The 230,686-nt window shown below is 69.8% G+C and carries 174 protein-coding genes and 4 pseudogenes (2 of these 178 cut by a window edge); 68 read left to right on the plus strand and 110 right to left on the minus strand.

What is annotated here, in order from left to right; all coding sequences use genetic code 11:
• The 5 genes in view from MJQ72_RS33385 to MJQ72_RS33405 are tightly spaced (at most 40 nt apart) and all read right to left on the minus strand, a layout consistent with a single transcriptional unit that may run on beyond the window.
• Window positions 1–482: the 5' end (the start) of a DUF58 domain-containing protein gene (locus MJQ72_RS33385; RefSeq protein WP_240595000.1), read on the minus strand. It extends 664 nt beyond the left edge of the window; the window shows 482 of its 1,146 coding nt (coding positions 1–482); it begins with the start codon at window positions 480–482; the stop codon falls past the left edge of the window.
• Between the two features lie 20 nt (window positions 483–502).
• The gene (locus tag MJQ72_RS33390) at window positions 503–1,456 is read right to left on the minus strand and encodes a MoxR family ATPase (RefSeq protein WP_240595001.1); all 954 of its coding nucleotides are present in this window, start codon (window positions 1,454–1,456) and stop codon (window positions 503–505) included.
• Window positions 1,457–1,478: 22 nt separating this feature from the next.
• Complete coding sequence (locus tag MJQ72_RS33395; protein WP_240595003.1) at window positions 1,479–3,575, minus strand: fibronectin type III domain-containing protein; 2,097 nt, start codon at window positions 3,573–3,575, stop codon at window positions 1,479–1,481.
• Window positions 3,576–3,615: 40 nt separating this feature from the next.
• A complete protein-coding gene (locus MJQ72_RS33400) occupies window positions 3,616–4,902 on the minus strand; it encodes a sensor histidine kinase KdpD (RefSeq protein ID WP_240595005.1) in 1,287 nt (428 codons plus the stop codon).
• Complete coding sequence (locus MJQ72_RS33405; RefSeq protein WP_396426894.1) at window positions 4,899–5,570, minus strand: response regulator transcription factor; 672 nt, start codon at window positions 5,568–5,570, stop codon at window positions 4,899–4,901. Before MJQ72_RS33405 ends, MJQ72_RS33400 begins: the two co-directional genes overlap by 4 nt.
• A gap of 119 nt (window positions 5,571–5,689) precedes the next feature.
• Here MJQ72_RS33405 and MJQ72_RS33410 point away from each other — a divergent pair, with 119 nt between their 5' ends.
• Window positions 5,690–6,346, plus strand: a complete 657-nt coding sequence (locus MJQ72_RS33410; protein ID WP_240595009.1) for a response regulator transcription factor — start codon at window positions 5,690–5,692, stop codon at window positions 6,344–6,346.
• A 151-nt stretch (window positions 6,347–6,497) separates the two neighbouring features.
• On the opposite strand, the gene MJQ72_RS33415 is transcribed toward MJQ72_RS33410, so the two are convergent.
• Complete coding sequence (locus MJQ72_RS33415; RefSeq protein WP_240595011.1) at window positions 6,498–7,265, minus strand: AfsR/SARP family transcriptional regulator; 768 nt, start codon at window positions 7,263–7,265, stop codon at window positions 6,498–6,500.
• Between the two features lie 363 nt (window positions 7,266–7,628).
• Window positions 7,629–8,444 carry a hypothetical protein gene (locus tag MJQ72_RS33420; RefSeq protein ID WP_240595013.1) on the minus strand — a complete coding sequence of 272 codons (816 nt, stop codon included), beginning with the start codon at window positions 8,442–8,444 and terminating at the stop codon, window positions 7,629–7,631.
• A gap of 206 nt (window positions 8,445–8,650) precedes the next feature.
• On the opposite strand from MJQ72_RS33420, the gene MJQ72_RS33425 reads away from it, so the two are divergent.
• Together MJQ72_RS33425 and MJQ72_RS33430 are read left to right on the plus strand one after the other, a co-directional pair.
• Window positions 8,651–9,544, plus strand: a complete 894-nt coding sequence (locus MJQ72_RS33425) for a Scr1 family TA system antitoxin-like transcriptional regulator (RefSeq protein WP_240595015.1) — start codon at window positions 8,651–8,653, stop codon at window positions 9,542–9,544.
• 80 nt (window positions 9,545–9,624) lie between these two features.
• Window positions 9,625–9,747: a DUF397 domain-containing protein gene (locus MJQ72_RS33430; protein WP_240601483.1), complete on the plus strand. Its 123-nt coding sequence runs from the start codon at window positions 9,625–9,627 to the stop codon at window positions 9,745–9,747.
• A 420-nt stretch (window positions 9,748–10,167) separates the two neighbouring features.
• Here the strand turns inward: MJQ72_RS33430 and MJQ72_RS33435 are convergent, their stop codons facing one another.
• Window positions 10,168–10,374: a DUF418 domain-containing protein gene (locus MJQ72_RS33435; RefSeq protein WP_240601610.1), complete on the minus strand. Its 207-nt coding sequence runs from the start codon at window positions 10,372–10,374 to the stop codon at window positions 10,168–10,170.
• Window positions 10,375–10,377: 3 nt separating this feature from the next.
• On the opposite strand from MJQ72_RS33435, the pseudogene MJQ72_RS45240 reads away from it, so the two are divergent.
• The 3 genes and pseudogenes from MJQ72_RS45240 to MJQ72_RS33445 form a co-directional block, all read left to right on the plus strand.
• A pseudogene (locus tag MJQ72_RS45240) lies at window positions 10,378–10,530 on the plus strand (ATP-binding protein); the annotation flags it as partial.
• Entirely contained in the window at window positions 10,527–10,946 is a 420-nt protein-coding gene (locus MJQ72_RS33440) for a hypothetical protein (protein ID WP_240595016.1), read from the plus strand. The pseudogene MJQ72_RS45240 and the gene MJQ72_RS33440, both read left to right, overlap by 4 nt.
• 98 nt (window positions 10,947–11,044) lie before the next feature.
• Window positions 11,045–12,550: a DHA2 family efflux MFS transporter permease subunit gene (locus MJQ72_RS33445; protein WP_240595018.1), complete on the plus strand. Its 1,506-nt coding sequence runs from the start codon at window positions 11,045–11,047 to the stop codon at window positions 12,548–12,550.
• On the opposite strand, the gene MJQ72_RS33450 is transcribed toward MJQ72_RS33445, so the two are convergent.
• A complete protein-coding gene (locus MJQ72_RS33450) occupies window positions 12,534–13,244 on the minus strand; it encodes a TetR/AcrR family transcriptional regulator (RefSeq protein ID WP_240595020.1) in 711 nt (236 codons plus the stop codon). The two genes, MJQ72_RS33445 and MJQ72_RS33450, sit on opposite strands and share 17 nt — an antisense overlap.
• Before the next feature lie 124 nt (window positions 13,245–13,368).
• On the opposite strand from MJQ72_RS33450, the gene MJQ72_RS33455 reads away from it, so the two are divergent.
• From MJQ72_RS33455 to MJQ72_RS33475, 5 genes are read left to right on the plus strand one after another with little or no spacing between them, the layout of a single operon-like run.
• Window positions 13,369–14,616 carry an MFS transporter gene (locus tag MJQ72_RS33455; protein ID WP_240595022.1) on the plus strand — a complete coding sequence of 416 codons (1,248 nt, stop codon included), beginning with the start codon at window positions 13,369–13,371 and terminating at the stop codon, window positions 14,614–14,616.
• A 57-nt stretch (window positions 14,617–14,673) separates the two neighbouring features.
• Window positions 14,674–16,476 (plus strand): ABC transporter ATP-binding protein, encoded by a 1,803-nt coding sequence (locus tag MJQ72_RS33460; RefSeq protein WP_240595024.1) that lies wholly within the window; start codon window positions 14,674–14,676, stop codon window positions 16,474–16,476.
• A gap of 7 nt (window positions 16,477–16,483) precedes the next feature.
• The gene (locus MJQ72_RS33465) at window positions 16,484–18,226 is read left to right on the plus strand and encodes an ABC transporter ATP-binding protein (protein WP_240595026.1); all 1,743 of its coding nucleotides are present in this window, start codon (window positions 16,484–16,486) and stop codon (window positions 18,224–18,226) included.
• Between the two features lie 42 nt (window positions 18,227–18,268).
• A complete protein-coding gene (locus MJQ72_RS33470; RefSeq protein ID WP_240595028.1) occupies window positions 18,269–19,309 on the plus strand; it encodes an acetylserotonin O-methyltransferase in 1,041 nt (346 codons plus the stop codon).
• 45 nt (window positions 19,310–19,354) lie between these two features.
• The gene (locus tag MJQ72_RS33475; protein ID WP_240595030.1) at window positions 19,355–21,988 is read left to right on the plus strand and encodes a LuxR C-terminal-related transcriptional regulator; all 2,634 of its coding nucleotides are present in this window, start codon (window positions 19,355–19,357) and stop codon (window positions 21,986–21,988) included.
• On the opposite strand, the gene MJQ72_RS33480 is transcribed toward MJQ72_RS33475, so the two are convergent.
• From MJQ72_RS33480 to MJQ72_RS33515, 8 genes are all read right to left on the minus strand, one after another.
• A complete protein-coding gene (locus tag MJQ72_RS33480) occupies window positions 21,913–23,286 on the minus strand; it encodes a 3-deoxy-7-phosphoheptulonate synthase class II (RefSeq protein WP_240595032.1) in 1,374 nt (457 codons plus the stop codon). The genes MJQ72_RS33475 and MJQ72_RS33480 overlap by 76 nt on opposite strands.
• Complete coding sequence (locus tag MJQ72_RS33485) at window positions 23,283–25,157, minus strand: anthranilate synthase family protein (RefSeq protein ID WP_240595034.1); 1,875 nt, start codon at window positions 25,155–25,157, stop codon at window positions 23,283–23,285. Before MJQ72_RS33485 ends, MJQ72_RS33480 begins: the two co-directional genes overlap by 4 nt.
• Window positions 25,154–25,810 (minus strand): isochorismatase family protein, encoded by a 657-nt coding sequence (locus tag MJQ72_RS33490; RefSeq protein ID WP_315860775.1) that lies wholly within the window; start codon window positions 25,808–25,810, stop codon window positions 25,154–25,156. Before MJQ72_RS33490 ends, MJQ72_RS33485 begins: the two co-directional genes overlap by 4 nt.
• Window positions 25,811–25,909: 99 nt before the next feature.
• Window positions 25,910–26,707 (minus strand): 2,3-dihydro-2,3-dihydroxybenzoate dehydrogenase, encoded by a 798-nt coding sequence (locus tag MJQ72_RS33495; RefSeq protein ID WP_240595035.1) that lies wholly within the window; start codon window positions 26,705–26,707, stop codon window positions 25,910–25,912.
• Window positions 26,704–28,185 carry an amidohydrolase family protein gene (locus MJQ72_RS33500; RefSeq protein WP_240595036.1) on the minus strand — a complete coding sequence of 494 codons (1,482 nt, stop codon included), beginning with the start codon at window positions 28,183–28,185 and terminating at the stop codon, window positions 26,704–26,706. The genes MJQ72_RS33495 and MJQ72_RS33500 overlap by 4 nt, the downstream gene beginning before the upstream one ends.
• Window positions 28,182–28,418 (minus strand): phosphopantetheine-binding protein, encoded by a 237-nt coding sequence (locus tag MJQ72_RS33505; protein ID WP_240595037.1) that lies wholly within the window; start codon window positions 28,416–28,418, stop codon window positions 28,182–28,184. Before MJQ72_RS33505 ends, MJQ72_RS33500 begins: the two co-directional genes overlap by 4 nt.
• Window positions 28,415–30,034: a (2,3-dihydroxybenzoyl)adenylate synthase gene (locus MJQ72_RS33510; protein ID WP_240601485.1), complete on the minus strand. Its 1,620-nt coding sequence runs from the start codon at window positions 30,032–30,034 to the stop codon at window positions 28,415–28,417. The genes MJQ72_RS33505 and MJQ72_RS33510 overlap by 4 nt, the downstream gene beginning before the upstream one ends.
• On the minus strand, window positions 30,034–31,071 hold the full coding sequence (locus MJQ72_RS33515; RefSeq protein ID WP_240595038.1) for a ketoacyl-ACP synthase III family protein: 1,038 nt from the start codon (window positions 31,069–31,071) through the stop codon (window positions 30,034–30,036). Before MJQ72_RS33515 ends, MJQ72_RS33510 begins: the two co-directional genes overlap by 1 nt.
• A gap of 318 nt (window positions 31,072–31,389) precedes the next feature.
• Here MJQ72_RS33515 and MJQ72_RS33520 point away from each other — a divergent pair, with 318 nt between their 5' ends.
• From MJQ72_RS33520 to MJQ72_RS33550, 6 genes are all read left to right on the plus strand, one after another.
• A complete protein-coding gene (locus MJQ72_RS33520; protein ID WP_240595039.1) occupies window positions 31,390–34,590 on the plus strand; it encodes a type I polyketide synthase in 3,201 nt (1,066 codons plus the stop codon).
• 359 nt (window positions 34,591–34,949) lie between these two features.
• On the plus strand, window positions 34,950–36,395 hold the full coding sequence (locus MJQ72_RS33525; protein ID WP_240601486.1) for a beta-ketoacyl reductase: 1,446 nt from the start codon (window positions 34,950–34,952) through the stop codon (window positions 36,393–36,395).
• Window positions 36,392–37,972 (plus strand): (2,3-dihydroxybenzoyl)adenylate synthase, encoded by a 1,581-nt coding sequence (locus MJQ72_RS33530; protein ID WP_240595040.1) that lies wholly within the window; start codon window positions 36,392–36,394, stop codon window positions 37,970–37,972. The genes MJQ72_RS33525 and MJQ72_RS33530 overlap by 4 nt, the downstream gene beginning before the upstream one ends.
• 101 nt (window positions 37,973–38,073) lie before the next feature.
• Complete coding sequence (locus MJQ72_RS44945) at window positions 38,074–38,889, plus strand: isochorismatase family protein (RefSeq protein ID WP_315860776.1); 816 nt, start codon at window positions 38,074–38,076, stop codon at window positions 38,887–38,889.
• Entirely contained in the window at window positions 38,886–43,223 is a 4,338-nt protein-coding gene (locus MJQ72_RS33545; protein ID WP_240595041.1) for an amino acid adenylation domain-containing protein, read from the plus strand. Before MJQ72_RS44945 ends, MJQ72_RS33545 begins: the two co-directional genes overlap by 4 nt.
• Window positions 43,220–43,957, plus strand: coding sequence for a thioesterase II family protein (locus tag MJQ72_RS33550; protein WP_240595042.1), 738 nt, complete (start codon window positions 43,220–43,222; stop codon window positions 43,955–43,957). Before MJQ72_RS33545 ends, MJQ72_RS33550 begins: the two co-directional genes overlap by 4 nt.
• Window positions 43,958–44,033: 76 nt before the next feature.
• On the opposite strand, the gene MJQ72_RS33555 is transcribed toward MJQ72_RS33550, so the two are convergent.
• The gene (locus tag MJQ72_RS33555; protein WP_240595044.1) at window positions 44,034–45,107 is read right to left on the minus strand and encodes a family 43 glycosylhydrolase; all 1,074 of its coding nucleotides are present in this window, start codon (window positions 45,105–45,107) and stop codon (window positions 44,034–44,036) included.
• 252 nt (window positions 45,108–45,359) lie between these two features.
• Here MJQ72_RS33555 and MJQ72_RS33560 point away from each other — a divergent pair, with 252 nt between their 5' ends.
• Complete coding sequence (locus tag MJQ72_RS33560; RefSeq protein ID WP_240595045.1) at window positions 45,360–48,098, plus strand: LuxR family transcriptional regulator; 2,739 nt, start codon at window positions 45,360–45,362, stop codon at window positions 48,096–48,098.
• 61 nt (window positions 48,099–48,159) lie between these two features.
• Window positions 48,160–48,528, plus strand: coding sequence for a YciI family protein (locus MJQ72_RS33565; RefSeq protein ID WP_240593693.1), 369 nt, complete (start codon window positions 48,160–48,162; stop codon window positions 48,526–48,528).
• A gap of 4 nt (window positions 48,529–48,532) precedes the next feature.
• Here MJQ72_RS33565 and MJQ72_RS33570 read toward each other — a convergent pair whose 3' ends face one another.
• The 6 genes from MJQ72_RS33570 to MJQ72_RS33595 all read right to left on the minus strand — a co-directional run bounded on the left by MJQ72_RS33570 (window position 48,533) and on the right by MJQ72_RS33595 (window position 56,037).
• Window positions 48,533–49,378 carry a protein kinase domain-containing protein gene (locus MJQ72_RS33570; RefSeq protein WP_240595047.1) on the minus strand — a complete coding sequence of 282 codons (846 nt, stop codon included), beginning with the start codon at window positions 49,376–49,378 and terminating at the stop codon, window positions 48,533–48,535.
• A gap of 400 nt (window positions 49,379–49,778) precedes the next feature.
• Window positions 49,779–51,860, minus strand: coding sequence for a transglutaminase domain-containing protein (locus tag MJQ72_RS33575; RefSeq protein WP_240595049.1), 2,082 nt, complete (start codon window positions 51,858–51,860; stop codon window positions 49,779–49,781).
• Window positions 51,857–52,984: a DUF58 domain-containing protein gene (locus MJQ72_RS33580; RefSeq protein ID WP_240595051.1), complete on the minus strand. Its 1,128-nt coding sequence runs from the start codon at window positions 52,982–52,984 to the stop codon at window positions 51,857–51,859. Before MJQ72_RS33580 ends, MJQ72_RS33575 begins: the two co-directional genes overlap by 4 nt.
• Entirely contained in the window at window positions 52,984–53,946 is a 963-nt protein-coding gene (locus MJQ72_RS33585; protein WP_240595053.1) for a MoxR family ATPase, read from the minus strand. The genes MJQ72_RS33580 and MJQ72_RS33585 overlap by 1 nt, the downstream gene beginning before the upstream one ends.
• Before the next feature lie 4 nt (window positions 53,947–53,950).
• A complete protein-coding gene (locus MJQ72_RS33590) occupies window positions 53,951–55,483 on the minus strand; it encodes a fibronectin type III domain-containing protein (RefSeq protein ID WP_240595055.1) in 1,533 nt (510 codons plus the stop codon).
• Window positions 55,435–56,037, minus strand: coding sequence for a hypothetical protein (locus tag MJQ72_RS33595; RefSeq protein WP_240595057.1), 603 nt, complete (start codon window positions 56,035–56,037; stop codon window positions 55,435–55,437). Before MJQ72_RS33595 ends, MJQ72_RS33590 begins: the two co-directional genes overlap by 49 nt.
• 135 nt (window positions 56,038–56,172) lie before the next feature.
• Here MJQ72_RS33595 and MJQ72_RS33600 point away from each other — a divergent pair, with 135 nt between their 5' ends.
• Window positions 56,173–57,927, plus strand: coding sequence for a serine/threonine-protein kinase (locus tag MJQ72_RS33600; protein WP_240595059.1), 1,755 nt, complete (start codon window positions 56,173–56,175; stop codon window positions 57,925–57,927).
• Window positions 57,924–58,703, plus strand: coding sequence for an FHA domain-containing protein (locus MJQ72_RS33605; protein WP_240595061.1), 780 nt, complete (start codon window positions 57,924–57,926; stop codon window positions 58,701–58,703). The genes MJQ72_RS33600 and MJQ72_RS33605 overlap by 4 nt, the downstream gene beginning before the upstream one ends.
• A gap of 190 nt (window positions 58,704–58,893) precedes the next feature.
• On the opposite strand, the gene MJQ72_RS33610 is transcribed toward MJQ72_RS33605, so the two are convergent.
• Window positions 58,894–60,318, minus strand: coding sequence for an MFS transporter (locus MJQ72_RS33610; protein ID WP_240595063.1), 1,425 nt, complete (start codon window positions 60,316–60,318; stop codon window positions 58,894–58,896).
• Window positions 60,319–60,564: 246 nt separating this feature from the next.
• Between MJQ72_RS33610 and MJQ72_RS33615 the strand changes: the two genes are divergently transcribed.
• Window positions 60,565–61,122, plus strand: a complete 558-nt coding sequence (locus tag MJQ72_RS33615; protein ID WP_240595065.1) for a carboxymuconolactone decarboxylase family protein — start codon at window positions 60,565–60,567, stop codon at window positions 61,120–61,122.
• Window positions 61,112–61,621 carry a DUF4396 domain-containing protein gene (locus MJQ72_RS33620; protein ID WP_240595067.1) on the plus strand — a complete coding sequence of 170 codons (510 nt, stop codon included), beginning with the start codon at window positions 61,112–61,114 and terminating at the stop codon, window positions 61,619–61,621. Before MJQ72_RS33615 ends, MJQ72_RS33620 begins: the two co-directional genes overlap by 11 nt.
• 943 nt (window positions 61,622–62,564) lie before the next feature.
• On the opposite strand, the gene MJQ72_RS33625 is transcribed toward MJQ72_RS33620, so the two are convergent.
• The 4 genes from MJQ72_RS33625 to MJQ72_RS33640 are packed head-to-tail and all read right to left on the minus strand — an operon-like array spanning window position 62,565 to window position 66,372.
• Window positions 62,565–64,820 (minus strand): cation-translocating P-type ATPase, encoded by a 2,256-nt coding sequence (locus tag MJQ72_RS33625; protein ID WP_240595069.1) that lies wholly within the window; start codon window positions 64,818–64,820, stop codon window positions 62,565–62,567.
• 26 nt (window positions 64,821–64,846) lie between these two features.
• The gene (locus MJQ72_RS33630) at window positions 64,847–65,815 is read right to left on the minus strand and encodes a DUF748 domain-containing protein (protein WP_240595071.1); all 969 of its coding nucleotides are present in this window, start codon (window positions 65,813–65,815) and stop codon (window positions 64,847–64,849) included.
• Between the two features lie 47 nt (window positions 65,816–65,862).
• Window positions 65,863–66,069 carry a heavy-metal-associated domain-containing protein gene (locus MJQ72_RS33635; RefSeq protein WP_240595073.1) on the minus strand — a complete coding sequence of 69 codons (207 nt, stop codon included), beginning with the start codon at window positions 66,067–66,069 and terminating at the stop codon, window positions 65,863–65,865.
• A gap of 21 nt (window positions 66,070–66,090) precedes the next feature.
• The gene (locus MJQ72_RS33640) at window positions 66,091–66,372 is read right to left on the minus strand and encodes a metal-sensitive transcriptional regulator (RefSeq protein WP_016331925.1); all 282 of its coding nucleotides are present in this window, start codon (window positions 66,370–66,372) and stop codon (window positions 66,091–66,093) included.
• Window positions 66,373–66,518: 146 nt separating this feature from the next.
• Between MJQ72_RS33640 and MJQ72_RS33645 the strand changes: the two genes are divergently transcribed.
• Entirely contained in the window at window positions 66,519–66,800 is a 282-nt protein-coding gene (locus MJQ72_RS33645; RefSeq protein ID WP_016331924.1) for a metal-sensitive transcriptional regulator, read from the plus strand.
• Window positions 66,801–66,851: 51 nt separating this feature from the next.
• Here the strand turns inward: MJQ72_RS33645 and MJQ72_RS33650 are convergent, their stop codons facing one another.
• From MJQ72_RS33650 to MJQ72_RS33660, 3 genes are all read right to left on the minus strand, one after another.
• The gene (locus MJQ72_RS33650) at window positions 66,852–67,073 is read right to left on the minus strand and encodes a CDGSH iron-sulfur domain-containing protein (protein WP_240595075.1); all 222 of its coding nucleotides are present in this window, start codon (window positions 67,071–67,073) and stop codon (window positions 66,852–66,854) included.
• Window positions 67,074–67,078: 5 nt separating this feature from the next.
• Window positions 67,079–67,285 (minus strand): heavy-metal-associated domain-containing protein, encoded by a 207-nt coding sequence (locus MJQ72_RS33655; protein WP_240595077.1) that lies wholly within the window; start codon window positions 67,283–67,285, stop codon window positions 67,079–67,081.
• Between the two features lie 153 nt (window positions 67,286–67,438).
• Entirely contained in the window at window positions 67,439–68,206 is a 768-nt protein-coding gene (locus MJQ72_RS33660) for a trans-aconitate 2-methyltransferase (protein ID WP_240595079.1), read from the minus strand.
• Window positions 68,207–68,337: 131 nt separating this feature from the next.
• Here MJQ72_RS33660 and MJQ72_RS33665 point away from each other — a divergent pair, with 131 nt between their 5' ends.
• On the plus strand, window positions 68,338–68,778 hold the full coding sequence (locus MJQ72_RS33665; protein ID WP_240595080.1) for a hypothetical protein: 441 nt from the start codon (window positions 68,338–68,340) through the stop codon (window positions 68,776–68,778).
• 98 nt (window positions 68,779–68,876) lie between these two features.
• Window positions 68,877–71,864, plus strand: coding sequence for a BTAD domain-containing putative transcriptional regulator (locus MJQ72_RS33670; protein ID WP_240595081.1), 2,988 nt, complete (start codon window positions 68,877–68,879; stop codon window positions 71,862–71,864).
• Here MJQ72_RS33670 and MJQ72_RS33675 read toward each other — a convergent pair.
• The gene (locus tag MJQ72_RS33675) at window positions 71,859–72,482 is read right to left on the minus strand and encodes a response regulator transcription factor (RefSeq protein WP_240595082.1); all 624 of its coding nucleotides are present in this window, start codon (window positions 72,480–72,482) and stop codon (window positions 71,859–71,861) included. The two genes, MJQ72_RS33670 and MJQ72_RS33675, sit on opposite strands and share 6 nt — an antisense overlap.
• 37 nt (window positions 72,483–72,519) lie before the next feature.
• On the opposite strand from MJQ72_RS33675, the gene MJQ72_RS33680 reads away from it, so the two are divergent.
• On the plus strand, window positions 72,520–73,599 hold the full coding sequence (locus tag MJQ72_RS33680) for a sensor histidine kinase (protein WP_240595083.1): 1,080 nt from the start codon (window positions 72,520–72,522) through the stop codon (window positions 73,597–73,599).
• Here MJQ72_RS33680 and MJQ72_RS33685 read toward each other — a convergent pair.
• From MJQ72_RS33685 to MJQ72_RS33710, 6 genes are all read right to left on the minus strand, one after another.
• The gene (locus MJQ72_RS33685) at window positions 73,562–74,308 is read right to left on the minus strand and encodes a polysaccharide deacetylase family protein (protein ID WP_240595084.1); all 747 of its coding nucleotides are present in this window, start codon (window positions 74,306–74,308) and stop codon (window positions 73,562–73,564) included. The genes MJQ72_RS33680 and MJQ72_RS33685 overlap by 38 nt on opposite strands.
• A gap of 66 nt (window positions 74,309–74,374) precedes the next feature.
• Window positions 74,375–75,076 carry a hypothetical protein gene (locus MJQ72_RS33690; RefSeq protein WP_240595085.1) on the minus strand — a complete coding sequence of 234 codons (702 nt, stop codon included), beginning with the start codon at window positions 75,074–75,076 and terminating at the stop codon, window positions 74,375–74,377.
• A 43-nt stretch (window positions 75,077–75,119) separates the two neighbouring features.
• Window positions 75,120–75,407, minus strand: a complete 288-nt coding sequence (locus MJQ72_RS33695) for a hypothetical protein (protein ID WP_240595086.1) — start codon at window positions 75,405–75,407, stop codon at window positions 75,120–75,122.
• On the minus strand, window positions 75,404–76,759 hold the full coding sequence (locus tag MJQ72_RS33700) for a WXG100 family type VII secretion target (RefSeq protein WP_240595088.1): 1,356 nt from the start codon (window positions 76,757–76,759) through the stop codon (window positions 75,404–75,406). The genes MJQ72_RS33695 and MJQ72_RS33700 overlap by 4 nt, the downstream gene beginning before the upstream one ends.
• The gene (locus tag MJQ72_RS33705; RefSeq protein WP_396426895.1) at window positions 76,759–77,127 is read right to left on the minus strand and encodes a type VII secretion target; all 369 of its coding nucleotides are present in this window, start codon (window positions 77,125–77,127) and stop codon (window positions 76,759–76,761) included. Before MJQ72_RS33705 ends, MJQ72_RS33700 begins: the two co-directional genes overlap by 1 nt.
• Window positions 77,128–78,097: 970 nt before the next feature.
• Window positions 78,098–79,072 (minus strand): DUF5925 domain-containing protein, encoded by a 975-nt coding sequence (locus MJQ72_RS33710; protein ID WP_240595092.1) that lies wholly within the window; start codon window positions 79,070–79,072, stop codon window positions 78,098–78,100.
• A 223-nt stretch (window positions 79,073–79,295) separates the two neighbouring features.
• Between MJQ72_RS33710 and MJQ72_RS33715 the strand changes: the two genes are divergently transcribed.
• The 4 genes from MJQ72_RS33715 (at window position 79,296) to MJQ72_RS33730 (ending at window position 84,214) form a co-directional block, all read left to right on the plus strand.
• Window positions 79,296–80,471, plus strand: a complete 1,176-nt coding sequence (locus MJQ72_RS33715) for a 26S protease regulatory subunit (RefSeq protein ID WP_240595094.1) — start codon at window positions 79,296–79,298, stop codon at window positions 80,469–80,471.
• On the plus strand, window positions 80,468–82,189 hold the full coding sequence (locus MJQ72_RS33720) for a tetratricopeptide repeat protein (protein WP_240595095.1): 1,722 nt from the start codon (window positions 80,468–80,470) through the stop codon (window positions 82,187–82,189). The genes MJQ72_RS33715 and MJQ72_RS33720 overlap by 4 nt, the downstream gene beginning before the upstream one ends.
• Before the next feature lie 45 nt (window positions 82,190–82,234).
• Window positions 82,235–82,840 (plus strand): hypothetical protein, encoded by a 606-nt coding sequence (locus MJQ72_RS33725; RefSeq protein WP_240595097.1) that lies wholly within the window; start codon window positions 82,235–82,237, stop codon window positions 82,838–82,840.
• 105 nt (window positions 82,841–82,945) lie between these two features.
• On the plus strand, window positions 82,946–84,214 hold the full coding sequence (locus tag MJQ72_RS33730; RefSeq protein WP_240595098.1) for a hypothetical protein: 1,269 nt from the start codon (window positions 82,946–82,948) through the stop codon (window positions 84,212–84,214).
• A 42-nt stretch (window positions 84,215–84,256) separates the two neighbouring features.
• Here MJQ72_RS33730 and MJQ72_RS33735 read toward each other — a convergent pair whose 3' ends face one another.
• Both MJQ72_RS33735 and wecB read right to left on the minus strand, forming a co-directional pair.
• On the minus strand, window positions 84,257–85,984 hold the full coding sequence (locus tag MJQ72_RS33735) for a DUF2334 domain-containing protein (protein WP_240595100.1): 1,728 nt from the start codon (window positions 85,982–85,984) through the stop codon (window positions 84,257–84,259).
• Window positions 85,981–87,192: a non-hydrolyzing UDP-N-acetylglucosamine 2-epimerase gene (wecB, locus tag MJQ72_RS33740; RefSeq protein ID WP_240595102.1), complete on the minus strand. Its 1,212-nt coding sequence runs from the start codon at window positions 87,190–87,192 to the stop codon at window positions 85,981–85,983. The genes MJQ72_RS33735 and wecB overlap by 4 nt, the downstream gene beginning before the upstream one ends.
• A gap of 422 nt (window positions 87,193–87,614) precedes the next feature.
• Between wecB and MJQ72_RS33745 the strand changes: the two genes are divergently transcribed.
• Together MJQ72_RS33745 and MJQ72_RS33750 are read left to right on the plus strand one after the other, a co-directional pair.
• Window positions 87,615–89,129, plus strand: coding sequence for a glycosyltransferase family 2 protein (locus MJQ72_RS33745; protein WP_240595104.1), 1,515 nt, complete (start codon window positions 87,615–87,617; stop codon window positions 89,127–89,129).
• Complete coding sequence (locus MJQ72_RS33750) at window positions 89,129–89,797, plus strand: hypothetical protein (RefSeq protein ID WP_240595106.1); 669 nt, start codon at window positions 89,129–89,131, stop codon at window positions 89,795–89,797. The genes MJQ72_RS33745 and MJQ72_RS33750 overlap by 1 nt, the downstream gene beginning before the upstream one ends.
• Here the strand turns inward: MJQ72_RS33750 and MJQ72_RS33755 are convergent.
• The 3 genes from MJQ72_RS33755 to MJQ72_RS33765 are packed head-to-tail and all read right to left on the minus strand — an operon-like array spanning window position 89,784 to window position 91,764.
• Complete coding sequence (locus tag MJQ72_RS33755; protein ID WP_240595108.1) at window positions 89,784–90,860, minus strand: MAB_1171c family putative transporter; 1,077 nt, start codon at window positions 90,858–90,860, stop codon at window positions 89,784–89,786. The two genes, MJQ72_RS33750 and MJQ72_RS33755, sit on opposite strands and share 14 nt — an antisense overlap.
• Complete coding sequence (locus tag MJQ72_RS33760) at window positions 90,857–91,339, minus strand: ImmA/IrrE family metallo-endopeptidase (protein ID WP_240595110.1); 483 nt, start codon at window positions 91,337–91,339, stop codon at window positions 90,857–90,859. Before MJQ72_RS33760 ends, MJQ72_RS33755 begins: the two co-directional genes overlap by 4 nt.
• A gap of 2 nt (window positions 91,340–91,341) precedes the next feature.
• Entirely contained in the window at window positions 91,342–91,764 is a 423-nt protein-coding gene (locus MJQ72_RS33765) for a helix-turn-helix domain-containing protein (protein WP_240595112.1), read from the minus strand.
• A 155-nt stretch (window positions 91,765–91,919) separates the two neighbouring features.
• On the opposite strand from MJQ72_RS33765, the gene MJQ72_RS33770 reads away from it, so the two are divergent.
• The 4 genes from MJQ72_RS33770 to MJQ72_RS33785 all read left to right on the plus strand — a co-directional run bounded on the left by MJQ72_RS33770 (window position 91,920) and on the right by MJQ72_RS33785 (window position 93,695).
• Window positions 91,920–92,186: a hypothetical protein gene (locus tag MJQ72_RS33770; RefSeq protein ID WP_240595114.1), complete on the plus strand. Its 267-nt coding sequence runs from the start codon at window positions 91,920–91,922 to the stop codon at window positions 92,184–92,186.
• Window positions 92,187–92,197: 11 nt separating this feature from the next.
• Entirely contained in the window at window positions 92,198–92,479 is a 282-nt protein-coding gene (locus MJQ72_RS33775; protein WP_240595116.1) for a hypothetical protein, read from the plus strand.
• Window positions 92,480–92,560: 81 nt separating this feature from the next.
• Window positions 92,561–93,001 carry a hypothetical protein gene (locus tag MJQ72_RS33780; RefSeq protein WP_240595117.1) on the plus strand — a complete coding sequence of 147 codons (441 nt, stop codon included), beginning with the start codon at window positions 92,561–92,563 and terminating at the stop codon, window positions 92,999–93,001.
• A gap of 142 nt (window positions 93,002–93,143) precedes the next feature.
• Window positions 93,144–93,695 carry a M23 family metallopeptidase gene (locus MJQ72_RS33785; RefSeq protein WP_240595118.1) on the plus strand — a complete coding sequence of 184 codons (552 nt, stop codon included), beginning with the start codon at window positions 93,144–93,146 and terminating at the stop codon, window positions 93,693–93,695.
• 49 nt (window positions 93,696–93,744) lie between these two features.
• On the opposite strand, the gene MJQ72_RS33790 is transcribed toward MJQ72_RS33785, so the two are convergent.
• Window positions 93,745–94,161: a hypothetical protein gene (locus MJQ72_RS33790; RefSeq protein ID WP_240595119.1), complete on the minus strand. Its 417-nt coding sequence runs from the start codon at window positions 94,159–94,161 to the stop codon at window positions 93,745–93,747.
• Between the two features lie 172 nt (window positions 94,162–94,333).
• On the opposite strand from MJQ72_RS33790, the gene MJQ72_RS33795 reads away from it, so the two are divergent.
• The 3 genes from MJQ72_RS33795 to MJQ72_RS33805 all read left to right on the plus strand — a co-directional run bounded on the left by MJQ72_RS33795 (window position 94,334) and on the right by MJQ72_RS33805 (window position 97,162).
• Window positions 94,334–95,074, plus strand: coding sequence for a hypothetical protein (locus tag MJQ72_RS33795; RefSeq protein WP_240595121.1), 741 nt, complete (start codon window positions 94,334–94,336; stop codon window positions 95,072–95,074).
• Window positions 95,075–95,268: 194 nt separating this feature from the next.
• Window positions 95,269–96,096 carry a hypothetical protein gene (locus MJQ72_RS33800; RefSeq protein WP_240595122.1) on the plus strand — a complete coding sequence of 276 codons (828 nt, stop codon included), beginning with the start codon at window positions 95,269–95,271 and terminating at the stop codon, window positions 96,094–96,096.
• A gap of 82 nt (window positions 96,097–96,178) precedes the next feature.
• Window positions 96,179–97,162, plus strand: a complete 984-nt coding sequence (locus tag MJQ72_RS33805) for a glycosyltransferase (protein WP_240595124.1) — start codon at window positions 96,179–96,181, stop codon at window positions 97,160–97,162.
• 51 nt (window positions 97,163–97,213) lie between these two features.
• Here MJQ72_RS33805 and MJQ72_RS33810 read toward each other — a convergent pair whose 3' ends face one another.
• From MJQ72_RS33810 to MJQ72_RS33820, 3 genes are all read right to left on the minus strand, one after another.
• Window positions 97,214–97,624, minus strand: coding sequence for a hypothetical protein (locus MJQ72_RS33810; protein WP_240595126.1), 411 nt, complete (start codon window positions 97,622–97,624; stop codon window positions 97,214–97,216).
• 78 nt (window positions 97,625–97,702) lie between these two features.
• Window positions 97,703–98,914 (minus strand): peptidoglycan-binding protein, encoded by a 1,212-nt coding sequence (locus MJQ72_RS33815; RefSeq protein ID WP_240595128.1) that lies wholly within the window; start codon window positions 98,912–98,914, stop codon window positions 97,703–97,705.
• Between the two features lie 34 nt (window positions 98,915–98,948).
• Window positions 98,949–99,263: a hypothetical protein gene (locus tag MJQ72_RS33820; RefSeq protein ID WP_240595130.1), complete on the minus strand. Its 315-nt coding sequence runs from the start codon at window positions 99,261–99,263 to the stop codon at window positions 98,949–98,951.
• A 304-nt stretch (window positions 99,264–99,567) separates the two neighbouring features.
• Between MJQ72_RS33820 and MJQ72_RS33825 the strand changes: the two genes are divergently transcribed.
• Window positions 99,568–100,449, plus strand: coding sequence for an ADP-ribosylglycohydrolase family protein (locus MJQ72_RS33825; RefSeq protein WP_240595132.1), 882 nt, complete (start codon window positions 99,568–99,570; stop codon window positions 100,447–100,449).
• On the opposite strand, the gene MJQ72_RS33830 is transcribed toward MJQ72_RS33825, so the two are convergent.
• Window positions 100,446–101,093: a DNA-binding response regulator gene (locus tag MJQ72_RS33830; protein WP_240595134.1), complete on the minus strand. Its 648-nt coding sequence runs from the start codon at window positions 101,091–101,093 to the stop codon at window positions 100,446–100,448. The two genes, MJQ72_RS33825 and MJQ72_RS33830, sit on opposite strands and share 4 nt — an antisense overlap.
• Before the next feature lie 88 nt (window positions 101,094–101,181).
• On the opposite strand from MJQ72_RS33830, the gene MJQ72_RS33835 reads away from it, so the two are divergent.
• Entirely contained in the window at window positions 101,182–102,069 is an 888-nt protein-coding gene (locus MJQ72_RS33835; RefSeq protein ID WP_240595136.1) for an oxidoreductase, read from the plus strand.
• 400 nt (window positions 102,070–102,469) lie between these two features.
• On the opposite strand, the gene MJQ72_RS33840 is transcribed toward MJQ72_RS33835, so the two are convergent.
• Complete coding sequence (locus MJQ72_RS33840) at window positions 102,470–103,036, minus strand: hypothetical protein (protein WP_240595138.1); 567 nt, start codon at window positions 103,034–103,036, stop codon at window positions 102,470–102,472.
• Window positions 103,037–103,064: 28 nt separating this feature from the next.
• Between MJQ72_RS33840 and MJQ72_RS33845 the strand changes: the two genes are divergently transcribed.
• On the plus strand, window positions 103,065–103,466 hold the full coding sequence (locus tag MJQ72_RS33845; protein WP_240595140.1) for a helix-turn-helix domain-containing protein: 402 nt from the start codon (window positions 103,065–103,067) through the stop codon (window positions 103,464–103,466).
• A gap of 76 nt (window positions 103,467–103,542) precedes the next feature.
• On the opposite strand, the gene MJQ72_RS33850 is transcribed toward MJQ72_RS33845, so the two are convergent.
• The 15 genes from MJQ72_RS33850 to MJQ72_RS33920 form a co-directional block, all read right to left on the minus strand.
• Window positions 103,543–104,625 (minus strand): 3-deoxy-7-phosphoheptulonate synthase, encoded by a 1,083-nt coding sequence (locus MJQ72_RS33850; protein ID WP_240595142.1) that lies wholly within the window; start codon window positions 104,623–104,625, stop codon window positions 103,543–103,545.
• A 171-nt stretch (window positions 104,626–104,796) separates the two neighbouring features.
• Entirely contained in the window at window positions 104,797–105,588 is a 792-nt protein-coding gene (gene dpgD / locus MJQ72_RS33855) for an enoyl-CoA-hydratase DpgD (protein WP_240595144.1), read from the minus strand.
• Window positions 105,585–106,802 carry a (3,5-dihydroxyphenyl)acetyl-CoA 1,2-dioxygenase DpgC gene (gene dpgC / locus MJQ72_RS33860; RefSeq protein ID WP_240595146.1) on the minus strand — a complete coding sequence of 406 codons (1,218 nt, stop codon included), beginning with the start codon at window positions 106,800–106,802 and terminating at the stop codon, window positions 105,585–105,587. Before dpgC ends, dpgD begins: the two co-directional genes overlap by 4 nt.
• On the minus strand, window positions 106,799–107,410 hold the full coding sequence (gene dpgB / locus MJQ72_RS33865; protein ID WP_315860918.1) for an enoyl-CoA-hydratase DpgB: 612 nt from the start codon (window positions 107,408–107,410) through the stop codon (window positions 106,799–106,801). Before dpgB ends, dpgC begins: the two co-directional genes overlap by 4 nt.
• Window positions 107,411–107,453: 43 nt before the next feature.
• Entirely contained in the window at window positions 107,454–108,554 is a 1,101-nt protein-coding gene (gene dpgA, locus MJQ72_RS33870) for a 3,5-dihydroxyphenylacetyl-CoA synthase DpgA (RefSeq protein WP_240595150.1), read from the minus strand.
• A gap of 158 nt (window positions 108,555–108,712) precedes the next feature.
• Window positions 108,713–109,330, minus strand: coding sequence for a dTDP-4-dehydrorhamnose 3,5-epimerase family protein (locus MJQ72_RS33875; protein WP_240595152.1), 618 nt, complete (start codon window positions 109,328–109,330; stop codon window positions 108,713–108,715).
• A 23-nt stretch (window positions 109,331–109,353) separates the two neighbouring features.
• The gene (locus MJQ72_RS33880; protein ID WP_240595154.1) at window positions 109,354–110,463 is read right to left on the minus strand and encodes a DegT/DnrJ/EryC1/StrS aminotransferase family protein; all 1,110 of its coding nucleotides are present in this window, start codon (window positions 110,461–110,463) and stop codon (window positions 109,354–109,356) included.
• Window positions 110,460–111,437, minus strand: a complete 978-nt coding sequence (locus MJQ72_RS33885; protein WP_240595156.1) for an NAD(P)-dependent oxidoreductase — start codon at window positions 111,435–111,437, stop codon at window positions 110,460–110,462. Before MJQ72_RS33885 ends, MJQ72_RS33880 begins: the two co-directional genes overlap by 4 nt.
• Before the next feature lies 1 nt (window position 111,438).
• Window positions 111,439–112,851: an NDP-hexose 2,3-dehydratase family protein gene (locus MJQ72_RS33890; protein WP_396427018.1), complete on the minus strand. Its 1,413-nt coding sequence runs from the start codon at window positions 112,849–112,851 to the stop codon at window positions 111,439–111,441.
• A gap of 606 nt (window positions 112,852–113,457) precedes the next feature.
• Complete coding sequence (locus MJQ72_RS33895; protein WP_240595159.1) at window positions 113,458–114,807, minus strand: cation:proton antiporter; 1,350 nt, start codon at window positions 114,805–114,807, stop codon at window positions 113,458–113,460.
• A gap of 82 nt (window positions 114,808–114,889) precedes the next feature.
• Entirely contained in the window at window positions 114,890–115,966 is a 1,077-nt protein-coding gene (locus tag MJQ72_RS33900) for an alpha-hydroxy acid oxidase (RefSeq protein WP_240595160.1), read from the minus strand.
• Entirely contained in the window at window positions 115,963–117,015 is a 1,053-nt protein-coding gene (hppD, locus tag MJQ72_RS33905; protein WP_240595161.1) for a 4-hydroxyphenylpyruvate dioxygenase, read from the minus strand. The genes MJQ72_RS33900 and hppD overlap by 4 nt, the downstream gene beginning before the upstream one ends.
• Window positions 117,016–117,122: 107 nt before the next feature.
• The gene (locus MJQ72_RS33910) at window positions 117,123–118,313 is read right to left on the minus strand and encodes a cytochrome P450 (protein ID WP_240595162.1); all 1,191 of its coding nucleotides are present in this window, start codon (window positions 118,311–118,313) and stop codon (window positions 117,123–117,125) included.
• Between the two features lie 14 nt (window positions 118,314–118,327).
• Window positions 118,328–120,061 (minus strand): amino acid adenylation domain-containing protein, encoded by a 1,734-nt coding sequence (locus tag MJQ72_RS33915; RefSeq protein ID WP_240595164.1) that lies wholly within the window; start codon window positions 120,059–120,061, stop codon window positions 118,328–118,330.
• On the minus strand, window positions 120,058–120,888 hold the full coding sequence (locus MJQ72_RS33920; RefSeq protein ID WP_240595165.1) for an alpha/beta fold hydrolase: 831 nt from the start codon (window positions 120,886–120,888) through the stop codon (window positions 120,058–120,060). The genes MJQ72_RS33915 and MJQ72_RS33920 overlap by 4 nt, the downstream gene beginning before the upstream one ends.
• A 176-nt stretch (window positions 120,889–121,064) precedes the next feature.
• On the opposite strand from MJQ72_RS33920, the gene MJQ72_RS33925 reads away from it, so the two are divergent.
• A complete protein-coding gene (locus tag MJQ72_RS33925; RefSeq protein ID WP_240595166.1) occupies window positions 121,065–122,351 on the plus strand; it encodes a PLP-dependent aminotransferase family protein in 1,287 nt (428 codons plus the stop codon).
• A 413-nt stretch (window positions 122,352–122,764) separates the two neighbouring features.
• On the opposite strand, the gene MJQ72_RS33930 is transcribed toward MJQ72_RS33925, so the two are convergent.
• The 22 genes and pseudogenes from MJQ72_RS33930 to MJQ72_RS34040 all read right to left on the minus strand — a co-directional run bounded on the left by MJQ72_RS33930 (window position 122,765) and on the right by MJQ72_RS34040 (window position 172,967).
• A complete protein-coding gene (locus tag MJQ72_RS33930) occupies window positions 122,765–124,645 on the minus strand; it encodes a glycosyltransferase family 39 protein (RefSeq protein WP_240595167.1) in 1,881 nt (626 codons plus the stop codon).
• Between the two features lie 70 nt (window positions 124,646–124,715).
• Window positions 124,716–125,528 carry a PIG-L deacetylase family protein gene (locus tag MJQ72_RS33935; RefSeq protein ID WP_240595168.1) on the minus strand — a complete coding sequence of 271 codons (813 nt, stop codon included), beginning with the start codon at window positions 125,526–125,528 and terminating at the stop codon, window positions 124,716–124,718.
• A gap of 62 nt (window positions 125,529–125,590) precedes the next feature.
• Window positions 125,591–126,816, minus strand: a pseudogene (locus tag MJQ72_RS33940) (glycosyltransferase).
• Window positions 126,817–126,935: 119 nt separating this feature from the next.
• Window positions 126,936–127,865 (minus strand): putative sugar O-methyltransferase, encoded by a 930-nt coding sequence (locus MJQ72_RS33945; RefSeq protein WP_240595169.1) that lies wholly within the window; start codon window positions 127,863–127,865, stop codon window positions 126,936–126,938.
• A 58-nt stretch (window positions 127,866–127,923) separates the two neighbouring features.
• Entirely contained in the window at window positions 127,924–129,150 is a 1,227-nt protein-coding gene (locus tag MJQ72_RS33950; RefSeq protein ID WP_240595170.1) for a glycosyltransferase, read from the minus strand.
• A gap of 33 nt (window positions 129,151–129,183) precedes the next feature.
• Window positions 129,184–130,371, minus strand: a complete 1,188-nt coding sequence (locus tag MJQ72_RS33955) for a glycosyltransferase (RefSeq protein WP_240595171.1) — start codon at window positions 130,369–130,371, stop codon at window positions 129,184–129,186.
• Between the two features lie 62 nt (window positions 130,372–130,433).
• The gene (locus MJQ72_RS33960) at window positions 130,434–131,909 is read right to left on the minus strand and encodes a tryptophan 7-halogenase (RefSeq protein WP_240595172.1); all 1,476 of its coding nucleotides are present in this window, start codon (window positions 131,907–131,909) and stop codon (window positions 130,434–130,436) included.
• 62 nt (window positions 131,910–131,971) lie between these two features.
• A complete protein-coding gene (locus MJQ72_RS33965; protein ID WP_240595173.1) occupies window positions 131,972–133,192 on the minus strand; it encodes a cytochrome P450 in 1,221 nt (406 codons plus the stop codon).
• A 131-nt stretch (window positions 133,193–133,323) separates the two neighbouring features.
• On the minus strand, window positions 133,324–134,520 hold the full coding sequence (locus MJQ72_RS33970) for a cytochrome P450 (RefSeq protein WP_240595174.1): 1,197 nt from the start codon (window positions 134,518–134,520) through the stop codon (window positions 133,324–133,326).
• Between the two features lie 171 nt (window positions 134,521–134,691).
• Window positions 134,692–135,894 (minus strand): cytochrome P450, encoded by a 1,203-nt coding sequence (locus MJQ72_RS33975; protein WP_396427019.1) that lies wholly within the window; start codon window positions 135,892–135,894, stop codon window positions 134,692–134,694.
• Window positions 135,895–135,993: 99 nt separating this feature from the next.
• Entirely contained in the window at window positions 135,994–136,203 is a 210-nt protein-coding gene (locus MJQ72_RS33980) for an MbtH family protein (RefSeq protein ID WP_063271444.1), read from the minus strand.
• Window positions 136,200–141,794, minus strand: coding sequence for a non-ribosomal peptide synthetase (locus tag MJQ72_RS33985; protein ID WP_240595175.1), 5,595 nt, complete (start codon window positions 141,792–141,794; stop codon window positions 136,200–136,202). The genes MJQ72_RS33980 and MJQ72_RS33985 overlap by 4 nt, the downstream gene beginning before the upstream one ends.
• Before the next feature lie 161 nt (window positions 141,795–141,955).
• A pseudogene (locus MJQ72_RS33990) lies at window positions 141,956–154,149 on the minus strand (amino acid adenylation domain-containing protein).
• Between the two features lie 403 nt (window positions 154,150–154,552).
• Window positions 154,553–157,720, minus strand: coding sequence for an amino acid adenylation domain-containing protein (locus tag MJQ72_RS34000; protein ID WP_240595178.1), 3,168 nt, complete (start codon window positions 157,718–157,720; stop codon window positions 154,553–154,555).
• A complete protein-coding gene (locus MJQ72_RS34005; protein WP_240595179.1) occupies window positions 157,717–163,983 on the minus strand; it encodes a non-ribosomal peptide synthetase in 6,267 nt (2,088 codons plus the stop codon). Before MJQ72_RS34005 ends, MJQ72_RS34000 begins: the two co-directional genes overlap by 4 nt.
• The gene (locus tag MJQ72_RS34010; RefSeq protein ID WP_240595180.1) at window positions 163,980–165,887 is read right to left on the minus strand and encodes an ABC transporter ATP-binding protein; all 1,908 of its coding nucleotides are present in this window, start codon (window positions 165,885–165,887) and stop codon (window positions 163,980–163,982) included. The genes MJQ72_RS34005 and MJQ72_RS34010 overlap by 4 nt, the downstream gene beginning before the upstream one ends.
• Before the next feature lie 168 nt (window positions 165,888–166,055).
• A complete protein-coding gene (locus MJQ72_RS34015) occupies window positions 166,056–167,123 on the minus strand; it encodes a prephenate dehydrogenase (RefSeq protein WP_240595181.1) in 1,068 nt (355 codons plus the stop codon).
• Window positions 167,124–167,198: 75 nt separating this feature from the next.
• A complete protein-coding gene (locus tag MJQ72_RS34020) occupies window positions 167,199–167,996 on the minus strand; it encodes a helix-turn-helix domain-containing protein (RefSeq protein ID WP_240595182.1) in 798 nt (265 codons plus the stop codon).
• A 1,445-nt stretch (window positions 167,997–169,441) separates the two neighbouring features.
• Complete coding sequence (gene vanX, locus MJQ72_RS34025; protein WP_240595183.1) at window positions 169,442–170,050, minus strand: D-Ala-D-Ala dipeptidase VanX; 609 nt, start codon at window positions 170,048–170,050, stop codon at window positions 169,442–169,444.
• Entirely contained in the window at window positions 170,047–171,087 is a 1,041-nt protein-coding gene (gene vanA-Ao2, locus MJQ72_RS34030) for a D-alanine--(R)-lactate ligase VanA-Ao2 (RefSeq protein WP_396426896.1), read from the minus strand. Before vanA-Ao2 ends, vanX begins: the two co-directional genes overlap by 4 nt.
• A 1-nt stretch (window position 171,088) precedes the next feature.
• Window positions 171,089–172,120 (minus strand): VanH-AOV family D-lactate dehydrogenase, encoded by a 1,032-nt coding sequence (gene vanH, locus MJQ72_RS34035; protein ID WP_315860777.1) that lies wholly within the window; start codon window positions 172,118–172,120, stop codon window positions 171,089–171,091.
• Between the two features lie 121 nt (window positions 172,121–172,241).
• A complete protein-coding gene (locus tag MJQ72_RS34040) occupies window positions 172,242–172,967 on the minus strand; it encodes an alpha/beta fold hydrolase (protein WP_240595185.1) in 726 nt (241 codons plus the stop codon).
• A 68-nt stretch (window positions 172,968–173,035) separates the two neighbouring features.
• Between MJQ72_RS34040 and MJQ72_RS34045 the strand changes: the two genes are divergently transcribed.
• Window positions 173,036–173,629: a TetR/AcrR family transcriptional regulator gene (locus MJQ72_RS34045; RefSeq protein ID WP_240595186.1), complete on the plus strand. Its 594-nt coding sequence runs from the start codon at window positions 173,036–173,038 to the stop codon at window positions 173,627–173,629.
• 48 nt (window positions 173,630–173,677) lie between these two features.
• On the opposite strand, the gene MJQ72_RS34050 is transcribed toward MJQ72_RS34045, so the two are convergent.
• Entirely contained in the window at window positions 173,678–175,030 is a 1,353-nt protein-coding gene (locus tag MJQ72_RS34050) for a hypothetical protein (protein ID WP_240595187.1), read from the minus strand.
• A 157-nt stretch (window positions 175,031–175,187) separates the two neighbouring features.
• Between MJQ72_RS34050 and MJQ72_RS34055 the strand changes: the two genes are divergently transcribed.
• From MJQ72_RS34055 to MJQ72_RS34065, 3 genes are all read left to right on the plus strand, one after another.
• Entirely contained in the window at window positions 175,188–176,117 is a 930-nt protein-coding gene (locus tag MJQ72_RS34055; protein ID WP_240595188.1) for an AraC family transcriptional regulator, read from the plus strand.
• A 160-nt stretch (window positions 176,118–176,277) separates the two neighbouring features.
• Window positions 176,278–178,458 (plus strand): RICIN domain-containing protein, encoded by a 2,181-nt coding sequence (locus tag MJQ72_RS34060; protein ID WP_240595189.1) that lies wholly within the window; start codon window positions 176,278–176,280, stop codon window positions 178,456–178,458.
• Window positions 178,459–178,609: 151 nt separating this feature from the next.
• Window positions 178,610–179,275 (plus strand): VCBS repeat-containing protein, encoded by a 666-nt coding sequence (locus MJQ72_RS34065; RefSeq protein ID WP_240595190.1) that lies wholly within the window; start codon window positions 178,610–178,612, stop codon window positions 179,273–179,275.
• A 188-nt stretch (window positions 179,276–179,463) separates the two neighbouring features.
• Here the strand turns inward: MJQ72_RS34065 and MJQ72_RS34070 are convergent, their stop codons facing one another.
• The 4 genes and pseudogenes from MJQ72_RS34070 to MJQ72_RS34085 all read right to left on the minus strand — a co-directional run bounded on the left by MJQ72_RS34070 (window position 179,464) and on the right by MJQ72_RS34085 (window position 182,378).
• Window positions 179,464–179,760, minus strand: coding sequence for a DUF1540 domain-containing protein (locus tag MJQ72_RS34070; protein WP_219145567.1), 297 nt, complete (start codon window positions 179,758–179,760; stop codon window positions 179,464–179,466).
• Window positions 179,761–179,845: 85 nt separating this feature from the next.
• The gene (locus MJQ72_RS34075; RefSeq protein WP_240595191.1) at window positions 179,846–180,802 is read right to left on the minus strand and encodes an alpha/beta hydrolase; all 957 of its coding nucleotides are present in this window, start codon (window positions 180,800–180,802) and stop codon (window positions 179,846–179,848) included.
• Between the two features lie 46 nt (window positions 180,803–180,848).
• Window positions 180,849–181,744: pseudogene (locus tag MJQ72_RS34080) on the minus strand (PDR/VanB family oxidoreductase).
• A gap of 4 nt (window positions 181,745–181,748) precedes the next feature.
• Window positions 181,749–182,378 carry an MSMEG_1061 family FMN-dependent PPOX-type flavoprotein gene (locus tag MJQ72_RS34085; protein ID WP_240595192.1) on the minus strand — a complete coding sequence of 210 codons (630 nt, stop codon included), beginning with the start codon at window positions 182,376–182,378 and terminating at the stop codon, window positions 181,749–181,751.
• Window positions 182,379–182,445: 67 nt separating this feature from the next.
• On the opposite strand from MJQ72_RS34085, the gene MJQ72_RS34090 reads away from it, so the two are divergent.
• Both MJQ72_RS34090 and MJQ72_RS34095 read left to right on the plus strand, forming a co-directional pair.
• Window positions 182,446–183,069, plus strand: a complete 624-nt coding sequence (locus tag MJQ72_RS34090; protein WP_240595193.1) for a TetR/AcrR family transcriptional regulator — start codon at window positions 182,446–182,448, stop codon at window positions 183,067–183,069.
• A gap of 27 nt (window positions 183,070–183,096) precedes the next feature.
• On the plus strand, window positions 183,097–183,339 hold the full coding sequence (locus tag MJQ72_RS34095) for a hypothetical protein (RefSeq protein ID WP_240595194.1): 243 nt from the start codon (window positions 183,097–183,099) through the stop codon (window positions 183,337–183,339).
• A gap of 1 nt (window position 183,340) precedes the next feature.
• Here MJQ72_RS34095 and MJQ72_RS34100 read toward each other — a convergent pair whose 3' ends face one another.
• Entirely contained in the window at window positions 183,341–184,156 is an 816-nt protein-coding gene (locus tag MJQ72_RS34100) for an oxidoreductase (RefSeq protein ID WP_240595195.1), read from the minus strand.
• 121 nt (window positions 184,157–184,277) lie between these two features.
• Between MJQ72_RS34100 and MJQ72_RS34105 the strand changes: the two genes are divergently transcribed.
• The gene (locus tag MJQ72_RS34105) at window positions 184,278–184,952 is read left to right on the plus strand and encodes a helix-turn-helix domain-containing protein (protein WP_240595196.1); all 675 of its coding nucleotides are present in this window, start codon (window positions 184,278–184,280) and stop codon (window positions 184,950–184,952) included.
• Between the two features lie 48 nt (window positions 184,953–185,000).
• Here MJQ72_RS34105 and MJQ72_RS34110 read toward each other — a convergent pair whose 3' ends face one another.
• Window positions 185,001–185,819 carry a peptidoglycan-binding protein gene (locus MJQ72_RS34110; RefSeq protein ID WP_240595197.1) on the minus strand — a complete coding sequence of 273 codons (819 nt, stop codon included), beginning with the start codon at window positions 185,817–185,819 and terminating at the stop codon, window positions 185,001–185,003.
• Between the two features lie 231 nt (window positions 185,820–186,050).
• Here MJQ72_RS34110 and MJQ72_RS34115 point away from each other — a divergent pair, with 231 nt between their 5' ends.
• From MJQ72_RS34115 to MJQ72_RS34125, 3 genes are all read left to right on the plus strand, one after another.
• Entirely contained in the window at window positions 186,051–186,836 is a 786-nt protein-coding gene (locus tag MJQ72_RS34115; protein WP_240595198.1) for an NBR1-Ig-like domain-containing protein, read from the plus strand.
• Window positions 186,837–186,962: 126 nt separating this feature from the next.
• On the plus strand, window positions 186,963–187,514 hold the full coding sequence (locus MJQ72_RS34120; protein WP_240601489.1) for a YbhB/YbcL family Raf kinase inhibitor-like protein: 552 nt from the start codon (window positions 186,963–186,965) through the stop codon (window positions 187,512–187,514).
• A 32-nt stretch (window positions 187,515–187,546) separates the two neighbouring features.
• Entirely contained in the window at window positions 187,547–190,672 is a 3,126-nt protein-coding gene (locus MJQ72_RS34125; RefSeq protein ID WP_240595199.1) for a BTAD domain-containing putative transcriptional regulator, read from the plus strand.
• On the opposite strand, the gene MJQ72_RS34130 is transcribed toward MJQ72_RS34125, so the two are convergent.
• Together MJQ72_RS34130 and MJQ72_RS34135 are read right to left on the minus strand one after the other, a co-directional pair.
• On the minus strand, window positions 190,656–191,399 hold the full coding sequence (locus MJQ72_RS34130) for an ABC transporter permease (protein WP_240595200.1): 744 nt from the start codon (window positions 191,397–191,399) through the stop codon (window positions 190,656–190,658). The genes MJQ72_RS34125 and MJQ72_RS34130 overlap by 17 nt on opposite strands.
• Entirely contained in the window at window positions 191,396–192,328 is a 933-nt protein-coding gene (locus MJQ72_RS34135; RefSeq protein ID WP_240595201.1) for an ATP-binding cassette domain-containing protein, read from the minus strand. The genes MJQ72_RS34130 and MJQ72_RS34135 overlap by 4 nt, the downstream gene beginning before the upstream one ends.
• A 133-nt stretch (window positions 192,329–192,461) precedes the next feature.
• On the opposite strand from MJQ72_RS34135, the gene MJQ72_RS34140 reads away from it, so the two are divergent.
• On the plus strand, window positions 192,462–193,679 hold the full coding sequence (locus tag MJQ72_RS34140) for a cytochrome P450 (protein ID WP_240595202.1): 1,218 nt from the start codon (window positions 192,462–192,464) through the stop codon (window positions 193,677–193,679).
• 133 nt (window positions 193,680–193,812) lie between these two features.
• Window positions 193,813–200,109 carry a type I polyketide synthase gene (locus tag MJQ72_RS34145; protein ID WP_240595203.1) on the plus strand — a complete coding sequence of 2,099 codons (6,297 nt, stop codon included), beginning with the start codon at window positions 193,813–193,815 and terminating at the stop codon, window positions 200,107–200,109.
• Here MJQ72_RS34145 and MJQ72_RS34150 read toward each other — a convergent pair.
• Window positions 200,078–200,983, minus strand: a complete 906-nt coding sequence (locus MJQ72_RS34150; protein ID WP_240595204.1) for an EamA family transporter — start codon at window positions 200,981–200,983, stop codon at window positions 200,078–200,080. The two genes, MJQ72_RS34145 and MJQ72_RS34150, sit on opposite strands and share 32 nt — an antisense overlap.
• 93 nt (window positions 200,984–201,076) lie before the next feature.
• On the opposite strand from MJQ72_RS34150, the gene MJQ72_RS34155 reads away from it, so the two are divergent.
• On the plus strand, window positions 201,077–201,583 hold the full coding sequence (locus tag MJQ72_RS34155; RefSeq protein WP_240595205.1) for a MarR family winged helix-turn-helix transcriptional regulator: 507 nt from the start codon (window positions 201,077–201,079) through the stop codon (window positions 201,581–201,583).
• Here MJQ72_RS34155 and MJQ72_RS34160 read toward each other — a convergent pair.
• The 4 genes from MJQ72_RS34160 to MJQ72_RS34175 form a co-directional block, all read right to left on the minus strand.
• Window positions 201,572–201,946: a GntR family transcriptional regulator gene (locus MJQ72_RS34160; RefSeq protein ID WP_240595206.1), complete on the minus strand. Its 375-nt coding sequence runs from the start codon at window positions 201,944–201,946 to the stop codon at window positions 201,572–201,574. The two genes, MJQ72_RS34155 and MJQ72_RS34160, sit on opposite strands and share 12 nt — an antisense overlap.
• Window positions 201,946–202,653: a hypothetical protein gene (locus MJQ72_RS34165; RefSeq protein ID WP_240595207.1), complete on the minus strand. Its 708-nt coding sequence runs from the start codon at window positions 202,651–202,653 to the stop codon at window positions 201,946–201,948. Before MJQ72_RS34165 ends, MJQ72_RS34160 begins: the two co-directional genes overlap by 1 nt.
• Window positions 202,654–202,761: 108 nt before the next feature.
• Complete coding sequence (locus MJQ72_RS34170; RefSeq protein WP_240595208.1) at window positions 202,762–205,293, minus strand: phosphocholine-specific phospholipase C; 2,532 nt, start codon at window positions 205,291–205,293, stop codon at window positions 202,762–202,764.
• 286 nt (window positions 205,294–205,579) lie between these two features.
• Window positions 205,580–205,993, minus strand: a complete 414-nt coding sequence (locus MJQ72_RS34175) for a hypothetical protein (protein WP_240595209.1) — start codon at window positions 205,991–205,993, stop codon at window positions 205,580–205,582.
• A 185-nt stretch (window positions 205,994–206,178) separates the two neighbouring features.
• Here MJQ72_RS34175 and MJQ72_RS34180 point away from each other — a divergent pair, with 185 nt between their 5' ends.
• From MJQ72_RS34180 to MJQ72_RS34190, 3 genes are all read left to right on the plus strand, one after another.
• Window positions 206,179–206,892 (plus strand): Crp/Fnr family transcriptional regulator, encoded by a 714-nt coding sequence (locus MJQ72_RS34180; RefSeq protein WP_240595210.1) that lies wholly within the window; start codon window positions 206,179–206,181, stop codon window positions 206,890–206,892.
• 77 nt (window positions 206,893–206,969) lie between these two features.
• Entirely contained in the window at window positions 206,970–207,167 is a 198-nt protein-coding gene (locus MJQ72_RS34185) for a hypothetical protein (RefSeq protein WP_240595211.1), read from the plus strand.
• Window positions 207,167–208,984, plus strand: coding sequence for an HEXXH motif domain-containing protein (locus MJQ72_RS34190; RefSeq protein WP_240595212.1), 1,818 nt, complete (start codon window positions 207,167–207,169; stop codon window positions 208,982–208,984). Before MJQ72_RS34185 ends, MJQ72_RS34190 begins: the two co-directional genes overlap by 1 nt.
• A gap of 1 nt (window position 208,985) precedes the next feature.
• Here MJQ72_RS34190 and fxsT read toward each other — a convergent pair whose 3' ends face one another.
• The 4 genes from fxsT to MJQ72_RS34210 form a co-directional block, all read right to left on the minus strand.
• Window positions 208,986–213,371: an FxSxx-COOH system tetratricopeptide repeat protein gene (fxsT, locus tag MJQ72_RS34195; RefSeq protein ID WP_240595213.1), complete on the minus strand. Its 4,386-nt coding sequence runs from the start codon at window positions 213,369–213,371 to the stop codon at window positions 208,986–208,988.
• Window position 213,372: 1 nt separating this feature from the next.
• Window positions 213,373–214,455, minus strand: coding sequence for a MoxR family ATPase (locus MJQ72_RS34200; protein ID WP_240595214.1), 1,083 nt, complete (start codon window positions 214,453–214,455; stop codon window positions 213,373–213,375).
• A 13-nt stretch (window positions 214,456–214,468) separates the two neighbouring features.
• Window positions 214,469–216,262, minus strand: a complete 1,794-nt coding sequence (locus tag MJQ72_RS34205) for a hypothetical protein (protein WP_240595215.1) — start codon at window positions 216,260–216,262, stop codon at window positions 214,469–214,471.
• A gap of 120 nt (window positions 216,263–216,382) precedes the next feature.
• Window positions 216,383–217,417 carry a CdaR family transcriptional regulator gene (locus tag MJQ72_RS34210; RefSeq protein ID WP_240595216.1) on the minus strand — a complete coding sequence of 345 codons (1,035 nt, stop codon included), beginning with the start codon at window positions 217,415–217,417 and terminating at the stop codon, window positions 216,383–216,385.
• 96 nt (window positions 217,418–217,513) lie between these two features.
• On the opposite strand from MJQ72_RS34210, the gene MJQ72_RS34215 reads away from it, so the two are divergent.
• The 4 genes from MJQ72_RS34215 to MJQ72_RS34230 are packed head-to-tail and all read left to right on the plus strand — an operon-like array spanning window position 217,514 to window position 223,080.
• Window positions 217,514–218,416, plus strand: a complete 903-nt coding sequence (locus MJQ72_RS34215; RefSeq protein ID WP_240595217.1) for an alpha/beta hydrolase — start codon at window positions 217,514–217,516, stop codon at window positions 218,414–218,416.
• Entirely contained in the window at window positions 218,413–220,155 is a 1,743-nt protein-coding gene (locus MJQ72_RS34220) for an ABC transporter ATP-binding protein (RefSeq protein WP_240595218.1), read from the plus strand. Before MJQ72_RS34215 ends, MJQ72_RS34220 begins: the two co-directional genes overlap by 4 nt.
• Window positions 220,152–221,852, plus strand: a complete 1,701-nt coding sequence (locus tag MJQ72_RS34225) for an ABC transporter ATP-binding protein (protein ID WP_240595219.1) — start codon at window positions 220,152–220,154, stop codon at window positions 221,850–221,852. Before MJQ72_RS34220 ends, MJQ72_RS34225 begins: the two co-directional genes overlap by 4 nt.
• Before the next feature lie 31 nt (window positions 221,853–221,883).
• Complete coding sequence (locus MJQ72_RS34230; protein WP_240595220.1) at window positions 221,884–223,080, plus strand: GNAT family N-acetyltransferase; 1,197 nt, start codon at window positions 221,884–221,886, stop codon at window positions 223,078–223,080.
• Here MJQ72_RS34230 and MJQ72_RS34235 read toward each other — a convergent pair whose 3' ends face one another.
• Window positions 223,081–223,629 carry a dihydrofolate reductase family protein gene (locus tag MJQ72_RS34235; RefSeq protein ID WP_240595221.1) on the minus strand — a complete coding sequence of 183 codons (549 nt, stop codon included), beginning with the start codon at window positions 223,627–223,629 and terminating at the stop codon, window positions 223,081–223,083.
• 86 nt (window positions 223,630–223,715) lie between these two features.
• Here MJQ72_RS34235 and MJQ72_RS34240 point away from each other — a divergent pair, with 86 nt between their 5' ends.
• Window positions 223,716–224,303: a TetR/AcrR family transcriptional regulator gene (locus MJQ72_RS34240; protein WP_240595222.1), complete on the plus strand. Its 588-nt coding sequence runs from the start codon at window positions 223,716–223,718 to the stop codon at window positions 224,301–224,303.
• Between the two features lie 39 nt (window positions 224,304–224,342).
• Here the strand turns inward: MJQ72_RS34240 and MJQ72_RS34245 are convergent, their stop codons facing one another.
• From MJQ72_RS34245 to MJQ72_RS34260, 4 genes are all read right to left on the minus strand, one after another.
• Window positions 224,343–225,317, minus strand: a complete 975-nt coding sequence (locus MJQ72_RS34245) for a sporulation protein (RefSeq protein WP_240595223.1) — start codon at window positions 225,315–225,317, stop codon at window positions 224,343–224,345.
• A gap of 121 nt (window positions 225,318–225,438) precedes the next feature.
• Complete coding sequence (locus MJQ72_RS34250; protein WP_240595224.1) at window positions 225,439–226,782, minus strand: erythromycin esterase family protein; 1,344 nt, start codon at window positions 226,780–226,782, stop codon at window positions 225,439–225,441.
• A gap of 193 nt (window positions 226,783–226,975) precedes the next feature.
• Complete coding sequence (locus MJQ72_RS34255; RefSeq protein ID WP_240595225.1) at window positions 226,976–227,818, minus strand: carbohydrate-binding protein; 843 nt, start codon at window positions 227,816–227,818, stop codon at window positions 226,976–226,978.
• 78 nt (window positions 227,819–227,896) lie between these two features.
• Window positions 227,897–228,802, minus strand: a complete 906-nt coding sequence (locus tag MJQ72_RS34260) for an AraC family transcriptional regulator (protein ID WP_240595226.1) — start codon at window positions 228,800–228,802, stop codon at window positions 227,897–227,899.
• Between the two features lie 136 nt (window positions 228,803–228,938).
• Here MJQ72_RS34260 and MJQ72_RS34265 point away from each other — a divergent pair, with 136 nt between their 5' ends.
• From MJQ72_RS34265 to MJQ72_RS34275, 3 genes are all read left to right on the plus strand, one after another.
• Window positions 228,939–230,117 (plus strand): glycosyltransferase 87 family protein, encoded by a 1,179-nt coding sequence (locus MJQ72_RS34265; RefSeq protein WP_240595227.1) that lies wholly within the window; start codon window positions 228,939–228,941, stop codon window positions 230,115–230,117.
• A 74-nt stretch (window positions 230,118–230,191) separates the two neighbouring features.
• The gene (locus MJQ72_RS34270; RefSeq protein WP_240595228.1) at window positions 230,192–230,584 is read left to right on the plus strand and encodes a GntR family transcriptional regulator; all 393 of its coding nucleotides are present in this window, start codon (window positions 230,192–230,194) and stop codon (window positions 230,582–230,584) included.
• A protein-coding gene (locus tag MJQ72_RS34275) for an ABC transporter ATP-binding protein (protein WP_240595229.1) crosses the window boundary here: on the plus strand, window positions 230,581–230,686 show its start. Its footprint extends 782 nt past the window's final position; 106 of the gene's 888 nt are visible here — the first part of the coding sequence; the start codon lies at window positions 230,581–230,583; the stop codon falls past the right edge of the window. Before MJQ72_RS34270 ends, MJQ72_RS34275 begins: the two co-directional genes overlap by 4 nt.

Here is a 230,686-nt window from a genome sequence, read left to right on the forward strand (position 1 = left end):
TGCAGTTTCGGGTAGACCCACAGCGTCGCGGTGTCACCGGCCGGAAGCGGCCGGCGGACCAGGCCGAGCGGATCGGCACGTTCCAGGATCAACGGCCCGACCGTGAACCGCCCGCGCCGCCTCGTCGGCAGTTCGTAGTGGTACGTCGCCTCACCGCCCGGTGGCAGCGGGCGGACCGTGACGGCCAGTTCGGCGCCGTGTTCCCCGTGCTCCCGCGCCGTGAACCCGGCCTGCCGCCGTGTTCCCGGGTTCCCGACCAGCAGCCGGGCCATCGCCGGATGTCCGCGTTCGACGCGGTCCGGGAAAACGTCGCGCCGCACCGCGACCCGTGGGCGCCGGATCGCCAGCGCCACCCCGGCGAGCAACGCGCCCACCGCGGTTCCCGCGAGCACACGCAGCAGGGGGTATCCGGCCACTTCGCCCGCGCCGTACAGCAGCACGGCGGCGACCAGCAGTCCGGTACCGCGTCCGGTGAGCCGCATCCTCATCCGCCCGCTTCGGCTCAGACCGCGTTGATCGCGGGCGCGGGCGTCGCCGCCAGCGCCTCGTCGACGACGTCGGCCGCGGACCGCTGGTTGAGCTCCGCGTCGGCGGTGAGCACCAGACGATGGGCCAGCACCGGTTTCGCGATGGCCTTGATGTCGTCCGGGGTCACGTAATTACGGCCGTCGGTGGCCGCGATCCCTTGCGCCGCACGGACCAGGGCGATGCTCCCGCGCGGGCTCGCGCCGTAGCGGACCGCCGCGTGTTCCCGGGTCGCCGCGGCGAGCCGCACCGCGTACGAACAGATCGCGGGATCCAGGTAGGCGTCCCGCACCTGGTCGATGGCACGGCGCAGGGTCTCCAGATCCACGACCGGGCTCAGCTCGTCCGGGCTGACCCGCGCGCAGTCGCTCATGAGCACCCGGACCTCGGAGTCGTGATCGGGGTAGCCGACGGAGATCCGCATCATGAACCGGTCGAGCTGCGCTTCGGGCAGGCGATAGGTGCCCTCCATCTCGATCGGGTTCTGCGTGGCGACCACGAGGAACGGATGCGGCACCTCGTGCGGCACCGAATCCACCGTCGCGCGCCGCTCCGACATCACCTCGAGCAACGCGGACTGGGTCTTGGGCGTACCGCGGTTGATCTCGTCCGCGAGGACGATGTTGGCGAAGATCCCGCCGGGGTGGAACTCGAACTTCTCGTTGTTCTGGTGGTAGACCATCACCCCGGTCACGTCACCGGGCAGCAGGTCCGGGGTGAACTGGATCCGGTTCCAGCTCCCGCCGATACTGCGGGCGAGACACCGGGCCAGCGTCGTCTTCCCCAGGCCCGGGACGTCTTCGATCAGCAGATGGCCTTCGGACAGCAAAGCCGCGATCGCGAGCCGGACGACGTCCGGTTTGCCGCGCAGCACGCGCTGCACGTTCTCGGCGACCGCCTGGTAGACCCCGGTCGCGGCCGGCTGGTTCATCGTGCCCCCTGTTTCGTGCCCGTCATTTCCAGGTGATCGTCTTCGATATCTCGCTGTAGACCTTCGGTTGCAGCGTGACGGTGACCTCGTCCCCCTTGGCACCGGGATAGCGGAGGAGATCCGTGCCGGTGTTGTGCTGGCCGGTGAGCTTGATCGTGAGCTCCTTGCGAAAGCCGCCGGGCCCGGTGACGACGACGGGGAGCGTGGCGTTCCAGTTCGCGCTCTCGGTGATCGTCCTGGCCACCAGCCGCACCATCCCGTTCCGCTGCGTCACCTCGATGTCCGGCCGCCCCTTCGGCGTCGTCGGATCGTCCCCCGCCGGGCCGTTGCCCGCGGCGCTCGTCGCCTCGACGTAGAACCGGAGTTCAGTGCCCACCAACAGGAAATCGGCCACGTACTGCCGTGCCGACGCCGGGACGGTCGCCTCGCCGCAATCCGGCGGATCATGCGGCTGGTTGATGCCTTCGCTGTCCGGGCACCAGTAGATCCGGTAGCCGGTGATCGGCGAGCCGTTCGCCGTCGCGGGCGTCCAGGTGATGAGCGCGCCGCCGTTGCCCTGCGGTTGCGCGGCGACGTTCCCGGGGGCGCTCGGCGGCTTCGGCACCGCCGGGGTCACCGGAGCGGAACTGGCACCGGGCCCCGTTCCCGCGCGGTTGATCGCGGCGACGGTGAAGACATACGAGGCACCGTTGGCCAGCCCGGTGATCGAGGCCGTCCGCGCGCCGCCGCCGACCGTCCTCTCGCCGCCGGACCAGGTCACCCGGTAGCCGGTCACGGCGGCGCCGTTCGCGGCCGCGGCGTTCCACCGCACGGTCGCGGAGGCGTTGCCCGGCGTGGCCGTCACCGACCGCGGCGCGCCCGGCGGGCTCGCCGCGACGGGCGGTGGCTTCGTCGTCTGCGGCGCGACGGGCCGGTCCGGCTTCCCGGACGGCGCGGGCGGCGGCTGGGGCGGTGTGACGGGTCCCCGCGTGTCCGGAGGGTTCTGGGGCGGCGGAGCCACCGGTTTCGGGTCCTTGGCGGGATCGGGAGCGCCGGTCACCGGGACCTCGTTCACCGCGCCGTCGTGCTCCACCACCAGCACATGGGCACCGTCCACCCCGTCGACGTAGACCTTGGAGTCCTGGCCGCGCACCGGGGGCCTGCCGCCCTCGCCGGGGATCGGTTTCCTGTCCCGCTCCCGGCCGTCGCGGTCGAAGGTGCGCAGTGTCTTGCTGGTGCGGTCGACCACCGCGACGGCGGTCCGCGAGGCGGCGACGCCCGCGTAATCACCCGGCGGAAGGCCGACGGTCACCGGGGCGGTCTTGGCCTGCGGCCCGGCGTCCACCAGATGCAGCCGCGCGCCCTGCGGGTCGAGGATCGCCACCTTGCCCTCGACGTCGTTCGACGCCGCGACCGCGGTCTCCGGGACCTCGACGCCGAGCTTCACCAGATCGCCGAGGCCGGTGACGGCGACCGTCCGCGCGGTGTCGTCGGTGGTGTCCACGAACATCGCGGCGTCGCCGACGACGGTGAGGGAACCCTTGTGCCCCTGGGGAATCACGAACGGGCAGGACAGCCGCTCCGAACCGGGAGCCAGTTCGCACAACAGCCCGGTGTCGAGCCGGTGCAGCCAAAGCCGCCCGTCCGGGGTCGCGACCGGAGTCCCCAGCGGCCCTCCGGCCTTGACGGTGACCGCGCGGTCGCCGAAGCGGCTCACAGTCCCGGCCTCGCGGTAGACGGCGTACGGCCCGCCCCGGACTTCGAGGGTCACCGGACGTTCGGCGGCAGGCGCGGGGTGGCTGCCTTCGACCGACAGCGTCGATTTGCCGAACTCGATGTTCTTCGAAGGGCCGACGACGTATCCCTGCGTCGGACCCTGCACGACCTGGCTGTCCTTGTCGGCGCCGGGGACGCTCACTTCGGCGTCCGCCCGCTTGCCCGACCCGTCGATGTGGAACGCCTTGCCGAGCGCCGAGTTGTAGATCCAGTGGCCGGTCTGGACCAGATCCAGGCCGGGCAGCGGTTTCGCGGCACCCCCCACGGCGATGCCGACCACCGCGACACAGCCCGCGACGATCAACGCGATCGGAGCCCTTGCCCGCCAGCGCGCCCCGGCGGTCCCCTTACCTGCACGGATCACATCCGGCAGCGTAACGCGTTCGTTCGGCGTCATGGCGTGCTCACCGGTCCCCCATGGGCAGGGCGAGCTCGAAGATCGCCCCGCCCTCGTCGCGGTTGTAGATACGCAGCGTGCCGCCATGGATGTCGGCGACCCACTTGACGACGGCGAGGCCGATCCCGGTCGATCCGCCGCCGCTGACGAAGCGTTCGAACAGTTCCGCCGCCCCGTCCGGATCGACGCCGGGACCGCGGTCGGCGATGATCACCCTGCCGTCGAGCACGGTGACCTGGATGTCGGCCTCTTCGCCGGGCGCGCGGCCGTGGTTCAGCGCGTTCCCGATCAGGTTCGCGATCGCGCGCCGCAGCAATGTCGCGTCGCCCTCGACGCGGGTCGGCACGGACGTGACCGAGATCCGGGCGCCGCCGGCGGGCATGTCCTCGACGAGGATCTCGACCAGTTGATCGAGCATCAACGGCTCCATGGCCGGCTTCTCGACCCCGGCGGTGACCCGGGCACGGCTCGGCCAGAGGTCGATGATGTCGCCCATCATCGAGGCGAGCCGGATGGTCCTCGGCAACATCTCGGCCTGCGCCGCCGGGTTCCGCGACGCCGTCTCGGCCAGCGCACGCAAACCGGCCACCGGCGTCTTCAGATCGTGCACGACTCCGTCGAGGAGCTGGGAAACCCCGTCCAGCAACGACTTCTGCTGTTCCAACGCCGCGGTCGCCGGGCGCATGGCGCGGCCCGCGATGAAATACCCGGCGGCGCCGAGCCCGAGCACCAGGAGCACGCAGCCGCCGATCACCAGCAGCGTCCACTCGTCGTGCCGCTCGCCGACGGCCTCGGCGTCGGCCACCACGACGACGGCGCCGACGATCTGCTGCGAGGTGTCCTTGATCGGATCGGCGGCGACGTAGACGGACCGCCCGGCGGCCGTCCTCTCGTAGCCGGTCTTCGAGCGGTTCGTGCCGGTGGCCTCGGCCGCGAGCCGGTTCAGCAGCCCGTCGTCGACGGGGACGCACTCGCGTTCACCCCGGTAGGGCTCGAAGTGCGGCGCGGTACCGGGCAGGACGGCGAACTGCGGGCACTGCTGGTTCACGGTGTCGGTGCCGATGTAGGCGGTGACGATCGCCCCGCCGTCCGCCGCGATGAGCCTGGCCAGCGTCGCGGAGACCTGGCGGACGTCGCTGTCGAGCCGCTGCCTGCCCTGATCGGCGTCCGCCTCGATCAGCAGCCACGCCAGCACCACCAGGCCGAGCGCGTTCATCGCGGTGAACAACAGCGTCAGCAGACCGCGGAGCCGCCGCAGCCGCCCGGTCGAGGTCTCGGTGTCGGTGTCCGTCACGAGAGCCGGAACCCGACTCCGCGGACCGTCTCCACCGGATCGGGCTCGCCCAGTTTGCGGCGCAGCCGTTTGACGACGGCGTCGACGACGTTGGCCACGGGTTCGTTTTCGAGATCCCAGCAGTGCTCGACGAGATCCGCCCGGGACACCGTCATCCCGGGGCGGGTCGCGAGGTATTCGAGGATCGCGAACTCGCGGTTGCTCAGGGAGAGCAGCACACCGCCCCGGCGGACCTCGCAGCGCGCGAAATCGACTTCGAGGTCGGCGTGGCGCAACACCGGCGGCCTGGCACCCCGGCGACGGCACAGGTTCGTCACGCGCGCCAGCAGCTCCGCCATCACGAAGGGTTTGACCAGGTAGTCGTCCCCGCCGTGTTCGAATCCCTCGATCCGGGCGCTGCTCGAATCCAGCGCGGTCAGGAACAGCACCGGCACGGCCCAGCCCCGCCGCCTGCGCTCGTCGACGAAGCCGATGGCGTCGCCGTCGGGCAGCATCCGGTCGAAGACCGCGCAGTCGTGCACCCCACCGGTCGCTTCGAGTGCTTCGGCCGCGGCCGCCAGCGAACCGGCGGCGTCCACGGTGAACGAGGCGGCGCGCAACTCGGCGGACACGGCCATCCGGATGTCTTCGTCGTCCTCGACGACCAGCACCCTCGCGTTCATCGGCATCGGATCCTCGCACCAAAGAGGGAGGTCATGGGGTCACCGTGGGAGATTAGCGTCCTGGGCACAGCGGAACGGGCGATCACCCGGATACGGCCGTCCGGCGGCTCGGCTACCTTGGCCGGGTGCGGATCCTGGTCATCGAAGACGACGAAGCCCTCCGGTCGTCCGTGCACTCGTCCCTGCGTTCCGCCGGGTTCGCCGTGGACGCCGTCGGCGATCTCCGCCCCGCGGACGAAGCCCTGTTCGTCAACGCCTACGACTGTGTGGTGTTCGACCGGATGCTCCCCAGCGGGGACGCGCTGGACTACGTCGAACGGAAACGCGGCACCGGCTGGACCACCCCGGTGCTGTTCCTGACCGCGCTGGGCGATCCCGATCAACGCGTCGCCGGCTTGCGGCGCGGCGGCGACGACTACCTCGAAAAGCCCTTCGCCATCGCGGAAATGGTGGCGCGAGTGCGCAGCCTCTGCCGCCGAGGCCGGGTCCCGCTGCCGTCGGTGCTGCGGGCCGCGGACCTCGAACTGGACACCGGCAGGCACGAGGTCCGGCGCGGCGGCGTCCTGCTGAGCCTGACCCGCACGGAATTCGCCGTGCTGCGATGCCTGCTGGAGAACGCCGGCAGGCCGGTTTCCCGTGATCAGCTCATCAGGGCGGGCTGGGACGAGGTGGCCGATCCGACGTCCAACGTTCTCGACGTCCTGCTGACGAATCTCCGGCGGAAGCTGCTGAAACCGCCGCTGATCACCACGGTGCCGAGAGCCGGCTACCGCATCGGCTGACCTCGCCGTCCGGACGTCATCGCCGCGCAACTCGCCACCTGTCTCCCGCGTCTGGGGCCGATACCACCCGCCACCGGCGGTGAACCGTGCCGATGATGGCGGACACCGGTTCATCGCCGGTTCATTCGAAGCACCTCACCGTCCGGTGCGGTCAGGCGGCCGCACGAAACCCGGTTTCGCGGCCCAGCAACACGGTCCGGTGGGCATCGGTGAGGGCGGCTCCCGGTTCGACGCCGAGTTCCCGCACGATGATCGCGCGGGCCCGGCGGAACGTGGCGAGCGCTTCGCTGCGCTGACCGGTTTCGTTCAGCACCAGGACCAGCCGTGCCCAAGCGTGCTCCCGCAAGGGATCTTCGGCGATCAAACCGTGCAGGAGGGAGATCGCGTCGAGGTGCCTGCCGAGCGCGTGGCTTGCTTCGGCCAGGTCTTCGCGTATCTGTACGTGAAGGCGTTCCAGCCGGGCGACTTCGGCGAGGGCGTCCAGGGATCGCAGGCCCTCGAACGGCGTGCCGCGCCACAGATCCAGCGCGTCGGTGAGCAGCTTGGCCGCCCGCTCGTAGTCGCCGTCGCCGAGGGCGTCGCGGCCCTCCGCGGAGTTGCGGCCGACATGGTGGATGTCGGTCTCGTTGTGGTCGACGACGATCCGATACGCGCCGGGCCTGCTCTCTATGCGGGCGCGGTCCGCCGCGGGCGCCAGTGCGCGGCGCAGTCCGCAGATGTAGGACTTCAGGTTGCCCCTGGCCGACGCCGGAGCGGTCCGGCCATACCAGGCCGCGTCGATCAGCCGGTCCACGTCGACCCACTTGCCGCGTTCGAGCACCAGCGCGGTCAGCACGGTGGCCGGCTTGCCCGGCTTGATCGCGAGTCGTGGGTGGCCGGGTGCGTTGACCTCGATCGGTCCGAGGAGCTGGAAGAGCATCGGATGTCCCCCCGTGGCGTGCTTGTACGGTCTGGGGACAGCGTGCCCGACACGGTATTAGGATTTCGTGACAGTCGCCGGGGGCCTTCGAGCGAGGGCGCTCACCGGGTCGAGGTGGAAGAAGCCCCAGCGCGCGGTGAACCCCTCCTGCAAGGCCTGCCGGAAACTCCGGTGAAGCGTCGGCAGGCTCTTTCCAGGTTTCCGCATGGCCTTCCCGCGGAGCCACCGAGAGTTTCTCGTCCGGCAAGCCGGTCTTCTTTTTAGATCGACCGGATGCCGGATCACGATCGTTCGGGTGACAGCTTCCCGCGTCACTTGCGATCCGCGCCGGCCGCACCTTGTATGGGCGCGGATCAACCGGGCTTATCTCCTCGGGCCCCGTCGTATCGTTCGAGAACAGGACCCATGACGTGGATTTCGCAAGCCCGCGCTCGGGTGGTGAGACTTGATGGAGGCACTACCGAGCAGGACCCACCCTCGCGTTTCCGTCTCCTTGCTCTTGACCTCCAGCGGGGAATATGAGGCCGCATTGCTGAATTCGCTGTGCCGGATGACTTCGGTGAAGAACCACTCGGATCCGATGATGGCCAGGATCGCGGAGCTGTCGGCGAGCGCCACCTTGAGCGATGGTGCGTCGAGAAGCCTGAACGCGTGAATTATCGAGTAGCCCGTGACTCCGTATTCGTCGTAGTTGATCTCTCCGGCGTGCAAGGCGAGCCGAAGGCGCATTTGCTCTTCGCACGGATGAGCCGAATTGTGCCTGGCCAGCTCCAGCGCGAGGGCGGAGGGCAGGCGGTCGACGAACAGGGCCTTCGGGGTCTCGGCGCGGGCGAGGATCAAGATCCCGTCACCGCGGTCTTCGCGATGACAGGAGAGCCATGGGATTCCGACACCTTCGAAGGCCGCCTGCATCGCCCGGTAGAGCCCGCGGCGTATGCGCACCCGGTTCGTGTCGCTGCGGTGGTGTTGCCCGAATCCTTCGATGTCGACCGCGACGATCGTGCAGTGGGTCGCGGCCCGTCCGACCGCCTCGCGGGCCGCGGGGTCGCCGATGTCGAGACTCAGCGTCGCCGGCGACCGCGGGGCGTCCTCCGGCATGGCGGCTTCGGCTTCCGGGGGCGACCCGGACGACAGCGCAGAGGAATGGGCACCGAACCCGTAGTGACTTGGAGTTGACATCTGCTTCCTCCCCGTTGGCGTGCAGCATCGTGGCGGCACCGCCAGGAAGCCAGGCGTCGAGAGGGGCGCCTTTCGCGACCGCGACATGCGACTTGACTGACGGCTTGCCAGGTCGCTTCGAACGATAAGGTGGGGTTACACTGCCTGGCTACACTGCCCGGAGTATCGTGTGGTTACCGTAACCATGCACGTGAATCGTCCCCTGCGTGGTGGCGACCGACCCGAAGGGGGAAGAAGTGCCGGCACCGCCGTCTCCGGTGGTCGCAGCATGGGAGCTCGCTCTTCGGCTCCGCGAGCGCCGCGACCAGCTGAACGTCGACGTCAAGACCATCACCGACGCGCTGGGCTTCTCGCGCAACTACTGGTCCGCCGTCGAAAACGAACGCAAGATCCTCTCCGAAGAGAACCTGATCAGACTGCTGACGCTTCTCGAGTTCGACGACGGCGAACGGCAGGAGCTGCTCGATCTGCGCCAAGTGGCCAAGGAACGCGGCTGGTGGACCAAGTACTCCAGCTTCCTCGGCAGCGAGATTCAACGCATGTTCGGCCTCGAGCTCGGCGCCCACGGCGTCCGCGAGTACGAGAGCCTGATCATTCCCGGACTGCTGCAGACCGCGGACTACGCGAGGGCGATCATGACCCCGGCGGTCGTCGTTCGCCAGGTGGAGGTCGACCAACGGGTCGAGGTCCGCCTGCACAGGCAGCAGCGGCTCGTGAGCGAGAATCCACTTCACGTCACGGCGATCATCAGCGAAGCCGCCCTTCGGCAGCAGATCGGCGGTCCGGCCACCTTGCGAGGCCAGCTCGACCACCTGGCGGACATGATCGAAGGACATCCCGAAAGGATCAGGGTTCGCATCATCCCCTTCACCGCGAGAGCATGCGGACTCTTCGGCGCGTCCACCGTGCACATGATCGATTTCGAGAACCCGAGATTGCCCACCGTCGCTTGGCAAGAGACGGTCACCACCTACGACATCATCGACGATCCGACGCAAGTCCGCGATTTGACACTGACCTACAGTGACACATTCGGGCAAGCTTTAGACGAGCGGCAATCATTAGAGATGATCCGCCATTACGCCAGGGACCTAGATTGAACGGCGCCACATTCTCCTCGACAACGAAGTCATCGGGAGACTGGTTCAAAAGCAGCTATTCGAACGCGACCGGCAGCTGCGTGGAAGTAAAGCTTTCGAGTCATTCTGTATCGCTGCGCGACAGCAAAGATCGCTCGGCGAACCCGCCGGCGATCACCTTCAGCCCGGCGAGCTGGAACGCCTTCTTGAACTCGCTCAAATGAACTTCACGGCACAACCGCTGCCGATTCGCGGCAGCCGGGACGCTCTGCGCGACATGGCGAGATGATTCAAGCCGCCGTCAGCGCGTTGAACGACTGAGGCCGACGTGGACGCGGGCGGGCAGGTGGACGCGGGCGGACGGGCAGGCGGGCGCGTGCGGACGGACGGGCAGGTGGGCTGAAGGGGCCCTTCGTCGCGTCCGACGCGGTGAAGGACGCTTTCGCCCCCCCCGGCAGCCGTGGCGTCTCTTGCGGGTCAGTCTCCGCGCTACGCGTTCTCTTCAGCCGATGCCGGGTACTGACGTCGCGAAAGCCACTTTCGGGACATCTGGTGTCCCGAGAGTGGCTTTCGCGACATGCCTCCTCTGCCTTACCCGCTCGGGATGTCCGAGGCTGCCCGCGTGACGCTCGCGCGTGAACGGGTCACGGCAGTTTCGGAGCGGGGACGACGGTGGTGATCACCTTGTGCACCAGCCATTCCAGCGGGCCGCGCCGGATCCAGCGCCGCCAGAGCACCGACGCCACGAGCGTCATCACCACTATCGCGCGGAAGTACATGAACGAGTAGGTCTGCGGCTGGCCGATCGCCGACTTGTAGATGAAATGCCCCGCGTACCACGTCATCGTCATGCCACCGGGCGCGCCCGTACCCCTGGCAGCGGGCTCGGCTTGGCGATCGCCAGGGAGAACGCCCGCGCGCACGGCGGCGACCTCGGCGCGGACAACATGCCGGGCGGCGGCGCCCGCTTCGTCCTCGAACTGCCCCGGAATCCGGAGGACAGGTGAAACTCCTTCGAGCATTGGCCGTCTGCTTGCTGCTCGCGGGCTGCGGCGTGCGCCCGGACGGGCCGCTGTACTTCGTCGACGCGCAGCAGCGATTGCGGCCCGACGAACGCAAGAGCGGCAGACTGGGTTCGATCGCCGACGCGCTCGCGCTGCTGTTCAGCGGAGCCGCTCCCGGCCAGGGCCTGCACACCGAGATCGCGCCGTCCGCGCTCCCCCGGGTCACCGTGACGACCGAACTCGAACTCGTCCAGCTCACGCTTCCGTTGGCCCGCCGAGAGGTCTCGCCGCTCGGGATCGACCAGATCGTCTGCACCGCGCTCGGCGTCCATGTGCAGGGCGGCGGTGCGCGCACGGCCAAGGTACGGCTCGGGTTCACCATCGGGGACCACCGGCCGCGGCGGTCGGACACGAGTTGAACACCTCGACGCAGCAAGGTTAGCCTAACCTGGTAGACACTGTCTAACACAGGTGGCTAGTGTCGCCATGACGCGCTTCGCGAGCGAGGGGAACATTCATGTCGAGAACGACCAGCGACGAGGAAACGCCGAGTGCGATCCGGCCGTGGCCCGCGTTGTGGACCCTGGTCCTCGGTTTCTTCATGGTCTTGATGGTCACCACCATCGTCCAGGTCGCGACCCCGAACATCATGGCGAGCCTGAACGCCGACCTGAACGCGGTGATCTGGGTGACCAGCGCCTATCTCATCGCGTTCGCGGTCCCGCTGCTGGTCACCGGACGGCTGGGCGACCGGTTCGGACCGAAGAACGTCTACCTCGCGGGGTTGATCGTCTTCACCGCCGCGTCCGCCTGGTGCGGGGCCTCCTCGACGATCGAGACGCTGATCGTCGCGCGGGTGTTCCAAGGGATCGGCGGCGCGCTCATCACCCCGCAGACGATGGCGGTGATCACCCACGTCTTCCCGCCACAGCGCCGCGGCGCGGCCATGGGCATCTGGGGCGCGGCCGGCGGCGTCGCCAGCCTGGTCGGCCCGATCCTCGGCGGACTGATCGTCGACACACTGGGCTGGCAGTGGACCTTTTTCATCAACGTCCCGCTCGGGGCGATCGCCCTTCTCCTGACCCTTCGCCTGGTGCCGAAACTGCCCACGCACCGGCACCGGTTCGACGTCCTCGGCGTCCTGCTCAGCGCCACCGGCGTACTGCTGCTCGTCTTCGGTATCCAGCAGGGCGAGCGGTATCGGTGGGGCACGATCACCGGCCCGATCACCGTATGGACCCTGATCATCGCCGGCGCGCTCCTCATCGGGATCTTCATCGCCTGGCAGGCGGTCAACAAATCCGAGCCGCTCGTGCCGCTCGCGTTGTTCCGTGACCGCAACTTCTCACTGGCGAACCTCGTCATCGCGGCGATGGGCCTGGCGGTGACGGCACTCTCCCTGCCGCTGGTCTACTACTTCCAGCTCGCCCGCGGGCTGACGCCCACCCAATCGGCCTTGATGCTCGCGCCCATGGGTGTCCTGCTGGGCGTACTCGCTCCCCTGATCGGCAAGATCGGCCATCGCGTCGCTCCACGCCTGCTCGTGCCCGTCAGCTTCGCCGCCTTGGCCGCGTCCCTGCTGTGGTACGTCGGCATCCTGTCCGCCGACGTCGGTCTGGGCTGGCTGCTGCTCCCGAGCGCGTTGCTCGGCGCCGCGAACGCGGGGATCTGGGGGCCGGTGACGACAGCCGCGACCCGGAATCTCCCGCCACACCGGGCCGGGGCGGGGGCGGGCGTCTACAACACCACTCGTCAGCTCGGTGCCGTGCTCGGGAGCGCTTGCATCGCGACGGTCATGGAGAACCGGCTCAGCGCGAACCTGCCCATGTCCGCCGGAGCCTCGAACCTCAAGGTGCTTCCGGAGCCCCTGCACGCGGGGTTCACCACGGCGATGGCGCAGTCACTCCTGCTCCCCGCGATCGCCTCGGTGCTGGCGGGCGTGCTGGCTTGTTTCTTCCTGACTCCGAAGCATTCCCAAAGCACGACGGACGCCGTCAGCACGAAGGTCAGCGCGCGCCGATGAGTTCCCTCAAGTGGGCCTCGGCGCCGGCGATGCACCGTTCGATCGTCAGGGTGTAGAAGTCCTCCTCCTGACGTTCGATCGCCGCCCGGTCGCTTTGCCGTTCGCTCGCGATCAGCGCGGCAGTGGCGAGGCCGGGCCGGTCGCGATCGTCGCGATAGGAAGCGAGGAACTGATTGTTCCTGGCACGGGCGTCCGGGAAATCGTCGCGTTCGTCTTCGACCGACACCAGCATGAAAGCCGTGTTCGCCAGGTACCGATAGGTGTCCAGGGCGTGATGCGCGAAGCCCGCGCGCAGCAGCGCCCCGACCCCGGCGTCCAAACTCGACGCCACGGTCGAGACCACCGGCCCGAGCACGACGATGCGCCGGGCGGTGCCGCGATGACGACGGAGGATCGGCCTGGCGTCGTGCAGACTGCGCCGGAACCAGTCCTGCCACGGTGTTTCCGTCGACGGCACCGGGATTTGGGCGACGACGTGTTCGAGCACTCCGTGCATGACGGCTTCACGATCGCCGACGTGGTAGTCGATCACGCGCGGCCAGACCTCGAGCGCCGCGGCGAGCTGCCGGATCGTCCAGCCGTCAAGACCATGTGCACGCGTGAGCTTCACGGCCGCTTCGATGATGTGTTCCGGCTTGATCGGAGGCAGCTGCGCGGCCTGACGGGACACCTTTCGCGTAGCTCGCGTGCTCATCCATCCATCGTAAACCAGCTATTTCCCGATCTCGGTCTTGACGCCCGCCGTGATTATTAGGGTACACTTACTTATTAGACGTGGTCTAATATCTATTAGACGCAGTCTAACAACTGGGGGCTCCGTGAACGCAGGCCGCAAGTATTGGCTGCTGGGCGGGCTGTACATCAGCCAGTACCTGGGGGTCGCTTTCTTCAACGTCGCCCTCACAGCGATCCTTCGCGACCGCGGAGTGGGCCTCGCGAAGATCGCGACGGTGCAGTCGATCGGCCTGGTGTGGATCCTGAAGTTCCTGTGGGCGCCCGCGATCGACCACTTCGGCGGACGGCGGCACGGCCACTACCGCTCCTGGCTGCTGGTGCTGCAACCGTTGATGACCGTCGCGCTGCTGGTCGCGTTGCCGCTCGACGCAGTGAACGATCTGGGCATCCTCATGCTGGTCGTCGCGGCGGTCGGCCTGCTTTCGGCGACACAGGACATCGCCACCGACGCCTTGGCCGTGAAGGTGCTCTCGCCGGGCGAACGCGGAGTCGGCAACGGCGTTCAGATCGCGGGCGGCTACCTCGGCAACATCATCGGCGGCGGACTGGTCCTGATCGTCTACGACCACTTCGGCTGGCAGTGGGCGATCTGCACCCTCGCCGCGGCGACGGCCACCCCGTTCTCGCAGATCCTCCGATTCCGGGAGCCCCCGGCGGCGCATGCCCCCGTGGAACGCGCGGTGCGCTTCGCCGCGATCGTGAGCTTGTTCAGGCAACCGGGAATGGCGGTCTGGGGATTCGTCGTGCTTCCGTTGGCCTGGGCCGGAATCGGCGGCGTCTACGCCTTGATGGCCCCGATGCTGGTGGACGCCGGATGGGGGCTGAGCGACGTCGCCGTCGCGGTCAGCGTCGTCGGTGGCGCGTCCGGGATCGCCGGGGCGTTCCTCGCCGGCGGGACCATCAGGAGGTTCGGCCGCAGGCGCACCTTGCTGACGCTGCTGATCGTGCAGATCCCGGTCATCCTGACGTTGTTGCCGGTGGCACTGGGGGTCTCGCTCGCCTGGGTCGCGGTGATCACGATCGTGCTGCTGCAGCTCATCTACGCGGCGACGCTGACCCTCATCTACGCGGTCGCGATGGACTACAGCCGGCATTGGTCGCCAGGTACCGACTTCACGGTGATGTCCTGCTTCGCGTCCCTGATCGGCCTGCTCGCCGGCGCGGGTTTCCTGGCCGCGGCGGGATCGTTCGGCTACCCGCTGATGATCGGTGCCGGTGCCGTGCTGGCCGCGACGGGGGCGGGCGCTGTCGCACTGTGGTTCACCGAACGCACCCCCCACACACGAATCGGCACGACGGAACCCGCCTTGGCGACGAAGGAGATCCGATGACATCGACGAACACGGAAACGAGGCCGTTCTTCGGTCTGTCCATGGGGAGGGAATCGAGTGAGCACGGCGACGGCTGCGGCTGAAGTACCCGGGGATTCCCCGGCCGCCGGCACCGGTCCGGATCCGGGCCGGTCACTGCTGGGGCTTCTGGCGCCGGTGAAACGGCGGCTCCTCACCGCGGTGGCGGTCGGCGGTCTGGCCGCCGCCTGCGGGGTGGCCGGATTCGTCCTGATCGCGCTGGCCCTGCGCGAACTGCTGGCGACGGATCCCTTGCCTGCCAAGGTGTTCGGCCTGATCGGCGCCGCGCTGGCCGCGATCCTCGGCAGGCTCGCGTTCCGGTCGCTGGCCGTGCGCGTAGCGCATGAAGCGTCCTTCGACCTGGAAGTCCACCTGCGGACCGCGCTGACCGGACATCTCGGCAAGGTGCCCCTCGGCGAGGTCTCCCGGCTCGGATCCGGCGCGATAAAGAAGGTCGTCCAGGACGACGTACGCGCGCTGCACGTCGCGGTCGCCGACATCACCCCGCAGCTCGGGTTCTGCCTGGTGCAGCCGATAGCGGCACTGGGCGCGCTGGCGTTCGTCGACTGGCGGCTGCTGCTCGCGGTGCTGGCAATCGGGCCGGTCGTGTGGATCGGGATGCGGCTGGCCGGCCGGGACCAGGCCGAGCTGCGGCGCGAGTTCTACCGGGCCAACGAGGAGATCAACAAGGCCGTCGTCGAATTCGTCCAGGGCATGCCGGTGGTGCGGGCGTTCGACGACGGCTCCACGTCGTTCCGGCGGTTCGCCGACCGGGTCGACGAATTCACCGCGACGATCGGCGCGTGGCAGGCCTCCGGCAAGTCCGCCGCCGTGCTCACCCGGGTCGCGATGACGCCGGTGCCCACGCTGGTGCTGATCCTGCTCGTCGGCGTCCCGCTCACCCTCGCGGACGCGATGGACCCACCGACCCTGCTGGTGGGCCTGCTGATCGGCACACTGCCGATCGAGTCGGTCACCCCGATCATGTACCTGGCCCACTTCGTCAACGAGTCCAAAGCCGGTGCGGCCCGGATCGAGGAACTGCTCGCGATACCGCCGATGCCCGAACCCGAGCATCCGCTGCCCCCACGGGACGGCTCGGTCTCGCTCCGCGGCGTCACGTTCTGGTACGGCGACGACAGAGGCAGGCCCGCACTGGACGATGTGGACATCCACATACCGGCGGGAACGGTGTGCGCGCTGGTCGGTCCGTCCGGCTCCGGCAAGTCCACCATCGCCCGGCTGATCCCCCGGTTCTTCGACGTCCAGCGTGGATCGGTGGAGGTCGGCGGCGTGGACGTACGCCGGATCGGCACCGGATCCTTGCTCCGCCACGTCGCTTTGGTCTTCCAGGAACCCTTCCTGCTCGACGACACCATCGCGGCGAACATCCGGCTCGCCCGGCCGGACGCCGCCGACGAGGACGTCGTCAGGGCGGCGCGAGCGGCGCAGGCCCACGACTTCATCGTCGGCGAATTGCCGGAGGGATACGAGACGAAGGTCGGCGAGCGCGGCACGTTGCTGTCCGGTGGGCAGCGGCAGCGGATCACCATCGCCCGCGCGATGCTCTCCGACGCGCCGGTGGTGGTGCTGGACGAAGCCACCGCGTACGCGGACCCGGAGAACGAAGCGGCGATCCAGGCCGGGATCGCCCGGCTGACCCGCGACCGCACGGTGATCGTGATCGCGCACCGGCTTTCCAGCGTCACCGACGCCGACCAGATCGTCGTGATCCACCGTGGCCGGGTGGTCGAGCGCGGCACCCACGCCGAGCTCGTCGGCCGGGACGGCACCTACCACCACCTGTGGAACCACCACGAGCGGGCCCGCCGATGGGGCTGAGCAGCCGATGAAACGTATCTGGCAGTTGATGATGCTGGCCGCGGGCCGGTACCGGGCGCAGTACGTCTCGTCCGTCCGTATCTCCCTTCTCGCCTCACTGGTCCAGGCCGGCGCGTACGCGAGCCTGATCCCGTTGCTCGCGGCTCTCGCGGCACAACCGGTCCGGCACGGGGAAGCCTGGCTCTGGCTCGGGGTCTTCGTCGTCTGCTACCTGATCGAGGCCGTCCTGCGGTCCCGCGAACTCGGTTTCCAGCACGGGCAGTGGGCCGAGGTCCTCGCCGACGTGCGGCTACGGCTCGGGCGGAAGCTGCGGACGATGCGCCAGCGCGATCTGGAGGAACGCGCCTCCGGAGACCTGACCAGCCTGGTCGGCGGGACCGTCGTCAACGCGACGAGCGGGATCTCCACCGCCGGGCTCCTCTTCCTCCAGTTCGTCACCGTCCCGGTGGTCCTGCTGGTGGTCATCCTGCTGGTGGACTGGCGGCTGGGCGTCGTACTGGCGATTTCGACGCCGTTCGCGATCGGATTCGTACGCCGGATCCAGAGTCGCGGCGGAACGGGCATGCGCCGGTTGGAGGCCGCCGACGCCGACGCGTCCGCCAGAGTGGTCGAGTACGTGCAGGGCTTGCCCGTCCTGAAGGCGGCCGGACAGGTCGGGGCCGCCTCCGATCGGTTGCGCCGCGCGCTCACCACCCAGGGCACGGTGATGAGCCAGGCACAGAAGGGACTGATGTGGCCCGGGCTTCTCGCCTCCAGCGCCGTCCAGATCGGCATCGTGGCGATGGTGGCGCTCGGCGCCGGACTGGCCCTGGACGCGGACCTGTCCGTCCCGGTGTTGCTCGCCGTCGTCGCGGGCGCGGTCCGGTTCGCCGAACCGCTGGCGACGGCATCACAGATGACGGTGGTCTTCGAGATGACGGACGCCGCGCTGGCACGAGTCGGCGAAGTACTCGAAGCCGAGCCGCTGCCGGTGGCCGAACCCGCCGCGAAGATCTCCGCGTTCGACATCTCCTTCGACGACGTGAGCTTCGGATACGGCACCAAGCCCGTGGTGCGCGAGCTGACCTTCTCGGTGCCGGAGCGGAGTCTCACCGCCTTGGTGGGGCCGTCCGGGTCCGGGAAGACCACCATCACCCGGCTGCTGACCCGCTACGCCGATCCGGACGGCGGCCGTATCCGGATCGGTGGCAGCGACCTGCGGCAGGTCGAGCCCGCCGAGATCTTCCGGCATGTCTCGGTGGTCTTCCAGGATGTCTACCTGTTCGACGACACCATCCGTGAGAACATCGCGATGGCCCGGCCGAACGCCACCGACGCCGAGATCGAAGCGGCGGCGAGGGCGGCCAACGTGGTCGATTTCATCGACCGCCTGCCACGCGGTTACGACACGCGGGTCGGTGAGATCGGCGGTGCCCTCTCGGGCGGCGAACGTCAGCGGATCTCCATCGCCAGAGCCATTCTGAAAGACGCGCCCATCGTCCTGCTGGACGAACCGACCGCCGCGCTGGACACCGAAAGCGAGGTCGCCGTCCAAGAGGCGATCGACGCCTTGGTCACGGACAAGACCGTCATCGTCATCGCCCACCGGCTGACCACCGTCGTGGGAGCCGACCAGATCCTCGTTCTCGACGAAGGCCGGATCACCGAACGAGGTACGCACACGGAACTGCTCACCGCGGGCGGCCGGTACGCCGGTATGTGGAACGCCCAGACCGACGCACGCCATTGGCGTTTGGCGCCGCACTCCTGACCCTTGCGATTTCCTGAAATCCAAGTCACCGAGGAGAAAACTGTGAATCCCATCCCCACGGACGACGACAAGACCTTCGTCTTCGACCTGCTCTACGGCTTCTACCGCTCTCAGGCCCTCCAGACCTTCGCGACGCTCGGCGTGGCCGACGAACTCGCCGCGCGTCCGCGCACCGCCCACGACCTGGCCGCCGACCTGGACTGCGACGGCCCGACGCTGTACCGATTCCTCCGGCTGTGCACCGCGCTGCGGCTGGTCGACTCGATCGGCGACGGCACCTTCGCCCTGACCGGGGCGGGCGCACTGCTGCGGTCCGGTACCGACCCGACCATGCGCACTGTGGTCCGGTTCTGGGCAGGCGACGAGCAGTGGCGCGCCTGGGGTGCGCTCGAAGACGCGATCCGCAGCGGCGAACCGACGCTGGAGGACGCACTGGGAGCACCGATCTTCCCGTGGCTGGCCGAGCATCCCGAGCGTGGACGGGTGTTCAGCGAGGCGATGGCCGAGCGGGCCCGGATGGACCATCCCGGCATAGTGGAAGCCTGCGATCTGTCGGGTATGCGCACGATCGTCGACCTCGGCGGCGGCAACGGGACGTTGCTGACCGCTTTCCTGAAGGCGAACCCGGGGCTCAGCGGCGAATTGGTGGACACCCCGGCGAACGTCGCGCTGGCGGAGACCGTGCTGTCGGAAGCGGGTCTCTCCGATCGGGCTCGCCTGATCGCGGGTGACTTCTTCGATTCGGTGCCGCGAGACAGGGACGCGTACGTACTGAAGAGCGTCATCCACGATTGGAACGACGAGCAATCCGAACGGGCGCTCAAGGTGTGCCGGGACGCGATGCGGGCGGATTCGGTGCTGTACATCGTCGATCCGGTGATCCCGGACGAACCGGAAGGCTGGATCGCCTCGCCACGAGCCGTGCTGAGCGACCTGAACATGCTGGTCGTCACCGGCGGGACCGAGCGCACCGCCGGGGAGTTCGAAGCACTGCTGCGCGCATCCGGGTTCACTCTGGACAGCATCCGCGAATGCCCTCGCGCACCCGGATTCAGCGTCGTCACCGCATGTCCCGCTGGTTGATTCGAGGAACCACTTTGCTCTGACCGCGATTCTGTGGGGGAGAAAATGACGGATCTCATCGCGAGCACTTTTTCTTCGTTTTCCGAGGAAGGTCACGCGGATCTCTGGCCGACGGCGGCACGCACCGACGAGCTGACCGCCATCGGCACCGCGTTGAAGAACAACCGGAGCATCGTGCTGGTCGGCGCGCCCGGTGTCGGCAAGAGCAGGCTGCTGCGAGCGGCACTGGCGGGTCAGGTCGCCGGCGGCACCGTGGCGGTGGCGACCGCCGCGATGGTGCCCGACGGCGTTCCCGGGACGTCGTTGAACGCGTGGCTGGATTCCCACGACGCCGACCGGGTCGTGGTGGGCGTCGACGACGCCCACCTGCTGACCGGCGCGCTGGCCGAGCGAGTCCATTACCTGGCCGCGTATTGCGGGGTGGCGGTGATCGCCACCGTGCTGGCCGATTCGACGGCACCGGCCGGGATCAGCTCACTGTGGAAGGACCGGGTCGCCGACCGGATCGAGGTGACCCGGTTCTCCGAAGCTGGCGTCGGCGAGGTGCTCCGGACCCGCCTCGGCAGGCACGTCGACCCCGGCACGGTTTCCCGGCTCCACTATCTCACCGGCGGAAACGCCCGGTTGCTGAGCGAGGTGGTCGACCACGACCTGGAACAGGGCGGGCTGAGCATCGCCGACGACGGCGCCTGGCGCTGGTCCGGTCTGGTCGGCGACAACGACCGGCTGGTGGACCTGGTCTGGCTGCAGCTGGGTCCCCTCGATCCCGTCGAGACGGAATTGGTGAACATGCTGGCGCTGGCGGGTTCGCTCGAGGCGGACCTGCCGATCGTCGCCGACTTGTCCGCGGCGGCGGAATCCCTCAACCATCGGGGAATCGTCGTGACGGAGATGATCGGCGACGTGCTGCACCTGAGGCTGGCGTACCGGGTTTACGACACGGTGCTGGCCGGAGCGATGCCCGAGCTGACCGCTCGGCGGCTCCGGTTACGGCTGGCCGAGGCGATCGAAGACTGGCACGGGCACCGCCATCGTGACGGCCGCGCCGAACTACTGCGGATCAGGGTCACCGGTGACCTCGCGTCGGACCGGATCCTGGCGGCGGCGCGGCTCAGCGGCGCACGCTCGGATGTCCTTTCGTCAGAACGCTTCGCGCGGTTGGCCCTGCAGAGATCCGCGGACGGCACGGCCATGGTCGAAGCGACGCTGCTGCTGAGCCGGGCGCTGGGCGAGCAGGGCAGGTTCGCCGAGGTGGAAAGGATGCTGTCGGCGGTCTGGGCCATCCCGGTGACACCCGAGCTGCGGGCCGAGCTGATCACCGAGCGGACGACCAATCTGGCCACCCGGCTGGACCGCGTCGAGGACGCGAGATCCTTCGTGGACGACGAGCTGACCGAACGCCCCGCGGCTTCGGGCGCCCGGCTCCACGTCCTGCGGGCATGGATCGGCATCCTCGCCGACGAACTGCCCGCGGTGGCCGCGGAGGGTTCGGCGTTGCTGGCCCGCGAGTCGCCGGGGTCCGCGCTCACTCAAGCGCTCGCCCCGGCCGTCGCCTACGCGTGCGACTTCACCGGCGACACCCGCAAGGCGGTGGCCCTGCTGGATTCCTGTCGTCCGGCAGTGGAGAACTGGGCGGAACCACACCGGTACGCGTTCGACGTCGCGTACACCCAGGTGACCCAGCTGTCCGGCGGCGGGGAGGGCGCGGAGAGCCTCGGCCGGCTCCGTGCCCGGCCGTCGAACGACGAGGTCGGCCGGATCGCCGTCTGGGGAATCGTCCTGCGCGGCCATGTCCACCGCCTCCGCGGCCGGATGTCGGAGGCGATCGCCGAATTCCACACCGCCCGCACCTTCGCCCGGACGAGAGACTGGTACTCCGGCCGATCCTGGGTGCTGGCCCAGCTGGCCGGAACACTGGCCGAAAGCGGACAGCTGCCCGAAGCGTCGGCCACGATCGCCGAAGCACGCTCGCTGTACGAGCGGCACCCGTTGTCCGGCATCGAGCGTGACGGGGTGGATCTGGAAAGCGTGGTGGTACTGGCGCACAGCGGGAAGCAGGCACAGGCGATCATCACCGCCCGGGAAGTGGCGAAACGCAGCCAAGACGCCGGACGGCTGGCACAAGCCATCCTCGCGGTGCACCTGATCGCCAGGCTCGGCGAGGCGGAGTCCGTCGTGGACCAGGCGATTTCACTCGACGCCGCGGTGACGACGCCGTTTTCCCACGCCCGGGCCGAACACGTACGGGCACTCGCCTCCCGTAGCGAGGACGGGCTCGTTCGAGTGGCGGAAGAATTTCTGGAACTGGGCCTGCTTCCGCTCGCCGCGGAGGCTTTCGCGCAGGCGAGCTCCCTGTGCCGCGACACCGGTCATGCTCGCAAGGCACGGGCGGCCGGTGCGCGGTTCCGGGAGATACTGGCCTCATATGGCGGCACGGTGCCACCGTGGAGCGGCTGCAACCGGTTCCGCGGCGGCGATCCGACGTTGACCTACCGCGAGCGCGAAGTCGCCCAACTGGTGGCGGCGGGACTGACCAACCGGGACGTGGCGAGCCGGTTGGTGGTTTCGGTGCGTACCGTGGAGAACCATCTGCAGCGCGCCTATCACAAGCTGGGCATCGCGACCAGATCCGAACTGGCCCGCTCGATGGAACTCCCGCTTTCCAGCCCGGCCAGCTGAAATGCGAGATCGAGCGCTTGGTCGCGGCTCAGCCGAGGGTCGCAGACGGACTGGTAGCGGGACGGGACCTCGGCCGGAGAGACACCCGCGCCCACGCATTCGGTCACGTCGTCGCCGGTCAGCTCGACGTGGATTCCCCCGGGATGGGTCCCGAAAGCCCGGTGCACTTCGAAGAATCCCTTCACCTCCCGCACGATGTCGCCGAGCCTGCGGATCTTGTGCCCGGAGGGAGCGCGGAGGGTGTTGCCATGCATGGGATCGCAGACCCAGCCGACGGTTCTCCCGTCGGCACGGACGGATTCCACCAGCGCGGGAAGGACATCCCTGATCCGGTCCGCGCCCATTCTGGTGATCAGGGTGAGGCGGCCCGGGATGCCGTCCGGATCGAGCCGGTCGATCAAGGCCGACAGCTCGTCCGGGGTCATCCCCGGGCCGACCTTCACCGCGATCGGGTTGGCGAGCGTGCGAAAGAACTCCACGTGCGCGCCGTCCACGGCGCGGGTACGCTCGCCGATCCAAAGCAGGTGGCCGGACGTCGCGTACGAACGGCCGCTCACCGCGTCGACCCGCGTCAGCGCGGACTCGTAGTCCAGCAGCAGTCCCTCGTGCGAAACGAAAACCGGCCCGGGCTCCACGTCCGGCAGGTCGAGTGTCGCGGACAGGAAAGCGATGGCACGCCCGATGGCGTCGGACACCGGCCGGTGGTGCGCTCGTGTCGAAACGAACCGTTCGTTGGCGGCCTGGAGCTGACGGAGGCTGGTGTAGCGGCCGCTGTTGAGCTCCCGGACGACGTTCAAGCCGGTCGCGCTCGCGTGATAGGCCTGGAGCATCCGATGCGGATCCGGCGTCCGCGCGGCCGCGTCGAATTCCGAACCGTTGACGGCGTCGCCGCGATACACCGGAAGTTCCAGTCCGCCACGGGTCTCGGTCGGCGCGGACCGGGGTTTCGCGTACTGCCCGGCCATCCTGGCCAGCAGGACGACCGGCGAGGACAACGCGTAACCGAGCACCACGGCCATCTGCCGCATCGTCGCGACGGTGTTCTGCGCGGAATTGGCGGAGGTGGCGTAGAAGGACTCGGCGCAGTCGCCTGCCTGCAGCAGGAAGGCGTCGCCGTTCGCCACGGCGGCCAGCCGCCGGGTGAGCCGATCGCATTCGGCGGGGAACACCAGGGGCAGGGCCAGTTGCAACCGGGCCGTCACGGCCGCCAGTTCACCGCGATCCGGCCAGGCGGGCTGCTGCGCCGCGGGCAGCGTTCGCCACAGCTGCGGATCGGTGAGGTCGAAGGCGAAACTCATGACACCGTGTCCAGCTCGCGCAGGGCGACGGCGACCATCCGCTCGACGATGCCCTGCCCGTCGCGGGTCATCACCGAGGCCGGATGGAACTGCACCGAGGCGAACCCGTTACCGCGCAGGGCATGGACCTCACCTGTCCCGGCGTCATGACAGATCTCCACCTGCCTGCCACGGGCCGTCATCGGTTCGCCGCGCGTGTGCGCGGTGAAGGTGTTGTAGAAGAACACCGACTCGTCCCGGCCGAACAGGTCGATCCGGCGCCGGACGCCCTGGTTCGGATCGGGCCGTCGGATCAAGGGCAGCCCCAGCGCCGAACTGAGCACCTGGTGGCTCAGGCAGATGGACAGGAAGGGCTGGTCACCGGCCAGCAGGTCCTCGGTGACCCGGCGAAGGTGGACGATCTTCGGATCGGCCGTCGCACGGGGGTCACCGGGGCCGGGCCCGACCACCACCAGGTCGTAGCCGGACAGATCGTACGGCTGGTCGAACCGGCGGACCGTGACCTCGAATCCCAGCGCCCGCAGCAGTTGCCCGCCCATCGCGGTGAAGGCGTCCTCCGCGTCGATGATCAGCAGCCGGTGGCCCTCGTACGCGGCGGTTTCGTCCCGGTCGCCCAGCCAGAAGCCGGAAAGCGGATCGTTCCGCGACGCGAGTGCGCGCTTCACCTCGGGACTCGATGCAGGTCCGGGCTCGGGTATCGGTCGCGGCCGGCGCTCGCCGCTACGGAGGGCGGCCAGCAGCGCGTCCACCTTCGCCGCGGTCTCCGCGGTCTCCGCCCCGGGATCGGAATCCCGGACCAGGGTGGAACCGACCCCGATGCTCAGCCTGCCGTCCCGGTCGATGTCCGCGGTCCGGATGAGGATGGCGGAATCCATCCGTCTGTGGCCGTCGAGGTCGGTGCCCACCAGCACGGCCGCGCCGGCGTAGTAACCGCGCCCTGCCGGCTCGAACCGGGTGATCACCCGGCAGGCGCTCTCCAACGGGCTTCCGGTCACCGTCGGCGCGAACAGCGTGCCGGCGAGGACGTCGCGGAAGTCGTGGCTCGTGTTCCCGGCGATGAAGTACTCGGTGTGGGCGAGCCTGGCCATTTCCTTGAGCCGGGGACCGTGCACCCGGATATCCGTGCAGATCCGGCTCATCATCTTCAATTCCTCGTCGACCACCATGTACAGCTCGTTGGTCTCCTTGCCGTCGGCGAGGAAGTCCAGCACCCCGTCGAGGGTCGGCCCGCCGGGCGGGTACCGGTACGTTCCGCTGATCGGGTTCATCACCGCGGTTCCGCCGTCGAGGCTGACATGCCGCTCCGGGCTGGCCCCGACGAAGGTGCGATCGCCGGTGTGGATCAGGAAGGTCCAGTACGCGCCGGATTCGACGGCGAGCAGCCGCCCGTAGAAGGCGAGAGCGGTATACGGTGACCAATCCGGGATTTCGGTGTGGAAGGCCCGTTTGATCACGAAGTTCGATCCGGTGCCCTGGCCGATCTCGTGCGCCACCACTCGCCGCACGATGTCCTCGTAGGTGTCGTCGTCCGGGTCGAATCTGCCGCCGTCGACGGCGATCGGAGTCCGGCCCGCCGCCCGCACGACCTCGCCTGCCGGGATCTCCGACTGCTCGGTGACGCTGATCGCCAGTATCGGCGTGCCGTCGTCGTGATGGTCGTAGCCCCGCTCCCCGATCAGCCGGAAAGGCAGGATCGCCAGCAGCGAATGGGTGTCCGGGCCGCGCTCGGCCAAGGGCAGGTCGGCGGTGCCGCCCGGTTCCGTGATCGTTCCGGTGAGCAATTCGAGCCTGCCTCGTAGCCCCGTCTCCGGTCGGTGCAGCAACGCGAACGGACGCCCGGTCCGCAGGAGTTCGTCCAGCGTGGCCGTCATCGCGCTGCTGCCGTGGCCGCCGCGAGGGTGCTGAGGATCGTCCTGGTCGACTCGACCACCGCGCACCGCTTCGCCGCGTAGTCCAGCGTCATCCGGTGGTGTTCCAGGGAGAAGTCGGCGATGGCGTCGCCGGCCAGAAAGGTCTGGACGTCGTTCGCGAAAGCGTCGTTGGCCGTCATGAGGATGCCGACGTGGCCGTACACGCCGCAGACGAGGAGTTGGTCTCGGCCGCTGCGTTCCAGCGTCCGCAACAGGTCGGTGCGGACGAAGGCGCTCGCCTTCCATTTGGTGAAGACGGTGTCGCCCTGGCCGGGGGCGAGCCGGCCGGGAACGCGCCGGTCCTCCGGGGAGGACCGCATGCCGGGTCCCCAGAAATCGGCGAGCAGGCCGCGCTGCCGCGGTGTCATGGAGCCGGGTTGCAAGGTGTAGTAGGCCGGCACACCCGTTCGGGCGCACCGATTCCTCAGCGCCTCGACGTTCCGGAGCAGGTCCGTCAGCAGTGGTTCGCCGAACGGCCGGAGGAAGTAGTGCTGCAGGTCATGGATGAGGAGAGCGGCGCGGCTCGGATCGAGGGTCCACCGCGCGGTGTTCTCGGGCAACTCGTGCTCCGCGGGCATCGGATACGACGCCGTCGGCAAACGAGAGACGGCCACGGCTGAATTTCCCCTTCTCTCGGTGTCTGTTGTCGGTTCGGGACCGGGCCGGTCCCGGCCGCCGGTCTGGCTGGTGTGCGGAGTGGCCGGCATGTTTCCTCACACGCCGAGCGTGGCACCGCCGTCGACGGTGAGCGTCTGCATGGTGATGTGTCCCGCGCCGTCCGAGAGCAGGAAGAGCACGGCCTCCGAGACATCGCCCGGGCTGGCGATCTTGCCGAGCGGGATGCCGACCCGGAACGACTCCGGCGCGCCCACGACGGAGGTCCGCTCGGCGACGGTCTCCGCCTCGGGCACGCCTTCGTACAACTCCGTCAGCATCCGCGTTCCCGTCGAGCCCGGCGCGACGGTGTTGCAGCGGATGCCGTACCCGGCCAGTTCCAAGCCGAGGCAGGCCGTGAAAGCCGTCGCCGCGGCCTTGGAAGCCGCGTAGGCGGACATACCGAACCTCGCCGTGCTCGCGGCATTCGACGCCACCGTGACCACCGCGCCACGGCGGCGCGGGATCATCCGCCGGGTGACCGCGCGGCTGACGTGGAAAACGCCACCGGCGTTCACCCCGAGCGTGGTGGTCCAATCGTTGTCGCTCAGCTCGTCGACGGTGCCCACCCGCAGGACGCCCGCGGCGTTGACGAGGTACTCGATCGGCCCGAGGTCCGCCTCGACCTTCTCCACCGCCGCCTCGACTTCCCCGGCGGAGGTCACGTCCACCGGAATCGGCAGCGCCGGGAGACCGGTGGCGCCGAGTTCGTCGGCGAGCTCACGCAACGGGGTGACCTGACGATCCAGCAGGGCGACCGGGATGTCGCGGGCGGCGATACCACGCGCGATCTGGGCGCCGATCCCACCCGCGGCCCCGGTGATCAGCGCGACCTTCCTGTTTTCGATGCCGTTCATCGAGCGACCCCCGTCAGTATCCGGTCCACTTTGCTTCGCGGGACACGCAGGCAACGCGTGCTGAACGAAGAAAGCGCTTCGAGATAGGACTTTTCCAATTCCGCCTCGTCCACCCGGACGCCGCGGCCTCCTTCGACGAGCAGCTGCCCGCCGACCACCACAGTGTCCACATCGGACGAACAGCCGAGCGCGAGAAACGCCTCCAACGGCCGTGTGTTCAGCAGGTAGCGCCAGTCGTCGGTGCGGACGAGCACCAGGTCGGCCCGCTTGCCGGGAGCCAGGCTGCCGATGTCCTCCCAGCCAAGGCCCGCCGCCCCGATCCTCGTCGCCATCGCCAGTGCGTCGGACGGCAGAACCTCGGTCTGGTCCCCGTACATTTCGTTGAAGGACTGCCAGACCGCGCGCATCGCCTCGACCATTCCCGGCCCGGCCAAGGCCATTCCGTCGGTGGACAAGGAAACCCCGAGGCCGGCCCGGCGCAGCTCCGGGACGACGCGCGTTTCGGTGATCGTCGTTTCCCCGGTCATGCCGTACTTCGCCGGCGAGAAGCTGATGTGCGCGCCTGCCTCGATCAGCAGCGAGCGTTCTTCGTCGTCCACGAAAGCGGTGTGCACCGCCGTGAGCCGTTCGGTGACCAGGCCGAGATCGGCGAGCCGTCGCACCCCCGTGTCCCCGTAGTAGGCGCGGAGCAGCTCGGGTTCGTTGCGTAGCGCGCCGACGTGGGTGGCGAACGGCAGTTCGTGGTCGTCGACCAGCCGCGCGATACCCGCGCCGAGTTCGTCCGTCATGTTCGTGACGTACACGACGCTGGGACGGCACCGGATCAACCCGCTGTCGTCGCCCGCGCATTCCCGTATCAGCGCCTCCACCCCGGCCAGCACGGCGTCGGTGTCCTTGGTCCGGCGGAACCCGGTCTCGCCGGGAGCGCAGATCGCGTCGCACGCCCAAGTACCGACGACACAACGGATCCCGAGCGAGCGCGCGGCGGCGACCAGCGAAGTCGGCCGGTTGAGCGAGCCCACGTCCCCGAGAGTGGTCACACCACTACGTAACTGCGTCCACATCGAGTAACGGGCGATCGCCTCCGCTTCGTCCGGGCGCATACCGTCGATCAGCCGATCGAACGAGTCGAAAGCGCGCGAAATCCGATGCATCGACCCGCCGCCGCCCATGAAGTCGACGACGTCCTCACGGTCCGAGGGCGGGCGTGTCGCTCCCCCCATCATCATCCGCATCCCGAACATCTCGTGCCAATGCCCGTTGACCAGCCCCGGCAGCACCATGTGGCCGGACGCGTCGACGGTCCGCAGCTGTTCGCGAACGCCCGGATTCAGCCCGGCGACCGCCCGGCCGACCTCCTCGACCGTTCCGATCGCCGTGATCCGGCCGTCCACGGCCAGCACCGCGCCGTTCGGGATGACCCTGTCCTCCTCGTCCGCCGGATAGACGCACCCGTTCGTGACCAGGAGCGAGTTCACCGCTCCGCCCTCGTCTCGATCTCCTCGAAATGGGCGGCCCACGCCCCGAGCGTCGGCGCGGCGACCAGCGTCTCGAAGGACACCGCCAGTCCGTCTCGCCGCCATCTCGTGACCAGCCGCATGATCTCCAGTGAGCTGATCCCGAGCTGGACCAGGTTGGCGTCGGGCGTGATCGCCTCGGCGGGTACGGCCGAGTGCTCCGCGATCGCGGCACGAAGTTCCTCGTCGGTCATGTTCCCTCCATCGCCATGGCGATCAGCGCCTTCTTGTCGACCTTCCCCAACGGCGTCAGCGGGAATCCGGCCGCGAATTCGATTCGTTCCGGGATCTTGTATTCGGCGACGCCGAGGTCGCGCACGGCGCTCCTCAGCTCGTCCGCCGACACGGACGGATCACCCGGTGCGCCCGCCGCCACGACGTAGGCGCAAACGCGTTCGGAAAGGAATTCGTCCGGGATTCCGACCACCGCCGCCGCGGCGACCGCGGGATGGGCGAGCAGGTAGTCCTCGACCTCGGTCGCGGAGATCTTGTCGCCACCCCTGATGATCATTTCCTTGATCCTGCCCTCGATCACCAGGTCACCGTCCTCGGTGATCCGGGCGCGGTCCCCGGTCCGATAGAAGCCGTCCGGGGTGAAGGCCTTCGCGTTGTGCTCGGGGGCCCGGTAATAGCCACGCAAGGTGTACGGGCCGCGGGCCAGCAACTCGCCGACCTCACCCTCCGCGCACGGCTCCCCAGCCGGCCCGACGACACGCATTTCGTCGTACGGGGAGATCGGTCTTCCCTGGGTGGTCAGCACGCTTTCCGCCGGGTCATCGGACCGGGTGAAGGTCAGCAGTCCCTCGGCCATGCCGAAGACCTGCTGCAACTGGCAGCCCAGCGTGGGCCCGATCCGCTCGGTGAACTCCCGTGTCATGCGGGCTCCGCCGACCTGCAGGAGCCGCAGGCTCGACAGATCCCGCTCGGTCCATTCGGCCAGTTCGAGCCAGATCCGCGTGATCGACGGCACCTGCGCGGTGAAGGTCACCTTTTCGCGTTCGATCAGCTCGAAGCAGCCTTCCGGGTCGGGGTTGTCCGCGAGGACGACCGTGCCGCCCGTGTGGAAGGTGCCCAGTACGCCAGGGCATCCCCAGGCGAAGTTGAACTCGATCGGCAGCGCCGCCAGATAGACGTCGTCGCCGGTCAGACGGCCGACCTCGGCGGCCTGTCTCGACTGGTACAGGTAGTCGTCGTGGGTACGCGGGATCAGCTTGGGCAGCGCCGTCGTGCCACCGGAAAGCAGGAAGAAGGCGACGTCGGCCGGATCCTGTTCCCGAAGGCCGATCGGCGTGCTTTCCAGCTCGGCCAGGGGGATGCAGTCCGCCGGGACGTTTCCCGAAAGCACGAACAGCTTTTCCAGCGCGGGGAGTTCGTCACGGAGTTCGCGTGCCTGCTCGACGTGGTCGAAGCCGCGGTGAACACCGGGCAGGACGTACGCCGACGCTTCGGTGATCTCACCCAGGTGCCTGATCTCGGTGGCGCGGTGGGCCGGCAGCGAGAACACCGGTATCGCGCCCAGCCGGGACAACGCGAAGGTGATCGCGGCGAACTCCGGCACATTGGGCAACTGGACGACGACGCGCTGCCCGGGTTCGATGCCGTGCCCGGCGAAACCGGCGGCGAGCCGGTCCGCCCAGCGGTCCAGTTCGGCATACGTGATCCGTCGCGGTCCGTGTACGAGCGCCGTCCGGCGGCCGAACTCGGCGGCCAGCCGTCGCAGCATCGCGCCGAGGGTTTCTCCGCGCCAGACCCCGGCTCTGCGGTACGTACGCGCGGTGTCCCCGGGCCAGGGCGTGCATCCGGACAACATCACCGGCCGTCCTCGGCGGCCTGGAGGATTTCCACCACCGCGGCACCCGCCGCCATTCCGGTGCTGGCGCCGATGAGCAGGACCCGATCACCCGGCACGACCTGGCCGGTCGTCCAGAGATGTTCCAAACCGAGGAACAGATCGGCGGCACCGGTATGGCCGATCGTCCGGGTGTAGTCCCAGACACCGCGGTCGTCGCCGACGCCGAGCGGATCGAGGAACATCGCGTCCAGCGCGCTCCGCCCGAAGCCGACGTGGCAGACCCGGGTGACCTGGTCGAGGGTCAGTCCCGCCTCCTTGAGCGTCCGCTCGGTGATCTCCGCGACCCGATCGCCGAAGTGGCGGATCGGCGACGACTGACCGGCCGCCCACTGTTCGCGGACCTTCTGTTCCCGCTCGGTGAAATTCAGGCTCCGGCCGACGGTCACCCCTGGCGGGAACAGCCTTTCGCCCGCCCGGTGCAGTATTTCCATCTGCGGGTCCGACAACGAGCCGATCGCCAGCAGCTTCGCGAAACCCGGCCGCCGGGACACCACCACCGCCGAACCCGCGTCGGCCAGCAGGAAGAGTGTCGAACCGCGCCAGCGGTCCACGAGCGGGGTCGAGTAGTTGTCGCCGGTGGTGATCAACGCCGCGTCGTGGGTGGGATCGGCGATCAGCCGGTTCGCGGCCGCCTCGACACCGGCGATCATGCCGAGGCAACCCAGCTTGATCTCCATCGCGGGGATCGGCCGGTCGAGGGTGTTCAGCAGGATGTAGTGGGCCGCCGACCAGCCGTCCGGGCCCTGGTGGTGGGTGTAGCAGTGCAGCAGCACACCGAAATCGTCCGGGCCGATCCCGGACCGGCGGACCGCCGCGCGAGCGGCGTCGATGGCCATGTCCGGCCCGGGTTTCGCCGGGCTTACCGCCACGGAGAGCATGCCGGACGACCTGCGCTCCGCTCGTCCGTACCAACCTTCCCCGACGGCGTGCTCGGTGGATACGAGGTCGGGAAGATCGCTGCCGATTCCAGCGAGATAGAGGGTTTCGGTACGCATCAGCGACGAGTCCTCTCTGTCGTTTCGTCGCCACGGGTGGCTCCCGTCAGCTCATCACCTCGGCAGGCCGGCTTTCATGAGTGATCTCTACTCAATCGAAGCCGCCACCCCCGGGAGCGAGCCGCGCCGGTTGACCCGTTCGCCCCAGCGACACGGGACCATTCGGACCTTTCGGTCAATGGAGTAGTGACTACTCAAGCGTCGCCCTCCTTCGCATGTTTGCTTAATCAGCGTGATTTCCCTGGAGGTGCGATGTCATCGCGTCCTGAGCTGAGCGGTTTTTCCCCGGAAAACGACCATGACGGTGTTCACGGACCGGTGGACTCGATTCGAAACGGAATTCCCGGCGACAAGGTCGCGATCGTGGGCATCGGCTGCCGGTTCGCCGGCGGTATCGACTCACCCGGCCGTTTCTGGGAATTCCTGATGGCGGGCGAAAGCGCGGTCGGGCCGGTCCCGCCGGACCGGTGGGCCGCCTATGCCCGGCGGTCGAGGGAACACGCGGCGGTACTGTCGCGTGCCACGGCGAACGGCGCCTTCATGGCCGACATCAGCGGATTCGACAACGGCTTCTTCGGTATTTCGGCGACCGAGGCGCGTCAACTGGATCCGCAGCAACGCGTCGCGCTCGAAGTGGCGTGGGAGGCGTTGGAAGACGCCGGGATCCCGCCGCACACGCTGGCGGGCACCGACGCCGCGGTCTTCATGGGCGTCGGCTCGGACGACTACGGACGGCGGCTGCTGGAGGATCTGCCCGGAATCGAGGCGTGGACCGGTATCGGCGCCTCGCTCTGCGCCGTCGCCAACCGGATCTCGTACACCCTCGATCTGCGGGGGCCCAGCCTCGCCGTCGACACGGCGTGTTCCTCGTCGCTGGTCGCACTGCACCAGGCGGTCTCCTGCCTGCTGGCCGGTGAAGCGCCGGTGGCGCTGGCGGGCGGGGTCATGCTGATGGCAGGCCCCGGCCTGACCATGGTCCTGGACGCGGCCGGCGCCATTTCCCCCGATGGGACTTCGAAGGCCTTCGATGACGCCGCCGACGGCTACGGCCGTGGCGAAGGTTGCGGAATGGTCGTCCTCAAAAGGCTTTCCGACGCCGTGCACGATGGTGACCGGATCATCGCGGTCATTCGTGGGAGCGCGGTGCACCAGGACGGCCGCACGGACGGGATCATGGCGCCGAGCCGCGCGGCCCAGGAACACCTGCTGCGCCGGGCGTACGCGTCGGCGGGCGTCGACCCCCGCGACGTCGACTACGTCGAAGCCCACGGGACGGGGACGAGGGTGGGCGACCCGGTCGAGGCAGGCGCGTTGGCGTCGGTCGTCGGCGACCGGGACTCCCCTTGTCTCGTCGGGTCGGTGAAAACCAACATCGGGCACACCGAAGCCGCGGCCGGGGTGGCCGGAGTGATCAAAACCGCGCTGGCGATCCGGCATGGGATGATCCCGCCGACGCGCACGACCTCCGTACCGCGTGCGGAGATCTCGTGGGACGGGCTTCGGCTCGTCACCGAGCCCGTGGCCTGGCCGGAAACCGGCAGGCCCCGGTTGGCCGGGGTGGCCAGCTACGGCTATGGCGGGACGATCGCGCACGTCGTGCTCGAGCAGGGGCCGCCCAGCGTCGCTTCGGGTCGGCCCACGGTGGACGGCGGACCGGAATCGCGACTCTTCCCGGTATCCGCCGCGAGCCCCGCGGGGCTCGCGGCACAGGCCGCCCGGCTGGCGGACGCGATCGACGGTGGTCCGGTCGAACTGGCCGATGTCGGGCACACGCTGGCCCATCGGCGCACCCATCTGCCGGTGCGGGCGGTGGTGGCCGCGGGCAGCGGACAGGAGCTGTCGGACGGGTTGCGGAACATCGCCGTCGGTGGCGAGGCGGCCCGGCCCGTCGACCCGGTGTGGGTCTTTTCCGGCCACGGCGCGCAATGGTCCGGCATGGGCCGGGACCTGTTGATCGAGGAACCGGTCTTCGCCGAAGTGATCGACCGGCTCGGCCCGATCTACCTCGCCGAGCTCGGCTACACCCCGCGTGACGTGCTCTCCAGCGGCGAACTCGGTTCTGTCGAACGGATCCAGTCGACCATCTTCGCCATGCAGGTCGGCCTTGCCGCCGTGTGGCGGCGCTACGGCGTCCGTCCCGGCGCGATCATCGGTCATTCCGTCGGCGAGATCGCGGCCGCGGTGGTGGCCGGTGTGCTCACCGAGGCCGAAGGCGCCCGGCTCGTCTGCCGCCGATCGGCCCTGCTGACCAGGGTCGCCGGCCGAGGCGCGATGGTGCTGGTGGATCTTTCCTTCGCTGAGGTGGAGGCCGAGCTGGCGGGCCGGACGGACATCACCGCGGCGATCTCCGCCGCGCCGTCGTCCACTGTGGTCTCCGGGGACACACCGGCGATCGAGAAGGCGGCCGCCCGCTGGGAAGAGCTCGGCCGATCGGTGCGCCGGATCGACTCCGACGTCGCCTTCCACAGCGAGCAGATGGACGCCCTGTGCGCCGATCTGATCACGGCGGCGGCCGGCCTCGCGCCGGTCGCCGCCTCGGTGCCGCTTTACGTCACCGCTCTCGGCGACCCTCGATGCGCACCGCGGCAGGATGCCGCGTACTGGGCGGCGAACCTGCGTAATCCCGTTCGTTTCGCGGAAGCCGTCCGGGCCGCGGCCGAAGACGGTCACCGGGTCTTCCTGGAGATCTCGTCACATCCGGTCGTGAGCCATTCGATCACCGAGACCCTGCTGGCGGAGAACCTGCCCGGCGGGCAGGCGATCCCCACCCTGCGGCGGGGGAAACCCGAGCGCGACACCCTGCTCACCGGTGTCGCACGATTGCATTGCCTCGGTGTCCCGGTGGACTGGCGGGTCTTGCAGCCCGCCGGGAAACCGGTCCGGTTGCCGAACACGGTTTGGCAGCACACCAGGCATTGGGTCGACGGCGGGCCCGGCGAAACGCCGCCACCCGGCGACACCTTGCTCGGGCACGGCGTGACGGTGTCCGGGTCCGGCCTTCGAGTGTGGTCGACCACGCTGGACCTCAGGACCCGCCCGTACCCGCGGCGGCATCCGGTGCTGGACACCGAAATCGTTCCTGCCGCCGTTCTGCTGAGCACGCTCTTCGAAGCCGGGGCGTGTCACCTGGCCGAAATCCGCCTGCGGCAACCTGTCGTCGTCCCGCCGGCCGGGGAGCCCGCTCGGGAGGTACAGGTCGTACGCGACCAGACCCGGCTGCGGATCGTGTCCCGCGCGCTCGGTGGCGGTGAAGGAGATTGGACCACGCACACGCTCGCTTCGGCCGTTTCCGGAGACCTCCTCCCCGTCCTCCGGGCGAGGAACCCGGCTCACTGGAGCCGCTCGATCCTTCGTTCGTCGTCGATCGGCTGGCCGAACTCGGCGTGGCCGACATGGGTTATCCGTGGCGGATCGATTCCTTGGCGCGGTCGGCCGTCGAGCTCGTGGCCGAAGTGTCCGCGGATCTGGATCGCAGCTGGGCGGCGATGCTCGACGCCGCGTTGTCGACCGCTTCGGTGATCTTCCCCGGCGAACCGGTCCTGCGGATGCCCGCGGCCGTCGACCGCGCGGGGATCCGTGGTGAACCACCGGTCGCCGCCGTGGTCAGGGTCCGGATCGACCCATCCAGACCGGCCACGGTGGACGTCGTGGTTCAGGGCGCCGGCGCCGAAGCCCGCCTGGACGGGCTCCGCTACGGCGAGTTCGACAGCGATCTCTTCACGGTCGGCCGGCACTCCGTCGGTGGTTGGACGTACGAGATCGTCCGGCGCCCGGTGGAGACGGCCGACCTCACCGGGCAGGCCGGGCAGTCCGTCGCCGTCGTCGGTGACCGGAGCCTGGCGCGTCTCATCACGTCGGCGATGCCCGGTACCCACGTGATGGTGAGCGAGGACGACCGGTTGCCGAGTGTGGATCACCTCGTCTACGCCCCCGTTCCCGGCCGACCGGCGGCGTCCCGCCTGCTTTCCCTCCTGCGGGCGGTTCCGGGCGGTACGACGCTGTGGTGCGTCACCCGTGGCCTGTCCGCATTGGAAACCGCGTCACTGAGGGGAATCAGCCGCGTGGCGGCGAGCGAACAGCCCGAATCATGGGGTGGTCTCGTCGATCTCGTCGACGACGACGCGGCATCGCTGGCCCGGTGGCTGGGCTCGGGCTCGCGGGAGCCGGTCGTCTCGGTCGAAGACGGTGTGGTGTCGGCACAACGGCTGGTCCCGCTCGCCACCGAACCCGGTGTCTTCCGGTGCCGTCCGGACGGCACGTACCTGATCACCGGCGGCCTCGGCGCCCTCGGTCTCCAGGTGGCCGAGCATCTCGCCCAACGTGGAGCACGCCGGATCATCCTGCTGGGCCGCAAGGATCTCGGGCCGCGTGAGCGATGGGACGGCGACGAGCGGGCGGAAGCAGTGCGGGCGTTGGAGGCCGCTGGTGTCACGGTCGTCGTGGTCGCGGCCGACATCGCGGACGCGACGGCGGTCACCGCCGCGTTGGACGGCCTGGACCTGCCGCCGATCCGGGGTGTCGTGCACGCCGCCGGCACGGTCGACAGCACGCTGCTGCACGACCTGGACGACGAGACTCTGCGGGCGGTGATGCGGCCCAAGCTCTCGGGCGCGCTCGTACTCGACGAGCTGTTCCCGCCGGGAAGCCTGGACTTCCTGGTGTTCTTCTCGTCGATCGGCCAGTGGCTGGGACTTCCCGGCCAAGGCGCGTACGCCGCCGCGAACGCCGCACTCGACGCGCTGGCGCATCGCCGCCGCGACGCGGGTGGCACCGAGACGGTCAGCATCGCTTGGACGAGCTGGCGCGGTCTCGGCATGTCGACTTCGGCGGCGGCGACCGATCTCGAACTCGCCGCTCGCGGCACCGGTGACATCGACGCCTCGCGCGCGTTCAGGCTCCTCGACCAGATCCTCGCCGCACCGGATTCGGTTCCGCCGGTCGTCGGAGTGGTACGGATTCTGCACGGGCACCAGGGGCACCGGCCCGCCGTCCTCGCCGACCTGCCCCAGGACGAACCCGGTGACATCGAAGAGAAGCCGGAGTGGGATTCGCTCTCCGGGCCGGAGTTGACCGGCTTCCTCCAGAGCGCGGTACAGGATCGGGTGGCCGCGGTACTGGGCGGCGCGCCCGGCGGGGTCGCGCTCACCCGCCCGTTGGCCGAAGCCGGCGTCGATTCGTTGCTCGCCACCGTTCTCCGGCTGGAGCTGGAGAAGGTCGTCCGGGTGGCGCTGCCCGCCACCCTGTTGTGGAACCACCCGACGATCGCCGACATCACGCGGTACCTCGCCGGCCTCGTGTCCTCGGGACTTGGACGGCAGGGATGAGCGCGGACTGGGTGCCCTGGCCCGAGGAGTTCGCGGCACGGTACCGGGCGGCGGGCTACTGGACCGGTGAGACCTTCGGCGAGCTGCTGAGCGCCCGGGCGGCCGCGTTCGCGGACCGGATCGCGATCGTCGACGGCGATCGCCGGTGGACGTACGCGGACCTGGACAGGCACGCGCATGCCGCCGCGCAAGGGTTTCTCGCGCGCGGTGTCGCGCCGGGCGACCGCGTGATCGTTCAGCTGCCGAACATCGCGGAATACTTCTCCGTCCTTTTCGGACTGTTCCGGATCGGTGCGCTGCCGGTGTCCGCGTTGCCGTCCCATCGGTTCAGCGAGATCTCGGCGTTCTGCCGGATCACGGGCGCCACCGCGTATGTCATGAAACCGGAACACGGCGGTTTCGACTACCGGATCCTTGCCGACGACGTCCGGGCGGCCAGCCCGACCTTGCGGCACGTCATCCCGCTGGGCGAGGTCGAACAGCCGGGCGAGACTCCTCTGCCGCACGTCCGGGCGGAGGGCCTCGCGCTCATCCAGATGACCGGCGGGAGCACCGACGTGCCCAAGCTGATTCCCCGAACCCACGACGACTTCCTCTACAGTGTCCGGGCGAGTGCGGAGATCTGCGGGCTGACCACGGAGTCGGTGTATCTCGCGGTATTGCCGATAGCGCACAACTTTCCCCTTTCCTCCCCCGGCGCGCTGGGGGCCTTGCACGCGGGCGGTCGGGTCGTGCTGGCCCCAGCCCCGAGCACCGAGATGGCTTTTCCCTTGATTTCGCGGGAAAGGGTCACGATCACCGGTGTGGTGCCACCGGTGGCGCTGCAGTGGATGGATTCCCCCGCCCGGCACCGGCACGATCTGTCCTCTTTGGAGGTTCTGCAGGTCGGTGGGGCGAAGTTCATGTCCGAAGCCGCGCGCCGGGTGCGGCCGGAGCTGGGCTGCCGGCTGCAGCAGGTCTTCGGTATGTCGGAAGGACTGGTCAACTACACCCGCCTGGACGACGACGACCACACGGTGCTCACCACCCAGGGGCGGCCGATCTCCCCGGACGACGAGATCCGCGTCGTGGATCCCGACGGCCGTCCCGTCGCACCTGGGGAGCCGGGTGAGTTGCTGGTCCGCGGCCCGTACACGATTCGCGGCTACTACCGCGCCGAGGAACACAATGCCGTGGCGTTCACCGAGGACGGCTTTTACCGCACCGGCGATCTGGTGCGGCGATCTCCGTCAGGGCACCTGGTCGTGGCGGGCCGGATCAAGGAGCAGATCAACCGTGGCGGGGAGAAGATCGCCGCCGAGGAGGTCGAGAACCATCTGCTGGCCCATCCCGCCGTCCGCGACGTGGCCGTGGTCGCCGCCCGCGACGAGTACCTGGGGGAACGGTCGTGCGCGTTCGTGATCGCGTCCGGCACCCCGGTGACCGAGCAGGATCTGCGCGCGTTCCTGCGTTCCCGCGGCCTGGCCGCCTACAAGATTCCCGACCGCGTCGAAATGCTCGACGCGTTTCCCCGCACCAGTGCCGGAAAGGTGAGCCGTCGCGACCTGCGCGCGCTCGCGGACACGTTGCGGCGCTGACCGAGGCGGACATGACAAGAAGGGACACCCGACAGGTGGGACTGCCACATATCGCTCCCTACGAGATTTCACATCTCCGTCCGGCGCCGGACGGCGATCGCGTGAGCTGGCGCGCCGATCCGGCACGAAGTGTTCTGCTGATCCTCGACATGCAACGGTATTTCACCGACGCCTTCACGTCGGCGGCGTCCTTGCTGACCGAAGTCACCGACAACATCGACGCGCTCCGCCGTCAGGCCCACGAATCGGGGATACCCGTCGTGTACACCGCACATCCCGGCGATCAGCGGCCCGCGGAACGAGGACTGCTCGCCGACTTCTGGGGACCGGGCCTTCGCGACAGTCCCGAGGACACCGCGATCATCTCCGCCCTCGCGCCGCGTCCGGAGGACATCGTTCTCCCCAAGCACCGCTACAGCGCCTTCCACCACACGGAACTCGCGAATCTGCTGGACGAAGCGGGCCGCGACCAGATCATCGTCACCGGCCTGCACGCCCACTTGGGCTGCCTGATGACGGTCCAGGACGCCTTCAGCCGGGACATCCAGGCGTTCCTCGCGGGCGACGCCGTGGCGGATTTCTCCTCGGGTCACCACGTGATGGCCGTGGAATACGTGGCGGCCCGCTGCGGGGCCGTCGTCACCACCGCCGAACTCGCCAAGGACCTCACCGGCGGTCCGGCCGGCCTCGACGCGTTCCGCGCGCGGATCGCCGAGATCGCGGCCGTCCCCGTCGCCGAACTCCGCGACGACACCAGGATCGACGACCTGGGGCTGGATTCGATCAGGGTCATGACCTTGGTCGACCGCTGGAACGACGAGGGAATCGAGATCACCTTCGCGGATCTGGCCGAGGCACCCACCCTCGCCGACTGGTGGCCGCTCCTCGTCACCGGCACGAAGGGATCGGTCCGATGACGACGGACACCCGCGCCCCCGAGACCTTCGCGCTCACTCCCATGCAGCACGCGTACTGGATCGGGCGCAGGGACGACCAGCCGCTGGGCGGGGTGGCGTGTCACGCCTACTACGAGTTCGACGGCACCGGCCTGGACATCGCCCGGCTCGACGACACTTTCCGCACGCTCGTCGCCCGGCACGAAATGCTCCGGGTCGAAATCACGGAGGACGGCAGGCAGCGTATTCGGCCGTCGTCATCCTGGCCGGGTGTCACAGTGCACGATCTGCGGGACGCTTCGCCCGGCGCCATCGACCGCCGGCTCGAAGCCCTGCGTTCCGCGCTCTCCCACCGCCGGCTCGACGTGGCGCGAGGCGAGGTCTTCGGTTGTGAAGTCGCGCTGCTGCCGGATGGCGCTCATCGGATGTTCTTCGACATCGACGTCATGGTGGCCGACCTGCACAGCGTCCGCACGCTGATGACGGAACTGGCGACCGTCTACACCGACCCCGCCGCGCCGCTGCCGGAACTGAACGCGAGCTTCCCCGCTTATCTGGAGGACCGGAACCGGGCGCTCCCCCGCCGTCGCGAAGCCGCTGTCCGGTACTGGAAAGACCGGCTGGACACGCTCCCGCCGGGACCGTCGCTACCGCTCGTGGTCGACCCGGACGCCGTGCGGCGGCCCCAGTTCCGGCATGACGCCTACGAGCTGTCCGAGGCCCAGACGGACACCTTCCGCGCCCGGTGCCGTCAGGCCGGTCTCACCCCGTCGGTCGTACTGGCGACGGCGTACGCGCTCGTGCTGGGGCGGTGGAGCGAGCGGAAACACTTTTCTCTCAGCCTGCCCACTTTCGCCAGGGTCGGTGACGCGGAGCGGATGATCGGCGAGTTCGGCGCGCTGACCCTGCTGGAGGTCGACACCAGCGAGCCGTCGACCTTCCTCGAGTCGGCGAAGCGGATCCGCCGCCGGCTCAATCAGGATCTCTCGCACACCGCGTACACCGGCATCGAAGTGCTCCGCGACCTCGCCCGGACGCGCCCGGGTGAGCGCGTGGGCGCGCCCGTCGTGTTCGGGGCGAACATGACCGAGGAACTCGTGCCGCCGCTGTTCGCCGAACGGTTCGGCGCTCCGGGCTGGGCGGTGTCGCAAACCCCGCAGGTCTGGCTCGACTACCAGGCCTTCCAGCTCGACGGCCGGTTCGTGCTGGCGTGGGACTCGGTCGGCGCGCTGTTCCCCGACGGGCTCATCGACGACATGTTCGCCGCGCACACCGAGCTGCTCCAGTGGCTGACCGGCCCCGGTACCGACTGGGACACCACGCCACCGGTCTCGATTCCACCGCGGCAACGCTCGACCCGGGAGCGGGTCAACGCCACCGGCCCCGGTCTTCCGCCCCGGCTGCTGCACGAGCCGTTCTTCTCACGCGCCGAGGCGGACCCTTCGCGGATCGCCCTGCGATGGGGTGACGACAGCAGCATGACCTACGGCGAGCTGGCCGGACGTGCCCACGCGGTCGCCGCGTCGATCATCGAGGCGGGGACCACCACTCCCGGCGAGCTCGTCGGGATCGTCATGGAGCGCGGCTGGGCGCAGATCGCCGCCGTGTACGGAGTCCTGCTCGCCGGACGTGCCTACGTACCGATAGACACCCATCAACCGGCGGCCCGGCGGGAAACCATTCTCGCCAACGCCGGCGTACGGATCGTGCTCACCGACCCGGCCTCGGCCGGTCTTCTGGACTCTCCGCCGGGTGTCCGGGTGCTCGAAGTCGGCGAGACGATCACGAGCGGCATCCGGTCTCCGCTGGCACCGGCCGCGGATCCCGCGAGCACGGCCTACGTCATCTACACCTCCGGATCGACCGGGCAACCGAAGGGTGTGGTGGTCAGCCACCGGGCGGCGGCCAACACGGTGGACGACATCACGCGGCGGTTCGCGGTCGGCGAGGACGACCGCGGTCTCGCACTGGCCAACCTGGGTTTCGACCTGTCGGTCTACGACATCTTCGGTCTGCTCGGTGCCGGCGGCTGCCTGGTGCTGACCGGCGCCGGACGGCAGGCCGACCCCGCTTCCTGGGCGGAGCTGTGTTCCCGCCATGGCGTGACGTTCTGGAACTCCGTTCCCGCCCAGCTCCAGATGCTCGACAACTTCCTCGCCGCGGACCCGGTGCACCAGCCCACCTCGTTGCGGATCGCGCTGCTGTCCGGCGACTGGATCCCGGTGTCGCTGCCGGACTCCTTCAAGTCCAAAGTAGACGGTGTGCGGCTGGTCAGTCTCGGCGGCGCGACCGAAGCGGGCATCTGGTCCATCTACCACGAGATCGACGAGACACCCGACGGCCGGCCCAGCATTCCCTACGGAAAGCCGCTGTCCGGGCAGACCTTCCACGTCTTGGACGGGCTGATGGCCGACCAGCCCGACTTCGTACCGGGAGAGCTGTACATCGGCGGGGTGAGCCTCGCCGACGGATACCTCGCCGACGAGGAGAAGACCGCGGCGCATTTCGTCCGGCACCCTCGCACCGGACGCCGCCTCTACCGCACCGGTGACTACGGGCGCTACCACCCGGACGGCACGATCGAGTTCCTCGGACGGCGCGACTCGCAGGTCAAGATCCGCGGGCACCGAGTCGAGCTGAGCGAGATCGAGACGGCCCTGCACCGGCACCCGGACGTCGCGCAGGCGGCTGTCCTGGCGACGGGTTCCGGGCCGGGGCATCGCACGCTGGTGGCGTTCGCCGAGCCGAAACGCAAGAGCCCGGAGGCCCCCGACACCGAGCCCGCCCGTGTCATCTCCGCGGTGAGCGACACCGCCGTGGCGCGGCCGGTCGCGCCGGACCTCGCCGCGTTCCGGGGTTTCCAGGAGCGACTCGACCGGGTCAGCCTGCTGTCGATGGCATCCGCCCTGCGCGAGACCGGCCTGTTCGCCGGCCCAGGACAGAAGCATTCGCTGTCCGAGGTCCTGACCACCGCTCGGGTGGCGCCCCGGTTCCACCGCCTGGCGCGCCGCTGGCTCCACGCGCTCTGCGACCAGGGACATCTGCACCGCGACGGCGATGCGTACCACGGTCTGGTCCCGGTCACCGGCACGGAACTGGCGGACGCCTGGGACCGGCTGGAGAAGACGCGGGACGATCGGTACTTCCCCCGGGTGCGGCTGGATTACCTGCGCGGCTGCGCGGCGCATCTTCCCGCGTTGCTCCGTGGCGAGACCGAACCGATCGGACTGTTCTTCCCCGAGGGGAGCACCGACGTCGCCTACGCCACCTTCGCCGGGAATCCGCCGTCGGACCACGTCAACGCGGTCGCCGCCGGGTTCACCCGCTGGCTCGTGGCGGGGAGCCAGACGCGGTCCCCGGCGCGGGTCATCGAACTCGGCGCGGGCGTGGGCGCCACCACCAAGATGCTCGCGCCGCGACTGTCCGAGTCCGACGCCGAATACCTGTTCACCGATGTCTCGCACTTCTTCCTCGCCGAGGCGGAAAGGAAGTTCGGCGACCTGCCCGGGATGTCCTTCGGGCTGTTCGACATCAACTCGACGCCGCGGGAGCAATCGTTCCCCGGCAACGATTTCGATGTCGTCCTCGCGGCGAACGTGTTGCACAACGCGGACGACCTCGGCCGGACCCTCGACGGCATCAGCGAACTGCTGGCTCCGGGCGGCTGGCTGGTCTTCCTCGACGGGACGGAGGCGGGCGAGTTCCCCGCGATGATGATCTCCATGGAGTTCCTCGTGACCGGGCAGCCCGGCGACGACTTCGCCGACTTCAGATCCGGCCACGACCAGCTGTTCCCCACGGTGGACCAGTGGTGCTCGGCGCTGCGCGAGGCCGGCGCGGCCGAAGTCCTGGTGGCACCGTCGGACGACGACCCGTTCGCGGAGTTCGGGCAACGGGTGTTCGCCGCGCGATTCAAGACCGATCGGCATCGCCTCGACACCGGCGACCTGCGCGGCCATCTCGCGGAGCGGGTTCCGGCCCATATGATTCCCGCCGAGATCGAGATCGTCGACGAGTTGCCGACGACGGGCAATGGCAAGGTCGACCGGCGCCGGCTCGCAACCTGGGCCGAAGGCGGCGGACTTCCTCGGCAGGAGCGAATCCGCCCGCCCGGCGACGATCTCGAGGGTGAGCTCGTCGAGATCTGGTCCGAGACCCTCGGCGGTCGCCCGGTCGGGACCGACCAGGACTTCTTCGCGCTGGGAGGAGACTCACTGCTGGTGGCCAAGCTGGTCGCCACGATCCGCGACCGGGTCGCTCCGGCCGGGACACTGTCCTTCGAAGACATCCTGGCCACCGTGCTCGCGACACCGACGGTCGTCGCGATGGCGGAGTTCCTCAGGAAGACGACGTGAGCACCCGTCTGCTGGCGCGTCTGTCCACGCCGCCGCGGCCGACCCTCCACCTCGTGTGCTTCCCTGCCGCGGGCAGTACTTCGGCCTTCTTCGGGCCTTGGGTCGCTCACCTGCCGCCCACCTGCGCGATGTTCGTCGCGGCGAACCCCGGCACCCTCCCGGGCAACAGCTACGACGGAGACCTGATGGGGCTGGCCGGCGCGGTGGCCGACGCCGTGGCGTCGCTGCCGAACCGGCCGGTGGTGTTGTTCGGCCACAGCATGGGCGCGACCGTCGCCTTCGAGGTGGCGAGGCGTATCGAGAAACGAGGAAAGCCCAGCGTTTCAGCGGTCTACGCGTCAGGGTCACGTCCGCCTTCCCTACGCGGCGAAGGCGGCGTGCACCGGTTCACCGACGCCGAGATGTGGACGGAACTGAGCCGCCTCAACGGGATCGCCACCGAGGAGCGGGAGGACGGCGTGGTGCGGGAGCGTGCCGAGTCGATCCGGGCCGACTTCCGGACCATCGAGACCTACCGGGCCGAACACGAGTCGGCGATCCAGGCACCGATAACCGCGCTCATCGGGAACTCCGACTCCGAGGTGACCGCGCCGGAGGCCGAACGGTGGCGCGAGCACACCAGGAGCACCTTCGCGCTGCGCGTCTTCAACGGTGGCCATTTCTACCTGCGCGGCAAGGAATCGGCTCTCCTCGACCTGATGCTCTCCGCGAGCGGCGACGGGTTCATGCCGTGACACCACGGCCCGGCATGGGTGAACGGCGCGTTCACGGTGGTGAACGCGCCGTTCACGGCGAACCGGGTGTGGCGCCTCAGCTGAGGTAGAAGCCGCCGTCGTTGCGGAGGACCGTCGCCACGATCGGGAACCGGCGGCTGCCGTTCCACCAGTGGTAGACCGCGTGGTACTGGCCGTTGGCCGCCTGGAAGAAGTCCATCCCGCCCGGGCCGGGGTGGTTGCCGGGCAGGCCGCGGTAGGGGTTGAGGCCGCCGGTGCCGGTGTACCCGAAGTACGGCCGCTCCGCCCCGTTCTGCCGCGGGGTGCAGCGCGTCGACGGGATCGGGCCGGTGCCGCACCTGGCGATGCCGGTCGCGTACCGGGCGCTGTCCCAGTTGTTACCCGAGTAGGCCAGGTACCAGTAGCCGTCGGCGGACTTGAACATCGACGGGTTCTCGATCACGTGCGTGCCACCGCTCATCCGGATGGTCTCCCAGCCGATGTCGGTGCTCTTCAACGCGTCCCGGCGGGTGTCCCAGTCCGCCATGCCGTTGGACTGGGTGCGCACGATCGAGATGCCGGTCTCGGGGTACGAGGTGATCGCGTCGTCCCGGTAGGCGACGTACATGGAGCTGCCCGAGACGAACGGGTTCGCGTCGATGGCCCAGCGGCCGTTGCCCGGGCACGCCCATTCGACGGGGTTGGTGAACGGGCCTCGCGCACTGCCCGAGACGGCGCGGCCGAGGCATTTCTGGCCGCTTCCCCGCTTGGACGCGGTGTAGTACATGAAGTAGGTGTCGCCGAAGCGGACGACGCCGGGTGCCCAGACGTTGCCCTCCGCCCAGCTACCCGGCCCGTTGGGCAGCGCGTCGGCCGAGGCGCAGGTGCCCACCCCGACGGTGTCGCCGGAGCCGTGCACGAGCACCGGCACGAACAGTTTGCCGGTCGCGCCGCACCGGGCGCCGACACCGTCGCCGACCGTGGTGCCGTACGTGACGTATCTGCCGTCCTTCGCCAGGACGGTGTCCGGGTCGGCGAGCGGGAACGTCGACTCGGCGGCCGCGGCCGAGACGTCGTCGGCCGCGGCCGTCGTTCCGGCCGCCACGACGGCGGTCGTGGCGGTCGTCGCGAGCACGCCGGCCACGAGTAATCTGGTCATCCACTTGCGCATGCTGAATCCCTTACTGGGCAAGGAGAGTAGGGTCGTTCACGAGGAGCACCCGGCCACCCACGGTCGACTCCCCCGGTTAGTTGTGGACGGACAAGCACGCCAGTCGGAAAACTAGGTGACCCCGGTCGCCGAGGCGACCGAAAGCGCGGAAACTGCCGGTCGATACGCCCGTACGGCCCATCCGGCGGCGCCGTTCGATCTACCGCGGCCGAACGGCCTGATCCCGGACCCGCCGCCCTCTAGGGTGACCGCATGTCGCTGGTGGGAAGGGACGTCGAGCTGGCGCGGGTTCGCCGCCTGCTGACGGACGCGCGAGACGCGCGAAGCGGTGTGCTGGCGTTGCGAGGCGCGGCGGGCATCGGGAAATCGGTCCTTGTCGACCACGCGGTGTCGATCGCCGAGGCCGAGGGCATGCGGGTGGTCCGCGGGGCGGGGGTCGAGTCCGATTCCGAGCTGGCGTACGGCGGCCTGCACCAGCTCCTGTTCCCGTATCTGGCCCGGTTGGACGCCCTGCCCGCTCCCCAGGCCATGGCGCTGCGGTGCGCTTTCGGCCTGGCCGAAGGAGACGAGGCCAACCGGTTCCTGATCTCCGCCGGCACCCTGTCATTGCTCTCCGATCTGGCCGAGGACGCCCCGCTGCTGTGCGTGGTCGACGACCTGCAATGGCTCGACCAGGGTTCGGTGGAAGCACTGTTGTTCGCGGCCCGCCGCTTCGTGGCCGACCCGATCGCGATGCTGTTCGCGGTGCGCGAGATGTCGGCACCGTTCGAGATCGCCGGCGTCGAGGTCGTGGAGCTGTCCGGCCTCGCGGCGCCCGATGCCGCCCGGCTGCTGGACGACCACGCGCCGGACCTCGTCGAACCGGTGCGGGACCGGGTACTCGCGGAATCCGGCGGCAATCCGCTGGCGATCATCGAGCTCGGGTCGTCGCGGCTCGCGGCCCGCGACGCCGACGAGCCCGACCCGGCCGAGCAGGTCGGCCCGCTGCCGGTGGCGCGCCGTGTGCAGGAGGCGTTCCGCCGCCAGATCGTCGAGCTTCCCGAACCCACGCAACGCGCGCTTCTGGCGGCGGCGGCCGACACGGCGGCGCCGCTCGCGACGATCCTGCACGTGATCGAAGCCCTCGGTGGCGCCCCCGGCGACCTCGCGCCCGCCGAACGCGACCGGCTCCTCCGGATCGACAGCCGGATCACGTTCCGCCATCCGCTGGTCCGGGCGGCCGCCTACCAGGACGCGCCGCTGCACCGGCGGATCGAGGTGCATCGCGCGTACGCCGACGCGCCCGACGCCGACGTGGACCGGCGGGCGTGGCACCTCGCCGCCGCCACCACCGCCCCTGACGAGACCGTGGCCGCCGAGCTCGAACGCGCGGCGGAGCGGGCCTGGCATCGCGGCGGCGCGATGGCGGTGTCCGCCGCCTACGACCGCGCCGGACGGCTCAGCGCCGACCGCGAACTGAAGGCCCGGCGTATCGCGCTGGCCAGCCAGGCCGCGTTCGACGCCGGCAAAGCCGACCGCGCCGCCCGGCTGGCGGCCGAAGCGCTCTCGCTCACCACCGAGCCCGGCATCCGGGCCGACGCCATCTACACGCGTGGCGCCGTGGAGTACGAACGCACGTCCCCGCGAGCCGACGCGGAGCTGGCGATCGGGGCCGCGGAGCTGGTGCGCGACACCGATCCGGAGCGCGCCGCGCTCAACTTCTTCGAGGCCGTGCACGCCGCCCGGCACGGAGCGGCGCACGACCTGCTGCGGCAAGTGGCCGGCCTGATGCGCGGGTTCACCCCGCCGGAGCACTGGGCACCGGTCGTCACCGCCCTTTTCGGCTGGGCTGAGCTCTTCGACGGACGCCCGGAGGCGGCCGTCGGCCCGATGCGCGAGCTCTACACCACCGCGAGCGGCGGTGGGAACGACCTGATGCATCGCGTCACGGCCGGGTTCGGCGGGCTCATGATCGCGGACGACGACGACGTCGTCGCCGGGACGGAGGACATGCTGGCCCAGGTGCGGGCCACCGGGGCGCTCGGCTGGGTCCCGTACACGCTGAACGTGCTCGCCGTGGCGCGGCTGTTCCGCGGCGAGTTCGCGGACGCTCGCGCGTGTGTCGCGGAAGGCGCGTCCGTGGCCGCCGAACTCGGGAACACGACCGAGCGCCTGGCGCACCGGTCGGTGGAGGTGTGGCTGCACGCCGTCTCGGGTGACGAGAAGAGCTGCCGGCTTCTCGCCGCGGAGGTGCTCCCGCCGGCCAGGGCCCGGCACCGGGTCAACGCCGAGATCGCGGACTGGGGTCTCGGCATGCTCGACCTTTCCGCCCGGCGGTTCGGGGAAGCGCTCGACCGGCTCGAAAAGGTGTGCCGGGGACCCGCGAGCCGCGACCTCCTGGTCCGGGCGGTACCGGATCTGGTGGAGGCCGCCGTACGCGGCGGCGAGCCGGATCGCGCCCACGGACCACTGGCGGCGTTCCGGCATTGGGCCGAGCACGTCGACCGCCCGGTCGCCACCGGGCTCCTCCTGCGCTGCCGGGCTTTGCTGGCCGATGACGCCGACGCGCTGTACATCGAGGCGCTGCGGATCCAGGAGCGGCACGGCGGTCCTTACGAGCGTGCCCGTACCCAGCTGGTCTACGGCGAGTGGCTGCGCCGCCAGCGCCGCCGCACCGAGGCCCGCGCCCATCTCGCGGCGGCGGTGTCCGCGTTCGAGGGGCTCGGCGCGGAGCTCTGGGCCGAGCGTGCGCGCGGCGAGCTGGCCGCTTTCGGCGAGCGGGGCGACGAACCCCGGCGCAGTGGCCCGCTCACCCTGTTGACCCCGCAGGAGCTGCAGGTCGTCCGGCTGGCCGCCACCGGTCAGACGAACAAGGAGATCGCCGCGCAGCTGTTCCTCAGCCCGCGGACCGTCGGCCACCACCTGTACAAGGCGTATCCGAAACTCGGCGTGACCGGTCGCGCCGGGCTGGCCGTCCTCGTCCGGTCGCCGGATACCGGTCACGATGACTGATTCGCCGGCCGGGGTCTCCCGCATAGCTTTTCGGTACAGCACCGACAACGAGGAGCCGACCATGACGAAGTACTTCCTGAGCCTCCCGCACGACTCCGCCGAGGAGCCGACGATGGAGAACATGGACCCCGCCGAACTGCAGGAGATCATGGCCGCGGTCGGCGCGTTCAACACCGCCTTGGAAGAGGCGGACGCGTTCGTGACCGCCGGCGGCCTGCAGCCGCCGTCGACCGCGACCACGGTGGACTACTCCGGTGACACCCCCGTGCTCACCCCTGGCCCCTTCGCCGAGGCCAAGGAGTACCTGGGCGGCTTCTGGATCATCGAGGCCGAAAACGACGACGTCGCGATCGAATGGACCAAGCAGGCCTCGCGCGCGTTGCGGAGCAGGGTCGAGGTCCGCGCCCTCCAGGAGGAACCCGGCGCCTGAGGGGTCAGGGGCCGCACACGGCTCCCCGGATCGGCTTGGGCGGGCTCGTGTGGACGACCCGGCCGTCGGTCGCCTGCACCTCGAAGCAGTAGCGGCGCACGGGATCGACCGGAATGGTGATCGCGTGCGCCCGCCCGGCCAGCACGGTCCGGTTGGGTTCGTTCTCGGGGGCGACGATCACCGCGTAGTCGACGACGTCCGAACCGCTCGTCCAAGCCAGCATGACCTGGTTCCCCCGGTCGGCCGGTTCGGCGAGCTCCAGTTCGAGGTCCGCCACCGGCTCCGGCTCCGGTGTGGCGGCGGGTGGCGTGGTGACGACGTCCGGCCGCCGGTCACCGAGCAGTACCGCGGCCACCGCACCGAGGACGGCCACTGTCGCCGCCGCGCCGAACACGACGCCACGGCCCACCCGGGCCCGGCGAAGCGGCTCCGGCGGGGCGGCCTCTTCGCGTGCGCTCGACGGCGGCGGGACGGCCGGTTCGGCGGGACGGGGGTACATCTCGGCGAGCCGGTCGGCGACCCACGCGGCGTCCGGCGGGCGGTGCGCCGGATCCGGGGCGAGCAGCCTGCTCACCATCGCCGACAGGATGACCGGCACCCCGGGCCGGTCGATCGGCGGCACCGGGGTGCGCAGCAGCCTCAGCAGCCGCTCGCCCATCGGTTCCCCGAGCCTGCCGGGCTGCGGGTGATCGCCGGTCAGCGCCAGGTACAGCACCACTCCCAGGCCGTACAGATCGGTCCGCTCGTCGAACGTCTCGGTGCGCAGGGTCTCCGGCGCCAGGTATTCGAGCGACCGCGTCGGATCCCGCGGGAACGCCTGCCGCAGGGCGACCCCGAAATCGGCGAGCACGGGTTGGCCGTTCGCGCGGAACAGCACGTTCGCGGGTGGACACCGCCGTGCACGACACCGGCGGCGTGCGCGGCGGCGAGACAGGTCGCGACGGTGTGGCCGAGTACGACGGCGTCGTCCGTGGAAAGGCTGCCCACCTGGCCCAGCAGCGCGGCGAGGGACCGCGTGCACCGTTCCATCCGGAGCGCGTGCCGCCCGTCGGGCAGCTGGTCGACGCCGTCGACCGGCAACGCGGAAGCCACCGCCCGCAACCGCTCGCGATCGCGGTCCACCGCCGCCAAGGTCGCTCGGTCGAGCCGAGCCGGGAAGACCTTCATCGCGACCGGGACGCCCGCGTAGGTCGCGGGATAGACGGTCGCGACCGGCCCGATGCCGAGGGGGACGCCAAAGCTGTTCCCGGTCATTCGGTCACGAGTCCCGGTTCCCGCAGGCTGCCCAGATCGAACGCGGCCCGGAGCCGGGTCCGGAACGAGGCCTCCGTGAATCCCTTCCGGATCGCCCGGACCGCCGACCACGCCTGCGCGGCCGTCCGGTCGTCGGCGCCGTACGGGGACCACAGCGTGAGGTCCACCAGACGAGCGAGCCACTCCAGGCCTTCCGCGACGGAGCTGTCCACTGTGGACGGCAGACGGCCGGCGAGTTCGCGTGCCGTGGCACCGCGCGACACGACGATGTCGTGCGCGCGCAGGACGTCCCGTGCCTCCAGCCAGGCCGCGACGACCGCCGCCGGACCGGTGCGGCGGCGCCGTCGCGCGGTCCGGACGGCTCGACGGCCCGGTATCGCCACGACGACGAGGACGAACGCCGAGACGACACCGATGCCGAGCCAGCCGAGCAAAGTGCCGGCCCACGGCGTATCGGGCTCGGACGGCCCGGTGACGGGATCCCTGTCCGCGGGCACTTCCGGATCCCGCAGGTGCTGCGACGGCGGGAGGGCGTCGCGCGCCTGGGCGGTGACCCGCGCCAGCGCACCGGCCGCCGCGGCGGTGCCGCGGGACGCGCCGCCGGTGGGATCGAGCGGAACCCAGCCGACCCCCGCGACGGCCACCTCCGGCCAGGCGAAGGAGTCTCCATTGTGGACTGTCACCGGGCCGGGACCGCCAGGCGGGGCGCGGAACCCCACCGCGACACGGGCGGGGATACCGGTCAGCCTCGCCAGCGCAACATAGGCCGTGGCGAACTGCTCGCTGGTCCCCGCGCGGGTGGTGAACAGGAAACCGCTCAGCTGCGCCCAGCCGCTCCCGGTCGGCAGAACCGGGCCGGTCGCCTGCCGGTAGTGCTCGGCGAGATACCGCTCCAGCACCAGCGCGGCCCGGAACGACGGACGCAGCCCACCGGTGGCGGTCCGCGCCAGTTCGGCGACGCCGGGCGGCACCTGCCCGACCCCGCCCGACACCGCCGACGCGTCGATTCCCGCGTCCAGCAACGCCTCCGGCGCCACCGCCGGTTCGCGCCAGCCGAGCTCGTACTCCACCGGTCCCCGCCGTCCCGGCAGCAGGAGGGTGCCGGTCGCGGGGTCGACCAGTGGGTCGGCCCCGGCGACCGTGGCCAGGAGGGGCTGGCTGGGCAGCCAGGGGCCGCCACCGTCCGGGACCGTGATCCGCGCGTGCCGGGTGGCCGTCCCGAGCGTCGCGCCGAGCCGCAGATAGTCACCGTTCGCCCGCCAGCTGACCCCGTCGAACTCGGTGAGGACGGCGATCCGCCAGCGGTCGGCCCCGGCCGTCCCGGTGTAGCGGAACACCGCTTCGCCCGGGCGGGTCAGCCGGTCGGCGACCTCGTCGAGCGGGTTGTCCACCCGCAGCGGCGGCACCGGGGCGGCGGCGTGTTCGAGCGCCAGCGACGGCCGGACCCCCTGATCGAGGGCGGTGACCCCGGCCGAGACCGCCACCGCGAGCACCACGGCGGGCAGCAGGAGGACGAGCCTGCTCTCCCGCCGCCGGGTCACGGCGAGCAGCGTGCCGGCGACGACCACGTAGGCCAGCCCGGCGGCGGTGGCTACCGGTCCGGACAGCGCCACATAGGCCTGGCTCAGCCCGGCGACGGCCAGCCCTGGCAGCAGCGCCACCGCGGGCAGGCGCGAAAGTTCGACGGCGAGCACCGCGGCGAACAGCACCGCGAGCGGGACGAACAGGAACAGCTCCGCGTCCGCCCGCGCGGGCCAGGTCGACTGGAGCGTCAGCTGCCAGGACCGGGTGACACCGTCGAGCAGCCCCCGCAGCATCGCCGAGTCCGGGAGACCCGGCCCGAATTCCAGCTCTCCCAGCGCGAGCAGGCCCAGGACGAGCATCAGGACCGGCCGCCACGGACGCAGCGCGGCCACCCGCAGGCAGACCTCGACGACGGCGAAGCAGACCAGAAGGACCGTGACGAGCGGGAGCAGCAGCGAGCCCATGCCGAACACCGGCGCGAAGAGCAGGCCGGGAAGTCCCGTGGCGAGCAGCAGCAGGGCGGCCACCAGCCGTTGTGTCCATTGTGGATTCATAAGCCGAGCGCGTTCCATCGTCGGGCCGCGTCGGCGGCGTCGGAGACCGAAAGCACCACCGCACCGGGGATACCTTCGAACGTCTCGGCGTCGCCGAGCACGAAGACGATCAACGGCGAGTACCGGTCACGCAAAGCCGCCACCGCGGCCCGATCGGCCGGAGTGCCGCCGGCGGTCACCACGGCCAGCCCGCCGACCCCGGCGCGGCTCAGCACCTCCGGGACCAATGCCGGGCCGGACGACGGTTCGAGCACGCACAAGGCGTCCAGCAGCGGCCGCACCGCCCGTGGCCCTCCCCCGGTGTCCACGTCCAGACCGCCGGAGGAGACCAGCCGCGTCGGCCGGTCCGCGCGCGCCGCCGAACCGGCCAGCGACGCGGCCGCGTCGACCGCGTCTTCCAGCCGGGGGCCGCGCAACCGGGAGTCCAGCAGCACGGTGAACCTGGGCTGGTGGGGATCGACGTAGTCGCGCACCATCAGGCTGCCGGTCCTCGCCGTCGCCTTCCAGTGCAGATGCCTGATTTCGTCGCCGTGCACGTATTCCCGGACTTCACGCAGGTCTTCGGAACCGCGCAGCCGGTCGTCGGCGACCGCCCCCTCGTGGTGGTGCCGCGGCCGCCCGCCGCCCGGCGGGGACATCACGTGCGTCCGCGGATGGACCCACAACGTCGCGGTCTCGCCCGTGGTCAGCCGCCGGTACCCGAGCCCGAACGGGTCCGCCCGTTCGAGGACGAGCGGGCCGACCTGGTGCCGTCCACGCCGCTCGGTGGGCAATTCGTAGTTGTGCGCGGTTTCCGCGTTGGGGCCCAGCGCGCGGATGGCGACCGTCCGCGTCGCGGCGCCGACCCGGTCGCCCGCGGTGAAGGCGCCGTGCCGCCGCCTGGCCGGGTTGCGCACCCGAAGCGTGGCGGCCGCGGGCCTGCCGCGCTCCACCCGGTCCGGGTAGACCTGGCGGGACACCACGACGCGGGGACGCCGTCCGGTCGCGACGATCGCCGCGATCAGCGCGCCCGCCCCGGCGCCCGCGATCGCGAGGAAGAACGGATAGCCGGCCCAGTGGCCGAGGACGAACAGCCCCACGGTCGCGGCGAGCACGACGGCACCGCGTCTGGTCAGCCGGATCATCAGGCCCGCGGCCCCACGCTCACCGGGGCGGGCGTCGCGTCGAGTACCTCGTCCACCACATCGCCGGGGTCACGGCCGTTCAGCTCGGCGTCGGCGGTGAGGATCAGCCGGTGCGCGAGCACGGCCTGCGCGATCTCCTTGACGTCGTCCACGGTGACGAACGTCCGGCCGTCGGTCGCGGCATAGGCCTGCCCGGCGCGGATCAGCGCGATACTGCCCCGCGGGCTCGCCCCGTACCGCAGGGCGACGTGCTCACGTGTCGCGGCCGCGAGCCTGGCGGCGTACTCGCAGAGCGCGGGTTCGACGTGGACCGCCCGGACCTGCCCGATCGCCCGGCGCACCGTCTCGATGTCCACCACCGGGGCCAGTTCGTCCGGGCCGACGCCCGCGCAGTCGCCCATGATCACCTTGACCTCCGAGGCGAGGTCCGGGTAGCCGACCTCCAGCCGCATCAGGAACCGGTCCAGCTGCGCTTCGGGCAGCCGGTAGGTCCCGGCCATCTCGATCGGGTTCTGGGTCGCGACGACCAGGAACGGCCGTGGCACCTCGTGCCGGACGGCGTCGACGGTGACGGTCCGCTCGGCCATCACCTCGAGCAGGGCCGACTGCGTTTTCGGGGTGCCGCGGTTGATCTCGTCCGCGACCACGATGTTCGCGAACACCCCGCCGGGATGGAACTCGAAGCGTTCTTCCCGCTGGTGGTAGACGGGGACGCCGGTGATGTCGCCGGGCAGCAGGTCGGGGGTGAACTGGATGCGGTTCCACGATCCGCCGACGCTCCTGGCCAGGCAGCGGGCCAGTGTCGTCTTGCCGACACCGGGAACGTCCTCCACGAGCAGGTGCCCTTCGGCGAACAACGCGGTGACCGCGTGCCGGACGAGCTTTTCCTTGCCGCGCAACACACTGCGGACGTTCTCCGCGATGAGCTTGTAGACCGCGCCGGGCGGGCGAAGGGGAGTCATCGAGCTAGGTCCACCTGATCCTGTTGGAGGTGATCCGGCCGTCCGGGGTCTGGACACTGACCCAGACGGTCTGGCCGGGCACGTCGTAGTTGAGTTCGTTGTAGGTCGCCGAACCGTCGGCGCCGGTCGTGGTCGATTCGGTCCGCACGTTGGTGTTGCTCGACGAGCTGAGCCGGATCGCGTACCGCGTGTTCGGCGCGAAACCCTTCATCGTCACGTTGACCTCGGCACAGTCCGGCTCGTGGCAGTTCTCGCTGGAGGTGTCCCGGCCGCGGCTGATGGTGATCGTCGGCGCGGGGACGGTGATCGTCCGGCTGGCCGTCTGCCCCTCGCGCGTCTGCCCGTCGGGCGTCCTGGTCACCGCGCGAACGGTGAAGGTGTAGGAATTCCCGGCGGTCAGCCCGGGATAGCTCGCGGAAGTGCCCGTGACCGTCTGCTGCGCGAAACCGGTTCCGGTGACGACATAGTGCGCCAGTTCCCCGCCACCGAGATCCGGCCGTGTCCAGGAGAGCGCCGCGGTGCCGTCGCGGTTGCTCACGGTCAACGCCGGTGCGGCCGCGGCCGCCGCCGGAGTCGCCGACGCCGAAGCGCCCGGTCCGGTGCCCGCCTTGTTGATCGCGACGACGGTGAACGTGTAGCGCGTCCCGTTCGCCAGCCCGGTGATCCTGACGCGGCGGGTGCCGCCGTCCACCGTCCGGGAACCACCCGCCCAGCTGATCCGGTACGACGTCACTTCGGCCCGGTTGGCGGGAGCGGCCGACCACGCGACCGTGACCGCGCCCGCCTCACCGGTCGCCGATACCCCGGGCGGCGCGCCCGGTGGGCTGGCCGGGACGGCGGGCGGGGTGACCGGAGGCGGCGGCGGGTTCGGCTTCGAGGGCCCGGGCCGGTCGGTGCCGGTGTCCTGGCCGGGACGCCCGTCCTCGCCACGCCGCTCGGCGGGCGGGGCCACGGGCCCCTGTCCCGGCGCGGGCTGTGCCGGGACCGGTTGGTCCTTCTTCTCCGCGGGCGGGACCACGGGAACGTCGGTGACCTTGCCGTCCTTGGCAACGACGAGGACGTGGGCGCCCTGGCCGCCGTCGACGTAGATATGCGAATCCTCGCCGCGGACGACCCGGGCCGTGCCGCCGTCGGGCGGGAGCGGCTTGTCGTCCGTCTGCCTGCCGTCGGCGTCGTAGGTGAACAACCGGCCCGAGGTGCGGTTGACCACGACGACCACCGAGCCCGCCGCGACCGGCGCGTCGTACTGACCGGGCGGGAGGGGCACCGTGATCGGCCGCCGCGGCGCGGGAGCGGGATCGACCAGATGCAGCAGGCTCCGCGCGGGGTCGAGCACGGCCACGCGACCGGCCACGTCGTTGGCCGCCGTCCGGAGGTCGGCGCCCGCGCCGAGGCCCATAGGCACCGGCACGCCGAGACCGGCCGATTCGACGGCGCGCACGACGCCGTCGGAGGTGTCGACGAAATGCAGCTCGTCCCCCACCAGCGTCAGCGCGCCGAAATGCCCTGCGGGCAGCGCGACCGGGCAGGACGACACGGTGTCTGCGCCGCGGTCCAGCCGGCAGAGCAGGCCGGACGCGATACGCGGCAGCCACAGCGTCCCGTCCGCGGTGGCGACCGGGTCGCCGACCGGCCCCCGGCGGAGATCGGCGCGGGCGGATCGCCGAGCCGGATGATCCGGCCCGCCTGCCGGTACACCAGGTACGGGCCGCCCGCGGTCTCCACGGCGACCGGGACCTCGCCCGAGGGCGGCACCCCCGGCGGCCCGGCGGTCAGGTCCGATTTGCCGAACGGGGTGATCCGGGTGCCGCCGACAACGTAGCCGCTGGTGTCCCCCTGCACGACCTGGCTTCCCGGATCACCCGGCACCGCGACCTGCGCGTCGATCCCCGCCGTGCCGCCGTCGATGTGGAAAGCCGCCTGCAGCAGGGAGTTGTAGACCCAGTGGCCGCCGGGGATCTCTTGTATCCCCGGCGGCGGTTTCGCCGCGCCGGTGACCGCGGTCGTCAAGACCGCCACCGAAACCACGACGATCGTCACGACCGGCAGCCGGGCCCGCCAAGCCGTGCTCCCCCGAGTGCCCTTTTTCACGGCACGGACCGTAGCCGAGTGATTCGGGAGGGTTCCCGAGATGAAACCCCATCGCCTACTGGGACGGGGACCGGCCACGCTACGCTCGGTGCCCGTACGGGTACTTCTCCGGCTGACGACCACGGATGGTCCGACATGACGTTCTCGCGCCGAGACCGTGAACCGGCGGGCCGCCGCATCGCGGATCGCTACCGGCTGGCCGAGCGCGTCGGCGCCGGCGGTGAAGGCGTGGTCTGGCGGGCGATCGACGAGCGGACCGGGCGCACGGTCGCGGCCAAACAAGCGAAGATGAGCGCCACCGGAGCCGGCCGCAAGCTGCGCCGCGAGGCACGCTTGGCCGCTTCGGTCGACCATCCGCACGTGGTCACCTGCCACGAAGTCGTCAGCGATGACGACGAACTGTGGCTGATCCAGGAGTACGTCCCTTCGCGGACCCTCGCCGCCGTCCTGAGCGAACGCGCACTGCCCGAAGCGAAGGTCGCGGAAATCGGGGTCCAGCTGGCGTCGGCGCTCGCCGCCGTCCACGAGCGGAAGATCCTCCATCGCGACCTCAAACCGGGCAACGTCCTGATCGGCGAGGACGGGCGGGTGAAACTGACCGATTTCGGCATCTCCCGGTCCGTCGCGGCGGACGAGACCTTGACCGACGCGGCGCTGTACGCGGGCACTCCCGGCTATCTCGCTCCCGAGGTCGCGCGGGGTGACCCGCCCACCGAAGCCTCGGACGTGTTCTCCCTCGGCGCGACGCTCTACGCCGCTCTCGAGGGTTCGCCGATGTTCGCCGGGGAGACCCCGCTCGCGCGGGTCCGTCGTGCCGCGGACGGCGACATCCCGCTGCCCCGTGCCGCGGACGCACTGGCGGAGCCGCTCGCGCGGATGCTGGACCCGGACCCGGCACTCCGCCCGTCGGCCGCCGAAGCGGGCGCGGCCCTGGCGGTGGCCTCGGGCGGCACGGCCGAGGCGTCCCCCGCGAGACGCCGTGTGGTCCATCGGTTCCGGCGCCCGATCGGCGCGGCGGCGGGTATCGCGGCCATCGCGGTCGGCACGCTCTCGGCGAGCACGCCAACGGCTCCGGCGACGCCCGCGCCCTTCGACGCCCGCGCCCTGGATCCCTGCCGCTTGACCGACACGGCCGCGCTCCGCTCGTACGGACGCACCGAGCTCGAACCCGATTACGGCAACTTCAACCGGTGCGACGTGCTCCTCCACCGCGGCGACGGGAATTTCACCGACGTCAAGGTGGAGCTGAAGAACCACCCCGGGAGCCCGCCGGACGGCGAGCTGAAACGCGTCGGGGCCTTCGACGTCGTCGGCGGCCATCTCCAGGACGACAAATGCGCCCGGCTGATCCTCGTTCCCGAGGGATACCTCGTGTCGGTCACCGCGAGCGACGATCCCGGCGCCCCGGTGGACCTGTGCGCGGTCGCCGACATCGCCACCGATTCGGCGACGAAGGCGTTGTCCCGCGACGGAACCCCGCTCCGGAAGGGGAAATTCCCCGCACGCTCGCTCGCCGAAGTGGACGCGTGCGCCCTGCTCGATCCCAAGGCACCCGAGGTGCCCGGCCCGCCGCAGCCGTTCTTCGGCCGGTGGAGCTGCAACTTCGAGGGTCCCGCGGGCCGGGTACGGGTGATCTTCGACCGGGGACATCCCCTCGACGACGAGGACGGCGCGCACAGCACCGTGGCGGGCCGGGAGATCCGGACGGCCGCCGACGACTACGGGCCGGGAACGTGCCGCTCGACGATCGCCTATCGCCCGTACACCGACATCGACAACATCCCGATGCTGGAATCCGTCCTGATCGTGGTGAACGGCGACCCGCCATCGGAACGGCTCTGCGGCCCGGCCAAGACCTTGGCGGGCGAAGTGGCGAGGAGGTTGCCATGACCACGTTCGACCGCTGCCATCCCAGCCTCGCCCACGGTGTCCCGCCCGCCGAGCCGGGGACGATCTTCGCCTCGACCGTGTCCGGCCGGTCGTCGATGCCCCCGAAAGACGGACGGCAGCTCCTGTTCGGCCGCAACCGGGACGACGTGCACGTCCCCCTCGGCGAGGACGACCGGCAGATCAGCCGCCATCAGGGCACACTCGTCCACGAAGGCGGCGCCTGGTGCGTGCGCAACGAAGGCAAGCTTCCGCTCCGGCTCCCCGGTTCCCGGCTCGTCTTCGGCGGCGACGAACCGGCACCGCTTTCCGACGGCTACACCGCGCTTTTCATCCGCGGCTCCAGCGGACGTGAACACCTGCTGGAGATCTTCGTCGCGGGAACCGATTCTCCCGCCCCGGTGTCCCTCGGCACGGAGGTCACGGAGCCGCCGCGCGTCTGGCGGCTGAACACGGCCGAGCGCACCGTCCTGGTCGCGCTGGCGCAACGATTCCTCCGCCGGGAGGCCTACCCGCAACCCCTGAGCTGGCGCCGGGTCGCCGACCAACTGGCCAAAGTGGACCCGGACGAGAACTGGGCGCCCAAAAAGGCCGAGCACATCGTGACCGGGGTCCGCCAGCGGCTCATCGATGCCGGAGTGCCCGGCCTCACCAAAGAGGAGGTCGGCGAGCCCGTGGGCAACGCGCTGAACGTCCACCTGATCGGCGAGCTGCTACAGTCCGCGACCCTGGTGCCGCCGGATCTCGCCTTGCTGGAACCGCGCGATCGGCGGCCGTGACGGCGATTTCGTCCGTCCATTTCGGACTGTCGAGCGCTAACGGCGGCGCAGTGGAGGTCTCCTTCCCCGCCGCTGGGCAACTACTCGCGCTCCCCGCCTCCGCTGACGTTGACCCCTCGCTTCGAACCCGGAACGCCGTGTGGAGGGCGGACCTGGACCGGTCTCGCCCTCCACACGGGGATACAGCCGGTCATCGCCGGACCGCCGGTTCACCTCCGCTGACGTCACTGGGGGTGCGCAGTGCCGCCATGGCCAGGAAGCCGCCCGCGACGGCGATCCCGGCGGCGCCGAGGAACGCGGCCGAGTAGCCGCCGGTCAGCGCGACCGGGTCACCGACCCGGCCCGCACCGGCCGACACGGCGACCGCGGTCATCGCGGCCAGGCCGAGGGCCGACCCGATCTGGTACGAGGTGTTCACGATCCCCGACGCGAGTCCGCCTTCCTCCGGTTTCGCGCTGGAGATCGCCGTTCCCAGCGACGGGATGAACGCCAGCGCCTGGCCAAGGGCCGCGACCAGCGACGCGGGCAGGACGTCGACGACGAAGTTCCCCGTCGGGCTGACGAACGACAGCCACACCAGGCCCGCGGCGAGCGCCCACAGTCCGCCGATGATCATCTTCTTCGGCCCGAACCGGCCGATCAACCGGGGCGCGACCGCGACCATGAGCACCACGATCAGCACCGTCATCGGCAGCAGCGCCGCACCGCTGGCGAACGCCCCGTAGCCCAGCACCTGCTGCAGGTACAGGTTGAGGAAGTACCACATCGGGATCCACGCCGCGCCGAGCAGGAACTGCGCCAGGTTCGCGCCGCCGAGGTTCGGCGTCCGGAAGATCCCCAGCCGCACCAAGGGAACCTCGCGCTTCCGCTGGATGGCCACGAACACCGCGAGCAGGGCGATGCCGCCGATCAGCGCACCCCAGGTGCCTGCCGAGTCCCAGCCCGCTTCCGGCGCCCGCACGACACCGAACACCGTCAGGCCGAGGCCCGCGGTCGCCGCGACCGCACCGGCCAGATCGACCGAGCCACGCCGGGCCGGGGCGGACGGCATCAGCTTGCCGGTCGCCACGATCGCGATCAGCGAGATCGGGACGTAGAGCCAGAAGATCCACGGCCACGACAGCCATTCGGTGATCACGCCGCCGAGGAACACCCCGGCCGTGCCACCGGCGGGAGCGGCCGCGCCGTACAGCGCGAGCGCCTTGGTCAGCTCACGGGGCCGTGAGCCGAACAGCATCATCAGCAGGGTCAGCGCGGACGGCGCGATCAACGCCGCGCCCGCACCCTGCAAGACCCGGCCGAGCAGTTCGACCCATGCGGTGCCCGCGACCGCGGCGACCACGGAACCGCCGAGGGTGACGACCCAGCCGGCGGTGAACATCCTCCGCGCGCCGAACAGGTCCGAGAGGCGTCCGCCGAGCAGGAGCAGCCCGGCCAGCGCGATGACGTAGGCGTTGAACACCCACGACAGGTCACCCGGGGAGAACCCGAGGTCCTGCTGCATCGCCGGTAGGGCGACGCCGATGATCGAAGTGTCCATGATGACCATGAACTGGGCCAACGCGATGAGTCCCAGCGCCCACCACCGTCGTGGGTCCGGGGTTGTCTCCGCCATGACGACCGTCCTTTCAGGATTCCATTACCCATAGGGGGTATTGCGGAGTTGAAGTTAGGCCCATCGGCACCGTCGCACAAGTACCCCTATGGGGTATTAGTGTAGTGATCGCCACAGTCGCCACCTCGACGGCAAATCCGTTGCCCGGCAAAGATTCGTCGCGCAGAACACCGAGGAGTCACCAGCACTGGACAGGTACCCCATACAGGTATAAGGTTCCTGCGACCGACAGGACGAGGAGGAGCCATGCAGCGTCTTCAGTCGCTTGATCCGGCCGACGCGCCGGCGAAGTCCGCCGAGCTGCTCGGCGACATCGTCCAACGGCGCGGCTCGGCAGGCCCGATGGTCTCCGCGATGGCCAACTCCCCCGCGCTCCTTCAGGGCTACCTCGACTTCTCGCGGGCCATGAAGCGGGTCAAGCTCCCCCGGGCACTCAGCGAAAAGATCTCACTCGCCCTGCAGGAGTGGATCGGTTGCGCGCTGTGCCTGCAGGCGCACACACAGGCCGCACGGGCCGCCGGGCTCAGCGACAACGACATCGCGCTGGCCCGGCAGGGCACCTCCACCGATCGGCGCGAGGCCGCGCTGATCGCGTATGCCGTGCGGGTCCTCGCCGAACCGGCCTCGATCGGCGACGAGGACGTCGCCGAATTGCGGCGACACGGCTGGAGCGACCAGCTCATCGCCGACACGGTGGGGCTGGTGTCGCTCAACCTGCTCACCGGTTCGTTCAATCTCGTCGCAGGACTCGAACCCGCACCTGCCGAGCAGTCCACAAAGGAGAAACACGACCATGTCGGTTGAGCACGACCACTCGCACCACGAACACCAGCACCACGGCGGCCACGAACAGCACCGACCGGGCAAGGTCTCCTGGGGTATGGCGGCGTCCGCCACCCTGCACTGCCTCACCGGCTGCGCCATCGGCGAAGTGCTCGGCATGGTGATCGGCACCGCGCTGGGCTGGGGCAACCTCGCCACCATCGTGCTCGCCGTCGCGCTGGCGTTCGTCTTCGGCTACGCGCTGACGATGCGCGGCGTCCTGCGCGCGGGTGTCGGCTTCAAGCAGGCCCTCAAGGTCGCCCTCGCCGCCGACACCGTCTCGATCATCGTCATGGAGATCATTGACAACGGGGTGATGCTCGTCGTCCCGGGCGCGATGGAGGCAGGCCTCGGCAGCTTCCTGTTCTGGGGCGCGCTCGCCTTCGCGCTCTTCGTCGCTTTCCTGCTCACCACGCCGGTCAACAAGTGGCTCATCGGCCGCGGCGCCGGACACGCGGTCGTGCACGCCTACCACCACTGAAAGATCCGCGACGAACAAGGGCCGCCCCTGGTGCTTCCGCACCAGGGGCGGCTCTTCTCGTTCGTCCACACAAGGGAACTGGCGCGGTACGGGCAAAGACGTGACTCGCGTGACTGGAGGCCGTACTCGCGTGTTCCGCCGCTGATCACGCGAGTTCCGTTCGAGTCGAGGTGTCTTGGTACCTGCTGGACGCGACATGGTCGCAGGTCCGTGAGGGCCTCCTTGCCTACCCTCAAGGTAGGGAAGGAGGCCCTCACGGACAACGCGATAGCCAACCGCGACCCTGACAACACCCCCTGTCCCAGCGGCGACGCGTGAAGGACCCCTTCCCTCGGCTCAGCCGAGGAAACTCGACCTTCCCAAGTCCGTGAAGGCTCCCTTCACTGCGTCTAACGCGGTGAAGGGAGCCTTCACGTACTTCCGGGGAAGGCGGCTGGCGTGGTGGGCACGTCTCGTGAGCGGCGTTTCGGGCTAGAGCCAAGGGTGGCTTAGGTACCTACCGCCGGTGCGCCGGCGGCGGGTTCGCGTGACTGACCGGACGACACACGTGGCTGGACGGACGACACACGTGGCTGGACGGACGACACACGTGATCAGACGGACGACTCGCGGCGGAACCCGGCCGCGGTCGTGTCGTCCGCCGGATCACGCGTGTCCTCCGGTCGGTCACGTGACATCGCCGGTCGAGTCTCGTGAGTGGTAAGGACGGCGAGAGCCCGAAACGCCACTCACGACCCACCCGACCTGCGCCCGGGACCGCCCGCCATGTCGCGAAAGCCACTTTCGGGACATCAGACGTCGCGAAAGTGGCTTTCGCGACGCGCGCGCCGCGGCCACCGGGATGCATCGCGGGCCCCCGCCGCGCGCGTCCGGGGCAGGCACGAGCGAAAAGGCACTCGCGCGGCACCGGAAGTGCCGCGCGAGCGCCTCGTTCGAGCGATGATCAGCTCGCCGTGCCGCGGAATCCCTTGAGCCGCAGGCTGTTCGTGACCACGAAGACCGAGCTGAACGCCATCGCGGCGCCGGCGATCATCGGGTTGAGCAGCCCCGCCGCGGCCAGTGGCAGCGCCGCGACGTTGTAGGCGAAGGCCCAGAACAGGTTGCCCTTGATGGTGCGCAGCGTCCGCCGCGAGAGCCGGATCGCGTCCACCGCCGCCCGCAGATCACCGCGGACGAGGGTGAGATCCGACGCCTCGATGGCGACGTCCGTGCCGGTGCCCATGGCCAGGCCGAGGTCGGCCTGTGCCAGCGCGGCCGCGTCGTTGACGCCGTCGCCCACCATGGCGACCACCTTGCCCTCGCCCTGCAGCCGCTTGACCACGTCGACCTTGTCCTTGGGCAGGACCTCGGCGATCACCTCGGTGATCCCGACCTCCGCGGCCACCGCGCGGGCCACGGCCTCGTTGTCCCCGGTGAGCAGGACCGGGGTCAGGCCGAGCGCCCGCAGCCGCGTGATGGCTTCGGCGGACGTCGGCTTCACCGTGTCGGCGACGACGAGTACGGCACGGGCCTTCCCGTCCCAGCCGACCACGATCGCCGTCCGGCCGTCCTTCTCTTCGGACGCCTTGGCCTCGGCGAGGTTCGCCGTCAGGTGGTGCGCCCACTCCTCCAGCAGCGCGCTACGCCCGGCCAGCACCGCCTTGCCGTCGACGATCCCTTGCACGCCAAGGCCTTCGACGTTGGTGAACTCCTCGACGGCGGGCAGCTCGCCCACCCGCTCCCGTGCCGCGCGGGCGATGGCCTGCGCGATCGGGTGCTCCGACGCGTTCTCCAGCGCACCGGCCAAGCGCAGCGTCGTCTCCTCGTCGGCGCCTTCGGCGACGTGGACCGCCACCAGCGACATCTGCCCGGTGGTCACGGTGCCGGTCTTGTCGAGGACCACCGTGTCGACCGACCGGGTGGACTCCAGCACTTCCGGCCCCTTGATCAGGATCCCGAGCTGCGCGCCCCGTCCGGTACCCACGAGCAGCGCGGTCGGCGTCGCCAGCCCCAGTGCGCACGGGCAGGCGATGATCAGCACGGCCACCGCGGCGGTGAACGCCGCCGCCACCGAACCACCGGCCCCGAGCCAGAACATCAGCGTGCCGACGGCGAGCGCGATCACGATCGGCACGAACACACCCGAAACCCGGTCGGCCAGCCGCTGGACCTGCGCCTTGCCGGTCTGCGCGTCCTCCACCAGCTTCGCCATCTGCGCGAGCTGCGTGTCCGCGCCGACCCGCGTCGCACGGACGACGAGCCGTCCGCCCGCGTTGACCGTCGCGCCGACCACGGAGTCGCCGGGGCCGACCTCGACGGGGACGCTCTCGCCGGTCAGCATGCTGGCGTCGACGGCGGAACTGCCTTCGGTGATCACGCCGTCGGTGGCGATCTTCTCCCCCGGCCGGACCACGAACCGGTCCCCGACGATGAGCCGGTCGACCGGGATCCGCTCTTCCTTGCCGTCACGGAGTACGGCGACGTCCTTCGCGCCCAGCTCCAGCAACGCCCGCAGCGCGGCACCCGCCCGGCGCTTGGACCGCGCCTCGAAGTACCGCCCAGCGAGGATGAACGTCGTCACCCCGGCGGCGACCTCGAGGTAGATGTTGCCGTCCCCGGCCATCCGCTCCACGGTCAGCTCGAAGGCGTGCGTCATGCCCGGCGTTCCCGCGCTGCCGAACAGCAGCGCGTACAGCGACCACAGGAACGCGGCGAGCGTGCCCATCGAGATCAGGGTGTCCATGGTGGCCGCGCCGTGGCGCAGATTCGCCCACGCCGCCTTGTGGAACGGCCACGCCGCCCACACCAGCACCGGCGCGGCCAGCGTCAGCGAGATCCACTGCCAGTAGGTGAACTGGAACGCCGGCACCATCGCCAGCAGGATCACCGGCACCGACAGCACCGTGGAACCGATCAGCCGCTGCCGCAACGGCGCGATCGGATCGGCCTCCTCGGCGGGCCCGTCCGGCCGCTCCTGCTTCGGCGGAGCGGGCAGGGCGGCCGCGTAACCGGCCGCCTCCACCTGCTCGATCAGCCGCTGGGGTTCGATGTCCCCGCTGTAGGTGACCTTCGCCTTCTCCGTGGCGTAATTGACCGTGGCGGTGACGCCGTCCAGCTTGTTCAGCTTCTTCTCGATGCGCATCGCGCACGACGCGCAGGTCATCCCGGTGATCGCGAGTTCGACCTCGGCCGTGGTGGCCTGGTCCAGATCGGAAGTCATCGTGGTCGCTCCTTTCGTGCTCGCGGTCAGCCGTGTCCGCCGTGGCCGTCGTCGGCCGCCGGGGGTGGGGTGGGGTCCTGGGACGCCGAAGGGGCCGGGGCGGGGGTGCCCGCGGTGGCGACGGTGAACTCGGCGGTGCGGACCTTGCCCTGGTGCTGGAAGTCGAGGAACAGCCGGTACGTCCCCGCCGAGGGGACTTCGGCGAAGAAGGTCACCGCCGGACCGGGCTTCGTGCGACCGTCCCCGGGCTCGCCGTCCGGGTGGACGTGCAGGTACGCGAGGTCGCCGCCGCGCAGCGCCACCAGATGCCCGTAGGCGCCCAGGTACGGCTGCAGATCGGTCACGTCGCGGCCGTCCTTGGTCACCGTCAAGGTCACCTGCGACGACTTGCCCGGCGTCAGCTCACCGTCCAGGCGGACTTGGTAGCCGTCGACGTTCGCGACGCGCGAAGGCCGGTGCTCGACGGGTTTGAAATCCCCCGCCGCGGCGACGTCGACACCGAGTGTCGAGGCCGAGCCGCCCGTCGGCTTGAAGTCCGCGAAGACGCGGTAGCTGCCCGCTTCGGGCAGGGCCAGCGGGACACTCCACACGCCGTCGGGCGCGAGTTCGGGGTGCACGTGCTGGAAACCGGCCGTGTCTCGCCGGACGACGATCAGGTGCATCCGCTTCTCGTGTTCGACGTCGTACGCGGTGACCGGCGCGCCGTCCGGGCCGAGGATCTTGAAGGAGAAGGGCTGGTTCGTCCCCGGCGTGAGCGTCGTGGTGGTGGGCGTGAGGGTGTAGCCGCCCCTGGACGACGCGAGCCCGCCGGGCTCGTCGGTCGGCGCCGCCTCCGCGACGGTGCCGCTGTGAGCGTCCCCATGCCCGGCGTCCTCGCCGCCGGGAAGGCCGGCGGCGCCGGCGAAAGGACCGACAGCGGTGCCTGCGGCCCAGGCGCCACCGGCGACCAGGGCAAGCGCCACACCGTAGGCGGAGAGCTTCGCAACTGTGTTCATCGTGAAGTCCTTAGTGCGGGCCATGACCCGCGATCGGGGACCGCGGCTCAGGCGGTCAGCTCGTATCCGGCTTCTTCGACGGCGGCGCGCACCTCGGCGACCGCGGGTTCCCGGGATCCGGTCACGGTCACCGCTCCGGTGGGCAGATCCACGCGGACGCCGGTGACGCCGTCGATCTTGCCGACCTCTTCGGTGACGGAGCGGACGCAGTGGTCGCAGGTCATGCCGGTGACGGTGTAGGTGGTCTCGCTCATCGTGGTTCTCCTTGCGGGATATCAGGAACGGACGAGGCGGGCGATGACGTCGCTCGCCTCCTTGATCTTTTCGTCGGCTTCGTCGCCGCCCTTGGCGATGGCGTCGGACACGCAGTGCCGGAGGTGTTCGTCCATCAACCCCAGCGACACCGACTGCAACGCCTTGGTGGCCGCGGACACCTGCGTGAGGATGTCGATGCAGTACTTGTCCTCTTCGACCATTCGCTGCAGGCCGCGGATCTGTCCTTCGATCCGCCGCAGCCGGGTCAGGTATTCGTCCTTGCCTTGCGTGTATCCGTGCATCTCGACCTCCACCGAGGACTCTACATACCCTAGGGGGGTAGGGCAACCGGCATACCCCAGTGGCGTATGTCACCGCCCGCCTTCGACGCGCCACCCCGGACGGGGCATGATGGGGACGTCCGCGAATCCCGACTCGAGGAGCGAGCGTGGCCGATCACGGCGACGACAAGGAGCGCCAGCTCAAACGCCTACGACGCGTCGAGGGGCAGATCCGTGGCCTGCAGAAGATGGTCGAAGAGGACAAGTACTGCATCGACGTCCTCACCCAGGTCTCGGCGGCGACCCGGGCCCTGCAATCGTTCTCCCTCGAACTCCTCGAGCGGCACATGGCGGGCTGCGTCGTCGAAGCCGCCGCGAAAGGCGGCCCCGAGGCGGACAGGAAGATCCGGGAAGCCTCCGAAGCGATCGCGCGCCTGGTGCGTTCCTGAACCTCCTGACACACGAAGCGGGCGGATGACCTTCAGTCACCCGCCCGCTTCTCATTCTTCCCTGGTCGCCGTGAACCCGGTCCGGACATGGGCGCCGTCGCAGAACGGCTTTTTCGCCGACTTCCCGCACCGGCACAGCACTTGCGTGCGCCCGATCGGCTCGTACTCTTCGCCGTCGTGGCCGACGAGCCAGACCGGCCCTTTCACCTGATACGGCCCGTTGTCCACGACCTTGATGACGACGGCCGGTTCAATTCCGTTGTCCTCGGCCATCACCTTCAGCCGACCACCTCGTAGCCGGCCTCCTCGACCGCGGATCGCACCAGCCGCGCGTCGACCGGCCCCTCGCTCACGACGGTCACTTCGCCGGTCGCGATATCCGCGTCGACGTCGCTGACCCCGGCGACGCCGTTCACCGCCGCCGTCACCTTGTTCAGGCAACCCGAGCACGTCATGCCCTTCACCGTGTACACGGTGGTGTCCATCGGCTTTCACCCTTCGGTTCGATATTACATTACCCCCGTAGGGTATAGCACAGGATGCGGGCGCACCAAAGTCCGTGAAGGCCTCCTTGAGGGACTCTGGATCCCTCAAGGAGGCCTTCACGGACAGCTGATACGGGGTAGGGGTTTAGCGGCTCACAGGTCGGACTTCAGGACCTCGTCGGCGTCCTTGACGAGCACCATCACGTCCTGATGGCGATCCCACGCGGCCTCGTCGTATCCGGCGAGGCGCAGGCCGGGCGTCTCCAGCGCGCGCTGCACCGCCCAGCCGGGCGAGCTGAGCGAGATGCCGTAGCCGTCGTTGCCCGCGTAGTCGTTGTAGCCGAAACCGCACGCCTTGTACGCGGCGAGCATGCGGTCGGTCGCACGGGTGTCCAGCCCGTAGTCCTTGCCCGCCTCGGCGCGTATCGCCATCCGGCGGCCGTGCGTGGTGACCACGGCGACGCCACCGGGAGCCAGCGCGCGCGAGAAGTAGCGCAGCAGCGGACCCCAGTTCGGGGCATCGAGATGGGTCAGCACCGAACCGCACCACAGCAGGTCCACCCCGGTCACCTGCTCGATGTCGTCGACGTCCGGGGCACCGGGCACCGCCCGAGCGCCGAACGCCTCGGCGCAACCGGCCAGCGCCGCCGGGTCCATGTCGCACGCGATCAGCTCCGCCGCCGGGAAAGCGGCCCGCAGCGAACGCATCACCCGGCCGTAACCACACCCGAAGTCCAAGACCCGCTTCGGTTCCGGACGCCCCGTGACCCGCAACGCGGCGAGCACCGCGCGCAACGCGTCCCTGGACACGCTCAGGTAGTGCGCGGTGTTGTTGCCCGCGAACATGCTGTCGCCCTCGGCGATCGTCGTGCTGACTCTCGCCATGATGCCCGCGACGGTCTCGTCCAGCGTCTCGCTCATTCGTCCCCCTGGGTGGTCGTCCCGCACGGCAACCGTAGCGGTCCCCGAACAGGGTTCGAATGACCCCTGCGCACGGTGCCGGGCGCGATCTACCGTCGGGCAAAGCGATACCCGGATCCGAAGGGAACACCATGGCCCGTTTTTCGCGCCTTCTCACGCCGGTCGCGGCGACCGCGCTGATTCTTTTGTCGCAGGTGTTCGCCACGAACGCCAGTGCCGCGGCGTCCGGTGCCGGCAGTATCGACGTCGGACCGGTCAGCATGGCCACCTCGATGGAATGCTGGGGAGAACGCAAGTCCGTGGGTGACGCGTGGGTCACTCTCGACGGAGACCGCGTCACGGTACGAGACCACTGCGCCGACGGGAATCCGGTCATGGCCCGCGTGCAGATGACGGTCGACGGAACCGCACGGTATTGGATGTGTTACAACAATTCGGGCGGTGGTACCACGAAGGTGTGCGACCACGATTGGCCTGAAGGATTCGTCGGATTCAAAACGGTGATCTTCTTTGCCTGGGACGGTATCCGCGAATACAAAATGGGGACCTTGCGGCACTGGCGGGACGGATAGTCCTCTCGCCCCGACTTCCCGCACGCACCGGCTCGGTCGAGCCGGTGCGTGCCCGTACGCCACACTGGTGGCGGTGAGCGGGCGCTGGGGAGGATGCGGTGGAGTTTCGGGTACTGGGTCCGCTGCGGGTCCGGCGCGACGGGCGGGACGAGGCGCCCGCGGGACGGTTGCAGGGCATCCTGCTCGGTGTGCTGCTCGCGCGAGCGAACCAGCCGGTGCCGGTGGACGTGCTGACCGGCGCGTTGTGGGGTGACCACCGAGACCCGCGGCACGGCCAGCGGCTGCAGCTCCACGTTCACCGGCTCCGGAGTGTGCTCGCCGAGCCGGATCGGCTGTCGTTCGGTGAAGCGGGCTACCGGCTGCGGGTGCTGCCGGGAGAGCTGGACTCGGAGCGGTTCGCGTCGCTGTTCGACGAAGCGCGAGAAGTCGCCAGTGAGAACCCACAGCGTGCGGTCGACGTCCTGCGCGGTGCGTTGGGCCTGTGGCACGGCGACCCGTTCCGTGACGTGGACGTCCCGCTGCTCGCGGACTGGGCGCAGCGGCTCACCGAGCTCAGGTCGGTCGCGCTGGAGACGCTCTACGAGGCCGAACTCGCCTGCGGGCTGAACGCGGCGATCATCGGCGAACTGACGGATCTGGTGCGCCGGTACCCGGTTCGCGAGCGGCTGCACGGCCTGCTCATGACCGCCCTGTACCGCGCCGGGCAGCAGGCCGAAGCGTTGCGGGCGTATCGCACGGCACGGGACACGCTCGTCGAAGAACTCGGCGTGGACCCCGGCCCCGAGTTGCGTGAGCTGCATCAGCGCATGCTCGCGGGAGAGTCACTGGCGCCGGACGAGAAGACCCCGCCCACGAGTGTGCCCGCCCAGCTGCCGGTGGACGTGCGCGGATTCGTGGGCAGGGACACCGAGCTCGCGGAACTCGACGGCCTCCTCGCCACCGGGGAGGCCGCGGTGGTCTCGGCCGTCGCCGGAACCGCCGGAGTGGGCAAGACGGCGCTGGCCGTGCGCTGGGCACACCGGGTGCGGGACCGGTTCCCCGACGGCCAGCTGTACGTCGATCTGCGTGGCTACGGCCCCGACCAGCCGGTCTCGCCGGAAGACGCGCTGGCGGGCTTCCTGCGCGCGCTGGACTTGGACGGCGCGGCGATCCCGCAGGACCTCGCCGAGCGCGCCGCGCGGTTTCGCACCCTCGTCGCCCGTCGCCGGATGCTGATCGTGCTGGACAACGCCCGCACGGTCGAGCAGGTGCGTCCCCTGCTGCCCGGGAGCTCTTCGTGTTTCGTGGTGGCGACCAGCCGGGACGCGCTGGCCGGTCTCGTCGCCCGCGAGGGCGCCCACCGGCTCGATCTCGATCGGCTGCCGGACGAGGACGCCCGCGTTCTGCTCCGCGAACTGCTCGCCGACCGGGTGGACGCCGAGCCAGAGGCGGCCGCCGCCTTGGTGGAACGGTGCGCCCGGCTGCCCTTGGCGTTACGGATCGCCGCCGAGCTGATCCGGTCGCGGCCCGCTCGCGGCCTCGGCGAATTCGTCGACGAGCTTTCCCGCCAGCAGGACGCTCTCGATCTGCTGGACGTCGACGGTGATCCGCAGACCGCCGTGCGCGCCGTGTTCTCGTGGTCGTACCGGAAGCTGGACGCGGTGGCGGCCCGGCTGTTCCGCCTCCTCGGCCTGCATCCCGGGCACGACACGGACGACCACGCGGCGGCGGCGCTGGCCGGCACCGGGCCGCGGGAGACGCGCCGCGCGCTGGACGTGCTGCGCAGGGCCCATCTCGTCGATCAGTCTTCCGACGGCCGCTACCGTTCCCACGATCTGCTGCGGGCGTACGCCGCCGAACTCGCCGAAACCACCGACAGCGCCGACGAACGCGAGGCCGCGCTGAGCAGGCTGCTCGACCACTACCTGTCCACGGCTTCGGCCGCGATGGACGTCATCGCGCGAGACGACTACGCCCCGAGGCCGAAGGCGCCGGTCTCCCACGGGGAAGCACCGCTGTTCTCGACCTACGACCACGCGTGGCGCTGGCTCGACGCCGAGCGGGCCAACCTGCTGGAGGTCTGCGGGCACGGCGGGCCGGCGTCCGTGATCCACCTGTCGGAGACCGTGTGGCGTTACCTCGACACCGGCGGGTACTACGACGACGCGGTCGTCCTGCACACTCGCACGGTCGACGCCGCTCGTGCCCTGAAAGACGAACGCGCGGAAGCGAGGGCGCGACGCATTCTCGGTGCCACGATGTCACGCAGGGGCCAGGACCGCGAAGCGATCGACCATCTCGAATGGGCGATGGCCGCGTTCCACCGCACCGGGGATCGGGGGTTCCAGGCGGCGACGCTGAGCTTTCTCGGCTGTGTGTACGGGAAGAAGGGCGAGCTGGAAGTGGCCCGGCACCGGTTCGAGCAGGCACTCGCGCTGACCGATCCGGACGAAAGCTGGTATCTGCACTGCGCGGTCAGGATCAACCATTCCCAGAACCTGCTGAGCCTCGGCCTTCCCGAAGAGGCCAGGCGGCATCTCGACGTGGCTTTCGCCCTGTGCCAGGAAAATCACGACGAACACATCGAATGCAACGCGGTCAACCTCCTGGCCAAGATGTACCTCCACATCGGACAGGACGACGCAGCCTTCGACCACGCCCAGCGCGGCATGGCTCTCGCCAGGGCATCGGGTTTCCGCACCCAGGAAGCGGATTGCCTGAGGGTTATGGGGGTGGTGTACCGGCGACGGGGCGACGGCGAGCGGGCCTTGCGCCACCACGAGGAAGCGGCGGCACTCGCCCGTGCCATCGGTGACACGGAAGTGATCTGCGAGACGCTCAACGCGTTGGGCACCACCCACGCCTCAGCGGGACGCCACACCGAGGCCCTCCGCTGGTACGGCGACGCGCTGGCCGTCGCCACCGAGGCAGGCCACCGCGAGCAGGTGGCGCACGCCCACGCCGGAATCGGTGACCTCCACGCCGAACGAGGCGAGCACGACGAGGCACGCCGGCACTGGCTCCAGGTACTCGACTTCTACCGCGACCTCGACGTCCCCCAGGCCGCCGAAATCAGGGCGAAGCTCGAAAACCTGGGCGGCTCATGAATCCCGCGAGCCGAGCAGGGCCCGCGCGCGCAACGCGGCCTGGGTCCGGCTGGTGACGCCGAGTTTGGCCAGCACATTGCCGACGTGCACCTTGACCGTGCGTTCGGCCAGCCCGAGCCGTCCCGCGATGTCGCGGTTGGACAGTCCGGAACCGAGCAGTGACAGCACTTCGCGCTCGCGCGGGGTCAGGCCCGGGTCACCGGTACCGCACAGCGTGGCCGCCGCGGACGGGCTGATCACGGTCATCCCGTCGTGCGCGCCGCGGACGGCGGCGGCCAGCTCGGCCCCCGTGGCGTCCTTCAGCACGAAGCCGGCGGCACCGGCGGCCAGCGCCTGCCGGATCTCGTGCCGCCTCCCGATGGTGGTCAGCATCAGCACGGGCGGCGGGGCGGGCATCCGCTCGCGCAGGCGGCGCAGGGTCTCCAGGCCGTCCATGTCCGGCAGGTAGAGGTCGAGCAGGACCACGTCGACCGGTTCCCGCGCGGTGCGGAGGAAGTCGAGCAGCTCCGGCCCGCCGGCGCAGTGCGCGGCGACGGTCAAACCCGGCTGCGCGGCCAGCACCATCGCCAGCCCTTCGCGGACCAGGGCGTGGTCGTCGACCACGACGACACGAACCATGGGATCACCTCGATGGCGCACACTCTACTGTCGGGACGTGCTCAATCATCTCCGCGCGCGTTCGGACCTCGGGATGATCCTGCTGGTCGCACTGCTGTTCTGGGCGAGCGGGCTTGGCACGGGGAGCTGGCAGGCGGTGGCCGTCGCCGCCGCGCAGCTGCTGCCGCTGGCCGCGCGGCGGCGGGCACCCGGCGTCGTGCTCACGGTCGTCGCCGCGGCGACCGTGGCGCAGCTGCTGCTGGGGCCCGCTCGCAACGTGGCCTACGTACCGGTCCTGCTCGCGCTCTACACCGTGGCCGCCCTGCCGAACCGTGCCGGGCACCGGGTGGTCGCCCTCGGCGCGGCGGCCGCCGTGGCGCTGGTGATGGGCGAGTTCAAGGGCCTGGTGGACGGCACTTCGCTGGCGCTGGTGGCCTTCGGCGTGGCGTGGACGATGGGCATGGAACGGCGACGGCACGTGGCCGACCGCGCCCGGCTCGTCGAGCAGCAAGCCCGCCACAACGCGGAAACCGCGGCCGCGGAACGCCGGGAGCGCACGGCCCGGCGGCTGCACGACACGCTCGCCCACACCACGACGGTGATGCTCGTGCAGGCCGAGGCGTTGCGCGCGACCGCCGATCTCGGCGAACCGGCCCGCGAACGCGTGGACACGATCCTCACCGCCGGCCGGGACGCGCTCACCGAGGTCCGGCGGACGCTCCGCGACCTCGCCGAGGACGAGCATCCGCCGCCCGCGCCCACCGACCTGCCCGAGCTCCTCGCCCGGCTGCGCGCCGCCGGGCTCGTGCTGGACGAACCCACCGGCGTACCGGACGGGGTGGCCGGGGCGCTGGCCGAGCGGGTGATCGCCGAGGCGGCCACGAACGCGTTGCGGCACGCCGGCCCCGGCACCCGGGTGCGGATCACCGTGCGGAACCACGACGACGACGTGCGGGTCGAGGTCCGCAGCGAACTGCCCGCCACCACGAGACCGGGTGGCGGCAGCGGCTTCGGGCTGGCCAGTGTGGCCGGTGAACTGGCCGAACACGGCGGGCGGCTGGAATTCGGCCCGCGCGGGCGGCACTGGGTGGTCCGTGCGGTCATCCCGGCTGCCGGGCCAGCAGCCCGGACACCGTGACGAACCGATAACCGAGCCCACGCAACCGTTCGACCAGCGGGACCACCGCTCGCCTGGTCGTGGTCCGGCTCTGGTACATCCCGTGCAACAGGACGATCGAGCCGGGCCGCACGTGCTCGGCGGTGTACTCGGCGATGCCGGAGGCGCTGGCGGCCACCTCGGGGTAGGAGTCCGGTTCGACGTCCCACATGATCGTCCGCCGCCGATGCTCGGCGAGATAGCGCGGCAGGGCCAGCAGTTTCTTGCCGTTGGGCGGGCGGAAGGTGATCTCGCCGCGGTAGCCGGTCCGGCGGATCAGCGCGTCGGTCCGCTCGATCTCGGTGGCCACCGTTTCGGCGGACACGAAGACCATCCGCTCGTGGGAGTAGGAGTGGTTGCCGAGCTCGTGACCGGCGGCGGCGATCCGCGCGCCGAGATCCGGGTGCCGTTCCAGCTCCCGCCCGGTCAGGTAGAAGGTGGCGGGCACCCCGGCCGCGCGCAGGCCGTCGAGGAGTTCCGCGGTACCCGCCGGGTCGGGCCCGTCGTCGAAGGTGAGGGCCACGACCTTGTCCGGCACGTCGACCCGATGGGTCAGGCCGCCGTAGAACTGGAAGGTCCGGGCGTTGACCAGCCGATCGAGGCCGAAGGCCGAGGCCGCCAGCACGACGGCGGCGATCAGGCCGAGCACCACGACCTTGCGGGCACGCGGTGAAGCGGGGAGGACGCGCATACGGGCACCCTGACCGATCGCCCGCCGAGGCGGAAGCGGCGGAGGTCCTAGTACCTTCGCTCCCGGTCAGCCCTTGGGCACCGCCTTGCCGACGACGACGGCGGCCAGCTCGGTCAGCCTGCTCTTGACCTGGACGCCCTCGGTCTTGTTGAGGTAGTCGAGGTGGTAGACGACGTTGCGGTAGCGCACCGCGACCTTCGCCTGGTTGCCGGTCTTCCCCGTGGCGACCAGCAGGGCTTCTTCGGCGCCCTGCACACCCACCTCGCCTCCGTTCGGCACTCGGCGTTTCAGATGCTCCTTCGCGGCGTCCACTCCCGACTTTTCGCGGGTGGCGCGGAAGACGTAGCTGGTGACGATCACGAACGCCGCACCGACCTTGTCCTTGAGGTAGTGGTCGTTGTTGTTCCAGCTGCACTGGCCCTGCTCGGACGTATCCGTCGAGGTGTTGCCCGACAACGGTTTGAAGTCCATCCGGCCGGGGATGTACGGCGCCACCTCCGCCTCGGTGAGGACCGCGCATCCGCCCGGCGCCTTCTCCAGGTCCTGGGAGGCGTCCACCCGCGGAGACGCCTTGCCGGAATCGCTCAATCCGAAGTACAGCAAGACCCCGCCGCCACCGACGACGACCACCAGCACGATGACCAGCACCGCGATCAGCGGACCGGTCTTCCGCTTGCGCGGCAAGGGTTGCGGCGGTCCCCACGCGGCCTGCTGGTGGTGGTACTGCTGCGGGTACGGCTGATGCCCAGGCGGGCCGGGCTGAGTCATCGAACTCCTCGAGTCTGTCTGAAAAGGACGGTCGCCGGATCGGCTACCGGTGCCGGCGAGGGCCGGGATCGTCGTCCCAGTCCGGCTCGAAGTCGAACTCCCGGGGCCGTCGTGAACTCGGTGGCGCGAAGGCGGCACGGCGGTCCTCCGCCCTGCGCCGGATCGCGGCGACGCGCTTGTGCCAGCGTTGCGTCAGTGCGGCGGACTTCTCCGCGCCCGCTTTCTCCGCCGCGTAACACCGCTCGGCCCTGGCCGCGATCCGGTGCCGGTTGCCCTCGATCCGGTCCGCGATCCGCGCGCGCATCCGCTCGACGCGCTCCTCCTCGATCATCGCGGCATCACCTCCCGCCGCCCGCCGGAACCGGCCCGCGCGCCCTGTTCGAGCATCTCCCGCATCACGCCGAGGATCTCCTCGAACCCTTCGTCGGTGGCGTCGCAGACGTCCCAGAACGCCTCGACCTTCGTCGCCACCACCGGCACCAGGTTGCCGTCGCACCACTCGGCCGCCGACTGCCGGACTTCGGCCTTGACGTCGTCGCTGATGTTCAGGCACTCCTGGTCGGCCGGTATGCCGAACTGCGAGGCCACGTAAAGGATGTCCTCGTCGCTCGCCCCGCCCTTGGCGACCGTGACCAGCCGGTCGACGATATCCGGCCCGATCCCGTTGACATCCGACGAGAACAGGCCGTTCACGGTCTGCGCCTTGGCCACGCACATCTGCTCCAGCGCGCCGCGGACCTCGATCAGCACCTTGCCGGCGTCGGCCAGCTCCTTCATCAGGGCCCTGGCCTGGCCCACCGCGTCGTCGTAGCGCGACGACGCGGTGTCCGCGGCCTCCCCCTCCCACTCGGCGAACAGGTCGCCCTGGGCCGTGATGAGCTCGTCGACGTGGCGCTGGAGACGGCCGACCGCCTGTGCGTACCGGTCGGCCTGGAGACCGAGGCTCTTGAACACCACCTCACGCTGCTCGTTGTACCGGGCCTTGAAGATCCACTTGTCGGCGAACGGGTTCCCGGTCAAGGACGTGCCGCCGTCGCCCGAACCACGGGCGCCCGCCCGGGATCCACCACCGCTTCGGTATCGGCAGTACTTCCCCCAGAACAGTTTGAAGAAGTCCAGCCCGATCTCGCCGGAGTCGAAGATCTCCGCCGAACTCGCGGCGCCGGTACTGCCGGTGGCCTTCAAGTTGTCCGCGTAGGACTGGAGCTGCTGGGCGTTCTCCCGTTGTTCGTCCAGATCGTCCGCGTACCGGCGCTCGTTCTCCGCCTGGTCGATCGCGGCCTGCATATCCGCACTGGGGTTGCCGGACCCGGGCAGCCCGCCGGGGTTCTCGCCGGTCGCGATGGTCGCGGCGTCGTTGACCGCCTGGCTCACCGCGCCGTTGTTGATGGCGTTCGCGGCGTAGTTGTCCACGTACTCCTGGGCGTCGTACTCCTCGATGTACTCCTTCACCTCGTCCGGCACGGCGTCCGGGTCGTACCCGGTCCGTTCCTGGGTGATGACGTCACCCCAGATGTACCCCGTCGCGTAGTCGTAGCTCCACGCGGCGATGAGCTCCCGTTTCGTCTCGTCGGAGACTTCGGGGTCGTCGAGGATCGCCCTGATCTCCTCGTCGGTCGGGCTGACCTGACCGTTCTCCCCCGCCGGCCGGTACCTCGCCTTGGCTTCGTCCCACCAGGCCATCAGTCGCCCACCTCGCGCAGGGCGTCGAGCCGCGACGCGAAGTCCGACTCGGTGTCCCCGTAGACACCGGCGGCCTCCCGCAGCAGTCGGGAGATCTCGTCGATGTCACCGACCAGCTTGACGGCGAGACTCGCCAGCTCCCCGTTCGCGGCGAGGTATGCGGCGCCGTGGCCCTGATAGCGGTCGCCGCCGAAGTCCAGCTGGGCCACGTCGGTGTGCGCCACCTGCTCGCTCACCGACCGCAGCCCGGTGCCGATGGTCCCGAGCTCGTCACTCACCTCCAGCAACTTCGCTGGATCGACTTCGTACCCCACGCGATCCCCCTCTCGTCCCTGCCCCACGAAAGAGGTTAGGAACGCGGCTTTCACGCGGCTTTCATCCGCGTGAAAGCGCCAGGGTCGTCAGCGTCTGCGGGTGGGAGGAGTGTGACGCGGGGCCGTCGGGCGCTTCGCGGTCGTCGTGGAACGGCGGGTCGTGGTCCGCGTCGTCTCCGGCGTGACCCGGGTCGTGGTGGTGGTCGCCGGGGTTTCCGGCGACGTCGTCGACGTCCTCGTCCCCCGAGGCCGGTCGTCGGAACCGTCGCCGGCGTCGTCAGCGTCGTCGGCGGGGGCACCACCTGGCCGCTCCCCGACCCGCCCCCGCCGCACGCGCCGAGCAGCGCGACCGCGCCCATGACCAGGCCACACCACCACACCCGCATGGCGCGGACCCTAACAGCAGGCGACCCGCGGATCCGGCGAACGACCAATCCCGGCCCTGGGCTGACCGCCAGGATCTCGGCAAAGTTCCTGACGACTGAATGTCCAATTGATGTACATATGTACGGTTCTGCGCAGGGGTCGTGAGTGGCAAAGGGCGTCAGGGCGGATCTGTATTTATTCACCTACTCCTGAGCAGGGCGAATGTCGAGAGTCGTACGAGTCTCGGGGGTGATGGTCGTGCCAGGTGCCGACGATGTAGGAATCGGGACGTTGAGCGTCCCGATTCCTACATCGTCGAGGGGGCGCTCGGGCCTAGGAGCTTGATCAACGGAAGATCGGGGACGTTGACTGTCCCGAATCCTCCGTTGATCAAGGTCATGCCGAGTGGGGAAGATTCCGGACACTGAACGTCCCCAATCCTCCCCACTCGCCGATATCGGCTCCGCGACGGCAGCATGACGGCGTCAAGCCGAGTGGGTAAGCAAATACAGGTTCACCAGAACGACCCAAAACACTCACGACCCGCTCTTGGTTGAGCCCGCTCACCACGATCCGGCTCTGTGGCGCGGACCAGTGGCTATGCGACTTTGCCGAGGCACGGCGCTGACCCAATGAAGGCGGCCTTCACTCCCCTGGGCTAGACCGCGGCTCGCAGGCGATACAGCTCGGCCAGGGTGGCGCCCTCGGCATCGATCTCCGCGCCCAGCCATCTGGCCGCCTCGTCCCGCGGCAGCGGGCCGACCTCGATCTCCGCGAGGCACCGGCCCGGCCGGACCACGGCCGGATGCAGCCGGGCGACGTTCTCGTTGGTGGTCAGGCACACCAGGATGTCCAGGCCCTGGCCGAGCAGGCCGTCGGTCAGATTGAGCAGCCGGGACAGGGCCTGGCCGGAGTCGCGTTTGGCGTCCGCGCCGACGAGTTCGTCGCAGTCTTCGAGGATCAGCAGCCGCCATTTCCGCTTGTCCGCCCGCTCCTCGCCGAGCACCACCGAGGTCAGATAGCCCGGATCGGCGAACAGGACCTCGGGGTCGAGGACGTTGTCGACCTGGCACCAGTCCCGCCATTCGTGCGCGAGCGCGCGCACGGCGGTCGTCTTGCCGGTGCCCGCGGGGCCGTGGAGGAGGATCAGCCTGCCGGTGACGTCCTGCGGGCTTGTCGCCATGAGCGAGTCGAGCGCGGTCACCGCCGACCGCGGATAGTTGCCGCGGATCGCCTGCCACCGCGGCAAGTCCATCGTCCTCGGCGCACGTATCCCGGCGCCGCCGCACCCCTGCACGTGCCAGAATCCGACCGGTACGGCCGATTCCCCCGGCACCCCCGCCCGCGCGGTTCCGGTCGCGGCCGCGAGCACCTCGTCCGCCAGGTCGCCGGAAGTGGCGCACACGCACACGGTCGCGGCGCCGGCGCGGCGGCGCATCGCGACGAGTGTCCACCCGGGACCGTGCGCGAGATGGGAGCGCCGCCCGTCCAGTTCGTACGTCAGATCCGCGGTGACTCCCGGGGGCAGCAGCGTCGCGTCCGGTGAGACCTCGGTGATTTCGGCGGCCCGTGAATGCGGTTTCGCCCCGGTGATGAACTGTTCCATGGCCAGCGCGTTCAGCACGCCTTCCATCGGTACGTTGCCACCGAAGAACATCGCACGATCAAGAGACTGGGGTAACTCCGTTGTCCTCGCTGTCACCACATCAAGATCCATCCCGCGCGGTCGGCGCACATCAGGGACCGTCCCCCAGATCACCCCTGACAGGGATCTTCGCCGGACCGCCTGTCCGCCGCGGGCGCCGGGATGATTGTCTCTGGTCTGACACTGGACCGTTCGTGGAAGGAGGAGCGCGGTGAACGGTGACGGCTTCATCGAGGTGATCGCGCGCGAGGTGGAGGCCGACCCCGGCAATCTGGCGCTGCGCGAAGACTTCATCACGCTGCTGCTGGAGCAGGACCCGGACCGCGCCGCCACCGAACTGACGGTGTTCGAGGCCCACGGCGGTGATCCGGCGCGGATCCGCTTGCTGCGCGCCCGGCTGATGGCGGCGCGGTTGCGGACCTCGACCCCACCGCCCGCCGAGATCGTGGCGGCCCCGTCCGATGAGGACCACCACGACAAGAGCGCCACCGCTTCGGCGTCGCTGTGGGACACCGAGCGCCCGGCCGTGACGCTGGCCGACGTCGCGGGGCTCGCCGAGGTCAAGCAGCACCTGAACACCGCGTTCCTGGCCCCGCTGCGCAATCCGGAGCTGGCGGCGGCGTTCGGGCAGAAACCGGGCGGATCGCTGCTGATGTACGGCCCGCCCGGATGCGGCAAGACGTTCATCGCCAGGGCGATCGCCGGCGATCTCGGCGCTTCCTTCATCCACGTGACCCTCGCGGACCTGCTCAGCAAGTGGATCGGTGAAAGCGAGAAGGCGATCCAGAGCGTGTTCCGCCACGCACGCGCGGCGGCACCGTGCGTGATCTTCTTCGACGAGTTCGACGCGCTCGGCGGACGGCGCACCTCGGGCGGCGGCGGGTCGCAAGCGATGCGGATGCTCGTCACCCAGCTGCTGGAGGAGCTCGACGGCGTGGCCGGCGCGAACGAGGGGGTCTACTTCCTGGCCGCGACGAACCGGCCGTGGGACATCGACGCCGCGCTGCGCCGTCCGGGACGGATCGACAAGACGGTGCTGGTGCTGCCACCGGACGCGGTCGCCAGGGCGGCGATCGTCCAAGGCGCGCTGGACGGCAAGCCCGCCGACGAGGTCGATGTCGTCGCCGTCGCGGCGGCGACCGAAGGGTTCTCCGGCGCCGATCTCAGCCACCTGACCACCACCGTGCTGCAGCAGGCGATGGTCGAATCGATGAGCAAGGGCGAGCTGGTGCCGGTCACCACCGGCGCGCTGCTGGCCGCCGTCGGCGGTATCACGCCGTCCACGACATCCTGGTTCGACCAAGTGGCGCCGGTCCTGGAATACGGCGTCGATGACGGCACCTTCGACCAGCTCCGGGCGTACCGGGTCAAGCGAGGCATGCGATGAGCGACACCGTCGAGCGGGATCTCGACCTGGCCTGGGAACTCCTCGATGCGCAGCCGACGCATCCCCGGGTCGCCGAGCTGGCGGCTCGGGTGCTCGCGGCCCAGCCGGAGCGGAGCAGCGCGTCGATGGTGCTCGCCTATCACCGTGAGTCCCTCGGCGACACGGACGAGGCGCGGCGCCTCTATCTCCGGGTAGCCGGTCGCCGCGACAGCCAGTTCATCTGGGCGGCCCGGGCGCTCCGGCATCTGGAATCGGCGGACCACAACCATGACGAGGCGTTGCGCTGGGCACGCACCGTGCTGGGCCAGAACCACGATGACTGGGACGACTGGATGAAGCTGGGCTCCGTCCAGGCACTCTCCGGGGCGCACGAGGAAGGATGGCGGCAGCTCGACGAAGCGGTGGCACTGTGCGCGCGGACGGCACCGGACGCCCTTCCCAAGGCGCTGGCGAAACGCGCGGAGTACCTGCTGGAAAGCCTCGCACCACCCGAACGGTTCGCTCCCGCCGCCGAGGAGGCCATCCGGGTCAACGCGGCGGACTCCTGGGTCGCCATGCTGCTGGGCTACGCCTACCTGGCGCAGTACCGGTTCGACGACGCCGAACAGCTCGGTCTCCGGCTGCTGCGTGAGGACCCGACCGACGACCTGCTGCAGAGCCTGGTGGAAACCGCTCGGACGATGCTGCGGATCGTCGAAAAGGCGCGCGGCGACGACATCAGCCTGGCGGACATTCAAGGCACTGGCGTGCTCGAGATGGCGTGGCAGCAGATCCGTGACCAGAAGCTCGGCGTCGACCTGGCCTCCGCGCTGGCGGCGCTGGACGCGGTGATGCCCGACGAGCTGCGCGCCACCCTGCGGCCGGGGGCCACGTCCGGCGATCTGGCCGCGGGCGACGACAAGGTCGGCTCCATGGTCGCGAGGGATCTGCTCACCTGGCACGACGGCCAGCCGCCCGGCTCCGGCGCCGCCTGGGGCTGGACCGAGTCGTTCCGCCTGCTGTCGGCGGCCGAGATCCTCGCCATGGACGCCGAGATCGAAGCCGACCGGGCTGCGCACCCCGGCTGGCCCGAGAACGAACTCTGGGAACAGGTGATGACCGACGACGCCGGGACCTACCTGGTCGCCGTCGCGTTCGGGGCGCTGGTGAAACGCCGGCCAGGACAGCCCGACGAGCCCGTCGCCGGCTCGATGGCCGACTGGATCTGGGACCGGGTGGCGGCCTTCGGCGGCCGGGACCCGCGACCGGCACCCCTGAAGGCCGAGGAGCCCGCGGCCGATCCGCTTCCCGCCCCCGGGACGCCGCTGACCGGTGTCATCGTGACGATGTCCGCCGCGCTGGGCGCGCCCGAGGATTCCGCGGCGTTCGCGGAACTGCGCGAACTCTTCCCGGGCTCGACCGTCCGGCGGAGTGAGCTGGTCCCCGACGAACCGAGCGTCGACGGCGTCTACATCGAGGCACTGGACGGCCTGGTGACGAGGGTCGGTGTCGATGTCGCGGTCTGCCCGCACGCGGACCGGCTGATCTCCGGGCTCGACCTCGGCGGGCATCGCGGGTCCGTCGATGCCTACGTGCGGGCGCACGGTGCCGTTCCGCAGAACAGCTGGGTGAACCGCGCCAACGGCGAAGCCACGGTCGTCTACGACTTCGCCGGGCATCGGCTCGGCTTGCGATGGGCGGACGGGAGTATCGCCCGGATCTTCGTGACCGAGGCCTGAGCGTTGACCGGCGCCGCGCGTGCCGAACTAGGTTAGATTCCCTGGATGGACAGATCCTGGGGGATTCTCGCCGCTACCGCACTGGTGCTCGCGGTCTCGGCCTGCGGCGGAGCGGGTGAAAGTCCCGCCCCGCCGCAGCCGCCGCCGTCGTCCTCGTCGAGCAAGCCGCCACCGAGCAAACCGGCCACCAGCAGCACGCCACCCACCTTCACCCCCTCGGTCTCCCCCGCGAAGGTGACCGCCGCCTGCCCGTTCCTCGGGGCGGACGAGCTCGCGGAGATCACCGGCGGCGCGAAGGCCGTCGCTCAGGAACAGCCACCGGGAAAAGCCGAAACCGCACCCGAGTACACCTGCGCCTACCTGCCCATCGGCCAATCACCCGACCTGGCGCCGAAGCTCTACTACTTCGCGTTCGCCAAAGCCGATCCCCGCAAACCGGTGACCACCATGGCCACGAACTGCCCCGGCCCGAGCACACCGGTTCCCGGCGCCGGAGACGCCGCGATGCACTGCGATCTGGACGACTACTGGACCACGCTCGCCGTCGCCAAACGCGTCCACGGCGAGACACGGATGCTGAATCTCCACGTCCCCCATTACCGGGACTACCTCCTCGCCAAGATGGCGAAACTGCTGGGCGATCGGCTGTAGCCGGTTCCGGTGAGCCCTCGAACGCGGTGCACCTTCCATGATCACGGCCAGGCAGAATGGCCGTCGATCCAGGAAGTGTCAGCCGTCAGGGGAGGAACGGGGACCATGAACGGACGCTATCCACCGCCGCAGGGTGGCTACGGGCCGCCGAATCACCATCCACATCAGGCGTTCGTGCCGCCACCCGGCCCGGGTTTCCCGATACCTGTTCCGCCGAAGAAACGGCGCCGTGGCCTGAAAATCACGCTCGCGCTCGTCTTGGTCGGGGTGCTCGGCTTCGTCGGCACGGCGGTCGTTCGCGGGTGGATGTCGCCGCCCGCGCGAGAAGGGGATTCGGGGGATATCGGCTCGGGCTCGGTGACCGACCCCATCAGGTACGCGGTCAACGTTCCCGCCCGTGAGGCCAGGCAGTACCCGGAGGATCTGCCCGGCGTGGCGCCCGATACGGAATTGTCCGATCAGCAGCTCGGTGCGGTGGATCCCCGGACGCTGCTGTGGGTCACGCTGAAACGGCAGGCGCGGCAACCGGTCACCGACTCGGTCAACCGCTGGTATCAATCGATCGACGAGTACGAGAAGTCCTATCCGGCGGCACACTCCGTGATCCGCTCGGCCATCGACTGGCGCACCAGGGAGTTCACCCGGGACGACGCCAAGATCGACGCGGACGACAAGGTCGACACCTACTTGATCTTCCGGTGCGTCGGTTCGCCCTCCGGACCCGCACGCGAAGGCACGTACCACCAAGCCCGGTCCGGAGACCGCGAGGCCACGTGGAAGGTGGTGGAGAACCCTCCGGCGAGCAACTGCCCGGACCGGATGAAACCCGGCAAACTGGTCGCCAACAACCGTGTCACCGACGGCCTGGCGCCCTACGGGCTCTCACCGCAGGAGACCGACAAGTTCCTTTCCTACCTCGACCAGGTGCCGGACCTCATCCAGGTCGCCCGCCCCGAAGCCGTCACCGGTAAGGACGGCAGGAAATACGTCCAGCTCGACGTGACCCTGGTGCCCCAGCCCGACGGTATGGACGACAGGAAGGGCACCGCCTTCCTCAACGCCGCGTTCGCCCAAACGGGAAAGAGCCCGTTCGATCATCCCTACAGCATCAACATCGGCGTCTACCAAGGCTTCAAGAAAAGGTATTTCCTCGACCCGGTCACCTTGCTTCCGGCCTACGGGGTGAGCCTTTCCACGCCTCGGCTGGACCTCGGCGGAGCACCGGTCACGACCGGACCGCAGCCCGAGATCGCCTACAGCCTCGACCAGTACACCTGGCCCGAGACGATCGATCCCGACGCCAAACGCACCGAGGGCGGCCCGCCCGTCGTGCCGCACCACGAGTGGCCTTTCGACCGGATCACCCTGCACTGATCCTGTCGTGTCCGCGGCGGCCCGCGGACACGACAGGGGTGGTCAGCCGCGGGCGACCTCGCTGGCCGTCGTGAACTCGTATCCCTGCGCCCGCAACCCGAGCACCACCGTGTTCAGGTGCTCCAGCGGCAGGAACGGGTGGAAGAAGAAACTGGCCACGTTGTCGCGGACCACTTTGGACTTCGCGCCGTCGGCGAGCAGGTCGGCGGGCAGCCGGGCCGGATGCTGGTTGAACGGCTCCGGCGCGACGTGGTCCAGGTTCTCGGGGATGACCACCGCGCCATAGACATCCCTTACCGGATAAGGGAAGTACTGGCCGTATTTGTTCTGATAGGACACCGTGGAGGTGGAGCCACAGGCACCGCGCGGGCAGTATCCCGCGAAATAGCTGCCCTGGTCGTAGCGCGCCGCGAAGTGGGAACTGACCTCCTTGTAGTCCACCGCAGAACCACCGTAATGCGGGAACTCGAACACTTCCGGCTCGGGCAGCCCGACCCGGCGGAACTCGCCGAGCCCGGTGGCGATCCGCCCGCGGAACCATTCCGCGGAATCGCCGGGGACCGGGCCGGTCTCCACGACGTGGTTGTTCTTGTCGACGATCGCCGTGTAGAACTCGTAATCCGCGGAGCTGGCCCCGCCGTAGGGGTTCGCCATCTCCTCGAACTGGTGGCTGTAGCCGTGCATGATCATCGTCCCGCCGCGGCGGATCGCGTGGTGCAGCGCGTCGACCAGGGCCGGGCTGTCCACGAGCCGCGCGAACGTCGGCCTGCCGCCGTTGGCCACCCCGTGCGGATCCGCGTAGTACGGATAGACCGCGAGCGAGAACGGGATCCCTTGCCCGCCGAGGAGATCGGCGATCCGGCGGATCTGGCCCGGGTCGGTACGCGGGCCGATGTCCTCGATCCGCACGAGCGCGCGGTGCCGTTCCGCGGTCTTCGGCGCGAGCGTGCCGAGCAGGATGTCGGCGGCGGCCAGGTACCGGTCTCCCTCGTCGACGTAGGAGAACGGTGCCTCCGCGAGGTAGGTGAAGTTCCCCGAGCGCACCGCCCAAGGCGTGTGCTCACCGCCGGTGCCGCTGTCCGCGAGCACTTCGTTGACCGCCGGGTTTTCCCGCCGTACCAACGGAACCGAGCCGATCTCGGGATTGCGTCCGAGCGGCACGTTCTTGTAGCGGACCTCGGTGGGCGAGGTCGGCGTCCGCCCCGACGGCGCCCAGCCCCAGCGCGCGGTGACACCCAGGTCGTGCTCCACCAGACGGTCGACGTTCTCCCCCAGCCAGACGACCGGCACCTTCGCGGCCAGCACGTCCGCGAGCAGTGCGGCGGGCAGCACGGCGTCGGTGATCGAACCGACGTAGACCAGCGCCTGGTATCCGCCGATCTCGCCCGCCCGGTAGTCGGCCGCGGCACGCATCGTCCAGCCGCCCGCCCGCGAGACCAGGTTCGCGGTCTGCATCGCGAACGCTTCGGCCAGCCCGGCTTCGTCCGCGTCGGCGGGCGGGTTCGGCGCGTCCCGCTCACCCGCGTCGTAGACCACCAGCGTCCGGTGGGCGCGGTTCCCACCGGGGCCGGGGCTGCCGACTTCGCTGCCCATCGCCAGCCGGTCGCCGAGCGAAACCGGGGCCGCCGCGGGCGAAGCGAGGATCGCGCTCGCCGGGCGCGTGTACACCACCAGCAACACCAGGCCGGTCGCGACGACGACGGCCAGCGCCGCGAACCGCAGCCCGGCCGGCGTGCGGCGGCGCCGGTCTTCCTTCCGCTTCCGGGTCATACCAGCACACCCCCGGACACCGCGGCGAACTCGTCCACCGGCTCGGTGCTCAGCCCGAGCAGCCTGGCGAGCGCGCGCTCGGTACGCGACGCGGCCCTTCCGTCGCCGAAGGGATTGCCCTCGCCCATCATGGCCGCCCTCGCCCGCGGGTCGGCGAGGAGTTCCGACGCCGTCCTCACGATCAGCTCGCGATCCGTGCCGACCAGCCGCGCACACCCCGCGTGGACCGCCTCCATCCGTTCGGTGACCTCGCGCAGCACCAGCACGGGCACGCCGAACGTGGGCGCCTCCTCCTGGATCCCGCCGGAATCGGACAGCACCAGGGTGGCCGCCGCGAGCACCCCGGCCAGTTCCTCGTAACGCAGCGGCTCGGTGACCACCACCCGAGGCAGGCCGCCCAGCTCCTCGTCGACCAGCTCGCGTACGGCCGGGTTCGGATGCGCGGGCAGGACCACGGACACGTCGGGATGGCGGGCGACCAGTTCGGTGACCGCGCGCAGCACCTGGCGCAGGGGTTCGCCCCAGGACTCGCGGCGGTGCGCGGTGACCAGTACCAGCCGTGCGCCGCGGGCGGCCGCCTCCACCGCGGCGGCGACCCGCTCGTCCTGGAAGTCCACCGCGCCGTGGTCGGCGATCGTGCGGATCGCGTCCACGGAAGTGTTGCCGGTGACCAAGATCTGCTCGGCGGGGACCTGCTCACGAAGCAGGTTTCCCGCCGCGTCCGAAGTCGGCGGCAGATGCAACGAGGCGGCCTGGGTGACCAGCCGCCGGTTCAGCTCTTCCGGGAAGGGCGCGGCCAGATCGAACGAGCGCAGGCCCGCCTCCAGGTGCACCACCGGGATCCGCCGCCAGAACGCGGCGAGCGTACCCGCCAGTGTGGTCGTGGTGTCGCCCTGGACCACCACCGCCGCGGGCGGTTCACGCTCGGCCAGCGCGTCCAGACCGGTCAGCATCTGGCCGAGCAGTTCGGGCTGGCCGCCGTCGCGCCGGCGCAGCGGCAACGTGGCGTCCGCGCGGAGGCCGAAGGTCTCCAGCGCCTGGCCGACCATCGTCGGATGCTGCCCGGTGGCGACCAGGTACGGCTCCATCCGCCCGGCGGCGGCGATCGCTCCGGCGACCGGCGCCAGTTTGATCGCCTCCGGCCGGGTACCCATCACGAGCCACACCCGCGGCCGCGTCACTTCGGTTTCCGGTTGATTCCAAACCATGACTCCCCCAAGGTTCGAATATTCTTTTCGCGATTCCGCGCATTCCCTTGATCATTTGCGCGGGGCGCTGTGACCGATGCGACGCAGAGTGGTTCTGCCCGGTTCCCGCCGAATTTCCTCACCCGATCGAGGGAACCGCGGCACGGCTCTTCACGTCGTAGTCGACGATGCGGGATCGGCCGGGGGGCCCGACGCATCGCGCACAATCCTTTACACACAAGGGGTTTGAGCACGCTTCTTTGGGGGAGAAATGTCTGTGATCCGAATCGGACCGGCCGTCGGCGCCACCGCGACCCTGGGGGTCACCGCAGGAGCCGGCGCCTGGCCGCTCTTGTCACTCGCCGCGTTCATCCTGTTGCTTTTCGCGATTCGTTCGATTCTCGTGCGCATCGCGTCCGCGCCGGAAAGGGGGAATTAGCGAAATGGAAACCAGCCTGTCCGTCATCGCCACCATCATGGTCGGCGTGCTGATCTGGTGGCCGTTGCAGAACCTCGTCCTCGCGGTGTTCGCCTGGCGGTCCCCGCAACGGCCGCGCAGTGTGCGCCGGACGCCGGATCCGGTGCCGTTCTGGATCGTCATCCCGGCGCTGAACGAGGAACGCGTCATCGCGAACACGGTGCGCAATGCGCTGGCCACCGGAACCCGGTACACACCGGTCCGCGTCGTGGTCGTGGACGACGCTTCCGACGACGCGACACCACACATCCTCGCCGGTATCAGGGATCCGCGGCTGCACGTGCTGCGCCGCGAACTGCCCATGGCCCGGCAGGGCAAGGGCGAAGGCCTCAACACGGCGTACCGCTACATCCTCGACATCGCCCGCCGGGAAGGCTCGGTCGAGCAGACGATCGTCGGGATCGTGGACGGCGACGGCCGCTGCAGTGAGGGAATGCTCGACGAGATCGCCGAACTCATGGCGGAGAAGAACGTGGGCGCCGTGCAGTGCCGGGTGCGCATCCACAACCGGCACAAGACGTTGGCCCTGCTTCAGGATCTGGAATTCGGCGCCATCGCGGACTCCGCGCAGTCGCTGCGCGATCTGGTCGGCAGTGTCGGGTTGGGCGGCAACGGCCAGTTCACCCGGCTGTCCGTCCTCGCCCGGTTCCACCCCGGCCCGTGGTCGGCCTGTCTCGTCGAAGACCTGGAACTCGGTCTGCGCCTGCATCTGGCCGGGATCCGGGTGCGCTACACGAAATCCGCGTGGGTCACCCAGCAGGGACTCACCGACGTGAAACGGTTGCTGCGTCAGCGAACCCGGTGGGCGCAGGGCAATCTGCAATGCTTCCGGCATCTGCGCAGGCTGACCACGTCGCGGTTCGTCAGCGGCCTCGGCCTCACCGACTTCCTGATCTACTTGCTCTCACCCTGGCTGACCGTGCCCATGTCGCTGCTGCTGGTCGACCTGGTCGCGGCGTCCGCGGTGGCGCTGGCCACGGGGAGCACGCTCGGCGGGCTGGTGGCCACAGTGGACACTCTGCCGACGTCGGCCGCGATGCTGGTCGGGCTCGCCATGCTGCCGAGTCTGCTCTGGGGCTTGGTCTACTGGGTCCGGCTCCGCGACGAGAACATCCTGCGCTGCCTGTTCGCCGGGGTGCTCTACCCGTGGTTCCTGGCGCTGGGCATCATCGCGACGTGGCGCGCGCTGTTCCGGCTGCTGTCCGGCCGCAACGGCTGGGCCAAGACCGAACGGCTGGCCGAAGACGGCCAGGCCGCGCCACCGCCGCTGCCGCCGATGCCGGTCCCGATGGCGGCGCCCGCCCCGGTCTCGCAGCCCGTGCGGCTCCCGGTGCCGCGGCCCACCGCCCCGCCGGTGACCGTCGATCCCAGTGTCACCCAGCCGATTCCCGCGGCCGCGCTGGCCGCCGCCGAGCCGACCCGGCCGGTCCCGCATCCGCTGGCCGAAACCGAACCGACCCAACGACTGGAGCGGGTGTGATGGCAGGCCAGCACCGGCGCCGCCCGAAACGGAACAAGCTCGTTCTCGTCCTGGCGGCCGCCGGGCTGGCCCTCGCCGCGGCCTCCATCGACCGCGACGGCAGCGGGAAGGAGTCGTCCACCGGGTGGTACGTGACCGTGTACTACACCGCTGTCGAGTCGCATCACCACGACGACCCGGTACCGGTGTCCGGCTGCCTGGTGCTCGACTGCGAACGCGGCGACGACCCGCTGGGCAGCTATCCCCAGGATTTCGTGCAGGCCGTCGAGGACGAAGGCACCGGCCGGATCGTCAGCGGCCGCCACGCCGGCCGCTATCTGAACTGGTCGCACGACACCGGTTTCTGGCTGGACGACGCACCCCGCGACAGCCACGGCCGCCCGCTGGAACCCTTCGTCTCCGCCGCCGCGGATCCGGCCGTCCTGGCCGCCGGCCGCGAACTGCGGATCACCGGTTGCGGCACCGCGGAGGACGGCACGGCGATCGACCCGGCCGTCTGCGACCGGCTGCGTTCCGCGTCCTGGCGGATCATGGACGAATTCACCCCCGGGCTCGGCGGAGACCGGCACATCGACGTCTACCTCGGCGAGGAAACGGGACCCGACTTCACTTCCGACCCGCTGTACTCGTCGCTGCACAACGCCACGCTGGAGCTCAAAAGGCCTTGACCTCCGCCAGCGCACGCTCGCGTACCTCCCGCACGACACGCGAGCGGGTGAACGCGGCCGACACCGCGCCCAGCCAGGCGCTTTCGTCCCGCACGCTGGGATGCGGCCCCGCCGGGTGGTTCGGCCAGCTCCGGCCCGCCTCCCGCATCACCAGCGCCGCCGCGAGTTCGGCGGCGGCGCGCGTGGGTGCGTCGACCGGGGTGCGCAGCCAGTCCCCGAGCTGGGGCGGGACGTGTGCCCGCACCGCGAGCAGGCCGTCACGGATCTCGATCATCCTGCGGTACAAGGTGAATTCGAGGTCGTGCCGTACGGGCAGCGCGATCTGCGGATGGGCGGCGACGAGTTCCTTCCACAACGGGGTCACCGCCCGGATCCTCCGCCACGCGCGCGCCAGCCGGAGCGCGCCGTCCCAGGTGGTGAACAGTCCGCCGAGGACCCACAGCACCATCGCGCAGAGCCCGACCAGGCGTGCGCGGGGCATGAAGTCGAGGTCCGCGAGGTCGGTGATCTCCAGCCACAGCGAGGGAAGCCCGGAGAACAGCGCCCAGCCGACGGTGACGGCGGCGGCGCAGACCAGGATCCGCAGCCCGGTCCGGAACGCCCCGCGTGGACGGCCCGCGGCGCTGCGGACGAGCGTGCGGATGAACATCACCAGGCACGTGACCGCGTACGTCGTGATGATCAGCTGATAGGCCACGATGCTCCAGCGCCACTGGAACCCCGGCGTGCCCACCTCGAGCCGATGCGGCGCGAAGTCCAGGTAGCACAGCACCATCAGGGCCCAGCACACCACGATCGGCCAGAACGGCGCCGGCTTCTCCGGGGACCGGGTGCTGCGGACCAGCTGCACCAGCGCGCGCATCGCGAGCAGCTGCAGCCCGTTGGTGACCAGCCGCGGGAGCAGTGCGTCGCCGAGCAGCCGGACCGTGTCGTCGGCCGAGACGGCGAGCCCCGCCGCCATGCTGAGGAAGAACGTGGCCAGATGCCTCGGCCCGGTGCGGACCGTCATCAGCCGGGTGAGGCCGATCAGTGCCAGCAGCCCGGCGGACAGGTAACTGATCATGACCCGAGGGCTTGGCGCAGCCGATCGGTTCCGGGCCCGGAGCGCACGGCGCGGCGCATGAGCAGCGAAGCGACGAGTTCGGCCTCCTTCTCCTGTTCCTGCGCGTACGTCGTGCGGCCGAGGACCCGGCGGACCAGGTCGGCCGAAAGGCTGGGCGCGACCATCGCGGCGATCGCCTCCGGCCGCACCTCGCCTTCGACGTGCCCGCACAGCAGGTGACCGAGTTCGTGCAGGAGGATATGCCGCTGGTGCAACGGGGACGTGTCCCGCGTGTAGAACACGTAGTCCGCCCGATCGGTCGCCGCGAGCACCCCGCACGGCGCCCCCGGCCGTGCCGCGAGCGGCACCAGTTCGATCGGCCGCCCCCGCATCGCCGCGACCTCGCGGAACAACGTGGTGACGTCGAACGGCTCCGGCAGCCGCACGGCGCCCGCGATGCGCTCACATCTGCGCCAGAGCGCGCTCTTCCTGCCCAGCATGGCTACTCCCCCTGGTCACGCTGGGACTCGCGCCGCTTGATCGCCTCGACGATGTCGGTCACGGTGCCGAGCCCCTCCTCGGACAGCGTCACCGCACGCAACGCCAGGTTGCGCACCGCGCTGTTGCGCAACGCTCCCAGCAATTCGACCTCCTCGGCAAGGGCACTCCCCTGTTCGTCGTCGAAGAAGTACGCGGGCGGCACCTGGAAGAACGCCGCGAGCGCTTCGAGATGCCGTTTGGTCGGGTTGTCCCGGCGGCCGGTCCGCAGCTGCCAGAGGTAGGCGGCGGAGAACGACTCGCCGGTGCTCTCCCGGCAGGCCCGCGCCACCTCCTCGTGGCTGTGCTGCCCGCCGTCCGCCCGCCGGACCACCTGGAAGAGGCGGTCGATCCGGTCGGTGAGCGTGGTCGCCCGTGGTTCGGTCATCTTCACCTCCGTTAGCTGAAATGAATGCCTCGTGGAATCTCATTCATCTGGGTTGACAGCCGGACAGCCGTCGCCCTACGGTTCCCACGTTAGCTGAGATGAATGACTGAGGGGAGTCAGTCGATTCTGGCTGACGACCAGAAGGGGGAGTTCCCATGAAGAAGTTGCTGGCCGCGGCGGTACTGGCAGCCGCCGCGGTGACCGTGTCTGCACAGCCGGCGCTCGCCGTGGAGATCGGACAGTTCCACGCCACCGGCATCGGCATGTATCCGACGGACGCCGTCGGCTCGGGGGAAAAGGTCGCCCGGCTGTACGCCCGCAACACGGGCTGGCTGGACTCGCAGTGTTACGTCCACAGCTACGACGTCCGGTCGCACTTCAGCTACTACAGCGCCACCGTCTGGCTCTACTGCCAGCGCTGAAAGGGGAGAACATGAACAGGACGATCGCCCGCGCCACGGGGGCCGCCGTGGTCCTCGCGGGACTCATGACACTCGCGCCGTCGGTGGCGAGCGCCGAAGAGACCCGGGCGTTCCTCGGGACCACCGTGGAGAAGACGTCGGCCTCGGCCAAGCGGACGGCGTTGCAGCAGGCCTACGACCACGCTTCCGCTTACGGCTACACGCCGGATCAGTGCGTGATCATCCACCTGTACTCGGTGAAGATCAGCTTCGTGATGTACCGGGGTGAAGCCGGGATCCACTGCACGAAGTAGGGCGGCGGTCCGTGAAGGCCTCCTTGAGGGACCCAGAGTCCCTCAAGGAGGCCTTCACGGACTTCAGGCTAGGTTGACCGGGTGAGTCTCCTCGACGACGTGGCCGAACGCGACGGCTGGCGATGCTGGGTGTGCGACGAACCGGTCGACCCGGACATGTCGGTGAACGACCCGCGGGGGCCGAGCGTCGACAGCCGGACCGCGGACCGGAAGGCCAAGATCCCCGAGCGGCTCGCGCACCGCGGGTGCAACACCCGCAAGGGCGCGGTCAAGGTGGTCATCGCCTGGCCGGACCGCCTGCACGTGGTCGAACCCGCGCCGCTGATCACCGTCGCCGGACGACTGGAGCGCAAGGGAGGCCGCGAAATGGTCGCCCGGTGCCCGACGAAGCAGGACGCACAGGAGGCCGCCGACTGGCTGGTGGACCGCTTTTCCCGGCTGGTGCCGGGAGTGCCGGTGACCGCCGCCGTCGAGCCGGGTGGCGGCCAGTTCCTCGTCATCCTGGCCGCCGTCCGCCGCTGACGCGATCGAAACCGCTGAAATAACCCCATTCCCGCCTTCGCGCAAGCCCTGAACACACCATTGTCCGAGCCGTGGCCTGCCTGTTCACTCAGGGACGCCCGGCCGACGGCAGGGCGTTGATCGCACGGAAGCGAGGGACACCATGAGCGGAAAAACGTTACGGCGCAAGCTGATCACGATGGCGGCCGCCGTACTGACGGCGGCGGGCCTCTCCATCACCGGTGCCGGCACGGCCTCGGCCGCCGACTACTACTACGAACTGCCGTACCCCGCGGGCGAGGCCTACACCGTCTCCCAAGGACCGAAGGGGACCTTCTCCCACACCGGCCCCTACAACGAGTACGCGTGGGATTTCGCGCTCCCGGCCAACTACGAGGTGTCCGCCGCACAGGGCGGCCAGATCCTCGTCTCGGGCTGGTCGCCGTACGCGTCGAACGGCATCGAGGTGATCATCCGGCACTCCAACGGCACCTGCACGCAATACATCCACCTGAACAGGGCCATCTACAACGCGGGCACCTGGGTCCCGCAGGGCCGGATCGTCGGCTGGTCGGGCAAGACCGGGGCGGCCACCGACTATCACCTGCACTACCAGGTGATCAACTGCTCCACCCGCGTGAGCCTCCGTTCCACCCTCCAGGGCTGGACCCCGCCGACCGGTTCTCGCCCGGTCAGCGTCAACACCAGGGCCTGAGCCCGCGTAATCCGGCAGGGCACCCGTGGCGCCGCGGGTGTTCCCCCTGTCAGCCCGCCGATTTCGTGATGGTGACGCGCGCCGAGCCGGTCTGTTCGTCCTGCACCAGGATCTTCACCCCGTTGCCCTCATAGCGGGCGATGGCGAGGTTCGCGTTGTGGGTATCGGCGTAACCGAGCCCTGGCAACGTCTCCGCGTAGAAACCCTTCGCGCTCTCGGTGTCCACGCCGTCGATCCGGAACGACACGACCGTGTCGCTCGCGCGCGGGGCGGGCGCCGTACCGCCCGGCGGCAGCGGGAACTCCGTCAACGGCCAGCCCGCGGGCATCGGGTACGCCGCGCCCGTGGCCGGCGCTTGGCTCGATACCGGAGCGGGCGGCTGCGGATCACCGCCACACCCCGCGATGGCCAAGCACGCGAACAGCACGGCCCCCGCCGTCCTCGAAATCCCACGCATTTTCGTCATGGCGGAAAACTACCTCTCACGGTCACCGGGCAAGCGATCCGACACCGTCGGCACAGAACTTGAGACCAAGGCGACAACTTCACCCGAAAGTGGGTACGGCCCCGCATTTCATCGGTATTTCATCCGCACTCATTAGCGTTCGGCGCGGCAATACGACAGTGGGGAGAAACCGATGAAAAGAACCGGAGCGCGTTTGCTCGCGACCGCCGTCCTGTCCGTCGTCACCCTGGCCGGCGCGATCGCCGGAGCGGGAGCGGCACAGGCGGCACCCGCCCGCCCGGACGGCCCGTGCGGACCCGTCATGTTCGTCGTCCCGGGATATCAGGACGGCGGCGCACAGAAACTTCTGGACCGGAACCTCGCGCCGGGCGGCGCCGACCCGGTGCGCATCCCGTATCCGAACAGCGCGGGCGACGTCAATCTGTACGCCGACGTCGATGCCGGCGTCGCCAACCTGCGCACCGCGCTCTACAACCTCTACGTCACCTACGGCTGCGACCTCGAAACGAAGGTGTACATCGTCGGGTTCAGCCTCGGCGCACTCGTCGCGGGCACGGTGCTGGAGACCGAGCCGCCCGGGCGGAACATCCAGGGCGTGCTGTTCGCCGACGGGCGGCGGCAGCCCGTCGAGTCGAACTGGCCGGGTGACCCCGGCGGGCTGATCGGGCATCTGCCCGTTCCCGGCCCCGGTGGCGCCGGTTTCCGGCCGGTGGATTCCTTCCGGTACCCGACGTTGAGCCTGTGCAACGGCCCCAACGCCGCGGGCGGCGCGGATCTGATCTGCTTCGGCGGCACCAATCTGGACAGCTACTTCAGCTCGCACCCGTACTACAGCTTCGAAGTGGGCACCGAGCTGAACATCCACGGCGAAGGCCCGTACCCGAACAACCTGCGCAACCGCGTCATCCCGTAACCCGCTCCGCGCCCCTCCCCGGCGAGCCAAGCCGGGGAGGGTTGCGTGGCCCGCCGCGGTCGTGCCCGTGCGGACACGGCGATTCGGACCTTCGGGCACCTCTGCGCCGCGACCGCATTTCGGAGCAACCCCATTCCGCTTTCGGCGTCTTCCGGGACAAAGCTTCGAACAAGGGACGCGAGAGGGGCGCTGAAATGAATTTCACCGCGAAGAAGACCATCAAGACCGCCATTGTGGGCGGCGCACTGGCCGCCACCGCACTGCTTTCCGCGTGCGGCGGGAACAATGTCGCGGGAAATGGTTCCCCGGTGAAGAACGCCGCCGTCGAACAGGCGCAGACGGGCGGCGGCCAGGGGGCGGCCGCCGGAGAGGCTTCCGGCGGCGACGTCGACTGCAGTAAGCACGGCGGCCAGGTCGGCGCCCCCGGGCGGCCGAAGATGGACCTGATCGCGGTGGCCGCCACGGACGGCACCACGCCGGGCTGCACCGAGGCGTACAACGTGATCACCGAGTACTACGAGAAACTGCCGCAGGCCGAAGGTCCCGGCGAGCGGGTGCTCGACGTCCAGGGCAGGTGGACCTGCGCCCGGCTGACGGAATCCGGCTACGAAGTGACCTGCGGCGTGCCGAACAGCTCCCTGCAGCTGGAGACCAGGCCCGCGAGTTCGGGGAAGGCGCCCGTCGAGCAGAACCGCGAGTTCCCGAACTCCACCCAGCGGGTGCAGTTCACCGGGTACGACGCCGACCTGCGGATGGCCCGCTTCCAGCTGATCACCGGCCAGGCAGGCCCGGCCGACGGCAAGACCTACCGCCTTCCGCTGCGGAAGGGCGGTGAGGTGTTCAGCGCGGCCACCCTGTGCCCCGGTGAGTCGGTCACCATCGACGACGAGGGCTACGGCAGCCTGCCGTGCGGCCAGGACCAGCTGATCCAGCAGCTGCGGGACGGCAACCCCGTGCTCGCGCTGATCACCGTGGACGGCGCCGACCGGATCACCACGGTCAAGGAGATCTACCGCCCCTGACCAGCGGGAAAGCGGGCGGCCGGAGCACCCGGCCGCCCGCTTTTTCAGATGTTCGGAACATCTGATGCTAACATCTCGAAGTATGCGGGTCCTCTTCTCCAGTCTTGCGTCGGTCGGCCACACCTATCCGCTGATCCCGCTCGCGATCGCCGCCAGGGACGCCGGGCACGAGGTGTGGTTCGCCGCCGGCGAGAACGTCCATCCGCCGCTGCTCCGGCACGGTCTCCGGCCGTTTCGGCCGGCGGACGCGTTCTACGAGATCTACGCCGAAGACCTCGAACCGGAACTGGCGCGGCTACGACCCGGCCTCGTCGTACACGAATGGGGACAACCGGGGGTGGCCGTCGCCACGGAACGCGCCGGGATCCCGGGACTCTGGCACGGTTTCGGCCGCATGTTCCCCGACGGGATCGGGCTTCGGGCGCCGACGCGACCGGACCGGCCGCATCTCGACATCTGCCCGCCGTCCTTGCAGGACAAGCACTTCCTCGCGACGGCCGAACGCGTCGAACTGCGCCCGGTGCCCTTTTCCGAACCAGCGGCGCGGCTCGAAAAGACCGCGAGACCGTTGATCTACCTGACCCTCGGCACCGCGTTCGGCACACCGGAAGTCCTCGCCACGGCCATCCGGGGGTTGGCCCCGCTCGGCGCGCACGTGGTCGTCGCCTCGGGGCGGATCCGCCCGGAGGAACTCGGCGCCGTCCCGGACAACGTCACGGTGCGGGCCTGGATAGCGCAAACGGATCTGATGCCATACGTCGACGCGGTGGTGCACCATGGCGGCAGCGGCACGACGCTCGGCGCGCTCGCCGCCGGTGTCCCGCAGCTGCTCCTGCCCCAGGGAGCCGACCACTTCGCCAACGCCGAAGCGCTGTGCACCGCGGGGGCCGCGCTGAGCCTTCAGCCCGGTGAGCTGAGCGCCGAAGCCGTCACCGAGCACACGCGGACCCTGCTGGCCCGGGCCGCGCATCGCGACGCGGCCAGGGCGATCGCCGAGGAGATCTCGCGGATGCCCTCACCCGACGAGGTCGCCCGCACCCTGCCGGAATGGGCTCGGGCCTCGTGAGTGGCAAGGACGGTTCTAACCGTCCTTGCCACTCACGAGGCCCGAAGCCGATCAGAACCCGAACAGCGCCTGCGGGATCTCGTAGTCGTCCGGCCAGGTCAGCCACGCGACGTCGGTCGGGCCGATGGCGCAGTTCGCCACCCGCCAGGACCGCGGGTCGTCGTCGACGCTCGTTTCGCTCTTCTTCTTGAGCAGGGCGACGTAGACGTCGGACATGACGCCGTCGGCCCGGCGGTTCTCGTAGATGGTGCCGGCGTAGTACGGACGGCCTGCTTCGGCGGGACGCATCGTGCCCTGCAGGAACACCCAGGGACCGAGCCGGTCGAGCTGTTCCACGGCCACCCGGACCTGATCGCCGAACTCCTCGTCGAGCCGGGCGGTGGCGGCCTGGAGCACCGCTTCCCGGACCGGGTCGCCGGGGGTCAGCGCCACCGGAAAGGGTCGTGCGGACGGGCTGTACATCAAGCTACCTCCCACTGGCGGGCGGCGACGCGAGCGATCGCGTCCGCCGGCCCGGTGCTGCTACGGCGTTCTGTCGGATCAGGTCGGCGGGGTGAGGATCTTCACGAGGCCGCCACCGCCGCCCATGCTGATCTTCTGCGAACCGTCCGGGTTGACGTTGTTCGAGCCGATGAACTGCCCATCGCCCGCGTACAACACGACGTGCCCGCCGTTGTTCGAGATCACCACGTCGCCGGGTTTCGCTTCGGAGAGCGGCACCGACCGCCAGCCGTCCGCTTCGAGGTTGGCCGTCAGGCCCGCGACCGAGGCACTGGCCTGCCCCTTGTCGATCAGGCCCGCCGCCTCGAGACAGCCGGAAACGAAGTTCGCGCAGTTGACGTTGTTGGGCACCCACGACTGCATGGCGGGCAGCTCACCGCTGCCCTTGAGGTCGCCGGCGTTGCGGCCAAGGAACTGCTCCGCGATCTTCGCCGGGTTGTCGCCGCGGGCGTCGATCGGCTTGGCGGGCCTGCCGTCGCCCGGCACCCCGGCCGGACCACCGCCGCCACCGCCGCCGCCTCCCCCACCGCCGCCGTCTCCCCCGCCGTAGCTCGGGGTGCTGCCGATGTTGGAGTTGACCGGCTTGGCGTCGACGCTCGACGCCGTGGTCTGGCCGTCGTCGGCGGGGATCAGTTCGAGGAAACCGCCTTCGATCTCCAGGCCGAGCGGCTTGAGGAGATCGTCGATCTGCTTCTCGGCGTCGTCCAGCGCCTTCTCGATCTCGTCCTTCTTGCCGTTCGAGTCTTTCTCGTTGAGCGTCCGGAGCCGCTCGATGTCCGACGCGGCCGCGGCGATCTCGTTGTCGTCTTCGGAGCTGTTCTTCCGGCGGCGGGCCGCGTCGATCAGCTTCCGGTTGTCCGCGTCCTTGTCGTTGGCTTCCTGGGCGAGCTGTGCGACCTTCTTCTTGACCTCGTCCATGATCTCGGACACCCGCTGGAGGATGTTCTTGGCCGCTTCGGCCTTGTCGCTGACCTTGTAGCTGGCCTTGCCGAGCTTTTCGAGGTGGTCGGCGACGGCGTCGGCGTCCTTGCCCTCCCAGTGGCGCAGGACGTCGTCACGGAAGGCCTTGAGGTCGTCTCCGAGGTCGTTGGCCCGGGTGGCGGCTCCGCCGACCTTCCTGGCCTGGTCGTTGACCGCGCCCGAGTTGAGCTTCTGCGTCTGCTGGGCGTGCTTGTCGATGGCGTCCAGCGACTTCGGGCGGTCGTGCGACGGGTCGTCGAGCGTGCTCGGATTCCGCTCCGCGGTGGTCATCGGTAAATCCCCCTGGTTCCCGTCTTCAGTCCGATCAGTCCCGCTCGCGAGCGTTGCCGCGGAGGGTGTCGACACCCGCGGCCTCGTCGTTGCGCATCCGCTGCGCGGCGTTGGCCAGCGCGTTCGACGCGGCGTCGACGAGCTTCGCGGCGGCCGCCAGTTCGGCGTTCACCCCGCGGTGGAAACCCTTGATGGTGGTCCCCGTGCCGGCCGCGTTCTTCAGGTCGCCGAACGCGGCTCCGGGGTCGCCGTCACCCAGGTCCTTGCCCGTGCCGTTGTAGCCGTCCTTGAGCCCGCCGACCTTCTTGGCCAGCGCGGCGATCTGCTCTGGGTCGAATCGGCGAGTCATGAATGATCCTTCCAGTCCCGGCGCCTGCGCCCGTGCTTTGCCTGACCCACATTGCCTACCGCGCACCCTATGAGTTCCCACCCACGTGTGCGCACCGTTTCCCGAAACGCGATGACGCCGTTCGTGTACACCGACGCATCCGGCCGCGCGTCGGTTCCCGGAAGATTCGACCGGCATCCTCGGCGGGGAGATCTTACCCTCTCGGCACCCGCCGCCAGCAGCGGAAGCTCACCCGGTCGGGAGGCGGGCGAGAGCCCGGAAAACGCCTTTCCCGGGCTCGGGCCCTTTGCCAGGATGGGCCGCGATGACCATCGACCGGCGCGCTCGCGCCTTGAACTCCCTGTCCGGTTTGGCCCTCGGCGACGCGCTGGGTTCCCAGTTCTTCGTCCCTGACAATCGCGACCACTGGGCACGGCGGCAACCGCCGCCCGGACCGTGGCACTGGACCGACGACGCCGAGATGGCGTGTTCCGTTTTCGCCGTCCTGGACCGGGCCGGCCACGTCGACCAAGACCTGCTCGCCGCGAGCTTCGCGGCGCGTCACGACTTCGACCGCGGCTACGGCCCGTCCATGAACCGCCTGCTGCGGCTCGTCCGCGAGGGCGGCTCGTGGCGTGAGCTGGTCGCGGACCTGTTCGACGGGCAGGGGTCCTGGGGCAACGGCGCGGCGATGCGCGTCGCGCCACTCGGCGCCTGGTTCGGCGGCGATCCCGGCGAGGCCGCGCGCCAGGCCGCGCTTTCGGCCGAGGTGACCCACACCCATCCGGACGGGGTGGCCGGCGCGATCGCGGTCGCGGTCGCCGCTTCGCTGGCCGCCACCCCGGACCCGCCCTCACCGAGGGACTTCCTCACCCAGGTGCTGCGGCGGGTGCCGCCGGGCCGCGTGCACGACGGTGTCCGTGCCGCCGTCGGCCTGGCTGACGAGCCCTCGGCCACGACCGCCGCCCACGAGCTGGGCAACGGCAGCCACACCGGCGCCCACGACACGGTGCCGTTCACCCTGTGGGCCGCGGCCAGGAACCTCGACGACTACGAGAAGGCCTTCTGGACCACGGCGGGTGCGGGTGGCGACGTCGACACCACCTGCGCCATCGTCGGCGGCATCGTCGCGACCAGGGTCGGTGCCGACGGCCTGCCGCCGTCCTGGCTGGACGCCCGCGAACCGCTCCCGGAGTGGGCGATCTAGACCAAACCCAGCTCGCGTGCCCGGACACCGGCCTGGAAGCGGGACTCGGCGCCGAGGGCGGCCATCAGCTCGGCCACCCGGCGCCGGTAGGTCCGCACGCCGAGGCCGAGGGTCCTGGCCGCGGCCTCGTCCTTGACGCCGCTGCCGAGCAGGTCCAGCACCGCGGGCGCGAGCCGCCGGATCTCGGACACCCGCGCGTCGAAGACGGCGAGCTCGGTCGCCGATCGCCAGGCCGCCTCGAACAGCGACATCACGCCCTGCACGGTTTCGGGCTGGGTGATGACGCTGTAGCCGCGCTGCCCGGCGATCAGGTCACCGGCGAGGATGACGAGCCTGCCGTCCAGCACGATCGTCTCGTTGACGTCCTCGGTGGAAATGCGGACCTGGGCTCCGTGCCGGTCGCGGACCCTCGCGAGCTCCTGCGCGGTTCCCGGGTCGAGCAGCAGCCCGGCCCGGTAGATCTTGCGGATCCGGACCTGGCCCGCCCGGCGCTCGGCGAGCTCACCCGCTCCGTGGGCGGCGACCCAGGTCGCGAGGTCGTTGGCGGCGCACGCCATGTCGGTCACGGTCGAGAACAGGTGCCCGACCCGGCGGAACAGCTCCTCCTCGCCGCGCACGACCGTGACCGCATCACTCGTCCGCATGACACCGATACTGCCTCAACCGCGCGACCAGGTGGCAGGTTGTTGCCATTTTCTGACCACGGACGGCCTCGTCACGACGCTGGTGGTCATGACGAACCTTCACGACACCTGGCGGCTCGGCGACCTCACCGTCCACCGGATCGGCCTCGGCGCGATGCGGTTGACCGGGATGCCGTGGGACGAGAGGCCCAAGAGCCGCGAAAGCGCGATCGCCGTCCTGCGCCGCGCGATCGAACTCGGCGTCGACCACATCGACACCGCTTCGTTCTACTTCACCCCCACGCGCTCGGCGAACGAGCTGATCGCCACCGCGCTCCAGCCCTACCCCGAAGGCCTCGTGATCACCACGAAGGTCGGCGCGGGCCGCGACCGCGACGGCGAGTTCTCCTTCGCGCGCCCGGATCAGCTGCGCGGCCAGGTCGAGGAGAACATCCGGCAACTCGGCCTCGACCACCTCGACGTCGTCAATCTGCGCTGGGGCGCCGCGATGGGCAAGGAGCCCGGCTCGGTGGCGGAACATTTCGGCGCGCTGGCGGAGCTGCGCGAGGCCGGCTTGATCCGCCATCTGGGTATCTCCAACGTCGTGGCGGACCAGCTGACCGAGGCACTGTCGATCGCTCCGGTGGTCTGCGTGCAGAACCGCTACGGCCTGGCCGACCGGGAGGACGACGCCCTGGTCGACCTGTGCGGCGAGCACGGCATCGCGTTCGTGCCGTTCTTCGCCGTCACCACTTCGCTCCCCGGCGCCCCCACACCCGACGCCGTTCCGGGGCAGGCCGAGGTCGCGAAGGTCGCCGCGGCGCACGACGCGTCCCCGGCGCAGATCCGGCTCGCCTGGACCCTGCACCGCGGCGCGCACGTGCTCGCCATCCCCGGGACCGGCGATCCCGGGCATCTGGAGGAGAACGTCGCGGCGGGCGGCCTGCGGCTGAGCGAGGAGGAGCTGGGGCTCCTGGACGGCGTGGGCCGAGGGTGAGTGGTCCGGTCCCCGCGGTCGTGAGTGGTGTCCAGAGGGACGCCTCGCCGTGTCGTCCAACCAATCACGCGAGTCGTCCATCGGCACACATGTGTCGTCCAACCAGTCACGCGAACGGCCGATCCCGCACGAGGGGTCTCGTGAGTGGCGTTCCGGGATAAAGCCGCCCGTGTCCTATGTACCCACCGATCCGAAGTCCGTGAAGGCCTCCTTGAGGGACCCAGAGTCCCTCAAGGAGGCCTTCACGGACTGAGCCACAGGGCGCGGCGTGCGCGAAGGCGTAACTCGCGTGATCAAGCACGTGACTCGCGTGATCGGAGGCCGCACTCGGGGTGTTCCGCCGCGGATCACGCGAGTTCCGGCTTCGATCACGTGAGTGCGGCCCCGCCGCACCGAAGCCTCACCAGCGGACTCGGCGATCCACGGCGACCCAGTTCGTTTCCCAGGTCGTCCCGCCGTCGGCGGAGAACGCCTGCTCGAAACGCGCTTCGTCCTGGCCTTGCCGGAAGACGAGGAAACGCACCTTGATCGGGCGGTCGCCGAGCCGGTCGTCACCGTGGAACTCGCCGACCCCGTCGCGGAACCCGCCATGAACCGACGGGGTGAGCAGACCGTCGCGCAGGTTGACGAAGGTCAGGCTCCACCGTTGCGCCTGCGGTTCGTACAGCCGCAGGTTGAGCGCGTCGATCCGCCCGTCCGGACCGGAGACCTCGAATTCGAGGGCGTTCGCCCGCCGGTCCATGAGCGGGCGCACGGTGCTGGTGCCCGCGAACTGGAGCCACCGGTCCGCGGAGTCCGAAAGCGGCTCGGCGAGCACCCGCACCGTGGACCGCCAGGTGCCGATCTCCCAGTCGAAGGCGCGCTGGGGATCGGTGCCCGAGGTCGACGCGTCGCCCGACGCCGCCGTCGCGACCAGCATCAGGGCCGAAAGGCCCACTGTCAGGATTCGTTGGTATGGCACGGTCATGGTCCGACTATCCGAGCGGAGGACGACCATGGACAAGAAGGCACCTCTGGGTAACCTTCCCCGTCCCAACCCGCTGCCCGGCTGCCCGATGGCCGCGGCGTTCGCCGCGATCGGCGGGAAATGGAAACTGACGCTGCTGTACTGGCTCGCCCACGGCGAGTCCCATTTCGCCGGCCTCCGCCGCCGGGGCGCCCCCATCACGCCCAAGGTGCTGGCCGAACAGCTCCGTGAACTCGAAGCCGACGGACTCGTCGAACGCGTCGTGACCGGGCCGGTCCCGGCACGCGTCATCTACCGGCTCACTCCGTACGGGGCCACGGTCCTGCCGGTGGTCGAGGGAGTCCGGGTGTGGGGCGAGGCGCATCTCGAACGCACCCGCGGCGATGCCGCGCCGAACGCGGCGATGGGCTGTGCCGACGCGATCGGATAGCGCACTCGCGTGATCAGACGGCGCACTCGCGTGATTGAACGGCGATCTCGCGTGCTTGAAGGCGTAACTCGCGTGATCAGACGGCGCGCACTCCGGAGCGGCGGGCGGCGGTGGCCGTGGCGAGGGTCTGGAGGACCTCCTGGGTGGCGGCGATGTCGATGCAGGCGTCCGTGATGGACTGGCCGTAGGTGAGCGGCCGGTCCGGGTGGAGGTCCTGGCGACCGGCCTGGAGGTTGGATTCGAGCATGACGCCGACGATGCCGCGCTGGCCGTTCTTGATCTGTTCGGCGATCTGGCCGGCGACGACGGCCTGCCGGAGGTGGTCCTTGCGGCTGTTGTCGTGGCTCGCGTCGATCACGACGCGGCGGGGCAGGCCCGCGTTCTGCAGCGTGGTGAGCGCCGCGCGGACGGACGCCGGGTTGTGGTTCGGCGCGCTGTTCCCGCCGCGCAGCACGAGATGGCAGTCCGGGTTTCCGACGGTGTGCAGGATCGCGGGCAGGCCGCTGGGGTCGACGCCGGGGACGACGTGACGGGCTTCGGCGGCACGGATCGCGTCGACCGCGACGCCGACGTCGCCGTCGCGGCGGTTCTTGAAACCGACCGGCATCGACAGGCCGCTGGCCAGCATGCGGTGGTTCTGGCTTTCCACGGTGCGCGCGCCGATCGCACCCCACGAGACGGTGTCGGCGAGGTACGCCGGGATGGTGGTGTCCAGCCATTCGCAAGCCGCGGGCAGACCGCCCTCGGCGAGTTCGAGGAGCAGGTCCCTGGCGATGCGCAGCCCGCGGTTGACGTCACCGGTGCCGTCGAGGTGCGGATCGTTGATGAGCCCCTTCCAGCCGCCGACCGTGCGGGGCTTTTCGAAGTACACGCGCATGACGATCAGGAGATCGTCGACGAAGCGGCCGGCGAGGGCGGCGAGCCGGTCGGCGTATTCGAGTGCCGCGGCGGGGTCGTGGATGGAACAGGGCCCGGCGATCACGAGCAGCCGGTCGTCCGTGCCGTCGAGGACGCGGAGGACGTTTTCCCTGCCGTGGCGCACCGTGTCGGCCGCGGTCGCGCCGAGCGGCAGTTCGTGGTGCAGCAGGGCGGGCGTGACCAGCGGGACCATCCGGTCGATGCGCTGGTTGTCGAGTTCGACCGTGGCGATGGTTGTCATCACAGATATCCAGGGTTTCTGCCGGCACCGGGTGCGGGAAAGCCGGGGTTTCCCGGCCCGGACGGCGGTCTCGGGTGAACTAGGAAGCAAGCCCGGCATTTACTCGAGCGAGAATTCTCCTACCCCGAATCTTCCACCGTCCGGCACGCGGAACAATGGTCCAACCCGGATTCAGCGCCCCGTCCAGATCGGATCCCGTTTCTCGGCGAACGCACGGGCGCCTTCGCTCGCGTCCGCGCTCGCCCGCCGCCGTTCTTCCCACGGATACGAGGTTTTGAACGCCTCTTCGAGCGGAAGGTCGAGCGATCGCAACGCGGCCTCTTTGATCGCCCGCACCGAAAGCGGGGCGGCACGCACCAGATCGTCCGTCCATTCGGCGACGCACCGGTCCAATTCGGCGAACGGGACGACGTCGTTGACCAGGCCGTGGCGCAACGCCGTCGCCGCGTCCATTCTGCGCCCGGTCAGCAAATGACCCATCGCCACTTTCTGCGGAAGCTGACGCGGCAACCGGAAGACACCGCCCGCGCCGGCGATCAGCCCGAGGCGGACCTCCGGCAGGCCGAAGACCGCTTCTTCGGAAGCGACGACGATGTCGCACGCGAGCACGAGTTCGAAGCCGCCGCCCAGCGCGTAGCCGTGCACGCGCGCGACCACCGGTTTGGACAGCGTGAACCGGTCGGTCAGCCGGGGATGACCCGGCTGGCCGCTGCTGCCGAACGTCGACGCCTCGACGCCCTCGTCGGTCAGCCGCGCGCGTTCCTTGAGGTCCTGACCGACGGAGAACGCGCGCTCTCCCGCGCCGGTCAGAACCACCGCCCTGACGTCGTCGTCGGCTTCGACGTCGTCCCAGATCCCGGCGAGTTCCGTGTGCATCCGCCGGTCCATCGCGTTCAGCACTTCGGGCCGGTCCATCGTCACGTAGGCGACGTGGTCCTTCTTCTCGTACCGGACACCGTTCATCGTGACCCCACCGCGAAGCCGTCCACCTTGCCGATCACGTCCGCGCCGTAGATGCGCAAAGCCTGCTGCAGCGCGAATTCGGCGATATACCGGCGGAATTCCTCCGGTGGTTCCTCGGAAAGGTTCAGCATGCGCCGGTTGGCCGCGACGGCTTCCCCGCCGAGCCGGGCCAGCGCACCCTCGATGGCCGCGTCCATCTCGTCCGGCCGCACGACCTCGTCGACGATCGCCCGGGCGTCCGGCTCGTCCGCCCGGAGCTTGCGGCCGCCGAGGATCACCTGCCGGGCCACGCGCGGCCCGGCGATCCGGGAAAGCCGGAAGTTGGCCACCCCGGGGATGATCCCTTCCTTGGCCGCGGGCAGGCTGAGATACGCGTCGGACGCCGCCAGCACGTGGTCGAAGACCAGCAGCAGCTGCGTCCCACCGCCGATGGCGAACGAATCGACGGCCGCCGTCCACGGTTTGCCGGTGAACCGGGAATGCCAGGAATCGTCCGTCAGCAGGCCGCGGAAGATCTTCTGGAGGTACCCCGTTTCCCGCCGCAGCAGGAAATCCACCAGCGGGATGTCGCCGGCGCTGAGCTTCTTGAGATTGATCCCCGCGCAGAACACCCGGCGCCCCCGATAGCGGGGATGGCTCATCACCCCGCCCCGCAGGAGCCCCACCCGCACGGACGGGTCGAGCAGCACCAGATCGACCGCGGTCTCCATGTCGTCGACCTGCTGGGCGTCCTCGGCGTTCAGGCAGTCGTCCCGGCACAGGGTCAGGTGCGCGACGCCGTCCCGGCGCTCCAGCCGGACGGCTTCCATCCGCACGAGGCCGGTTTCGAGGAACTCCGGCAGCAACCGCTTCGCCCTCGCGGTGGGCCGGAGCATGGCGTCGAGCAGATGCGGTCCGGCCTTCGGTGCGCGCAGGATCCCGCGCAGGAAGATGCCCTGGTCGATCTCGCGCCCGACCTTGTCCGCCTGCGGCCGCGAACGCTCGGCCGCCATCTGTTCCTCCGACGGCACCAGACCGGGAAAGGCGAGCGCGGCGGCGCGGACGAGTTCGTCGAGACGCAGGTACCGCGTCCGGCCATCGGTGAGTTCGGCGTAGATCTCTTCCGCGTGCGCCTCGACGAAGTCCGCGCGCGCCTTCCGGACGTCGTCGTCGACCCGGTGGGCCTCCCCCGCCAGGGCCCGGAGGTCGAGCCCTGGCGCGCTGTCGGTCGTCACGGCTTGGCTTCCCGGCGCAGGGCCCGGTCCGCCGCGGCCAGGTGGGAACCGAGCGCCTCCTCGAAGGTGGTCGAGCCCGCTTCGAAGATCAGCTGCCGCCGGATCGCCGTCTCGGCGCCGTCCGTCACCCCGGCCAGCTCGGCCAGCGTCTTCGCCGGGTCGGCGGACACCTCGTCGATCAGGTCGAGGGCGAGCGCCCGGTCCGTGTCGAGCGGGGTCCCGAGCAGCACGGCCCGCCGGATACCCGCCGCGCCCGCCTGGTGGGTGAGCCGGTACACGGTCATCCCCGGCCAGGTGCCACCACCCGCCGACGCCAAGCGCAGCGTGGTCCCCGGTTCGGCGATCCGGATGTCGGCGGCGAGGAGCAGATCGAAGGCCATCCCGGCGCATTCACCCGACGCCACGGCGGCCGTGAGCCTGCCGAGCCGCTCGAACCGCCGCACGACGCGCTCCCATTTGGACACCAGGCCCACCGCCAGCCCCTTCGCCCAGCCGTCGGGCGGGGCTCCCGTGAGGTGGAGGGTGACCGGTCCCGGCCCGCGGTGGTCTTCGGCACGATCGCAGAGCGCGTCGATCTCCTCGACGGCCGCGATGGACAGGGGCGGGATCCGTCGAAACGCAGCACCAGGTCACCTTCGATTTCGTCACGCGTCACCATTGGACAAGCGCCATTTCGATCGTGGAGCCAGGCCCCATGGTCATGAGCACGCCGTACTCCCCCGGGCGGGCGACGTCTTCGTCGGCGAGCCGCTCGTAGGAGAAGAGGAAGGAGCCACTGGAAAGGTTCCCGTAGTCGCGGAGCACACCGGTGGTGTGGCGCACGTCGTACCGGCTCAGGCCGAGGTTGACGACGACGGCGTCGATCACCTTCTTCCCGCCGGAATGCACCAGCCAGTGGCCGATGTCGCTGCGGCGCAGGCCCGTCCCGGACAGGAGCCGGTCGATGACGATCTCGGCGTGCGCGCCGACCACGTAGGGGATCTGCGGGTCGAGGAAGAAACTGAACCGGTCCTGGTCACGGTCCCAGTCGTAGCGCATCGCGTCGGCCGCGTCGGTGATGATGTAGCTGGCGAATTTCAGGACGCGCGGGCCCGCCACGCGTCCGTCACCGGAAACCACCGCGAGCGCCGCGGATCCGTCGCCGAAAAGACTGTTGACCACCGCGGTCCGCATCGTGCCGTCCAGCGCGTAGGCGGCGGAACACGCCTCGCTGCACAGGACGACGCCGAGTTCGCCGGGATGCGCCGCGGACCAGCCCGCGACCACGTTGAGCGCGTTGAGACCGGCGTTGCAGCCCATGCCGACGATGTCCGAACGGCTGCAATGCGGATCGATGCCCATTTCCCGGATGACGAGCGCGCTCAGGCCGGGCGTCAGGAACCCGGTCGAGGTGACACAGCACAGGTGACGCAGATCCGAAAGCGTCGCCCCCGCCGACTTCAGGCAGGCTTCCAAGGCCCGGCAGCCCATGTCGACGGCGATCTTCTTGTGCTTGTCGAGGAGGTCGCCCTGCGGCTCGGCCGCGCGGGTGCCACCGGGACCCTCCGGCGGCAGGGTGAGGAAACGCCGGTCGATGGCGCTGTTCAGGAAGACCGAGCGGATCTTCGGATCCTCGATGTCGAGGATTTCGAGCAGCTCGGACTGCGAGTAGGACGACTCGGAGACCGCGGTGCCTACGCCGGCGAACCGGGTGATCTCGGTCAATCCATTGTGGACGGAAAGGTCCGCGGTGGTTTCGGCCAGGGCAGTCATCGATACATCCATCCCCAAGTACGCAACTTGCTTCGCAGGAGCTGCTTGAACCGCGCAGCGGACATCGCTTTCACCTTTCTCGGATCTCGTGTCGTGGTCCGCGAAGGACTCCTTGCGGGACCAGAGGTTCCGCAAGGAGTCCTTCACGGACGGGGAATTCAGGCCGAAAGCGGCACTCCGGTCAGCCGCCGCTCGATCTCGCGGCTGGTGGCGTAGTCCGGCAGCAGGCCCTGCCGCCGCGCCTCCGCGAGGGTGATGGCCACCTGGTCCCGGTCGGACAGGATCGGGTCGCCTGCGGTGCCGATCGGCAGGCCCAACGCGGGGTCCAGTGCCGAAAGGGCGAGTTCGTTCTCCGGCACGTAACCCCCGGAGAGCATGTAGGACATGACGGTGTCGTCCTCCAGCGCGACGAAGGCGTGGCCGACCCCGACGGGGAAGTACATCGTCCGATGGGTCTCCTGGTCCATCAGGACCGAGTCCCACTTCCCGAACGTGGGCGAGCCGACGCGGATGTCGACCACGATGTCCAAGGCCTTGCCGCGGGCACAGTAGACGTACTTCGCGATCCCCGGCGGGGTCACGGTGTAGTGGACACCGCGCACCACGCCGCGTTTGGACACGCTGTGGTTCGTCTGCGCCACGGGGAAAAGCCGGCCGCCGTGGGCCTCGGTGAACGCTTCCTCCTGGAACGGCGAGAGGAACACTCCCCTGTCGTCCGGGAAGACGCGAGGAGTGAATTCGAGCGCGCCCTCGACGGCGAGTTTACGTGCTTGCACAGCTGCTCCTGCGGTAGGCGTGATCAGAGGTTGGACAGCACTTCGCGGACCGCGTGGATGACCTTGTCCTGCAGATCCGGGGACAGCGCCGGGTACATCGGCAGGGAGAAGATCTCGCCCGCCAGCTTCTCGGTGACCGGCAGCGACCCGGTCTCGTAGCCGAGGTGGGCGAACCCGGTCATGGTGTGCACGGGCCACGGGTAGCTGATGTTCAGGTGGATGTCGTACGCCTTGAGCCGCTCGAGGATTTCGTCGCGCCGAGGGTGGCGCACCACGTACACGTAGTACACGTGCTCGTTGCCGTCGACGGTCCGCGGAAGCTTCAGCTCCGTGTCGCCGAGGCCTTCGACGTACCGTTCGGCGACGGCACGGCGGCCTGCCGTGTACGCGTCGAGCCTGGTGAGCTTCCGCCGCAGGATCTCGGCCTGGACCTCGTCTAGGCGGCTGTTGTGGGCGGGCGTCTCGATCGTGTAGTAGCGCTCTTCCATCCCGTAGTACCGCAGCCGCCGCAGCCGCCGCTCCACGTCTTCGCGGGAGGTGATGGTCGCGCCGCCGTCGCCGTACGCGCCGAGCACCTTGGTGGGATAGAAGGAGAACGCGGCCGCGTCGCCGGTCGACCCGGCGATCGTGCCGTTCTGCCGGGCGCCGTGCGCCTGCGCACAATCCTCCAAAATGGACAGTCCGTGCTTCGCGGCGAGCTCCTTCAGCGGCGCCATGTCCACGCACTGCCCGTACAGGTGCACGGGCAGGAGGCATTTGGTGCGTTCGGTGATCGCGGCGGCGACCTGGCTCGTGTCCATCAGGAAATCGTCCTCGCGGACGTCGACGAAGACCGGCGTGGCACCGGTTCCGTCGATGGCGACCACGGTCGGAGCGGCGGTGTTCGACACCGTGATCACCTCGTCGCCCGGACCGACACCGAGCGCCTGGAGACCGAGCTTGATCGCGTTCGTCCCGTTGTCGACCCCGACGCAATGCTCGACCCCGTGGTACGCGGCGAATTCCGCCTCGAAGCCCCGGAGGCTCGCGCCCAGCACGAGCTGTCCCGAATTGAAGACCGTCTCGACCGCGTCGAGCAGGTCGAGCCGCTCCTTCCCGTATTCGGCCAGGTAGTCCCAAACGCGCGTGGTCATGTGCGTGCCTTTCCGTGAACTGGGGTGGTCAATGCGGCGACGGTGCGGCGCACGCCTTCGGACAGCGAGATCTCCGGACGCCAGCCGGTGATCGCCCGGAAGGCGGCGGAATCGATGGTGATACTGCGAAGGTCCGTCTCGGGCGCGTGGGACGGCGGTTCCACACAGGAAACCTCCACCGGATCCGTCCCGGTGTGCTCGGACATCTCCTTCGCCACGAGCCGGAACACCTCCCCCAGCCGATCACCCCGGCCGGCCCCGATGAGCCAATGCCCGCCCACCAGGGAATCCGGATGGTCCAGTGCCGCGGTGAACGCCTTGGCGACGTCCTCGACGTGGATCAGGTCGCGTCGCACGGTTCCGTCGCCCCAGACGGTGAGCGGCAGGCCTTCGAGCGCTCGCCGCGCCATGGCGGACACGACACCGCGGTCGGGGTTCGCCCCGTCGGTCGCGGTCTCCCCGAAGATCGTCGGCAGCCGCAGGCTGATCCCGCGCACCCGGCCGTCGGCGGTGGCCTTCTTGAGGAACTGTTCCGCCTCCAGCTTCTGCACGTCGTACGGGGTCGCCGGATGGTCGGGTTCGCTCCCGTCGAGCGGCTCCCGCGGTGGCACGCCGACCTGTGTGGTGGTGCCGGCGAACACCACCAGCGGGGGCGGCCCGTCACCGTTCCCGACGACGTCGACGAGGTCCCGCAGCACACCCACGTTCACGCGTTCGGCGCCCTCGGTCTCGGCCGCCCGCCAGCCACCGTCCCCCAGGAGCAGATAGACGATCGCGTCCGAACCCGCGACCGCGCCGGCGAGCGCGGCACGGTCGGTGAGGTCGGCGGCGACGACGGTGGTTTCCGCCAGGCCGGGGGCGGGGACGAAGTGCTTGCGCGACACCGCGCGCAGCCGGATCGGCCGGCGGGACAGTTCACGGGTGACGGCCGAGCCGATGAAGCCCGAGGCGCCGAGGACGGTGATCTGCTTCATGTCAGGCGCCTCCGCGCGGCTGTGCGGTCAAAGCGTTGATACAGGCCAGAAGTGTGCGGGCCTCCACGTTGACGTAGTGCCCGTGCCGGGTGAGCGCGGTGAGCTGTGCCGGGGTGACCCAGGCGTAGCCGGGCGGCGGATCGACCGTCTCGCCCGCCTCGACCACGAGATAACGGGCCCTGACGTTCAGGAAACGGCCGCCCTCTTCGGAATGTACGGCTTCGTAGAGGATCCGTGACCGCGGGACGGTCATGACCTCGTCGAGGAAAGGCGGGCGGTTCTCCGCGGGCAGATGCGCGTAGTTGTCCGGTGTGCACTGGAGGGTCGGCGCCAGCTCGACGGTGTCCACGAAACCGCCGTCGACCCGGGCGTGCACCAGGACGTGCCGCACGCCGTCGATCTCACGGACGAGAAAGGCGACGACGCCAAGGCCGACGGACTCCAGCAACGGCTGGGTCCAGCTGATCTTCTCCCGGTTTCCACCCTTCACCGCGACCGCGAGAACCTTGAAGTACAGGCCTTCCTCGTGCTCGATCGCGTCGGCGCCCTGTTTCCAGCCGCGGACGTCCTTGAGCGGGATACGGGCGGGCCGCACATCGTGGCGCGACCGTTCGTTCGTGAACCACGACAGGAGCTGGATGTCGGAGAGCACCGCGCCGGGCGCCGGGTCGTGGTAGGGAAGACACGACAACACGCTTCGCGAGTTCATGTTGATCGTCTCGTCCTCGTACATCAGTTCCGCGATCTGGCCGAGGGTGAGCCAGCAGAAATCGTCCTCCTTCGGCACGTCGTCGACGGTCTCCACGATCATGTTGCGGTTGCTCTTCCGGAAGAACCACGACCCCTGCTCCGCCTGGAGGACGTCGACGATCACCCGGTCGGGGTCGGGCGGCGCGAAGTACTCGATCAGCTTGACGTTCGAGCCGCCGTGCGCCTTGGTGTAATTGCTGCGGGTCGCCTGCACGGTCGGCGAAAGCTGCACCAGATTGGGATTCCCCGGCTCCATCTTCGCCTGCATCAGGAAATGCAGGACACCGTCGAACTCCTTGGCGAGGATGCCGAGAATGCCCACTTCGGGCTGTTTGATGACCGGCTGCTGCCATTCGCGGTAAGGACCGTCGCCGTGCGGGCCGTCGTGCTCGACCACGTGCAGGCCTTCGATGGCGAAGAACCGCCCGCTGCTGTGCACGAGATTGCCCGTGCCGCCCTGGAATCCCCATTGGTCGAGCTCCGCGAACGGGATGTGCCCGACGTGGAACACGTTCGCCTCACGACGTTCGTCGATCCACGCGCGGACGTCTTCGGTCCGCATATGCGCTCCGTCGGTGGTGGCCGCCGACAAGGCGATGCGATCCGCGTGGTCGCGGTCGTCCCGCGGGCGCACCGCGGGCGGTGGTACCAGGCAACGCAGCATCAAAGGACTTCTCGTCATCCCGCTGCTCCATGTCGTCGATCGGGTAGTTGCCGGAACTGAGGAGAAAACCCCGCGCGCATCGTCGATACATCGACCCCCATGCCCCGCCAAAAGGTAGCTTCGGCGGCTCTCGGCGGTCCAGATCGTCCAATTCGGCGGGCGGGTTCGGCGGCCTGGAAGGGTGGCACGAGCCCGAATATTTGCCAGTTCCGAGTGGCCAGTCAGGGACCTTTGCGCATTTTTGCGCGGAGGTCGCGAGTGGCGTTCGGGTTGTCGAGCAGAAAGTGAAAGGTGTCTTGGCGGGCGGGGTGCCCTGAAGGCCACCTTGGGGACGTTGGATGTCTCAGAGGTGGCCTTCAGGACATCGCTTCTGTCCAGGACCGGGACATTTCCCCGATAGCGCGCCACCTTTGCCCTACGTCTCAATACCCCGAAACGCCACCCGCGCCACCCGCTTGACCAGGGCCGAAGGCTCCCTTCATCGCATCAGACGCGGCGAAGGGAGCCTTCAGCCCACCGCGACCCGCCCACGAACCCGGCACGTTCGACTTTCCCAAGACCTTCCGGCTCTCGCGCGGGTCCGATGCCTGCCCTAACCGCAGGCCCCTACAGGAACTGTTCCTTCTGGACCGCCGCCGAATGCGTGCTCCAAGCCCGCTGTTCGGTCTCCCGCACCTGTTCCTCGGCGGTCTGCTCCAATCGTTTCACCGCGAACCGCAGGATCGGCGGGGCCATCAGCGGCGTGACGATGGCGACGAGGATGACGATCGTGTAGATCTCCACGCCGAGGATGCCCAGCCGCAGGCCGACGGTGGCGACCATGATCCCGATGACCCCGCGGGCGTTCAGCCCGGCGCCGAGCGCCAGCCCTTCCCATTTGTTCAGGCCGCTGATCCGTGCTCCGGCGTACACGCCGGTGAACTTGCCGACGATGGCCAGCGCGAGCACCGCGAGCCCGGTGAGCAGCACCTCCGGACGGATGAGCGCGGTGAGATCCATCCGCAGGCCGGCCGTGGCGAAGAAGAGCGGCGCGAACACCGAAAGGACGACGGTGCGCAGGGGTGCCAGCACGGCCGGGTCCACCTTTCCCGCCGTACCGATCAGGATGCCGCAGACGAACGCGCCGAAGAGGGCTTCGAGGCCGAGCGCGTGCGTGCCGGCCGAAGCGAGGAGCAACAGGGCGACGACGACTCCGACGGTGGCCCAAGGGCCGTCGGACTTGCCCGCCAGGCGCAGCGTGCCCCTGACCAGCGGCCTGCCGAGAGTGAGCGCGAAGACGACGATGGCGATCAGGCAGGCGAGGGAAACGAGCACGGTGCCCGCCGTCACCGCCTGCACGGCCATCGCGCTGACCACGGACAGCAGCAACCAGCCGAACACGTCGTCGATCATTCCCGCGGCGAGGGTGAGCTGCCCGACGTTGCGGTGCAACAGGTTCATGTCGATGAGGGTTTTGGCGATGACCGGGATGGCGCTGACGCACATCGCCACGCCGAGGAACAGCGCGAAGACGGTGACGTCGGTGCCGTCGGGGATCAGCACCCTCGGCAGGACGAAACCCGCGCCGATACCGAGGCCCAGCGGGATGATCAAGCCACCGAAGCCGACTCCGGCGGCGGCACCGAACCGCCGCCGGACCATCCGCATGTCCATCTGCATACCGGTCAGGCCGACCAGCAGCAGGACCCCGATCTGGCCGACGGAGTCGAGAAGGTGGTACTGCTCGGCGACCGCCGGGAAGAGCCGGCTGTGCAGCCCCGGTACGGCCCACGCCAGCAAGGAAGGACCGAGCAGCACCCCGACGAACAACTCGCCGACGACCGCGGGCATCCCGAACCGGGCCGCCAGGCGTCCGAAGACGACGGCGAGCAGGAGCAACAGACCCGCCTGCAGCAGGAAGATCAGGAGACTGTGCGCGGCGATCGGGGCGATCGGCGCGGGAAGCGAGAGAAGCACTTTCCTCCTTCGGGAAACGCGGCACACGTGACCGGCCACGGTCGCCGTGGGCGCGGGTTCCGGGACCGGTCACGCGGAACTGTCAGGCGTGGCGGGAAACCCTCGTGCCCAGTCGCCGGGCCGCGCTCACCGAGTCGCAGCCCGCCAGGCCCATCGCGTTCCGGAGCTCGACGGCGAGCAGGTCGAGCACCTGCCGGGCGCCGTCCTGGCCGTCCGCGGCCAGCCCCCAGATGAAGGGCCGCCCGATCAGCACCCCCGACGCGCCGAGCGCGAGCGCCTTGAGCACGTCGCCGCCGGTCCGGATCCCGCCGTCCAGCAACACTTCGCAACCACCGGAGACCGCGTCCGCGATCTCCCCCAGCATTTCGATCCCCGGTACGGCGCCGTCCAACTGACGGCCTCCGTGGTTGGACACCACGATCCCGGTGGCACCGGCGTCGACGGCACGCACCGCGTCCTCGACCGCGAGGATCCCTTTGAGCACCACCGGAAGGTTCGTGTGCGCGCGGACAGCCTCGACGGATTCCCAAGTGGCCGGGGCGAATTCGCGCGCGGTGTGGTCGGCGACGGCGGAAAGTCCTTCGGTACGGCGATGCGCGGCCGCACCGGCGTCGAAGTTGGCCGCCGTCACCGATTCCGGCAACGCGAAGCCGTTCCGCATGTCCCTCAGCCGCCGTCCCATCCACGGCACGTCGACGGTGAACACGATCGCCTCGCAGCCGGCGTCCTCCGCGCGGCGCACGAGCTCCAGTGACCGCTTTTCGTCGCGCAGCCAGTACAGCTGGAACCACGGCCGTCCGCCGACGGCCGCGATCTCCTCCAGCGGGACACTGCTCAGGGTGCAGATGGTGTACGGCACCCCGGCGTCGCACGCCGCGCGTGCCGCCGCGAGCTCGCCTTCGGGATGGAACAGCCGCTGGTACGCGACCGGCGCGACCGCCACGGGAAGCGCGGCGCGCCGGCCGAGAACCTCGGCCTCGATGGTGCCGCCCGCCAGGTCGCGCAGCATCCGGGGGATCACGAAGATCCGCTCCAGCGCGGTGCGATTGGCCTCTAGCGACGCTTCGGACCCGCTGCCCCCGGCGAGGAAATCCCAGATCTCACCGGGGAGGGCCGCCTGCGCGGCACGTTCGAGGTCGTCCAGGCAGAGAGGCGTCATCGCCGGGCGGGGCCGAGCTTGCTCTGCCCGGTGCGCTCCAGCTCCACGGCTTCGTACAGGGCCTTGATGTTGGAGCTGCCGAACGTCCCCGCGCCCTGCCGCTCGATGATCTCGAAGAAGATCGTCTTACGCGGATGCGTGGAGGCGGTGAAGATCTGGAACAGCTGGCCGCCGTGGTCCTCGTCGGCGAGCAGCTTCGTCTCGCGCAGGTCGTCCAGCGAGTGCGTCTCCAGCTCGATCCGCTCCCCGAGCAGGTCGTAGTAGGTGTCCGGGGTCTTCAGGAATTCCACGCCGCGCGCGGAAAGCTCCTTGACCGCGCGGACCGCGTCCGGGCTGGTGAAGGCGATGTGCTGGACGCCGGACCCGTGGTGCTCCTTGATGAAGTCGTCGATCTGGCCGGGGTCGGCGGTCTTGTCGGGCTCGATCAGGGTGAGGGTGACCGCTCCCGACGTGCTCTGCACGACGGTCGAGTTCATCGCCTGCGCACCGACCACGATGTGCTCTTCGAAGATCTGCTTGAAGCCGAGCGCACGCTCGTAGAACGCCACCGTGGGGCCGAGGTCACCGGCGTTCAGGCAGACCGCGAAGTGGTCGATCACGCCGAGATCCACGCCGCCCTTGCCGCGCGGGGCCTCCTCGGCGGCGTCGCTCTGGATCAGGGTGTGCACGACATCGCCGAAACCGCCGACGGTGGCCGTGACGACCGAGTCCGCGCGCTTCTCCGGCTCGCGGACCGCTGTCGCGCCCGCCTTCACCGCGGCCTCGAAGGCGGCGGCCACGTCGGGCGTGCGCAGCGCGATGTCGGCCACCCCGTCACCGTGGGTCTGCAGATAGGTCGCCCCGGGGTGCCGGTCCGACAGCGGCTCGGTCAGCACCAGCGCGATCGCGCCGTGCCGCAACGTCACGCCGCGGTGGTCGGCCGACCGGTCGGTGGCGGTGACGGAGAAGTCGTACTTGTCCATCCAGCCGGACGCGGCCACCTCGAGGTTGGCCACATACATTTCCACATAGTCGATCTCGAAATTCTGCGTGCTTTCGTGAGAAGACAAGACATTCCTCCGTGGAATAGATGTAATCCTCGATCACAGGATCGCGCGAAGTCATTTGCGCATCAATGCTGTCCGCTTGACACTTCAGTCCATATAGGACGGACGAGTCAGCGGCTCGTGAACCGCACCGGGAGTTCCCGGTATCCCTGCACCACGACCGCCCGCAACCAGGACGGCTCCTTCACCAGCTCCACTCGCGACACCCGCTCGGCCACCTCCCGCAGCACCACCGCCAGCTCGATCCGCGCGAGCGCGGATCCGAGGCAGTGATGCATGCCGTGTCCGAAAGCGATGTGCCGGTTGGGTTTCCGCCCCGGCAGGAACCTGTCCGGGTCGTCGAACACGGCGGGATCCCGGTTCGCAGCCGGAAGCCACGCGACCACCGGCGTACCTGCCTCGAGATCGCGGCCGTTGATCGTGACGTCGCCGGTCGTCACCCGCAGCACGTGCATCGCGGGCGAAGTCCAGCGCAGCACCTCGTCCACCACGGTGTCGACGTCCGCGCCGCCGTCCCGTACCTGGGCCAGAAGCCCCGGCACGGTGGCGAAAGCGTGTATCGCGCCGGTGATCGCGTGCCGGGTGGTCTCGTTGCCGCCGATCAACACGTTGTCGCAGTTGAGCAGGACGTCGTCGATCGAGAGCTCGTCGTCGGAAAGCAGGGTGCTGACGAGATCTTCGCCGGGGCTCGCGCGGCGCGCGGTGATCAGCTCGTCGAAGTAGACGAGGATTTCGGTATGCGCCTGACGCGGCGTCATCCCGTCGAACAGTTCGTCCTCGCCGCCGAACGCGTGGTTCGTCAGGTCGATGAGCATGTCCTGGTCTTCGGACGGCACACCGAGGATTTCGCAGACGACGGCGGCGGGGATCCGCGGGCCGATCGCCGCGGCCACGTCGCACACCTCGGCGTCGAGCACCCGGTCGAGAACGCCGCTCACCTCGGCCCGCACCCGTTCCGACAGTTTCCGCGCCGCCGCCCTCGAAAGCAGCGGCCCCACCAGTTTGCGCAGTTTCCGGTGCTGGTCCTGTTCGGAGACCACCATCATCTGGCCACCCGAGTTGTCGGGATGATCGCGGTCGAAGCCGATCATCATCCCGTACTCGGAGGTGAACGGCGCCGACGGCGCGAGGACCGCCGCGCACGCCTGATGCGAGAACACGGACCAGAAGCCGCCGGGCGAACTGCCCGGCCCGCTCCACACCATCGCGTCTTCCGCGGCGTACTCCCGCCACCGGTCGTGCCGGGCCAACGTCGTGTACAGGTCGGGATCGCCGAGGTCGACGGCTGTCGTCGTCTGCATGAATGGTCTCCAGGTCAGGTGTGTGCGCCGTCGAGCACCTCGGCGAGCTGAGCCACTGTCGGCGCGTCGAAGAACGCCTGCACTCTCAGCCGGATCTTCAAGCGTTCGCGGACCCGGCTCACGAGCCGGGTGGCGAGCAGTGAGTGGCCGCCGATCTCGAAGAAGCTGTCCTCCACCCCGACCGTGCTGACACCGAGCACTTCGGCGAACAGCTCGGCGAGGATGATCTCGGTGGGGGTGCGCGGTTCCCGTCCGGCCGCGCGCCCGGCGTGCTCCTCTTCCGGAGTGGGCAGGGCGACCCGGTCGATCTTGCCGTTGGGCGAGACCGGGAGGCTCGGCAGACCGACGACCACGTCGGGCACCAGATATCCGGGCAGCTGTTCACGAAGCGGCGTGAGGAGTTTCTCGGTGGGCACCCGCTCGCCACCGGCGCCGACCACGTAGGCGACGAGCCTGTTCTCGTGCTCGGTCACCACCGCCTGGGCCACGCCGTCCACCGCCAGCAGGGCGGCTTCGACCTCGCCCGGCTCGATCCGATGACCGCGGACCTTCAGCTGGTCGTCGACCCGGCCGACGAAGACGTACTGACCGTCCGGACGCGTCCGCACCCGGTCACCCGTGCGGTACATGCGCCCGCCCGGGCCACCGAAGGGATCCGGCAGGAACCGTTCCGCGGTCGCGCCCGCCCTGCGGAGGTAACCGCGGGCGAGACCGGGCCCCACCGCGTACAGCTCGCCCACGTCGCCGTCCTCGACGGGGCGCAGCCTGTCGTCCAGGACATAGGTACGGACACCGGTGATCGGCCTGCCGATCGGCGGCGTCTCCTCACCGGACAACGGTTCGCTCGCGGTGACCGCCACCGTGGTCTCGGTCGGGCCGTAGGCGTTGATCATCACGCGGTCCACGGCCCAGCGTTTCGCGACCGGGGCCGGGCACGCCTCGCCGGCGACCAGGAGAGTCAGTCCCGCGGGCAGACCGCCCGCCTCCTCCAGCGGCGCGAGCGCCGACGGCGGCAACGTGACATGGGTGATGCGCTGCTCGCGCACCAGCCGGGAAAGCGGCTCGCCGGGCACCAGATCCGGCGCGGAAGCCAGGACGAGACAGCCACCCGCCTGCCAGATCGGCCAGAATTCGGCGACCGCCGCGTCGAAACTGGGCGAGGCGAAGGCCAGCAACCTGCTGTCCGGCCCCAGTTCCTGGCGGCGCACGTAGTCGTCGGCCAGGTTCGGGATCCCGCGGTGCGTGACCAGCACGCCCTTCGGCCGCCCCGTCGAGCCCGAGGTGTAGATGACGTACGCGGGGTGGTCGGCACGCAACGGGACGATCCGGTCCTCGTCGCCGAGGTTCGGCTCCTCCCGGCCAGGCTCCCGCGCCACGCTCAGGATGACGGGGGCGCCGGTCACGTCCTGCCCCGGCAGGCACAGCAGGCAGTGCGCCGCCGCGTCGTCCAGCATCTGCCGCTTGCGTTCCTCCGGATAGTCCGGGTCGACCGGCACATACGCGGCGCCCGCCTTGTGCACGGCCAAAATCGCGATGACGAACTCGATCGACCTCGGCATCGCCAGCGCGACGAGCCGCTCCGGGCCGACGCCGTGCGAGACGAGCCGCCGGGCGAGCCGGTTCGCCTCCCCGTTCAGCTCGGCGTAGGTGAGGGTGGTGCTGTCCATCGCCACCGCCGGCCGATCCGGCAGCACGGCTGCGGTCGCCTCGAACAGGGCGGGGGTCGTGGCCGCCGAAAGGACGGTCATGCGGTCTCTCCCAGTGTCTCGCGCGATTCGGTGCGGAGGAACCGGAGCAGCTCGCGGTTCACCGCTTCCGGGTTCTCCAGGTAGCCGAAATGCCCGCACTCGGGAATCGTGCGGTGGGTCGCGCCGGGGATCGCGGAAGCCAGCTCCAGCCCGGCCGACGGCGGCGCCACGAGGTCGTGCTCGAACGAGACGACGTGACAGGGCACCTTGATCTCCTGGTAGGCGCCGAGGCGATCCGGCAACGCGCTCAGCAGCAACTGCGAGCGGACCCCCGGGCCCCAGGAACCCGCGGCCGCGAACAGGTCGAGCCAGTCGCCGGTGAGATCGTCGTCGGCGAGCGTCGCGGGCCCCAGGTTGTGCATGGCGCGGACGGCGGCGAGAAAACCCGGTGGCAGCTCGATGCCCTGCTCGATCAGCTTCGCTTCGCCTTCGGCGAGTTCGCGCTGGACGAGACTGCTCTTGCCGCAGGCCGCCATCAGCACGACCGATTCCAGCAGTTCCGGATGGGCGAGCGCGACCTCTTGCGCGATGTAGGAACCCATCGACGTGCCGACGACCCGGCACGGCATCGCGTCCAGATAATCGATCAGGGCCGCCACATCCGCGACGAGGTCTTCGATGGTGAATCCGTCCGTGCCCTCGTCGCTCGGCGGGATCCCGCGATTGTCCATGGTGATCACCCGGAAACCGGCGGCGCGGAGCGCGGGTACCTGATGCAGGTCCCACACCGAACTCGGCGCACCGGTGCCGGTCAGCAGAAGGACCGGCGGACCGTCGCCACAATCGTTGTAGGACAACCGGATCCCGTTCTCGGTTGTCATCAGCATGATGCTCCTTGAGAGAAAAGGGCTGCCGCGCCGAGACGTGGCGCGGATCCGACCGTACCTTCGGTGATCCGGTGTCCGAGAGTATTCGGCGATGGACAGCAAGAGCAATTCCCGGAAAAGGGGCGTCCACGGCCCCGTTCTTGACACTCCGACGGCCTATGGAAATCCTAGTATTCATGGATTCAAACGGTCTGTCCACTCACTTGAACGTGGAAACGCTGCACGGATCGCTCACCGATCCGGCCATCTCGTCGATGAACCTGCTCAACGAACTGATCGACGAATACCCTGCGGCCATTTCCATGGCGGCAGGCCGTCCGTATGAAGAGTTCTTCGACATACGGCTCATTCACACCTACCTCGACGCCTATTGCGACCATCTCCGGCGCGACCGGAAAATGGACGAGGCCGTGGTGACCCGCACGCTCTTCCAGTACGGCACCACCAAAGGCGTCATCGCCGATCTCATCGCCAAGAACCTCGCCGAAGACGAGAACATCGACGCCGCCCCGGAATCCGTCGTCGTCACGGTGGGCGCGCAGGAGGCGATGTTCCTGGTCCTCCGCACGCTGCGGGCGGGCGAGCGCGACGTGCTGCTCGCCCCCGCCCCCACCTACGTCGGCCTGACCGGGGCGGCGCTGCTCACCGACACCCCCGTGTGGCCGGTGCGGTCGAACGAGAACGGCATCGACCCGGACGACCTCGTCCTCCAGCTGAAGCGCGCCGACGAGCAGGGCAAACGGGTCCGCGCCTGCTACGTGACCCCCAACTTCGCCAATCCCACCGGCACCAGCATGGACCTGGCTTCGCGCCACCGTCTCCTCGATGTCGCCGAATCGAACGGGATCCTCCTCCTGGAGGACAACGCGTACGGCCTGTTCGGCTCCGAGCGGCTGCCCACGCTGAAATCCCTCGACCGGTCGGGATCCGTGGTCTATCTCGGCTCCTTCGCCAAGACCGGCATGCCCGGCGCCCGGGTCGGTTTCGCGGTGGCGGACCAGCGGATGGCCGACGGCGGCCTGTTCGCCGACCAGCTCTCGAAGCTCAAGGGCATGCTCACGGTGAACACCTCCCCCATCGCACAGGCCGTGATCGCCGGCAAGCTCCTGCTCAACGACTTCAGCCTCACCAAGGCCAACGCGCGGGAAATCGCCATCTACCAACGGAATCTGCGGCTGACGCTCGGCGAACTGGAGCGCAGGCTCGGCTCGTGCGAAGGCGTCAGCTGGAACACGCCGACGGGCGGATTCTTCGTCACCGTCACGGTGCCGTTCACCGCCGACGACGAACTGCTCGAAACCGCCGCCCGCGAACACGGCGTGCTGTTCACCCCGATGCATCACTTCTACGGCGGCAAGGGCGGTTTCCAGCAGCTCCGGCTGTCGATCAGCCTGCTCACGCCGGAACTGATCGAAGAGGGCGTCGCACGGCTCGCGGCGTTGATCGAGCCGCGGCTTCCCTGAGTCCGCACCGACTCGCTGTTGCCGAGTACGTGAAGGCCCCCTTCATTGCGTCTAGCGCGGTGAAGGGGGCCTTTTACGCGCCGCCGCCGTGACCGCGAGCAGGGCTGGGCTGCGCCCAATGTGGCATTGGGGCCGCTGAGCGTCTCCGATGTCACATCGGGGGCACCGAATGAGCCACCGGCGCACGATTTTCGCCTGCTCGTCTCGAGAAGGCGACCCGCACTCGACCTGAGCCGAAGGCTCCCTTCGTCGCATCAGACGCGGCGAAGGGAGCCTTCAGCCCACGCCGGCCCACCCACGAACACGCCAATCCGCGCGCCCGTGCAAGTCCGTGAAGGCCTCCTTGAGGGACTCTGGGTCCCTCAAGGAGGCCTTCACGGAACATTCCCGCGGATCGTGAAGCTCGGGTCACCTCATGCCGAGCCTGAAGCCGGCCCCGCGTTGGCGTCGAAGGAGTCGCCCGCGTAATCGGAGTCCAGCACGGAGACGGAATACGCGGCGGGCGCGGCGAGCATGGCCACGACCCCGATGACCAAAGCGGCCTTCACGAGGGTGGTGGAGCCACCCTTGGTCACTCGCGTCAGGACCAGCATCACGAGGGCGAGCACACCCAGCGCGAGCGTTCCCCATTTCGCCCACGGCAGGAAGGCGGGATACGCGGACCAGAGCCAGGCACCCCAGGCCAGTTCGGCCGCGAGCGCGAGGGGCAGGAGCCACGCCTGCCTTCCGCCGTCCTGGAACGCCCGCCAGAACATCACGATGCCGAAGGCGGAGAGCGCGGCGATCGCGGGTGCGAGAGTGGCCACGTAGGCGGTGTGCGCGACTTCGCTCGCGCTGAAGACCACGGTGAAGGTCGCCAGCCAAACCCCCCACGTCACCAGGCCGCCGCGCACCGGATCGGTGCGTTCGGCCCGGCGCCGCCACCAGAGCCCGCAGGCCAGTGCCAGCAACGCGAGCGGGAACAGCCAGCCGATCGCGACCCCGAGGTGACCGTCGAACAGCTTGTACCAGCTGAACACCGGGTCCTTCCGGCTCGAGACCTTCGACGGGTCCTCCGGGGGCGGCGGCTCCCCGCCCGGGCCCACGATCACGTCGCCGTTGGGCAGCACCATCACGTCACCGGGCTTCAACTGGCTCGGATCCCGGTTCGCCGGACCCGCCTGCCCCGGACCCGCCTGCCCAGGGCCACCCTCCTGACCCGGACCGGCCTGTCCCGGACCACCTTCCTGCCCAGGGCCACCTTCCTGACCCGGACCACCCTCCGGCCCAGGACCGGCCTGCCCCGGACCACCCTCCTGGCCCGGGCCCGCTTGCCCGGCTTCGCCCTGCGAGCCACGCAGTTTCGACCGGTCCAGCGGATTGTCCGGCGGACCGAGCACCGGCGGCCCGGACATCCGGCCGGTGGGCGGCAGCGCACCCGGGATGTCGATGCCCACGCGTCCGAGACCGTTGTAGCCGAACACCATGGCGGCGGCGCTGTTGTTCGTCGTGCCGCTGACGTAAGGCCGGGCACTGGCCGGGGTGAAGGTGTAGAGCGCGATCCACGACAGCGAAACCGCGAGCGTCACCACCCCGGCGATCCCCACGTGCTTGACCCGGCGGCGCAGTTCGGTCGGCGCGGTCAGCAGGTAGCCGATCGCCAGCGCGGGCAGGATCATCCAGGCGGTGATCATCTTGGCCTGGAACCCCAGGCCGACCCAGACACCGGCCAGGAGCAGCGACCGGAGCCGTGCTTCCAGGACGGCCCGCTGGAACGCGTCGGCCGCGAACACCAGGCACATGGTCAGGAGACCGTCCGCCATGCTGTGCCCGAACATGGACGCGGCGACGGGGGTGAAGGTGAGGACGGCCGCGGCGAGCAGGCCGGGGACGACGCCCGCCCATCGCCGCACGACCCGGTACATCACCAGGACCGAGAGCACCCCGCCGATCACTTGCGGAAGGGCCAGCGACCAAGCGTGATAACCGAAGATCTTCGCGAAGACGGCCTGCACCGCGAACGATCCGCCGAGCTTGTCGAGCGTGGCCGTCGCCTCCGGGTCCACGGCGGCGTAGAAGAACGCCTTCCAGCTCTCGGACATGCTCCGGACCGCGTCCGAATACAGCGGCGCGTAGTCGACCCGCGGCAGATTCCAGGCATAGAGCACCGCCGCGACGAACGCGATGCCCAGCAGGGCTGGCCGGGCCCATGGCGGCTGTCCTGGCGGGGAACGCCAGACCATCCAGCGGGGTGATCCGGTGTCGGGCACCGGATCGGGACTCGGCGACGGCTGAACGGTGAGCGTTTCGGACATTCGGTTACCTCCCGGCACGATACGGCGCCCCTGCCGTACCGACTGATCGAGTTCTTCGTGTGATGCGGTCTCAGCTGTCGTCGCTGGAGACGACAGGCCAGGTCGTTTCGCGATAGGCGCCGTCCGGTGAAGTCTTGCGGGCGTGTCCGTCCAACTGCTCGAACAGATCCTTCTGCGGCCCGTTGAGCATCAGCATCTGTGAGGAATAGAGCTTCAGCGCCTCGAATTTCCGTGTCCGCGCCTCGGATTCGACCGGGGCGGCCTCGGGCGCGCCGAGCCGGAACCCCGGCGGCAGCTCGGCCGAGCCCATGCCGAAGACCGCGTGGGGCAGGTCTTCCCACAGCCGGACCGGAACGTCCTTCTCCGCCGCGACGAGCAGCGCGGCGTCCCGCGTGATCTCGTTGTCGACGTGATGGCTGATGGCCGCGCAGGTGACGATCAGCGTCGGGTCGAATTCTTCGACGAGCGCTTCGATGTCGTCCTTGACCGCGGCGAACAGATCCGCGTCGCTTCGCGAAGTCTGCCTGCTGATCGCCAGCTTCTTGCGGCCCTCCACGTTGTCGGCCAGCCAGCGGCCGTCCGGGAGTTTGCGGTAGATGGCGTCGAGGAACCGGCCGTGCCGGTAGCCGACCCCCAGATGTGCCAGCGCGGCGATGTCCTCGTTCCGCCGGTGCAGCGGCGCGTCCTGCTCCGGCGAAAGCCCCCAGATCGAGTGCATCCGCTCCGCCGCGGGCGAATAAGGAGGGGGCGCCGTGCCGGCGAACACCGTGTTGACGATCACTTCCGCACCGTCCCGCGCCGCCTGCGCGAGGCCGGCGCCGAAGGACAGGACCGCGTCGTCCAGATGAGGGGAGAGCGCCAAGAGCCGGAGGTCTTGAGACATAGCGTCACTTTCGCGTCAGCGTGCCACGAGGACAACAGGTGAAGGCTGGACGGATCGCCGGGTCAAACGGAAACCGCGGGCTTCTTCCGCCTGACCGCGTCCAGCAGGCGCTCCGCGGTGGTGGCGGCCCCGTCCTCGCGGATCATGCCCGCCACTTCGGTGGCCCTGGCCTGGGTCTCCGGGCTCAGGACCGCGGTGAGCGACGCCGGCAGGGAATCGAAGCCCGGGCGGGATCGTGGTGTGCCGCACCGATCCCCAGTTCGGCCACCCGGTCCGCGTAATAGGGCTGATCCGTATGCCGGGCGACGATGATCTGCGGGGTGCCGGCCAGCGCGGCCACGTGCGCCGTACCCGCGCTGCCACCGTGGATGACGGCGGCCACCCGGCCGAACAGGACCTGGAGGTTCACCTCGTCGACGGCGAGACAGTCGGGGCCTTCGTCGGGCAGGGCGAGTTCGGCCCAGCCGCGGGAAAGGATCACCCGGCGGCCCTTGGCCCGGATCGCCTTGATGGCCGACGCCGCCAGCTCCCCGGTGCCGAGCGCGGTCGAACTGCCGAAACCCACGTACACGGGCGGTGTCCCGGCGTCCAGGAACGCCTCGACCTCCGCGGACAGCGGCCGTTCGTCGGGCAGGATCCACGAACCGGTCTGGACGGCGTCCAGGCCCGGCTGCAGCGGGGCCAGCACCGGATCCGTCGCCAGCCACGGCTGGTCGGTGTAGCCGTAGTCGAACAGATTCTTCAGCGGGGCCAGGCCGACCGATGCCCGCCTGCGGTTGAGCGGACCGGCGAACCGCTCGTAGAACCGCTCGTGGCGCTGTTCCCACAGCACCCGGTTGTCGGTCACGCCCGGGGTGGTCCGTTCGTCCAGCGGCGGCGCGAAATGCGAGGACGGCAGATAAACGGGGCTGTAGGCGGCGTAGTGGTACGGGATGCCCAGCTTCTCGGCCACCGACCGCACGGAGACCGCGGCGGCCATCTCCCCGGTGACCATCACCACGTCGGAGCCCTCCGCCGCGGCCGGGACGTTGTCGAACTGCATGTCGATCGCTTCGGCCGCGAACCGCCGCTCATCCTCGGGCGACGGTGGCGGCATCCCCTCCTGCAGTATCACCCGCTGTTTCGCACCGACCGGCACGTGGGTGACACCGACCTCCTCCAGCCGATCCGCGGCGGGCGGCGGAGCGCACATCCGCACCTCCGCGCCGAGGTCCCGCAACCGAACCGCCAGTGCCACCAGTGGTTCGACGTCGCCTCGTGACCCGCACGTCGACAACAACACACGCATTTCGCACCTCTGTTCCGATGGGTTCCCTTGAGTGGGCGGGATCGCGGTGGGCCGAAGGCGCCTTTCGCCGCGTCCGATGCGACGAACGGAGCTTTCGGCCCTGGCCGGACCGGTGTGGGTCAGCGACCTTGCCGCTTGTACAGCGCCTGCCAGAGGTAGCTCCACGGCCGGGCCCACTCGTCGGCGACGCATTTCCAGCCGGGCCCCGGTACATAGGCCTCGACGTAGTTCCGTGCCTGCGCTTCGACGGCGCGGTTGTCGTGGATGTCGATGATGTTCGTCAGCAGCCCGGTGCTCAGGGCACGGGCGACGGCCTCCTCGCCTCGCGCGTGCGAGTCGAGGCTCTTGTCCATGTACTTCCCCACCGGGTTGTTCACGTAGAAGTGACGGCACTGCTGGTCGATGAGGGCGAGGTAGGACCGCACGGTCTCGGCGCTCATCTCGGCCATCGAGTCGATGTTGATGCAGAGGTCGAAGGTCCGGTCCGCCAGTGTGCTTTCGATCTTGTCCACCGGCACGAATTCGACCTTGGCGAACTGCTCGTCGGTCAAGACCGCGGCGAGGTACTTCCGCGACAGTTCGAGGGTGCTCGGCAGGTCGACGACGCAGTATCCGGAGAGCTCGTGATTGGAGATGATCGCGTGGGCGGTCCGCCCGTATCCGGCGCCGATCTCCAGTACCTCGGCCTGGTCCAGGTCGACCTGCTTCGCGATGAACTCCAGTTCCAGCGCGGCCCGCAGATAGTCCAGGTCCACCTGCTCGCCGTGGTAGGTCACCGAGATCGGATCGCCCACTTCGCGGTGGCGGATCCGGGCCAGCCCCGCCCAGGCGTCCTCGCTCAGGCTGCCCGCCAGGCCATAGATCAGCGTCTTCAGGAACCGCACGCCGTTCGTCTGCACGTTGACCAGCGCGAGCCGGTAGTTGACCTCGCTGTTCTTGAATCCGGCCAGGTCGGCGATCATCTCCTGGTTGAGGTGTGCTTCACCGATCTGCTGCCACATGCTGCTGGCTTCGTACGTTCGGGTGGCGGTGTCCGGTTGGTCGATCATGGCCGGTCTCAAACCTTCCTCAAGGGACGAAAGGGAAGCGGGAATCGGGGGCAGTGGTTCACGCGGGAACGGACGTCTTCTCGCGGTTGACCGCGTCGAGCACCAGTTCCGCGGCCACGGTCGCCCCGTCGGTGCGGATGGTGGCCGCCACGGCCTCCGCCCTGGCGCGGGTTTCCGGTGCCAGCGCGGTGGCGAGTGCGGCGGACAGCGAGTCATAGGTCGGCGTCCGGCCTTCGTGTGCCACCCCGATACCCAGCTCGGCGACCCGGCCGGCGTAGTAGGGCTGGTCCGCGATCTGGGGGACCAGGATCTGGGGGGCACCCGCACGGGCGGCCACGGTCGTCGTGCCCACACCGCCGTGATGGACGACGGCGGCCACCCGGCCGAACAACAGCTGCTGGTTGACCTCGCCGATGGCCAGGCAATCCTCCTGGTCGTCGATCAACGCCAGATCGGCCCAGCCACGGGAAAGAACCACCCGGCGGCCCTGGGCACGGATCGCCTCGATGGCGACTTTCGCGGCGTCGGCGGGCGCGTGCAGGCTGCCGAAGCCCACGTACACCGGAGGTGACCCGGCGGCGAGGAACGCCTCCAATTCCGCGGAAAGCGGCCGTTCGTCGGGCAGCGTCCACGCACCGGTCTGCACCGCGCCGAGGTCCGTCGGCTGCAGCGGAGCCAGGACCGGATCCGCCGCCACCCACGGCTGTTCGGTGTAGCAGTAGGTGAAGACGTCCTCCACGGGCGGCAAACCGATCTCGGCCCGCTTGCCGTTGAGCGCTTCCCCGTATCGCTTCAGTGCGCTCAGATTGTTCCGCTCCCACAACTCCCGGATCCCGGTGCCTTCCGGGGCGGGCGGCTCGCCGATGGGCGGCGGCGGCGCGTAGTACGGCGACGGGACGTAGATCGGGCAGTAGAAGGCGTAGAAGTAGGGAATGCCCAGCTTCTCGGCCACCGACCGGACACCGACGGCCGCGGGCAGCAGGCCGGTCGTCACCACCGCGTCACACCCCTCGGCGGCCGCCGGGACTTCGTCGAACTGCACGGTGATCGACTCGGTCATGAACCGGGCCATCTCCTCGCGCGAGGGCGGGCTCTTCCGGTCCGCCTTCGGCCGCGCCGGGCGGCCGACCGGCAAGAACGGCAGCGCGAACTCGGCCACCCGGTCCGCGGAGTCCGGGGGCGCGCACAGCCGCACCTCCGCGCCGAGCTCCCTCAGCCGGACCGCCAGCGCCATCAGAGGCTCGACGTCGCCGCGGCTGCCGGACGTCGACAACAAGACACGCATTATCTGCTTCCCCGTTCGGTAGGTTGTCGCACGTCACGCGGGAACGGCGGGTTTTTCCCTGCCTGCCGCGTCGAACAGCTCTTCCGCGGCCACCGTGGTCCCGTCGGTGCGGATCGTGCCCGCCACGGCCGCCGCCCGCGCGCGGGCTTCCGGCGCCAGCGTCGTGGCGAGCGCGGCCGACATGTCTTCGAAAGCCGGGATCGGGCCCTCGAGTGCCACACCGACACCCAGTTCGGCCACCCGGTCGGCGAAGTACACCTGCTCCACGACGTTGTCGATCACGTTGCGCACCACGATCTGGGGGACACCCGCCTGCGTGGCCACATACGTCGTGCCCGTGCTGTCGTGGTGGATGGCGACGGCCACCCTGGCGAAGAGCGCCTGGAGATTCACCTCGCCGACGACGAAGCAGTCGGCGTCGTCCTCCGGCAGGACCAGGTCGGCCCAGCCACGGGAGGCGACCACCCGGCGGCCCTGCGCCCGGATCGCTTCGATGGCCACCTCCACCGCGCCTGCGGTCGCCGCCCCGGACGAACTCCCGAAGCCCACGTACACCGGCGGCAGGCCGTCGGCCAGAAAGGCCTCCAGCCCCTCGGGAAGCGGCCGTTCGTCGGGCAGGATCCACGCACCGGTCTGCCTGGGGTACGCGCCGCCGGGCGGTGGGGCCAGGATCGGATCCGTCGCCAGCCACGGCCGATCGGTGTAGCCGTAGTCGAAGAGATTCCCGACCGGGGGCAGGCCGATGCCGGCCCGCCGGTCGTTGACCAGACCACCGAAATGCTTGTCCGCGCCCTGGTTGTACATCTCCCGCTCCGCCCGGTCGTGCCACGACGGCAGATGGTCCGGAGACCAGACGGCGTAGTGATAGGGGATGCCCCGTTTCTCGGCCACCGAGCGCACGGCGACGGCGGCGGGCAGCAGGCCCGACGCCACCACCGCGTCACATCCCTCGGCGGCCGCCGACACCTTGTCGAACCACTCGCCGATCACCTGGGCGACGACCTCGGGCGCGCCGGGCGGCGGTTCTCCCGGTTCGCGTGCCCCCGCCCGCACCGGACGGCCGACCGGCGTCATCGGCACCCCGACCTCGGCGCACCGCTCGGCGTAGTCCGGCGGCAGGCACATCAGCACCTCCGCGCCGAGTTCTCGCAGCCGGACTCCCAGCGCCACCAACGGTTCGGTGTCGCCGCGAGATCCGCATCCGGAAATCAACACGCGCATTTCGCTTCCCCTGTTCGCCTTCGATCCCTGCCCACGGCGCTCCCTCGCAGACCGCGGAGGTCTCACACAGGGTGGTGCGGCAGCCACTTCATCCCGTCGGGCGACGTGACCAGCCCGCCGGGGAAGAGCGGCACCTCGGGCTCGGCGTCCTCGCCGAGCAGCGCCTTCATCTGCACCTGGCCCGCTTCCTGCATCGCCTGCTTGACCACCTGCGACTTGAACATCGGCACCATGTTGTCCCCGTCGCCACCGGCCATCTCGTCGACGGCGGCGGCGAATTCCGCGCTGTGCTCGGCGATCCGGTTCGCGGCGGTCAGCGCCGTCTCACCGGAGGACACGCCGCCGATCAGCTCGACGAAGGACTCGATCTCGGTGTGCTGGTTGTTCGTGACCTTCTTGGCCTGCCAGAAATACGATTCCTCGTTCACGTTCATTTGGTAGAAGGACACGAGGAACTCGTAGAACACCCCGTATTCGCGGCGATACCGCGCCTCGAACTCGTTCAGCACGGTCTTCTCGTCCAGCTCGCCCGCGAGGACGCTGTTGATCGACCGGGCCGCGAGCAGCGCGCTGTAGGTCGCCAGGTGCACGCCCGAGGAGAACACCGGGTCCACGAAACAGGCGGCGTCGCCGATCAGGATCATGCCGGGGCGCCAGAAAGTCGTCTGCTGGTACGAATAGTCCTTGCGGACACGGAGTTCCCCGTACTTGCCGGTGGTGACCCTGGTCGCGTTCGCGAGGTACTCCGAGATCATCGGGCATTCGGCGATCAACGCGTTGAGCGCCGCTTCCCGGTCGCCCTGGATCTTGTCCGCGTCCTCCCGGCGTACCACGGCGCCGACGCTGGTCAGCGTGTCGCTCAGCGGGATGTACCAGAACCAGCCGCTGTCGAAGGCGACGCTCAGGATGTTGCCCGAGACCGGCGCCGGCAGCCGCTTGCCGCCTTCGAAGTACCCGAACAGCGCCAGGCTGCGGAAGAACTCCGAATAGTTCCGCGTGCCGCCGACATGGGAGTACAGGCGGCTCTTGTTCCCCGACGCGTCGACCACGAACCGCGCCGACACCTCACGCTCTTCGCCATCGGGGTCGGTGTACCGCAGGCCGGTGACGCGCTCGCCCTCTTCCACCACATCGTTGACCGCGCACCCCTCGCGCACGACAACGCCCTTGCTCTTGGCGTTGTTCAACAGGATCTGGTCGAACTTCGCCCGCTCGACCTGATAGGCGTGCGACGTCGAACCCGCCATCTTGGAGGAGATCCCGAAGTGGAACGTCCACGGCTCCGGGCGGGCGCCCCAGCGGAAGGTGCCGCCCCGTTTCAGCGGGAAGCCGGCGTTGGCCAGTTCGTCCGAGACCCCGAGCATCCGGCACACCCCGTGCACCGTGGCGGGCAACAGCGACTCACCGATCTGATACCGCGGGAACACCTCTTTTTCGAGCAGCAGCACCCGATGTCCCTGCATGGCGACGAGGGTGGCCAGTGTCGAACCACCCGGTCCGCCGCCTGCCACGACCACATCGAAATCTTCCACCGACATATCCCACCATTCCTCGATCGAGTGTCAATCCGTTGTGGCTGCCGAACATTCTTCCGCCGTCACTACCAGGTGACCGGTACCTGATCAGGGCAGTCGACGAACGCCTTGCGAAACTTGATTTCCTCGCCCGCCACGGCCAGCCGCAAGCCGGGAAACCGGTGCCACAGGGTCTGATAAGCCATCCGAAGCATCGACCTGGCCACCGCCGCGCCGATACAATAATGGATTCCGTGCCCGAATCCGACGTCCGGAACCGAACCGCGGTTCGCGTCGAACACATGGGGATTCGGCGTCAGCGCCTCGTCCCGGTTCGCCATGAGAACGGAACAGAGGACGTAGTCCCCGGCCTTGATCGTCTGGCCGTCGACGACCACGTCCTTGAGCGCGAGGCGGGGATTCGGCTGCTGAACGGGCGAAAGATAGCGCACCAATTCCGCGACCACGCGATCCGCCTTCTCGGGGCCCGCCGAAAGCAGCGGTATCTGCCCGGGATTGTCCAGCAGCGCGACCACCCCGAAACCGATCATCCCGGCCACGGTTTCGACGCCGCCGAGGATCAACGCCGTGCACAGGCCCTTCAGTTCCTCGTCCGTGACGTTGTCGCCGTGTTCCCGTACGAGCATGCCGAGGAATCCCTCGTCGGGTTCCTTCCGCTGCCTGGCGATGAAATCGTCCAGGTACCGGTTGAACGCCGCGCTGTCGGCCGCCCTCGCCTTGAGCCCCCGGCCGAGGTCGACGTTCCGCCTGATCCGCCGGACGAACTCACGCCGGTCGTCGCGCGGGATGCCGAGCAGTTCGCACAGGACACCCGCGCCGACCGGGTCGGCGAACAATCCCTGGAGGTCCGCGGGCGGTCCCTCGGCCTCCACCATGTCGAGCCGCTCGTCGATGAGACGCTGGATCGCGGGCTCCATACGGCGGATCCGCCGGAGGGTGAACTCCGGCGTCAGCATCCGCCGCAGCCGGGTGTGTTCGGGCGGATCATAGGTCGAGATCTGCCCGACGAATTGGGCTTCGACATGCGCCCCCGATTCCCCATGGGTGAACCGCGGCCGGGTCGAGAAATTCTCGTGATCGCCCAGGATCCGGCGGACGACGTCATAACCACACGCTTGCCAGACATAGTCCCTGCCCAGCTGCGCGGACGCTTCCCCGACGATGCGGATCAACGGGCCGTGTGCCCGGAGTTCGAAATTGTCCTCATGCGGATCGCATTTCGTCCGCAGTTGGAAGTTCGGCGGCTCCCGCAGGAGCGGCGCGGCCTGATCGGTACCGTTTCCCATGTCGAGTGGAAGCTCCTTAAGTGACCGGGAGTGCGTTTCGGTCTCGCCGATCCGCCATCGGCCCCAGTTTCATCGGTCGCCGGGCGGAGGTCCAGCGGCTCGGGTGGACGACCCGGCCGCCCGGAGACGGCTCACCACTCGACCATCAGGCTGGTCAATCCGTATGCCGGGGTGGTCAGCCGGAAATTGTTCTCCTGGCCGGGATCCGCGAGCCCCAACGTGGGAAAACGCTGCCACAGCATGGTGTAGAACGTGCGCAGTTCGAGCCGGGCGAGCGCGGCTCCGAGACAATGGTGGACACCGTGGCCGAACGCGACATGGGAAACGGAATCGCGGGTGACGTCGAGCCGTTCCGGATCCGGCACCAACGCGGGATCACGGTTCGCCGCCGGCAGGGAACAGATGACGCTCTCCCCCTTTTTCACCACCTGATCCCCGATGGTGACGTCCTCCTTGGCGATCCGCGGTGTCGGGGCATACGGCACCGTCAGATACCGGATCAGCTCGTCCACCGCACGCTGCGCCGACTGCTCGTCGCCCCGGAACGCCTCGATCTGGTCAGGATGCTTCAGCAGCGCCAGCACACCCAGCCCGATCATCCCGGAGATGTTGTCGTCGCCCGCCAGCATCACCTGGACGCAGAAGCCTCTCAGCTCCTCGTCCGTGGCCTCGTCGCCGTATTCGGCGACCACGGCGCCGATCAACCCCTCGCCCGGTTCCTTCCGTTCCCTGGCGATCATGGCCAGCAGATAGCGGGAGAACGCCTCGCCGGCGGCCGCGCGTCTCTTCTGGCTCCGCGCGGGGTCGAGATGCGCGTGACACAGCTGCATGAACATCGCGCGGTCGTCGCGCGGCACCCCGATCAGCTCGCACAGCACCGCGCCGGGGACCTCGTTGGCGACGAGCTCGATCAGATCGGCGGGCGACCCCGCCGCTTCCATGGCATCGAGGCGCTCGGAAACGATCTGTTCGATGTAGGGCCGCAGACGCTGCATCTTGCGCAGGGTGAAGCCGGGCGTCAGCTTCTGGCGCAGCCGCGTGTGCTCCGGCGGGTCGTAGTCCATCAGGTTGCCGACCAGTTCACGCGGCCGGAAGATCCCTTCCCCGCCGATCTCGTCCCGCCGGTCCCAGCGCCGCCGCGTGCTGAACCTGGTGTGATCGCCCATCACCTGCCGGACGACGGCGTGGGTCGTGGCCATCCAGGTCGTCACGGCGTCCGCTCCGGAACCGACGGTGACCTCCGTCAGCGCCCCGGCGGCGAGCAGTTCGGCGGCCGGGTCGAGCCCCTCCCGCCGGATGTGGACCGGGCGCGAGTCGTCACCACTCAAGGGAAAGCTCCTCTGCTGCAAGACATTGGACATATGTGCACAGTTCCCGCCTGGTGTCCTTTGTGGATGGTCGAGGTGACGCCCGGATGAAGGGAACCTTCCCCGCGTCCGATGCGGCGAAAGCGTCCTTCACCCCTCCCCGGGCCCCGCAAGAGAGCGACCGCCCCGATGTCACCAGTCGAGCAACAGGGCTTCCACGTCGAACGGCGGCGGACCCAGCTTGATCTCCCGCTCCGGTTCGGCCAGCTTCAAGTCCGGGAAGCGGTGTGTCAGCGCCGGAATCGCCACCTGGAACACCATTTCGGCCAGTGGCCTGCCGAGGCAGTGGTGGATGCCGTGGCCGAACGCGACGTGGACGGGCTTTTCCCGGCCGATGTCGAAGCGGTCCTCCGGCGCGGGGAAGTCGCGGCGGTTCGCGGCCAGGAAGGAAGGAGTGACGGCGTCGCCCGCCTTGACGGGGCAGCCGCCGATGGTCACGTCCTCCAGCGCGACGCGCGGAGTGGTCTTCTCGTCGCTGGTGAGATAGCGGACCACCTCGTCCAGCCAATCCGGCACGGTTTCCGGCTTTTCCCGCAGCAGGGCGAATTGTTCGGGGTGCTCGGCCATCAGCCACGCGCCCGCCGCGAGGAAACGGGCGACCTGGTCGCCACCCGCCCCCATCACGAACGACGCCACGCCGATGAGTTCCGCGTCGGTGATGTCGTCGCCGTGTTCGCGCACCACCACCCCGAACAGGTCGTCGCCGGGGTCGCGGCGGGTACGGCTCACGACCTGGTTCATGTACGTCCAGAACTTGTTCCCCGCCGCCACCCGCCGCTTGCCCGACCGCTCGGCCCGGCTGGCGTGCAGGGCACGCGAGAGCTCCACCTGGTCGTCGCGGGGGATGCCGAGGAAGTCGCACGTCACCGTCGTCGCGATGGGCCAGCCGAACCGCGGCACGAAGTCGGCCGGGCCGCCGGTGGCCTCGATGGCGTCCAGGGTGGCGTCGACGATCTTCTCCACCTGCGGCCGGAAACCCTGGATCCGCCGGATGGCGAACGGGGACGTCACCATCCGGCGCAGGCGCGTGTGCTCCGGCGGGTCGTACTGGGTGAGGAAACCGGGGAAGGTGAAACCCGCCGCGGTGCCGCCGTAAAGCAGTTTGGCGGTGAATTTGTCCGAGCCGAGGACCTGCCGGATCTCGTCGTATCCGGTGGCGAGCCAGGCGGTCCGCCCGTCGGGTGCGTCCTCCACCCCCAGGACGGCCATGGGGCCCTGTGCCATCAAGGCGGTCAGCTCCGGCACCGGGTCGAAGCGATCACGCCGGTGGATCGCCAGCCCCAGGTCGACGTTGATCTCCTCGAAATCGCCACGGACGACGTTGTTCTCCTCGATCACTGCGCAGATCCTTTCGCCTCGTCCGGCCGCCGTCCGGGCCGGCCGGACGAGCGTCGAGCCCGTCCAACCGGCCGTCTTGAGCGGCTGGACACCTTTTCAGGCGCCGATTTCCTGGATGAGGCTCTTCGGCCGGAGGTCCGTCCAGTTCTCCTCGACGTAGGCGAGGCACTCCTGACGGCTCGCCTCGCCGTGCACACGGGTCCACCCGGCGGGCACCTCCGCGAAGGTCGGCCAGAGCGAGTGCTGGCCCTCGTCGTTGACCAGCACGAAAAAGGAACCGTCTTCGTTGTCGAACGGATTGGTCATCGTTGTGTCCTTTCACGTTCCGGCCGGGACCGGAGTTTCTCGGCGACGATGGGTCCAATCTGGGCCAACGCCGCGGGTTGCACCATGTCGTAGTGGTTGGACGGGATCTCATGAGGCTCGATGGCCCCGCTCGTGAACTCCTTCCAGCTGGATTTCGCCACGGGGACGGGTAAATGGCCGGGCCGGTCCACGGTCGCGATGAAGAGCAGGATGTCGCTCGCGGAAGGCGAGGTGGTGTGCCGTGGCCCGACCTCCCAGAGGTTGCGCATGACCGCCTCGAGCCGCGCCCGGGCACCCGCCCCCTTGACCAGCTGGCCCGCGAGGTCCAGGTCCTGCTGATTCCGTTTTTCGAGCGCCTCTTCGTCGCGCGCGGCCTGCTGGCTCGGCGTGCCGGCCGCGTTCCGTCCCATGTAGACGGGATAGGCGTCGAGGAGGGCGAGCAGGCCGACCTCCTCCCCCGCCGCTTCGAGCAGGGTCGCGATCGCCTGCGCGATCCGCCCGCCGAGCGACCAGCCGAGGAGGTGGTACGGCCCGGACGGCTGCACGGCGCGGATCTGCCGGAGATAGTCGGCCGCCATCTCGTCGACGCTGCCCGGCAGGGGTTCGGTGCGCGCCAGCCCTCGCGCCTGCACACCGTAGACCGGCTGATCCGACGGCAGATGGCGCAGCAGTGGTTCGTAGTTCCAGCTCAACCCGCCGCTCGCGTGGACGCAGAACAGGGGCGGCCGGGAACCCGCGACCCGCAGCGGCAACAGGATCTCGAAGTCACCGGTCTTCACGGCGGCGTTCGATCGCCGCCGCTCGCCCACGACGACCAGCGTCTTGGCCGGTGTCTTGCGGGCGAGCAGTCCCGTGGGCAGCATCCGGTGCCCGGGTTGCCCGAACGGGCAGGGCACGGTGGGCAGCTCCGTTCCCGCGTCCACCACCTGCCCCATGACGTAGAGATCGCCGACGACACCGGGAGCCACCGGGTTCAGCCGTTCGTCGAGCAGGAGCGCGCCGAGCGGGGTTTCCCCGGCCAGCTCGGCGACGACCGGCGGCACCTCGCCGGACCACCGCGCCGGGGCGATGACCGGACGTCCGCGCTCGAAGTCGTCGAGGAAGAGATCCAGCTCGCTGATCCGCCGCTCGGGGTTCTCCGCCACCTGTTCCAGGACGCGGACCAGCCGCCTGGCCACGGATTCGGCCGTGGTCTCGTCGAACAGGTCGGCGGCGTACCGCAGAGTGCCCTCGATACCGCCGGGATTGTCGTCGTCGTCGAAACGTTCGGTGAGCTCGAACGCGAGATCCAGCTCCATCGCCTCGGTCCCGCCGGGTTCGACGCCGGTGCGCAGGGCGGGCAGTTCCGCCGCGTCCCACGCCCCGAGGTCTTCCTCGGCCACCCGCAGGCCGACCTGGAACACGGGGTGCCGGGAAAGCGAGGCAGGCAGGTCGAGCAGCTCGACGATCCGCGCGAAGGGCAGGTCGGGGTGCTGTGCCGCGGCCTGGATCGCTTCCTGGACCCGGGAAACGACTTCGAGGAAGGCCGGGTCGCCCGAGAGGTCGGTGCGCAGGGCGCACGGCTGCTCGAACGGGCCGATCATCGGCTCCAGATCGATCAGATCCTCGTCCCTGGGCCGCGGCGTGCCGATCACCAGGTCCTCGCCCGCGCCGAAACCGGTCAGCAGCATGGCGAGCGCCGCTTGCACCGACTCGGGCGTTTCCGCGCCGAGCCGCTCCACCGCCGCGGTCAGCCGGGCATGCGTGCCCGCGTCGAGCCGCACCTCGACCGACCCGGTCCGCCTCGACGGTACGGCCGGCCGCGGCCGGTCGAACGGGAGCACCGTCTCCCCGTCGATACCCGCCAGGTTGTCCCGCCAGAAGACGACCTGCTCGTGGGTGAGGCTGCCGGGTTCGTCCTCGTCGGCGAGCAGCCGCTGCTCCCAGATCGCGTAGTCGGCGAACTGCAAGGCCAGCGGGGCCCGCTCGGGGACCCGGTTCTCCCGGCGCGCGCCGTACGCGGCCGCCAGGTCACGGAAGAACACGTCGATCGAGTCGCCGTCGGCGAGGATGCGGTGCACCCGCAGGTGCAGTACGTGCTCCTTCTCCGAGAGCTCGAAGAGGTCGCACCGCCACGGCACTTCGCGGGTGAGGTCGAAGACCTGTTCGCCCCGCTCGGCGAGCAGACCGGGAAGGGTCTCCTCGGTGGCGGGCACCGGCGTCAGCTCGACCTCCAGCGTGTCCTGGATGTGCTGGTGGACGCTCTGCGCGTCCCCGGGGAAGGTCGTACGGAGGATCTCGTGCCTCGCCGCGACGTCACCGAGCGCCGCCGCCAGCGCGGGCACGTCCAGCCGGCCGCGCAGGCGCAGCGCGACCGCGATGTGCAGCCCCGCGGTCTCTTCCCCGGGACGCGCCAGCAGCCAGGCCCGCAACTGCGGGGCGGTGAGGGGCACCCGGTCCGGGCGTTTCGCGGCTTCCAGCGCGGGACGCGCCTTCGCCGCGAGCGCCCTCGCGACCCCGGCGGGGGTCGGCGAGGAGAACAGCTGCCTGATGGGCAGATCCGCGCCGAGCTCCTCACGGATCCGCGCGATCAGCCGCATGGCCAGCGCCGAACTCCCGCCGAGATCGTGGAAAGCGTCGTCGACTCCCACGCCGTCGACACCGAGGATCTCGGAGAACAGCGCGCACAGAACCTTTTCGGCCTCGCTCTCGGGCGCCTTCTCCGACGTGCGGCCCGCGAGATCCGGGGCGGGCAGCACCCGGCGGTCCACCTTGCCGTTGGCGGTGACGGGCAGACCCGGCAGGGCGATGACCGCCATCGGGACCATGTACGCGGGCAGAGCCAGCGCCATCCGCCGCCGGATCTCCTCCGCGACGGCGTCGCCGCCGTCGGAGACGAAGTAGCCGACGAGCCGCTTTTCCCCCGGCTGGTCCTCCCTCGCCACGACGACCGCTTCGACCACGCCCGGCTGGGCCGCCAGCACGGCCTCGACCTCGCCCAGCTCCACGCGATAGCCGCGGATCTTCACCTGCTCGTCGGTGCGGCCGAGGAACACCACCTCACCGTCGCGGGTCCAGCGGGCCAGGTCGCCGGTGCGGTACATCCGTTCACCGGGCAGGAACGGGCACGCCACGAACCGCTCGGCCGTCAGGCCCGGTTTGGCGAGGTACCCGCGAGCCAGGCCAGTGCCCGCGATGTACAGCTCGCCCGCGACTCCCGGGGCGACCGGACGCAGGAAGGCGTCGAGGACGTAGATCCGGCGGTTCGCCATGGGATGGCCGATCGGCAGCTCCCCGTCCACCACGTCACCGGGTTCGATGGGCAGCCACGTGGCGCACAGGGTGGTCTCGGTCGGCCCGTAGGTGTTCCGCACCCGCAGGCCGGGCTGGGCCCGCCGCAGGTTCTCCACCGACTGCGCGGGGACGACGTCGCCGCCGGTGCCGATCTCGACCAGTCCCTCGAAGCATTCCGGGGACGTTTCCGCGAGGGCGCGGAAAGTGCCTGCCGTGAGGTGGACGTAGTTCGCTCCGCGCTCGACGGCCTGCCGTACTCCGGCCGCGTCGAGGACACCCGGTTCGGTGAGCAGCACCCGGCCGCCCGTCGAAAGCGGAACCCACATCGCGTAGAGCGACGGGTCGAAGACGTGTGTCGCGTGCATCAGCACGCCGTCGCCGGGCCCGATCCGCCAGCCCGCGTCACCCGCCAGGCCCGCGACCGCCCCGTGCGGGATGCCCACGCCCTTCGGCGTCCCGGTGGAGCCCGACGTGTACATCACGTAGGCCAGGTCGTCCGCGCTCGGCCGGAAATCCGTTGGCTCGGAAGGGAAAGCACTGACGGCTTCCCGCGTCTCGGGCGCGTCGAGGACGATCGCGCCCGACGGTACGACACCCCTGGTGGCTTCCGTGCACAACACGGTCGAAAGCTCCGAATCGGCGAGGATGAACGCGATCCGCTCCGCCGGGTAGTCGACGTCCACCGGGACGTAGGCGGCGCCCGCCTTCCAGATCGCCAGGAACGCGATCAGCAGCTCCGGCGACCGCTCCATCGCCACCCCGACCCGGTCTCCCCGGCCGACCCCGCGATCGACGAGGTGACCGGCCAGCCGGTTCGACGCCTGGTCGAGCGCGGCGTAGGTCAGATCCGTACCCGCCGCGTCGGTGATCGCCACCGCGTCCGGGGCCACGACCACCCGCCGCCCGAACAGTTCGAGCACGGACTCCCCCGGCACCGGTCCCCCGGTCGCGTTGAACTCGTCGACCACCAGTGCGTGTTCGGCCTCGCTCAGCAGGGTCAGCCCGCCGACGAGGACCTCCGGCTCGGCGACGAGCCGCTCCAGCACCCTGGCCAGCGCCCCGGCGACAGACTCCGCGGCCCGCTCGTCGAACAGGCCATGGTCGTAGTCGAGGATGAGCGGCATCCGCTCACCGGGTCCGGTGATCAGGGTGAACGGGTAATGCGACGAGTTGCGTCCTCGTTTCACCGGGCGCAGGACCAGACCGGTGTCCTCCTCCTCGCCGAGCCCGGCCCGCGGGAAGTTCTCGTAGATGACGAGCGTGTCGAAGACCGCCCCGGGTCCCGCGAGGGCGAGTACGTCCTGCAGGCCGAGATGCTGGTGGGCCATCAGCGCCGACTGGCGGCTCTGCAGTTCGGTGAACAGGTCGACGGCCCGTCGCGCGCCGTCGAGCCGGACCCGCACCGGCAGGGTGTTGAGCAGCTGGCCGACCATCGCCTCGACGCCGGCCAGATCGGCGGGCCGTCCCGACGCGGTCGCGCCGAACACCACGTCGGTACGCCCGGAAAGCTGCGACAGCACGACCGCCCAGGCGCCCTGTACGACGGTGTTCAGGGTGAGACCGTTGCTCCGCGCCAGCTTGGCGAGGCCGTCCGTCACCGCCGCGGACAGTTCGACCACCGCCGTGCGGATGTCCGGCACCCTGGCCGGATCGGCGGGGGCGACCGTGGTCGGGACGTCCAGTCCGGCGAGTTCGTCGCGCCAGGCGGTGCGGGCCGCTTCCTTGTCCTGCCGTCCCAGCCAGGCGAGATAGTCGCGGTAGGACACGGTGGGCGGCAGCCCGGACGCGTCCCCGCCCGCGGCGTAGATCTCGGCGAGTTCGTGATGGATGATCGGCATCGACCAGCCGTCGGTCAGGACGTGGTGCAGGGTGTGCACCAGCCGGTGGCGCTCCGGGCCGAGCCGCACCAGGTGGAGCTTCATCAGCGGGGCGACCTCGATACTCAGCCGCTCGGCCACCTCTTCCGCGGCCAGCCGGTCCACCTCGCCGTCGGCGACGTCTTCCGGCAGCCCGGACAGATCCGTTTCGCGCCAAGGGATTTCGGCGTCCCGCGCGATGACCTGCACCATCTGCGCGCCGCTGACGAACCGGAAGCAGGCGCGCAGCGCGGCGTGCCGGTCCACGAGTGCCTGCCAGGACGCCCGGAGCAGCCCCGCGTCCAGCGGACCGTCGATGCCGTAGACGGTCTGCACCGTGTAGGTGTCGGGCCCGTCCTTGTCGAGTGCGGTGTGGTAGAGCATCCCTTCTTGCAGCGGCGAGAGAGGCCAGACGTCCTCGACGCTGGAGCGGGGCTTCGCGCGAGTGTCGTCAACGGTCACGATCTGCTCCTTATAGCGGTTGATTCGCGGAGTAAGGCAAAGGTGGCGTGCTGCGAAAGCCGGTTCACGACGTCGGAGGTCGGGGAACGGGCGTGTGTCGCGAACGCCGACCGGGCCACGAGCGGACCGCTCACCTCACCGGACACGTTTTGCCTTACCTCTCAATGCTCGCGGGCCAATCCGGCCTCGAGTTGGTCCAACTGGTCGGGGGAAAGGTCGACGAGCATGCCCGCGTCGGGTTCCGGCGCGGCGGTGCTCCCGCCTTCGGCCGGAAGTTCCGTCACGAGCTCCGCCAGCCGTTCCGGTGTCTTTTCCTCGAAGACCTGCCAGGGCGTCAGTTCCAGCCCCTTCCGGCGCGCGCGGGCCGACAGCTGCATCGAGGTGATCGAGTCGCCGCCGAGTTCGAAGAAGCTGTCGTCGGCGCCGACGCGTTCGAGGCCGAGTACCTCCGCGAACAGTTCGCACAGCCGCTTTTCCGTGTCCGTGCGCGGATCCCGCCCGGAGGTCATCCCGGCGAAGTCGGGCGCCTGCAGCGCCCGGTGGTCGAGCTTCCCGTTGGGCGTGAGCGGCATCTTGTCCAGTGCCACGAACGCCGACGGCAGCATGTATTCCGGCAGCCGTTCGGCGGCCAGCTCGCGCAGCGCGGACAGCAGCGGATCGGCGGGGGTGTCCGCCGACGGCACGATGTAGGCCACCAGCTGCTTGTCGCCCGGCCCGTCCCGGTGGACGGCGATCGCCACCTGGGAGACGCCCGGATGCTCCGACAGCACGCTCTCGATCTCGGCGGGCTCGACCCGGTATCCGCGCACCTTGACCTGCGCGTCGGCGCGGCCGACGAACATCAGCTGGCCGTCGGCCGTCCAGCGGAACCGGTCACCGGTGCGGTACATCCGCTCGCCGGGGGCGAACGGGCTGGCGACGAACCGTTCCGCCGTCAGCCCCGGGCGACCGAGGTAGCCGCGGGCGAGGCCGACCCCCGTGATGTAGAGCTCGCCCGCCACGCCCGGCGCCGCCGGCTGCAGGAAGGAGTCGAGGACGTAATGCCCCACGTTCCGGATCGGGCCGCCGAGCGGGACCACGTCGTATCCCGGTGACAACGGGAGACTCATCGTCGAACAGATCGTCGTCTCGGTCGGCCCGTACGCGTTGATCATCCGGCGGCCGGGTGACCAGCGGTCCGCCAGCGCGGGCGTGCACACCTCGCCGCCGGTCAGCACGCTGCGCAGGCTGTCCGGCAGATCCTCCTCCGCGGCCAGCACGCTCGGCGACACGGTGAGGTGGGTGATTCCCCAGCGCCGCAACGCGTCGCCGAGGGTCACCCGGGGCGGCATGCTCTCCGCGTCGGGCAGCACCAGCGTGCCACCGGCCAGCAAAGCCATGTACAGCTCGGAAACGATGGCGTCGAAACCGATGGCGGACAGCTGCAGGACCCGCGAGGAGGCCGTGACGTCGAGGCGCTCGATATGCGCGGCGGCGAGGTTGCCGAGTCCGGCGTGGGTGACCATGACGCCCTTCGGCACCCCGGTCGACCCCGACGTGTAGATGACGTACGCCGCGTCGGTCGGCGCCACGTGCGGCAGCACCACACCGGGATCGGAAGCGGGCAGCTCGTCCAGCACCAGCACCGAACCCGCGAATCCCCCGGGTACGACCGAGCGGGTGGCGTCGGTGCACACCAGCACTTCCGGTGCCGAGCTCGCCAGCATCAGCTCGATCCGCTCGCGCGGGTAGTCGGGGTCCACCGGCACGAACGACCCGCCGGCGAACGACACCGCCATCAGCGTCACCGCCAGCTCGGCCGAGCGGCCGACCACCACGCCCACCCTGGTCTCCCGCCGCACGCCCAGCCCCACGAGCAGCCGTGCCAGCGATTCCACCTCGTCGAGCAGCTCACCGAAGGTCAGGCTGCGCCGGGCGTCCTCGACCGCGACCGCGTCCCGCGACCGCGCCACCTGCCTGCGGAACAGGCCGGGCAGTGCCTCGGCCTCGAACGGGACGGAGGTCCGGTTCCACTCGTCCACCACCAGACGGCGCTGCTCCGGGGCGATCAGGGCGACCCGCCCCACGGGCAGCCGCGGTTCGGCCACGACCTGTTCCACTGCCTGGAGGATCGACGCGACGACCTCTTCGGCCTGTGCCCGGTCGTACGCGTCCGGACGGTAGATGCATTCACCGCGAATGCCACCGGCCGCGGACACCCGCATGGACAACGGGTAGTGCCCGGTGTCGTTCGGGATCGCCGCGGGACGCATGACGAGCGCGTCGGGGTCGTCGGACGGGCTCAGCGGGGACGGCGGGTTCTCGAAGACGACGATCGTGTCGAACGCCGCGCCCTGCCCGACCAGCTGGTTGATCTCGGCCAGCCCGATGTGCTGGTGCGCCATCATCCCGACCTGACGTTCCTGCAGGTCCGCCAGCATGTCGACGAACGGCTCCGCGCCGGTCAGGCGGGCCCGCACCGGCAGCATGTTCATGAACAGGCCGACGGCGGACTCGACACCGGGGATCTCGGGCGGGCGCCCGGCCACCGTGGCACCGAAGACCACGTCGTCGCGGCCGGTCAGCCGGGCGAGGAGCAGCGACCAGACCCCTTGGAAGAGGGTGTTCACCGTGACGCCGTGCCCTCGGGTGAACTCGATCAGCCGCCTGCTCGCGTCCTCGTCGAGTTCGAACGTGACGCGGTCGGGTTCGATGGGCGCGATGATCGAATCCGGCGGCACCACGTGGGTCGCCTCGTCGAGTCCGGCGAGTTCGGCCTTCCACGCCGCCCTGGCGGCCTCCTTGTCCTGGCGGGCGAGCCAGACCAGGTAGTCACGGTAGGACGTCGGGACGGGCAGAGCCCGGCCGTCGCCGCCGGCCTCGTAGGCCGCCACCACGTCGATGATGAGGAGCGGAAGCGACCAGCCGTCGGCGGCGATGTGGTGCGACGCCAGCGCCAGCCGGTGCCGTCCTTCCCCGAGGCGCACCAGGTGCAGCCGCAGCGGCGGCGCCTGGGTCAGGTCGAACCGTTCGGCGTGCAGTGCCGCGGCGAGGCGGTCGAACTCCGCGAGCGCCTCGTCTTCGGGCAGCCGGGAAAGATCGGTCTCCAGCCACGGCACCGCCACCTCGCGGGCGACGGCCTGCACGGATTCACCGGACTCCAGCTGGTGGAAACTCGCCCGCAGGGCGGGATGCCGGTCGAGCAGGGCCTGCCACGAAGCCCGGAAGCGGGGGACGTCGAGCGGACCGTCGAGGGCCAGGGTCCTCAGGCTCGCGTAGACGTCCGGGCCGCGCTCGTCGGCGGCATGGAACAGCAAACCCTCCTGCAGCGGCGAAAGCGGCCAGATGTCCTGCAAGCCCGCGACGGCGCCCTCGACCTCTTCCACTTCCCGCTGGGTCAGCGCGGTGAGCGGGAAGTCCGACGGCGTGTACCCGCCGGAGCGGTCGTCGCCGACGTGGACGGCGAGGCCGGTCAGCATGTCCAGCCACACCTTCGCGAGCGACTCCGCGCCGGTCTCGTCGAGCAGCCGCCCGGCCCAGGTGACGGTCAGGCTGAATTCGGGTCCGTCGGCGGAGTCCAGCACGACCGCGTCGATCTCCACGACGTGGCGCAGCGGCGCGTCCTGTTCCGCCGTGCCGCCGATGGTCCCCGCGATCTCCCACGGCCGGACCACGCCGTCGCCCTTGGCGGAGAAGCGGCCGAGGTAGTTGAACCCGATCTCCGGCTCCGGCAGCCCGGCCAGTACCCGGCCCGTGTCGGCGTCGAGATACCGCAGCATGCCGTAGCCGAGCCCGCCGTCGGGCAGGCCGCGCACGTTCTCCTTGACCTGCTTCAGCAGCGTGCCCGCCGACAGGCCACCGGCGAGCGCGTCGGCGGTGTCCACACCGGACACGTCGAGCCGGAGCGGATGCACGTCGGTGAACCAGCCGACCGTCCGCGACAGGTCGAGGTCGTCCAGTGGCTGGCGGCCGTGCCCTTCGACGTCCACCACGACGGCGGTACCGCCGCGCCAGTGGGCCACCGCGCCGGCCAAGGTGGCCAGCAGCACGTCGTGGACACCGCAGTGGAAGGCCGAGGTGACCTTCTCCACGAGCACGCTCGCGTGGTCCCGTGACAGGGTCCAAGACCTGCGCCCCGCGGTCGACACGGTGTCCCGCGCCCGGTCGAGTTCACCGACCCGCGCCCGCGCTCCGCCGAGGATCTCCGTCCACGTCCCGAGTTCGGCGGTGCGGCTCGCCGCCTGTTCGGTCAGCGTCCGCGCCCAGCGCCGGAACGAGACGTTCGGCGGGTCGAGCGACGGTTCGCCGCCCGCGGCCACGGCTTCACAGGCCTGCCGCAGATCCGGCAGGAGGACACGCCACGACACCACGTCGACCGCGATGTGGTGGGCCACCACGACGAGCCGTCCCAGCCGTCCGCGTCCCGCGTCCACCCACACCACCCGGATCATCACGCCACCGGCGGGATCCAGCCGTCCGGCCGCCTCGTGGGCGGCGCGGTCCGCGATCTCGTCGAGGTCGCCGTCGCCCGCCTCGATCCGCTCGATCAGGCTCGCCGCGTCGACCGTTCCCCGTTCGGCCACGACCAGCCGCGGCTCTTCCCCGGCGGTCTCCACGACCCGGCCGCGCACCAGGTCGTGGGCGTCGATCACGGCACCCAGCCCGGTGCCCAGTACCTCGGCGGACAGGTCTCCGGGCGCGCCGACGGTGACCCACTGCGCGAGGGCTCCCCTGGTCATCGCGTGGTGATCGCGTTCGATCAGCGCCCGCATCACCGGCGTCCAGGCGACCTCGCCGACACCGTCGTCGGCACCGGCCGGTGCCTGCCCGCCGCGTTCGGCGACCGCCGCGATGGCCGCGGGGGTCTTCTGCTCGAAGACCTGCTTCGCACCGAAGACCAGATCCTCACGGCGCGCACGGGCGGCGAGCCGCATGGAGAGGATCGAATCCCCGCCCAGCTCGAAGAAACCGTCGTCGGCGCCGACCCGGTCCAGTCCGAGGACCTCGGCGAACAGGCCGCACAGCACGCGTTCGGTCTCGGTGCGCGGTTCGCGACCGGCGGGCTTCCCGGTGAAGCCGGGAGCGGGCAGGGCCGCACGGTCGATCTTTCCGTTGAGCGTCAACGGGAAGGAGTCCAGTACCAGCACCGCGGCCGGCACCATGAACTCCGGCAGCCGGTCCGCGAGCCGCCCGCGGACCGCGGCGCTTTCCAGGCCCTGCCCCGATTCCGCGGTCACGTAGGCGATCAGCCGCTTCTCGCCGGAACGTTCTTCCCGCGCCACCACGACCGCCTGCGCGACACCGGGGACCTCCGTCAGCGCGGCCTCGATCTCCCCCGGCTCGACGCGGTAGCCACGGATCTTCACCTGGGCGTCGGCGCGCCCGGCGAACAGCAGCTCGCCGTCGTCCGTCCAGCGCGCCAGGTCGCCGGTGCGGTACATCCGTTCACCGGAAGAGAACGGGTCGGCGACGAACCGTTGCGCCGTCGGACCGGAAGCACCCGCGTATCCGTGCGCCAGACCGGCGCCGGCGAGGTACAGCTCGCCGGTCACGCCCGGCGCCACCGGTTGGAGGAACGCGTCGAGGACGTAGGCCCGCCTGCCGTCCAGCGGCCCGCCGATCGGCAGGACGTCCCCCGTCGCGGCCCCCGGCTCGAGCACGAGCCACGTGGCGCACAAGGTGATCTCGGTGGGGCCGTACAGCTGACGGAACCGCACGTCCGGGCACGCCCGCCGCATCCGCGCGACGGAGGCCAGCGGCACCGCGTCACCGCCGGTCAGGATCTCCCGCAGGCCGGTGAAGGCCTCAGGCGACTCCTCGGCCACGACACGGAAGGTCCCGGCCGTCAGGTGGACGGTGGTCACGCCGCTCTCGATCGCTTCCCGCAAACGCTGCGCGTCGACCGCACCCGGCTCCGCGACCACCACCGTGGCGCCGCTGACCAGCGGCACCCAGATCTCGACCAGCGAGGCGTCGAACGCGTGCGACGCGTGCAGCAGCACCCGATCACCGGGGCCCTGGGACCAGCCGGGATCGCAGGCCAGTGCCGCCACGCTTCCGTGCGGCACCGCGACCCCCTTGGGCACCCCGGTCGAGCCCGACGTGTACATCAGGTAGGCCACGTCGTGCGCTCCGACCGTGAGCGACGGCGCCTCGTGCCGCGCCTCGGCGGCTTCCGGCGCGTCCATGACCAGCGGCTCGACCCGGTCCGGCACCGAGTTCCGGGTCTCGCCGACACAGATCGCCGTCGACGCTCCGGCGTCGGACAGCATCCGTTCGATCCGGTCCGCCGGATAGTCCGTGTTCACCGGTACCTGCGCCGCTCCCGCCTTCCAGACCGCGAGGAGGGCGACGAGCAGGTCCGCGCCGCGGTCCAGGACGACGCCGACGCGGTCACCGCGCCGTACACCGGTCGCGGCCAGCCGGCCGGCCAGGCGGTCCGATTCGCGGTCCAGTTCGGCGTAGGACAGGGTGCGTCCCCCGTCGACGACCGCGGTCGCGTCCGGCGACGCGTCCACCCTGCTCCGGAACGCTTCGACCACGGACGACCCGCCGTGCGCTTCCCCGGTGGAGTTCCAGCGCTCCACCACCGTCGCGCGGGTCGCTTCGCTCGTCACGGCCAGACGCCCGACGGGAAGCGACGCCTCCACCGGTATCCGCTCGACGATCCGCGCGACCTGCCGCGCGACCTCGGCGGCGGTCTCCCGGCCGATCCGGTCCGGCCGGTAGGACACGTTGACCCGCAAGCGATCCCCGAATCCGGCGTTCATGGTCAGCGGGTAGCTGGTGCCGGTCCGGGTGGTGACCGCGCTGATCTCGATCCCGCCGTCGTCGCCGAGCCCCTTGGCGGTATGCGGGTAGTTCTCGATCATCACGATGGTGTCGAAGACCGCGCCCGCCCCCGCCGCCTTCTGGATCTCCGGCAGTCCCGGGTACTGGTGCTCGGACAGCGTGAGCTGGCGCGCCTGAAGGTCTTGGAGCGTCTCCAGGACCGACCGGCCGCCGTCGAACCGCACCCGGGCCGGGACGGTGTTGATGAACATCCCGACCACGCGCTCGACATCCGCCACTTCCGCCGGGCGCCCGGACACCACGTTCCCGAACACCACGTCGGTCCGGCCTGCCAGCCGCGCCAGCACCAAGGCCCACGCGGCCTGCAGGATCGTGCTCACCGTCAAACCGTGGCCGCGAGCGAAATCGGCGACTGCCCGCGTCGCCTCCTCGGACAGCGATTCGGCGTGGTTGTCCGGCAGCACCATCGTCTTGCCCGCGTCGGCGTCCACCACGGTCGGTTCGTCCGCCCCGGCGAGCTCGGACCGCCAGACCGCCCGCGTCGCCTCTTCGTCCTGCCGCCGCAGCCAGGCCAGGTAGTCCTGATAGGACGGTGCCGGGGGAAGATCCTGTCCGCCCGCGTAGGCGGCCGAAACCTCGCCCAGGACGAGCGGTGTCGACCAGCCGTCCAGGATCACGTGATGCGAGGTCACCACGAGGCGATGCCGGTCGGCGCCGAGCCGGATCAGCAGGAGCCGCAGCAGCGGCGCCCGGGTCACGTCGAAGCGTTCCGCCTGGTCCTCCGCGAGCAGGCGCTCGACCTCGGCGGCCGCGTCCGCCTCACCGAGAGAGGACAGATCGGCTTCACGCCAAGGGATCTCCGCCTCGCCGACGATGATCTGCACGGTTTCGCCGGAGCCCAGCTGCCGGAAGCCCGCCCGCAGCGACTCGTGCCGGGAGAGCACCCGGTTCCAGGCGGCGCGCAGGCATGCCCCGTCGAGTGGCCCGTCGAGATCGAGGATCCGCTGGCTCTGATAGACGTCGACGCCGTCCTCGTCGAAGGCGCGTTCGAAGAGCATGCCTTCCTGGAGCGGCGACACCGGCCAGACGTCGGTGAGTCCCGGCGCCGCGGCCTCCAGTTCCGTGACGTCGCGGCGCGTGAGGGCGACGAGGGCGAAGTCGGACGGTGTGTGCCCACCGGCGCCGGGGGCGTCGGCATGCGCCGCGAGACCGGTCAGCATCCCGCTCCAGGCCCGGCCGACGCGTTCCACCGTGGCGGGGTCGAGATCCCGGCCTTCCACGACGAGCCTCAGCCGCGGGCCGTCCGGCGTGTCCTGGACGTCCGCGCCCGCCTCCAGCACGTGGCCGCTTTCCGGACCACCGCCGAGCGAAACGTCGGTCAGCCGCCACGCGCCGTCCTCCTCGGCGGCATGCCCGGACCGGCCGAGATAGTTGAAGCCGATCTGCGCGGACGGCAGCGCGGCCAGCGCGCCCCGGGTGCCGGGGTTGAGATGACGCAACAGTCCATAGCCGAGCCCGTCGCCGGGAACGGCGCCCGCTTGTTCCTTGACCGTCTTCAGCAGCTCGCCCGCCGCCGCTTCCCCGGCCGCCGCGGCGGGGAGGTCGACGCCGGAAACGTCGAGCCGGACCGGGTGGACGCTGGTGAACCAGCCGACGGTGCGCACCAGGTCCTCACCGTCGGCGGCGTCGCGGCCGTGCCCTTCGAGGTCCACCAGCACCCCGGCGCCGTCGGAGACCGCGCCGTCGGAGACCGCGCCGGCGAGCCCGGCCAGCAGGACCTCCCGCACACCACAGTGGAAAGCCCCGGCAGCCGGGCGATCAGGGCGCGCGCCACGGATCCGGACAGGGTCGCCGACCACGAGTGCGACCGCCCGGCGCGCGGTTCCAGCACCGGTTCCGCGCCCTCCAGCACGGCGACCCAGCGGTCGAGTTCGGCCACCGTCTCCTCGCTGGAGGCCTGCTCGATCAGCCGTCCCGCCCACTGCCGGTACGAAGTCGTCGCCGGTTCGAGCGCGGGGATCCACCGGCCACGACCTGGTCGTAGGCCGCCCGCAGATCCGGCAGCAGGATCCCCACGAGACCGCGTCGACCGCCAGGTGATGCGCCACGAAGGCGAGCCGTCCCGGCTCGGTGTTCCCGGCGTCGACCCAGACGAGCTTCGCCACGGTTCCCGCCGACGGGTCCAGCGTGCCCGCCGCCGTCCTGGCCTCGCGTTCGGTGAGTTCGCCGATGTCCCCGGCGCCGGCCGCCACCCGCGTCACGAGGCCGGCCGCGTCGACCGCGCCCGGCGGGGCCACCATCAGCCGTCCGCCGGACTCGGCCCGGAGCCGCAGGAGATCGTGCGTGTCCAGCACGGCCTGCAGGGCCTTCGTCAGCGCGTCCGGGTCGAAGCCCGCCGGGGTGACGACGACGCGCGCCTGGGCGAAGCCGGGGCGCAAGGCGTCGTCCCCGAGGGCACGCATCACCGGCGTCCACGGGATCTCCCCGACACCGTTGTCCACAGTGGACGCAGGGCCGGGACGTCGTTCGCCAGTACCGCCAGCCTGCCGGGGGTCTGGTGCTCGAACACCAGCCGCGGCGTCAGGGAGATGCCCTCGCGCCGCGCCCTGGCGGCCACCTGCATCGACGAGATCGAGTCGCCACCCAAGTCGAAGAAACTGTCCTCCACGCCGACCCGCTCCAGGCCGAGGACGTCGGCGAACACTCCACAAAGGATCCGCTCGGCCTCGGTCGACGGCGCGCGGTCCGCCGATTTCGCGGAGAAGTCCGGTTCGGGCAACGCCTGCCGGTCCACCTTGCCGTTGACCGTCAACGGCAACTCGTCCAGCGGCAGCAGCGCCGCCGGGATCATGAACTCGGGCAGCGTCCCGGCGAGCAGTGCGCGCAGCCGGACCGGGTCGGCGTCCTGCCCGGCCTCGGCGACCACGTAGCCGATCAGCTGCTCGTGCCGGGCCAGCACCACCGCCTGGGCGACACCGGGCAAGGCGGCGAGGGCGGCCTCGACCTCACCGGGCTCCACCCGGTACCCGCGGATCTTCACCTGGTCGTCGGCGCGCCCGGCGAAGACGAGCGTGCCCTCCGCCGTCCAGGACGCCAGGTCCCCGGTCCGGTACATCCGCGCGCCCCGGACAAACGGATCGGCGACGAACCGCTCGGCCGTCAACGCGGACCGGTTCGCATAACCTTGCGCCACACCGGCTCCGGCGACGTACAGCTCACCGGGCAGCCCCGGCGGCACGGGCCGCAGGAACGCGTCGAGGACGTAGGCGCGCCGTCCCGAGAGCGGACGGCCGATCGGCAGCACCGATCCCGACGGCGCACCGGGTTCCAGTACCCACCACGTCGCGCACAGCGTGCTTTCGGTCGGGCCGTAGAGATGCCGCACCCGGACCTGGGGGCACACCTTCCGCACCCGCTCCACCGCGGACAGCGGCACGGCGTCCCCGCCGGTCAGCACCTCGCGCAGACCGGCGACGGCCTCCGGCGACTCCTCGGCCAGCACCCGGAAGGATCCCGCGGTGAGGTGGGCGGCCGTGACCCCCGCGGCCACGTAGCCCGCGAGCGCCTCGCCGTCCACCGCCCCCGGCCCGGCGAGCATCAGCCGGGCACCCGTGAGCAGCGGCACCCACATCTCGAACAAGGAGATGTCGAACGCGTGCGAGGCGTGCATCAGCACGGTGTCCCCGGGGCCGACGCGCCAGCCCGGTTCCCCCACCAGCGCGGCGACATCGCCGTGCGACACCGCGACCCCCTTGGGCGTCCCGGTCGAACCCGACGTGTACATCACGTACGCGACGTCGTCCGCGCTCACGTCCGTCGAAAGACGAGGCGCTCCGGCCACCGCCTCCCGCGTCGCCGGATCGTCGAGGACGATCGGATCGAGCCCTCCGTCCAGCACCGCGCTCCGGTACGTTTCCGCGCACACCACCGCCGCCGGATCCGCGTCGGCGAGCATGAACTTCACCCGGTCCACCGGATAGGCGGGATCCACCGGGACGTACGCCGCGCCCGCCTTCCACACCGCGAGCAACGTCGCGATCAGGTCGCGCGAACGTTCCATCACCACGGCCACGCGATCGCCGCGCCGGACGCCGTTGGCGTTCAGGTGGCCGGCGATCCGTTCCGCGCGCTCGGCCAATTCTCCGTACGACAGCGCGGATCCGCCCTCGACGACGGCGATCTCGTCGCGGCGGCTCCCGGCCTGGCGGTCGAACAGCCGCGGGGGCAGCGTGCCCGGCGCCGGAGCGGAAGCGGCACCCCAGTCGTTCACCAGCAGGTCGCGTTCGGCCGCGGTCGTCACCTCGACGTCGGCGACCGTGAGCCCCGGCTCGTCCGTCAGACGGCGCAGAACCGCGCCGAAGCGCTCGAGGATGGAGAGCGCGGTGTCCCGATCGAACAGATCGGGCAGGTAGTCGAGTTTGAGCAGCAACGACTCGCCGGGCACGGCGACCAGTGTCAGCGGGTAGTGCGCGGCGATCCGGCCCTGCTCGATCCCGGTGATCACGTCGTCCCGGTCACCGGATTCGTGGTGGAACTTCTCGAAGACGATCAACGTGTCGAAGACGGCTCCGGGCCCGGCCTCGTGCTGGATGTCCGCCAGCCCCACGTACTGGTCGGGGATGAGGGCCGACTGCCGTTTCTGCAGATCCGCCAGCAGTTCCGGGACCGGGACGGCGCCGCGCAACCGCACGCGCACCGGAACCGTGTTGAGGAACAGCCCCACCATTCCTTCCACGCCGGGCAGATCCGGCGGGCGCGCCGAGACCGTCGCCCCGAACACCACGTCGGTCCGTCCGGCGAGCCGCGCCAGCAGCAGCGCCCAAGCCCCCTGCACGACCGTGTTCATCGTCAGCCCCTGCCCGCGGGCCAGCTCGCCCAGCGAGCGCAGGAGGGCCGACGGCAACCGGATCTCGACGCTCTCCGGCACGGACGGTGGCCGGCCCGGATCGGCGGGCGCCACCAGCGTCGGCTCCTCGGCCCCGCGCAGCTCCGCTGCCCACGCCGACAACGACTTCGCCTTGTCCTGCCGGTTCAGCCACGCGAGGTAGTCCCCGTAGGAGGTCACTTCCGGCAACGCGGACCGGTCACCGTCCGCGGCGTACAGCTTCGACACCTCGTCGAGGGCGATCGGCAGCGACCAGCCGTCGAGGATCGTGTGGTGACAGGTCACCAGGAGGCGACGCTTTCCCTGCCCCAGCCGGAGGAAAGTCAGGCGCAGCAACGGTGCCCGGGTGAGGTCGAAGCGCTCGGTCCGGTCCTCTTCGGAGAGTTCTCGCACCGCCGCTTCGGGATCTTCGGCCTGGGAGAGATCGGCTTCCCGCCACGGCAGCTCCACCTGCCGGGCGATGATCTGCACCGTCTCGCCCGATTTGCGCTGCCGGAAGCAGGCCCGGAGCGGGGCGTGCCTGGCCAGTACGGCCGCCCACGCGGCGCGCAGCCGTTCCGCGTCCACCCGCCCGTCGAGGTCCAGGATCCAGTGTCCTATGTAGACGTCCGGACCTTCGCCGTCGTAGACCGCGTGGAAGAGCAACCCGGCCTGCAGCGGTGACAGGGGCCAGATTTCCTCGATCCGCGACTGAGCCATCAATTTCTCCCTCGATCAGCGAAGGGCATGGAGTTCGTCGCCGAACTCAGCCTCGAATTCCTCGATCTCGTCTCGTCCGGGGCCGAGGACGGCAGCGACAGGACGGTGTTCTCCCCCTGTGCGAGGATCATCCGCCTGCCCGGCCGGACCGGACAACATGTCCAAGGTTTCTTTTGCGGGACGGGAAAAGCAAGGTGGCAATGCTCGTTCTATTTTCAAGGGCAAGGCAAAGATGACGTGTCGCGAAAGCCACTTTCGCGACGTCCGATGTCCCGAAAGTGGCTTTCGCGACACGTAGGCGGCTGAGACACGGCACCGCGCCACAGCCAAGACGCGAAGGGACCCATCGCCGCATCAGACGCGGCGAAAGCCCCCTTCGGCCGGGCCGCGCGGCGCACCACCGTCACCCGGCGTCGAACTCGGCTTCGAATTCGTCCATCTCGTCGCGTCCGATGTCGAGCAGGGCGACGTCGGCCGCCGCTTCCACCTCGGCGGCCGCCGTTCCGCGTCCGATATACGCCGCGATTCCCGAAGGCGTCCGGTACTCGAACACCTCTCGCGCGCCGAAGGCCATTCCGTCGCGATGCGCGCGGGCCGCCAATTGCATCGACAGGAGCGAATCCCCGCCCAATTCGAAAAAGCTGTCGTCCGCGCCGATCCGCTCCAACCCGAGCACTTCGGCGAAGAGCGCGCACAAGGCCCGTTCCCGTTCCGTCGACGGCTCCCGGCCGGCCGAGAGCCCGCGGAAATCGGGATCCGGCAACACCGCCCGGTCGACCTTCCCGTTCGCCGTCACCGGCAAGGCGTCGAGCACCACGACCGCCGCCGGCACCAGATGGTCCGGCAGGATCGCGGCGACCCGCTCGCGCAGCGATCCCGGATCCACCGTCCCGGCGGACACGACGTAGCCGATCAACCGGCCGTCCCTGGCCACCACCACCGCCTGGTCGACACCCGCCTGCGCCGCCAGCGCCGCCTCGACCTCGCCCGGTTCCACCCGGAAGCCGCGGATCTTGACCTGGTCGTCGGCCCGTCCGGCGAACACCAGTTCACCCTCGTCCGTCCAGTACGCCACGTCCCCGGTCCGGTACATCCGCCTGCCGCCGTCGAACGGATCGGCGACGAATCGCTCCGACGTCAACGCCGTGCGGCCGAGATAGCCCTGTGCCACCGCGTCTCCGCCGATGTACAGATCGCCCGCGACACCCGGCGGCACCGGGCGCAGGAAGACGTCCAGCACGTACAGCCGCCTGCCCGGCAGCGGCCCGCCGATCGGCAACGCCGGCGCGAGCCCATCGCCCGGCTCGATCGCCTTCGACGACACGCACACCGCGGCTTCGGTGGGGCCGTAGGCGTGCCAGACCCGCAACCGCGGACAGGCCCGCCGGACCCGGTCCACCATCTCGGGCGGCACCACGTCGCCGCTCAGCAGCAGTTCGCGCAGTCCCGAGAAGACCTCCGGCGATTCCTGTGCCAGCGCCCGGAACTGCCCCGCCATCATGACGACCGCGGTGACGCCCTTCGCCACCGAGGCGGCGAGCCGCGCGGCGTCGACCATGCCCGGTTCGGCGAGCAGCACGCCCGCCCCGGAGCCGAGCGACACCCACAGGTCGAACACCGACGCGTCGAACGTGTGCGGAGCGTGCATCAGGACCGTGTCGCCGGGCCCGACGTCCCATCCCGGATCCCCGACCAGGATCGCCGCGGCCCGGTGCTGGACCACCACTCCCTTCGGCGTCCCGGTCGATCCGGACGTGTAGATCACGTAGGCCGGGTCGTTCGCTCCGGCGGAGAACGGCGGGACCTCGCCCTCGACGGTTTCGTCGACGACCAGCCGCGGATATCCCGCGGGCACCAGATCCGCGGTCCCCGCCCCGCACGCCACCGCCGCGACCGCGGAGTCGGCCAGCATGAACGCCACCCGGTCCGGCGGGTAGTCCGGCGAGACCGGCACGAACGCGGCTCCCGCCTTCCACACCCCGAGCCAGGCGGCGACCAGTTCCGCGGACCGCTCCAGCACGACCCCGACCCGGTCGCCCCGGCGCACCCCGCGCTCCGTCAGCGCGCCCGCCACCCGGCCCGCCCATTCGTCGAGCTCCGCGAAGGTCCAGACCCGGTCCCCGTCGATCACCGCCGTCGCACCGGGCGCCTCGCGCACCCACGCTCCGAACATCTCCGGCACCGAGGCCGACGGCACCCCGTCACCGGTGTCGTTCCACCGTTCGACGACCAGTTCCCGTTCGGCGTCACCCACCACGTCGAGGCGGCCGACCGGCGCCGCCGGATCCGCGATCACGCGCTCCAGCACCCGGACGAGGCCGCGGTGTGCCTCTTCCGCCAGTGACGCGGCGACCAGCTCCGGCTGGTACTGCAGATCGGTCGTGAGGCTTTCGCCGGGCATGACCACCAGGGTCATCGCGTACGGCGCCGCCTGGTGGTATTCCCGCAAGGTCAGGCTGAGCCCGCTCGGGGAGACCGAACCCGCCGCGGGATCGGCGTAGTTCTCGAAGCCCACGACCGTGTCGAATCCGGCTCCGCCGAGCTTCTGGATCTCCGGCAGGCCGAGATGGTGATGCGGTACCAGCGCGGACTGCCGGTCCTGCAAATCCTTCAGCAGGCCGATGATCGGCCGGTCGCCGTCCAGCCGCACGCGCACCGGCACCGTGCCGATGAACAGTCCCACGGTCTGTTCCACGCCGGGCAGCTCCGCCGGACGGCCCGAGACCACCGCGCCGAACACCACGTCGCGACGACGCGCCAGCCGGGCGAGCAGCACCGCCCACGCGCCTTGCACGAGCGTGTTCAGGGTCAGCCCGTGACCGCGGGCGAACTCGGCCAGCGCGGCGGTGAAGCCCGGTGAGTGGCGGATCAGTTCGCGGGCGGGCGGGCCGGGGTCCGCCCCCTGCCGTTCGGGGAGCCCGAGCGCCGATCCCTCGGCACCGGCCAGTTCCGCGCGCCACGCCGCCCGTGCCGCCTGCTTGTCCTGATCGGCGAGCCAGGCGAGATAGGTCCCGTAGGAGCCCGCGGGCCGCAGCCTGGCGCCGCCGCGGCCGGCCGCGTAGATGTCGAGAAGGTCCGCCTCGATGATCGCCCGCGACCACCCGTCCATCACCAGGTGATGGCTCGTCGTCACCAGGCAGTGCCGCTCCGGGCCGAGCCGGATCAGCGTCAGCCGCAGCAGAGGCGGTTTCGCCAGGTCGAATTTCCTGGCGCGTTCCCGCGCCGCGATCGCGCTCACCTCGGCCAGCGCGTCCGCTTCGGCCAGCCGCGACAGGTCGTGTTCCGCCCACGGCGGCGTCGCGGCCCGGAAGATGAGCTGGACGGGCTCGCCGGACTTCCGCCGGTGGAAACCGGCGCGAAGCGCCGCATGCCGGTCGAGAACGGCCTCCCACGATTCCCGGAAGCGCCGGACGTCCAGCGGTCCGTCGAGAAACTGCGTCTGCTGGGTCATCTGGATGTCGGGAGCGTCCTCGGCCAGCAGGGAGGCGTGATAGAGCATCCCCTCCTGCATCGGGGACAGTGGCCAGATCTCCGCCAGCGGCGATCCGGAAGGCGTTGCCGACGTGCTCACGATGCCCGCCCCTCGCTGAGTTCCGCCGCGATCGCTTCGAAGCCCTCGATCTCGTCCTGGTCGAGCTGGAGCAGGCCGAAATCGGAGGCGGTGTGCCCACCGGCGGCAGGATCTTCCGCCTGTCGCGCCAACCCGGACAGCGTGTCCAGCAGCGCGCGGACCAGTCGTTCGATCCCGGCGTCGTCGAACGCCTCGCCCGGCCACTCCACCATGAGCGTCAGTTCCGGCCCGGCAGGCAGATCCTGGACTATCGCGTTGACGTCGAGACCGTGCGGCAGCCGCGTGCCCGGATCCATCGAGCCGCCGATCTCCCCTGCCAGTTGCCACGCCTGGACTTCGTTCGCGTCACCGGCGACGAACCGGCCGAGGTAGTTGAACCCGATCCTGGCCGACGGCAGCGCCGCGAGCACCGGTCCGGTCTCGCCGTTGAGGTAGCGCAGCAATCCGTGGCCGAGCCCGTCGCCGGGTACCGCGCGCGACTGTTCCTTGACCGCTTTCAGCAACGAACCCGCCGCCGCACCGCCGGCGAGCACGTCGTCCAGATCGACCCCGGCCACGTCCAGCCGGACCGGATGGGTACTGGTGAACCAGCCCACCGTCCGGGACAGATCCATCCCCTCGACGGGATGGCGGCCATGGCTTTCCACGTCCACCAGCACCGTGTCGCCGCCCTGCCAGCGGGCGACCGCGCCCGCCAGCCCGGCCAGGAGCACCTCGTGCACGCCGCAGTGGAACACCGCCGGTGCCCGGCTCACCAGCACCGACGTCTCGGCGGGCGGCACCGTCCACGACCGCGAACGCACCGCCCCGGACGGGACGGGTTCCTGCGCCGCCGCCTGGCCGAGAATCGCCTGCCAGGCGGGCAGTTCCGCGACCCGTTCGGCGGAAACGGCCCATTCCTCCAGCAGCGCCGCCCACCGGCGGAACGACACGCCCACCGGTTCCAGCGAGGGTCGCCGCCCCGCGGCCACCGCCTCGCAGGCCGCTCGCAGATCTGCCGTCAAAACGCGCCAGGAGACCCCGTCGACGACGAGGTGATGCGCCGCCACGACCAGCCTGCCCACGCGATCCGGCCCGGCGTCCAGCCACACCGCCTGGACCATCACACCCGCGGCCGGGTCCAGCCGTCCGACGGCTTCCCGCGCCGCGGACTCGGCGGCTTCGGCCAAGGACCCGGCCCCCGCCCGCACCCGGGTGATCATTCCCGCCGCGGTCACCGACCCGCGCTCGCCGACCACCAGCCGCGTGCCACCGCCGTCGACCCGCGCGCGCAACATGTCGTGCGTGTCCAGCACGGCCGCGAATCCGGCGGCCAGTGTCTCCTCCGTCAGGTCCGCGGGCGCGCCCGTGACGACCCACTGCGCGAACCCCGCCCCCGCGACGCCTTCGCCGAACATCCGCATCACCGGGGTCAGCGCGACTTCGCCGACACCGTCCGCGAGCGCGGCCGGATCCGGTCGTGGCACGGCGGTTTCCGCCACCAGCCGCGCGAGCCGCTCGGGCGTCCGGTGATCGAAGATCTGCCGCGGCGTCAGCGAAAGGCCGTCACGCCGCGCGCGGGAAGCGACCTGCATCGACGAGATCGAATCCCCGCCCAGTTCGAAGAAACCGTCCTCGACCCCGACCCTGGCCAGCCCGAGCACCTCGGCGAACACCTCGCACAGGATCCGCTCGACCTCGTTCACGGGCTCCCGCCCGGCGGTCTTCGACGAGAAATCCGGTTCCGGCAAGGCCCTCCGGTCGATCTTCCCGTGCGGCGTCAGAGGCAGGGCGTCCAGCGCCACCACCGCCGCAGGCACCATGTACGCCGGCATCCGGGCCGCGAGTTCCTTCCGCAGCGCCTCCGGATCGAGGTCGCCCGGTGCCACATACGCCACCAGGCGGCCGTCGCGGACGGTCACCGTGGCCTGGGCGACCTCCGGACGGCCCGACAAGGCGAACTCGATCTCCCGGGGTTCGACCCGGAAACCGCGGATCTTGACCTGGTCGTCGGCCCGGCCGGCGGACACCAGTTCGCCGTCCTCGGTCCAGTACGCCAGGTCACCGGTTCGGTACATCCGCTCGCCGGGGACGAAGGGATCGGCGACGAACCGCTCCGAAGTCAGCGCCGGGCGCCCCAGATAGCCGCGGGCCACCCCGACTCCCGCCAGGTACAGCTCGCCCGTGACGCCGTGCGGCAACGGACGCAGGAAGGAGTCGAGCAGGTAGCCGCGCACCCCGGCGATCGGCTTCCCGAACGGGATCACGTCCCCTTCCGGCGACAGGGGCATGCTCACCGTCGCGCAGATCGTGGTCTCGGTCGGCCCGTAGGCGTTGATCATCCGCCGTCCGGGCGACAGGCGGTCCACCAGGCCCGGCGGGCACAGTTCGCCCGCCGCGGTCACGGTCTCCAGCCGGTCCGGCAGGACGTCCACAGTGGACAGAACGGACGGCGGCGCCTTCACGTGCGTGATGTCCCAGCGTTCGAGCGCGTCGATCAGCGAAGCGTGCGGCGGCAGATCCTCGTCCGGGGGCATCACCAGCGTCGCCCCCGACAGGAGGGCCATCATCACCTCGGACACGATGGTGTCGAAGCCGAGCGCCGCGAACTGCAGGACCCGGGACGACGGCGACACGGCGAGCCGTTCGATATGCGCCATCGCCAGATTGCCCAGGCCCGAATAGGTGACGACGACCCCCTTCGGCGTGCCCGTCGACCCCGACGTGTAGATCACGTACGCCGCGTCACGCGGATCCAGGCGCGGCAGGGCCTCGTCCGGGGCCGCGGCCAGCTCGGTCTCGTCGAGCACGACCAGCCGGTCGGCGAACTCGGGTGGCACCGCTTCGCGCGTCTTCCCCTGGCACACCACCAGCATCGGATCCGCGCTCCCGAAGATGAACCGGACGCGATCGGCCGGGTAGGCCGGGTCCACCGGGACGAACACCCCGCCTGCCAGCGACACCCCCAGCATCCCGACCAGCCACCACGAGGACCGGCCGACGACCAGCCCGACGCGCTGCTCCCGCCCGACCCCGCGGGCACGCAGGACCGCGGCGAACCTCGACGCCCGATCCCACAGTTCCGCGTAGGACAGCTCGCCTGCACCGTCGGCGACGGCCACCGCGTCCGGGCGTTCCTCCGCCATCCGGCCGATCAGCTCGGGCAGCGGCTCGCCGCCGGTCACCGCGGGTTCCCAGCGAAGCACCGGGTTCCCGAGGACGTCCGCCCGGCCGAGCAGCTCGGACGGCTCGTCGACCATCGCCCGCAGCGCGCCGGCGAACCAGTCCAGCACCGACTCGGCGATGGCCCGATCGACCTGTTCCGGCCAGTAGGCGAGCTGGATCTTGAAGCCCTCACCGGGGATGACCCCGATGGTCAGCGGGTAGTGGGTCCCTTCGATCGTGCCCAGATACGTGAACTGGTCGGAGAAATCCCTCGGGTAGTTCTCGAACACCAGCAGGGTGTCGAAGGACGCGCCGGGGCCGGCCGCCTTCTGGATCTCCGGCAGCCCCAGATGCTGATGCGGCATCAAGGCCACCTGCCGGTCCTGCAGGGCGGTGAGCATTTCGACGACCGTCCGCCCACCGTCCAGCGGTACCCGGATCGGCACCGTGTTCATCATGAGCCCCGGCATCGACTCCACCCCGGGCAGTTCCGCCGGCCGGGTGGCGACCGTCGTGCCGAACACCACGTCGGTCCGCCGCACCAGCCGGGCCAGCACCATCGCCCAGGCGCCCTGCACCACGGTGTTCAGCGTCAGCCCATGGTCACGGGAGAACTCGATCAGCATGGTGTGGAGTTCCGGCGGGAGGTGGATGACGCGGTAGTCGTATTCCGTGCCGGAGTCCGTCTTGGCGACCAGCGCGGGCCCGTCGATGCCGTCCAGTTCGGCTCGCCACGCCGCCCGGGCCGCGTCCTTGTCCTGCCGGTCGAGCCAGCTCAGGTAGTCCCGGTAGGAGGCGACATCCGCCCGCTCCGGGAGCCGTCCGCCCGCCGTGTAGGCCTCGGACACCTCGTTGAGCACGACCGCCACCGACCAGCCGTCGGTCAGGATGTGATGGCTGACCACCACCAGCCGGTACCGGTCCTCGGCCAGCCGGGCCAGCACCAGCCGGAACAACGGCGCCTTGGCGAGATCGAACCGCTTCTCGTGTTCCTGCCGCGCCAAGGCTTCGACGGCCGCGTCGGCATCGCTCGCCCCGGTCAGATCGACTTCCCGCCACGGCAGGGTGACGTGCTTGGCGACGGCCTGCACGGTCTTTCCCGACGCGAGCCGGTGGAAGCTCAGCCGAAGCGCGGGCTGCCGCGCGAACACCGCTTCCCACGCGGCCCGCAACCGGGCCACGTCCCACTGCCCGTTCAGCTCCAGGATCCACTGGCCCTGATAGATGTCGGGCCCCTGCCCGCTGCCGGGTCCCTGGTCGTCGAGGGTCGACTGGAAGAGCAGCCCCGCCTGCAGTGGCGCCAGCGGCCAGATCTCCTCGGCTTCCGGCGCGACGAGCGCCAGCTCCGCCTCGTCCTCCGCGCCGAGCACGATCAGCGGGCGGGCGGCGGGCCGCTCGACCGGTACGGCACGGGCCGCGGCGGCCGCCAGCCGTGCCGGGGTCTCGTGCTCGAAGATCTCCGCGAGCGTCAACGACAGCCCGGCCTTGGCCGCCCGCGCCGCGAGGCGCATCGCGACGATCGAATCGCCGCCCAGTTCGAGGAAACCGTCGTCGACACCCGCCCGGTCGAGGCCGAGCACGTCCGCGAAGAGTCCACAAAGGACTTCCTCCGCCTCGGTGGCCGGTTCCCTGGTGGCGGATCCGGCCGTGAAATCGGGCGACGGCAGCGCCGCGCGGTCGACCTTGCCGTTGCCGGTCAGCGGCAGCGCGTCGAGGGCCAGTACGGCGGCCGGGACCAGGTACTCCGGCAGCACCGCCCCGAGCCGCTCGCGAACGAGAGCGGGGTCCGCGTCCGCCACCACATAGCCGATCAGCTGCCCGTCGATCGCGACCACGACGGCCTCGTGGACGTCCGGCTGAGCGGTCAACGCCGCCTCGATCTCACCGGGCTCGACGCGGAATCCGCGGATCTTGACCTGGTCGTCCGCCCGCCCCGCGAACAGCAGTTCGCCGTCGGCGGTCCACTGGGCGAGGTCCCCGGTCCGGTACATCCGCCGCCCGGACCCGGCCGGATCCGCCACGAACCGCTCCGCCGTCGGACCGGCCCGGTCCAGGTAACCGTCGGCCAGCCCGGAACCGGCGAGGTACAGGTCGCCGATCACCCCCGGCGCCACGGGACGCAACGCCGCGTCGAGCACGTGGACCCGGCGGCCGGTGAGGCCACGGCCGATCGGCAGGACCGCGCCCAGCGGATCACCCGGCGCGAGCAGATGCCAGGTCGCGCAGAGCGTCGTCTCCGTCGGTCCGTACAGATGCCGGATCCGGGTCCGCGGGCTCACCGCCCGCACCCGCTCCACCGCGTGCACGGGTACCAGGTCGCCACCGGTCAGCACCTCGGCGAGGCCCGCGAACGACTCCGGCGCCTCCTCCGCCACCGCGCGGAAACTGCCCGCGGTCAAGTGGGCCCGCGTGACCCCGGCGGCGACCGCCTCCCGCAGGCGCCGGGCGTCCACCACCCCCGGCTCGGCGATCACCACCCGGGCACCGGACACCAGCGGCACCCAGATCTCGTACAGGGACGCGTCGAAGGAATGCGGCGCGTGCATGAGGATCGCGTCCCCGGGCGTCACCGCCCAGCCGGGATCGCCGACCAGCTCCGCGACGCCGCCGTGCGGGATGGTCACGCCCTTCGGTGTGCCCGTCGAACCGGACGTGTACATGACGTAGGCCGCGTCCTTCGGCCCCACCGGGACCGCCGGGGCCTCGCTCGCGCCGCCGTCCGCGACGGCGTCCGCCTCGATCGGCTCGATCCCCGCCGGCACGCCGCCGCGTGTCGCGGCCGAGCACACCATCAACGACACACCCGAATCCGCCACCATGAACGCCACCCGCGGCGCGGGATAGGCGGCGTCGACCGGGACGTACGCCGCCCCCGTCTTCCAGACGGCGAGCAGCGCCACCAGCAGATCCGCCGAACGGTCCAGCATGACCGCGACCCGTCCGCCGCGGCGGGCGCCGCGGGCGGTCAGCCGCCCGGCCAGCCGGTCCGAGAGTTCGTCGAGCCGCCGATAGGTCAGCACCCGATCACCGTCGACCACGGCCACCGCGTCCGGTGCCCGGTCCACCCTGCGGGCGAACAGATCCGGCACCGTCGGGGCGGTCTGCGCTGCGGGAGTCATCGTTCTCCTTCAAGAACCACCTGGTGCGCCGTCCCGTTGCCGTTGCGCCGGGCACCGTTGCTTTCCGGTTTGGCGAACTGTGTGTGATAGAGGTCCGCGTAAAGGCCGCCCTCGGCCAGCAATTCCTCGTGCGTCCCGCGTTCGGCGACCCCGCCGCCGTCGATCACGAGGATCTGGTCCGCGTCGCGGATCGTGGACAACCGGTGGGCGATCACCAACGAGGTCCGGCTGCGCAGGGCGGTCTTGAGCGCCGCCTGCACGGCCGCCTCCGACTCGGAGTCCAGATGCGCGGTGGCTTCGTCGAGCACGACGACCGTCGGCGCCTTCAGCAGCAACCGGGCGATGGCCAGTCGTTGCTTCTCCCCACCGGACATGCGGTAGCCGCGATCACCCGAGACGGTGTCCAACCCCTGGGGAAGCGATGCGATGAGATCCCAGATCTGGGCTCCCTTGCAGGCCTCGACGAGCTCCTCCTCGGTGGCCGTCGGGCGGGCGTAGAGCAGGTTCTCCCGGATCGTGTCGTGGAAGAGGTACGAGTCCTGGCTGACCACGCCGACCGTTTCGCGCAGCGAATCGAAGGTGAGGTCCCGCAGGTCCTGCCCACCGGCGTGGATACTCCCGGCGGTCGGGTCGTACAACCGGGACACCAGGTGCGTGATGGTGCTCTTCCCCGCGCCGGACGGACCGACGAGCGCGGTGAGGGTTCCGGCGGGCACGTGGAAGCTCACGTCGCGCAGGACGTCCGGCGGCACCTCCCCGCGTTCCCGGTCGGCGCGCAGATGTTCCAGCGAGGCCAGCGAAACCTCGTCCGCGGTGGGGTACCGGAACGCCACGTTCCGGAACTCGATGTCCGGCGCCACGCCCTTCTCGAGCGCGACCGCGTCGTCACGTTCCTCGATCAGCGGCTTCAGATCGAGCAGCTCGAAGATCCGGGAGAAGCTCACCACGACGGTCTGCGCGGTCTCCTGCATCCCCGACAGCTGGGTGATCGGCCCGAACAGCCGTGAGAGCAGGGTCGCGATGGCGACCAGCGTCCCGAGCTGGAACGCCCCGGCGAGCACGAGCTCGCCACCGATCCCGTAGACGAGCGCCGTGGCGAGCGAGGCCACCAGCGCCATCATCACGAACGCCATCCGGCCGTAGACCGAAAGGCTCACGCCGATCCGGCGGATCCGCCCGGCTCGCTCCCGGTACTCGGCCATCTCGTCGTCCGGACGGCCGAAAAGCTTGGAGAGCATCGCACCCTGGACGTTGAACCGCTCGTGGAGCAGCCCGCCGAGGCCGTCGTTGGCCTCCATCAGCCGTCCGGCACGCCGCTGGATCGCGCGTCCCACGCGGATCCAGGGAAAGAGGAAGAGCGGCACCAGCACCAGCACGACGACGGCGACGAGCCACGACAGGTAGACCAGCTCGGCCAGCACGACGAAGACCGTGAGCGCGCTGGTCGCCGCGATCAGCAGGCCGCCGAAATGCTGCTGCGCCATGATCAGGTCGGTGTGCAACCGGCCGACCAGCACCCCGGTCTGCGTCCGGGTGAAGAACGCGATCGGCAGCCGCCGGACGTGGTCGAGCGCCTGCACCCGGAGGTCGTAGCTGACCCCCTCCCCGATCCGGCCGGAGATCCAGGCCGACACCAGCGCCAGGGCCGCGCCCGCCACCGCGAGCCCGGCGGCCAGGCAGGACATCAGGATCACCGTCCCCGGGTCGTTCCCGACGATGCCGTCGTCGACGAGTTCCCTCAGCAGCAAGGGGGTCGCGACGACGACGAGCGACTCCAGTGCCGCGACGAGGACGAAAAACGCCACCATGCCGATATGCGGACGGAAGTAGGAGAGCACCCGGCGCACCGTCCCGGGATTGACCTTGGTCTCCCAGGGATCGGGATCGTCATCGCTCTTCCGCACCCCCCGTAGTTCAGCACTGCGTCCATTCGGGCACCCCTCTCACACAACAGGTCGGCGATCTCAATCGTGCTGAATCGTGTCGATGTCCACGAGTGGGGCGAAGCGAACACTTGGCGGCGGACCCCGCTTCGCACTGTCCACAAGCGACGGTCATACCGTCGCCGGGGGTCAGCGGGACACGCGGGGAACGTGCCAGCCGTGGAATCGGAGCGCTTCGGCGAGCCTGCCGGTGTCGTCCGGGCGGACGGAGACCTCGGCGACCCCGACCGGCAGCCCCGTCGAATGCTCCAGCCGGACGTCCTCGATGTTGACCTCCGCCAGCTCAGCCGCGTTGAACAACCGGGCCAGTTCGCCCGGCCTGTCCCGCAGCACCACCTGGACCACCGCGAAATCGCGGACCGGCGAGCCGTGTTTCCCGGGGATCCGGGCGTGCCCTTCCACCCCGCGGCGCAGGAGATCGGTGACGCCGTCGAGGTCTCCGGACCGCAGCGCGGAGGCCGTCGCGGCGAGATCCGCCGCGATCCGTTCGAGTACCGAGGCCACCGGAACCGCGTTCCCGGAAAGGATCCGCCGCCACAGCCCGGGGTCCCCGGCGGCGATCCGGGTGACGTCGCGCAGGCCCTGTCCGGCGAGGCTCAGCGCGACGTCGTCGCCACCCGCCAGTGCCGCCGCGACCGCCGACGCCGCCACGTGCGGAGCGTGCGACACCAGCGCCACCGCCGCGTCGTGGTCGCCCGCGGGCACGGTGACGACCTCCGCTCCGCACAGCGACACCAGCTCACGGACCAGCCCCAGTGCGCCCGCGTCCGTTTCCGCACGAGGGCAAAGCGCCCACGGGCGGCCGAGGAACAGATCGGCACGAGCCGCCGCCGGCCCGGACCGTTCGCGGCCGGCGAGCGGATGCCCTGGTACGTAAGAGGCCGGATCACAGCCGAGCCGGTCCGCGTCGGCGATCGGCCCGGCCTTGACACTGGCCACGTCGGTGTAAGCCCTCGCGGCGCCTTCCTTCTGGAGCCAGGCCAGCCGATCACCCACGAGGTGCGGCGGCACGGCGAGCACCGCCAGATCCACTTTCCCGCCGGTCCATTCCCGGCCGGCGCCGAGTTCCTCCGCCAGCCGGAGAGCATCCGCGTCGACGTCGGACAGGTGGATCGCCGTGCCCTTCTCACGAAGGGCCAGCGCGACCGAGGTGCCGATCAGTCCCGTACCGACGACAAGTGCGTTCCGAACGGTCACCCTGCCTCCTTTGCAGCGGCGCACCGTGAAGGCCTCCTCGATGGACTCGGAATCCTCGAGGAGACCTTCACGGCCTCATCTCGCGGCGAGGTCGGTCGCCTGGTTCTCCAACCGGCCCGCGAACTCCGACCAGACCCGGGCGTGGTCTTTCGCGAAGCCGGCTATCACGCCGTACAGATGGGGCGGGACGCCGTGCAGGATCCTTTCCCATTCCTGGCCGTCGATCGAGTGCATGGACAGCATCCTCAGCAGGAGCCTGCCCACCTCGCTCAGCCGCAGCGCGGGATCGGCCTTGAGGCGCTCCAGCACGGCGAGCCGTTCCCGGTCCACGGTGCTGTCGAACTCGGGTTCCGGCCACCGCAAAGGATGCGGCTTGGCCCGCAGCTTCCTGCTCCCGTCCGGGGTCGGGCTCTCACCGCGCTCCAGCCGGGCCCGCACGTCCCGGACGGTCTCCGGGGAGATACCGACCTTCTTGGCGACCTGCCGAAGCGAAAGCCCCGGATCGTTGCGAATGAGCTCGGCGGCGAGTTTCCGCCGCTCCGAACCGTCGACGGGACGGATCCGCCCGTCACGCCCGATCCTCGCCTCGCCTCCGCTTTCGCCGCCGCGTCGCCGCAGATCGGCCACGGTTCCCGCGGAGATACCGGTCGCCGACGCCACCCGCCGGTCGGACCACTGCGGATGTGTCCCGATGATCTGGACGGCCGCCCGTTTGCGATCCGCGAGGGAAAGCGGCAGACCGTGCCGGATATTCGCTTCCACGGCGAGGACGAAGGCGTCGGATTCGGCGCCGTCGATGAATCTCGCCCGGATTTTCGTATCGCCTCTGACTCGTGCCGCCGTCAGCCGGTGCAGGCCATCGACCACCTGCATCGTCGGACGGTGAACGAGAATTGGCGGAAGCTCCCACTCCGCGGACAGCAGTGTCTCGACGTGTTCCGGATCCTCGCCAGAGGTTCGTGGCGAACATGCGGTGGACAGCCGGGACAACTCGATATCGACGACAGGGAGAGCGGAGAGGTCAACTCTCGTCGGATCCAACCTGGCCCCCATTGAATCTTTTGTTTGCTCGACGTTTGCGATATGGCAAGGAACCCACCGTCCAACTGCTCGGCTTCGGTGGTTGGACACCATGAACCCGTCCGACGCCGTCTTCGGCAGCAGGGCGGGGTGTCCTCGACGGTGAGGATCCCTCGAGCACCACCGGACAGATCCGCGTCCTCGCGGTCCGTCCCCACGGTCTCCCAGATGACCGGTGGCGCGTTTTCCGACGAACTACCGAAGCTGAAAGGGCAGCCTCCCATCGCCCCGACGACGATCAGGCGAGACGTTCACTCGACGACCCGGCCCGGCAAGACGGGCATGAGCGCAGCCCGACCAAGCCGATACTCGCCGTGGAGCGAGGCCGGACGTGTTCGTTCCTTGTTCTCCATACCGGCTCGGCTGGTCACCGGATGGAAGCTATGAATGCCTCTTGGTCGCGAGTCACCGTCGCACCCCCCATCAGTCCCCAGTAGGCGCGAACCATGTCAACCCCAGTGGGTCCGCACCATCGCAGCATGGCATGAATAATCCATGTCGGCAATTGACAAACAGTGTGATTTCCGTAGACAAGACGGTTCCCAAGATCAATATCCGAATCCCCGCATCCGGCATTGACACGGATGTCGAACATAAGTATCGCGACCGTACGCGCGTTTGTCCCGGCGGACGCCGTTAGGCTGTTCGCATCTCTTGCTAGGCCATTCATACGACCCTATTCTCCTCCCGAGATGATCTCGGCAGGACAGGGTTTTGTCCCACTCCCCGGCATCTGTTCACACGAACGGCCGAACGTTTCCGCCGGCGCCGGGTCGCCGGGCGCTGAAGCAAAGTACGGCCTGCCATCGTCGGCACGGCAAGGGAACGGCGTCCGCGCCGGGCGAAAGGGCGCGACGAAGACTCACCCACGTGAGCGAACCATCGAGCGTCCAGGTGAACCCGGCACCCCTGCCGTTCAGCCAAATGACGAAAGACGTGCTCGTCCGTGCCGCGCGAAGTACACCGAACGGCCATTCACGGCCCAGAAAGGGGAAACCCGCCCGGGGACACCGGAATTCCCGGAATGGCGACGGAGGGCCCATTTTCCGCGCCAGAGCACCTGTGTTCGCCCGGTCATCCGACGTTTATCGGCCGGTGTCCGGCAAAGCAGGCGGCGCCGCGTCCAGCAGCGCACTTGGACAGTCGTTCACGGGGTGGGACGGCGGCCGACGGGCATGAAAATGCCGCGGGCGCCTTCACGGCACCCGCGGCATCGTCGTGCTTCCCGGACGGCTCTCCTACTCGATGGGGAAATCGAAATAGGTGTCCGGGTAAGGCTCGTCCTTCAGGCTGTAGTGCCACCACTCGCACTCGTACGAGCTGAAGCCCGAGCCCTCCATGATCGCGCAGAGGTGCGCGCGGTTCTTCGCGGCCTCTTCCGGCACGCCCTCCGCTCCGTGATGCGAGACGACGTCCATCAGGTCGTGGTCGCCGCCCATGTCGGCGAGCTCGCCGGTGTCCAGGCGGAAGAGCGTCAGGTCCACCGTGCTGCCCCGGCTGTGCCCGGACTTGGTGGCCACATAGCCCTGTTCGAACATCTGAGGCCGCTCGATGTTCGGGTAGTGCCTGGCCTTCTTCCGGCCGTCTTCGGGCTCTTCCGCCCAGCGCATGAAGCGGTCCACGGCGCGCTGCGGGCGGTACCCGTCCCAGAGGAGCAGACCGAAACCGAGCTCCGCGGCCTTGTCCCGCGCCTTCTCCAGCGCCGCGCAGAACGCAGGCGTGCCGACGACGCGGTTCACCAGGTAGCCGTCCACCGGCTTGCCGGTGAAGTTGTCCCACGTGGCGTACTTGGCGTCCCAGCGGATCCCGGGGACGACCTCGTCTACGAAGACGAAATCATCCTTCATTCGTCACGGCCCGCCAGCGTCAGGTTCACCAGCCGGTCGATCACGTCGCCGAGCGAGAGGCCGGCGGCGTTCATCATCCGCGGGTAGCGGCTGTACGAGGTCAGGCCGGGCAGGGTGTTGACCTCGTTGAGCACGACGCTGCCGTCCTCCTTGAGGAACAGGTCCACGCGGGCGAGCCCGCGGCAGCCCAGTGCGCGGTAGATGACCTTGGCCGTCTGCTGGACGAGGTCACGCGAGGCGTCCGGGATGTCGGCGGGGACGATGAAGCTCGAGTTCTCGGAGCCGGTCTCGGGGCTCTCCTCCTGGTGGATCTTGAAGAAGCCGTGGGTCAGCGCGACCCGGTCGACCTCGCCCGCGAACAGGTCCTCGTCGTTGCCGAGGATCGAGCAGCCGATCTCGCTGCCGATGACGGCCTCTTCGATCAGGATCTTCGCGTCGTACTGGCGCGCCTCCGCGAGCGCGGCGGGCAGCTCTTCCTTCGCGGAGACCTTGCTGACGCCGAACGACGAGCCGGAGCGGGCGGGCTTGACGAAGACCGGGTAGTTCAGCTCGTCCGGGTCGACGTCGTTGTCCGGGGTGACGATGTGGAAGTTCGGCGTCGCGATCCCCGCGCCGCGGACGACGGAATAGGTGAGCGACTTGTCGATGCACATGACCGAGCTCGGCAGGTCGCAGCCGACGTAGGGGACGCCGGAGATCTCCAGCAGGCCCTGCATCGCGCCGTCTTCACCGAACTTGCCGTGCAGCACCGGCAGCACCACGTCGAGGGCGATCGTCTCGTACTTGCCCTCGTCGAGGACGAGCAGACCGTGCACCCCGCGGTCCGGCGACAGGACGGCCGGGCGGACGTTCCCGTTCTCCCAATCCTCGGCGGGACCGTCGCAGAGCATCCAGGACCCGGCCTGGGTGATCCCGATGTAGTACGGCTCGTACTTCTCGAGGTCGAGGTTCTTCTGGACCTCGCGCGCAGATTTGATGGAGATAGGATGTTCTTCGGAAAGCCCGCCGAACAGAATTCCGATTTTCAGCCTACCCATACTACTTCCCGCTTTCGAATTGGAGACAATTGATGATGGAGTTTTCAACAGTGTCACTCAGTGCATGGTCCGTGTAATAGGCGGTATGCGGGCTGATGAGCACGTTCGGCAGCTTTTCCAGCCGCAGCAACGTTTCGCTCTCGAGCGGCTTGTTCCGGCAGTCGGCGTAGAAGATACCTTCCTCTCCTTCGACGACGTCCAATGCCGCTCCGCCCAGTTTGCCGTCTTCCAGCGCCGAAATGAGGGCTTCGGTTTCGATGAGCGGGCCACGTCCGGTGTTGATGATGTACGCGCCGTCCTTCATCTGCTCGATGTTCTTGCGGTCGAGAAGATGATAGGTATCCGTATTGAGCGGGACATGGAGCGTCACGATGTCGCTCTGCTGGAGCAATTCGTCGAGCGGAACATAGTCGGCCGAGGCGCTCAGCAGCGTGTCGTAGGCCAGCACCCGGCAGCCGAAACCACGCAGCCGGTCCAGCACCGCGACCCCGATCCGCCCTGTTCCGACCACTCCGACGGTCAGATCGCGCAGCTCTTTCCCGCGCACCTCGTTCAGCCGGTAGTCGTGGACCTCGGTGCGGCGGATGATGGACTTGGCGTCGCGCACCGCCATCAGCATCAGCATCAGCGTGAAGTCGGCGACGCTGTCGGGCGAGTAGGCGACATTGCCCACGGTGATACCGACGCTCGCCGCGTAGTCCACATCGATGTGGTTGAAGCCGATGCTCCGGGTGGAGATGTATTCGACGCCCGCTTTTCCGAGCGCGCGAAGAATGGAATTCGTGACCTTGGTCTTGTGGCCGATACTGATGCAGCGGTTTCCGGAGACCAGCCCGATATTGGCCTCGGATACCGGCTCGTCCACAATGGTCGGCATGATGCCGAAACGAGGTGCCATCTCCCGGAACAAGGCGGCCTCGTCCGATCCGCAACCATAAATCGTGATTCCCCTCGCCAAGACGGCCGAGGAGGAGGCGGACGCCGGCGATCCGGTGCGGAGGGCAGCTGATCGCGCTGGTTCGCTGTTGGTCATGCCCGACATTGTAGGCAGCGCGTTGTTGCCGCTTCTTATGGGGTTTTCGATGCCCCGACAATAAGTTACCAACTGGTAGCGCCGAGTGCATGTCGTCGACGCTCACCTGCGCCGCACGGCTCTACCGTAGATCTTGCCCGCCTCCCCCTGGCGTCGAAACCGCACCGTGACCGATGCCACAAAGCCATCCGGACACGAGGTCCGCGAGGTGTTCCGGAGCGTCCCTGGCCACGAGATGACCCGCCGACGGCACCCGGACGACGGCGACCCGGCGGCCGGCCGCGCGCAGCCGGTCCACATCGGCGTCGCGGAGTGGCGAGCCCTGGCCGGCGTGCACCACCAGGATGGGCAGGTCCACGGCCCCGGCCGTGGCGAGCAGGGCGGGACCCGAGCCGAGGACGTCGTCCACCAGGCGGGGGTAGCGGCCGCCGAGCCCGTGGAAGTCGAGCCACGAGCGCGCCCGGCCCGGCTCGAGGTCGGGGACGACGTCGACGAGCACCAGCCCGGACGCGAGCGCCGCGACGGCCGGATCCGCGAGCGCCGCGACCGCGGCCAGACCACCGACCGAGGCGCCGACGAGGACGGCGGGCGCGGGCTGGCTCGCGATCATCCCGGCCACGTCGCCGGCCAGCGCCCGGAGCGTGGTCGCCCGGCCGGAGCTGCCCCCGTGTCCGCGCAGGTCGAAGGCCACCGATCGGAAGCCGTGCCGGGCCAGCATCGCCGCGACCGGCGCCCACACCTCGCGACGTTCCCCGCCCGCGTGGAGCAGCAGGACCGTCGGGCCGGCGCCGGTCACCGTGCCCCGCAGGGTGACTTCGCCCAGGTCGAGACTGATTTCGGTGCTCACGGCATCCCCCTTACCTTGGAGTGTCAAGGTAGCGCGAATACCTTGGCCCATCAAGGTACGATCCGGTCGTGACGACCTCCCGCGCACGAAGGGCCCCCGAAGAGGCCAGGCGGCTGATCCTCGACGCCGCGGCCGCCCTGCTCGGCGAGTCCGGCGTCGCCGCCGTCCAGATGCGCGCCGTGGCCGCGCGGGTCGGCATGACCGACGCCGGCGTCGCCCATCACTTCGGCAACCGCGACAAGCTGCTCGCCGAACTCCTCCGGCACGGTGGCCGCCGTCTCCGAGGCGCGCTCGAAGGCCTTCTCACCAGCTGGCTGGACCGGGACGCCGACCTGCTCGGGCTCGTCGAAGCCCTCCACGCGCTGTACCGGGACGGTTACGGCGAGCTCGCGGTGGCGCTGCACGCGGCGGGCTGGAGAGACCCGGGCAGCGGCATGCTCGACCCGGTCGTCGAGGCCCTCCACCGGCTCCGGCCACCCGGCGGTTCCCTCGACGACACGCGGCTCGCCGTCGCGGCCCTGCATCAGGCGATGGCCACGGAGACCCTGTACGGGAGCGATTTCCGGCGCAGCGCCGGGCTCACCGGGGCCGCGGCGGAGGAATCGTCCGCGCAGGTGCGCTGGTGGGCCCGCCAGCTCCACCTCGCGCTCGACGTCTCGTGAGTGGCAAGGACGGTTCTAACCGTCCTTGCCACTCACGAGAACGAAACGTCAGCGAATACCCTGCGTGATGCGTTCGCCGAGGCCTTCGACGTCGCCGAGCGCTGCTCGCAGCTCGGCGGCGTACTCTTCGGCCCCGGCCCGCAGGCCCCGCTCGACGACGTCCACGGCGTCGAACGTCTCGACGTCCCCACCGCTCAGCGCGGCGACGGATTCCTTGACGAGGGCGCCGAGCAGCAGTTCTTCGGGAACCCCCGGCACCCCTTCCAGCGGCCAGACGAGATCGTCGAGCACGCTTTGCCCGCCGACTTCGCGGACCAGGCCCGCCGCGGTGATCCCCGGCACCCGGAAACCCTCCGGCAGCACCGCGCGAACGCTCAGGTTGTGCGAAAGCCAGTACAGCAGCTGCGCGTTCACTTCCAGCTTGACCGGCTTCGGCGTCAGCCACAGCGTGAGGTTCACGTAGTACTCGGTAAGGCGATCGAGCACCTCGCCGCCCTTTTCGAAACCCCACAGATTGATGTCGAAATAGTGGTGCCAAGTGGCATCGGCGACGATTCGCCCGACCCCGGCGGCCGCGCCGTCGTACACACAGGACACGCCGTAGACCTGACCGTTGCGCTTGTCGGTGCCCTGCGCGACGATTTCGGGCTTCGGCTGCCCCGATCGGCCGGACGGCCAGACATCCGCCGGGAATTGCGCCGGAATGACCAGCTGCCCCTCGTGCATATGGTCCGGGAAAACGGTGATCGGTCCCCGCCTGCCCTGGAACAACGCGTGCGGCCTGCCGAACCGCTTCCGCAGGATCAGCTCCTGCGGGTACGGGTCGAGGTCGTTCGGGATCGGATTGTCGATGTCACTGCCCCACGGATCCGGCTGGTGGGTGTTGTGGCTGAACTCGATACTCGCGTCCGGCCGGTCGTTCCACACCCGTAGCTCACCCGCGCGCGGGACCCGGTGTCCCAGCGCCCGGCCCAGGTTCAGGTAATCGGGCAGCGACGGATCCGCTCCCGGCGGACGCGGATTCGAGTGGTCGCCGCAGATGAGCACGCCACCACCGGCGTCCATCCACGTCCGCAGCGCGGCGACCTCCGCGTCCACGAGCTCGTTTTCCGGCTCTCCCGGCATATTGGACTGCAGGATGCCGAAGAACCACACCTGCTCGTATCGGCCGAGCACTTCGGACGTGAGTTTGTTGGCGGCGTGCCCGCCTTCGTGCCGGTTGATCAAATCGATCTCGAACTCGGCGAAGAAAGGCTGGTTCCCCAAGAGCAGATCGCGGACGATTCCCAAAGAGAAGCCGCCGTTCCCCGAGAAACCGACGACATCGGTGTAGAACAGAATTCTGATCTTCGGCTTGGCGAGCGGGCTGACTTGATCAGCGACGAGACGCGCGTCGAACATCGGTGATTCCCCCTTGCTTGAAGCGCCATGCCGTCCTCCCCGGCGGCGCCCTCCCTTCCACGTATACCGGAACTTCCGATGATCGTGCAGGCGCGAAGCAGACTGAGGAATTCGCGGTGATCAAGAACGGAATCGAACGGAATCCTTTTCCGGAGTCGTGACGGACACCCTCGAAACCACCCCGGAGTGCTTGCGCGAAGATGCGGGGATGGGTTACCGGACCTGGATGCGGTACTTCACACCGTCCGCCGTGCACCGACGGCTGGGCTTGGTGTGCCTTGGGGTCGGGCTGCAGCACGGAGTCCTGCCCGCCGTGGGGCCACGAGTACTCGACCATTACGTGGCCGTGGTGGTGTCCAAGGGGCGCGGCTGGTTCGCGGTGACGGGCGGGGAACGGCAGGAGGTCGTCGCGCCCGCGTTGCTGTGGCTCGTCCCCGGGGTCGGGCACCATTACGCGCCCGATCCCGCGCACGGCTGGGAAGAATGTTTCGTCGACTTCGACGGCAGCGCCGTGGACGCCTATGTCGAACTCGGCTATGTCACGCCCGGGACGCCGGTGGTGCCGCTGGGCGACGTCGAAGCCGTGCGCGACATCGTGAGCCGGATCGTGCGCTGCGCGCGCGGCGGCAGCCCGCTGGCCCAGGTCGACGCTTCGGCGGCCGTGCATCACCTGCTGGTGGCGTTGCGGCGGGCCGCCGACAACACTCCCGACGACGGATCCCTGCTGGAGGCGCTTGCGCAGGACGCCCTGCTGCCGATCAGCGTCGCGGAGATCGCGGCCCGCCGCGGCATGACGCTGCCCGAACTGCGCGCCGCCGTGCGCCGGAGCACCGAGACCGGGCTCAAGGACCACCTGCTGACCCTCCGCCTCAACCGCGCCAAGGAACTGCTCGCCACCACACGGATGCCGGTGCAGGAAGTGGCACAGGCGATCGGCTACGAGGACGCCGCCTACTTCAGCAGGCTCTTCACCCGCCGCGCCGGCGTCTCCCCCGCGCGTTTCCGCGAGTCGCGTGTCCAGGCCGTCCCCGGCGGCTGGAGTTCGCGCGTTCCCCCGGCCGACGACCCGCCGCTGGTGCCCGACTGACCGCCTTGGACTTCCGCACCGCACCGCTTGGACTTTCCGCGCAATAAGTGCACGACGAACGTTTGAAGTTGACTGAAAGCGTTGACTTGCGCGCAATAACGTTCATAACATCGGCGACCGCCCCGCCAACTGTGGTGCGGGTCACCCTTGGGAGAGAGTCATGCGGACCCTGCCTCTTCTCGGCGCCGCGGCCTTGGCCGTGGCGGCGACCACGGTGGTACCGGTGTCGTCCGACGCCGCGCCGCCGGACGCGACGTACACCATCACGGTCGATGCCAAGAAGTCGTTCAGCCCGACCACCGACACCCCGGCGAGTACCTATGTCGACAAGGACGGCACGTTCTACTTCCAGCAGGCCGCCGCGCTCTACGGCGCGGACCAGCCGCGGGAGTGGGACTTCTACAGCGGACGCGATTTCGACAGCTTCACCAAGAACCCGATCAGCTCGGCGGTGAACCCGGCGAATCCCGCCGACCGCAACGACGACACCACCTGGCGCTGCAACAACAGCCCCACCGGCAAGGAATCCACCGATCCGCCCGCCGGTTCGGGCTATTCGCAGCGCAATTTCTGCGACCTCGTCGGCACCTGGGTCGATCCGGACACCGGCGATTGGTACGGCCTGATCCACAACGAGTTCACCCCCGAGCCGTTCGGCGCGTACTCGTTCTCCCATTACGACGCGATCGACATGGCCGTCTCGAAGGACCAGGGCCGGACCTGGACCATCAAGGATCACGCGATCACCTCGCCGTACAGCACGAAACGCGGTGACACGGCGGCCTTCCCGCATCAGACGTTCGACTACGGCGACGGCGACCCGCGCCTGTTCGTCGACACCGCCTCCGGCTACTTCTACGTCTACTACGGCTCGCGCATCGTGCCGAAGGCCGGCGCCGGTGGCCCGATGACCGGGCTGGCGCACGTCGCCCGTTCGCCGATCTCGGCCAAGATGGCGTCCGGCTCGTGGCAGAAATGGTTCGACGGCGGCTGGAGCCAGCCCGGCGTCGGCGGCCGCGAGAGCAACATGGTCCCCGTGTCCGCCGCGGGCGACACCGGCTACACCCCCGTCGCGGACGACTACGACCCGGCCAACACCGGCAACGTCACCCAGCAGATCGCCGCGGGACAGCTGCCGAAGAAGTCGGATCTGTTCATCATGAACATCGCCTACAACGCGCATCTCGGGCTCTACATCGGCGCGCCGGAGGCCGTGGACAGCGTCGTCCCCCAGCGTTATTACGTGACCGACGATCTGACCACGCAGAAATGGCGTCTCATCGGCGACACCGGGAGCTACACCAACCAGTCGTGGTACCGCTGGTTCGTCGACGCGGCGAACAAGACCAACTCGACCATCATCGGCAAGCAGTTCCGGTCGTACTGCGCGGTGGCCTGCTCGAACAACGCGGGCGGCGAGTACACCACGCAGACCATCACGTCTTCCGCGCCCGCACCGTCCCCTGTGGACACTTCCCGCAAGTACCGGATCGGCCTCGGCGACGGCCGGGTTCTCGCGCAGGGCACCGGAACCGCGACGACGTCGGTCGCGGGCACGACCGGCTCGGACCGCGAAGCGTGGCAATTCTCCTCCGACGGTGACGGCTCGTATCGCGTCGCCAACGCCGCGACCGGCCAGTTCCTCGGCGTCGACGCCGTGCAGGCGGGCCGGGCTTGGGGCGCGAAGCCGACCGTGACCTCGGCTTCGACGGTCGGGCAGCAGTGGTTCGTCATCCCGTCCACTGTGGACAAGGGGACCTTCCGGCTGGTGAACCGGTACAGCGGCCTCGTACTCGGCCTGTCCGGCAAGACCTCGCGCCTGGCGGAGACCACGCCGCTCCGCTCGTGGACCGACACCACCGGGAACACTGTCGGCGGCGGCCGGACGGCGGCCGAGCAGACGCTGAAGTTCACCGACGCCGGCGCGGGCACTCTCGACGGCGTCCACACCCTGGCGGCGTCCGGCAAGAACCTCGACGACCCGGATTCGTCCACGACCGCCGGAACTCCCCTGGTCACCTGGACACCGAACCAGGGAGCCAACCAGAAGTGGCTGTTCACCAGGCAGTCCGACGGTTCCTACACGCTGACCAACACGCATTCGAAGCTGTGCGCCGACGTCGAGGGCGGAGCCACCACCGCGGGTGCGCGGGTCATCCAGTGGACCTGCACCGGTGGGGCCAACCAGCGCTGGAAGGCGACGAAACAGCCCGATGGCACCTACAAGATCGCCAGTGTCCGCTCGGGCCTGCTCCTGACCACAGCGTCCACTTCGGACGGTGCGGCCGTGACACAACGGGCCGACACGGGCTCCGCGCTGCAAGCGTGGGCCATCGGCTGAACCGGCGTGGCCCGCTCCCGGCGGGGCGGGCCACGCGGGTTGCGTTCGTGTGGCACATCACACTCTCACTGCACGTCCCTGATCCGCGACCGTCTCCCTTCATGAGAGCACTTTCGGTGAAAAGTTCACCGAAAGTGGGAGGGAGAGCACCATGAAGCACACCGGCATCGTCCGTACCACCACCATCACCGGCGTCGTCGCGGCGCTGAGCCTGGCCGCCGTCGTCCCGGCACTGGCGAGCGCGCCTACCGGCGACCCGGTCACCACCGTGGCCGACCTCGACGGCGACGGCGAGATCGAGACCGTCAGCGCCCAGCTCACCGGCGCCGGGGACCAGGTCGTCTCGGCCACCGTGCACGGCACCTTCACCTCGATCCACCTCGGCGCCGACACCTCCGTCCCGCTCGAGGCCCCGCGCGTCGCCGACCTCAACGGCGATGGCCGCGCCGAACTGATCGTCACCCAGTCCGTCGGCGCGAACACCACGTTCTTCACCGCGCTGCACTACGACGGCCACAACCTCGCCCAGGTCGTCGGCAACGACGGCAAGCCGCTGTCGGTCGCCGAAGGCGGTGGCGTGGCCGCCCACCTGGGTTACCAGTGCACCCCGTTCGAAGGCGGCCGCGCCTTCGAAACCGTCGCGGCCGAAGCCGACGACGTCGGCGCCGACCCGCTCACCTACTCGGGGACGCGCACCGTCTACACCCTTCGTGACGGCGCGCTGACCACCCTGAAGACCATCCCGATCACGAGCCGTCCGGTGACCGACCCGGTGCTGAGCACCGACACCACCAGCTGCGACCAGGCCGGGAGCTGACGCCCTTCCGCTCCGCGTCCCTGAACGCGTAACTCGCGTGCTCGGGAGCGTAACTCGCGTGATTGGAGGCGTAACTCACGAGTTACGCCTTCAATCACGCGAGTTACGGGTAAGGCGACGCCCCCTAGCGCGTGAAGGCCCCCTTCCCCGGTTGAGCCGGGGGAAGGGGGCCTTCACGCGCGATACGACTAAGGCGCGTAGGTCAGGCAGTTGGCGGCATGGTCACCCTCGCCCGGTCCCACACGGACACTCGACGCGGTGCATTCCAACGCGGAATTGTGGCGGCAGTCGGCCCGGGAGCAGGCTCCCACCTGCGCGGTCACCCGGTCGAGCCCGCCCTTGGTATTGAGCGGGACGAACGTTCCGCAATCGGCCGAACCATTGCCGCCGCCCACCGTGATGGCGAAAGCGTGACAGCCGTCGTGGTTGTACGAACATCCGCTGACCGTGCATTCGTGGACGGCGGGCATTTCGGTGGTGGTCATAACGACTCCTGTACTTCGTGGTGGTGGTGTCGTTCGGTATCGACCAGGGTTGCACCGGCCCGTTCCGGCGGCAATTCGGGAAATTTCATTCACGTCCGGCGAGCAGCCGGTCCAGCCAGGAATCCCGGGCGGCGAGACACGATCGGGCGACGGCCGTTTCCGGCGCGAGGTCGTAGAAGCCGTGGAACGCGCCGCCCCAGACGTGCAATTCCGCCTCTCCCCCGGCGGCCCAGATCGCACTCGCGTACGCCACGGCTTCGTCGCGGAACACCTCGGCGGCGGCGACGTCGATGAACGTCGGCGGCAATCCGCCGAGATCCGTCGCGCGGGCCGGGGCGGCATACGGCGACACATCGGGACCGCCTCGCCGGTCGCCGAGGACCATCGTCCACGCCGTCAGGTTGCTGGTCCGATCCCAGACGCCGACGCCGTCGTACCGGCGCGCGGACACGGTGTCGTTCCGGTCGTCGATCATCGGGCACTGGAGCAGCTGGCCGCACAGCGACGGCCCGCCGCGGTCGCGCGCCAGCAGCGTGACGCCGGCGGCGAGGCCACCCCCGCCGCTCCCGCCGAAGACGACCAGCTTGCCCGGGTCGAAGCCCAGCTCGTCCGCGTGCGCGGCCATCCATTCCAACCCGGCGTAGCAGTCCTCCACCGGCACCGGATGCGGATGTTCGGGCGCGCGGCGGAATTCGACGGTGACCGCGACGGCGTCGTATTTCATCGCCCATTCGACGAGCGGACCCACCGACGCGAACCGGTCGCCCATCACCATTCCGCCGCCGTGCACGTGATAGATCCCCGGCCCGCCGCCGCGATGATCCCGGCGCGCGATGACCGAAACGACGATTTCCGCGCCGCCGTATCCGGGGATCGGGTGATCGGTCCAGGTGACCGGGCGGTCGCCGATCTGCTCTTCGATCGTCGGGAACGGCAACGCCCGGTAGCGCTCCAGTTGATCCGCCGCCATGCCGACCGGCACCTTTCCCTCCAGCGCGGGCAGGACGGCGGCGAGTTCGGGATCGTATGCGGGTTCCACCATCCGCGCGAGCCTAGCCAGCGGGCGCCGACGATCCGTATACGCCGGGTCAGAGATCCAAGTCGAGCCGGGAAGACGCACGCGAGACACAGCAGTACATCCGCCCGGCCGGCGCGCCGATGTCGTCACGATGCTCCGGTTCGCCACCGACGACGCCGATCTCGCAACTGCCGCAAACGCCTTCACGGCAGCCGGACGGGATCCGGAACCCCGCGTGGTTCAAGGCGTTCAGCAGGGACTCCTCCGCGGCGACCGGCACCGTCCGGCCGGAGCGGACACAGTGCGCCTCGAACGGCACATCGGGCGCGAATTCCTTGGCCACCGGCCGGAAACGTTCGAGGTGCAGGCGGTGTGCGGGGAACGCCGCCTCGGCCGCGTCGAGCATCGACGCGGGGCCGCAGCAGTAGACCAGCGTTTCCGGGCCGAGTTCGGCCGCCAGCGCGGCGAAGTCGGGCCTGCCGTCCGCGTGAAGCCGCACCCTGTCGCCGTACTCCGCCTTGAGCTCGGCGGCGAACGGCATGGTCGCTTCGGACCTGCCCACATAGACCAACCTGGCCGAGGGGCCCGCCGCCGCGAGCATCGGCAGAATGGGCGTGATGCCGATCCCGCCCGCGATGAACAGGTACTCCGGGCGGACAGCAACGGGAAGTTGTTGCGCGGCAACGAGATATCGAGGGGCCGGCCCGCGCGCAGGAACAGGTGGACGTACTCCGATCCGCCCCGGCTCAGCCGGTCCCACCGGACGGCGACCCGGTAGCTGTCGCGATCGGCCGGATCCCCGCACAGGGAATACTGCCGGGTCAGCCAGTTCGGCAGGGACAGATCGACATGCGCGCCCGGCTCCCAGGGCGCCAGAGGCCCTTCGGCGCCGCGCAGCACGAGCGAGACGACACCTTCGGCGACCGGCTCCACGCGGTCGAGAACGGTCTTCTGCGTCAACGGGATCACCTCAGTACAACTGCCGGTAGCCGGTTTCGAGCATGTTCTCCACCACCGCGGGGTCGACGTCGAGCCCCATCTGTTCGGCGGCGATCTCGCCGACGGACGGCAATTCGTCCGCCAAGGCCTGGCTGGCGGGATCCCAGAGCCGGGACCGGATCAGCGCGCGTCCGCAGTGGAAGAAGGTCTCCACCACGTCGACGATGATCGCCAAGACCGCGGGTTTGCCTTCGGTGCGCATCCTGGCGAGCACGTCCGGCTCGTCGGTGGGATAGGCGCGACCGTTGACCCGGAACACCTCCCGGACGCCGGGCACCACGAACATCAGGCCGATCCCGTCGTTCTCCGCGAGGTTGCGGAAGGAGTCGGCGAGTTTGTTGCCCGGCCGGTCGGGGATCGCCAGGGTGCGCTCGTCGAGCACCTTCACGAAGCCGGGGTAGTCGCCGCGCGGCGAGCAGTCGGGCAGGCCCGTCGCGTCCGACGTCGCCATCGCCAGGAACGGGGCATGGGCGATGAACAGGTGGCCGAGCCGGTCGATCCGGTCGTGGACCTTGGCCTTGATCATGGCCTCCGGCTCCCCCAGCCGGGCACGGACCTCCTCGGGCGAAAGCCGGCGCGGACGCGTCTCTGTGCTGGTCATGGCACAATTATGAGCAATCATTCAGCCAGCTCGCTACTCGCTTTCGCGCCACTTCACCGGGAGTGTCATGACGTCGGAGCAACGACGGATCCAGCCACGTAAACAGCCGCGCCAGGTCCGTGCCGAGCTCACCAGGCAGCGCATCCTCACCGCCGCTGCTCACATTTTCGCCGAGTACGGGTACGCCGCGGGGACCACGAACCGGATCGCCGAACGGGCCCGGATCTCGATCGGCTCGCTGTATCAGTACTACCCGAACAAGGACGCGATCCTGGCCGAGTTGCTCACCCGCCATCTCGACGGTGACCGCGCCGCCGCGACGCTGCACCGGTACAAGGATTCGACGGAGCCGCTCGAAACCGTCATCCGGGAGTTCGTGCACACGGTGATCGAAAACCATCTCGACGATCCGCGGCTGCTGCAGATCATGATCGAGCGGGCGCCCCGCTCCGGTGAACTGCTGGACCGGGTCACCCGGCTGGAATGGGCGATGATCGGCGATCTGCGGGAGCTGCTCCACGGCCATCCCGAAGTCCGAGTAAAGGACAAGGACACCGCGGCCCGGCTCGTCGCGTCGACCGTGGAGCTGACCGTGCACCAGCTCATCGCCGCGCCCGGCTCCATCGACGTCACGCGGCTCGAGAACGAGCTCGTCGCGATGATCACCGGCTACCTGATTTCCGGGGGTTGACCAGGCGATGACCGGGTATTCACCGGTGTGAGCCGACTCGGGGACAGCCTGCGCGGCCTCACCGCCCGATGGCGGCGGCGAGGCGGCGCACTCGCGCTGATCTGGACACTGATCACCTTCGGCCTGGCCACGATGCTGTGGGTGTCCGGCTTCCGCGCGTGGCCGGTGTACCTGATCACGGTGCCGGGCGCCGTCGTTTCCGTCCTGCTGTGGATCGGTGTCGCGCGCACCCGCCGCCGCAGGGTCGCCGGGAAACAGCCGAGCGGTTGAGCTACTTCAACGCGCGCGTGGCCAGCTGGTCGAATTCGCGATCCGGCAGGGTCCTGTTGAGCTCCAGCAGCTGCTCGGCGAGATGGCCGACGGCGTACCGCGTGTCCGGCTTCTCGGCCTCGATGGCGCGGCAAATGGCGTCCACGACCACCGACGGGTCGGAGCCGTCGCTGAGCCCGGTTTCCCCGTGCCGCGCCATGGCCTCCGCCATCTCCCGGTACGCCCCGTGGCCGGAGTTCTCCCTTAGCTGCGCGGAAGTCCGGTCCTCGAACTCGGTCTTGATGATGCCCGGCTGGATGATGACGACGTCGATGCCGAAGGGCTCGACCTCCATCCGGAGCGTGTCGGAGAAGGCTTCGAGCGCGTGCTTCGACGCGTAGTACCAAGCGCCGAACGGCAAGGCGATCTCGCCGCCGATCGACGAGACGTTGACGATCGTGCCGGATCGCTGAGCCCGCATGGCCGGCAGGACGAGCTGAACGAGCCTGGCGGGCGCGAGGAGATTGACTTCGAGCTGATCGCGCGCGCTGTCGAGCGGCACGTCCTCGACGGCGCCGTGCAGCACGGTGCCCGCGTTGTTGACCAGGACGTCGATCCGTTGCCGCTCTTCGAGAACGGTGCCGACCGCCTGTCGGAGATCGTCCTCGCTCCGGGCGTCCATCTTCAGCACCTGGCCGCCCGCCTCGCGGAGGTCGTCCATCTTCTCCACGCGCCTCGCGGCTCCGTAGACGATGTGCCCGGCGCGCAGGAGTTCCAGCGCGGTGGCGTGGCCGATCCCCGACGAAGCACCGGTGACCAGGCAGACCTTGGCCGTCATCGCGGGTGCACCTCCTGATCTTTTCGGTTACGACGAAACCGTAGGCCCGTTTTTTCCCTTCCTGCAACACAGAACCTAGAATCGATGCAATGACCATGCCGCTGAACGCACCGGAGGACGCGTGCCGGGTAACCGCCTGACCCGCGACGAGCGCGGGCAGATCGCGTCGGGGCTGGCGGAGGGGCTCTCCTACGCCGAAATCGCCCGTCGGATGGACCGCCCCAAATCGACCGTGATCCGGGAAGTGGCGCGCAACGGCGGCGCCCACGGCTACCGGCCGGATCAGGCGCAGCAGGCGACGCGATGGCGGGCGCGCCGCCGCAAACCCGGCCCGCCGACCAGCGCCCCGCGACCCCCGGGAACGCTGCGCGACTTCGAAACCGAATTCGCCGAGACGATGGCCGCGACCGGTGTCCCGGCGATGATGGCCAGGGTCCTGGCCTGTCTGTTCACCGCGGACACCGGCGGCGGCACCGCCGCCGAACTGGTCGCCAGGCTGGAGGTCAGCCCCGCGTCGGTGTCCAAGGCCGTCGGCTGGCTCGAACAACGCGGCCTGATCACTCGCGAGCGTGACGGCCGACGGCAGCGCTACGTCATCGACGAAGACTTCGGCTACCGCGCCTGGCAGACGAGTCTCGAAGCGATGACCCAATGGGCGGAAGTCACCCGGCGAGGTGCCGCCCTGCTCGACGGCCCGGCCGGTGCGCGACTGGACGCGACCAGCCGGTTCTTCCGGCATCTGCGCGAGGACATGAGCGAGGCGGCCGAACACTGGCGGCGGACGAGCCCGCGCTGACGGGGCGGGCGACCGAAAGCCGCCCGCCCCGTCCGGAACGCCGTGGCGTCACCCACGCTTGAATTCCTCCCAGGTCACCTTCTTCACCTTGGGGCCGTCGTCCTTGGCGTGGCTCGCCAGCCCGTTGAGCCCCTTGAAGTAGTCACCGGCCTGGGCCTGCGCCTGCGGCGACATGTCGGTGTCGCTGATCGCGATGCCGTGGATGTGCTCCACCCAGTCGCCCTGGCTCGGCGTGCGGTGCCACGCGGCGAACCCGACCTCGCGCAGCGCCTTCACCGCGGCGGTCTTGTTCGAAAGGTTGTTCACCGAGATGTCGACGGCGCCGCCGCCGTCGTGCGTCCCGCCCGAAGCGCCCACACCGCCGGCGTTGTACGAGCCCTGCGTGATGGTGAACTTCACCCCGGCCTTCTTCTCCGCGGCCGCGATCATGTCGGCGGTGCGCTTGTTGACCGTCTTGCCGTCCAGGCTGGTCTTCGAGCCGACGCTGATCGGCGCGGTCACGGTGTAGCGGCCCTTGCCCAGTTCGGTCAGCGAGCCCTTGCCGGGCAGGCCGCTCGCGGCGAGGCCGCTGTGCCCGAGCGACTTCTGGTACTTCTGGTACGCCTTCACCGTCGATGTGCCGAAGTGCCCGTCGACCTGCTTCTTGTCGAGCAGGTTCTTCGCGGCCAGCGCCTGCTCGACCACCTTGACGCTCTCCCCGGAGCCCGGTGTGATCGACTGGTCGGCCTTGTACGGATCCCACATGGCCGCCTTGACCACGGCCTCCATGTTGACCGAGGGTGCGGCCACCGCGGGCTGTGCCGCCGTCATCCCCAGCGTGGCCCCGGACAGAGCGGCGAACATCGCGGCGGTTGCCACCTTGCGCATGACTGCTCCTTCACTCGATGGCTGCTCCCCGTGAGCAGCTCGTGACCGACACTGGCCCGGACGCGGTGTCAGCGGGAACCGCCTGTACGGAACGTCTGACGTCAAAACCCGCAGGTTGACAGCGTTTGACAACGCCGTGACCGGCTCGATCCCGCTGGTCAGCGCGGCGATCCGGACACTCTTCGCGATATAGTCACCAAGCCGCGAAGAGTGACGAAAAGCGTTGTCACGTTGGACACGATCGCGAGGGGGAGCGTGCCGGAACCGCGAACAGGAGAACGGGCGCCGGAGCTCGAAGCGTTCATGGACGAGCTGCGGAAGCTCCGGACGCGAGCCGGGGAGCCGTCCTTCCGGAAGATGGCCGCGAGGTCCGGCGCGGTGTCCCACGCGACCCTGCACCTCACCGTCACCGGCAAGCGGTTGCAGCCGTGGGAGACGGTCCGGGAGTTCGTCCGCGCCTGCGACGGTGACGAAGCGGAATGGCACGCCCGCTGGCAGGGTGTCCAGCTCGTGCTCTCCGCCGACCGCGAACCGGAGCCCGCGCCGCGGTCGCGGTCCAAGCTCCTCCTGGTGACGCTCGCCCTCGTCGCCGTCGCCGCGATCGCCGCCGTCGTGGTCGTCCTGCTGCCGGACGCGCAGGACCCGTCCGCGCCGCCCCTTCCCGGTGACGCGAGCAAATTCGTCGCCGACGTCACCATCCCCGACGACACCGTGGTCAAACCGGGCAGCCAGTTCGTGAAGGTGTGGGAGCTCAAGAACACCGGCACCGTCGAATGGCGGAACCGGTATCTGCGCCGCACCGACCTCCCGGTCGCGCCCGGCGCCTGCCGCACCCCGGACCGGATCCCGGTCAACGACACCGCCCCGCAGGGGAACGTGCAGGTGACGGTCACCGTGAGCGCCCCGCCGACCGCGCCCGTCGACTGCAAGGTCTTCTGGAAGATGGTCGACGAGGAGAACCGGGAACTGTTCCCGGCCAGCAGGCCGATCTACTTCTCGGTGCGCGTGCGCGCCTGAGCCGGTGAAAACACCTCGTTCGGCCGGAAAAGTGCGCTGCCAGCGCTTTCCGGGCTCCCTACGCTGAATTCCGCGCACGAGAACCACAAACGGCCTCGGGAGGCTCCAGTGAGAGCAACGAGAATCGTGTTCTGCGCCCTGTTCGCCCTCGGCGCCGCCTGCCTTTCCCCGGCGACGGCGACGGCGCGAAACGCGTTCACCCTGTCCAGCAGCGCTTTCGCCGACGGCGGTCTCATGCCCAAGGTGCACGAGTGCACCAGCGGCGGCGGGAACGATCCGGCCAAGAAGAACGAGTCGCCGCCACTGGCCTGGTCGGGCGCTCCCACCGCGGCGAAGAGCTACGCGATCGTCATGCGCGACCTCGACAACGCCAACCTCATCCACTGGGTCATCTACGACATCCCGGCGTCCACGGCCTCGCTCCCCCAGAACGTCCAGCACGTCTACCGGCCCCCGGTGCCGGCCGGCTCCAGGCAGGTCTACTACCGCGGCAGCGCCAGCCTCTACGGCTACCAGGGCCCGTGCTCGCCCTCGACCGTGAACACCTACGAGTTCGTCGTGCACGCCCTCGACCGGGCCTCGCTCACCGGCCTGAACTCGGGTTCGTCGACCCAAGCCGCCGCCAGGGCGATCACCGCGGCCTCGATCGGTTCGGCGAGGATCACCGGCGAGTCGTAAGTCCCCTGGTCACCCGTGGCAAAATCGGCCCAATGCGGATCGGGATGCTGGGGCCCTTCGAGGTGCACACGGACGACGGCGGGCTCGCCGACGTGCCGGGCGCGCGGCTGCGCGGGCTGTTGATCGCCCTCGCGCTCGAGCCGGGCCGTGTGGTCCCGAAAGCGACACTCGTCGACTGGATCTGGGGCGAGCAGCCCCCGGCCGACGCGACGAACGCCTTGCAGCGCTTGGTTTCCCGGCTGCGGAAGGTGCTTCCGGACGGCGTCGTCGAGGGACAGACCGACGGCTACCGGCTGAAGGTGGCGCCCGAGGACGTCGACGCCGTGCGCTTCGAGCGGCTCATCGAGCAGGCCCGCGGCGACGAGGAACCGAGGCGGCTGCGCGAGGCGCTCGGGCTGTGGCGCGGGGCGGCCATGCAGGACGTCGGCCTGCAGGACAGCGGTGCGTTCGATGCCGCGATCACCCGGCTCGAAGGGCTTCGCCTGACGGCGCTGGAGGACCGGTTCGACGCGGAACTCGACCTCGGGCACGGCGCGAACCTGGTCACCGAGCTGACCGACCTGGTGGCCGCGCATCCGCTGCGCGAGCGGCTCGTCGCGGCGTTGCTGCGGGCCCTCGCGGCGACCGGCCGCGACACCGAAGCGCTGCTCGTCTACCAGCGCACGAGGGAGGCACTGGCCGACGCGCTCGGCGTCGACCCGTCGCCGGAGCTGTCCGCGGTGCACGTCCAGCTGCTGCGGGGCGAGCTGGGAAGGCGCGAGGAGAACCGCAAGACCAACGTGCGCGCCGAGCTGACCAGCTTCGTCGGCAAGGACGACGACGTCGCCAAGGTCCGCGAGCTCGTCGCCGAACACCGGCTCACCACTCTGATCGGGCCCGGCGGTTCGGGGAAGACCAGGCTGGCCACGGAAACCGCGCGTACCGTGCTCGGCGACCTCCCGGACGGCGCTTGGCTGGTGGAGCTCGCGGCCATCGGCCCCGATGATGACGTCGCCCAGGCGACCCTCGCCGCGCTCGGCCTGCGCGATGCGCTGCTCGGCGATTCTTCGAACGCCGAACCCGCCGAGCGGGTCGTCGCCGCGATCCGCGACCGGGAAGTCCTGCTGATCCTGGACAACTGCGAGCACGTGATCGAGGCGGCCGCGGCCTTCGCCCACCGGGTGCTCGGGGAATGCCGCCGTCTCCGGATCCTGGCGACGAGCCGGGAGCCGCTCGGCATCACCGGCGAGACGTTGTGGCATGTCGTGCCGCTGGCCGTCCCGGACCGGCACGCCGCCCCCGGCGAGATCGAAGCCTCCCCCGCCGTCCGGTTGCTGCGGGACCGGGCGAGCGCGGTGCGCAAGGATTTCGTGGCCGACAAGACCACTCTCGCCACGATGGCGCGCGTGTGCCGGATCCTGGACGGGATGCCGCTGGCGATCGAACTGGCCGCGGCCCGGCTGCGCACGATGTCCGTCGAGCAGCTCGCGAACCGGCTCGACGACCGGTTCCGGTTGCTCACCGGCGGCAGCCGGACCGCGCTGCCCCGGCACCGGACGTTGCGCGCCATGGTCGACTGGAGCTGGGAGCTGCTGTCCGACGCCGAACGGACCGTCCTGTGCCGTCTCTCGGTGTTCTCGGGCGGGGCGAGCCTGGAAGCCGCCGAGCGCGTCTGCGTCAGCGAGGCCGTCGAGGAGTACGAGGTCCTCGAACTGCTCACCGCGCTGACCGAGAAGTCGCTGCTGGTCTCCGCCGGAGACGAAGCGCCGCGCTACCGGATGCTCGGCACGATCAAGGAGTACGCCGCGCAACGGCTCGCCGAGGCGGACGGGACACTGCTGGCGCGCCACGCGCATCTCGCGTATTTCACCGATCTCGCCGAGGCCGCGGAGCCGATGCTCCGCCGCGCCGAACAGCTGGAATGGCTCGCCAAGCTCAACGCCGAGCACGACAACATCACCGCCGCGATGCGTGGTGCCCTCGCGGCGGGCGAGGCACCGGAAGCGATGCGGCTCGCGGCGGCCTGTGGCTGGTACTGGTGGCTCAGCGGGCACCGCACGGAAGGCATGGAACTCGTCAGCGCGGCCGTCACGACGCCGGGCGAGGTGCCGGAAGAGATCGCGGCCGTCGTGTACGGGCTCGTCTCGCTCTTCGTGAGCTCCGGTTTCGCCGACGAACAGACCGCGGCCAAGTGGATCCACGAGTCGTACCGGCTGGGGACGCGGACCGAGAAGAAGCATCCGCTGCTGGGCCTCGTCGTCCCGCTGGAACGCATGCTGGCCGGGGACGAGGCGCTGTCCGCGTGGGAGCCGGTGCTCGCGGACGAAAACCCGTGGGTCCGCGCGCTCGGCAGGCTGCACCTCGGCAAGATGCGGGTCACGCTCGGGCATCCCGGCCGGGAGGCGGACGAATACCTCGAAAGGGCGCTCGGTGAGTTCCGGGCCATCGGGGAACGGTTCGGGATCTCGTTCGCCCTGACCGAACTGGCGGACCGGCTCGCCACGCGGGGCGAGTTCGCCACCGCGTGCGAGTACTACGAACAGGCGGTCACCGTGGTGACCGAGGTCGGTTCCGTCGAGGACCTGATCCGGCTGCGGTCGCGGCAGGCACAGCTGTTCTGGCTGATGGGCGACGAGGAGGCCAGCGCGTCGGCGGCCGCCGACGCGGAGCGGCGCGCCGAGCGAGTCACCTGGCCGGGCGCGCTGGGCATGTTCGCCCTTTCGCAGGCGGAACTCCTCCACTGGCGTGGCGAAACCGAGGAAGCGGCGAAGCAACTCGACTTCGCGACGACCGTGATGGGCGACGAAGCGGGATTGGGACACGTCCGCGCCATCACCCATGACCTTCGCGGCTACTTCACCGACGATCTCAACCGATCCCGTGAACACCGCGAAGCGGCCTATCAGGCGGCGCATGAGGTGCGGTATCAGCCCTTGATCGCCCACGTGCTCGTCGGCATCGCGGATCTGGCCCTGCGCAAGGACGATGCCGAGCAGGCCGCGCGTCTGGTCGGGGCGGCCGACGAACTACGCGGGCTGCCGGATCGGTCCCGGCCGGACGTGACCCGGATCGAGGAGACAGCGCTGCGCCGCCTCGGCGAAGCGAAGTTCGCGGAGGCGGCGCGAGAAGGAGCTGCGGCGGACTGGAAACAGCTGGCCGAGGTCACGCTCGCTTCTTGAACGTCGAGGACGCCCACAGGTATCCGGCGAGCGCGATCCCGGCGCACCAGCCGAGGGCCGGGAGCACGTCGCCCGCGGCGGCCGCCCCGTTGAGAAGTCCGCGCAGCGTCTCGATGATCGGCGTGAAGGGCTGGTACTGGGCGAACTCCCGGAGCCCCGGCCCCATCTTCTCGGCGGGCACGATCGCGCTGCTGAAGAACGGCAGCATGATCAGCGGCACCGAGGCCATCCCCGCGGTTTCCGGGGATTTCGCCGCCAGTCCCAGCGCGACCGTCAGCCAGGCCGCCGCGAAACCGAGCAGGACGACGATGCCCACCACGCCGAGCCAGTCGAGGAAACCGGCCGCCGGGGAGAAGCCCAGCAGGAAGGCCACCCCGGTGAGCGCCGCGATGGCGACCAGGTTGGTCAGGACGCTGGCGATGACGTGCCCGGTCAGCACCGCGCCGCGGGAGACGTCCATGACCTTGAACCGGTTGATGATGCCCTTGGTCATGTCGGAGTTCACCGCTGTCGCGGTGGCCCCGAGGCCGTAGCAGACGGCCAGCAGCATCAAACCCGGTGTCGCGTAGTCGATGTAGTCGACGCCGACGCTGAACGCGTCCCCGAAGACGTAGACGAACATCAGCATCATCACCACCGGCATCAGGATCGCGTTGAACACCGAGGTCGGATTGCGGACGAGATGCTTGAAGTTACGGCGCAACATCACCGTCGAGGGGGAGTTCATCGGGTTGCCTCCGTGTCGTGGCCGGTCAGGGCGAGGAAAACGTCATCGAGATCAGGGGTGTGGACGGAGAACTCTTCGGCGGCGATCGAGTACTCGTCGAGCCGGTCGAGCAGCGAGCGCAGGGATTTCGTCCCGGCGTCGCTGGGGATCCGCAGGTCGAGCTCCTCGTCGTCGCGGGTGGCTCCGGGGAAGATCCGCGCCGCCGCGTCGAGTTCGGCGACGGTGGTGAAGTGGAGCCGGACGTGCGTGCCGGGCATCCGGCGTTTGAGCTCGGCGGGCGTGCCCTGTGCGACCAGGCGGCCCTGGTCGAGGACCGCGATCCGGTCGGCGAGCTGGTCGGCTTCTTCGAGGTACTGGGTGGTGAGGAAGACGGTCACGCCGCCGGCCACCAGTTCGCGGATGATCGACCACATCGTGCGGCGGCTGCGCGGGTCCAGGCCCGTGGTGGGCTCGTCGAGGAAGATGATCCGCGGATCGCCGACGAGCGTCATCGCCAGATCCAGCTTCCGGCGCATACCGCCGGAGTAGGTCGACGCCGGTTTGCGCGCCGATTCCACCAGGTCGAAGCGTTCCAGCAGCTCGGACACGACGCCCTTGCCCGCTTTCCCGCGGCTCAGATCCACCATCAGCTGGAGGTTCTCCTGGCCGGTCAGCAGTTCGTCCACCGCCGCGAACTGGCCGGTGACGCCGATCGCCGCACGCACCGCCTTGGGCTCGGTCACCAGGTCGTGGCCCGCGACCTTCGCGGTCCCGCCGTCGGCCTTCATCAGGGTGGTCAGCAGGTTCACCGTCGTGGTCTTCCCCGCCCCGTTCGGGCCGAGCAGGGAGAAGATGGTGCCCGCCCGGACTTCGAGGTCTATACCGTCGAGCACGACTTTGTCGCCGAAGGTCTTGCGCAGTCCGGAGACCGCGATCGCTGTGTCGTTCATGGGCACCACTCTGGAAGGCCGCGCTGACACGGCCCCGCCACGCCGCTGACACGGGTGGTGTCAGCGCCGTGTCAGCCGGGTGTCAGGCCTCGCGGGGAGAGTGGCCGGCACAACCACCACGAAAGGCGACGCGATGACTCAGACGGTTCCCGTCCCGCAGGGCCTCCCGATGGAGCGCGACGCGGGGCCCTTCGACCCGCCCCGCGAGATCACCCGGCTGCGCGAGGCCCGCCCGGTGAGTCCCATGATCTTCCCCGACGGTCACGAGGGCTGGCTCGTCACCGGTTACGACGAGGCGCGGCAGATGATGGCCGACACCCGGTTCAGCTCGCGCCAGGACATCGGCATCCTGCACGTGCCGTACGAGACGCCGGGGATGCCTGCCCCCACCGAGCCGTCCCCGCCGATGCCGGGCATGTTCGTCGCCATGGACCCGCCGGACCACGGCAGGCTGCGGAAGCGGCTCACCGGCGCCTTCACCGTGAAGCGGATGAAGCAGCTCGAAGAGCACATCGTCGAGATCACCGAGCGGCGACTGGACGCGATGGCGAACCTGACTCCGCCGATCGACCTGGTCAAGGAGTTCGCGCTGCCGGTGCCGTCGCTGGTGATCTGCGAGCTGCTCGGCGTGCCCTACGAGGACCGTGAGAACTTCCAGGCCAACTCCGCGCAGCTCATGGTCAGGGACCAGACGCTGGAGGAGAAGATGGCCGCGTTCATCGGGATGAACACGTTCCTCACCGAACTGGTCACCCGCAAACGCGAGACGCCCGGCGACGACATCCTGTCCGACCTCGGCCGCCACGAAGACCTCACCATCGAGGAGCTGGCGGGCGCCGCGTTCCTGCTGCTGTTCGCCGGCCACGAAACCACCGCGAACATGCTGGCGCTGGGCACCTTCGCGCTTCTGGAACACCCCGAGCAGCTGGCCGAACTGCGCGCCGACGCGGCACTGCTGCCCAGCGCCGTCGAAGAGCTGCTTCGCTACCTGTCCGTCGCCGACATCTTCTACCGCTACGCCACGGAAGATCTGGAGCTCGGCGGCGAAACGATCCCCGCGGGGTCGACCGTCGTCATCTCGCTGCTGGCCGCGAACCGTGATCCGCGGCGGTTCGAGAACCCCGACGCCCTGGATCTGCACCGCAACGCCCGCGGCCTGTTGTCCTTCGGGCACGGCATCCACCAGTGCCTCGGCCAGCAACTGGCGCGGATCGAGATGCGCGCGGGTTTCGAGGGATTGCTGCGCCGATTCCCGGATCTCGCGCTCGCCGTGCCCGCCGGCGAGGTCAAGCTCAAGACCGACATGAACATCTACGGCGTCCACGAGCTTCCGGTCACCTGGACGAAATAGTCCTCGTGAGTGGCAAGGACGGTTAGAACCGTCCTTGCCACTCACGAGCCGATGCGCGATCCGGCGGCGGAAAGTGCACGATCGGGCAACAACGCCGTCACCGCGGGGAGCGGCTCGGCGATACCTTCGGGTGATGACCGAGATCCGCGGCGGGCTTCTGCGCCCGTTGGTGACCTTGTTACGCGAACAGCCGTCCGCTCGGCCGGCGTTCACCGACGAGCACCGGACCCTGACCTTCGGGGAACTGCTGGAGTCGAGCGGCCGCTTGGCGGCGGGGCTCGGGATCGCCCGCGGCGAACGGGTGGTGCTGCACGTCGGCGGCCGCGTCGAATTCGCCGAGTACAGCCTGGCCGTCCTGCGGGCGGGCGGGGTCGGGGTTCCGGTGAGCACACGCTCGACGGCGGCCGAGCTCGCCCGCGTCGTGGAGGATTCCGGCTCAGGCCTGCTGATCACGGAAGCCAGGCACGCACCGCTGGTACGTGAGCTCCGGACGCGAGTGGTGTTCGTCGAGGACGAGCCGTCGCCCCCGCGGGGCGAGCCGCGCGACGATCTCGGTCTCGACGAACCCGCGTGGCTGCTCTACACCTCCGGCACGACGGGCCGCCCGAAAGGCGTGCTGACGACGCAGCGCGCGATCCTCTGGTCGGCGGCGGCCTGCTACGGCCCGATGTACGGGATCTCCGCCGACGACACGGTTCTGTGGCCGCTTCCGTTGCATCACGCGTACGCGTTGTCGCTGGCCTTCGCCGGGACGATCGCGTTGGGCACGCACACGAGGATCGTCGATCGCGATCTGCGCGGAGCGCTCACGGCGTACCCCGGCGGCGTCCTCGCCGGTGTCCCGGCGACCTTTCTGAACCTGCGCCAGGAGGTTCGCGGCGTTCTCCCCGCGCCACGGCTGTGCCTGTCCGGGGGCTCGCCGTGCACCGCGCCGACCCGCGCCGCGGTACGGGAACTGTTCGGTATCGAGGTCCTCGACGGCTACGGCAGTACGGAAACCGGCGGCAAGATCGCCGTCCAGCTCCCCGGCGAGGAGCACCTGACACCCGTGCCGGGAATGGAGATCCGCGTCGCCGGCGGGCAGATCGAGGTACGCGGTCCCGGCGTCGCCCCGAGCGCCGCGGGGCCGGACGGCTGGTACCGGACCGGTGACGTCGGCGGTCTCGCCGAGGGACGGCTCATCCTCGAAGGCCGCGCCGACGACGTCATCGTGTGCGGCGGCCAGAACGTGCACCCGACGGAGATCGAGGCGGTCATCGCGGAAGTCCCCGGCGTCGAAGACGTTCTGGTGACGGGAAGACCCGACGAAGTCCTCGGCGCGGTCCCGGTGGCGTTCCTCGTCTCCGACGAGCCGGATCTCGACGAGGTGCGCCGCCTGTGCCGCCGCCGGCTCTCGCCGTTCAAGGTTCCGGTCGCCTTCCACCTCGTCGGGCGCCTTCCCCGGACGCCGTCGGGGAAAGCGCTGCGGAAGGAACTGCGCGTACCGCCGCCCGAGGTGGAAACGCTGGTGCGCGAGGCGATCGCCGAGCTGTGCGACGTCGATGAGCGGTGGCGCGGGCGCCCCTTCGCCGAACTGGGCCTGACGTCGGTGGGCGGTGTGCACTTGCGGCACCGGCTGGCCGAGGCGACCGGATTGGGCCTCCCCCAAGCACTCGTCTACGACTTCCCCACCCCGGCCGCGGTCATCGGCGAGCTTGAACGGCTACTGTCCGGGGAAAGCAGACCCGTCGCGACGAGGGCCGTTCCGGTTCGCGGCGGCGAACCGATCGCCATCGTCGCGACCGCGTGCCGGTTCCCCGGCGGAGTGACGTCGCCCGAGGAGCTGTGGAATCTGGTGGCCGGCGGCGTCGACGCGACCGGCGATTTCCCTGCCGACCGGGGCTGGGAGCACTCCGTCCGGTACGACCCGGACCCCGGCCGGATCGGCGGATCCACCACCCGCCGCGGCGGATTCGTCTACGACGCCATGGATTTCGACCCGGCCCTGTTCGGGATGTCGCCGCGCGAGGCCCTCTCGACCGATCCTCAGCAGCGGCTGCTGCTGGAGACGTCGTGGGAGCTGTTCGAACGCGCCGGTCTCGACACCGCCACACTGCGCGGAAGCGACACCGGGGTCTTCGCCGGGGTGATGCACGAGGACTACGCCAGCCGGTTCGAAGGCCACCGGATGGAAGGGCGGCTGGGCATCGGGTCCTCGCACGCGCTCGCGTCCGGCCGGATCTCCTACACCTTCGGGCTGACCGGCCCGGCGGTCACGGTCGACACCGCCTGCTCCTCGTCCCTGGTGGCGCTGCACTGGGCCGTGCGCGCGCTGCGTGCCGGGGAGTGTTCGCTCGCCGTGGCCGGTGGCGCCACGGTGATGTCCTCCCCGCGCACCTTCCTCGAATTCAGCCGCCAGCGCGGCCTTTCCCCGGACGGCCGATGCCGTTCCTACGCGGCGGGCGCCGACGGCACGGCCTGGGCCGAGGGGGCGGGCGTGGTCCTCCTGGAGCGGCTGTCGGACGCCCGCCGGAACGGGCATCCGGTGCTGGCACTGCTCAGCGGTTCGGCCGTCAACTCCGACGGGGCGTCGAACGGGCTGACGGCGCCGAGCGGGCGGGCCCAGCGCGCGGTGATCGCGTCCGCGCTGGCCGACGCCGGTCTGTCCGCGGCCGACGTCGACGCGGTCGAAGGGCACGGAACGGCCACCCCGATCGGCGATCCGATCGAGGCTGAGGCGCTCATCGCCGCCTACGGGCACGAGCGTGACCGGCCGCTGTGGCTCGGCTCCGTGAAGGCCAACATCGGGCACACGCAGGCCGCGGCGGGTGTCGCCGGGGTGATCAAGATGGTGGAAGCCTTGCGGCACGGGCATTTGCCGCCGTCGCTGTACGCCGGCGATCCGAGCCCTCGCGTCGCTTGGTCCGCGGGCGACGTGCGCCTGCTCGCCGAAGGCCGCGAGTGGCGGGCCGGTCCGAAACCCCGGCGCGCCGGGGTGTCCGCGTTCGGGATCGGCGGCACCAACGCGCACGTTCTCGTCTCGGAAGCACCGCCGCCGCCCGAGGACGGAGGTCCGGCGTCTCTCGGCGCGCCGTGGCTGTTGAGCGCCGCCGGGGAGGGCGCAGTGCGAGCCGCCGCCTCCCGGTTGCTGGCGACCGTGGGCGGCCGGGACGAGGACGACGTCGCCTTCACCCTCGCCACCCGTTCCGCGCTGGAGCATCGCGCGCTGGTCCCGTCCGGCGATCTCACCGCGCTGCGCGCACTCGCCACGGGCGAACGCCGCGGCTGGACCGTGCGCGGACCGGCGGCCGCGGCGTTCCTGTTCAGCGGGCAAGGCGCGCAGCGCGCGGGAATGGGCAAGGAACTGTCGGAGCGGTTCCCAGTGTTCCGCACGGCGTTCGACGCGGCGTGCGAGGCGCTCGGCGGCCGGGTCCGTGAAGTCGCGTTCGAGGGCGGGGAGCTGCTCGACCGGACGGATCACGCGCAATCCGCTTTGTTCGCCTACGAAGTCGGCCTGTACCGGCTGCTGGAATCCTGGGGTATCCGGCCCGGTTCCGTCGCCGGGCACTCGATCGGCGAGATCGCCGCGGCGCACGTCGCCGGGGCCCTCTCCCTTGAGGACGCCGGTGTCCTGGTGGCCGCGCGCGGGCGTCTGATGGCCGCTTTGCCGCCGGGCGGTGTCATGGTCGCGGTCCGGGCGGCCGAGGCCGAGGTCGCCCCGCTGGTCGGGGAATTCGCCGACCAGGTGGCGATCGCCGCGATCAACGGCCCTCGATCCCTCGTGCTGTCCGGAGCCGGGAGCGTGACCGAAGCGATCGCGGCCCAGTGGCCGGGTTCCACGCGGCTGCGCGTCAGCCACGCGTTCCATTCGCCGCTGATCGATCCGATGCTCGCCGAGTTCCGCGAGGTCGCCGCCGGGCTGACCTACCGCGCGCCGGAGATCACCCTGATCTCCGGCCTGACCGGCCGCGCGATCACCAGCGTCGACGCGGAGTACTGGGTGCGGCACGCCAGGGACACGGTCCGGTTCGCCGACGCGCTGGACACCGTCGTCGCGGCGGAAACCGCCATCTGCCTGGAGATCGGCCCGTCCGCCGTGCTGAGCAGGGCCGCGGGAGCCATCCTGCCCACAGTGTCCACTATGGACACGAGCCGAAGTGTCCTCGAAGCGGTCGGCGAGCTGCACACCACGGGCGTGCCCGTGTCGTGGCGATCGGTTTTCGGCGGCAGCGGCGCCCGCCGCGTCACACTGCCGACGTATCCCTTCCAGCGCGAGCGTTTCTGGCTCGACCCGCAACCGCGGCGGAGCCACACGGGCCACGCGATGCTCGGCCCGGCGCTCGTCGCCCCCGACTCGCCCAGAGTCGTGCACGGCGGCTCGGCGGGAGTCCGCACGCACGGCTGGCTCGCCGACCACGTCGTCGGCGGCGCGACCTTGTTCCCCGCCAGTGCTTTCGTCGAGCTCGCCGTGCACGCGGGCGGACCGGACGTGGCCGAGCTGACGATCGAGGCGCCGCTGCGGCTCGACCGGTCCGAGGACGTCGCGCTCCAAGTGGTGGTGGACGGGCCCCGGATCGACATCTACGCCAAGGATTCCGACACCTGGACTCGGCACGCCACCGGCCGTCTGGGGACCACGGAGGTCTTCGCACAGCCGTGGAAGGGCGAGTGGCCACCTCCCGCCACCGAACCGGTCGACCTGGACCGGGCCTACGCGGCCCTCGACTACGGTCCCGCCTTCCGCGCGGTGACGGGACTGTGGGCGGACGGCGACGAACTGTTCGCCGACATCGCGCTCCCCGAAGAGGTCGACGGCCGCTTCGCTCTGCATCCCGTGCTGCTCGACGCGGCGGTGCACACCCTCGCGCTGGCCGGAGCGCCCGGCGAAGAAGCGCGCGTGCCGTTCTTCTGGAGCGGCGTCCACGTGTTCGGCCCCGTCGCGCGCCGGGCGCGAGTCCACTGTGTACGGTCCGGCCCCGGCGAAGTCCGCGTCGAACTCTTCGATCCGGCCGGAACGCCCGTCGCGGTCGTGGAATCCCTGCTCACCCGGCCGCTGCCCGCCGGGAGCACGATGCTCTACGCGCCGCGATGGATCCCCGTCCCGGCCGCGAGCGCCGACGACGTCCGGATCATCGAGGCCGAAGACGTCCGGGGCGTGCTCACCGCGCTGCAGGACACCCTCCCGCGCGGGGAACGCACCGTCGTCGTCACCCGCGACGCGGGCGATCCGGCGTCGGCCGCCGTCTTCGGCCTCGGGGCCGCCGCGTCGAGCGAGTACCGCGGCCTGGTCACCGTGGTCGACTCCGCGCTCCCGGTGGAGAAGGTGCGCGAACTCGTCGGCGGCAACCCCGAACCCCAGCTGTCGATCCGGGACGGCGTACCGCACGCGTTGCGGCTCGCCCGGACCGCGCCCGCGTCCGGCCGCCCGCTCGATCCGGACGGGACGGTGCTGATCACCGGCGGCACCGGCGCGCTCGGCGGCGCGCTGGCCCGGCATCTCGTGTCCGCGCACGGGATCCGGCATCTGCTGCTGGTCAGCCGCCGCGGCTCGGCCGCGCCCGGTGCGGACGAGCTTCGCGGGCTGCCCGCCGACGTGCGGATCGTCGACGGCGACATCGCGGATCCCGTCTTCGTCCGGCGGCTGGTCGACTCCTGCGATCCGCCGCTGACCGCCGTGGTGCACGCGGCCGCCGTCGTCGCCGACGCCGCCTTCACCGCGCAGACGACCGCCGGGATCGACGCCGTCTTCCGCCCGAAGGCCGGCGCCGCGACGATCCTGCACGAGGCCACCCGTCATCTCCCGCTGTCGGCTTTCGTGCTCTTTTCCTCGCTGGCCGGCATTTTCGGCAACGCGGGGCAGGCGAACTACGCCGCGGCGAACCGCTTCCTCGACGCGTTGGCCGTGCGGCGGCGGGCCGAGGGGCTTCCGGCGACGTCGATCGCGTGGGGCCTCTGGGATCTGGAAATCGGTCTCGGCTCGCAGATCCCAGCCGCGGCGCGGCATCGCATCCAGTCCTCCGGGGTGGCCGCGCTGACCCTGGAGGAGGGAATGGCCCTGTTCGACGCCGCGCTGGGGCACGCCGAACCGGTGCTGATCGCCGCCCGGCTCGACCCCACCGCCGCCGGGCTGCCCCCGATCGCCGACGGGCTCGGCCGTCCCGCGGCGAGACCCGCGCCGCCGTCACCCGACCGGCGCTGGCCGGATCGGCCCTCGGAGCCGGAACTGCGCGATCTGCTGCGGGTGGAACTCGCCGAGGTGCTCGGCCACCACGATCCGGGCACGATCCCCGTGGACAAGCCGTTCACCGAGCTCGGGCTCGATTCCCTGGCCGTCATCGACCTGCGTACGCGGCTCCGGGAGCTGACCGGCGTCGAACTCCCCGCCCGCGTCCTCTTCGACCATCCGACCGTCACCGAACTCACCGGGCACCTGCGCGAAGGGTCTGGCTGAGGGTCAGCGCGGTGAGCGCGACGGCGAATCCGGTGAGCTGCCAGCCGGTGAGGGTCTGGCCCAGCACCAGGAAGCCCGCGGCGGTGGCGACCAACGGGTTGGTCAGCGTCAGCAGCGAGACCGACGCCGGGGCGAGCCGGTCGATGCCGCGGAACCACAGCGGGTAGGCCACCGCGGTGGTGACGATGCCGATGTAGCCGTAGCCGATCAGGTTCGCCGTCGTCAGCGAGCTCGGCAGGCCTTCGAACAGGAGCGTCGCCGGCGCGAGGACGACACCGCCCAGGGTCAGCTGCCAGCCGGTCATCGCCAGCGGATGTCCGGGGCGGCCCCATTTCTTGGTCAGGATCAGGGAAACGGCCATGAGCCCGACGGCGACGAGCATGGCGGCCAGACCGAGCGGATCGAGCCGGGCCTCCGACGAAAGGGTCAGCAGCGCGACCCCGCCGGCGCCGGCGATCGCGGCGAGCAGGATCGGCACCGGGGTCCGGACGCGGAGCATCGGGAGCGCGAGCAGCGCCACCAGCAGGGGCTGGAGGGCGCCGAGGGTCGCGGCGACACCGCCGGGGAGGCGGTACGCGGCGAAGAAGATCAACGGCAGGAAGGCGCCGAAGTTGAGCATTCCGAGCACCGTCGTCTTCCACCACCACGACCCGTGCGGGAGCCGCCTGGTCAGTGCCAGCAGGAGCAGGCCTGCCGGGAGCGCCCGCAGCGTGGCGGCCAGGAAGGGCCGGTCCGGGGGCAACAGGGTCGCGGTGACGACGTACACGGTGCCCCAGCTGGCCGGGGCCAGCGCGGCGAGCGCGGCGTCACGGAGCGTCGGTTTCGCGGCCGCCGGTTCCGCCGGGACGACGGGCCGCTCGGCGATGATCGCCATGATGTCTCCTCACTGATAATCTCAACGTTGAGATAACACCAGCGACTTCTGTCAATGTCAAGTCTCTTAATGTTGAGACGATTGGAGGGCGTCATGGCCGACGCGGTGGACGCGGTGATCGCGCTTTGGCGACACGAGCGGCCGGACCTCGAAGACAAGCTCTGGCCCGCCGAGGTGATCGGGCGCGTTCAGCGGCTTTCCCGGATCCTCGACCGGAAGCTCAAGGAGTTCAACGCCAAGCACGACCTGGAATCGTGGGAGTTCGACGTGCTCACCACGCTCCGCCGGTCCGGGGAGGCCGACGGCCTGACGCCCGGCGCGCTGCTCAAGGCCGCGATGGTCACGTCCGGGGCGATCACGAACCGCATCGACCGCATGGAGACCAAGGGCCTGGTCGAGCGGGTGCGCGACAGCGACGACCGCCGCTCGGTCAAGATCCGGTTGACCGGCAAGGGACGCCAGGTCGTGGACGAGGTCTTCGTCCTCCACCTGGAGAACGAAGCCGACCTCCTGCCCGACCTGGAACCGGCCCAGTGGGCCGAACTGATCGGCGGCCTGCGGCTGCTGCTCGAACACTTCGGCGACACGTCACTGGAGTGACTCCAGCGCGGCGGCCGCGGCGTCCAGCGCGGCACCGGGATCGACGCCGAGCTCCCTGGCGGCACGCGCGTATTCGTCCGCCGCCGCCCGCAGGAGTGCCGCCTTGCCCGGCCGGTCGGCAATGTCGGCGACGACCGTGCCCTTGGCGCGAGCGGTGTACACCCAGCCGTTCTCTTCCAGCTCCCGGTAGACCCGAGCCACCGTGCCCGAAGCCAGCGCCAGATCCCTGGCGAGCTGCCGGATGGACGGCAACCGGGTGCCCGGCGCCAGCGCGCCGGTGGTGATCAACCGGATCAGCTGATCCCGCACCTGCCGCCACGGCGCGATCCCGAGATCCGTGTCGACGACGACTTTCAACGGCATCAGGCGGCTTCGACGCGCGAGCGGTGGGCGAGGTGGTACCAGCCGGCGAGCCCGGCGACGACCACCAGCCACGAGCCCGGGTTCGTGACCTCCGGGATCGCCAGCGTCACGGTGGCGGCGAGCCCCAGCCCCGCGGCGACCCGCGCGCTGCGGACGCGCAACGCGCCGTCGGCCGCACTGTCCCCTGTGGACGGTCGGCGCACGGCGAGCAGGATGACCAGCCAGGTGACCGCCGAAACGGCCGCGGCCACCCCCAGCAAGGCCCACCAGCGATGGACCACGAGCCAGCCCACCGCGGCCGCGACGATCACCGCGTAGAGGATCAGGCCCCAGTCCGGTACGAGCCCGCGCACCGCCCGCCGCTCCAGCCCGGCCTCGCGGCGAGCGCCTTTCGGCGGCCGCTGGGCCAGCACCTCGGCGATCAGCGCGCCGATGAGCAGGGTGGCCAGGAAGAGCGAGACGCCATCGTTGCCGATCCCGGCGAGATCGGCCAGCAGCGGCAACCCGAGGAACAACCACGGATACCAGAACCGGCGGCGGCGCAGGTAGCGCACGGCCTCGGCGACGTCGGACGGCGAAGGATCTTCGACACCCCAGCGTCGCAGCACCTTCTTGCCCTGCTTTTCGCCCGGCCACAGCAGAACCAGGATCGCCAGACCGAACAGGCCCATGATCAGGGCCACGGCCACGACGTTGTCGAACGGCACGATCGGCCTCCTCGGTCTTGTATCAAGCCTATGATACAAGACGGTCGCAACCCCGCCAGGTTCAGGCGGGATCGGACAGGATCCCGTTCACGTAAGTGCCCGTTCGGGTCACGTCCAGCCGAGCGGGGTGACTTCCGCCGCCGACGTCCACGGGCCGCGACCGCCCGCCTCGGTGAGGGCGCGGAACCGCACATAACGCGCCCGGGCAGGCCAGAACCGCAGCGTCTTCCGGGAGGCATCGTCCGCGAAAGCACCCGCGGCGACGGGACTCCCCCAGGCCGTCCCGTCCGTGCTCAGGTGGACTTCGTAGCCACCGACGCGCCCGTGGTCGGAACCGTCCTGGCGTGGCAGGTAGGCCAAGCCCGTGACGGTTCGGGCGGCCCCCAGATCGAGCTGCAGTTCGTGCGGCAGCAAGTCTTCCCCGCCGGACCACTTGGTGTGCCAATGGGTGGCGGGATTCCCGTCGACGGCGTTCGCGGCGGCGCCGTTCTCCCCCACCGTCTCCTGGCTGTCGGCCGAGCGGACGGTGGCGGCGAGCGGCCCGGAGCCCATGACCGGGTCGCTGATGGTCTCGGCGCCCGTCTCGACATGACCCGCGAAGCGGCGCAGGAAGCCGTCCGGCCCTGCAACGCTCAGGTCGTACCAGCCGCCCATGCCACCTTCGGTGCTGAACCAGTCTTCGACCGTCGCGCCCTGGGCGACCGTGTACGTCCAAGGCCCGCCACCCCGGTTGCCGGTCCGCACGGTCAGCTCGCAAACGGCACCGGCGTTGGTCATCTTCAGGTACACGACACCGGAACCCGGCCGCAGCACGACTTCCGGATTCGGCTTGCCGCCGGTGGTCGCGGTGATCCGGTTGCCGGCGAACCGGCGCACGAAACCGTTGGGGCCGTGCGCGGTGAGGTCGTACGCGCCGTCCGGGGACCCTGCCTGCCAGTAGTCGGAAAGCGTCGCGTTCCCGCCGAGGGTGTAGCGCCACGGCCCGTCAGTCCGATACGCGTTGGCGTAGACGTAGAAGTGCGCGCCCGCCGTTCCGGTATTGGCGAAGTCGATCCAGAACCGTTCGGCGGTCACCCGCCCTGAAGCCGTCAGCTGATAGGGCAAGGGGCGCGCGGTCCGCACGCCGGCCTCCGAAACGGGAAGCTTCTGCACGGACGGCGGCTGCGGCTGGGTGTTCCACGGACCGCTCGTCGGCACCGGTTTGGTCAGCACCGGATAGGTCGCGCTCGGCGACGTGGTGTCCAGCGCCGAAGTCAGGTCACCGCAGACGGTGCGCCGCCACGGCGAGATGTTCGGCTCGGCGACGCCACTCCACTGTTCGAGGAAGCGCAGCACGGAAGTGTGGTCGAAGACCTCCGAACACACCTTCCCGCCCCGGCTCCACGGCGAGACCACGAACATGGGCACCCGAATGCCCAGCCCGATCGGCTCACCGGAGACGAATTCGTCGGTCGTGGCGACGGAACTCTTGCCCTCGTTGTCGGAAGCAGGCGGCGCGGGCGGCGGCATGTGGTCGAAGAAGCCGCCGTCCTCGTCGTAGGTCAGCAGGAACAACGTCTTGTTCCACACCTCGGGTTTCGACGCGATCGTGTCGAGGATCGACTTCACCAGATCGGCCCCGGTGTTCGGGCCCCACGCGGGATGTTCGGTCTGGGATTCGGGCGCGACGATCCACGACACCGATGGCAGCCTGCCCGCGTCGACATCTCCCTTGAAGGCGCTCAGCAAGTGCTTCGGCGCGACCCGGGCCAGCCCTCGGTCGTACAACGCGCGTTCGGACGCGGTCAGGGTAGCCACGCCGGCCGCCAGTCCGTCGAGCAGCCGGGTGCGCTCGGCGGCCGAAGCGGAATCCAAGGCGTAGTAGAAGTACTCCAGCTTCGGGAAGGCTTTGCCCGCGGAGTCCTTCACCTTCGACAGCGCCTTGGTACCGACGGCGAGGAAGCTGCTGAAATAGTCCAGCGAATTGTCGCCGTAATTGTCCCATTCCTGATAGACGCGCCAGCTGCGGCCCGCGGCCTGAAGGCGCTCGGCGTAGGTCTTCCACGTGTAGCCGGTGTGCCCGGGGTTCTGCCACGCGTCGTTGCCGATCGCCCGGGTCGTGCCGTCCGGCTCGTAGCCCAGTTTGCCGGTGAACAGGTACAGCCGATTCGGGTTGGTGGGCCCCATTTCCGAGCAGTGGTAGGCATCGCAGACGGTGAACGCGTCGGCCAGTTCGTGGTAGAACCGCAGCGCCGAGCGGGTGTGATAGGTCAGCGACCGGACGCCCTTGGCCGCGCGCCACGCGTCGTGACGCCCCTTGTTCCACGCCCGGTGCCCGCCGGACCAGCTGTGGTCGACGTCGGCCATGAACTGATCGTCGATCGCGTACGGGAGCAGAGTGCCCGCTCCGTCGGGTTGCTGGAAGACCGACGCCCCCGACGGGAGCTTGATCGCGGCCGGATCGTTGAACCCCCGCACGCCGCGCAACGTTCCGAGGTAATGGTCGAACGACCGGTTCTCCTGCATGAACACCACGACGTGCTCGATGACGTCGAGTCCACCCGTCGGCGCTTCGGCGGCGAGCGCCTGCCGGACGCTCGCCGGGAGCAAGGTGAAGGCGGAAGCCGCACCAGCGGCCTTCAGCAGGGTACGACGGCGCACGGAGCCCTCCAGGAATTGCGTTGAACCCGTTCGATCCATGTTCGAAACTGCACCTTTGGCGCGACTATCGAGCAGATAGAAACATAGGTGCCGGATCGGTTCAAGGGTTCCGCCCAGGAGCCGCATGATCGGAGCAAGATGACGCGACTTTCGGATGGTCGCGACCTCGTGAGTGGCGAGGACGGTTAGAACCGTCCTCGCCACTCACGAGGCGGAAACCCTGGTGGGGGCCACCCCCTTGAGCGTCCCCCACCAGGTTCACCCGGCCGGGCAACCCGGCCGGACGTCATCTCCGCTCGTCGTCCGGCCGCCCGGACAAGGCCGCCAAGGAGAGCACCACGACGACCGGCCAGATCACGGCCACCAGCGCGGCGCCGCCGAAGGTGATCGCCGTGACCGAGACCGCCGTCGCGATCAGCCCACCGACGGGTGACACGTAACAAAGGCCCAACGGGCCCAAGAAGAGTGCCCACAGCAGAGCGGCCTTCGCCGATTTGGCCGGCGGACGGGGAACCGGATACCGCCCAGGGCCGACGACCTCGTGATCGTCGCCCTGATACCACCCGCCGGACATCAGCGGCGGATGCGGCGCGAAGAACGCCGGTCTTCGGCCGAACGCCTTGGGCGTCCGCGGATTCTGCTCGACCGGCGAGTGGCGGTGATCCTTCGGCCGTCCCATGACACTTTCCGCACTGCGCATGACACCCTCCCCCGTCGCCGGCCCGAGGCCTGGTGAAGTCACCCCGTGCCTGGCACAATTACCGGTCGCGGTTCGAAACTTCCGGGTCGTTCTGCCCACTGACCATGCTGACGAGTCGGGGGAGTGGCTGATGCGTCAAATGGAACACAGCACCGATCCGGTTCCCCGGGAACCGGAGGGCCAGGATGACCGGTTCCCCCGCGGCTGAAAACGGGAATCTGGGGACCTGGCGGCGGCTGACACCGGCGGAACAAGCCGCCCTCCGGCGCGCGGGCCACCTGAAAGTGTGGCGCCCCGGCCAGATCCTCGCCCTCCAGGGCAGCCCGCCCACCAGTATGTTCGTCGTCCTGCACGGCTGGGTGAAGATCAGCGCCACCAACTATCGCGGCGAAGACGCCCCGCTCGCCGCCCGTGGTCCCGCGGAAATCGTGGGCGAACTGGCCCCCATCAGCGGACTCCCCCGTTCCGCCACGATGTCGGCGATCGACGAGGTGCACACCCTCGTCGTGCCGAGGGAGAAATTCCTCGGTGTATTACGCGACCAGCCGCGTATCGCCGAAGAGATCTTCCGTACCGCGGCGATCCGGCTGCAGCAATCCGACCGGCTGCGCCTCGAATCCGGCGGGCCGGATTTCCCGCAACGCCTCGCCGCCGTCCTCCTGGAACTGGCGCTGCAGCACGCCGTCGATTGGACGGCCGGGAAACAGATCGACCTCCGCTTCAACCAAGGCGAACTGGCGGGCTTCGCACGCGTCTCGCGCAGCACCCTGATCCGGGGCCTCGACGAACTCCGCAGGCTGGGCGTGGTGCGCACCGCACGCCAGCGCGTCACCATCACGAGCCCTCGCGCATTACGGGAATTGGCGGCCGGACGCCCACCACCGGCCGCCGAGGCCTGATCCGGCGCGAAATCTCGGCTATCCTTGTCGAGGTTCAACTCTCGCAACCTTTTCACGGGGTGGAGGGAATCGGCACGATGAGTTCTTTCTCGGCAGACACGGAACCGGACATCGAATCGGCGTTGATGGATCTCGACGCGGTCTCCTTCACCGCGTTACGAGAGCTGGACAGTGAGGCCTTCCGCCATTCGGCGCGCCAGGTCGTCGAACGCACCACCCTCGTCCGCGCACGCTACAGAAGCGCAGGCAGCGCGGGTGGCGAACGGATCGACTGATGCCGGCATCAGCCGGGTCTCGCCCTGCGTTCCATCGGTTGTCGTGGCGAGACTTCGACGCGCTCGCGCGTCTTGACGGCGACGAGGACATGGCCCGACGGTTGCGACGGGCCGAACGAAGCCGTCGCAAACTGTTGATCCACGCATTGCTGACGGAAGCCGCGAAGGCACCGAGCCATTCAGGTCCCTTGCCGTCACTCGACTCCGCTTGGGAACTCCTCGCGCGTGCCGAGGCACGCGCACCCCGCTCGGTGAACAGGGTGCTCACCAATCCGTATACCGGGAGCTGGGCAGGCTACACGACTCGCCTGCTCCGGAACGGGATCGACGGCGTCGGTCCTTTGTGGATGCATCTGGGGCACGCGCACGCGATCGCGGCGGCCGCGGCGATCCGGGCGGAGCTGGACTTCGAGACCGTCATCCCGGCGTGGCACGGCAACGCGATACTCCCTTCACTCGGGATGGCCCGTTTTCCGGACACCGAAACGTTTTCCTCGGTCGTTGTACGGGGTGTCAACGGCCGGTACTCGGTATCGAACGCCGGCGCGACGGTCCTCGTGCCGGAAGCACCCGGCTCCGACGCCCAGGGCTGGTGGGGAATCCGCCGGGTGCGGAGTCAGGTCGGCGCGCACCGGTTCTCGTTGTGGCTGGACGACCTCGATCCCTATCGCGGACTCTACGAACCGATCCCGCCGGAACGGCTGCCGGGCAAGGATCTGGCGGATTGGCAACGGCTGATCGACGAGGCCTGTCATCTGGTCGCGACCCATCTGCCCGGTCTGGCCCACATCATGCCGGTGGGCTTGGCGTCCCTGGTCCCGAAACCCCAGGTGCTCTTCCGCAATCCGAGCGCGTCGACCGGGGAGGCGTTCGGCAGCGCGGTCGTCGGACTGCCCACCGACGGGGCCTCCCTCGCCGAAACCCTGATCCACGAATTCCAGCACATCGTTCTCGGTGGGCTGCTTCACCTCGTCGAGCTGTACGAGCCGGACCCACGGGAACGGATCTACGTGGCCTGGCGGGATGATCCACGCCCACTGAGCGGCGCTCTGCAAGGGGTCTACGCCTTCTTCGGCGTCACCGCCTTCTGGCGCGCACTGGCCAGGGCCGGGACGAGTCCCCGGCGCTCCGGCTTCGAGTTCGCCTACTGGCGTGAGCAGACCTGGCACACCCTGCATACGCTGCGCGTGGACTCGACCCTGACCGCCGCCGGCCGGCGCTTTCTCGACGACATCGCCGAACGCCTCGGGCCGTGGCAGAGCGAGCCCGTGTCGGCGGAGGCGAGCGAATTGGCCGCGGCCGCCCGCCGCGATCACCGCGCGGGGTGGCGCGCCCGGCATCTGCGCCCGGACCCGGCCGTCGTCGCCGAACTGGCGGCGGCCTGGCTCAGCGGAAGACCGAGGCCTCCCGCGAACCTCGACGCGACCAGCCTCCCTCCGACACCGGTACCGGACGGAGGCTGGTCCCCAGCCAGAACGGACCTCATCCGGCTCACCCTCGGCGGCACGACGCGCTCACCGGATGGACGACCGCCGACGGTACCCGGCGCCACCGCGGCTGATTTCGCTTACACCGCGGGTGATCACCTCGAAGCCGTCGAGGGCTACCGGCAGGAGCTCGCCGCGGATCCGGACCGGCCGAACTCCTTGATCGGGCTGGGCCTCGCTCTCTCCGCGCGAGGCCCGCACCCTGCCGCCCGCGCCCTGCTGCGCTGTCCCGAGCTGGTCCGCGCGGTCCATCGGCCCTTGCGATCCGGCACGCGGCCGCCGACCGTCGAGGAGATCGCCTCCTGGATCGGGCAACTCGTACCGGGCTGACTCACATCAGGACCTGGTCGATGTCGCAGTTGGCACGGATACCGCGACCGGCCGCCTGCGTTCCGGGGTGGGCTTCGCCCAGGATCCGGCGGTACCGCGCCAGGATCGGGTCGCGGAACGGCGCGGCCTCCTCCGTCCGGCCGAGCGCGGCCAGATCCAGTCCGAGGTTGAACGACGCCGCCAGGACCGTGGGGTGGTCCTCGCCGAGTACCTGCGTGCCACGCTCGATCGCGTCTCGCCCCAGCTCGACCGTCCGGTCGAGCTCGCCCACCGCCGCCAGGTCACTCGCCAGGTTGATCGCGGCGATGATGGCGTAAGGATGGTCCGGGCCGATAGTGGCACGGAACTGCTCGAGGGCACGTTCGTCGAGGACGCGCGCGGCCGCCGGGTCGCCCATCAGCCGGAGGGTCACCGCCAGGTTCACGTTGGCCACGAGGGTATGCGGGTGATGTTCGCCGAGACCACGCCGGTACCGCTCGAACGTCTCTTCGCCGAGCTTCCTAGCCGCGGCCAGATCACCCGAGTGGCGAAGGTCGATCGAATGAGCCAGCGCGGAGGCCATCGTCGTGCCGTGGTCATCGCCATAAGCGAGCCGGAACCGTTTGAGGACCTCCGTGGACAGGCCGAGCGCCCCCGGGTGGTCACCGTCCTTCCTCCTGGCCATCGCGAGCAGGAGCGAGTTACCCGCCGAGTCCAGCTGGTCCGGACCGAAACGGGCGATGAAGCTCTCCGTGAGCCGCTCTTGCTGGATCCGGGCCTGGCCGTACTCACCCGCCTCGCGCAAGTCCACGTTCCTCGAGCTGTTGACGCTGAAGGTGCGGACATGATCGCGGCCGAGGACCTCGATCCGCCGCCGGAGAGTGTCCTGATCCAGCTCCAGCGCCTCCCGGTAGGCGCCGGCCAACCGGAGGCTGATCCCGTGCTGGAACGCGGCGTAGAGCGTCTCCGGGTCGTCGTCGCCGAACATCCGCTTGGCCTTGTGGAAGATCTCTTCGCTCAGCTTGGTCGCTCCCGCGAAATCACCCTGGGCCCGGAGATCGATCGTGATGTTCCGCTGAAGCGCGAAGGTCTCCTCGTTCTCCTCGCTGGACATCTGCATGCGCAGTGCGAGAGTGCGCTGGTTGAGCTCCGCGGCTTCGTCGTACCGGCCGACCGCCCACAGGTAGAGCCCGAGCCGCGACGAGACTTCGAGTGTCTGCGGATGGGTGGGGCCGAGGGTCTCGGTGAAGCGCTTGCGCGCTTCGAGGCCGAGCCGCGCCGCTTCTTCGTGATCGCCGTACTCGAACAGGTAGCGCATCAGGTTGATGTAGAGCTGACGCGGCCAGTCGTTGTCGCAGTCCAGGACGTTCGCCGCGTAGGCGTGCGGCAGCAGTTCGCGGTAGCGCGACCAGTGCCTGCTGGACTCGGGGTCGTTGGGGTCGAGCGCGGCGAGCAGCTGGTGGGCGCCGTGCTGCATCCGCGCGTGCACCTGCCGGGCCATCACCCGGTTGCGCAGCACCAGCTGCACCAGCCGGTGCAACTGGAGGGTGTTGTTCCCGTGGTCGATCTTGGCCAGGCCATAACGGTTGATGTCACGGATGGCGCGGGCCAGCTTGATCGGATCACGCAGCGCCGCGTCGAGTTCCGGCGAGATCGACACCCGGTTGACCCCGGTCAGCAGGTCACGCGAGATCGGTTCCGGCGAGAAGAAGGCACAGATGTGCAGGATCTGATGAGCGGCCGGGTTGCGGGTCTTCAGTTCCTCGAACGAAACGTTCCACGCGGCGGCGACGGAAACCTCGTTGTCGGGCGCCGAAGCGGTGTCGAGGATTTCCTCGACGGACTCGTCGAACAGGCGCAGATACTCCTGTACCGGCATCCCGGTCACCGCGCGCCAGGCAGCGGCCTGTTCCACGGCCAGTGGCAGATCGCCGAGCTTTTCGGCGAGTTCGTCGGCGTCGGCCGGGTCGATCTCCGGGCCGCGGCGGCCGAGCAGCTCGACGCTTTCCTCCCTCTTGAACACCGCGAGTTCCAGCGGGCGTGCGATACCAGCCCAGTCGGAGTTCCGCGAGGTGATCAGGATTTCGCCGGGACCGTTGCGCGGGAAGAACGGGAGCACCGTGTCCGGACTCTCCGCGGCGTCGAAGACCAGGAGCCAGCGGCGGAACGGCCGCCCGGTCCGGAGCGCCTCGATGACCGCGGGGACCGCGACATTGGTCTCCGACGCGCCTTGCAGGCCGAGGACACCGGCGAGTTCGGTGAGACCGGCGCGGATCTGGGTGGTGTGCGCGGCGTCGATCCACCAGACGAGGTCGTAATCCTGGAGATGCCGGTAGATGTACTCGGCGGCCATCTGGGTCTTGCCGATACCACCGAGACCGTGCAGCGCCGAAGGAAGCACGGCGGTGGTACCACTGCTCAATCTCTTCGTGAGCTGATCGAGCAATTCGTCGCGGCCGGTGAAGTTGGGGTTCCGCGGGGGGACGTTCCCGAAGACCAGTGGCGGGTCGTCCGGCTGCCGGGCGGGGAAGTCCCGGGATGGTTCCGACGCCGAAGGGTGCACGATCCGGGTCGTCGGCTCGTTCGCCTCGGGCTCATTGAGATAAGACGAGCGTCCCTGTGTCGCAGGTGTCGAGGCAGGTGGACGTTCGGCCGTCTCAGGCATCATTGAGCTCTCAGTCTTCGTTTCAGATAGGTGTGCTTGGAGGACTTGGCTTGCCGCCGCGTTCCGCAACCTGTCGGCCCGGGACAGGTACGGCCCGGAAAGGGCGCGCATGAGCGCGGTTTCCAGCTCCACATCGGCCGGGGACTCGCGGGTGAGGTCTGGGTCCGGTGTGTTGTTCGGGTCGGCGATGGCGTCTCGGAGGTGGCCGATCAACCGGATCCGGTCACCGAAATGGGTGGCGGCCACTCGGACGACATTGGCCGTTTCCGACCGCCGCGCGCCGCTGAGCAGCAATTCCCGGACTGCCTCGGGAAAAGCGAAGACCCCGTCTGTGTCCCAAGTGGACTTGCCCTCCCTGAGTGCGGGAGCGTACATCATCCCCGAAAGCAAAAGTTCGAGGAGGTGTTCCGGCCCCGCTTCCGGCACGAATCGTTGTCCCACCAGTTTCGCCACGTCGAGACGGACCGGTACCGCCGCGAGTAACTGCGCCAAGCGTAGCGCTGGCGGTGACGCAACACTTCGGAATCGCTGCACTCGTTCGGCGGGTGACAAAGTTACCGACGGGTCATCGAAATCGGACTGGGAAATCCGTTCCGTGGCGAGTACGACGGTTCCTTCCACGGCCTCGTCGTTTTCGCCGGTCATCAATCCGGCCCACCAGCCCAGCGACCTCGGCCGCAGTTCGAGGACCGGCACCGGGACGAGATGGGCGGGCACTTCCGAGCCGGGTTCGAGCCAGGCGTCGGCGAGATCGCATTTCCAGCGGCCGTTGGGCGCCACCGGGTTCGGCACGCTCAACCGGGCCTGGTGCGGGCTCATGCCACATCGGCCCCACAGCCATCGCGGGAGCAGATGCACGATGCTCACCGGCATCTTCCTGCCCCACCGCGCCAGCATCGGGTACAGCGCGTCCTTCTTCTGCCACGCGTCACCCACACCGTCGGTGAGCAGCAAGACCACGCGCCGTCCCGACGAATCCACGATCTCGTCCGGGTCTCGGGCGGGCGCGCCGGGCGTGCCACCGCGAAGAACGAGATCCTCTTCGGTGTCCTTCCCGGTTTCCAACAGGCGGACCTGAATGGTGCGGAAAGCACCCACCTGCCGCAGTAGTTCGACGAACGCCGACACCCTGGGGCGCCACAAGGCCATCGACGGACCGTTGTCGAGGACGAGCGTCAGGTCCAGCCAGCGCTCTTTTCTCGATCGGGTGACCGGCCACCACCGTCCGGTCTCCGCGACCCGGACGGCGGTCGCCACTTCGTCCAGGACCACATTGTTGTGTCGCCGCGAGGCCGTCTCCCGTTTCAGTGTTCTCAGCGCACGGAAGTACTCCAGCGATTCGAGGAGTACCGCTCCCCCGGGCCCGTCGCCGTCCACCGCGGGTTCCGGCAGCTCACCGGGTACGGCCTCGATCGCGACGACCTCGCCGTCGTCTTCCGCGTCCGGTGGGCCGTCGACGAGCCGGGACGGCCCCGGCTCGGGAAGTTCCGGGATCTCTCCGCGATCGGCCGGCGCGTTACGGATCCTCACGTCAGCAGGCGAATGCTCCATTTCGTCGGCCGGTGCCGGCTCTCCATCGGCCCGCCGTGGCGAGATGGCCGCGGCCAGCCACACGATGTCCGCGACGTCGGTCCAGTTCAGGTCCTCGAATCCGAACCGTTCGCCCCGGTGCGGAAAACCGGTGCCCCGCCGGTCCGCCACCGGGGCGGAACGCGAGTCGGACACACCGCCCGGCCCTGCCATGTCACCGCACCGTCAGTCGTTGCCACAGAGCATCCACCAGCCGCGGCCATGCCTCCTGATCCGGCTGATACGCGCCCGACGTCGCGAGATAGACGGCGTCGAGCAGCCGGTCGGTGGGGAGCCCGCCTTCCGCCTTGCTCCGTTCGGCGAATTCCCGGATGAGCCTGTCCCGGTGTTCACCGTTCTCGCCGACCAGATGACCGGCCACGATCGCGGCGAGCTGTTCCTCGTCCGGATTCTCGATCCGCAGCTGCAGGCAGCGCCGCAGGAACGCGGGCGGGAACTCCCGCTCCCCGTTGCTGGTCATGACGACGATCGGGAAGGCGTGGCAGGCGATCCGGCCGTCGCGGACCACGGCGGTGCGCTGCGGATCGGCGGTGTGCACGGTGACTTCGGGATGCCGGTTGCGCACGCGGGTCAATTCCTCGATGGAGAATTCGCCGTCCTCGAAGATCGACAACAGATCGTTGGGCAGATCCGCCTCGGATTTGTCGAGTTCGTCGATCAGCAGGACCCGCGGCAGCCTGCTGGGCAGGAAGGCGGTGCCCAGCGGACCGAGCCGGACGAAATCGCCGATCGGGGGTTCTTCGGCCTCGCCACCGCGCTGGGCCTGGCTGGTCGCCGCCGCCTGGACCCGGCCGATCGCGTCGTAGCCGTACAGCCCGGAACTCAGCGCGGTATGGCTGGTGATCGCCCAGCGCAGCACCCTGCCCAGCCCCAGTTCCCTGGCGATCCGGTACGCGAGGCTCGACTTCCCCGTTCCCGGGTTCCCGGTGACCAGCAACGGACGCCGCAGGTACAGGGCGGCGTTGATCATGTTCAGTTCTCCGGCGTCCGCGTCGTGCTCCGAAAGCGTGAACGCGGTACCGAGACGGCGTTCCGCCTCGCCGTCGTCCGGCGGCGGTACGTCGTTCTCCGGTGGCGGGTCACCCCGATAAGAACGCCACGGCGGTGGCGCGGGCAGCAACTGCGCGAGGTCGATGTCGTGAATGGGAATTCCGGTGCCCCGGTAGATCCACCAATCGGGTGCGTCGAGCCGAGGAGTCCGGCCGTCCACGGCCGCGTCCTGATCGTTCCCGCTCATCCGCGGCATCCCCTTACAGTCGAGTCGGGATCAACGGCTGGTCCAGAACGATCACACGTTTGGGGTCGTCCCACATTACCACCAGATCGTGAGCCAGAGAATTCTTGAACGGTACCGCCATACCGGAATTCGCCAGTTTGCGGCGATCCGGAAGTTCCTTGAAACCGCTCTCCGCGGCCAATACCCAGTCGAGCAACTCGCGCAGGGTCTCCGGTTCGGCGTCCGGATGCCACAGCACGACCGGGAGGCCATTGCGGAGCGCGGTCGTCAATTCGTCCGGCGCACCACCCGGTTTCGTTTGGGGCGGCGGAGGTTTCGCCAACACCAGACCGACCCAGTGCTCGTCGCTCAAGATGGCGTCGATCGGGTGATCCTCGACCTCCGGGCATCCGGAATAGTGCAGCCGGTCGGCGGCGGGGTCCTTCACCATCGAATCCCAGCGAACGTGCCATGCGCGATGCCAATGCCTCGCCCGCATCCTCTCCAATGACCGTATTCCGAGACGGTACCCGTAGCGCAACGGCTGGGGCTGACCGGTCTCATGCTCCTTCGCCCACCGCTGCACCGGCAAATTGATCAGTGTCCTCGGCAGGAGGAATTCCACCGACGCGGACATGCTCTGGCCGGACCAGACCCCCTCGGTCTCCAGGATGACGTCATCGACCCTGAGCTCGACCTCGTCGATTCCGATTTCCCGCACGTCGCCGAGCGGCGGCGGCCAGATCTCCGGATCGTCCTGTCGCCAGAATGCGAGCGTGCACCGCGTCGGATCAGCGGGAACCGGTTCGAGCATGATCATCAAATGCAGATGGGGACGATCCGGGAGCGGCGTCCTGGTCAGCCGCTGATGCCCGAACGCCGGAGCGAGCCGCAGCGACCGGGCCTGGTTCGCCAGCCAGCCCTCGATCATGGCGTCCGGTTTGCCGCCCGCGTTTTCGGCCAGCAGCCCGAGAAAGGCCAACGCGGGCGGGATCCCGTCCGGTCCCGCGTTGAAGTCGGTGAGCAGCTGGAAGACCTCCCACGCGTCGGTGACGCCGTCCAGCCGGGGCGGCGGGACCGCGGGACCGAGCGCGCGGCTCACCATGACCGCCGGATTCGGGACGTTCATTCCGGTCAGGTGACGGCGCAGGCCCACCAGATCCTTGCGGGGGATCAACTCCAGGACGGGCCCTTCCGGATCGACCGGCAAGAGATCTTCGGCGCGCGCCACCACCGATTCCGGGATGACCTCCCCGTGCAGCCGTAAATAAGCCGTTCCGGTGAAAGTCTTCACTGAAACAGGTAGCGGACGGTACAGCTCGGGCAACAGGCCTGGGTCCTTCTCGATGACGTCCGCGAAGAAACGCTCCGAAGAGATGAAGGCGATCATCCGATCGGATTCGGCGAAGGCCTCCTTCACCGGTTGCGCGTCGAGAATGCGGAAAGCGATATCGACCGCGTCCCCGACCCAGCCGTTGTCGTCGCCGATCACCTCTCCGGAGTTGAGGCTCACCCGCAGCCGCATCTGCGCCTGCGGTGTCCGCGTGTGGTTGTACCGGCGGAGTGCGACCGCGAGACGTTCCGGCAGCAGGTCGGCGACCAGGCTTTTGGTCGTTCCCGGCGGAAGCAGGATCAAGGCGCCGTCGCCGCGGTCCTCATGCGCGCACGAATCGAAATCGACGCCGCTTTCGGCGAACGCGATCTTCAAGACCTCGTACATACCCTGGTGGACGGCGAGCCGGTCCAGACGATTGCGGTCCGGCGCGGTGAACCCCACGACGTCCACCACGACGATCGTGCGGTCGAGAGCCCGCGTCGGTCGCGCCACTGGCCCCCTCCCAAGGTCCACGGCGCCGGCCCTCCGGCGCCGACCGCCACATTATCGCGTCGATCGGCCCGGAGTTGAGTGTCAATTGACAAATAGGTGGCGGCGGATCGGTGCTACCACTCACTCGCCGAGCAGGCGCCAAGCGGTGAGGGCGAGCCTCACCCGCGTCAGGCCGAGCGGGTCGGTCAGGTCGATGTCCAGGGCCTTGCCGATCTGCGTCAGCCGTCGCGCCACGCTGCTGTGGTGCAGGTGCAGGGAATCGGCGGCCTGGCGCACGGAACCCGTGGCGCAGTACGCGTCCAGCGTCCGCAGATCCTCCGGATCCGCGGCCAGCTTCGTGATCGCGACGACGTCGGCGTTGGCCCGCGTGTCCTCTTCCGGGATCCGCGCGAGCAGCGCCAGCGCGCCCAGGTCGCGATAGTGGATCACCGGACGGCGCGCGGTCGTGAACCGCAGCGCGGTCGTCGCGTCCTGCCAGGACCGATGCGGGCATTCGGCGTCGCCGATCCCCGCCCGGACGTCTTCGGGGAACCGGGCCGGATCCACCGCGGCGGCCAGGATGATGCCGACGTCGCCGAGTGACGCGGCCTTGACCGGGCGCCCGTGGCAGATCCGGGCCCCGATCTTCTCGAGCGGGAGTCCGGACCGGACCGCGATCACGCGGATCGGCGCGTCGCCGGGGAAACCCAGCAGCCGCAAGGCCCGGTTCCTGGCGGCGTCGTCACTGGCGGAGCTGATCACGAGTTCCACCAGCGCCGGATCGGCCATCGTGGTGCGGGCCGGGCCGTATCGCTCGACGACCGTCGCCACGGCGATCGCGAGGCGGTCCAGCACCGCTTCGTCGAGGGCACCGGGCTCTCCCACGCGTTCCAGCCAAACCGTGCCGATCTCTTCGTCGTCGAGGGTGACCGCCGTCGTGGTGGACACGGGCTCGGACGCCGGAGCGGCTTCGCGTCCGTCGGGTGCCATGCGGATGGTCCGGCCCGTGCTGTGGAGCCGGATGCCCGCCGCGCATTCCGACAGGCCCGCGGTGGCGCGTGCGAGCGCGGGGAGGTCGACCCGGCGCCGCATCAAGGTGTCGTAGAACATCACGACCCGGATCACGCCCTCGACGTCGGGATCCAGATGCGACAACCGCGCGGCCAATGCCTCCATGCCCGCGAGCCTACGCGGCGATCGTCGCGCGAAGGGGCGATCACACGCGACGGATGGCGGCCGCTCTCCGGACCGGAAGCCGGAAGGATCGTGGTCATGGATCCCGAACTCGAAGCCTTCATCGCCCTCTTCCCCGCGGCGAACCTCGACGACCCGATCGCGGACCGCGAGAAGCTCGCGAAGCTGGCCACGTCGGTGCCGCCGCCCGACACCTCGGCCATGGAGGTCGAAGACCGGACGGTGCCCGGCGACCCCGGCGTCCCGATCCGGATCTACCGGCCGCGCGAGGCACAGGGCGCCGTCATCTGGCTGCACGGCGGCGGCTGGGTCATGGGCAACCTGGAGACCGAGCACCCTTGGGCGGCGCGGCTCGCCGAAGCCTCCGACGCGGTGGTCATCTCGGTCGAATACCGGCTGGCACCGGAGAACCCGTTCCCGGCCGCGTTCGACGACGTCTACGCCGTGCTGAACTGGACGGCGGACCACGCGGCCGAGCTCGGCGTCTCGCCCGACCGGATCGCGGTCGGCGGGCACAGCGCGGGCGGTGGCCTCGCGGCGGCGACGGCCTTGCGGGTCCGCGACGAAGGCGGCCCGCGGATCTGCTTCCAGCTGCTCAACCAGCCGGGGCTCGACGACCGGCAGGAGTCGTGGTCGGCGCGCAACTTCACCGACACGCCGTGGATGAACCGCGCCAAGATCACCGCCGCGTGGGGGCACTACCTGAACGGAAAGCCCGCGCCTTCGCCCTATGCCGCTCCTTCGCGGGCCACTGATCTCTCCGGCCTTCCGCCCGCGTACGTGGCCGCCGCCGAGTTCTGCCCCAACCGCGACGAGAACATCGAGTACGCGCTCCGACTGCTTCAGGCGGGGGTTTCGGTCGAGCTGCACCAGTGGCCGGGCACCTTCCACGGGTCGCAGGCGATCCTGTCCGCCGAGGTGTCCCGCCGTCAGATCGACGAACTGGGCGGCGTCCTGCGCCGCGCGCTGGCCGCGTCATGACGGCACCCACGACGGCCCGGCTGCTGCGCCCGTTCGCCGGGAGTTTCGCCGCCGTCGTCGTCCTGCAGATCGTCGGCGCCGTCGCGGGGCTGGCACCGCTGCTCGCGGTCGTCGAACTGGGCAGGGCGCTGCTGGCTCCCGGCCCGGTCGACGAAAGCCGGGTGTGGACCGCGGTGATCGTGGGCGCGGCCGGCTTGTTCGTCCGGCTGGTGCTCACGGCCGCGTCGTCCGGGATCGGGCATCTGCTCGACGGCCGGGTCCAGCTCACCTTCCGCCGTCTGCTCGCCGAACGCCTTGGCCGCGTGCCGATCGGCTGGTTCTCCGGGCGTCGCACCGGCGAGCTGGCCAAGGTCGTCGGCGAGGACGTCGGCGCCGTGCACCCGTTCATCGCCCACACGCCCGGCGAACTCGTCTCCGCCTTCGTCGTCCCGCTGGTGTCGCTGGGCTACCTGCTCACCATCGACTGGCGGCTCACCCTGATCACGCTGATCCCGGTCGTGCTGGCGGTGGCGGTGGTGCCGTTGATGATGACGCCCTCCCGGCTGCGCGAGCAGGAGGAGTTCGACCGGGGCATGGCCGGGATCTCGGATTCGGCCGTCGAATTCGTCCAGGGCATCGCCGTGGTCAAGGCGTTCGGCGGAGCGGGCCGCGCCCATCGCCGGTTCCGCACCGCCGCGGACGATTTCGTCGCCATCTTCACCCGGTGGGTGCGAGGGATGGCCGGGCCGGCGGCGGGGATGCAGCTCGCGCTGTCGCCGCCGTTCGTGCTGCTGGTGGTCCTGATCGGTGGCACGCTCCTGATCACCGGCGGCGGCCTCGCCCCGGTCGATCTCCTGCCGTTCCTGGTGCTGGGGCTGGGTTTGACCGCACCCGTGGCCGCGCTCGGCCACGGCTTCGACGAACTTCAGGCCGCCCGGCGCGCGACCGGGCGGATCCGCGACGTGCTCGGTGTGCCGTCACTGCCGGAACCGGCGAAACCCCTTGTGCCGCAGGGACATCGCGTGGAGCTGCGAGACGTCCGGTTCGGCTACGAGGCCGATCGCGAGGTCCTGCGCGGTATCGACCTGGTGCTCGAACCGGGCACCGTCACCGCCCTCGTCGGCCCGTCCGGCGGCGGGAAGTCCACTTTGGTCACTTTGCTGCCGCGGTTCTTCGACCCCGCGGAAGGAAGGATTCTGCTGGGCGGCGTCGATCTGCGCGAAATCGGCAGCCAGGAGCTGTATCGCCAGGTCTCCTTCGTGTTCCAGGACGTCCGCCTGCTGCGCGCGTCGGTCGCGGACAACATCGCGCTCGCCGTGCCGCACGCCGGCCTCGACGACGTCGTACGCGCCGCCCGGCTGGCGAACATCCACGACCGGATCCTCGAACTGCCGCGCGGCTACGAAACGGTGCTGCACGAGGAAACCGGCTTGTCGGGCGGGGAAGCCCAGCGGATCTCGCTGGCCCGTGCGCTGCTCGCGGACACACCTGTCCTGGTGCTCGACGAGGCCACCGCGTTCGCCGACCCGCAGACCGAACTCGCCGTGCGCCGGGCACTGGCGACGGCACGGGCCGACCGGACGATCCTGGTCATCGCGCACCGCCTGGAAACGGTCGTCGACGCCGACACCATCGTCTTGCTGGAGAACGGCACCATCGCCGAACGCGGCAAGCCAGCGGATCTGCTGACCCGGAACGGGAAATTCGCCGCCTTCTGGCGTTCCCAGCACGCCGCCGAACCACAGGGGGAAACCCGATGATCAGGATGTTGCTGAGCGTGCTCGGCCCCGAGCACGCCCCACCGGTGCGACGGACCGTGGCGCTGATGACGGTCACCGGGATCGTCGAAGGGTTGTCCTACGCGTTGCTGGTCCCCTTGCTGCGGGCACTGCTCGGGAGCACTCCCGGCGACGCCGTCCCGTGGCTGATCGCGTTCGGCGCGGCCTTCTCGGTGTTCGCGATCCTGCGCTACCGCGCCGATCTGTCCGGCTTCCGCGCCGGGACGACGTTGCTGCGCGGGATGTACCACCGGCTCGGCGACCACCTCGCCCGGCTGCCGATGGGCTGGTACGGCGGGAACCGCGTCGGCGAGGTGTCGGCGCTGGCCGGACCCGGTGTACTGCAGGCGATAGGGGTGATCGCGCATCTGCTGGCCCCGTTCGTGGCCGCTTGCGTCACCCCGCTGACGATCGTGTTCGTGATCCTCGCCTTCGACTGGCGGCTGGGGCTGGCCGCGGTGCTCGCCGTCCCGGTCGTGGTGGCGATCCAGGTGTGGACGGGCCGTTCGACGGCCGCCGCCGACGAGGAGGCCACCGCACGCGGCACCGAGGCGACCGGCCGGGTCATCGAGTATCTGCAGGCCCAGCCGGTGCTGCGGGCCGGAGGGCGGGCCGCGGAACGATTCCGGCTGCTCGACGACTCGCTGCGGGACCTCCAGCGGGCGAACCGCCGGTCCACCCTGTCGGCGCTGCCCGGTGTCGTGGGGCTGACGTTCACGGTGCAGGCGATGTTCACGGTCCTGCTGACACTGGGCGCCTTCCTCGCGCTCGGCGGGGAGATCGGGGCGGCCGAGGTCGTGGCGATTCTCGTCCTGGCCGCGCGCTGCGCCGATCCACTGCTCTCGCTGACGGACATCGGCGGCAAACTCCGCGGTGCGCGGTCGGTGCTGGTGCGGCTCGACGCCCTGCTGCGCACCGAGCCGCTGCCGGAACCGCCGGAGCCGGTCCGGCCGGAGCGGCACGATCTGGAGTTCGAGTCGGCCGCCTTCACCCGCGGCGGCCGCGCGGTGCTCGACGGTCTTTCGCTGACCGTCCACGAAGGACGGAAGCTCGCCATCGTCGGTCCTTCGGGCGCCGGGAAGAGCACGGTGTTGCAGCTGCTCGCCCGGTTCCACGACGTGGACTCGGGCGCGGTGCGCATCGGCGGGGTGGACGTCCGCGCGATGAGCACCGACGACCTGATGTCCCGGATCGCGATCGTGTTCCAGGACGTCTACCTGTTCGACGGCACGATCGAGGAGAACATCCGGCTGGGCCGTCCGGACGCCGACGACGCCGAAGTGCGGGCCGCCGCCACGGCCGCCCGCCTCGACGAGGTGATCGAACGGCTGCCCGGCGGCTGGTCCGCGAACGTCGGCGAAGGCGGCGCGCTGCTGTCCGGCGGGGAACGCCAGCGGGTGTCGATCGCGCGCGCACTGCTGAAGGACGCGCCCATCGTGCTGCTCGACGAAGTGACCTCCGCGCTGGACCCGGTCAACGAAGCGGCCGTCCACGAGGGGATCGAGCGGCTCATGGCGGGCCGCACCGTGGTGATGGTGGCGCACCGGCTGCGCACCGTCGAGCGCGCGGACCACGTGGTCTTCCTGGACGGCGGCCGGATCGCGGAAGAAGGCAGCCACGGCGAACTGGCCCGGCTCGGCGGCCGGTACGCCGGATTTCTCGAGCCGCAAATCGCTTGACGCCGCCGGGGAACGGCAATGCACTGTGCGCATGAAGATCCGTGCCACGACCGCAGACGACCGCGCCCTCTTCGTCGACACCATGTTCACCGCGTTCGCCCGGTTCCCGGACACCGCGGGCGAGACCTGGTCCGCGCTCGAAATGGACCGGGGCCTGCTCGCGGTGACCGGGGACGGGCGGCCCGTCGGCACGGCCGCCGCGTACTCCTTCGAGCTCACCCTGCCCGGTGAGGTCGTCGTCCCGGCCGCCGGAGTGACCGCGGTCGGCGTCCTTCCCTCGCATCGCCGTCAAGGCGTGCTCAGCGCGATGATGCGGCACCAGCTCGCCGATTTCCGGGCCAGGGGCGAGTTCCTCTCCGTCCTGCTGGCGTCCGAGGCGCTGATCTATCGCCGGTTCGGCTACGGACCGGCGACCTACACCCGGCGCCTCACGGTGCAACGCCACCGGGCCGCTTTCGCCCTCCCCCGGACGGCCGAGGTGGCCACCGGCTCGATCGAACTGCTGCGCCGGGCCGAATGCGGCGAAATCCTGGAAGCCGTCTACGACCGGTATCGCCGCGCCCGGCCCGGCGCGCTGTCGCGCCCGCACGGCTGGTGGGAGGCGGGGGCCGGGCAACCGCCGATCTCCCACGCCCAGCGTCACGTCGCCGTGCATCGTGACGCCGACGGCGTCCCGGACGGATACGCCTCCTACTCACTCACCGAGCCCAGCACCCTGACCGTCGACGAGACCATCGCCACCGACGACGCGGTGTCCACGGCTCTCGCCAGGTTCCTGCTCGGACACGACCTCGTCACCGAAGTCGTGTTCAAACACCGCCCGCTCGACGATCCGCTGCGCTGGCAGCTCGAAGACTTCCGCGCCGGCGAACTCGGCGGCGAAACGGACTGGCTGTGGGTGCGGCTGCTCGACGTCCCTCGCGCGCTGACCGCCCGAGGCTGGGCGGCCGACGGTGAGCTCGTCCTCGACGTCGGCGACCCGGCGCTCGGCGAGCACGGCCGCTACCTGCTCACCGTCCGGGACGGCGAGGCGACCTGCGTCCCGACGGAGCGGGAACCCGGCCTTTCCCTCGACGTGAGCGACCTCGGCTCGATCTATCTCGGCGGCACCGCCCCGAGCACGCTCGTGCGGGCAGGCCATATCCGCGCCCACCACTCGGAGGCCGCCGCGCTGGCCGACGCTCTATTCCGCACCGAGCGTCCTCCGCACTGCCTGCACTGGTTCTGATCACGTCGAGGCGTGGCGCGCGGCGGCATAGGTGAGCAGCAGGGCACCCGAAGCGAACCGGCGGTCATCGACGAGCGTGAACGCCGTCTTCGCATACTCGCCATCGAAGAGCCGCGTCCCGCCGCCGAGGAGCACCGGGTTCACCACGAGCCGCACTTCGTCGAGCAACCCGAGCCGGGCCGCGGAAGTCGCGGCCTCTCCCCCGGCGAAGAGGGCGATGTCGCCTTCGAGATCGGCGAGCTCGGAGGCGTCTTCGACCAGATGCGAGTTGTGCCAGGTGGTGGCGCGGAGCGTGCGCGAGAGGACGTACTTCGGCAGCTCGTGCATCCGCCGCCGCTGCGTGGCCGAGACCTCGTCGCCGGCTGTCGGCCAGTAGCAGGCGAGTGCCTCATAGGCCTTGCGGCCGAAGACCATCCCGTCGATCGAGTCCAGCAGTTCGTCGATATGTCCTTGGAACTCGTCGTCGGCGAACTGCCAGTCGATGTCGCCCGCGGCATCGGCGATGTAGCCGTCCAGCGAAACGTTGGTGTGCAGGAAGAGACGCCCCATATGAACTCCTCGACTTCTTGAACACTCGAACAAGAAGTCAACGTACACTTCTTGAACGCACTGTCAAGAAGTCGTACGATGCGACCATGTCACGCACAGGCAGGCCGCGGTCCTTCGACGAGGACCAAGTGATCGGAGGAGCGCTCGACGTCTTCTGGCGGCGGGGCTACGCGGCCACCTCTATGCGGGATCTGAAGGACGAACTCGGGATCCTGCCGGGAAGCCTGTACGCCGCATACGGCGACAAGCACGCACTTTTCCTGCGAGCGCTGGAACTCTACGCGAGCGGAGCCCGAAGCCAGGGGGCCGCGCTCGCCGAAGGCCCCGTTCTCGCGCATCTACGCGAACTTCTGCTCAGTGTCCTGGATGCGGCGCGGGAGCACCCGGGACGCGGCTGCCTGCTGGGCAACACCGCCACCGAATTGCTGCCCGCCGACGAAGCGGCCGAGAAAGTGGTCCACAGTGGATTCGAGGCCCTCGAAACCGGTATCGCGCAAGGACTCGAAGCCGCCCAGCGCTCCGGAGAGGTCCGGGCCGGCATCGACTGCGCGGCGCAAGCGCGGCTCCTGCTCGTCGTCATGCAGGGCCTGCACGTGGTGGCCAGGGCGGAGGCGGATCCGCGCCGCCTCACCGACGCGGTCGACGCCGCTTTGGCGCCCTTGACCGCGAAGTGACTCCCGGGCACACCGGAGCCGGTGTGCCCGGAAGCCGGATCACTCCTCGAAGCCCTCGTCGCCACCGTCGAAGACGTCTTCCACGACCTCGCCGAGGATCATGCCGCCGACCACACCGGCCGCGGCACCGGCGACCACGCCGCCCATCCCCGGGCCACGCCTGCCGTGGTGACCATGGTGACCGTGGTGGTCGTACTCGTGGCCGTAGTGCTCCTGGTGCCCGCCGAACATGGCGTGCCCGCCGCCGGATTCGGCGACCTTGGCCAGCCAGCCGTCGATGGCCGCCGCCCAGTCGGTGCGCAGCGCCTCCTCGTGCGAAACGTGGAAGCGGCCGAACGAGTCACCGCCGGTGCGGAACATGCCGCCGCGCCTGTCCGCCTCCAGCACCACCACGAGGTCGTCCGGGCTCGCGACGAAGGTCAGCTCCACCTGGCTGACCCGGCCGGCGTAGCGCGACGGCGGGAAGAACTCGATCTCCTGGAAGAAACCGAGCTCCTGCCGGACACCGTGCAACCGCCCGGCCTCGACATCGGCGCTGCGGAAGGAGAAACCCAGCTCGCCGAACGCCTCCAGCACCCGGTCCTGTGATTCCAGCGGCCCCACGAGCACCGGGTCGAGGTCGCCCTTGTCCGGCGCGCCGGCGATGACGAGCTCGGTGCGCACACCGACGACCATGCCCGGCAGCTCACGTCCGCCCACCGCGCTGATCGGCGTCTCCCACGGCAGGGCGATCCGGAACGGCACGGAGGTCAGCTGCCCCGCCGTCACCTGCACCTTGCGGCCCGCGCTGACCCGCAGGAACTCCGCCGTCCCGGCACGCTCGTGGTCGCCGCGCTCGACCTCGACCCTGGTGACCAGCGAAAGCAGGATCTCCTCGATCTGGGCGTCGCTCGAACCGCCCTGGATGCGGACCTGGCCGGTGATCACCTCGCCGGGAACGGCGTGCGGCGAGTCGAGCACGGTGTCGACGGACGGGCCGCCGACCCCGAAGGCGCTGAGCATCCGTTTGAACATCAGGGATTTTCCTCCGCTGGGTACTGGAACAGGGGGTACCGGAACACTTCGACTACTACCGAGATCCGCCGCGGCACGCCAGGCAAACCGGGTTAAAAACCCCTAAACGGGCTCGACGTCACTACCTTCTCAGATCGGCCTGACGGACGTCGTGCAGGTGGATGACGACGTCGTAGGAACGCCCGAGCGAGATGTCCGCCGGGTCGACGGGGAACAGCGTGCCGATGGTGCGGGTGGGCCGGGCGGTGTCCAGCCAGGCGCGGGCGGCGGGCGGCGCGGTGCGGAGGTCCAGGTAGAAATCGTCGAACCGGACCCGGTCGAGGGTGTCCTCGTTCGTCCCGGACGGCGCGGCCGGGACGGAGAACGGCTTCCACTCGCCGCCGACCGCCGTGTCCTTGGACAGGAAGGAACCCCGGTCGAAGCTGAACCCGATCGGCAGGTAGCCGCGGCCCAGCGTCTCGCGCAGGAACGCGCCTTGGGTCTTCGGGTACACCGCCGGCATGTCGGGGATGTACGCGACGTGGGCGTTGTGCGCGGAGAGCAGGATCTTGTGCCCGGTCCGCCGCTGCCACCAGGCGACGTTCTCCGCCATCGCCCGGTCGCGCAGGATCTGGGCCGCGGCCAGCCCCTTCGGATCCGCGAGGTCGACGGCGAGGAAGCGGGCGGTCTGCGCGACGAACCGGGCGTGCTGCTCGGCCCAGCCGTCGGCGTCCGCGCCGGTCAGGCCCTTGACCAGCTCGAAGGCCTCCTCCGCCTGCGTGGCGAGCCGTCGTCGCTCGTCGAGGGGTTTGCGCAAGTAGGCGAAGGCGTCGTCGATCGGGCGCAGCCCCGTGTACAGCTCGTTGAGCCGGGGCAGCGACTCCGGGTGATGCCTGCCCATGTGGTCGGTGATCCGCGCGAAGAACGCGTCGTTCACCGAAGGCGCGCCGAGGTCGTCACCGACGAAATGCACCGTGCGATCCGGATGCGCGCGGTTGTGATCGCGCATCCATCGGATCAGGCTGACGAACTCCTCGCGATCCCACGGGGACCCGGCCAGCGTGCGCTTCGCGATTTCGCGGGCGTCGCCGCGCCCGGTCTGGACGTACTCGTCGATCTCCAGTCCGGCGGACCAGCTGAGCTCCAGCGCGAAGGCCCGGAACCCCTTTTCCTCCACGAGGTAGCGGAACACCCGCTCCTTCATCGTGAAGAACTCGTGGGAGCCATGTGTCGCCTCGCCGAGGCCGACCACCTTCGCACCGCCGATCATCCCGCCCAGCGCCCGTAGATCGGCGTTGTTCCGGCCGGGTTCGGTCGAGCGGAGCGGATGCGCCGCCCGGTCCAGCGACCGCACCGGATCCCGCCAGGCCGTGGCCGTCTCCGCCGCGAGCGCCGGACTCGCCAGAGGAGCGAGCACCGCCCCCGTCACCACCACCGCGGCGGCCACCACTCCGCGTCTCGCCCACCGTTTCCGGCCGTCCGTCATACCGCTCACCCCTTCGTTCCGCTGTCGAAATCGATCATCGTCGACGGAACGGTGGCGGCGCATTGAAGCAAAGCTCCTACTTGGGGTGGGGTTTTCCTCACCTCAAGCAGGAGCGGGTGGACCCCGCCGCCGGGGTGTGGGACCCGGCGGCGGGAGTCCACCCGCGTTTATCTCCCTCCGCAGCGGCTGTCCGTCACTCCGCGCGCCACAACGCGGGTGTGGACGGCGGCTCCCAGCCGGGCTGGGCGGTGTGCGCCTGCAAGCACACGTAACCGCGACCGCTGTAGGTGACCCGGGCGCCCGCGGAATAGCCGGTTCCCGCCGCCCAGGTCGTCCCGCCGGGCGGGTTGGAGGTCGAAGTCGACGTCGTCGGCGTCGTACTGGTCGGCCGCGAGGTCGAAGTCGGCGTCTGCGGCACGTTCAACACGAAGTCGAACGCGGCCTCCTTGGCCGTTCCCACGTCCCGCACGGTCATCAGCAGCCGCGGGTCGAAGATCGTGTCGGTGTTGTTGCGCGGCTCGTTGGGGAAGTAGAGCTGCGTGGTCAGCACCGGCCTGCCGGGGGCCTGGACCTTGACGTGGATGTGCCGCGTACGACCGGGGTACAGGCCGGGCACGATCGTGCTCAGCGAGAACGCGCCCTGGTCGTTCGTGAACTGGTGGCCGCGGAAGGTGTACCCCACGTTGTCGTAGGCGCCGTTGACGTCCGCCTGCCAGAAGTCCAGCAGGGCCCGCGCGATCGGCAGACAGCCCAGCCCGAACACGTAGCCGGACACGGTGAGCCTCGTTCCCGGCGTCCCCGGCGTGACGAGCGAGGTGCGCTGCGGCGAATTCGGCTTGAAGTAAGGACCTTCGGTCTGCGGAATGGTCGGGTCGTCCCCGTCGTCGCAGTACGGGGTCAGCTCGGGCGCCTGGCCGCTCGCGACGGTGGTGCGCGCGAGGGCGGGGCCGCCGATCAACGCGACCGGAGCCGCCACACCCGCGGCGAGCGCGGCCTTCAGCACGGTCTTCCGGCTGAGCTTGTTCTCTTCGTCCATACCTGCTCCTCGTGGGGGCTTCGGGAATCACCCTCGACGGTATGGAGAAGATCAGCTGTGGACGATGGACTGGGTTGGTCAGTCGTGGTGAATCTCCGGGGGCGCGTCACCGGTCCGGCGATAATCACCGGGGCTCAACCCCGTTTCCCGCCGGAAGAACCGGCAGAAATAGGCGGGATCCGCGAAACCGACCCGGCTGGCGACCTGCCGAACGGTGAGATCCGTGCCGCGCAGGAACCGTTTCGCCTCCCTTGTCCTCGCCTCGCGCATCAGTTGTGCCGCCGTCCGGCCGGTCGCCGTTTTCACCGCGTCGGTGAGATATCCCGGCGTGACCCCGATCCGTTCCGCGAGCGCGCCGACCGACCAGAGCCCGAGATCGGGCCGCCCCAGCAAGCGCGCGAATTCCGTGCCCACCGCCTGCGCCCTGGCCGGCGGACGCGGATCCGCGAGCCCGGGAAGCCGTCCCGCCCGCACGATCAGCACGTGCGTCAGCGCCCGCAGAACCGAATCGGTCCCCTGCCCGCCGCAACGGAATTCCTCGTCGAGTTCGGCGACGAGCCGCGCGGTCTCCTCGGCCGCGCGCTCGTCGAGCCGCCACGGCTGCTGGCTGAGCCTGCGCAGGGTTTCGCGATCCGACGGATGTTCGAGCAGGAAATCGTCGGTGAACAACACGACGAATCCGGTGAGATCCCGGGCATCCCAATGATGCACCTGCCCCGGCGTTATGACCGCGAGTTGCGGAGGCCCCAATTCCCAGCGCGTGAAATCGATGACGTGGTCACCGGTGCCGCCGGTGACATGGACGATTTCATAGAAGGTGTGCCGATGCGGGAACGCCGCCCTTGACATCGGCCCGATCGAGTCGAAGGTGCCGACCGTGAACGGCAGGGCGTCCGGCGCGCGGACCTCCAGCCGATGCAGTGGCAATTCCCCCGCCTTCGGTTTCAGGCAAGGCGTCCTCGGCAACACCGTCGTTCCGCGCATTGGACCGGTCCCTTTCACCACACTGGGGAATGAAAAGTCTAGACCAATATGAGGGCGGTGACTGCCGACGGAAGTCGCTTCCCGCCCGCCGGGTACAGTCGCGATCATCGACGCACGTCCGAAGGGTCACCACGCGATGTCTCCCACCAAGTCGCGCGGTCGGGCCGGATGGTCGCTCGGCGCGTCCGCCGCCTTGGCGCTGGCGTGCGCCGTGGCCATGATGACGGCGGGCACTTCCCACAGCGACCTCGAGATCTACCGTTTCGGCGTCGACACCTTGTGGAGCGGCGGCGATCTCTACGGCGCCTTGCCGCTTTCGGACGCCGGCATCCCCCTGCTGTTCATCTATCCGCCGTTCGCCGCGTTGGTGCTCACCCCGCTGGCGATGGTGCCGTGGACGGGCGCGGTGCTCTTGCTGTTCGCGCTCAGCCTGGCCGCGCTGGGCATCACCTTCTACGCGATCGCCCGCACGCTGTGGCCGTCCGGGGACCGCCGGAAGGCGCTGTTCGTCGCGTCGCTGGCGATCACCCCGGCGCTCTTCCTCGAACCGGTCCGCCAGACGCTCGGCTTCGGCCAGATCAACCTGCTGCTGATGGGCCTCGTCGCGGCAGACTGCCTGCTGGCGCGCGGCCGTTACCGGGGTATCGGAGTCGGCCTCGCCGCGGCCATCAAGCTGACGCCGATGGCGTTCCTGCTGTTCTTCCTGGTGCGCAAGGATTTCCGCGGCGCGCTGACCGCGGTGGGCACGTTCGTGGCCGCCTCGGCCGTCGCGTTCGCGGTCGCGCCGGAGGCCTCCGCGCGCTACTGGTTCGGCGGGCTCGCCGGCGCGTCCGGGATCAGCGGGACTTCGTTCCACACCAACCAGACCCTGCAGGCCGTGCTGGCCAGGTTCGGCGTCGAGTCCGCCGCGAAGCCGCTCTGGATGGCCCTCACCGGCGTGCTGCTGGTGCTGGTGACGGTGACCATGTACCGCTCGGCACCGGTGCGGGCACTCCTGCTGAACGCGACGTTCGCCCTGCTCATCTCGCCGACTTCGTGGTCGCATCACTGGGTGTGGATCGCCCCGGCGCTGTTCACCACCGCCGCCTGCGCGGTACTGCATCGCCAGGACCGCCGCAGGGCCGCGGCCTGGATCGCGGTCACCGGCGTCGTCGCCACGATCTTCGTCGCGGCACCGTTCCGGTACTTCCCCGCCTTCGACCGGCCGGGCCAGACCTGGACGACCACCCAGCAGTGGCTGGGCAACTGCTACGTCCTCGCCGGCCTGGTCTTCCTCGCCGTCGCGGGCGCGCTCTCCCTGCGGAAACGCGGTTAGCCCGCTGAACGCGTCTTGACACCGCGCTCCACCATGTCTCTATAGTACTAGGTAACTAGATAAATGGAGTTACCATGATCGAGTTCCACCTCGAGGACCACTCCGGCCTCTCGCCGTACCTGCAGCTCGTCCGCCAGGTGCGGCAGGCACTGCGGCTGGGCCTGCTCGACGAGGGCGACCAGCTGCCGACGGTCAAGGAAGTGGTGGCCCGGCTGGCGATCAACCCCAACACCGTGCTCAAGGCGTATCGCGAGCTCGAACACGAAGGCCTCGTCGCCGCGAGGCCGGGCGTCGGCACCTTCGTGACGGCGACGCTCACCGACGGATCCCTCGCCGCGCACGGTCCCCTGCGAATGGAGCTCCAGCGCTGGCTGGGCAAAGCCCGCAAGGCCGGGCTCGACGACGAGAGCATCGAGGCGCTGTTCATGACGACCTTTCGGACCGTCGCCGGAGAGGAAATAGCATGACCGCCGTCCTGCGCACCGAGGGCCTCGGCAAGAGATACGGCAAGACCTGGGCGCTTTCCGAGTGCACGCTCGACATTCCGTCCGGGCACGTGGTCGGGCTGG

It is taken from the genome of Amycolatopsis sp. EV170708-02-1 (assembly GCF_022479115.1).
GTDB lineage: Bacteria > Actinomycetota > Actinomycetes > Mycobacteriales > Pseudonocardiaceae > Amycolatopsis.

Bases quoted from the DNA above. Each gene is read 5' to 3' on its own strand.
- MJQ72_RS33390 (WP_240595001.1), bottom strand. From the start codon at position 1,456: ATGAACCAGCCGGCCGCGACCGGGGTCTACCAGGCGGTCGCCGAGAAC.
- MJQ72_RS33405 (WP_396426894.1), bottom strand. From the start codon at position 5,570: ATGCCGATGAACGCGAGGGTGCTGGTCGTCGAGGACGACGAAGACATC.
- MJQ72_RS33415 (WP_240595011.1), bottom strand. From the start codon at position 7,265: ATGCTCTTCCAGCTCCTCGGACCGATCGAGGTCAACGCACCCGGCCAC.
- MJQ72_RS33420 (WP_240595013.1), bottom strand. From the start codon at position 8,444: ATGTCAACTCCAAGTCACTACGGGTTCGGTGCCCATTCCTCTGCGCTG.
- MJQ72_RS33435 (WP_240601610.1), bottom strand. From the start codon at position 10,374: ATGACGATGACGTGGTACGCGGGGCATTTCATCTACAAGTCGGCGATC.
- MJQ72_RS33445 (WP_240595018.1), top strand. From the start codon at position 11,045: ATGTCGAGAACGACCAGCGACGAGGAAACGCCGAGTGCGATCCGGCCG.
- MJQ72_RS33450 (WP_240595020.1), bottom strand. From the start codon at position 13,244: ATGAGCACGCGAGCTACGCGAAAGGTGTCCCGTCAGGCCGCGCAGCTG.
- MJQ72_RS33465 (WP_240595026.1), top strand. From the start codon at position 16,484: ATGAAACGTATCTGGCAGTTGATGATGCTGGCCGCGGGCCGGTACCGG.
- MJQ72_RS33475 (WP_240595030.1), top strand. From the start codon at position 19,355: ATGACGGATCTCATCGCGAGCACTTTTTCTTCGTTTTCCGAGGAAGGT.
- MJQ72_RS33480 (WP_240595032.1), bottom strand. From the start codon at position 23,286: ATGAGTTTCGCCTTCGACCTCACCGATCCGCAGCTGTGGCGAACGCTG.
- MJQ72_RS33485 (WP_240595034.1), bottom strand. From the start codon at position 25,157: ATGACGGCCACGCTGGACGAACTCCTGCGGACCGGGCGTCCGTTCGCG.
- MJQ72_RS33495 (WP_240595035.1), bottom strand. From the start codon at position 26,707: ATGAACGGCATCGAAAACAGGAAGGTCGCGCTGATCACCGGGGCCGCG.
- MJQ72_RS33505 (WP_240595037.1), bottom strand. From the start codon at position 28,418: ATGACCGACGAGGAACTTCGTGCCGCGATCGCGGAGCACTCGGCCGTA.
- MJQ72_RS33510 (WP_240601485.1), bottom strand. From the start codon at position 30,034: ATGTTGTCCGGATGCACGCCCTGGCCCGGGGACACCGCGCGTACGTAC.
- MJQ72_RS33515 (WP_240595038.1), bottom strand. From the start codon at position 31,071: ATGCGTACCGAAACCCTCTATCTCGCTGGAATCGGCAGCGATCTTCCC.
- MJQ72_RS33525 (WP_240601486.1), top strand. From the start codon at position 34,950: ATGGTGAGCGAGGACGACCGGTTGCCGAGTGTGGATCACCTCGTCTAC.
- MJQ72_RS33530 (WP_240595040.1), top strand. From the start codon at position 36,392: ATGAGCGCGGACTGGGTGCCCTGGCCCGAGGAGTTCGCGGCACGGTAC.
- MJQ72_RS33545 (WP_240595041.1), top strand. From the start codon at position 38,886: ATGACGACGGACACCCGCGCCCCCGAGACCTTCGCGCTCACTCCCATG.
- MJQ72_RS33555 (WP_240595044.1), bottom strand. From the start codon at position 45,107: ATGCGCAAGTGGATGACCAGATTACTCGTGGCCGGCGTGCTCGCGACG.
- MJQ72_RS33560 (WP_240595045.1), top strand. From the start codon at position 45,360: ATGTCGCTGGTGGGAAGGGACGTCGAGCTGGCGCGGGTTCGCCGCCTG.
- MJQ72_RS33565 (WP_240593693.1), top strand. From the start codon at position 48,160: ATGACGAAGTACTTCCTGAGCCTCCCGCACGACTCCGCCGAGGAGCCG.
- MJQ72_RS33575 (WP_240595049.1), bottom strand. From the start codon at position 51,860: ATGAATCCACAATGGACACAACGGCTGGTGGCCGCCCTGCTGCTGCTC.
- MJQ72_RS33580 (WP_240595051.1), bottom strand. From the start codon at position 52,984: ATGATCCGGCTGACCAGACGCGGTGCCGTCGTGCTCGCCGCGACCGTG.
- MJQ72_RS33585 (WP_240595053.1), bottom strand. From the start codon at position 53,946: ATGACTCCCCTTCGCCCGCCCGGCGCGGTCTACAAGCTCATCGCGGAG.
- MJQ72_RS33600 (WP_240595059.1), top strand. From the start codon at position 56,173: ATGACGTTCTCGCGCCGAGACCGTGAACCGGCGGGCCGCCGCATCGCG.
- MJQ72_RS33605 (WP_240595061.1), top strand. From the start codon at position 57,924: ATGACCACGTTCGACCGCTGCCATCCCAGCCTCGCCCACGGTGTCCCG.
- MJQ72_RS33610 (WP_240595063.1), bottom strand. From the start codon at position 60,318: ATGGCGGAGACAACCCCGGACCCACGACGGTGGTGGGCGCTGGGACTC.
- MJQ72_RS33615 (WP_240595065.1), top strand. From the start codon at position 60,565: ATGCAGCGTCTTCAGTCGCTTGATCCGGCCGACGCGCCGGCGAAGTCC.
- MJQ72_RS33620 (WP_240595067.1), top strand. From the start codon at position 61,112: ATGTCGGTTGAGCACGACCACTCGCACCACGAACACCAGCACCACGGC.
- MJQ72_RS33625 (WP_240595069.1), bottom strand. From the start codon at position 64,820: ATGACTTCCGATCTGGACCAGGCCACCACGGCCGAGGTCGAACTCGCG.
- MJQ72_RS33630 (WP_240595071.1), bottom strand. From the start codon at position 65,815: ATGAACACAGTTGCGAAGCTCTCCGCCTACGGTGTGGCGCTTGCCCTG.
- MJQ72_RS33635 (WP_240595073.1), bottom strand. From the start codon at position 66,069: ATGAGCGAGACCACCTACACCGTCACCGGCATGACCTGCGACCACTGC.
- MJQ72_RS33640 (WP_016331925.1), bottom strand. From the start codon at position 66,372: ATGCACGGATACACGCAAGGCAAGGACGAATACCTGACCCGGCTGCGG.
- MJQ72_RS33650 (WP_240595075.1), bottom strand. From the start codon at position 67,073: ATGGCCGAGGACAACGGAATTGAACCGGCCGTCGTCATCAAGGTCGTG.
- MJQ72_RS33655 (WP_240595077.1), bottom strand. From the start codon at position 67,285: ATGGACACCACCGTGTACACGGTGAAGGGCATGACGTGCTCGGGTTGC.
- MJQ72_RS33660 (WP_240595079.1), bottom strand. From the start codon at position 68,206: ATGAGCGAGACGCTGGACGAGACCGTCGCGGGCATCATGGCGAGAGTC.
- MJQ72_RS33665 (WP_240595080.1), top strand. From the start codon at position 68,338: ATGGCCCGTTTTTCGCGCCTTCTCACGCCGGTCGCGGCGACCGCGCTG.
- MJQ72_RS33675 (WP_240595082.1), bottom strand. From the start codon at position 72,482: ATGGTTCGTGTCGTCGTGGTCGACGACCACGCCCTGGTCCGCGAAGGG.
- MJQ72_RS33685 (WP_240595084.1), bottom strand. From the start codon at position 74,308: ATGCGCGTCCTCCCCGCTTCACCGCGTGCCCGCAAGGTCGTGGTGCTC.
- MJQ72_RS33690 (WP_240595085.1), bottom strand. From the start codon at position 75,076: ATGACTCAGCCCGGCCCGCCTGGGCATCAGCCGTACCCGCAGCAGTAC.
- MJQ72_RS33695 (WP_240595086.1), bottom strand. From the start codon at position 75,407: ATGATCGAGGAGGAGCGCGTCGAGCGGATGCGCGCGCGGATCGCGGAC.
- MJQ72_RS33700 (WP_240595088.1), bottom strand. From the start codon at position 76,759: ATGGCCTGGTGGGACGAAGCCAAGGCGAGGTACCGGCCGGCGGGGGAG.
- MJQ72_RS33710 (WP_240595092.1), bottom strand. From the start codon at position 79,072: ATGGAAGGCGTGCTGAACGCGCTGGCCATGGAACAGTTCATCACCGGG.
- MJQ72_RS33720 (WP_240595095.1), top strand. From the start codon at position 80,468: ATGAGCGACACCGTCGAGCGGGATCTCGACCTGGCCTGGGAACTCCTC.
- MJQ72_RS33725 (WP_240595097.1), top strand. From the start codon at position 82,235: ATGGACAGATCCTGGGGGATTCTCGCCGCTACCGCACTGGTGCTCGCG.
- MJQ72_RS33730 (WP_240595098.1), top strand. From the start codon at position 82,946: ATGAACGGACGCTATCCACCGCCGCAGGGTGGCTACGGGCCGCCGAAT.
- MJQ72_RS33735 (WP_240595100.1), bottom strand. From the start codon at position 85,984: ATGACCCGGAAGCGGAAGGAAGACCGGCGCCGCCGCACGCCGGCCGGG.
- wecB (WP_240595102.1), bottom strand. From the start codon at position 87,192: ATGGTTTGGAATCAACCGGAAACCGAAGTGACGCGGCCGCGGGTGTGG.
- MJQ72_RS33745 (WP_240595104.1), top strand. From the start codon at position 87,615: ATGGAAACCAGCCTGTCCGTCATCGCCACCATCATGGTCGGCGTGCTG.
- MJQ72_RS33750 (WP_240595106.1), top strand. From the start codon at position 89,129: ATGGCAGGCCAGCACCGGCGCCGCCCGAAACGGAACAAGCTCGTTCTC.
- MJQ72_RS33755 (WP_240595108.1), bottom strand. From the start codon at position 90,860: ATGATCAGTTACCTGTCCGCCGGGCTGCTGGCACTGATCGGCCTCACC.
- MJQ72_RS33760 (WP_240595110.1), bottom strand. From the start codon at position 91,339: ATGCTGGGCAGGAAGAGCGCGCTCTGGCGCAGATGTGAGCGCATCGCG.
- MJQ72_RS33765 (WP_240595112.1), bottom strand. From the start codon at position 91,764: ATGACCGAACCACGGGCGACCACGCTCACCGACCGGATCGACCGCCTC.
- MJQ72_RS33770 (WP_240595114.1), top strand. From the start codon at position 91,920: ATGAAGAAGTTGCTGGCCGCGGCGGTACTGGCAGCCGCCGCGGTGACC.
- MJQ72_RS33775 (WP_240595116.1), top strand. From the start codon at position 92,198: ATGAACAGGACGATCGCCCGCGCCACGGGGGCCGCCGTGGTCCTCGCG.
- MJQ72_RS33785 (WP_240595118.1), top strand. From the start codon at position 93,144: ATGAGCGGAAAAACGTTACGGCGCAAGCTGATCACGATGGCGGCCGCC.
- MJQ72_RS33790 (WP_240595119.1), bottom strand. From the start codon at position 94,161: ATGACGAAAATGCGTGGGATTTCGAGGACGGCGGGGGCCGTGCTGTTC.
- MJQ72_RS33795 (WP_240595121.1), top strand. From the start codon at position 94,334: ATGAAAAGAACCGGAGCGCGTTTGCTCGCGACCGCCGTCCTGTCCGTC.
- MJQ72_RS33800 (WP_240595122.1), top strand. From the start codon at position 95,269: ATGAATTTCACCGCGAAGAAGACCATCAAGACCGCCATTGTGGGCGGC.
- MJQ72_RS33805 (WP_240595124.1), top strand. From the start codon at position 96,179: ATGCGGGTCCTCTTCTCCAGTCTTGCGTCGGTCGGCCACACCTATCCG.
- MJQ72_RS33810 (WP_240595126.1), bottom strand. From the start codon at position 97,624: ATGTACAGCCCGTCCGCACGACCCTTTCCGGTGGCGCTGACCCCCGGC.
- MJQ72_RS33815 (WP_240595128.1), bottom strand. From the start codon at position 98,914: ATGACCACCGCGGAGCGGAATCCGAGCACGCTCGACGACCCGTCGCAC.
- MJQ72_RS33820 (WP_240595130.1), bottom strand. From the start codon at position 99,263: ATGACTCGCCGATTCGACCCAGAGCAGATCGCCGCGCTGGCCAAGAAG.
- MJQ72_RS33825 (WP_240595132.1), top strand. From the start codon at position 99,568: ATGACCATCGACCGGCGCGCTCGCGCCTTGAACTCCCTGTCCGGTTTG.
- MJQ72_RS33830 (WP_240595134.1), bottom strand. From the start codon at position 101,093: ATGCGGACGAGTGATGCGGTCACGGTCGTGCGCGGCGAGGAGGAGCTG.
- MJQ72_RS33835 (WP_240595136.1), top strand. From the start codon at position 101,182: ATGACGAACCTTCACGACACCTGGCGGCTCGGCGACCTCACCGTCCAC.
- MJQ72_RS33840 (WP_240595138.1), bottom strand. From the start codon at position 103,036: ATGACCGTGCCATACCAACGAATCCTGACAGTGGGCCTTTCGGCCCTG.
- MJQ72_RS33845 (WP_240595140.1), top strand. From the start codon at position 103,065: ATGGACAAGAAGGCACCTCTGGGTAACCTTCCCCGTCCCAACCCGCTG.
- MJQ72_RS33850 (WP_240595142.1), bottom strand. From the start codon at position 104,625: ATGACAACCATCGCCACGGTCGAACTCGACAACCAGCGCATCGACCGG.
- dpgD (WP_240595144.1), bottom strand. From the start codon at position 105,588: ATGAACGGTGTCCGGTACGAGAAGAAGGACCACGTCGCCTACGTGACG.
- dpgA (WP_240595150.1), bottom strand. From the start codon at position 108,554: ATGACTGCCCTGGCCGAAACCACCGCGGACCTTTCCGTCCACAATGGA.
- MJQ72_RS33880 (WP_240595154.1), bottom strand. From the start codon at position 110,463: ATGACCACGCGCGTTTGGGACTACCTGGCCGAATACGGGAAGGAGCGG.
- MJQ72_RS33885 (WP_240595156.1), bottom strand. From the start codon at position 111,437: ATGAAGCAGATCACCGTCCTCGGCGCCTCGGGCTTCATCGGCTCGGCC.
- MJQ72_RS33890 (WP_396427018.1), bottom strand. From the start codon at position 112,851: ATGCTGCGTTGCCTGGTACCACCGCCCGCGGTGCGCCCGCGGGACGAC.
- MJQ72_RS33900 (WP_240595160.1), bottom strand. From the start codon at position 115,966: ATGACGCCTCTCTGCCTGGACGACCTCGAACGTGCCGCGCAGGCGGCC.
- MJQ72_RS33910 (WP_240595162.1), bottom strand. From the start codon at position 118,313: ATGCAGACGACGACAGCCGTCGACCTCGGCGATCCCGACCTGTACACG.
- MJQ72_RS33915 (WP_240595164.1), bottom strand. From the start codon at position 120,061: ATGACCGTCCTTTCGGCGGCCACGACCCCCGCCCTGTTCGAGGCGACC.
- MJQ72_RS33920 (WP_240595165.1), bottom strand. From the start codon at position 120,888: ATGCTGATGACAACCGAGAACGGGATCCGGTTGTCCTACAACGATTGT.
- MJQ72_RS33925 (WP_240595166.1), top strand. From the start codon at position 121,065: ATGGATTCAAACGGTCTGTCCACTCACTTGAACGTGGAAACGCTGCAC.
- MJQ72_RS33930 (WP_240595167.1), bottom strand. From the start codon at position 124,645: ATGTCCGAAACGCTCACCGTTCAGCCGTCGCCGAGTCCCGATCCGGTG.
- MJQ72_RS33935 (WP_240595168.1), bottom strand. From the start codon at position 125,528: ATGTCTCAAGACCTCCGGCTCTTGGCGCTCTCCCCTCATCTGGACGAC.
- MJQ72_RS33945 (WP_240595169.1), bottom strand. From the start codon at position 127,865: ATGATCGACCAACCGGACACCGCCACCCGAACGTACGAAGCCAGCAGC.
- MJQ72_RS33950 (WP_240595170.1), bottom strand. From the start codon at position 129,150: ATGCGTGTCTTGTTGTCGACGTCCGGCAGCCGCGGCGACGTCGAGCCT.
- MJQ72_RS33955 (WP_240595171.1), bottom strand. From the start codon at position 130,371: ATGCGCGTGTTGATTTCCGGATGCGGATCTCGCGGCGACACCGAACCG.
- MJQ72_RS33960 (WP_240595172.1), bottom strand. From the start codon at position 131,909: ATGTCGGTGGAAGATTTCGATGTGGTCGTGGCAGGCGGCGGACCGGGT.
- MJQ72_RS33965 (WP_240595173.1), bottom strand. From the start codon at position 133,192: ATGGGAAACGGTACCGATCAGGCCGCGCCGCTCCTGCGGGAGCCGCCG.
- MJQ72_RS33980 (WP_063271444.1), bottom strand. From the start codon at position 136,203: ATGACCAATCCGTTCGACAACGAAGACGGTTCCTTTTTCGTGCTGGTC.
- MJQ72_RS34005 (WP_240595179.1), bottom strand. From the start codon at position 163,983: ATGACTCCCGCAGCGCAGACCGCCCCGACGGTGCCGGATCTGTTCGCC.
- MJQ72_RS34020 (WP_240595182.1), bottom strand. From the start codon at position 167,996: ATGCAGGTGGTCGATGGCCTGCACCGGCTGACGGCGGCACGAGTCAGA.
- vanX (WP_240595183.1), bottom strand. From the start codon at position 170,050: ATGAAGGATGATTTCGTCTTCGTAGACGAGGTCGTCCCCGGGATCCGC.
- vanA-Ao2 (WP_396426896.1), bottom strand. From the start codon at position 171,087: ATGGGTAGGCTGAAAATCGGAATTCTGTTCGGCGGGCTTTCCGAAGAA.
- vanH (WP_315860777.1), bottom strand. From the start codon at position 172,120: ATGACCAACAGCGAACCAGCGCGATCAGCTGCCCTCCGCACCGGATCG.
- MJQ72_RS34050 (WP_240595187.1), bottom strand. From the start codon at position 175,030: ATGTTCGACGCGCGTCTCGTCGCTGATCAAGTCAGCCCGCTCGCCAAG.
- MJQ72_RS34060 (WP_240595189.1), top strand. From the start codon at position 176,278: ATGCGGACCCTGCCTCTTCTCGGCGCCGCGGCCTTGGCCGTGGCGGCG.
- MJQ72_RS34065 (WP_240595190.1), top strand. From the start codon at position 178,610: ATGAAGCACACCGGCATCGTCCGTACCACCACCATCACCGGCGTCGTC.
- MJQ72_RS34070 (WP_219145567.1), bottom strand. From the start codon at position 179,760: ATGACCACCACCGAAATGCCCGCCGTCCACGAATGCACGGTCAGCGGA.
- MJQ72_RS34075 (WP_240595191.1), bottom strand. From the start codon at position 180,802: ATGGTGGAACCCGCATACGATCCCGAACTCGCCGCCGTCCTGCCCGCG.
- MJQ72_RS34085 (WP_240595192.1), bottom strand. From the start codon at position 182,378: ATGACCAGCACAGAGACGCGTCCGCGCCGGCTTTCGCCCGAGGAGGTC.
- MJQ72_RS34090 (WP_240595193.1), top strand. From the start codon at position 182,446: ATGACGTCGGAGCAACGACGGATCCAGCCACGTAAACAGCCGCGCCAG.
- MJQ72_RS34100 (WP_240595195.1), bottom strand. From the start codon at position 184,156: ATGACGGCCAAGGTCTGCCTGGTCACCGGTGCTTCGTCGGGGATCGGC.
- MJQ72_RS34110 (WP_240595197.1), bottom strand. From the start codon at position 185,819: ATGCGCAAGGTGGCAACCGCCGCGATGTTCGCCGCTCTGTCCGGGGCC.
- MJQ72_RS34125 (WP_240595199.1), top strand. From the start codon at position 187,547: ATGCGGATCGGGATGCTGGGGCCCTTCGAGGTGCACACGGACGACGGC.
- MJQ72_RS34130 (WP_240595200.1), bottom strand. From the start codon at position 191,399: ATGAACTCCCCCTCGACGGTGATGTTGCGCCGTAACTTCAAGCATCTC.
- MJQ72_RS34135 (WP_240595201.1), bottom strand. From the start codon at position 192,328: ATGAACGACACAGCGATCGCGGTCTCCGGACTGCGCAAGACCTTCGGC.
- MJQ72_RS34140 (WP_240595202.1), top strand. From the start codon at position 192,462: ATGACTCAGACGGTTCCCGTCCCGCAGGGCCTCCCGATGGAGCGCGAC.
- MJQ72_RS34145 (WP_240595203.1), top strand. From the start codon at position 193,813: ATGACCGAGATCCGCGGCGGGCTTCTGCGCCCGTTGGTGACCTTGTTA.
- MJQ72_RS34150 (WP_240595204.1), bottom strand. From the start codon at position 200,983: ATGGCGATCATCGCCGAGCGGCCCGTCGTCCCGGCGGAACCGGCGGCC.
- MJQ72_RS34155 (WP_240595205.1), top strand. From the start codon at position 201,077: ATGGCCGACGCGGTGGACGCGGTGATCGCGCTTTGGCGACACGAGCGG.
- MJQ72_RS34160 (WP_240595206.1), bottom strand. From the start codon at position 201,946: ATGCCGTTGAAAGTCGTCGTCGACACGGATCTCGGGATCGCGCCGTGG.
- MJQ72_RS34175 (WP_240595209.1), bottom strand. From the start codon at position 205,993: ATGCGCAGTGCGGAAAGTGTCATGGGACGGCCGAAGGATCACCGCCAC.
- MJQ72_RS34180 (WP_240595210.1), top strand. From the start codon at position 206,179: ATGACCGGTTCCCCCGCGGCTGAAAACGGGAATCTGGGGACCTGGCGG.
- MJQ72_RS34185 (WP_240595211.1), top strand. From the start codon at position 206,970: ATGAGTTCTTTCTCGGCAGACACGGAACCGGACATCGAATCGGCGTTG.
- MJQ72_RS34190 (WP_240595212.1), top strand. From the start codon at position 207,167: ATGCCGGCATCAGCCGGGTCTCGCCCTGCGTTCCATCGGTTGTCGTGG.
- fxsT (WP_240595213.1), bottom strand. From the start codon at position 213,371: ATGGCAGGGCCGGGCGGTGTGTCCGACTCGCGTTCCGCCCCGGTGGCG.
- MJQ72_RS34200 (WP_240595214.1), bottom strand. From the start codon at position 214,455: ATGAGCGGGAACGATCAGGACGCGGCCGTGGACGGCCGGACTCCTCGG.
- MJQ72_RS34210 (WP_240595216.1), bottom strand. From the start codon at position 217,417: ATGGAGGCATTGGCCGCGCGGTTGTCGCATCTGGATCCCGACGTCGAG.
- MJQ72_RS34215 (WP_240595217.1), top strand. From the start codon at position 217,514: ATGGATCCCGAACTCGAAGCCTTCATCGCCCTCTTCCCCGCGGCGAAC.
- MJQ72_RS34220 (WP_240595218.1), top strand. From the start codon at position 218,413: ATGACGGCACCCACGACGGCCCGGCTGCTGCGCCCGTTCGCCGGGAGT.
- MJQ72_RS34225 (WP_240595219.1), top strand. From the start codon at position 220,152: ATGATCAGGATGTTGCTGAGCGTGCTCGGCCCCGAGCACGCCCCACCG.
- MJQ72_RS34230 (WP_240595220.1), top strand. From the start codon at position 221,884: ATGAAGATCCGTGCCACGACCGCAGACGACCGCGCCCTCTTCGTCGAC.
- MJQ72_RS34235 (WP_240595221.1), bottom strand. From the start codon at position 223,629: ATGGGGCGTCTCTTCCTGCACACCAACGTTTCGCTGGACGGCTACATC.
- MJQ72_RS34240 (WP_240595222.1), top strand. From the start codon at position 223,716: ATGTCACGCACAGGCAGGCCGCGGTCCTTCGACGAGGACCAAGTGATC.
- MJQ72_RS34245 (WP_240595223.1), bottom strand. From the start codon at position 225,317: ATGTTCAAACGGATGCTCAGCGCCTTCGGGGTCGGCGGCCCGTCCGTC.
- MJQ72_RS34250 (WP_240595224.1), bottom strand. From the start codon at position 226,782: ATGACGGACGGCCGGAAACGGTGGGCGAGACGCGGAGTGGTGGCCGCC.
- MJQ72_RS34255 (WP_240595225.1), bottom strand. From the start codon at position 227,818: ATGGACGAAGAGAACAAGCTCAGCCGGAAGACCGTGCTGAAGGCCGCG.
- MJQ72_RS34260 (WP_240595226.1), bottom strand. From the start codon at position 228,802: ATGCGCGGAACGACGGTGTTGCCGAGGACGCCTTGCCTGAAACCGAAG.
- MJQ72_RS34265 (WP_240595227.1), top strand. From the start codon at position 228,939: ATGTCTCCCACCAAGTCGCGCGGTCGGGCCGGATGGTCGCTCGGCGCG.
- MJQ72_RS34270 (WP_240595228.1), top strand. From the start codon at position 230,192: ATGATCGAGTTCCACCTCGAGGACCACTCCGGCCTCTCGCCGTACCTG.